At 38.3% G+C, this 181,068-nt stretch carries 183 protein-coding genes, 12 tRNA genes, 3 rRNA genes, 2 riboswitches and 3 other annotated features; of the genes, 73 read left to right on the top strand and 125 right to left on the bottom strand.

What is annotated here, in order from left to right; all coding sequences use genetic code 11:
- The 13 genes from D8M04_RS16410 to D8M04_RS16350 form a co-directional block, all read right to left on the bottom strand.
- Positions 1 to 192 (bottom strand): 16S ribosomal RNA (locus D8M04_RS16410); the annotation flags it as partial.
- Positions 193 to 416: 224 nt separating this feature from the next.
- Positions 417 to 490: transfer RNA gene (locus tag D8M04_RS16405), tRNA-Ile, on the bottom strand.
- Positions 491 to 500: 10 nt separating this feature from the next.
- Positions 501 to 574 (bottom strand) — tRNA-Gly (locus tag D8M04_RS16400).
- 16 nt (positions 575 to 590) lie between these two features.
- Positions 591 to 667 (bottom strand) — tRNA-Pro (locus tag D8M04_RS16395).
- A 5-nt stretch (positions 668 to 672) separates the two neighbouring features.
- Positions 673 to 749 (bottom strand) — tRNA-Arg (locus D8M04_RS16390).
- A gap of 28 nt (positions 750 to 777) precedes the next feature.
- A tRNA-Leu gene (locus D8M04_RS16385) sits at positions 778 to 861 on the bottom strand.
- Positions 862 to 865: 4 nt separating this feature from the next.
- Positions 866 to 941, bottom strand: a tRNA-Lys gene (locus D8M04_RS16380).
- Positions 942 to 1,045: 104 nt separating this feature from the next.
- Positions 1,046 to 1,120, bottom strand: a tRNA-Gln gene (locus tag D8M04_RS16375).
- 5 nt (positions 1,121 to 1,125) lie between these two features.
- A tRNA-Asp gene (locus D8M04_RS16370) sits at positions 1,126 to 1,202 on the bottom strand.
- A 21-nt stretch (positions 1,203 to 1,223) separates the two neighbouring features.
- Positions 1,224 to 1,295: transfer RNA gene (locus D8M04_RS16365), tRNA-Glu, on the bottom strand.
- A 9-nt stretch (positions 1,296 to 1,304) separates the two neighbouring features.
- Positions 1,305 to 1,395, bottom strand: a tRNA-Ser gene (locus D8M04_RS16360).
- A 3-nt stretch (positions 1,396 to 1,398) separates the two neighbouring features.
- Positions 1,399 to 1,473: transfer RNA gene (locus D8M04_RS16355), tRNA-Asn, on the bottom strand.
- Between the two features lie 193 nt (positions 1,474 to 1,666).
- Positions 1,667 to 2,125: a SprT family protein gene (locus D8M04_RS16350; protein WP_121524489.1), complete on the bottom strand. Its 459-nt coding sequence runs from the start codon at positions 2,123 to 2,125 to the stop codon at positions 1,667 to 1,669.
- Between the two features lie 426 nt (positions 2,126 to 2,551).
- Here D8M04_RS16350 and D8M04_RS16345 point away from each other — a divergent pair, with 426 nt between their 5' ends.
- Entirely contained in the window at positions 2,552 to 4,045 is a 1,494-nt protein-coding gene (locus D8M04_RS16345; protein WP_121524488.1) for a catalase, read from the top strand.
- A gap of 52 nt (positions 4,046 to 4,097) precedes the next feature.
- On the opposite strand, the gene D8M04_RS16340 is transcribed toward D8M04_RS16345, so the two are convergent.
- The 14 genes from D8M04_RS16340 to acpS all read right to left on the bottom strand — a co-directional run bounded on the left by D8M04_RS16340 (position 4,098) and on the right by acpS (position 15,891).
- A complete protein-coding gene (locus D8M04_RS16340) occupies positions 4,098 to 6,269 on the bottom strand; it encodes a Tex family protein (protein ID WP_246001308.1) in 2,172 nt (723 codons plus the stop codon).
- Positions 6,270 to 6,506: 237 nt separating this feature from the next.
- The gene (locus D8M04_RS16335; protein WP_121524486.1) at positions 6,507 to 7,106 is read right to left on the bottom strand and encodes a SpoIIE family protein phosphatase; all 600 of its coding nucleotides are present in this window, start codon (positions 7,104 to 7,106) and stop codon (positions 6,507 to 6,509) included.
- Positions 7,103 to 7,894, bottom strand: a complete 792-nt coding sequence (gene sigB / locus D8M04_RS16330) for an RNA polymerase sigma factor SigB (protein WP_121524485.1) — start codon at positions 7,892 to 7,894, stop codon at positions 7,103 to 7,105. Before sigB ends, D8M04_RS16335 begins: the two co-directional genes overlap by 4 nt.
- Positions 7,866 to 8,342, bottom strand: a complete 477-nt coding sequence (gene rsbW / locus D8M04_RS16325) for an anti-sigma B factor RsbW (protein ID WP_121524484.1) — start codon at positions 8,340 to 8,342, stop codon at positions 7,866 to 7,868. Before rsbW ends, sigB begins: the two co-directional genes overlap by 29 nt.
- A complete protein-coding gene (locus D8M04_RS16320) occupies positions 8,342 to 8,677 on the bottom strand; it encodes an STAS domain-containing protein (protein WP_121524483.1) in 336 nt (111 codons plus the stop codon). Before D8M04_RS16320 ends, rsbW begins: the two co-directional genes overlap by 1 nt.
- Before the next feature lie 82 nt (positions 8,678 to 8,759).
- Positions 8,760 to 9,773, bottom strand: a complete 1,014-nt coding sequence (locus D8M04_RS16315; RefSeq protein ID WP_121524482.1) for a PP2C family protein-serine/threonine phosphatase — start codon at positions 9,771 to 9,773, stop codon at positions 8,760 to 8,762.
- Positions 9,774 to 9,895: 122 nt separating this feature from the next.
- Entirely contained in the window at positions 9,896 to 10,297 is a 402-nt protein-coding gene (locus tag D8M04_RS16310) for an anti-sigma regulatory factor (RefSeq protein ID WP_121524481.1), read from the bottom strand.
- Positions 10,298 to 10,299: 2 nt separating this feature from the next.
- The gene (locus D8M04_RS16305) at positions 10,300 to 10,656 is read right to left on the bottom strand and encodes an STAS domain-containing protein (protein WP_121524480.1); all 357 of its coding nucleotides are present in this window, start codon (positions 10,654 to 10,656) and stop codon (positions 10,300 to 10,302) included.
- Between the two features lie 5 nt (positions 10,657 to 10,661).
- A complete protein-coding gene (locus tag D8M04_RS16300) occupies positions 10,662 to 11,531 on the bottom strand; it encodes an RsbT co-antagonist protein RsbRA (RefSeq protein WP_121524479.1) in 870 nt (289 codons plus the stop codon).
- Positions 11,532 to 11,700: 169 nt separating this feature from the next.
- Positions 11,701 to 12,063 (bottom strand): type II toxin-antitoxin system PemK/MazF family toxin, encoded by a 363-nt coding sequence (locus tag D8M04_RS16295; protein ID WP_121524478.1) that lies wholly within the window; start codon positions 12,061 to 12,063, stop codon positions 11,701 to 11,703.
- A 4-nt stretch (positions 12,064 to 12,067) separates the two neighbouring features.
- Entirely contained in the window at positions 12,068 to 12,352 is a 285-nt protein-coding gene (locus D8M04_RS16290; RefSeq protein ID WP_121524477.1) for a CopG family ribbon-helix-helix protein, read from the bottom strand.
- Positions 12,353 to 12,875: 523 nt separating this feature from the next.
- Positions 12,876 to 13,895, bottom strand: coding sequence for a LolA family protein (locus D8M04_RS16285; RefSeq protein ID WP_121524476.1), 1,020 nt, complete (start codon positions 13,893 to 13,895; stop codon positions 12,876 to 12,878).
- A gap of 53 nt (positions 13,896 to 13,948) precedes the next feature.
- The gene (locus tag D8M04_RS16280; RefSeq protein WP_121524475.1) at positions 13,949 to 15,466 is read right to left on the bottom strand and encodes an NAD(P)H-hydrate dehydratase; all 1,518 of its coding nucleotides are present in this window, start codon (positions 15,464 to 15,466) and stop codon (positions 13,949 to 13,951) included.
- Between the two features lie 56 nt (positions 15,467 to 15,522).
- Entirely contained in the window at positions 15,523 to 15,891 is a 369-nt protein-coding gene (acpS, locus tag D8M04_RS16275; RefSeq protein ID WP_121524474.1) for a holo-ACP synthase, read from the bottom strand.
- Between the two features lie 115 nt (positions 15,892 to 16,006).
- Between acpS and D8M04_RS16270 the strand changes: the two genes are divergently transcribed.
- On the top strand, positions 16,007 to 16,774 hold the full coding sequence (locus tag D8M04_RS16270; protein WP_121524473.1) for a rhomboid family intramembrane serine protease: 768 nt from the start codon (positions 16,007 to 16,009) through the stop codon (positions 16,772 to 16,774).
- A 52-nt stretch (positions 16,775 to 16,826) separates the two neighbouring features.
- Here the strand turns inward: D8M04_RS16270 and D8M04_RS16265 are convergent, their stop codons facing one another.
- From D8M04_RS16265 to cshA, 3 genes are all read right to left on the bottom strand, one after another.
- Complete coding sequence (locus tag D8M04_RS16265; RefSeq protein WP_121524500.1) at positions 16,827 to 18,302, bottom strand: PH domain-containing protein; 1,476 nt, start codon at positions 18,300 to 18,302, stop codon at positions 16,827 to 16,829.
- Entirely contained in the window at positions 18,295 to 18,774 is a 480-nt protein-coding gene (locus D8M04_RS16260) for a PH domain-containing protein (protein ID WP_121524472.1), read from the bottom strand. The genes D8M04_RS16265 and D8M04_RS16260 overlap by 8 nt, the downstream gene beginning before the upstream one ends.
- A gap of 421 nt (positions 18,775 to 19,195) precedes the next feature.
- A complete protein-coding gene (gene cshA / locus D8M04_RS16255; protein ID WP_121524471.1) occupies positions 19,196 to 20,656 on the bottom strand; it encodes a degradosome RNA helicase CshA in 1,461 nt (486 codons plus the stop codon).
- A gap of 437 nt (positions 20,657 to 21,093) precedes the next feature.
- Between cshA and D8M04_RS16250 the strand changes: the two genes are divergently transcribed.
- Both D8M04_RS16250 and D8M04_RS16245 read left to right on the top strand, forming a co-directional pair.
- Positions 21,094 to 21,999, top strand: coding sequence for a DMT family transporter (locus tag D8M04_RS16250; protein WP_121524470.1), 906 nt, complete (start codon positions 21,094 to 21,096; stop codon positions 21,997 to 21,999).
- Positions 22,000 to 22,024: 25 nt separating this feature from the next.
- Positions 22,025 to 22,879, top strand: a complete 855-nt coding sequence (locus D8M04_RS16245; RefSeq protein ID WP_121524469.1) for a DegV family protein — start codon at positions 22,025 to 22,027, stop codon at positions 22,877 to 22,879.
- 235 nt (positions 22,880 to 23,114) lie between these two features.
- On the opposite strand, the gene D8M04_RS16240 is transcribed toward D8M04_RS16245, so the two are convergent.
- The 6 genes from D8M04_RS16240 to D8M04_RS16215 form a co-directional block, all read right to left on the bottom strand.
- On the bottom strand, positions 23,115 to 23,873 hold the full coding sequence (locus D8M04_RS16240) for an STAS domain-containing protein (protein ID WP_121524468.1): 759 nt from the start codon (positions 23,871 to 23,873) through the stop codon (positions 23,115 to 23,117).
- Positions 23,857 to 24,522, bottom strand: coding sequence for a cobalamin B12-binding domain-containing protein (locus D8M04_RS16235; protein ID WP_121524467.1), 666 nt, complete (start codon positions 24,520 to 24,522; stop codon positions 23,857 to 23,859). Before D8M04_RS16235 ends, D8M04_RS16240 begins: the two co-directional genes overlap by 17 nt.
- Positions 24,523 to 24,545: 23 nt before the next feature.
- The gene (locus tag D8M04_RS16230) at positions 24,546 to 24,896 is read right to left on the bottom strand and encodes a hypothetical protein (protein ID WP_121524466.1); all 351 of its coding nucleotides are present in this window, start codon (positions 24,894 to 24,896) and stop codon (positions 24,546 to 24,548) included.
- Positions 24,896 to 25,201 (bottom strand): antibiotic biosynthesis monooxygenase family protein, encoded by a 306-nt coding sequence (locus D8M04_RS16225; protein WP_121524465.1) that lies wholly within the window; start codon positions 25,199 to 25,201, stop codon positions 24,896 to 24,898. Before D8M04_RS16225 ends, D8M04_RS16230 begins: the two co-directional genes overlap by 1 nt.
- Before the next feature lie 469 nt (positions 25,202 to 25,670).
- Positions 25,671 to 26,360, bottom strand: a complete 690-nt coding sequence (locus D8M04_RS16220) for an alpha/beta hydrolase (protein WP_121524464.1) — start codon at positions 26,358 to 26,360, stop codon at positions 25,671 to 25,673.
- A gap of 163 nt (positions 26,361 to 26,523) precedes the next feature.
- Complete coding sequence (locus D8M04_RS16215; protein WP_121524463.1) at positions 26,524 to 26,955, bottom strand: YppG family protein; 432 nt, start codon at positions 26,953 to 26,955, stop codon at positions 26,524 to 26,526.
- Between the two features lie 220 nt (positions 26,956 to 27,175).
- On the opposite strand from D8M04_RS16215, the gene D8M04_RS16210 reads away from it, so the two are divergent.
- Positions 27,176 to 28,744: a bifunctional metallophosphatase/5'-nucleotidase gene (locus D8M04_RS16210; protein WP_121524462.1), complete on the top strand. Its 1,569-nt coding sequence runs from the start codon at positions 27,176 to 27,178 to the stop codon at positions 28,742 to 28,744.
- A 51-nt stretch (positions 28,745 to 28,795) separates the two neighbouring features.
- On the opposite strand, the gene D8M04_RS16205 is transcribed toward D8M04_RS16210, so the two are convergent.
- From D8M04_RS16205 to D8M04_RS16185, 5 genes are all read right to left on the bottom strand, one after another.
- Positions 28,796 to 29,518: a PepSY domain-containing protein gene (locus D8M04_RS16205; protein ID WP_158595146.1), complete on the bottom strand. Its 723-nt coding sequence runs from the start codon at positions 29,516 to 29,518 to the stop codon at positions 28,796 to 28,798.
- Positions 29,519 to 29,775: 257 nt separating this feature from the next.
- Positions 29,776 to 31,131: a HAMP domain-containing sensor histidine kinase gene (locus D8M04_RS16200; protein ID WP_121524460.1), complete on the bottom strand. Its 1,356-nt coding sequence runs from the start codon at positions 31,129 to 31,131 to the stop codon at positions 29,776 to 29,778.
- Complete coding sequence (locus tag D8M04_RS16195; RefSeq protein WP_121524459.1) at positions 31,128 to 31,814, bottom strand: response regulator transcription factor; 687 nt, start codon at positions 31,812 to 31,814, stop codon at positions 31,128 to 31,130. Before D8M04_RS16195 ends, D8M04_RS16200 begins: the two co-directional genes overlap by 4 nt.
- A gap of 17 nt (positions 31,815 to 31,831) precedes the next feature.
- On the bottom strand, positions 31,832 to 32,395 hold the full coding sequence (locus D8M04_RS16190; RefSeq protein ID WP_281277138.1) for a GNAT family N-acetyltransferase: 564 nt from the start codon (positions 32,393 to 32,395) through the stop codon (positions 31,832 to 31,834).
- Positions 32,396 to 32,702: 307 nt separating this feature from the next.
- Complete coding sequence (locus D8M04_RS16185) at positions 32,703 to 33,023, bottom strand: thioredoxin family protein (RefSeq protein WP_121524458.1); 321 nt, start codon at positions 33,021 to 33,023, stop codon at positions 32,703 to 32,705.
- A gap of 302 nt (positions 33,024 to 33,325) precedes the next feature.
- On the opposite strand from D8M04_RS16185, the gene D8M04_RS16180 reads away from it, so the two are divergent.
- Positions 33,326 to 33,658, top strand: a complete 333-nt coding sequence (locus D8M04_RS16180; protein ID WP_121524457.1) for a PadR family transcriptional regulator — start codon at positions 33,326 to 33,328, stop codon at positions 33,656 to 33,658.
- Positions 33,655 to 34,347, top strand: a complete 693-nt coding sequence (locus D8M04_RS16175) for a DUF1129 family protein (protein ID WP_121524456.1) — start codon at positions 33,655 to 33,657, stop codon at positions 34,345 to 34,347. The genes D8M04_RS16180 and D8M04_RS16175 overlap by 4 nt, the downstream gene beginning before the upstream one ends.
- A 99-nt stretch (positions 34,348 to 34,446) precedes the next feature.
- Here D8M04_RS16175 and D8M04_RS16170 read toward each other — a convergent pair whose 3' ends face one another.
- Entirely contained in the window at positions 34,447 to 35,601 is a 1,155-nt protein-coding gene (locus D8M04_RS16170) for a CapA family protein (RefSeq protein ID WP_121524455.1), read from the bottom strand.
- 271 nt (positions 35,602 to 35,872) lie between these two features.
- On the opposite strand from D8M04_RS16170, the gene D8M04_RS16165 reads away from it, so the two are divergent.
- Together D8M04_RS16165 and D8M04_RS16160 are read left to right on the top strand one after the other, a co-directional pair.
- Positions 35,873 to 36,061, top strand: a complete 189-nt coding sequence (locus D8M04_RS16165; protein WP_246001306.1) for a hypothetical protein — start codon at positions 35,873 to 35,875, stop codon at positions 36,059 to 36,061.
- Positions 36,062 to 36,104: 43 nt separating this feature from the next.
- Positions 36,105 to 36,968, top strand: a complete 864-nt coding sequence (locus D8M04_RS16160) for a dimethylarginine dimethylaminohydrolase family protein (protein WP_121524453.1) — start codon at positions 36,105 to 36,107, stop codon at positions 36,966 to 36,968.
- Here D8M04_RS16160 and D8M04_RS16155 read toward each other — a convergent pair.
- From D8M04_RS16155 to D8M04_RS16125, 7 genes are all read right to left on the bottom strand, one after another.
- Entirely contained in the window at positions 36,965 to 37,237 is a 273-nt protein-coding gene (locus tag D8M04_RS16155; protein ID WP_121524452.1) for a YkvA family protein, read from the bottom strand. The two genes, D8M04_RS16160 and D8M04_RS16155, sit on opposite strands and share 4 nt — an antisense overlap.
- Before the next feature lie 67 nt (positions 37,238 to 37,304).
- A complete protein-coding gene (gene treR, locus D8M04_RS16150; protein WP_121524451.1) occupies positions 37,305 to 38,024 on the bottom strand; it encodes a trehalose operon repressor in 720 nt (239 codons plus the stop codon).
- An 18-nt stretch (positions 38,025 to 38,042) separates the two neighbouring features.
- On the bottom strand, positions 38,043 to 39,692 hold the full coding sequence (gene treC, locus D8M04_RS16145; RefSeq protein WP_121524450.1) for an alpha,alpha-phosphotrehalase: 1,650 nt from the start codon (positions 39,690 to 39,692) through the stop codon (positions 38,043 to 38,045).
- 571 nt (positions 39,693 to 40,263) lie between these two features.
- Complete coding sequence (gene treP, locus D8M04_RS16140) at positions 40,264 to 42,189, bottom strand: PTS system trehalose-specific EIIBC component (RefSeq protein ID WP_246001305.1); 1,926 nt, start codon at positions 42,187 to 42,189, stop codon at positions 40,264 to 40,266.
- 402 nt (positions 42,190 to 42,591) lie between these two features.
- Positions 42,592 to 44,418: a translational GTPase TypA gene (typA, locus tag D8M04_RS16135; protein ID WP_121524448.1), complete on the bottom strand. Its 1,827-nt coding sequence runs from the start codon at positions 44,416 to 44,418 to the stop codon at positions 42,592 to 42,594.
- Positions 44,419 to 44,525: 107 nt separating this feature from the next.
- On the bottom strand, positions 44,526 to 45,860 hold the full coding sequence (locus D8M04_RS16130; RefSeq protein ID WP_121524447.1) for a sensor histidine kinase: 1,335 nt from the start codon (positions 45,858 to 45,860) through the stop codon (positions 44,526 to 44,528).
- Positions 45,861 to 45,863: 3 nt separating this feature from the next.
- Positions 45,864 to 46,550 carry a response regulator transcription factor gene (locus D8M04_RS16125; RefSeq protein WP_121524446.1) on the bottom strand — a complete coding sequence of 229 codons (687 nt, stop codon included), beginning with the start codon at positions 46,548 to 46,550 and terminating at the stop codon, positions 45,864 to 45,866.
- Between the two features lie 153 nt (positions 46,551 to 46,703).
- Between D8M04_RS16125 and D8M04_RS16120 the strand changes: the two genes are divergently transcribed.
- A complete protein-coding gene (locus D8M04_RS16120) occupies positions 46,704 to 48,101 on the top strand; it encodes a S1C family serine protease (protein WP_246001304.1) in 1,398 nt (465 codons plus the stop codon).
- 57 nt (positions 48,102 to 48,158) lie between these two features.
- On the opposite strand, the gene D8M04_RS16115 is transcribed toward D8M04_RS16120, so the two are convergent.
- Entirely contained in the window at positions 48,159 to 48,854 is a 696-nt protein-coding gene (locus tag D8M04_RS16115) for a TraR/DksA C4-type zinc finger protein (protein ID WP_342772659.1), read from the bottom strand.
- A gap of 71 nt (positions 48,855 to 48,925) precedes the next feature.
- Entirely contained in the window at positions 48,926 to 49,375 is a 450-nt protein-coding gene (locus D8M04_RS16110) for a GNAT family N-acetyltransferase (protein ID WP_121524444.1), read from the bottom strand.
- A gap of 194 nt (positions 49,376 to 49,569) precedes the next feature.
- Here D8M04_RS16110 and D8M04_RS16105 point away from each other — a divergent pair, with 194 nt between their 5' ends.
- Entirely contained in the window at positions 49,570 to 50,442 is an 873-nt protein-coding gene (locus D8M04_RS16105; RefSeq protein ID WP_121524443.1) for an NAD(P)-dependent oxidoreductase, read from the top strand.
- Positions 50,443 to 50,599: 157 nt separating this feature from the next.
- Here D8M04_RS16105 and D8M04_RS16100 read toward each other — a convergent pair whose 3' ends face one another.
- The 3 genes from D8M04_RS16100 to D8M04_RS16090 form a co-directional block, all read right to left on the bottom strand.
- On the bottom strand, positions 50,600 to 50,902 hold the full coding sequence (locus tag D8M04_RS16100; RefSeq protein ID WP_121524442.1) for a hypothetical protein: 303 nt from the start codon (positions 50,900 to 50,902) through the stop codon (positions 50,600 to 50,602).
- Between the two features lie 416 nt (positions 50,903 to 51,318).
- Entirely contained in the window at positions 51,319 to 51,516 is a 198-nt protein-coding gene (gene cspD, locus D8M04_RS16095; protein ID WP_011064983.1) for a cold-shock protein CspD, read from the bottom strand.
- A gap of 512 nt (positions 51,517 to 52,028) precedes the next feature.
- The gene (locus D8M04_RS16090; protein ID WP_121524441.1) at positions 52,029 to 54,887 is read right to left on the bottom strand and encodes a 2-oxoglutarate dehydrogenase E1 component; all 2,859 of its coding nucleotides are present in this window, start codon (positions 54,885 to 54,887) and stop codon (positions 52,029 to 52,031) included.
- Positions 54,888 to 55,451: 564 nt separating this feature from the next.
- Here D8M04_RS16090 and trhO point away from each other — a divergent pair.
- Positions 55,452 to 56,426 carry an oxygen-dependent tRNA uridine(34) hydroxylase TrhO gene (trhO, locus tag D8M04_RS16085; RefSeq protein WP_121524440.1) on the top strand — a complete coding sequence of 325 codons (975 nt, stop codon included), beginning with the start codon at positions 55,452 to 55,454 and terminating at the stop codon, positions 56,424 to 56,426.
- A gap of 3 nt (positions 56,427 to 56,429) precedes the next feature.
- Here trhO and D8M04_RS16080 read toward each other — a convergent pair whose 3' ends face one another.
- The 10 genes from D8M04_RS16080 to D8M04_RS16035 all read right to left on the bottom strand — a co-directional run bounded on the left by D8M04_RS16080 (position 56,430) and on the right by D8M04_RS16035 (position 66,150).
- Positions 56,430 to 56,678 carry a hypothetical protein gene (locus D8M04_RS16080; protein ID WP_121524439.1) on the bottom strand — a complete coding sequence of 83 codons (249 nt, stop codon included), beginning with the start codon at positions 56,676 to 56,678 and terminating at the stop codon, positions 56,430 to 56,432.
- A 79-nt stretch (positions 56,679 to 56,757) separates the two neighbouring features.
- Positions 56,758 to 58,197 carry a proline--tRNA ligase gene (gene proS / locus D8M04_RS16075; protein WP_121524438.1) on the bottom strand — a complete coding sequence of 480 codons (1,440 nt, stop codon included), beginning with the start codon at positions 58,195 to 58,197 and terminating at the stop codon, positions 56,758 to 56,760.
- 96 nt (positions 58,198 to 58,293) lie between these two features.
- Positions 58,294 to 58,517 (bottom strand) — a binding site (T-box leader).
- Between the two features lie 186 nt (positions 58,518 to 58,703).
- Positions 58,704 to 59,255: a cysteine hydrolase family protein gene (locus tag D8M04_RS16070; RefSeq protein ID WP_121524437.1), complete on the bottom strand. Its 552-nt coding sequence runs from the start codon at positions 59,253 to 59,255 to the stop codon at positions 58,704 to 58,706.
- A 4-nt stretch (positions 59,256 to 59,259) separates the two neighbouring features.
- Positions 59,260 to 60,090, bottom strand: a complete 831-nt coding sequence (gene thiD, locus D8M04_RS16065) for a bifunctional hydroxymethylpyrimidine kinase/phosphomethylpyrimidine kinase (protein ID WP_121524436.1) — start codon at positions 60,088 to 60,090, stop codon at positions 59,260 to 59,262.
- Between the two features lie 26 nt (positions 60,091 to 60,116).
- A complete protein-coding gene (locus D8M04_RS16060; protein WP_121524435.1) occupies positions 60,117 to 60,602 on the bottom strand; it encodes a DUF456 domain-containing protein in 486 nt (161 codons plus the stop codon).
- Positions 60,603 to 60,620: 18 nt separating this feature from the next.
- Positions 60,621 to 61,244 carry a glycerol-3-phosphate acyltransferase gene (locus D8M04_RS16055; RefSeq protein WP_121524434.1) on the bottom strand — a complete coding sequence of 208 codons (624 nt, stop codon included), beginning with the start codon at positions 61,242 to 61,244 and terminating at the stop codon, positions 60,621 to 60,623.
- A gap of 36 nt (positions 61,245 to 61,280) precedes the next feature.
- Positions 61,281 to 62,702 carry an ABC transporter ATP-binding protein gene (locus D8M04_RS16050; RefSeq protein WP_121524433.1) on the bottom strand — a complete coding sequence of 474 codons (1,422 nt, stop codon included), beginning with the start codon at positions 62,700 to 62,702 and terminating at the stop codon, positions 61,281 to 61,283.
- Positions 62,703 to 62,721: 19 nt separating this feature from the next.
- Entirely contained in the window at positions 62,722 to 63,558 is an 837-nt protein-coding gene (locus D8M04_RS16045; RefSeq protein WP_121524432.1) for an ABC transporter permease, read from the bottom strand.
- Positions 63,555 to 64,547 carry an ABC transporter permease gene (locus D8M04_RS16040; RefSeq protein WP_246001303.1) on the bottom strand — a complete coding sequence of 331 codons (993 nt, stop codon included), beginning with the start codon at positions 64,545 to 64,547 and terminating at the stop codon, positions 63,555 to 63,557. The genes D8M04_RS16045 and D8M04_RS16040 overlap by 4 nt, the downstream gene beginning before the upstream one ends.
- 16 nt (positions 64,548 to 64,563) lie before the next feature.
- Positions 64,564 to 66,150 carry an ABC transporter substrate-binding protein gene (locus tag D8M04_RS16035; protein WP_121524431.1) on the bottom strand — a complete coding sequence of 529 codons (1,587 nt, stop codon included), beginning with the start codon at positions 66,148 to 66,150 and terminating at the stop codon, positions 64,564 to 64,566.
- Positions 66,151 to 66,256: 106 nt separating this feature from the next.
- Between D8M04_RS16035 and D8M04_RS16030 the strand changes: the two genes are divergently transcribed.
- From D8M04_RS16030 to ehuA, 5 genes are all read left to right on the top strand, one after another.
- Complete coding sequence (locus D8M04_RS16030) at positions 66,257 to 66,841, top strand: M15 family metallopeptidase (RefSeq protein WP_121524430.1); 585 nt, start codon at positions 66,257 to 66,259, stop codon at positions 66,839 to 66,841.
- A gap of 336 nt (positions 66,842 to 67,177) precedes the next feature.
- Entirely contained in the window at positions 67,178 to 68,062 is an 885-nt protein-coding gene (gene ehuB, locus D8M04_RS16025; RefSeq protein ID WP_121524429.1) for an ectoine/hydroxyectoine ABC transporter substrate-binding protein EhuB, read from the top strand.
- A 124-nt stretch (positions 68,063 to 68,186) separates the two neighbouring features.
- Entirely contained in the window at positions 68,187 to 68,849 is a 663-nt protein-coding gene (gene ehuC, locus D8M04_RS16020) for an ectoine/hydroxyectoine ABC transporter permease subunit EhuC (protein WP_121524428.1), read from the top strand.
- Positions 68,846 to 69,550: an ectoine/hydroxyectoine ABC transporter permease subunit EhuD gene (ehuD, locus tag D8M04_RS16015; protein ID WP_121524427.1), complete on the top strand. Its 705-nt coding sequence runs from the start codon at positions 68,846 to 68,848 to the stop codon at positions 69,548 to 69,550. The genes ehuC and ehuD overlap by 4 nt, the downstream gene beginning before the upstream one ends.
- A 32-nt stretch (positions 69,551 to 69,582) precedes the next feature.
- Complete coding sequence (ehuA, locus tag D8M04_RS16010) at positions 69,583 to 70,356, top strand: ectoine/hydroxyectoine ABC transporter ATP-binding protein EhuA (protein WP_121524426.1); 774 nt, start codon at positions 69,583 to 69,585, stop codon at positions 70,354 to 70,356.
- A 289-nt stretch (positions 70,357 to 70,645) separates the two neighbouring features.
- Here the strand turns inward: ehuA and murB are convergent, their stop codons facing one another.
- The 3 genes from murB to D8M04_RS15995 all read right to left on the bottom strand — a co-directional run bounded on the left by murB (position 70,646) and on the right by D8M04_RS15995 (position 73,343).
- Positions 70,646 to 71,572, bottom strand: coding sequence for a UDP-N-acetylmuramate dehydrogenase (murB, locus tag D8M04_RS16005; protein WP_121524425.1), 927 nt, complete (start codon positions 71,570 to 71,572; stop codon positions 70,646 to 70,648).
- A gap of 162 nt (positions 71,573 to 71,734) precedes the next feature.
- The gene (locus D8M04_RS16000; RefSeq protein WP_246001302.1) at positions 71,735 to 72,514 is read right to left on the bottom strand and encodes an alpha/beta fold hydrolase; all 780 of its coding nucleotides are present in this window, start codon (positions 72,512 to 72,514) and stop codon (positions 71,735 to 71,737) included.
- 34 nt (positions 72,515 to 72,548) lie between these two features.
- Positions 72,549 to 73,343: a histidinol-phosphatase HisJ family protein gene (locus tag D8M04_RS15995; RefSeq protein ID WP_121524424.1), complete on the bottom strand. Its 795-nt coding sequence runs from the start codon at positions 73,341 to 73,343 to the stop codon at positions 72,549 to 72,551.
- A gap of 233 nt (positions 73,344 to 73,576) precedes the next feature.
- Between D8M04_RS15995 and hisZ the strand changes: the two genes are divergently transcribed.
- From hisZ to hisIE, 8 genes are all read left to right on the top strand, one after another.
- The gene (gene hisZ, locus D8M04_RS15990) at positions 73,577 to 74,818 is read left to right on the top strand and encodes an ATP phosphoribosyltransferase regulatory subunit (RefSeq protein ID WP_121524423.1); all 1,242 of its coding nucleotides are present in this window, start codon (positions 73,577 to 73,579) and stop codon (positions 74,816 to 74,818) included.
- Positions 74,819 to 75,445, top strand: coding sequence for an ATP phosphoribosyltransferase (gene hisG, locus D8M04_RS15985; protein ID WP_121524422.1), 627 nt, complete (start codon positions 74,819 to 74,821; stop codon positions 75,443 to 75,445).
- Positions 75,446 to 75,450: 5 nt separating this feature from the next.
- Positions 75,451 to 76,737, top strand: a complete 1,287-nt coding sequence (gene hisD, locus D8M04_RS15980; RefSeq protein ID WP_121524421.1) for a histidinol dehydrogenase — start codon at positions 75,451 to 75,453, stop codon at positions 76,735 to 76,737.
- Positions 76,730 to 77,314 carry an imidazoleglycerol-phosphate dehydratase HisB gene (gene hisB / locus D8M04_RS15975; protein ID WP_121524420.1) on the top strand — a complete coding sequence of 195 codons (585 nt, stop codon included), beginning with the start codon at positions 76,730 to 76,732 and terminating at the stop codon, positions 77,312 to 77,314. The genes hisD and hisB overlap by 8 nt, the downstream gene beginning before the upstream one ends.
- 477 nt (positions 77,315 to 77,791) lie before the next feature.
- The gene (hisH, locus tag D8M04_RS15970; protein WP_121524419.1) at positions 77,792 to 78,400 is read left to right on the top strand and encodes an imidazole glycerol phosphate synthase subunit HisH; all 609 of its coding nucleotides are present in this window, start codon (positions 77,792 to 77,794) and stop codon (positions 78,398 to 78,400) included.
- Positions 78,397 to 79,119: a 1-(5-phosphoribosyl)-5-[(5-phosphoribosylamino)methylideneamino]imidazole-4-carboxamide isomerase gene (gene hisA, locus D8M04_RS15965; protein WP_121524418.1), complete on the top strand. Its 723-nt coding sequence runs from the start codon at positions 78,397 to 78,399 to the stop codon at positions 79,117 to 79,119. The genes hisH and hisA overlap by 4 nt, the downstream gene beginning before the upstream one ends.
- On the top strand, positions 79,109 to 79,867 hold the full coding sequence (gene hisF / locus D8M04_RS15960; protein WP_121524417.1) for an imidazole glycerol phosphate synthase subunit HisF: 759 nt from the start codon (positions 79,109 to 79,111) through the stop codon (positions 79,865 to 79,867). The genes hisA and hisF overlap by 11 nt, the downstream gene beginning before the upstream one ends.
- A 5-nt stretch (positions 79,868 to 79,872) precedes the next feature.
- A complete protein-coding gene (gene hisIE, locus D8M04_RS15955) occupies positions 79,873 to 80,514 on the top strand; it encodes a bifunctional phosphoribosyl-AMP cyclohydrolase/phosphoribosyl-ATP diphosphatase HisIE (protein WP_121524416.1) in 642 nt (213 codons plus the stop codon).
- Positions 80,515 to 80,557: 43 nt separating this feature from the next.
- On the opposite strand, the gene D8M04_RS15950 is transcribed toward hisIE, so the two are convergent.
- From D8M04_RS15950 to fni, 8 genes are all read right to left on the bottom strand, one after another.
- Positions 80,558 to 81,256 carry a SurA N-terminal domain-containing protein gene (locus D8M04_RS15950; RefSeq protein WP_121524415.1) on the bottom strand — a complete coding sequence of 233 codons (699 nt, stop codon included), beginning with the start codon at positions 81,254 to 81,256 and terminating at the stop codon, positions 80,558 to 80,560.
- Positions 81,257 to 81,383: 127 nt separating this feature from the next.
- A complete protein-coding gene (locus D8M04_RS15945; protein ID WP_121524495.1) occupies positions 81,384 to 81,998 on the bottom strand; it encodes a PH domain-containing protein in 615 nt (204 codons plus the stop codon).
- Positions 81,999 to 82,107: 109 nt separating this feature from the next.
- A complete protein-coding gene (locus D8M04_RS15940) occupies positions 82,108 to 83,133 on the bottom strand; it encodes a siderophore ABC transporter substrate-binding protein (RefSeq protein ID WP_121524414.1) in 1,026 nt (341 codons plus the stop codon).
- A 227-nt stretch (positions 83,134 to 83,360) separates the two neighbouring features.
- Positions 83,361 to 84,128 (bottom strand): iron ABC transporter ATP-binding protein, encoded by a 768-nt coding sequence (locus D8M04_RS15935; RefSeq protein WP_121524413.1) that lies wholly within the window; start codon positions 84,126 to 84,128, stop codon positions 83,361 to 83,363.
- A complete protein-coding gene (locus D8M04_RS15930; RefSeq protein ID WP_121524412.1) occupies positions 84,128 to 85,081 on the bottom strand; it encodes an iron chelate uptake ABC transporter family permease subunit in 954 nt (317 codons plus the stop codon). The genes D8M04_RS15935 and D8M04_RS15930 overlap by 1 nt, the downstream gene beginning before the upstream one ends.
- A complete protein-coding gene (locus D8M04_RS15925) occupies positions 85,071 to 86,024 on the bottom strand; it encodes an ABC transporter permease (RefSeq protein WP_121524411.1) in 954 nt (317 codons plus the stop codon). The genes D8M04_RS15930 and D8M04_RS15925 overlap by 11 nt, the downstream gene beginning before the upstream one ends.
- A 261-nt stretch (positions 86,025 to 86,285) precedes the next feature.
- Positions 86,286 to 87,011 carry a DsbA family oxidoreductase gene (locus D8M04_RS15920; protein WP_121524410.1) on the bottom strand — a complete coding sequence of 242 codons (726 nt, stop codon included), beginning with the start codon at positions 87,009 to 87,011 and terminating at the stop codon, positions 86,286 to 86,288.
- A 439-nt stretch (positions 87,012 to 87,450) separates the two neighbouring features.
- Complete coding sequence (gene fni, locus D8M04_RS15915; RefSeq protein ID WP_121524409.1) at positions 87,451 to 88,506, bottom strand: type 2 isopentenyl-diphosphate Delta-isomerase; 1,056 nt, start codon at positions 88,504 to 88,506, stop codon at positions 87,451 to 87,453.
- A 140-nt stretch (positions 88,507 to 88,646) separates the two neighbouring features.
- Here fni and D8M04_RS15910 point away from each other — a divergent pair, with 140 nt between their 5' ends.
- Positions 88,647 to 89,201: an HD domain-containing protein gene (locus tag D8M04_RS15910; protein WP_121524408.1), complete on the top strand. Its 555-nt coding sequence runs from the start codon at positions 88,647 to 88,649 to the stop codon at positions 89,199 to 89,201.
- A 187-nt stretch (positions 89,202 to 89,388) separates the two neighbouring features.
- Here D8M04_RS15910 and rsgA read toward each other — a convergent pair whose 3' ends face one another.
- From rsgA to D8M04_RS15890, 5 genes are all read right to left on the bottom strand, one after another.
- A complete protein-coding gene (gene rsgA / locus D8M04_RS15905; protein ID WP_425464030.1) occupies positions 89,389 to 90,396 on the bottom strand; it encodes a ribosome small subunit-dependent GTPase A in 1,008 nt (335 codons plus the stop codon).
- 805 nt (positions 90,397 to 91,201) lie between these two features.
- Complete coding sequence (locus D8M04_RS15900; RefSeq protein WP_121524406.1) at positions 91,202 to 92,026, bottom strand: aldo/keto reductase; 825 nt, start codon at positions 92,024 to 92,026, stop codon at positions 91,202 to 91,204.
- 99 nt (positions 92,027 to 92,125) lie between these two features.
- Positions 92,126 to 93,754, bottom strand: a complete 1,629-nt coding sequence (gene abc-f, locus D8M04_RS15895; protein WP_121524405.1) for a ribosomal protection-like ABC-F family protein — start codon at positions 93,752 to 93,754, stop codon at positions 92,126 to 92,128.
- A 109-nt stretch (positions 93,755 to 93,863) separates the two neighbouring features.
- Complete coding sequence (locus tag D8M04_RS20605; protein WP_281277137.1) at positions 93,864 to 93,986, bottom strand: RAxF-45 family protein; 123 nt, start codon at positions 93,984 to 93,986, stop codon at positions 93,864 to 93,866.
- 268 nt (positions 93,987 to 94,254) lie between these two features.
- Positions 94,255 to 94,662 carry a hypothetical protein gene (locus D8M04_RS15890; RefSeq protein ID WP_121524404.1) on the bottom strand — a complete coding sequence of 136 codons (408 nt, stop codon included), beginning with the start codon at positions 94,660 to 94,662 and terminating at the stop codon, positions 94,255 to 94,257.
- Positions 94,663 to 95,110: 448 nt separating this feature from the next.
- Between D8M04_RS15890 and D8M04_RS15885 the strand changes: the two genes are divergently transcribed.
- From D8M04_RS15885 to D8M04_RS15865, 5 genes are all read left to right on the top strand, one after another.
- Entirely contained in the window at positions 95,111 to 95,329 is a 219-nt protein-coding gene (locus tag D8M04_RS15885) for a hypothetical protein (RefSeq protein ID WP_121524403.1), read from the top strand.
- 20 nt (positions 95,330 to 95,349) lie between these two features.
- Positions 95,350 to 95,862 (top strand): hypothetical protein, encoded by a 513-nt coding sequence (locus tag D8M04_RS15880; RefSeq protein WP_121524402.1) that lies wholly within the window; start codon positions 95,350 to 95,352, stop codon positions 95,860 to 95,862.
- A 65-nt stretch (positions 95,863 to 95,927) separates the two neighbouring features.
- Complete coding sequence (locus tag D8M04_RS20490) at positions 95,928 to 96,374, top strand: hypothetical protein (protein WP_246001301.1); 447 nt, start codon at positions 95,928 to 95,930, stop codon at positions 96,372 to 96,374.
- A gap of 31 nt (positions 96,375 to 96,405) precedes the next feature.
- Positions 96,406 to 96,702: a hypothetical protein gene (locus tag D8M04_RS15870; protein WP_121524401.1), complete on the top strand. Its 297-nt coding sequence runs from the start codon at positions 96,406 to 96,408 to the stop codon at positions 96,700 to 96,702.
- A 23-nt stretch (positions 96,703 to 96,725) separates the two neighbouring features.
- The gene (locus D8M04_RS15865) at positions 96,726 to 100,382 is read left to right on the top strand and encodes a multicopper oxidase domain-containing protein (protein WP_121524400.1); all 3,657 of its coding nucleotides are present in this window, start codon (positions 96,726 to 96,728) and stop codon (positions 100,380 to 100,382) included.
- A 169-nt stretch (positions 100,383 to 100,551) separates the two neighbouring features.
- Here D8M04_RS15865 and D8M04_RS20065 read toward each other — a convergent pair whose 3' ends face one another.
- The gene (locus D8M04_RS20065; protein ID WP_158595145.1) at positions 100,552 to 101,052 is read right to left on the bottom strand and encodes a hypothetical protein; all 501 of its coding nucleotides are present in this window, start codon (positions 101,050 to 101,052) and stop codon (positions 100,552 to 100,554) included.
- Positions 101,053 to 101,101: 49 nt separating this feature from the next.
- Here D8M04_RS20065 and D8M04_RS20060 point away from each other — a divergent pair, with 49 nt between their 5' ends.
- From D8M04_RS20060 to D8M04_RS15850, 3 genes are all read left to right on the top strand, one after another.
- Positions 101,102 to 101,260, top strand: coding sequence for a hypothetical protein (locus D8M04_RS20060; protein ID WP_158595144.1), 159 nt, complete (start codon positions 101,102 to 101,104; stop codon positions 101,258 to 101,260).
- Between the two features lie 456 nt (positions 101,261 to 101,716).
- Positions 101,717 to 102,574, top strand: coding sequence for a hypothetical protein (locus tag D8M04_RS15855; RefSeq protein ID WP_121524398.1), 858 nt, complete (start codon positions 101,717 to 101,719; stop codon positions 102,572 to 102,574).
- A 402-nt stretch (positions 102,575 to 102,976) separates the two neighbouring features.
- Complete coding sequence (locus D8M04_RS15850; protein ID WP_121524397.1) at positions 102,977 to 104,737, top strand: methyl-accepting chemotaxis protein; 1,761 nt, start codon at positions 102,977 to 102,979, stop codon at positions 104,735 to 104,737.
- A 178-nt stretch (positions 104,738 to 104,915) separates the two neighbouring features.
- Here D8M04_RS15850 and D8M04_RS15845 read toward each other — a convergent pair whose 3' ends face one another.
- Both D8M04_RS15845 and D8M04_RS15840 read right to left on the bottom strand, forming a co-directional pair.
- Entirely contained in the window at positions 104,916 to 105,746 is an 831-nt protein-coding gene (locus D8M04_RS15845; RefSeq protein ID WP_121524396.1) for a sulfurtransferase, read from the bottom strand.
- 2 nt (positions 105,747 to 105,748) lie between these two features.
- Positions 105,749 to 106,249 carry a GNAT family N-acetyltransferase gene (locus D8M04_RS15840; protein WP_121524395.1) on the bottom strand — a complete coding sequence of 167 codons (501 nt, stop codon included), beginning with the start codon at positions 106,247 to 106,249 and terminating at the stop codon, positions 105,749 to 105,751.
- Positions 106,250 to 106,368: 119 nt separating this feature from the next.
- Between D8M04_RS15840 and pepT the strand changes: the two genes are divergently transcribed.
- Entirely contained in the window at positions 106,369 to 107,604 is a 1,236-nt protein-coding gene (pepT, locus tag D8M04_RS15835; RefSeq protein ID WP_121524493.1) for a peptidase T, read from the top strand.
- A gap of 74 nt (positions 107,605 to 107,678) precedes the next feature.
- Here the strand turns inward: pepT and D8M04_RS15830 are convergent, their stop codons facing one another.
- Positions 107,679 to 108,869 carry an MFS transporter gene (locus D8M04_RS15830; protein ID WP_121524394.1) on the bottom strand — a complete coding sequence of 397 codons (1,191 nt, stop codon included), beginning with the start codon at positions 108,867 to 108,869 and terminating at the stop codon, positions 107,679 to 107,681.
- Between the two features lie 341 nt (positions 108,870 to 109,210).
- On the opposite strand from D8M04_RS15830, the gene D8M04_RS15825 reads away from it, so the two are divergent.
- Positions 109,211 to 110,233, top strand: coding sequence for a D-alanyl-D-alanine carboxypeptidase family protein (locus D8M04_RS15825; protein ID WP_121524393.1), 1,023 nt, complete (start codon positions 109,211 to 109,213; stop codon positions 110,231 to 110,233).
- 37 nt (positions 110,234 to 110,270) lie between these two features.
- Here the strand turns inward: D8M04_RS15825 and D8M04_RS15820 are convergent, their stop codons facing one another.
- Both D8M04_RS15820 and D8M04_RS15815 read right to left on the bottom strand, forming a co-directional pair.
- On the bottom strand, positions 110,271 to 110,723 hold the full coding sequence (locus D8M04_RS15820) for an SRPBCC family protein (RefSeq protein ID WP_121524392.1): 453 nt from the start codon (positions 110,721 to 110,723) through the stop codon (positions 110,271 to 110,273).
- A gap of 40 nt (positions 110,724 to 110,763) precedes the next feature.
- Positions 110,764 to 111,222: a DUF2269 family protein gene (locus D8M04_RS15815; RefSeq protein WP_121524391.1), complete on the bottom strand. Its 459-nt coding sequence runs from the start codon at positions 111,220 to 111,222 to the stop codon at positions 110,764 to 110,766.
- A 151-nt stretch (positions 111,223 to 111,373) separates the two neighbouring features.
- Between D8M04_RS15815 and D8M04_RS15810 the strand changes: the two genes are divergently transcribed.
- On the top strand, positions 111,374 to 111,919 hold the full coding sequence (locus D8M04_RS15810; RefSeq protein ID WP_425464029.1) for a nitroreductase family protein: 546 nt from the start codon (positions 111,374 to 111,376) through the stop codon (positions 111,917 to 111,919).
- A gap of 127 nt (positions 111,920 to 112,046) precedes the next feature.
- Here the strand turns inward: D8M04_RS15810 and D8M04_RS15805 are convergent, their stop codons facing one another.
- On the bottom strand, positions 112,047 to 112,907 hold the full coding sequence (locus D8M04_RS15805; protein WP_121524389.1) for an AraC family transcriptional regulator: 861 nt from the start codon (positions 112,905 to 112,907) through the stop codon (positions 112,047 to 112,049).
- Positions 112,908 to 113,058: 151 nt separating this feature from the next.
- Positions 113,059 to 113,305: a binding site (T-box leader), on the top strand.
- Between the two features lie 138 nt (positions 113,306 to 113,443).
- Positions 113,444 to 113,697, top strand: a binding site (T-box leader).
- Between the two features lie 67 nt (positions 113,698 to 113,764).
- On the opposite strand from D8M04_RS15805, the gene trpE reads away from it, so the two are divergent.
- From trpE to lipA, 10 genes are all read left to right on the top strand, one after another.
- Entirely contained in the window at positions 113,765 to 115,159 is a 1,395-nt protein-coding gene (gene trpE / locus D8M04_RS15800; protein ID WP_121524388.1) for an anthranilate synthase component I, read from the top strand.
- Positions 115,140 to 115,727: an anthranilate synthase component II gene (locus tag D8M04_RS15795; RefSeq protein WP_121524387.1), complete on the top strand. Its 588-nt coding sequence runs from the start codon at positions 115,140 to 115,142 to the stop codon at positions 115,725 to 115,727. The genes trpE and D8M04_RS15795 overlap by 20 nt, the downstream gene beginning before the upstream one ends.
- A complete protein-coding gene (gene trpD, locus D8M04_RS15790) occupies positions 115,724 to 116,749 on the top strand; it encodes an anthranilate phosphoribosyltransferase (protein ID WP_121524386.1) in 1,026 nt (341 codons plus the stop codon). The genes D8M04_RS15795 and trpD overlap by 4 nt, the downstream gene beginning before the upstream one ends.
- 1 nt (position 116,750) lies before the next feature.
- Positions 116,751 to 117,542 (top strand): indole-3-glycerol phosphate synthase TrpC, encoded by a 792-nt coding sequence (gene trpC, locus D8M04_RS15785; protein ID WP_121524385.1) that lies wholly within the window; start codon positions 116,751 to 116,753, stop codon positions 117,540 to 117,542.
- On the top strand, positions 117,542 to 118,162 hold the full coding sequence (locus D8M04_RS15780; RefSeq protein WP_121524384.1) for a phosphoribosylanthranilate isomerase: 621 nt from the start codon (positions 117,542 to 117,544) through the stop codon (positions 118,160 to 118,162). The genes trpC and D8M04_RS15780 overlap by 1 nt, the downstream gene beginning before the upstream one ends.
- Positions 118,159 to 119,355, top strand: a complete 1,197-nt coding sequence (gene trpB, locus D8M04_RS15775) for a tryptophan synthase subunit beta (RefSeq protein WP_121524383.1) — start codon at positions 118,159 to 118,161, stop codon at positions 119,353 to 119,355. The genes D8M04_RS15780 and trpB overlap by 4 nt, the downstream gene beginning before the upstream one ends.
- Positions 119,356 to 120,150, top strand: coding sequence for a tryptophan synthase subunit alpha (gene trpA, locus D8M04_RS15770; protein ID WP_121524382.1), 795 nt, complete (start codon positions 119,356 to 119,358; stop codon positions 120,148 to 120,150).
- A gap of 816 nt (positions 120,151 to 120,966) precedes the next feature.
- A complete protein-coding gene (locus tag D8M04_RS15765; RefSeq protein WP_121524381.1) occupies positions 120,967 to 121,302 on the top strand; it encodes a thioredoxin family protein in 336 nt (111 codons plus the stop codon).
- Between the two features lie 125 nt (positions 121,303 to 121,427).
- Positions 121,428 to 122,273: a lipoate--protein ligase family protein gene (locus tag D8M04_RS15760; protein ID WP_121524380.1), complete on the top strand. Its 846-nt coding sequence runs from the start codon at positions 121,428 to 121,430 to the stop codon at positions 122,271 to 122,273.
- Complete coding sequence (gene lipA, locus D8M04_RS15755; protein ID WP_121524379.1) at positions 122,266 to 123,210, top strand: lipoyl synthase; 945 nt, start codon at positions 122,266 to 122,268, stop codon at positions 123,208 to 123,210. The genes D8M04_RS15760 and lipA overlap by 8 nt, the downstream gene beginning before the upstream one ends.
- 149 nt (positions 123,211 to 123,359) lie before the next feature.
- Here the strand turns inward: lipA and D8M04_RS15750 are convergent, their stop codons facing one another.
- The 6 genes from D8M04_RS15750 to D8M04_RS15725 are packed head-to-tail and all read right to left on the bottom strand — an operon-like array spanning position 123,360 to position 128,590.
- Positions 123,360 to 124,688 (bottom strand): ABC transporter permease, encoded by a 1,329-nt coding sequence (locus tag D8M04_RS15750; protein WP_121524378.1) that lies wholly within the window; start codon positions 124,686 to 124,688, stop codon positions 123,360 to 123,362.
- The gene (locus tag D8M04_RS15745; protein WP_121524377.1) at positions 124,685 to 125,377 is read right to left on the bottom strand and encodes an ABC transporter ATP-binding protein; all 693 of its coding nucleotides are present in this window, start codon (positions 125,375 to 125,377) and stop codon (positions 124,685 to 124,687) included. The genes D8M04_RS15750 and D8M04_RS15745 overlap by 4 nt, the downstream gene beginning before the upstream one ends.
- Before the next feature lie 15 nt (positions 125,378 to 125,392).
- Complete coding sequence (locus D8M04_RS15740; RefSeq protein ID WP_121524376.1) at positions 125,393 to 126,667, bottom strand: hypothetical protein; 1,275 nt, start codon at positions 126,665 to 126,667, stop codon at positions 125,393 to 125,395.
- Positions 126,668 to 126,680: 13 nt separating this feature from the next.
- Positions 126,681 to 127,514, bottom strand: a complete 834-nt coding sequence (locus D8M04_RS15735; RefSeq protein ID WP_121524375.1) for a hypothetical protein — start codon at positions 127,512 to 127,514, stop codon at positions 126,681 to 126,683.
- Positions 127,511 to 128,200 carry an ABC transporter ATP-binding protein gene (locus D8M04_RS15730; RefSeq protein ID WP_121524374.1) on the bottom strand — a complete coding sequence of 230 codons (690 nt, stop codon included), beginning with the start codon at positions 128,198 to 128,200 and terminating at the stop codon, positions 127,511 to 127,513. The genes D8M04_RS15735 and D8M04_RS15730 overlap by 4 nt, the downstream gene beginning before the upstream one ends.
- 21 nt (positions 128,201 to 128,221) lie before the next feature.
- Positions 128,222 to 128,590 (bottom strand): GntR family transcriptional regulator, encoded by a 369-nt coding sequence (locus D8M04_RS15725; RefSeq protein ID WP_121524373.1) that lies wholly within the window; start codon positions 128,588 to 128,590, stop codon positions 128,222 to 128,224.
- Positions 128,591 to 129,312: 722 nt separating this feature from the next.
- Between D8M04_RS15725 and D8M04_RS15720 the strand changes: the two genes are divergently transcribed.
- On the top strand, positions 129,313 to 130,065 hold the full coding sequence (locus D8M04_RS15720; RefSeq protein WP_121524372.1) for an exodeoxyribonuclease III: 753 nt from the start codon (positions 129,313 to 129,315) through the stop codon (positions 130,063 to 130,065).
- A gap of 35 nt (positions 130,066 to 130,100) precedes the next feature.
- On the top strand, positions 130,101 to 130,499 hold the full coding sequence (locus tag D8M04_RS15715) for a VOC family protein (RefSeq protein WP_121524371.1): 399 nt from the start codon (positions 130,101 to 130,103) through the stop codon (positions 130,497 to 130,499).
- 51 nt (positions 130,500 to 130,550) lie between these two features.
- Here the strand turns inward: D8M04_RS15715 and D8M04_RS15710 are convergent, their stop codons facing one another.
- Positions 130,551 to 131,498 carry an MBL fold metallo-hydrolase gene (locus D8M04_RS15710; RefSeq protein ID WP_121524370.1) on the bottom strand — a complete coding sequence of 316 codons (948 nt, stop codon included), beginning with the start codon at positions 131,496 to 131,498 and terminating at the stop codon, positions 130,551 to 130,553.
- A 286-nt stretch (positions 131,499 to 131,784) separates the two neighbouring features.
- Between D8M04_RS15710 and D8M04_RS15705 the strand changes: the two genes are divergently transcribed.
- The 7 genes from D8M04_RS15705 to D8M04_RS15675 all read left to right on the top strand — a co-directional run bounded on the left by D8M04_RS15705 (position 131,785) and on the right by D8M04_RS15675 (position 135,845).
- Positions 131,785 to 132,588: a TIGR00266 family protein gene (locus tag D8M04_RS15705; protein ID WP_121524492.1), complete on the top strand. Its 804-nt coding sequence runs from the start codon at positions 131,785 to 131,787 to the stop codon at positions 132,586 to 132,588.
- Between the two features lie 195 nt (positions 132,589 to 132,783).
- Positions 132,784 to 132,966 carry a YfhD family protein gene (locus D8M04_RS15700; RefSeq protein ID WP_121524369.1) on the top strand — a complete coding sequence of 61 codons (183 nt, stop codon included), beginning with the start codon at positions 132,784 to 132,786 and terminating at the stop codon, positions 132,964 to 132,966.
- Between the two features lie 153 nt (positions 132,967 to 133,119).
- Complete coding sequence (locus D8M04_RS15695) at positions 133,120 to 133,563, top strand: YueI family protein (RefSeq protein ID WP_121524368.1); 444 nt, start codon at positions 133,120 to 133,122, stop codon at positions 133,561 to 133,563.
- 63 nt (positions 133,564 to 133,626) lie between these two features.
- The gene (locus D8M04_RS15690) at positions 133,627 to 133,875 is read left to right on the top strand and encodes a DNA alkylation repair protein (RefSeq protein WP_121524367.1); all 249 of its coding nucleotides are present in this window, start codon (positions 133,627 to 133,629) and stop codon (positions 133,873 to 133,875) included.
- 115 nt (positions 133,876 to 133,990) lie between these two features.
- Positions 133,991 to 135,142 carry a conserved virulence factor C family protein gene (locus tag D8M04_RS15685; protein WP_121524366.1) on the top strand — a complete coding sequence of 384 codons (1,152 nt, stop codon included), beginning with the start codon at positions 133,991 to 133,993 and terminating at the stop codon, positions 135,140 to 135,142.
- 227 nt (positions 135,143 to 135,369) lie between these two features.
- A complete protein-coding gene (locus D8M04_RS15680; RefSeq protein WP_121524365.1) occupies positions 135,370 to 135,567 on the top strand; it encodes a ChaB family protein in 198 nt (65 codons plus the stop codon).
- Positions 135,568 to 135,772: 205 nt separating this feature from the next.
- A tRNA-Ala gene (locus D8M04_RS15675) sits at positions 135,773 to 135,845 on the top strand.
- Between the two features lie 98 nt (positions 135,846 to 135,943).
- Here the strand turns inward: D8M04_RS15675 and D8M04_RS15670 are convergent.
- The 3 genes from D8M04_RS15670 to D8M04_RS15660 all read right to left on the bottom strand — a co-directional run bounded on the left by D8M04_RS15670 (position 135,944) and on the right by D8M04_RS15660 (position 138,663).
- On the bottom strand, positions 135,944 to 136,651 hold the full coding sequence (locus tag D8M04_RS15670; RefSeq protein ID WP_121524364.1) for an ABC transporter permease: 708 nt from the start codon (positions 136,649 to 136,651) through the stop codon (positions 135,944 to 135,946).
- A complete protein-coding gene (locus D8M04_RS15665) occupies positions 136,648 to 137,496 on the bottom strand; it encodes an ABC transporter ATP-binding protein (protein ID WP_121524363.1) in 849 nt (282 codons plus the stop codon). The genes D8M04_RS15670 and D8M04_RS15665 overlap by 4 nt, the downstream gene beginning before the upstream one ends.
- A gap of 141 nt (positions 137,497 to 137,637) precedes the next feature.
- A complete protein-coding gene (locus D8M04_RS15660; protein ID WP_121524362.1) occupies positions 137,638 to 138,663 on the bottom strand; it encodes a LytTR family transcriptional regulator DNA-binding domain-containing protein in 1,026 nt (341 codons plus the stop codon).
- 196 nt (positions 138,664 to 138,859) lie between these two features.
- A riboswitch (TPP riboswitch) is annotated at positions 138,860 to 138,963 on the top strand.
- An 83-nt stretch (positions 138,964 to 139,046) separates the two neighbouring features.
- On the opposite strand from D8M04_RS15660, the gene thiW reads away from it, so the two are divergent.
- The 5 genes from thiW to thiE all read left to right on the top strand — a co-directional run bounded on the left by thiW (position 139,047) and on the right by thiE (position 142,613).
- The gene (gene thiW / locus D8M04_RS15655; RefSeq protein ID WP_121524361.1) at positions 139,047 to 139,541 is read left to right on the top strand and encodes an energy coupling factor transporter S component ThiW; all 495 of its coding nucleotides are present in this window, start codon (positions 139,047 to 139,049) and stop codon (positions 139,539 to 139,541) included.
- A 27-nt stretch (positions 139,542 to 139,568) separates the two neighbouring features.
- Positions 139,569 to 139,674: riboswitch (TPP riboswitch) on the top strand.
- A 53-nt stretch (positions 139,675 to 139,727) separates the two neighbouring features.
- Positions 139,728 to 140,417 (top strand): thiaminase II, encoded by a 690-nt coding sequence (gene tenA / locus D8M04_RS15650; protein WP_121524360.1) that lies wholly within the window; start codon positions 139,728 to 139,730, stop codon positions 140,415 to 140,417.
- Positions 140,414 to 141,220 (top strand): bifunctional hydroxymethylpyrimidine kinase/phosphomethylpyrimidine kinase, encoded by an 807-nt coding sequence (gene thiD, locus D8M04_RS15645; protein WP_121524359.1) that lies wholly within the window; start codon positions 140,414 to 140,416, stop codon positions 141,218 to 141,220. The genes tenA and thiD (D8M04_RS15645) overlap by 4 nt, the downstream gene beginning before the upstream one ends.
- Positions 141,217 to 141,993, top strand: a complete 777-nt coding sequence (gene thiM, locus D8M04_RS15640) for a hydroxyethylthiazole kinase (protein ID WP_121524358.1) — start codon at positions 141,217 to 141,219, stop codon at positions 141,991 to 141,993. The genes thiD (D8M04_RS15645) and thiM overlap by 4 nt, the downstream gene beginning before the upstream one ends.
- Complete coding sequence (gene thiE / locus D8M04_RS15635; protein WP_121524357.1) at positions 141,990 to 142,613, top strand: thiamine phosphate synthase; 624 nt, start codon at positions 141,990 to 141,992, stop codon at positions 142,611 to 142,613. The genes thiM and thiE overlap by 4 nt, the downstream gene beginning before the upstream one ends.
- Before the next feature lie 28 nt (positions 142,614 to 142,641).
- Here the strand turns inward: thiE and D8M04_RS15630 are convergent, their stop codons facing one another.
- The 4 genes from D8M04_RS15630 to D8M04_RS15615 all read right to left on the bottom strand — a co-directional run bounded on the left by D8M04_RS15630 (position 142,642) and on the right by D8M04_RS15615 (position 145,968).
- On the bottom strand, positions 142,642 to 143,265 hold the full coding sequence (locus D8M04_RS15630; protein ID WP_246001300.1) for a TetR/AcrR family transcriptional regulator: 624 nt from the start codon (positions 143,263 to 143,265) through the stop codon (positions 142,642 to 142,644).
- Positions 143,266 to 143,336: 71 nt separating this feature from the next.
- Positions 143,337 to 144,365, bottom strand: a complete 1,029-nt coding sequence (locus D8M04_RS15625) for an ABC transporter permease (protein WP_121524355.1) — start codon at positions 144,363 to 144,365, stop codon at positions 143,337 to 143,339.
- A gap of 1 nt (position 144,366) precedes the next feature.
- Complete coding sequence (locus D8M04_RS15620; protein WP_121524354.1) at positions 144,367 to 145,089, bottom strand: ABC transporter ATP-binding protein; 723 nt, start codon at positions 145,087 to 145,089, stop codon at positions 144,367 to 144,369.
- Positions 145,090 to 145,230: 141 nt separating this feature from the next.
- Entirely contained in the window at positions 145,231 to 145,968 is a 738-nt protein-coding gene (locus D8M04_RS15615; RefSeq protein WP_121524353.1) for a MerR family transcriptional regulator, read from the bottom strand.
- A gap of 176 nt (positions 145,969 to 146,144) precedes the next feature.
- Here D8M04_RS15615 and D8M04_RS15610 point away from each other — a divergent pair, with 176 nt between their 5' ends.
- On the top strand, positions 146,145 to 146,669 hold the full coding sequence (locus tag D8M04_RS15610) for a hypothetical protein (RefSeq protein WP_121524352.1): 525 nt from the start codon (positions 146,145 to 146,147) through the stop codon (positions 146,667 to 146,669).
- Positions 146,670 to 146,795: 126 nt separating this feature from the next.
- On the opposite strand, the gene D8M04_RS15605 is transcribed toward D8M04_RS15610, so the two are convergent.
- Positions 146,796 to 148,343, bottom strand: a complete 1,548-nt coding sequence (locus D8M04_RS15605; RefSeq protein ID WP_121524351.1) for a BCCT family transporter — start codon at positions 148,341 to 148,343, stop codon at positions 146,796 to 146,798.
- A gap of 371 nt (positions 148,344 to 148,714) precedes the next feature.
- Positions 148,715 to 149,536, bottom strand: a complete 822-nt coding sequence (locus tag D8M04_RS15600) for a squalene/phytoene synthase family protein (protein ID WP_121524350.1) — start codon at positions 149,534 to 149,536, stop codon at positions 148,715 to 148,717.
- Positions 149,537 to 149,783: 247 nt separating this feature from the next.
- On the opposite strand from D8M04_RS15600, the gene D8M04_RS15595 reads away from it, so the two are divergent.
- Positions 149,784 to 150,944, top strand: a complete 1,161-nt coding sequence (locus D8M04_RS15595; protein WP_121524349.1) for an MFS transporter — start codon at positions 149,784 to 149,786, stop codon at positions 150,942 to 150,944.
- 135 nt (positions 150,945 to 151,079) lie between these two features.
- The gene (locus D8M04_RS15590; RefSeq protein ID WP_121524348.1) at positions 151,080 to 152,240 is read left to right on the top strand and encodes an AI-2E family transporter; all 1,161 of its coding nucleotides are present in this window, start codon (positions 151,080 to 151,082) and stop codon (positions 152,238 to 152,240) included.
- Positions 152,241 to 152,272: 32 nt separating this feature from the next.
- Here the strand turns inward: D8M04_RS15590 and D8M04_RS20285 are convergent, their stop codons facing one another.
- Positions 152,273 to 153,241 carry an SEC-C metal-binding domain-containing protein gene (locus D8M04_RS20285; RefSeq protein ID WP_222928597.1) on the bottom strand — a complete coding sequence of 323 codons (969 nt, stop codon included), beginning with the start codon at positions 153,239 to 153,241 and terminating at the stop codon, positions 152,273 to 152,275.
- Positions 153,242 to 153,489: 248 nt separating this feature from the next.
- Positions 153,490 to 153,651 (bottom strand): hypothetical protein, encoded by a 162-nt coding sequence (locus D8M04_RS20055; protein WP_158595143.1) that lies wholly within the window; start codon positions 153,649 to 153,651, stop codon positions 153,490 to 153,492.
- 163 nt (positions 153,652 to 153,814) lie between these two features.
- Here D8M04_RS20055 and D8M04_RS15580 point away from each other — a divergent pair, with 163 nt between their 5' ends.
- The 3 genes from D8M04_RS15580 to thrB are packed head-to-tail and all read left to right on the top strand — an operon-like array spanning position 153,815 to position 157,061.
- Positions 153,815 to 155,116 carry a homoserine dehydrogenase gene (locus tag D8M04_RS15580; RefSeq protein ID WP_121524347.1) on the top strand — a complete coding sequence of 434 codons (1,302 nt, stop codon included), beginning with the start codon at positions 153,815 to 153,817 and terminating at the stop codon, positions 155,114 to 155,116.
- Complete coding sequence (gene thrC / locus D8M04_RS15575) at positions 155,113 to 156,174, top strand: threonine synthase (protein WP_121524346.1); 1,062 nt, start codon at positions 155,113 to 155,115, stop codon at positions 156,172 to 156,174. The genes D8M04_RS15580 and thrC overlap by 4 nt, the downstream gene beginning before the upstream one ends.
- Complete coding sequence (gene thrB, locus D8M04_RS15570) at positions 156,171 to 157,061, top strand: homoserine kinase (protein ID WP_121524345.1); 891 nt, start codon at positions 156,171 to 156,173, stop codon at positions 157,059 to 157,061. Before thrC ends, thrB begins: the two co-directional genes overlap by 4 nt.
- Before the next feature lie 90 nt (positions 157,062 to 157,151).
- Here the strand turns inward: thrB and D8M04_RS15565 are convergent, their stop codons facing one another.
- Complete coding sequence (locus D8M04_RS15565) at positions 157,152 to 158,231, bottom strand: M20 family metallopeptidase (protein ID WP_121524491.1); 1,080 nt, start codon at positions 158,229 to 158,231, stop codon at positions 157,152 to 157,154.
- A 104-nt stretch (positions 158,232 to 158,335) separates the two neighbouring features.
- Entirely contained in the window at positions 158,336 to 158,752 is a 417-nt protein-coding gene (locus tag D8M04_RS15560) for a CBS domain-containing protein (RefSeq protein ID WP_121524344.1), read from the bottom strand.
- A gap of 247 nt (positions 158,753 to 158,999) precedes the next feature.
- On the opposite strand from D8M04_RS15560, the gene D8M04_RS15555 reads away from it, so the two are divergent.
- From D8M04_RS15555 to D8M04_RS15545, 3 genes are all read left to right on the top strand, one after another.
- Positions 159,000 to 159,575 carry a TetR/AcrR family transcriptional regulator gene (locus tag D8M04_RS15555; protein ID WP_121524343.1) on the top strand — a complete coding sequence of 192 codons (576 nt, stop codon included), beginning with the start codon at positions 159,000 to 159,002 and terminating at the stop codon, positions 159,573 to 159,575.
- 111 nt (positions 159,576 to 159,686) lie between these two features.
- Positions 159,687 to 161,798, top strand: coding sequence for an MMPL family transporter (locus D8M04_RS15550; RefSeq protein WP_121524342.1), 2,112 nt, complete (start codon positions 159,687 to 159,689; stop codon positions 161,796 to 161,798).
- 433 nt (positions 161,799 to 162,231) lie between these two features.
- Positions 162,232 to 163,146: an SDR family oxidoreductase gene (locus tag D8M04_RS15545; protein ID WP_121524341.1), complete on the top strand. Its 915-nt coding sequence runs from the start codon at positions 162,232 to 162,234 to the stop codon at positions 163,144 to 163,146.
- Between the two features lie 43 nt (positions 163,147 to 163,189).
- Here the strand turns inward: D8M04_RS15545 and argF are convergent, their stop codons facing one another.
- The gene (gene argF / locus D8M04_RS15540) at positions 163,190 to 164,155 is read right to left on the bottom strand and encodes an ornithine carbamoyltransferase (RefSeq protein ID WP_121524340.1); all 966 of its coding nucleotides are present in this window, start codon (positions 164,153 to 164,155) and stop codon (positions 163,190 to 163,192) included.
- Between the two features lie 159 nt (positions 164,156 to 164,314).
- On the opposite strand from argF, the gene D8M04_RS15535 reads away from it, so the two are divergent.
- Positions 164,315 to 164,662 (top strand): winged helix-turn-helix transcriptional regulator, encoded by a 348-nt coding sequence (locus D8M04_RS15535; protein ID WP_121524339.1) that lies wholly within the window; start codon positions 164,315 to 164,317, stop codon positions 164,660 to 164,662.
- A complete protein-coding gene (locus tag D8M04_RS15530) occupies positions 164,655 to 165,581 on the top strand; it encodes a DsbA family protein (protein WP_121524338.1) in 927 nt (308 codons plus the stop codon). Before D8M04_RS15535 ends, D8M04_RS15530 begins: the two co-directional genes overlap by 8 nt.
- A gap of 42 nt (positions 165,582 to 165,623) precedes the next feature.
- Here the strand turns inward: D8M04_RS15530 and D8M04_RS15525 are convergent, their stop codons facing one another.
- The 13 genes from D8M04_RS15525 to D8M04_RS15465 form a co-directional block, all read right to left on the bottom strand.
- Entirely contained in the window at positions 165,624 to 166,820 is a 1,197-nt protein-coding gene (locus D8M04_RS15525) for a class I SAM-dependent rRNA methyltransferase (protein ID WP_121524337.1), read from the bottom strand.
- Between the two features lie 556 nt (positions 166,821 to 167,376).
- A complete protein-coding gene (gene copZ / locus D8M04_RS15520) occupies positions 167,377 to 167,583 on the bottom strand; it encodes a copper chaperone CopZ (protein WP_121524336.1) in 207 nt (68 codons plus the stop codon).
- 64 nt (positions 167,584 to 167,647) lie between these two features.
- Complete coding sequence (locus D8M04_RS15515) at positions 167,648 to 170,032, bottom strand: heavy metal translocating P-type ATPase (protein WP_121524335.1); 2,385 nt, start codon at positions 170,030 to 170,032, stop codon at positions 167,648 to 167,650.
- A gap of 15 nt (positions 170,033 to 170,047) precedes the next feature.
- Positions 170,048 to 170,356, bottom strand: coding sequence for a metal-sensing transcriptional repressor (locus tag D8M04_RS15510; protein ID WP_121524334.1), 309 nt, complete (start codon positions 170,354 to 170,356; stop codon positions 170,048 to 170,050).
- Between the two features lie 251 nt (positions 170,357 to 170,607).
- A complete protein-coding gene (gene hisC, locus D8M04_RS15505; RefSeq protein ID WP_121524333.1) occupies positions 170,608 to 171,705 on the bottom strand; it encodes a histidinol-phosphate transaminase in 1,098 nt (365 codons plus the stop codon).
- A gap of 116 nt (positions 171,706 to 171,821) precedes the next feature.
- Positions 171,822 to 172,106 (bottom strand): DUF3219 family protein, encoded by a 285-nt coding sequence (locus tag D8M04_RS15500; RefSeq protein WP_246001297.1) that lies wholly within the window; start codon positions 172,104 to 172,106, stop codon positions 171,822 to 171,824.
- 201 nt (positions 172,107 to 172,307) lie between these two features.
- The gene (locus tag D8M04_RS15495) at positions 172,308 to 172,991 is read right to left on the bottom strand and encodes a hypothetical protein (protein ID WP_121524332.1); all 684 of its coding nucleotides are present in this window, start codon (positions 172,989 to 172,991) and stop codon (positions 172,308 to 172,310) included.
- Entirely contained in the window at positions 172,988 to 173,725 is a 738-nt protein-coding gene (locus D8M04_RS15490; protein WP_121524331.1) for a hypothetical protein, read from the bottom strand. Before D8M04_RS15490 ends, D8M04_RS15495 begins: the two co-directional genes overlap by 4 nt.
- Entirely contained in the window at positions 173,712 to 174,602 is an 891-nt protein-coding gene (locus D8M04_RS15485) for an ATP-binding cassette domain-containing protein (RefSeq protein WP_121524330.1), read from the bottom strand. The genes D8M04_RS15490 and D8M04_RS15485 overlap by 14 nt, the downstream gene beginning before the upstream one ends.
- Entirely contained in the window at positions 174,599 to 174,982 is a 384-nt protein-coding gene (locus D8M04_RS15480; protein ID WP_121524329.1) for a GntR family transcriptional regulator, read from the bottom strand. Before D8M04_RS15480 ends, D8M04_RS15485 begins: the two co-directional genes overlap by 4 nt.
- A 144-nt stretch (positions 174,983 to 175,126) precedes the next feature.
- Positions 175,127 to 175,630, bottom strand: a complete 504-nt coding sequence (locus D8M04_RS15475; RefSeq protein WP_121524328.1) for a GNAT family N-acetyltransferase — start codon at positions 175,628 to 175,630, stop codon at positions 175,127 to 175,129.
- Between the two features lie 39 nt (positions 175,631 to 175,669).
- Positions 175,670 to 176,677, bottom strand: coding sequence for an HAAS signaling domain-containing protein (locus D8M04_RS15470; protein WP_121524327.1), 1,008 nt, complete (start codon positions 176,675 to 176,677; stop codon positions 175,670 to 175,672).
- Positions 176,664 to 177,026 carry a PadR family transcriptional regulator gene (locus D8M04_RS15465; protein WP_246001296.1) on the bottom strand — a complete coding sequence of 121 codons (363 nt, stop codon included), beginning with the start codon at positions 177,024 to 177,026 and terminating at the stop codon, positions 176,664 to 176,666. The genes D8M04_RS15470 and D8M04_RS15465 overlap by 14 nt, the downstream gene beginning before the upstream one ends.
- Positions 177,027 to 177,182: 156 nt before the next feature.
- On the opposite strand from D8M04_RS15465, the gene D8M04_RS15460 reads away from it, so the two are divergent.
- The gene (locus tag D8M04_RS15460; protein WP_121524325.1) at positions 177,183 to 177,632 is read left to right on the top strand and encodes a YaiI/YqxD family protein; all 450 of its coding nucleotides are present in this window, start codon (positions 177,183 to 177,185) and stop codon (positions 177,630 to 177,632) included.
- A gap of 35 nt (positions 177,633 to 177,667) precedes the next feature.
- Here the strand turns inward: D8M04_RS15460 and D8M04_RS15455 are convergent, their stop codons facing one another.
- The 4 genes from D8M04_RS15455 to D8M04_RS15440 form a co-directional block, all read right to left on the bottom strand.
- Positions 177,668 to 179,074 (bottom strand): glycoside hydrolase family 18 protein, encoded by a 1,407-nt coding sequence (locus D8M04_RS15455; protein ID WP_121524324.1) that lies wholly within the window; start codon positions 179,072 to 179,074, stop codon positions 177,668 to 177,670.
- An 88-nt stretch (positions 179,075 to 179,162) separates the two neighbouring features.
- Positions 179,163 to 180,422, bottom strand: a complete 1,260-nt coding sequence (gene cypC / locus D8M04_RS15450) for a CYP152 family fatty-acid peroxygenase CypC (protein ID WP_121524323.1) — start codon at positions 180,420 to 180,422, stop codon at positions 179,163 to 179,165.
- A gap of 383 nt (positions 180,423 to 180,805) precedes the next feature.
- Positions 180,806 to 180,918: ribosomal RNA gene (rrf, locus tag D8M04_RS15445) — 5S ribosomal RNA — on the bottom strand.
- A gap of 63 nt (positions 180,919 to 180,981) precedes the next feature.
- Positions 180,982 to 181,068 (bottom strand): 23S ribosomal RNA (locus D8M04_RS15440); the annotation flags it as partial.

Here is a 181,068-nt window from a genome sequence, read left to right as displayed (position 1 = left end):
TCCGGTATTAGCTCGCGTTTCCGCGAGTTATCCCAGTCTTACAGGCAGGTTGCCCACGTGTTACTCACCCGTCCGCCGCTCATTCCACTCTTCGTCACCCCGGAGGGGTCAGAAAAGTTTCATGCGCTCGACTTGCATGTATTAGGCACGCCGCCAGCGTTCGTCCTGAGCCAAGATCAAACTCTCCAAAAAAGTTTGTTAGAATTGACACCAATCAATTCCATGTCTTAGCTTTTAGAAGTGTTACCTTCTATTTAAAAGAAAAAACGAGTTTTTCTTCATGTCCTAACATACTGGTTGTTTTGTTCAGTTTTCAAAGAGCAAATAGTTTCGCTTTAAAAGCGACTAGATAAATATATCATTTTCCCAATCGGATGTCAACAACTTTTTAAAAGAAGTTAACAAAATTGATTGAGTGGGCCTGAGTGGACTCGAACCACCGACCTCACGCTTATCAGGCGTGCGCTCTAACCAGCTGAGCTACAGGCCCATTTTAATAATGGAGCGGGTGATGGGAATCGAACCCACGACATCAGCTTGGAAGGCTGAGGTTATACCATTTAACTACACCCGCATATGAATTTTTACGCTGGTCGGGAAGACAGGATTTGAACCTGCGACCCCTTGGTCCCAAACCAAGTGCTCTACCAAGCTGAGCTACTTCCCGTAATATGGCGCGCCCGAGAGGAGTCGAACCCCTAACCTCTTGATCCGTAGTCAAACGCTCTATCCAATTGAGCTACGGGCGCATATAAACAATTAATATGGAAACCCTAGTGCGGCCGAGAGGACTTGAACCTCCACGGGTTATTCACCCACTAGGCCCTCAACCTAGCGCGTCTGCCATTCCGCCACGACCGCATAATGGTGAGCCATGAAGGATTCGAACCTTCGACCCTTTGATTAAAAGTCAAATGCTCTACCAACTGAGCTAATGGCTCTTTATAATGATACTTTTTCATAAAAAAATACTATTATTGTAATAGTATAATTCAATCCCTATATTAAGATTCTCACTTAAGAAGATTGGATACTAAAATAAAAATGGCTGGGCCACTAGGATTCGAACCTAGGATACACGGGATCAAAACCCGATGCCTTACCGCTTGGCTATGGCCCAACAAATGGCGGTCCGGACGGGACTCGAACCCGCGACCTCCTGCGTGACAGGCAGGCATTCTAACCAACTGAACTACCGGACCTAAACATTTTATTTTAAAAGATGACCCGTACGGGATTCGAACCCGTGTTACCGCCGTGAAAGGGCGGTGTCTTAACCGCTTGACCAACGGGCCATTTTATAATGGCGGAGAAGGAGGGATTTGAACCCTCGCGCCGCTTACACGACCTACACCCTTAGCAGGGGCGCCTCTTCAGCCACTTGAGTACTTCTCCATATGGCTCCACAGGTAGGATTCGAACCTACGACCGATCGGTTAACAGCCGATTGCTCTACCACTGAGCTACTGTGGAATAATAAGTTGCAATTAAAATAACGGCAACGAATATTACTATACAGCATTCGATTTAAGTTGTCAACATTTTTTTAAGAAGTTTTTCTTATCAATGGACAACCAATTTCATTGCTTAATTAATTTACCACGAGCGATATTATTTCGTCAATATCTTTTTTATATATGTTTTATAAATTATGAGAGCCAAAAAGCTATTTTGTAAGTAAAACCAATTTCCCTCTACATTTACCGCATCTATATTTATTTGTATCGACTCTTCTTTTCCTTTTATATTTCGTTGCACAACGGCGGCAAGAATATACATATTTATATTCGTTTCTCTGAGATGGCAATGGCTTGCAAAAACGAGGAGAACCTGTTTCTCTTAGCAACCTTCTAAAGTCCTCATCCCGATGCTGATAACCCCTTCCTTCTATATGAAGGTGGTAATGACAAAGTTCGTGCTTTATAATTCCGACGAACTCTTCTCCATCCATCTCAACAGCATATTTAGGGTTTAATTCTATTGTTCTCTTACCAGGTATATATCTCCCGCCAGTTGTCCTAAGTCTACTATTAAACTTCACCACATCCATAAATGGTTTATGGAAATATTGTAATGATAATTTATTAACCAGCTCATAAAGCATTTTCTCATTTATTGGATCCATTTGCGAAAACATCCTTATTAATATTTCTCAGCTTATCTATAAGTATATATTCTATTATACAACCGCAGACACATCCTATCTAGTCTCAATTATCGTTATTTAAAATTATTGTAATTAAACATTGATTTTTATTTACGGTTCGATATAATAATTATAGGAATAAATTCCTTTTTTTATATCTTGAATAAATTTAAAAAAGACCTACCTACTCATTTCTCAATTCTAAAAAGTAAATGAGAAAGAGTTCATTACTCTGCCTAAAATACATAAGCAGAAAAACAGCAATGAAACCAGGACTGAAAGGGTTTGGAGTAAAGTCTATCTATCTCTCAAGACTGGCAATTCACGTATATATATCAATAGTAATTAAAAAATTACTATGGTATTATAATAATTACATTTAAGAAACAGGAGGTTATTTGTAAAATGAGCGAAAATAAAAAGAAAATGACTACCGCATTCGGTGCTCCAGTAGCAAATGATGATGATGTAAAAACTGCTGGAAAACGCGGTCCATTATTAATGGAGGACTACTGGTTCTTAGAAAAATTGGCACACTTCGACCGCGAAGTAATTCCTGAGCGTCGTATGCACGCTAAGGGTTCTGGTGCATACGGAACATTTACTGTAACAAACGACATTACTAAATATACAAAAGCAAAAATCTTCTCAGAAGTTGGAAAGAAAACAGATATGTTTGTCCGCTTCTCAACTGTAGCAGGTGAACGTGGTGCTGCTGATGCAGAACGTGATATCCGTGGTACAGCGATGAAGTTCTATACAGAAGAAGGGAACTGGGATTTAGTTGGGAACAATACACCTGTATTCTTCTTTAGAGATCCTAAGCGTTTCCCTGACTTAAACCACGTTGTTAAACGTGATCCTAAAACAAACTTGCATAACCCACAAGCAAACTGGGATTTCTGGACTAGCCTACCTGAAGCACTTCACCAAGTTACAGTTGTTATGAGTGATCGTGGTATTCCAGCAAGCTATCGTCACATGCATATGTTTGGAAGTCATACTTATAGCTTGATTAATGCTGACAATGAACGTGTATGGGTAAAATTCCACTTCCGTACACAACAAGGAATCAAGAATTTAACAGACCAAGAAGCAGAAGCAATTGTAGGTAAAGACCGTGAAAGTCACCAACTTGATCTTTACACTGCTATCGAGGAAGGAAACTTCCCTAAATGGAAACTGTACATCCAAGTAATGACAGATGAACAAGCTAGAAACAGCAAAGACGATCCATTCGATCTAACAAAAGTATGGTATAAAGGAGACTATCCACTTATCGAAGTTGGAGAAGTTGAACTTAACCGTAACCCAGAAAACTATTTTGAAGAAGTAGAGCAAGCAGCATTCGCTCCAACTAATATCGTTCCTGGTATTGGATTCTCACCAGATAGAATGTTACAAGGACGTCTATTCTCTTATGGAGATGCTCAACGCTACCGTTTAGGTGTTAACCATTGGCAAATTCCTGTTAACTTCCCTAAAAACGTGAAAAACTTCCATCCATATCATAGAGATGGTGCAATGAGAATTCATCCTTTCCAAGGTGGTCAAGTTTCTTATAGCCCAAATAGCTATGGCGAATGGGAAGATAGCAAGGAACACCAAGAACCATCACTTGCATTAGATGGCGGTGCAGATTACTATGATTACCGCGGTTATGATGATAACTACTATGAACAGCCTGGTAAGTTATTCAACCTCCTAACGGAAGAAGAAAAACAACGCCTATTCGAAAACACTGCTCGCGCTATGGAAGGGACGAATAAAGAAGTTCGTTTACGTCATACTAACAATTGCTATAAAGCAGATCCTGCTTATGGTGAAGGCATTGCGAAAGCATTAGGTGTTTCACTAAGTGAAGTAGAAGCAGCAGCTAGTGATGTAGAATTAGTATAAGAATAGAATACTCTAAAATAGCTCAGGAGATTATAGCTCCTGAGCTGTTTTTTTACTTCTTATCTTCAATCATCGATAACGCAATTCTACCCTTATCTACATCCACTTGTTCTACCCACACGGTGACGACATCTCCGACAGAAGCAACGTCCATTGGATGTTTGACAAATTTGTTTGCCATTTTAGAGATATGGACTAGTCCGTCCTGTTTTACGCCAATGTCTACAAATACTCCGAAATCTACTACATTTCGCACTGTCCCTTGCATTTCCATCCCAGGCTTTAAGTCTTCTAAGGTCATCACATTTTGTTTTAATAGCGGCTGCGGAAAGTCATCACGCGGATCTCTTTCTGGCCGACTTAATGCATTTAGAATATCAATTAAGGTTGGTTCTCCTATTTCCAATTGCTGCGCCATTTCTTTTTTATCTAACTTATTAATTTTGTCCCGCAGTTTATCAGTGCCAATATCATTTAAACCACAATCCATGATATCAAGCAGTTTTTGCGTTTGCGAATAAGTTTCCGGGTGAATAGGAGTACGATCTAATGGATTCTTTCCATCGATGATTCTTAAAAACCCAATAGCTTGTTCATAAGTTTTGGCACCAAGCCTTGGAATTTTTTTCAACTCTGCTCTACTCGCGAACTTCCCCTCATCATTTCTCTTTTTCACAATGTTCCGTGCTACTGTCTTACTTAAACCTGAAACATATTGCAATAGGGAAGCTGAGGCCGTATTTACATTAACTCCCACCTGGTTCACCGCTGTTTCTACAACGAAAGTTAACGATTCATTCAACGCCTTTTGACTAACATCATGCTGGTATTGGCCAACACCAATAGACTTAGGATCAATTTTCACTAACTCTGCAAGTGGATCCTGTACACGACGGGCAATAGACGCAGCACTGCGTTGTTCTACTTGTAAATCTGGAAATTCTTCTCTCGCTAGTTCAGAAGCAGAATACACACTAGCACCAGCCTCATTCACAATAATATACGGGATATTTAAATCATTGTTCCCAATCACATCTGAGATAAATTGTTCCGTTTCACGTGAGGCAGTTCCATTTCCTATTGCTACAAGCTCAATATTATACTTTTGAACAAGCTTCAAAACAATTTTTTCTGAACCTGCAATATCATTTTTCGGTGCTGTTGGATACATAACCCCAACCTCTAGTACTTTCCCTGTTTCGTCCACTACTACAAGCTTACATCCTGTTCGATAAGCAGGATCGACTCCCAAAATTGTTCTTCCCTTTAATGGCGGCTGTAATAATAAATTCTTCAAATTAACAGAGAAAACTTCAATAGCATGTTCTTCTGCTTTTTCCGTTAATGAAGTTCTAATCTCGCGTTCGATAGACGGTTGAATTAAACGTTTATATCCATCCTCTATTGCAGAAAACAGTATTTCTTTTACTTCTTCAATCGCAGAGCGGTTCACTATCTGCTTATGCAGGTAATCGATAATAGGTTGTATTGGAGGTTGGATGCCAACCTTTAACACACTCTCTTTCTCTCCCCGATTTAGAGCCAATACGCGGTGTGGAACTAATGAACGAACTGGTTCATGATATTCATAATACATTTCATATATAGATTTTTCGTCTTTTTCTTTGTCCTTTACTTCCGCTTCTAAGATCCCCTGTTTAAAAGTAACATCACGAATATGCTCGCGGAAAGCTGCCTCATCCGATATCCATTCTGCAATAATATCATTTACTCCAGAAAGCACTTCTTCTACTGTATGTAATTCGTGTTCTTCAGAATAATATTTTTCCGCTTCTCCTGTTACATTGATTAACTCTTGTTTCCAAATTAATTCCGCTAAAGGTTCAAGCCCTTTTTCTTTCGCAATAGTGGCCTTGGTCCTGCGCTTTTGTTTATATGGACGATATAAATCTTCTACTCTTTGTAATTGAGTTGCCCCTTTAATTTCTTTTTCAAGTTCTTCTGTCAGTTTGCCTTGTTCATCAATAATCCGGAGTACTTCCTGTTTTCTATCTGACAAATTTACTGCATATTGATATTTATCTTGAACAGTTTTAATTTGCACCTCATCTAAACCACCTGTTACCTCTTTCCGGTAACGAGCAATAAACGGAACAGTATTTCCTTCCTCTAGTAGAGCAATGACCTTTTGTACAATTGATTCTTTAACTCCCGATTCCTTAGCTACCACTTTAGCCAGATCTTGTTCAATTATAATTCCCACATCTGTTCCTCCTTTAATTCCTCTTTTCATTTTACCAAATCCAAATATGTATTACCTAATTAGACTTACTATTCCCTTAGAAAAATAATGACGCTTCCATAAGCAAGACAAAGGAGGAAGTGCTTATTTGGAAACGTACAAACAGAGACGTGGCCTTTCTTTTATTAAGAAATACCCAAAATTCGCAATTTTTATAATTTCCTGTGCTAACAAAAAGGCTGACAGAGTTGTCAGCCTTCATCCCTCATATCTCATCGCAATTAGGGTAGTATCGTCTTTTCTATCTTTTTCTATAGTATAAGCAAATGTATCAATAACTTTTTTTATTTCTTCCTCCGCAATCTGGATATTGGATAACTCTCTATCCGATACTCCATCAGAAAACATATAAAAATTTGTTTTGGGTCCCAATTTATCTGTCTTCACAGGAAACGGCCGTTTAAACCCGCCTAAATAGCCAGCATTCGGAATATTCCGTTTCTTTTTCCCGTCTTTTACTATCATCAATCCAATATTACCAATGGATGCAAAGGAATAGGTAAGATTTTTAAAATCAATCTTGAAAATCCCAATGACTACTCCACGTTTTCCAAGAAGCTGATCATTTGCTTTTTTCACTAATTGCTCTACCGTAGCATCCTCATTATTCTTTATAATATCAATGACAATATTGGATGACTCTCTTGCAACTTCTCCACTGCCTAAACCATCTGCTAATGCACAAACAAATTCTTCTTCCGTTTCCGAGTAGAAATAACTATCCCCAGAACATTGATTTCCATGTTTGGCCTTATGAAATACGGATACTTCTACCTTATCAGTAATATTCTCACTCAATCAAAGACCTCCGTACTTTCAGACTGTATAGCTTCTCTAAGTTTCCGTAGAGATCGACGTAACAGTCGCGAAACATGCATTTGGGATATACCTAATCGTTCCCCTGTTTCCTTCTGACTTAAATTATCAAAATACGTATATTTAATAATTAATTGTTCTCTTTCAGATAAAATTGGTAGAATATTCTCTAAGATAATCTTATAGTCTGTATTGTCATATCCATTTTCACTGTTTCCAATTAAATCTAATATACTTATCTTACTGCCATCCGAATCAGATTCAACTTGTCTATCTACAGAAAGCGCATGGTAACTCTTGCTCATTTCCATCGTTTCCAAAATTTCTTCCTCAGATACTTCCAGATATTCTGCAAGCTCTTGGACTGTTGGTGATTTCTGGTTTTGATTTGTGAGCTCGTCTACTGCTTTCTTTAGTTTCGGACCTAATTCTTTAATTCTCCGCGGGACATGAATACTCCATGTCTTATCACGAATATACCGTTTGATCTCACCTATTATAGTAGGAATAGCAAACGACTCGAATGATTTACCAAATGTTGCATCATATCTCCTTACTGCAGCTAACAATCCGATCATTCCTACCTGCACTAAGTCTTCAAGAATCATCCCATCCTTGGAATATTTTAATGCAATGGATTTAACCAGCCCTTGATAGTGGAGAACCAGTTTTTCTTGAACTTCTTTATCTTTAGGATACTCATGTAAATATTCAATCCATTGGTAAACCTCGTCTCTTCCTTTATTTTGTGGTTGAGATTTCATCTGCATCAAGGTCCACCTCAGTTTCATTTAGATACTTAGTCATAAGTACAATAACACCATCATTGTTGTTAATTTGTACTTCATCCATCAGTGCGTTTATTAGAAATAACCCAAAGCCTCCTTCTCGAACAGTTTCAATACTGTCGTTCTCTTTATATGGTCCTGTGTTATTCTTAATCTCATCTAAATCAAAACTGCCACCGTGGTCTGCAACCATAATTTCTAAGCGATCTTCGTATATACCAAACGCAATTGCTATTCCTGAATTCTCTTCCTCTTCATACGCATGTGTTACCGCATTTGTAATTGCTTCAGATAAAGCAATCTTTAAATCCTCAATGTCTTCATAGGAGAAGCCCATTCTATTTGCTATACCTGAGAGACTTAAACGAACAACACCAACATATTCTGCCTTTGCGGGTACCTTCATCTCAATAAGCTCAAAATTACCCATTATACTTCTCCACCTTTAGTTACTCGCTGAATGTCCATAATATCAATGAGTCCTGTAATCTTAAAAATTCGATAAATCCGATCATTTAAATTCACTAACTTAAATTCATTTCCATGTTCATTTGATGATTTTAACGCACTTACGAAAACCCCTAAACCAGTACTGTCCATGTAGTTGACATTTGTGAAATCCACTTCAATAGTATTAACTTTCTCCAATTTGGTTAAAGGCAGAAGTGTTTCTTTCAGTTTCGGAGCTGTATAAGCATCTATTTCACCGGAAAGCTTTATAGAATTTTTTTCATCATTTTCCACTACTTCAATCGAAAGATCCATCATTAACCTCCTAAGCGATTGCATCTTGCCGTATCATTTTATCTTAATTACTACACTTTTATTTACCCAAAACGACACATACTCAAACCTCTTTTTTCAAAATAATTAATGTGAAATCATCTCTCAAATGAAAATCCTGCATTTTCGCGAAATGGCGATAAACAATATCCACCAATTCCTGTGCGGGCAATTCTTTATGTTCCCGAATTATATCCAATACTTCCTGCGTCTCTATAAATCGTTCACCGTCTCTGCACTCCGTAACACCGTCTGTTAAAAATATCGCCATATCTTCTTCTTGAAGATACATTTCATGTTGATTGTAAGTTGAATTTGGCATAACACCTAGTACCAATCCTTTTGCATCCATCTCTTCAAATCTATCTTCTTCTGCATGATAGTAGAAGCCTGGCTCGTGTCCAGCTGAAGCGTATTTCAGCTTACTTTCACTAGGATAATACTGCGCATAGCTCATGGTAATAAACATATTCGATTCTACATTTCTTTCAACTACACGATTCAAGTTTTCTAAAATTACATTGGGCTGCATGGTGTCTTCTGGATAACTATCAATCGAATACTTAATCATGGACATACATAATGCTGCTGGGATTCCTTTTCCTATCACATCAGCAATAGCTAATCCAAGCATTCCGCCTTTTCCTTTAACAAAATGATAGTAGTCACCATTCATTTGATGGGCCGGCACACTTACGACCCCTATATCTAAGCCATCAATCGATGGCTTTTCTGTTTTAAGTAAGGTTTCCTGCATTTCCGCCGCCACTGAAATCTCTGACTTAATAGTGAGTTGTTGTTCCCTTAGTTGTTGATATTCCTGATGGGCTAAACCATAATAAATCAGCGCCTCTAATAAAAAATTCATGGAATGGTGGAAGGACACTGTAAGATCAGGGAACAATTCCTCCATTGCTTGTATATGCAAACTAACTATTTCTTCTGGAAGGATATTATTTTTAATGAAATCTTTACTCATTAGTTCCGCACCATAAAGGGATCGCTCGTCTTGTGTCATAATATATTGTTCCAGTAATTTCTTATATTCTTTTACGTCTTGATTAATGAGCTTTTCCATGGAACCCTCCTCTGAGATTACTTATAAATGGGACTTAAACTACTACGGGTATTTCTTGCAAAAAAATTCTAAACTTATCTAAAAATAAAGATGTGTGCTTTGATAAGCACACACCTTACCGATTAACGAACCCATTTCGTTGCCGTAATGGTTGTCCCTATCCCAATCTCTGTTTTTATGTCGAATTCATCCATTAATCGCTTCACGCCGGGTAATCCAGCGCCTAGTCCACCAGAAGTAGAATAGCCATCTTGCATTACTTCACTAATATCATTGATTCCAGGACCAGTATCTACTGCTTTTACACAAAGGCCTGTCTTATTCACTGACTGAATGGCATTAAATAAGATCTGACCTTCGTTAGCATATAAATAAATATTTCTCGCTAATTCCGAAACTGCCGTCGCTATTCTAGCCTGGTCCACCACGCCAAATTTCAGCTCTCTTGCCATCTCTCTAGCAACCTGGCGAGCGCCTACAATATCCCATTCTTTACGAATTATTACACCAGACTGAGGTTTCATTTTTATACCCCCAATTCCTGATGCAACTTAATTAAACCTTGTTCTAAATCGAGAGCAGTTGGGATATTCTGTAAATGAATACCAAGTTCAATTAAAGTCATCGCTACAGCAGGCTGAATACCTGTAAGAACTACTTTAGCCCCCATTAAATCAGACATAGACACAACATCACCTAAGACTTTTGCAATAAACGAATCAATAATATCTACTGAAGTTAAGTCAATAACCACACCAGTTGCACCAGTCTTATGAATTTTATCCAGCAAATCCTCTTGAAATTGTATTGCTGTTTGGTCATCGATTTCTGTTTGTATGGATATAAGTAGATAATTATGCAACTTTAAAATAGGTATTGGCAATTTGCTCACTCCCCTCTTATTGATTTGATGAGACTCTCTATATTTTCTTCTTTGGGTTCTCTATCAATAATCTCTCGATTTGTAATTTCCAATGCAGCCGTAAATCCTTTTTTCAATGAACTCTTTGTAGGGAAATTACTTAAATCAATACCAAGGTTTACAATGGTTTGTGCAATCTCAGGACGTATTCCTACAAGAATACACTTCGCACCTATCAATCTAACTGCTTCTGCTGCTTGAATTAAATGATGAGCAACCATGGTATCAACAACTGGAACTCCGGTAATATCTATTAAAACAACCTCAGAATTATATCGGATAACTCCTTGCAGTAGATTTTCCATAATTAATTTGGCTCTTTCCGTATCGATTGTGCCGATTAATGGCATAATTGTAATACCTTCCATGACAGGTATTAGGGGAGCAGATAATTCTTGCAATGCCACACGCTGGAGGGAAACAATATTTTCCCAGTTTCCAGTATAATCGTTTACCAGTTGTCTGATAATGGGCTCTACCCAGTGGTCCACACTCTCTAAAACTTCCGAGAATGCCTCTGTGTCCAGTTGATCATGCTTGCTTAAAATAAACTTCGTCGTTACCCTTCTAAATACCTGCAAACCATCAGTAATATAACTTAATGGCCATCCCAAATTGATAATCTTTTCAGAGAATGCTTCTAAAGCATCTGTAGACCCTTGTCCTCTTATACTAGTAAAAATGACATCAGCAAATTCCCGACTAGCATTTTGATATAAATCATTCGAGATAGTAGATGTGTAATTTACATCTTTAAGTGAAGAGATTTCTTTCAGCCACATTTGTACGATTGTATCACTATTCTCTATCGCAATCTTTTTAAAACTCGAATCCATTCCACTCACCCTCACTGTCCAAATTATCTATTTTTATGAAAACATTTAAAAAAATGTCATTTTAAACACTTAAATCATATTATAACATACACTCTTATCTACAATGAAGTTTCAAAGTTCAAGCAAAAACAAAAAACCCTTTCTCCTGTTGTTGAGAAGGGTGTCTGAGTCATTGACCGTTATATAATTCCTTTAATCCAAGACTAATTTCAACAGCTTGATTGATCTTTTTCATCATTTCATTGTCTAATTTCGTTATTTTATCTGTTAATCGCTGCTTGTCTAAGGTTCTAATCTGTTCCAATAATATAACAGAATTCCGATCAAACCCATATTTTTTAGCATCTATTTCGACATGGGTAGGTAATTTAGCCTTTTGGATTTGTGCAGTGATTGCTGCAACTATTACAGTAGGGCTAAATCGATTGCCAATATCATTTTGAAGAATCAATACCGGGCGAACGCCCCCCTGTTCTGACCCAACAACAGGAGATAGGTCAGCGAAATATACCTCGCCTCTTTGAACGATCAAAATTTTACACCCCGATCACAGTGCGTTTAAAGGTGATTTCAGCCTCCTCTTCAGCTTGAAAAGCTTCCGAAGCAATTGTTAGATTAATGCGGCCCATTTCCTGATACCCGCGTTGCATCGTTTCATGAAATTGCCTAACGTGCTCATCCTTCTTATGTTGCAAATAATTTTTCGTTGCCTGACATATGAAGTCACTTAAGTCACTATTTTCGTATTTCATTAATCCATCCACCTCATTTAGTAGGTTTGTTGGTAATTTTACCATCACTTCTTGCAAACTCTCTGACAAACCAATGCACCTCCGCCAACTGTTGAACGAACTTATAATGTCCCTTATATAATAGCATTGAAACAATCAGTTTGCAAAGGGGTCTAGCAACTTTTTGTAAAAAAAATCATTTATTTTGTCGTTTTACATCAATCCAGCTAGGGAATAGACGTAGTTTAAACAATAATAAGAGAAAAATGCTGACATGTCTATCCACTTTTCAGAGGATTAGAAGAAGGAATAGTAGAAATCGGTGAAAAGTAAGACTTTATGCTTTCCTGCATTCCTTTTTAAAGATAACGAATGAATTATTGCATCCTGTAAAATATATGCAGTTTCATTAAAAACATGCATCTAAAAATAAAAAGCAGACCCCCTCTCTTTCCCGAGCCTGCTCACCCCATTTACTCCTACCCACTCTTCCATAAAAAACAAATATTTATTCAAGATATTGCTTTCTGAACTCCCGAATCTCCAAAGCCGGGGTCAAATGATTATTCATCGGTACTATATCCCCTACTCCATTTTCTGTAAAAGTTGCTTTTTACTTTACAGCCTTTCCTTGAACAGTTTGAGCAACTTGAATCATTTCTTCTTTTGTTAATTCATCGCTAGCTAAGGTATAATCAACCCCATTATATGTCCATTCCAATCTATTATCCGATAAAGCCGCAACTGCATGACCTAAGTTAACAATATCCCCTTCTACTTCTTGTGGATGGGTCATGGCAGGAGATGACTCCTTGCGTTCTTGCACTAAAGTAAAGTTCTTTTCACCATCAAACGTTAAGATGACCCGCTTTCCATTCTCTAATTCTATTTCCTTTTGCTCCGTTAATTCTCCACCTGCAGTAAACTCAGGCATTACAATCTCGAGAACACCTGGAGAAGCTTCACCTGCAACTGTTGCGCTTGCATCATTGGATGCCATATTCTTCTCCATTGAAAAATCGTCTTCAGCGAAGGTTGGATCTAATTCAAAGCTAGAGAATTTCACTTCTACAAGTGCATTATTGTCTTTATCCATTACTTTAACTAAAGTTGGTGTATATGTCTTTTTTGAGAAATAAATTTCCTGGAATGGCAGGTTGTTGTTGCTTTGGTAATTTGTTTTTGTTCTAAAGATATAATCGGTTTCTGTACTTTCAAATGTTGCTTCCGAATCATTTAAAACATCTTCTACTAAGGATTGATACAAATAAGGCTGGCTTCCATTATTCGGCCATTCTGATTGAAACCTGAAACTTTTCTCCAAGGCTGGTGTAAGAACAAAGACCCCATCTTCATTCTTTAAGATAATCTGACTTCCTTGTTCATCCGTGTTACCGGAAAGGGCAACGCGATATAAGTCACCTTCTTGATGCCAAATATCAATATTAAATTTTTGTTCCTCCTGCCCTGTGTTCATGGACATTTCTGCCTTTGCCTTATAACCAGTCATTTCATCTACCTTTTTCTGCAGAGTTCCCGCCACATCTTCCTGTGACTTTTCTCCACATGCGGCTAGCAATAGTACGATGAAAACAAACAGTATTAATTTTCCTCTTGATAATATTTTTGTCATGTACATATCTCCCTTGTCTCTATACATCAGGGAACATACATTGACACCGATTCTTAAGAAAATGTACGATACACTTTTGGTATACCATCTATCACATCTGTAGCCAATAGATCATAATAAGAGTGTGTATCCCTTATCATTAAATCGGCTGCTTTTCCATGTAGATAGCATGCATTACACAATGCTTGAAATAACTCCTGTTTTTGCATGACCATTGACAGCACTATCCCAGTAAGAACGTCCCCACTGCCCCCTTTTGCCAGCCCTTGATTCCCAGTATTATTGATATACTGCCTCCCATCTGGTGCAGTAATAATCGTATGCTTGCCTTTGAGAATGACAAATACGTTATGGGCTTTGGCAAACACTGAGCTATAGTGGAATGGGAACTGCAAAATCTCTGGTATAGTTACATCCAATAACATAGCCATCTCACCTGGATGTGGTGTGATAATGGTAGGATAGGTTCTTTCTTTAAGATTAGACAGATTGTTTTTCAGATGATATAAACCATCTGCATCAATGATTATTGGACATGGTGCGCTTTTTATAAGGGACTTAACAAGCTCTGTTGTATCATTATGCCTTCCGAGCCCAATACCTACAGCAACACAATTGTACTTGTCCAGTTTTAGAGTATGGGAGTGCGTAAGGTAACCATCCTTCTCTGGAAGCGGAACACACATCGCTTCTGGACAGTAAGAAACAATCGTATGAAAGATTTCTTTGGAAGTACCAGCAGTAACCAGACCTGCTCCAGCTTTTAAAGCAGCCTTTACCGACATCGAAATAGATCCTGGCATTCGCGTGCTGCCACCAACGATAAGACCCCTGCCATGATTTCCCTTGTGAGAATAAGGTTCCCGCCTTGGCATGGTCGACTGAAAATCATGGTCCAGCCATACTTTCCGTTTAGAATACGCTTCTATAACCCACCTTGGAAATCCAATCGATACGACTTTCCACGTTCCATAATATGGAGCTGTTTTTTCTAGAAAAGCGCTCAATTTAGCTGTACCAACCAAATAAGTATAGTCCGCTTTAATTGCCGTGAACGATTCATCCGATTCTTCTGCAGGTAATCCACTAGGAATATCCACACTGATTACTTTTGCACCAGAGCGATTAATCCACTTCGCACAACAAGCAATTGGTTCACGCAACTCCCCTCTTACCCCTATCCCTAACATCGCATCAATGATAACGTCCGTATTTCGCAAAGAATGCATCATGTTTAAATCATCTTCCAGAACTGCTGCTTCTCCACCACATTTTAGATAGATTTCCTTATGATAGAGGGCATCTCCTGCTATTTTTCCATTTGGTACTACTTGCATTACTTTTACCTGATAGTTTGCCTCAAGTAATGTTCTGGCAATAACAAATCCATCTCCTCCATTATTTCCAGAACCAACAAACACAATAATACGGTCGTTTTCTTTAATTATCTTTACTATTTCTTCACTAATTGCCCTACCAGCGTTTTCCATCAATAACTTACCATCCAGCCCAATTTCCTGCATTGTGTAACGGTCAATATCGTACATTTCCTTTGCAGTGGCAATATACATCCTTGTTCCCTCCTGCTGCATTAAAATATATGAGACAACCTATAGAAATATGCAACTTATCGATGGTCTCTCGCTTCCATGATTGCTTGTGCTACCGCATAATCCTTGCTGTGGGTGATTGATAAATGCAGCTTATTAATAAGATCCCCTTTTATGCTTGCTTCTGGAGCACCTTCGGGATTGGATAACACTTCAATATCCTGGAAGCTAAGTGCTCCTATCCCTGTTCCATAAGCTTTTGCTACAGCTTCCTTCGCTGCAAATCTTCCAGCAAGATATTCTATTTTTCTCCGGCTTGTCTTTAACTGAAGAAAGCGACTACGTTCCTTTTCTGTTAATATTCTTTCTACAAACTTTGGATTTCGCTCCATCGTTTGCTGAATTCGCTGCAGTTCTATAATATCAATTCCAATTCCTTTTATCACAATATCAAACCTCTCTTACATCAGACATTACATTGGTCATATTGATTTGCTTTAAGTATTATAATAATAGTACCCTTTTAATAAATTTATAGTTAGGGAGGTATCCCACAGGAGTATGTTTATTCGTAACGAACGAAGTATAAAAGAATTCATGCAAAACTATCCTGTTGTCTCTACACTCGTTATTATTCACTTCATTCTGTGGCTAATAATCGATTTTCTTCGCTTGCCTATAGGATTTTATATTTGGAATATGGGTACTGCCTATAACTTCTTCATCGCACAAGGAGAGTATTGGAGACTCCTTACTTCCACTATCCTGCATGCTGACTTGATGCATGCCTTATTTAACTCTTTCTCACTCGTGCTTTTTGGCCCTGCCCTTGAACAAATGCTTGGTAAATTAAAGTTCCTTTTTCTCTACTTTGGTGCAGGCATTATAGGAAGCCTTGCCTCGTTTATTTTTGAGCCGTTAAATTATGCGTCGGTTGGTGCTTCTGGGGCTATCTTTGGTCTATTTGGTGTCTATATCTTTATGGTAATGAACCGAAAACATTTGATCGATCAAGGAAGCGCAAAAATGATAAGCGTCATTCTTGCTATCAGTTTAATCATGACATTTATCCAACCTAACATTAATATTCTAGCTCACCTATTTGGCTTTATAGGCGGATTTATCCTAGCACCTCTCGTTTTACGAAATGTCAGACCCTATTCTCCTTGGAATGTGAGGCAACACCGTTATCATTCCGATGAGGATATCCAATTTGATCCCAATCGCTGGAAGAAAAAACGGAGGATCTCACCAAAGTTAAGAAAGAATATCTTTTGGATTATTCTTGGGTTTCTTGCCTTACTTGGACTTTTTAGCAGATTCTTCTAGTTGTTATTTCAAAAGCCTGGCGCGATAGCAACTCCAAAGTTAGATTTTAAGTTTACTTCTTGGGTCCAGCTCCCGCACTGCCAGGCTTTTTATTATTTTTATGATTCGAGAACCATTTCCGCAGCACTTCTGCATCAGTGGTTTCTATCTCCTTTAATTTATAATGCTTCCCCATTCCTTGCCCTCCTATAATAGAAAACATGATTGTCTCTAAAAGCTCCTTTTTATGAAAGAAATGTTGTTTGTTTTCCATTGCCTGGATTCTTCTGGCCGGAAGTAAGATGGTTGTTTTGCTTAGTCTCCGAAAACGAATGAGCAAATGTTGACCCTCTATATAAAAACCAGCATCTTTATAACGGAAATACCCTAATAAGAGCAATAACAGGAAGAATGGAATAAGATACCAGCTTAATGCAGGAACAAAGTAGAGTACAGCTAATCCAATCAATAGGAAGAGAATTGTAGACCTGATTAAATAATATTTTAGTGACCGCTTTGGTAAAGATTTCATTTCTTCATTGGATAACAAACTGTATTCTGGTAATAAATCCATTAAAAACGCCTGCACTTCCCCCTTTTTTAAAATAGGGAATAATACTGTAGAATAATCCTCCCCTTTCTCGATCGCACTTCCAGCTACTTCGACATAAAGCGTAACAAAACCAAAAGGTTGTCTGAGTAAACCTTCTTTTAGTCCAACTGCCTGAATTCGATGAATCGGGATAGTCGTCTGCTTTTTATCAAGCAGGCCTCTTTTGATATAGAGTTCGTCCCCTGTCTTGGTTATAGTAAATTTCCAGTATTTCAGTATTGTTCCAACAACGCCTAACACCCAGAAAAAAATAAGAATGATTATTACAAATCCAATCATTAACATGATGCTCAATCCGACTATCCACGTAACGACGGAATCATATAAACCATCTGGAATAAACTGTGCAAATTCAGAAACAAGAAATCCTATGATTGCCAGCAGAACTCCTAAGCTACCAGAGGTCGTTCCCGCAATAAATAACCGATTAGCTGAAATCGTATATACGGAACCCTTTTCTCCTTCTTCATAGTCTGTAAGCAGTTCAACGTCAGTTATTTCATTTCCCTTGCTCTTAAATGCTTCCCGAATGCGATGACCTTCTTCTCGGTTTACCGCTTTTAAATTGGCCTCCGCATCGTTCCCTCCACTCGCTGTTTCGATTTGAACATTTACCAATCTAAAAAGTTGATGTACTACATTTTCTGTTAGGTTAATGGATTGGATTCTATTCTTTGAGATATAGCGTTTTTTCCGAATAAAAATACCTTCATTAATCTGCAGTTCATCTTCCTTTATTCGATAGGTAAAGCGATACCAGGAAAGGATGCTATGAATCAGCAAAATACTTAAGAAAATAGAGAGTCCTAAAAGAAAGAATCCGTTATCTCTCAATGTTAAAAAGGAGATAATGATGTAGAATATAATCTCCTTTAAAGATTTTGCTAGTTTGAACAAGATAGCTACCGGATGCAAACGACGCACTTTATTAGACATCATCTTCATCCACCCTTGCTAATGCAGAGATTCGATCTCTTAAATCTGATGCGTCCTCTTCAAGCAATGCAGGAATTTCATGCGTAGATGCTGCAGTAGATATCGTTACACTGGCTAACCTATACTTCTTTAATATGGGGCCCTGCTTTGTATCCACATGTTGAACTCGTATCATTGGTACCAGTGTTCTAGTTGTAATTAAAATCCCATGCTGAATATATATTTCTTGCTCCAAAATCTCATAACGCCATTTTTTCCAGCGCAATTTAGGTACTAGAAAAATAAAAAGATATGTACATATCGCACTAATTGCCCCTATACTAGCGACTATCCATATTGGAAAACCCCAAAAATAATACAGTATCATTCCAATTATTGAAACAAGCCAAAGTGCAGCCGCTATAAGGATTCCTATTAATTTCCAAGCTTTTATTGCGTCTAAGGCAATTCGACTTTTTGGTGTCTCTCGCATCGGAAACCCTCTCTTTCTCCTTATGTATTATTTGCATATACGGAATTCCACCTAGGAAGGTTCCACCACTTTCGGGATATTTGGAATGAACAAAGGCGCAAGCGCCCGTTTAGCAACGTACAAACTGTACCCCACAGGTCGTTCATTTTATCATTTGCTAAACTAGAACAAAGGCGCAAGCGCCCGTTTAGCAACGTACAAACTGGAGCGCTCCGCAATGAGATAAAGGAAACACGACGACCGTAGGGAGTCGATGTTGACTTATCGTAGTGGAGGAGTGTGAAGTTTGCTAGTTGCTGGGCGTTGGAGCCGGACGTGGCTTTTCTTAATGATAAGAAATATCCACGGGTCGTTCATTTTATCATTTGCTAAACTATAAAAAAAGGATGCTAATCCATTTGATTAACACCCTTATACCTTATTAGCCTTTGCGATTTCGACTGTTTTGGAATTTACCTTTACGGTTTCTTCCACCTTGGCTGCGTCCACCTTGTTGGTTACGTCCACCGTAATAACGCTTGTTATTTGATCTGCGCTTATCTCCACCCTGTGCTTTCTTCACGCTGATTGGTGCTACAGAAGAAATGCTAACCGGTGTATCTCTGCGCTCTTTTGTTAACATTTTTAGAGCAGCTGAAATTACTGTAATAGAATCGTGATCCTGAAGTAATTGATTTGCAGCTTCATGATAATCTTTTAAATCTTGTTTCTCAATTGTTTTAACAAGCTTATCAATAGTTACTTGTTGTTTTCCACGTTGTGCATCTTTATATGTCGGAGGCATCAAGCGTTTCATTTTACTCTTTGTTATCTTTTCAATCAAATGAAGTTGCGCCATTTCCCTTGGGGTAATGAAGGAGATTGCTTCTCCTGTTCTACCTGCACGGCCTGTACGCCCAATACGGTGTACATAGCTCTCAGGATCTTGCGGAATATCAAAATTGTATACGTGCGTTACACCAGAGATATCTAATCCACGAGCTGCTACGTCTGTGGCAACCAATACGTCAACACGTCCAGATTTGAACTTGTTTAATACAGACATACGCTTCCCTTGCGTTAAGTCACCGTGAATTCCTTCAGCACGATACCCTCTTGCTTGTAATCCTTCTGTAATTTCATCTACTCGCTTTTTCGTTCTTCCAAAGACAATAGCTAAATCTGGTGAGTTGATATCTAAATGATTATTCAACGTTTCAAATTTATGCTTTTCAGGAATTTCAATAAAGTATTGGTCAATGTTCTCTACTGTCATCTCTTTTGCTTTGACTTTTACTTCCTTTGGTTCCCTCATCAAATGGGTAGCGATGTCACGAATTTCCTTAGGCATGGTTGCAGAGAATAGAAGCGTCTGTCTTTCTTCAGGAATTCCCTTTAATATCTCACGAATATCATCGATAAATCCCATATTAAGCATTTCGTCAGCTTCATCTAAAATCGCTATTTGCACATTGCTTATATTAATCGTTCTTCTTCTCATATGGTCCATTAATCGACCTGGCGTTGCCACAACGATTTGGGGACCGTCTTTAAGCGCACGAATTTGGCGATCCATATGTTGACCACCAAAAATAGCCAACGCTCTGATATTCTTGAATTTACCTAAGCGATTTAATTCCTCTGCCACTTGAATAGCAAGCTCTCTTGTAGGGGCAATTGCCAAAGCTTGAACTTTACGCAGCTTGGCATCTACTTTCTCAATGGTAGGAATCCCAAATGCTGCTGTTTTACCTGTTCCTGTCTGCGCTTGTCCAATCACATCATGCCCTTCAAGAGCTAATGGAATGGTTTGTGCTTGAATCGGTGTTGCTTCCTCAAACCCCATTTTATTTAATGCTTTTAATATCTGGTTTGATACACCTAGTTCGTTAAAATTTGTCACCTAATTGTCTACTCCTTTTTTTGTGAAAATTTTCGCAAAAGAGGCCTTGAATTTTTCTCATACTTTATTTTTAAATAGTTTTCCCAGCCCTTATCAAGGGTAAACATATATCAATAATGAATAGAAGATTTAAAAATTCGAATCGTTCTTCACACGATTGTAAAGTATAAAAAAGGCATCACCATATTTTTGGTAAGAGGCCTCATAAACTATGCATGTTATATCATAACATACATAAGTTCATGATATCTACTAGTCAGCAAGTGATTTTTGTGTTTGATCATGGTAAACTATACCTGTGTTATTAGTATGAGTACATAAAAGCAGCCTGTATCATTTTTTTAGCAGAGTAATCGCAGGCACAGTTTTTCTATACCGACATAGGGATATAAATGAAATATAGACATTTTATTATCCAGCAGAAAGGGAGGTTCTTCATGCGAATCCCTCCATTTAACCCATATATAGCGCTAATTATCGGCGTTATCTCTGTATCCACCTCTGCTGTTCTGGTGAAACTGGCAGCGGAAGCCCCAACTGCGATTATTGGTTTTTATCGTTTGTTTCTAGCCACGTTAATTATGGCACCAATTATTTTAACCAATTACCGGCACGAATTTCGTCTTATTCAGAAAAAAAATTGGATATTTATCATTTTGGCGGGGGTATTTTTGGCCCTGCATTTTATACTGTGGTTTGAATCATTAAATTATACAAGTGTAACCAGTTCTGTTCTATTTATCTCTATCCTGCCATTATTCGCTTTCCTCGGCACCTATCTATTCCTTGGTGAACGATTTTCACCGGGTGTCGTTATTAGTATGATTATTATCATATTTGGAAGCGTCATTATTGGATGGGGTGATTTACAGATAAGTGGACTTGCTTTCTTTGGTGATACGCTTGCTATCTTCGGAGCAATTGCCATGACAGCTTATTTACTTTTTGGTCAACAAACAAGAAAGCATGTTTCACTCATCACATATACATTTATTATCTACGGTATTAGTTCTCTTACACTATTCCTTTATAATGTCATTCTACAGAATTCATTTAGTGGTTATTCTGCTGATTATTGGGCCATTTTCGCGGCACTAGCAATAATCCCTACTTTTCTTGGCCATTCCTTATTTAATTGGGCCTCAAGGTGGTTAAGTAACTCCACTATTTCCATGGCCATTGTTCTAGAGCCAATTGGCGCAAGTATATTAGCTTATGTAATATTAGAAGAAACGATTGCATCGCATCAAGTATTAGGAGGAACCATTATTATATTTGGTTTACTGCTATTTATAATAAGTACTTCCAGGAAGACAAAGGTTACCATTTCGAGAAAAAAATAATTTATCATAATAGGGGAGAAACAGAATGCAAATTCAATTAATGACAGACAGTGGTGCGGATATTTCAAAACGTTTAGAGCTGCCACTTGATATTAAAGTAGTGCCACTTTATTTGCACTTTAGTGATGGTGAATATAAAAGCAATGTCGACTTAGATCTTAACCAATATTATCAAAAGGTAAAAGAGTTAAAAGAACTTCCAAGCTCTGCAGCACCAAGTCCAAATGATTTTTATGAAAGTTATAAAGAAGTGGATCCAGAAACACCAATTCTTATGCTAAGTCTCTCTGCAGGCCTAAGCAGCACATACGAAAATGCAGTAGCGGGTAAAAACATGCTTCTGGAAGAAGAACCTAACCGCAAAATTGAGGTAATCAATACCAAAACAGCTGCTTGCGGGATTTCTCTTTTATTGCACGAAGCAAGTGTAAAAATAAAGGAAGGGATTGGTTTCGAGAAGCTTGTAGCTCATTTAAAGGAAAGAGTAGAACAAACAGCAACCTTATTTGTACTAAAAACTTTAGATAATCTCGTTTTAGGTGGCCGTCTAGATAAAATGAAGGGGCGAATCGCTAAAACCCTGAACATAAAATTACTAATGCGCGGAAGTGAAGATGGCACCATTGAAGTGACTGAAAAAGTACGAGGAGACAAGAAATCAATAAGGAAATTTATTGATCAAATTGGAGAATATACAAAGGATGTAGAGAAAAAAATCATCTCCATGTCACATTGTAATGATGAAAACCGGGCAAAATTAATTCTATCAGAAATTAAGAAGCAGTATCCTTTTAAGGATGCAATCTTAACCGAAATGTCCCCACTATTGTCGACTCACGGTGGTGAAGGCGCTATCGTCATATCATTCTTCAAAGGATAATGACGAGGTGGAGACAGTAAATCAAAAAATCTTGGGAAGAATGACTAAATAAGATCTTGCATAATAATAAGGGAAACTAAACAACACCTCTATGCCTAGGTATCAAGTTTCCCTTTAAATAGTTATTTTCTTTCTGCCTGTTGAATGAATCAGTCACTTGAAATAATTGTTTGGATTTCCTCCGCCAAAAGTGTTCACATTTTATTTCAAGGTTATTTTCAAAGAGCTTTTTACTCTACTTAACGAACTTAGAGATTATATCTTGAAGCGAGGGCTTAAAAATGATATCTGTTTGAATATTAAACTCATGTATCTGGTGTGCATGCTTTGGCTGCACCCCTGTCATATAGATGTGTTTGCCTAGCAATTTCAGTGACTGGAACATTTCCGTAAACCCCCTCCAACCTTCTCTATCCATATGGTTAACCGCAGTGAAGTCAATGATCAATTCCCTTGTAGGCGCTTCATAAGCACTTTTGAGTACATTATCCATAATGGCAGTTATTTTTTGCTGATCAATAATACCAAACACAGGAATGAGGCCAATGTCGTCGTTAATTTTAATAAATGGGGCAGAGAGCATATTATTCTCCATAAGCACCTGTTGCAGCCGTTCTTTTTCCTTTAACAGTTCCATGTCTGTTTCCTGAAGTCTTGTGCGCAGTTTCTGAAATTGGCTTAAAATGTTTGACATTTCTTTGTTCTTTTCCAGAATCATAATTTCTCCATGCAGCTCACTAGTCCAGCCTGCATAGCAATCCACAAGCAGTATCTGGCCTTTTTTATCAATCATATTTATTTCAAAGGAAACTTTCCCATTGGAAGGCTGAAGCATTTGCTTTGCTTTCAAACAGCTTTTCGAGTCTATCATTCTCATTAAGGAATCAGTCCGCTCAAACATGTCCCATGCTTCCTGTGACGCGGAGCGAATGTTAAGATTCCTGTCTATTTGAAATGAAGGGACGGGATATATATGGTTAATTTGTGATATCAATCGAGTATCCCCCTTTATAACTATGCTTCATCCAGTGATCTAAATTAGACAAATCCTTTGCGATAAAAATCTGATTACTGGCTCCTATTGGAATCTTAAATTTATCAGCAACCCGACCCCCGATAATAATAGAGGGCTTATGCTGCATTTTTGAGAGGGATAGAATTGTTTCCGTCAATTTAGATAAACGATAAGCAAGTCCCACTGACAGACCAATTACATCTGGTTGCCAAGCATTTACTGCTGTTTCGGCATGTTGAAGCGGAAGGTCCGGACCCATATAGCGAACATTCCAGCCATTCTGCCTAAATATTGTGGCAGCCATTTTCAATCCAATATAGTGTTGTTCTTCTTCCACCCCGAATAACATCACTTTGTTAATCCCTGGTGTGTCGCCTTCCGGTCCTCTATTTTGTTCAAGATAAGTCATAACGAAATCACATGTAGCTGTTGCTAAATGCTCATCGGCTACTGTAATTCGATTGGTCTCCCATAATTTCCCTATATAGTACATAGCTGGGGTAATAAGACTATCGTATAGTTCCACCATGCCAGCATCACGATCTAAAAAGGTAGAAATGTATTCGATAGCTCCACGGTCATCTCCTGCAAGAAATTGTTCCGCAAGCTTTTCAACATGTTTTGTCATCCTGTCACCTCCACAATCCAAATCTATCTCTTAAGCAACAAAACTGCCTGATTTAAACAATGGAGATAGGCATCTGCTTCTTTTTGTTCTGTTTTTTCAGGGATTACTTCAATCAATCGATTAAAATTGTCTACGATTAAATCTGTTCCAACATTCCGGCTTGTCAAGATTCCCTGAAGCCACTTTGTATAATCAAGAAATAGATTTATATCGCCCATTTCATAAGCAAGTTCCAAATGATTTAAGTGGTGCATATTATCCTCAGCAGTTCGCTCATAACCGTTCCTCCCGAACTTTCCCCATAAAAAAGGATAAGCCTGATAGATTTGTGCTGCCATCTCTTTAGTAATTTCTTCCTTTAGAATTACATCCATTACTTTGCGACAACCTTATATTGAGTCACCCGTGGAATAATAGAAGCCAGCTCCTGGTCAGGATATTTTTTTTCTAGTTCATGAATTTTTTTATACTCATCACTTCTTGCCCATTTTAAATAATTCTCCCTGCTGTCCCATTCCAAATGAACTGTCAGCTCAGATGGCTTTTTTTGATTTTGAAGTAGCTGAAATGATAGGAAGCCCACCGCATTGTCCACAAGGCGTGAACGATTGCGATATATATTTATAACTTCCTCTGCCTTCTCTTCTGGTACTGTTACAACGGAATTCACGATATACATAAGCAACACCTTCCCTAGTATCATATAAATATTTTATGATTTTCATAGATTGCTTACATACTCACACTTCTTCAACGATGAGTTCAAGAGTAATACCCATCTGCACCGATCTTTTTACTAACACAAATAGTTTAACATACTGTGTTCCGTTTTAACTATGTATAGGTGTTAAGCAAGGCACTCATTTTATTCAATTCACTTGTTAAAACGGCTAGATATCTAAGTATTCCGTCTCTTCATCGACTACAAAGAGGCTGGGAAACCATAAACCTTTTAACTCAAAAGACGAACAATGTACTAAATGGTTAACCAAAGTTCGTGATCTCTTCTTGTTAAAATAGTCTGTTCCAGCCTCTTCTTATTCTATTGGATATATAGAAATGTAATTCAATTTCGTACAGGAAAATGGTCCAACCCTAACGTGGCATGTACAACAAAATCATTTGGCAGAATACAGTTTATGGGCTTATTAATCTTCTAATAGAAAATCATGTACCATTAGGTTCAGTGTATCTTTATCCTCTCCAAGACAAATCAAATGTCTAGACCGTTCAAATAGGACGACTTCCTTTTGCTCTGAATGTATCTCTTTATCTAAATAGTATACCGTTTTATATGGAACCATTCCGTCTTGCTGACCTTGTGCTATCAAAACTGGGGACTCTACTTTCTTTAAATAGGGCCTGGTAAATCTCACTAACTTAATAAACTCGACGTTTGCCTTTAATGGTACCATACCAAGTTTATTTCGATAATGATTATATAATCGATTTTCAGATAGCATACCTTTAATGCCATCACTTACAACATATCTTACATCTGCCGCTATTTGTTTAAAAGATAAGTATTTTCCTGATGCAGCTAGGAGTACTAGTTTATCTACACTGTACTTTGCTGCTAAGTATGCTGCAATCATACCTCCCATAGAAAAGCCGATTAAGTAAATGGTCTCATAGTTCTCATGCATTTCTTTTAATGCATCTTCTGCTGTTGTAATCCATTGTTTATATGAAGCGTCCTTTAGATCCAACTTCTCGCCATGCCCAGGTAAGGTTGGTACCTCTACATGCCAGTCTGTATGTTCTTTTAAATACGTTGCCAACGGTGTTACCTCATAAGGCCCACCTGTGAATCCATGAATAATTAAACAACCAATCAAGACAATCACCTTCAATTAAATTTTTAGCCAACACCTTCTTATATTCTTCTATCCACTCATTATTTATAACAAAACTTTACACATGAAATAGTAACAGTTCGTCCATAACACTCGCTGAGCTCTTCCATTTTCTAAACAATAGAAGCTGATATGATCATCAGCTTCATGATCTAAATGCTTTAAGAAAACCGTTTAATTGCTGAATAATGGGAGCTACTTGATGATACGTATTAGCAAACTGTCCAACAGTAGACAGCATTTTATCTAAATCGAATTGACCATCCTTTTGGAAACTCCCCATCATGTTATTAGGTGGTTGTTGCTGCATATTCCCTTGTTGAAAAGGCTGCTGTCCTCCTTGAGGATTTGGAACGTTGCTTTGTTCTGAAGCTTGCGGTACATTAGGCCAATTCATCGGTAAATCGGGTTTTTGAAAGTAATCAAAGGGGCTCTGATTATTTAAATTAGGATTTCCCATAGGATAGGGATTTCCATTCGGCCCAAATGGAGGAAAAGATTGTTGCCCATTAGGAATATCGTGAAAAGGAAAATTTGGCTGAAAATAAGATTGCCGATAAAAATATCTTGGGTCCATTCCATAACACCTCTTTCATAATACCTACCTATAATAATTTATGCTTATCACTCCAAAGTGTGTTTACCCTAAAGGCATGTCATAAAACTTGAACTTAGTTAGCGATATTTTGTAAATATTTGACAAAAAAGTCCCAGTGGATGTAGCGATAAATTCTATAATGGTATTTAATAACAATAGTAAGTATGTATTCTTCATACATAAGAAAGGATGTTACCTGATGAACTCTGAGATCACCATTTTATTTACAAGTGACGTTCATGGGCATGCCTTGCCCATCTTATATGGAACAAATGAAAAGGCTGAATTAGGGCTTGTGAAATATGCAACTGCAGTAAAAGAGGCTCGCAGGAAATTTGAAAATGTACTCGTCATCGATAATGGCGATTTAATTCAAGGTACCCCATTAATGACACACTATGTGAAAGAGCATCAAGATCAAAAAAATCCAATGATTGAGCTAATGAATCAAATTAAGATCGATGCAGGAGTTATTGGAAATCATGAATTTAACTTCGGAAAAGAAACACTAAATAATGCGATAGATCAATCAAATTACCCATGGCTGGCTGCAAATATTATGAATGGCGATACTGGTAAGCCTGCTTATGGACCTCCCTATCTCTCTAAAACACTAAATAATGGAATAAAAGTTGCTATCGTTGGAGTGACTACCCATTATATTCCTAATTGGGAATCTCCAAATCATATTAAGGGGCTGGATTTTAGGGATGCTTTTCAAACTTTAAAAACATGGGTCCAATATATAAGAGAAAAAGAGAAACCAGACGTTCTTATCGCTGCTTATCATGGGGGTTTTGAGAGGGATATCGAAACCGGAGAGCCTACTGAAGCTCTAACAGGTGAAAATCAAGGTTATCAAATGTGTAATGAAATTGAAGGGATTGATGTTCTGCTAACCGGTCATCAGCATCGAAGCCTAGTGGGTGAAGTGAATGACGTATTGATTCTTCAACCAGGAAATAATGCACAAGGCTATGGCATGATTCAAATCGAATTAGAAAAAAGGGATACTTGGCAAATTATCAATAAAAAAGGAAAACTTCAGTCTTTAGTGAATGTGGAAGCGGATCCTGAATTACTTAGTTACATGGAAGAAATAGAATTATCCACACAGCGTTGGCTGGACGAACCAATCGGTCATATCAAGGGTGTTATGCAAATCCATGATGCTTTTCAAGCAAGAGTTAAAAAACATCCCTTTATCCAATTCATACACGATGTACAAAAGGAAGCTAGCGGGGTAAATATATCTGTTACCGCCTTATTTAATAATAGTACAAATGGGTTTCCTTCCGTGGTAACCATGCGTGATATTGTGTCTAATTATATGTATCCAAACACTTTAACGGTATTAGAATTAACAGGGCTAGATATTAAAGCTGCATTAGAAAAAAGTGCTGAATATTTTATGATAGATGATCAAAAACAAGTGATTGTTAATCCCACCTACGTTCATCCAAAACCGCAGCATTATAATTATGATATCTGGGATGGTATTGAATATAAGCTGAATATAGCAAATCCTGTTGGATCAAGGGTGGAGTATGCAACCTATCAAGGGGAATATTTAAATAATACCAGCATCTATCCCGTTGTTTTAAATAATTATCGGGCCTCAGGTGGAGGAAATTACTCTATGTTCCGAAATAAACCCGTTATAAAAGAAATTCAGAAAGATACTGTAGAAATAATAAGAGAGTACTTTGAGAAACATCCTACAGTCGAAGCTTATACGATCGATAATTTCACCGTCTATGCCAATTAAAATGGAGTTACCTGCAATTTGTAGTGCAGGTAACTCCATTTTAGATTATTTTCATTCGTTGTCATCATCATCTTCATCATAGGTTTCAACGTCTATGATAATAACAGCACCTGTATAAGCATCAATTTCTATTTCCGCTTCTCCATTCTTTCCTTGCATTTCAATCTCATAGATAAGACGGCCATCATCCTCATCTAAATCAATCTCTTTCACCGTTCCATCATATTGTTCTAGTGCGATTGATTTGGCTTTACTTTCACCGATTGCAGCATTATTCGTTCCCCTTTTCTCTTCCTTCTTTGGTTCCGTTGTCTTTGCTGCATTATCTGACTCATTTTCAGCAGGTTGATTGCTTGTATCACCTTGATGAGTTTCGTTGCTATCGTCCTTATTATCTGTGTCATCATCTTTACTCTTCATAGATACTTCATTTGATTTTTGATCCTCTTTTTCTTTGTTATTTACTTTTTCATCTGCATTGTCAGATGCTACAGCTCTTTCGTTCAGTTTTAAAACTTCACCACTGTTTCCATCGATAGCTAATTCATATTCTCTTCCATCTATTTCGATTTCCACTTCATAAACAGGATCTTTACCATTTTCGTCCAATTCCAGTTCTTTAATTGCTCCAGGGTATTGGTCATTGACCTGATTACGAACATCGTTTTCCGAAAGATTTGGTCCCGCATTAACTATTCCGCTTTGCGCAAACCCCAATCCAATCACACCTGCAATCGCCATAGCACCTAATGCCGCCACTACTTTTTTCTTCATTTTAGAACCTCCGCTAATTTTTGATTTGTTTTCTCTCGATACTTTTATAGTAGTCATTAAAAATAACAGTATCCTGTGAAAGAGATTAGAATTTGATGAGAAAAGATTAAAAACGTAATCGAGTGTTGTTGTAGTGTGCAATCATGCAGCGTAAGGCGGTTTTTTCAGTCCAAAAAACTCTTCTTGTATATGAGGTAGCTTTTGAGTCTCTTATGGCATTAACTTGGAATGCAGTGGCAAAAAGGATCTCTGCATCGTTAGCTCATCCTATTTTTTTCAATAGGCAGTGACAGAATGAAAGTCGAACCTTCACCAATCTTACTTTCTAATGTTAGTTCCCCTTTATGCGCTGCTGCAATATCTTTGGCAATGGAAAGCCCTAACCCGGTTCCACCAGTATCTCTGCTTCTTGCCTTATCCACACGGTAAAATCGATCAAAAATTCTTTCCTGATCCTCTTGCGAAATACCTGATCCATAGTCTCTTACTTTAAGCATTGCTTTTGTATTCATATTGGAAATCTCAATATCAACTTTATCTTTGCTATATTTTAATGCATTATCAATAAGAATATAAATGATCTGTTCCAATTGATCCCGATTACCATGGACGAATAATTGCTCTTTGTTGGAAGTTACATTTATCTCACGGTCATATGCTCCGTTAAAAGTTGTCACTGTGTCCTTTGCTAATAAAGAAAGGTTCACTTTCTCCATTTCTGCTTCCTTTTTGTTTTTAGCTAAAGCAAGCATTTGCTCTACTAGTTTCTTCATGCGGTCCGCTTCTGAATCAATTGCCTCAATGGATTCAGCTAGAAGTTCTGGATTATCTTTACCTCTGCGATCCATAAGCTGCGCATAGCTCTTCACGATTTGGATTGGTGTTTTTAGCTCATGTGAAGCATTCGACACAAACATTTCCTGTTTCTCATAATTTTCTTTTAAGTAGCCAATCATCTCGTTAAAAGTCATTTCCATTTCGTAAAGCTCATCCTTGGAACGGTTCGTAACATTTATTGTTTTCCATTTTCCTAGCTTCGTGTTTTCCTTCATCGCCTCAATTAAGTTTTTGATTGGAATAAGTAAAAACCGGCTTAAAATTGAGCCAGCGAATATAGTTGGAATCAATACAATAAATGATAAAACAATTAAGACATAGGAGAGTGTTTTCATGGTCTCATGCAGTGGAACTAGGTGATTTGAGACTTGTAGGGTAACAATTTCCCCCGTATTCCAAATAATTGGCTTGGTGACAACTGCAATATCTGGTCCATTATTCACTGCAATGACTCGTTTCGATTCTTTTGTTGAAAAACCCCACGGTAATGTCAAATAGCTCAAATCTCTCGTCTGCTCAACAATAGGCTTACCACTCTCCACAATAACGCGAATCGCCCCATTCGATGGCAAGTATGCCTTAGTCAAATCTTTTGCATTTATTCCAGGGTTATCAGCAAATCTCTCTATTAAGTCATTCGTTACTATTTCTAATTGCTCTAGCTCCGTTTGCGCCGTCATTTTATTAAATAAAAAATAGACAGAAACATTAACAAGCAAAATAAGGATAAGCATAAAAATACTTGAAAAAAGCTGAATTTTTGTTTTTAATTTCATCTATCCAGATCCTTAATCGTATAACCAACACCACGCACCGTTTGGATGTAGGCCCTCTCGTAGCCTTTATCGATCTTTTGACGTAAATACCGAATATACACATCAACTACATTGGTCTCCCCAAAGTAATCATAGCCCCATACTTGTTCAATGAGCTGCTCTCTGGTTAAAACGATATTTTTATTTTTTAATAAACAGATTAAGAGGTCAAATTCGCGGGGAGTTAACTCGATATAATTCTCAGCCCGTTTTACTTCGCGGCTGTCTGCATCAACAACTAGATCACCAATCGATAGTTCTTTATTCTTCTTGGCTTCCTGCTTTGGTTTTCTTAAGTGTACACGTATCCGTGCAAGGAGTTCTTCAATTTGAAAGGGCTTGGTAATATAGTCGTCTGCACCTAAGTCCAATCCGCTTACTTTGTCGTGTACCTCATCCCTTGCAGTCAGCAATATAATTGGTGTCTGATTATCTGTTCTTCTAATTCTTCTTAGTACCTCTAAACCACTTAATTTCGGTAACATAATGTCCAATAAGACAAGGTCCCATTCATTTTCCATCATGAGTCTTAATGCATCTTTTCCATTATCAGTTGTTTTTGTCTCATAACTTTCATATTGAAGTTCTAATTCTAGTACTCTGCTTATTTTTTTCTCATCTTCTACAATTAGTATTTTTGTCATTCTAGACCAACCTTCATTCAATTTCTGATTTTCGCATAGATACAAGTATCTCTTAGATTTCCATGGTTATCTAAAGAGTCTTGCCTTAAGACTCCTTCTAACGTATAACCTAATCTTTCTGGGATTTTTCTGCTTTTTGTGTTTTTTGTATCACATCTAATTTCAATTCGATTGGCTCCCAATGCATAAAAAGCAAATACCGTTAAGCCTTCGATGGCCTCGACCATGTAACCTTGCCCTGAGTACCTGGTGTCAATCCAGTAGCCTATCTCAAACTTAGGTACCATCCAGTCAATATGGTGTAGTCCTGTAGAACCAATAAATACTCCTGTTTCTCGATGAAAGATATGTAATCTTAAATCCTTCCGTGCTAAGAACTGAACATGGGCTTCACGAACGTTTTGTTCCACTTGCTCTAATTCTTGATTATTCCTCGCAAATTCCAGCCATTCTAATAGCTCATTCTTACTTGCAAGCATCGCATCATAAACAACCCTGCCATCGCCAGGTAAAGGCATGCGTATAAATAAACGCTCTGTATGAAATTCATAAGGAAAATCAATCAATAATGGATCTTTCAAATGGAACCCCTCCAAATTACTCTCATTTCTTTTATTATACTAATCAGGGGATAAATTTACGATAAGAATAAAGTGAAATTTCACTCATTTGGGAGCTTACATTCAGTTAACCTATGATAAAGCTACATTTTAAATATTTTCATATCACGTTAATATTTGACTATAAAACAACAATGCAGGATAGAGTAGCAATCGCAAAGAGACATTTAGGATAGAGAAGAATTCAATTGATTTGGAGAAAGTGCAATCTGGAACATAGTAATTTGAAATCAAAAAAAGCTCGAAGTTTGTGCTTCGAGCTTCTTCGTTAACCCAATTGCTGATGTAGAAACTCCGTAACGGAATCAGGTGTTTTTGTATATGCACTATGCTGATGTGCAAGTTTCTCCCCGTTCTGGAAGATAAGAATACTTGGAATACCCATCACTTCATATTCCTGTGCAATTCCATCTAGTTCATCACTATTCACTTCATACCATTTATAATTCTTAAACTCTTCAAGAATCCCATCAATGAACATGTCCATTCGTTTACAGTCTGGACACCAATCAGCAAAGAATTTCACAATCACAGGTTCTTCACTCTGAATAACTTCATTAAACTTCTCTCTTGATTTAATATATTCCATTTTTCATTCCTCCTGCTATTTCTTTATTCCACTTTACCCAAAATACATAAAACAAACAAGACAAGTGCACAGGGAGATCAAAGCTGTTCAGCAATCCGGGAATTATTCTTTTCTATCTGTAAGATAGTATTGTTTTTCAAATCTGACACCTTATAAAAAAAGATATATCTTCGTATCCCAAAAAAAGTACAAAAAGGACTTGATAATTCAATAGTAACCGTTATAATAAAAGTAAGCTATTTTGTATTACAAGATAGCTCTTTCTTAAATCAACTATATTGCATTACAAGGTAGATGGTGATATGTCACAACGAAGTCAATTATTAAAAGGCATTCTTGAAGGCTGCATTCTTTCCATCATTCATCAAGGACCTGCATATGGATATGAGCTATCAATGAAATTACAGGAATTCGGTTTATCAGATGTAAGTGAAGGTTCTATCTATCCTATTCTCCTCCGTTTACAGAAGGAAAAATTAATTGTTGGAGAAATGCGGAAATCTGAAGCCGGACCAAAAAGGAAATATTATTCTTTAACCATAGGTGGAGAAGAAGCGTTAAAAACATTTATACAAAACTGGAATTCCATCAAAAATCCAGTTGATCGAATCATTAGCAGGGGGAATCATAATTGAATGCCATTGACATTATGAAGCTAAATAATGAAAAACGGAAGCAGTTAAATTCTGAAAATGAACAGTACTACGAGGATATGATTGTTTACATTCGAACAAATGCAATGAAATCTGAACAACAAACAGAAGAAGTGTTATTAGAGTTACTGGAACATTTGCTTGCAGCACAGGAACAAGGAAGAACTGCTAAAGATATTTTTGGTGAGGATTTAAAAGCATATTGTGAAGAAGTCATCCAAGAGATCCCTGGAGAGAAGGCATCGAAAAACGTATTGTTTTTATTCTATCTTCTTATTGATCTAGCGGCTGTTCTTATGATTTTCTTGGGAATTCTCTCTTATGCTTTATATCATTTCTTTGGGATTGGCACGAGAAGCTTAACATTCCCAATTGGTACTGGTATTTCAGTTGTATTAATAGATGGAGTATTGCTTGCAATCTGGATTTACCTCATATTCAGATGGATGAAAGGAAGCACATTCAAAACAAAAAAGCCAAATAAGTTTATCGAATTTTTACAGATTTGGCTAATGAGTATGATTTTTATTGGTCTCACTATGCTTGTATTCCTCTTTATGCCTGAATTCGGGACGGTACTAAGCATCCCATTATCTATCATAATTGGATTGGGAATCATTCTATTTATAGTTAAAACAATTTTAAACAAAAGGTACAGAATTACAAAATGAAATCTCTCCAATATACTGGCTGCTTGAAGTTGCTTCTTCTCACTCAACTAAAAAGAAGAATAGAAAAGCAAGGCTCTACTTTTTTCGAGCCTTGCTTTTCTATTCCTCAACAAATTCTAATTCCTCTTCCCACTGGGACATATGTTCTTTTATTTCTTGATATATGTTTTTTGCATCCTTTAACTGTTCATCTGTTAATTGATGCATTGGTACGATTTCATAATCAGTGTGCTGAGATGTAAAGTTGACATATGTTGGCAAAAAGGATGGTGAATGTACTTCTATCGTATCCCCTTCAGCATCGATTGTTTTCGTAATCTTGAGGTTTATGATGCCACCGATTCTTGTATATAAATCCTGTTGATTGGATAAAAAGTTGCCTAATGAATACACGACAAACGTCTTGTTACCATCTTCACCTGTTACCCATTCTACCGGTTGCAGGACATGCGGATGGTGTCCAATAACAATATCTGCACCATGATCTGCAGCAAATTGCACAAGCTCCTTTTGACTCTCATTTGGCAGACGTTCATATTCATTGCCAAAGTGCAGACTTAATACGATAAGATCTGCCTGCTCCTTCGCTTCTTCCATCTCATTAGCCATTCGTTCTTTATCAATAAGATTTACTAGATATTCCTTATCTTCTGGCACAGGAATCCCATTGGTTCCATATGTATAGGATAGAAACGCAAGTGAGATTCCTTCCTCTGTATCATAGATTCTAAGATTATCACGATCAAGATTATCCCTATATGCACCTGTGTACATCATGTCTATCGTCTCCCAATAACCGATAGCATTTTGGATCGCCTTCTCACCTCGATCTAAGGTATGATTATTAGCAATCGTTACAACATCTACCCCAGCTTTTTTTAATGCATCTCCAACTTCATATGGGCTATTAAAAGATGGATAAGATGACAAACCTATCTCCTCTCCCCCTATCATTGTTTCCTGATTTGCAACCGTTATGGTAGGTTCCATTAAATAATCCTCAACAAGCTCAAACATTGGTGAGAAATTATAGCCCTTTTCTCCTCTTGCATCTTGATAAACAGGCTGATGGATAAGAATATCCCCAACCGCCGATAGAGAAATCTCTTGTTTAATCTCCGGTATTTCCTTTTCCTCTAATTGGACGTTCTTTGTGTCATTGGTCTGCCCTGTGGACTGTACGTTTACTGCTTCACTACAGGCTGTCAGAATAATAAGTAGTAAAGCTGCAAATATAAACTTAAGATTGCTCACCTGTAATTCCCCCTTTGCTTTTGCTTATATCTATAAGTCATATATAAAAAAAATGAAATGTATCTACAGATTCTTCAAAATCTACTCACTTTATGTCAATTATATACTGAATAAGGGGGTATATCTATAAAATATTTACACGCAAAAGGACTAGTTTTATAACGAAAGGTACATTTTAATAACGTAGTCTTTTTTAATTTTGCTATACTATAAGTACACTTGAACATTTTTATATTATTCGAATATAAATAGAATAGAACCTTTCTTAGGAGTGTTTTGCTTGAAACGCTATTTATCGTCCGTATTTATAATACTTAGTGCTGTATTTATCATTATTGGAATTGGGCTTGATCTATATTGGAGCGGAATTGCCGGCTGGGGCCTAGCGTTCGTTTCCCTTATCTTCGCAGCTTATTTTACAAAATACATTCCAAACGAAAAGCAGGATAAAAAATCTTAATCTACAATGTCCAATAGTTTAGATAGAGAGAGGGGAATACATGATGAAACAAATTACAAACAAATCTAAGTCTTTTGTCCAATGTTTTAACGAATATGATGAATTAAAACAGGTTATTGTTGTACCCCCGACTCACATGCGAATAACCGAAGTGATTAATACGACTCAAAGGCATTATTTAAGCGAAAATATTAATATTGATAAAGCACTCCAGCAACATCAATTTTTTGTACAAACCCTAATAAAGGAAGGTGCTGAAGTCATTCCTTTAGAGACAGAAAAGGAATTGAATGAGCAAGTGTTTACAAGAGATATTGGATTTACAATAGGAGATACATTATTTCTGGCTTCATTAAAAAGCGAAATTCGTAAGCCAGAATTGAAGATTTTACAGAGCTGGTTAGATAATAGAGGGGTATCTTATACACCGTTACAAACTAGTTCTATTGAAGGCGGGGACGTTATCCTGGATAATGATAGAATCTGGTTAGGAGTAAGTGACAGAACTTCTTCTGCTGCTATTCATCAGTTAAAAGGGCTATTAACAGGAGTGGAAGTTCATATGATTCCGATTGATAAGTCCTTGCTGCACCTTGACTGTGTCTTTAATCCAATCAGTAAGAACACTGCACTTATATATTCAAAAGGAATAGACCCATCTGCAAAAGAGGAAATACAAAAGCACTTCGAATTAATAGATTTAGAGGAAGAAGAGCAATTCAGATTGGCCACTAACGTTCTTTCTATTGGTAACAATAAGATTATTTCTCTGCCAGAGAATAAGCGAGTGAACGAGGAATTAACGAAAAGAGGCTATAAAGTTATCGAAGTTCCTTTCTCCGAAATCATTAAATCCGGGGGCTCATTTCGTTGCTGTACATTACCTACTATACGCCAATCATCTTAAAGACCATGCTTTTCTTTAAGTGATGTAGGCGCCACTTTCACCATCTGCTGTAATAAAAACAGCAGAACTGCAGTATCATCAACTAAACCAAAGAATAATAGAAAATCAGGAATAATATCAAATGGAAGTAAAAAATAACCTATAATCACAATTACAAAAATTAACTTTTTATTAAGATTAACATCTTTTGAGAAGAAAAAGTCAAATAAGAATGGAATGGACTTATGGATTTTACCTAAGAATTTTATTCGATTTATAAAACGTTTCATTCTGCTCACCTTCTTGCGATAATTAGGTCGAGGCTACCCTATAGGTAGCCTCGATTTCTTATATTGCTTATCCCTTTACCCTTCTAGCAAAGTCCACAAAGCGGAACTTATCAGGTCTGTGTCTGGATTCTGTGTATTGAAAAAGACTTGTATCATCAAGATAAACATGACTTCGAATAACCACTACATCAGTAAAATCTTCTAAATCTAACCATTGCTGGTCTTCTTCTGTCGCTTTTTCAATAACAATTTCCTTCTGCGCAAAACCAATAATTAAACCTAATTCTTCCTCGATATGTTCATAAATTGACTGACTGCATATTCTTTCTGACAGCAGCGGAACATACCTTTCATTAAAATAATCCTTGTCTAAGATAATCTTCTCACCGGAGATTTCTCTAATTCGATTCACACTCCAGACCTTAGTTCCATCTGGAACATTCAATGTGTCACGAATCATTCTGGATTCGGTATAACCAAGTTTGATTACGATTGTTCTGCTTTTTAGATCAAGCTTTTCAACAAGCTCTTTATAACTAACTATTCCAGAAACAGGAAAAGAGAACTTATGGATATCTATGACTACAGAACCCTTTCCTCTCACCTTCTGAATATAACCATTTTGAGCCAGCAGATTTAATGCCTTCCTAATTGTTTCCCTTGATGTATGATACATGGCTGCTAATTCATTCTCAGAAGGCAATAAAGTCGACTTCGGCCACTTATTTGCTTGTATGTTCTCAACTAAATCATGATAAATCTTTAAATATTTCTTAATGGCAGCCATAATTAATTCCTTTTCACTTTACTTTATAAAATATACGATTGATTCATATGGTCTCAGTGTTAACTTTCCTTGTTCAGTAACTTGGTCAGTGTAGTTAGATATTAGCACATCCGCATTTTTTTCAAGGAATGGAATGGTTACTTCCTCACTATAGAAGTTATTGAAAACAAGTAATTTTTCTCCATTGTATTCTCTAGAGAATGCAAAAATATTTGGGTGTTCATCAAATAGTATTTGGTAATTGCCATAAGTTATAATATCATATTTCTTACGTAATTCAATCAGTTTTTTATAGTGATAGAAAATAGAATTCTTATCCTCTAATGCTGCCTCCGCATTGATTGTATCATAGTTGTCGGTAACTTGAATCCACGGGGTTCCATTTGTGAAGCCAGCATTTTCTTTGTTCGACCATTGCATTGGCGTTCTAGAATTATCTCGGGATTTCTGCTGCAAAATTTCTAAAACTTCCTCTTCAGTTTTCCCTTTTTCCTTTAATATTTGGTATGCATTCAGGGATTCAACATCGCGATATTGATCAATGGAAGTGAAATAAGGATTCGTCATTCCAATTTCTTCACCTTGGTAAACATATGGTGTTCCTTGCATCATATGAATCGTTGTAGCAAGCATCTTTGCTGATTCATTATGATATTCCTTATCATTACCAAAACGGGATACAGCTCTTGGTTGATCATGATTATTAAAGAATAATGCATTCCAGCCATTACCTTCGTGCATACCAACTTGCCACTCACTAAGAATTCTTTTCAGTTCCATCAAATCAAATGGTGCCTTCGTCCATTTTTCACCATTTGGGTAGTCAACCTTTAAATGATGGAATTGGAATGTCATACTTAGTTCCTTACGTTCTGGTTTGGTGTATAGCACACAGTGTTCTATAGTAGTAGAAGACATTTCACCAACCGTCATCATATTGTAAGGGGAAAAGGCTTTTTGATTCACTTCCTGAAGAAATTCGTGCACTCTAGGACCGTCTGTATAAAATTTACGACCATCGCCTGTTGTATCATTAGGGAAATCCTGATTTTTTGAAATCAAGTTGATGACATCTAAACGGAAGCCATCAATTCCTTTTTCAGCCCAGAACTGAATCATTTCAATCAATTCTTCACGAACCTTTTCATTTTCCCAATTTAAATCAGCTTGTGTTACATCAAACAAATGCAAGTAATACTGTCCTGTATTTTCGTCATACTTCCATGCATTACCACCAAATTTAGACTGCCAATTATTTGGGGCTTTCCCATCAACAGGGTCCTTCCAAATATAGAAATCCCTGTATTCACTATCCTTGGATTCTTTGGACTTCTTAAACCACTCATGCTCTGTAGAGGTATGATTGATTACTAGATCCATTATTAATTTCATACCACGTTGGTGTGTTTCTTCTAGTAAAAGTTCGAAATCCTCCATTGTTCCGTACATCGGTTCGATGGACTTGTAGTCACTAATATCGTAACCATTATCATTTTGTGGCGAACGATAGATTGGTGTTAGCCAAATAACGTCAACACCCAGTTCTTTTAGATAATCAAGCTTCTCGATAATCCCTTGGATATCTCCCATTCCATTTCCTGTTGTATCATTGAAACTCTTTGGGTAAATTTGATAAACAACAGCCTTTTTCCACCAAGCTTCATTCATTTATTTTCCACTCCTTGTTTGTAATATAGTATTTAGTCTTTTAACAAGACTCTTTTGGTATATGATGTTTCGTTTAATATTTCACAGTCGATAGAAAAATCTGATCAACTGAAAGCAAGATAGTTTATCGTGTCACACCGAAAACACAATGGAAATATATGCTGGTGATTTCCGCTGCGGGCAGTACGCTTTCCGCGGGCAACGTCTCAGCCTCCTCGGAAGAAGACCACTTCCTGCGGGGTCTTCGCTTGTTGCTTTTCCCGCAGGAGTCGACTGCCCTCCGCTACAATCACTTCTTATGAGGATTTGTGTTTTCTTTATAGCGCTATACTAGCGGAGGAAATACACGGAGACTCCTGCGGGATGAAAAGCCTAGGTGAGACCCCGCAGTGCGTTAGCACGAGGAGGCTCAGCAGCGCCCGCGGAAAGCGTAGTGTATTTCCGGAGCGGTTTTTATGCACTATCTTTGATTGACCAATAAGAAGTCTATCTATTTTGTTAACAACAACCCAAACTTTAACAAAAACTCAGTGAAGGATGATCGTCCCCCACTGAGTATGCTGTTTTATATTTAGTCATTACGGAATTTACGTTTTGCTATAATAAACGTAATAATAAATGGTACTACAATAACAATTAACATACCGATAAGAAATGCCATCATGCTATTAGAAATGGAAAGCGGTGCTGGAATACCACCTATTCCAATAGATGATGCTTGTACGTTTTGCAATGTGATAAATGCTCCAGCAATTCCAGTACCAACAATTGCCGCATAGAATGGGAATCTGTAACGAAGGTTAACCCCAAACATCGCAGGTTCTGTCACCCCTAAGTAAGCAGATATACCTGAAGTCCCAGCTAAACCTTTCAATTTCTCATCTCTCGCTGCTAGCATAATAGCAAATACAGCAGAACCTTGTGCAATATTAGATAATGCCACAATCGGCCATAAGAAAGTAGATCCAGTGCTACCAATTAACTGTAAATCTACGGCTAAGAAGGTATGATGCATTCCTGTAATAACAAGTGGAGCATAAAGTGCACCATATATAAGTCCACCAAGTAGCGGAACAGCATCAAAAATCCAGACAATGCCATCTGTGATCCATGTTCCAACAGTAAACGTTACCGGTCCAATAATAATAAATGCGAGTAAACCAGTTGCAAGTAATGCCACAGGTGCAACTACTAATAAATGTAAGGAATCATGTACTCTCTTCCTCAACCAAACTTCTATTTTAGCTAGTACCCATGCTGCTACAAGTACTGGTAATACTTGACCCTGATAGCCTAATTGGTCAATTTGCAATCCAAAGAAGTTCCATGTTGGTGCTTCCCCTTGCGCCTGTAATTGTGCGAATTCCCCTGCTGGCGTAAGAGCTGGATGTACTAATATTAGACCTAATACGATACCAAGCAACGGACTTCCACCAAAACGCTTAGCTGCCGACCAACCAATTAATGCTGGTAAGAAAGTGAACGCTGTGCTGGCAATAATGTTAATCATATCCGCTATACCAGCAACAGATGGATACATTTCAATTATAGATTCATCAGAAAATACTGGGTTAACTAAGATATTATTAATACCCAATAGTAAACCGGCTGTAACGATAGCTGGGAGGATAGGAATAAAGATATCTGCTAATGTTTTAATTCCTCGTTGCAGTGCGTTTTGGTTATGTTTCGCACCAGCAGCCTTTACTTCATCCTTCGTAGCTTCTGAAATACCTGTTTCATTTACCATTGCTTGATATACTTTATCAACTGTACCTTGTCCAATGATAACTTGGAATTGTCCATTGGATGAGAAGGATCCTTTAACAAGACCTAGATTATCCAGTTTTTCATGGTCTACTTTATCTTCATCCATTAAGGCAAAACGTAGTCTTGTTACACAATGTGTTGCCACATCGATATTCTCTTCCCCACCAACTGCCGCTACAATTTCTTTAGCTTCATCACTGTATTGAGGTTTATTTTTTTGATTTGCCTCTTGTCTTGGCGATGCACTTGGCTGGTCTTTCTTCTTCTCAGCAACTTTATAGACAATAGTCTCCCCTGCAACTGCCTTCTTATCATCTGTGATACTAGTTACTTCAAAATCACTACCATTCGTTACAATGATAGGTGTGATAGAACTAGCTGCATTCTTTTTGATAAACTCTAAGTCAAACGTAATTAATGTTTGTCCTGCTTTTACTTTGTCTCCTTGATTAACGTGTACTTCAAATCCTTCACCATTTAACGCAACCGTTTCAAGGCCGATATGAATAAGTATTTCCGCTCCGGATTCAGACTTTAACCCAACTGCATGCTTTGTATCTGGAATGAGAACGATCTCTCCATTAATTGGTGAAACTACTTTTCCATCTACGGGGTCTATTGCAATACCTTCCCCCATAAGTTTTTGTGAAAATGTAGGATCAGGCACGTTTTCAAGTTTTGTCAATTTACCATTAAGTGGTGCATAGATGTTATGTGCTCCTGACACCATAAGCCCTCCCTATATTAAAAAATGTTTAATAACCTGTATATACATGTTTATTAACAATTTTATTATAACCTGTATATACAGGTTATGCAAGTGCTTTCACTTATTCTTATTCTTATATAACCTAGTACATTTATCCCCGCATTCTTCTAAGTTGAAACAACTGCAGGACCTATATTACAGAAAATAACAAGTAGCCTTGAGAGTTCACATAGAAAAAACCAGAAGGTGATTCTATCACCTTCTGGTTCAATAAATTGATGCTAATGCTCTCCCCTACTAACATGCGAGGATAACGAGCATGGCAAGAGACGGGAAAAAGTAATAAGTCATAAATAACTGATTCATTACTGTACTCATAATTACTGGGAAAGAAATGTGTGTTCCCCAAATAATTTCAACTTACTTATTCTTATGTTTTGCTGCTTTTTCACGTTCATTTTTGTTTAGAATTTGTTTACGCAAACGAATCGATTCTGGTGTTACTTCACAGTACTCATCTTCATTTAAATACTGTAATGCTTCTTCCAGTGACATTTGACGGGTTTTACGAATCGTTGCTGTTTGGTCTTTAGTTGCTGAACGAACGTTAGTCAAATGTTTCTCTTTTGTAATATTAACCGTTAGATCATTTTCACGGTTATGTTCCCCAACAATCATCCCAGCGTAAACTTCTGTACCAGGATTAACAAAAATAGTTCCACGATCTTCAAGTCCCATAATTCCATAGGTTGAAGCTTTTCCATTTTCAAGGGCAACCAGTACGCCTTCACGACGACCACCAACTTGTCCCTTAATTACAGGCTCATATGCTTCAAACGTATGGTTCAGGATTCCATAACCACGAGTTTGTGACATGAATTCTGTAGAATATCCCAGCAATCCACGAGAAGGTACTTTGAATTCCAAGCGAACTTGGCCATTTCCGTGGTTCACCATGTCGAGCATTTCCCCTTTACGAGCACCAAGAGACTCCATAACCCCTCCAGTATACTCTTCAGGGACATCCACTTGAACACGTTCGACAGGTTCACATTTTACTCCATCTATTTCTTTGATGATAACTTGAGGTTTAGATAACTGTAATTCATAGCCTTCACGACGCATATTCTCAATTAGAATGGATAGGTGCAACTCTCCGCGACCAGATACAATCCATGCATCAGGGGATTCAGTTGGATCAACCCGTAAGCTAACATCTGTTTCCAGCTGTTTCATCAGACGTTCTTCAATTTTACGGGAAGTAATGAACTTCCCTTCTTTTCCTGCAAATGGGCTGTTATTCACTAGGAACGTCATTTGCAATGTTGGCTCATCAATCCGCAGCCATGGCAATGCTTCAGGATGGTCTTGTGGACATACTGTTTCACCAACGTTAATATCTTCCATACCAGAAATTGCTACGATATCCCCAGAGTAAGCTTCTTCAATTTCTATACGCTTTAATCCAATAAACCCAAACAATTTAGATACACGGAAGGATTTACTTGATCCGTCTTCCTTCAGTACTACTACCTGTTGTCCGACATGAATTTTCCCGCGCACAACACGACCTATACCAACACGTCCAACGTAATCATTATAATCAAGCAGTGTTACCTGGAATTGCAAAGGTTCTTCGCGTGTATCAGCTGGTGCTGGAATATGCTCTAAAATAGTAGTAAAAATGGGATCCATTGTTTCTTGCTGATCTTCTGGTTCTAATCCAGAAGTTCCGTTTAAGGCTGAAGCATAGACTACAGGGAATTCCAATTGTTCATCGTCTGCCCCAAGCTCGATAAATAAATCAAGTACCTCATCGACTACTTCTGATGGTCTTGCATTCGGACGATCAATTTTATTTAAAACAACAATCGGTGTTATTTTTTGTTCTAATGCCTTCTTTAATACAAAGCGCGTTTGTGGCATCGTGCCTTCGTAGCTATCTACAACCAAAGCTACCCCGTCAACCATCTTCATAATCCGTTCTACTTCCCCACCAAAGTCGGCGTGTCCTGGTGTGTCTAAAATGTTAATGGTTGTATCGTTATACTTTACTGCTGTATTTTTAGCCAAAATTGTAATTCCACGTTCACGTTCTATATCTCCAGAGTCCATTGCCCTCTCATCCACATGCTCATTTTCACGAAATGTTCCTGAGTATTTTAACAGTTGATCCACTAGAGTTGTTTTTCCGTGGTCAACGTGGGCAATAATTGCGATATTACGAACATCTTCTCTTAATTGCATAAAAGTACGCTCCTCTTTTATTCGGATGAATCAAACTAGAACATTATACCATAAAATATAGTTAGAACTAAAATCTTTATTAAAAAAATACATAGGTTTAAACTTTTTTACTTTCTTTTAGGAAATTGAATGATGAACCTTGCTCCTCCAGTTTCAGACTTCCCTGCAGAAATAGTCCCTGAAGACTGTTCAATAATCGCTCGGGCTATTGCAAGTCCTAATCCTGTTTCCCCGTTTTTTCCTTTTACAAAACGATGAAAGATGTGTGGTCTTAATTCTTCTGGTATTCCTTCTCCATCATCTTCAATGATTATGATATGTTTATTTCCCTCTGAGAACATCTGAATCGTTACTATACTTTTTGCATGTCGTATCCCATTAATAACAACATTTAATAATGCACGTAAAATTTTCTCCTCATCAGCATAGATTGTAATATTATCTTCTGCCTTCGTGTCTAATGCTATTCCTTTTTCATTTACCAAGGGGAGTGTTCGATCTATGATAAGGTTTAATAGATCTCTCCCTTTAATTATTTTCGGTTCATAAACAGTTGGTTCCGTATCTAATTTCGCTAGTAATATCATTTCATTTATAATAGCTTTCAACCGATTTACCTCGGTCACCATTACTTCTAGGCCTTTTTCCGTCTCTTCTTCATCAAAAATGCCATCCTTAATTCCCTCTGCATATCCCTGTATGGTCATTAATGGGGTTTTTAATTCATGACTCGCATTCTGGAAAAAAACCTGCTGTGAATTCATATACCGTCTTAGCTCGTCCGCCATCTCATAAACACTATCTGCAACTTCTTTAATTTCTCCAGATGCTTCGATATACTCCAAGTCATCAAATTTTCGCTTTTCTATTTTCTTTAATTGAATCTTCAAGCGTGTTAACGGAGTTACTAAACGCTTAGTAAGCAGATAAGTAATAATTACCGCCACCATAGATCCAAAGATAAAAATTAAGAACAAACGAAGAAAGAAGTTCTGCTGTACTTCTTTTATATCATCTAAAGGTGTAAGCAAAATTAATTCTAACCCTGCTGTTTCAGGAAGAAATAAAATCCGGGAAGTTACATATTTCTCGTTTTCATAGTCCCATATGGTTTGGACCTGATCAGAGAAGTCATTTTTTTCATATAAGCCTCTTACAAATTCACTTGGCATGGTAGAGAAAAGCACTGCATTCTGGCGACTATCATACATAAACATCTGTAAGTCTTGCTCATCAATGACATTATAAAACTGGTGCATATCGCTTATACTATATTGCTCATTCAATATCTCGACCAACAATTCACCTGTTTGCTCGAGTTGCCGTTGTTCGTCTTTGATTAACAGGTCAAGAATTAAAGAATAGATAACATACCAAACAACTGCCATGATGACGATTAATAGTGCAGTAAAAGCTGCAATCAGTTGTGATTGAAGTTTCATTCCTTATTCCTCTTCTTTTCGTAAACGATATCCGTAACCCCATACAGTCTCAATTGGAACATCTTCTATCTTTTTACGGATTCGTTTAACTAAGTCATCAACAGCTCTGTCACTGCCAAAGTAGTCATTTCCCCATATTTTAACAAGAAGCTCCTCGCGAGAAAAAGCGCGATTTGCATTCTCAGCCAGAAGCTTGAGCATATCAAATTCTTTTGTGGTTACCTCGTATTCCTTTCCGTCTAGAAAGATTCTGCGTTCATTCTTGTAAATCAATAAATGATCCACCTTCAGTCGGTCTTCATTCTCTTTCAAAGGTTTGGCATTGATGTCTGAGCGTTTAAATAATCGCTTCACACGGGCAACTAATTCTCTTGGACTAAAAGGCTTCGTTAAATAATCATCTCCTCCAAGTTCAAGACCTAGGATTTTATCTATTTCATCATCCTTAGCAGAAATAATAATAATTGGCACCTCACTTTCTTTTCTAATTCGTTTACAAAAATCATACCCATCCATTCCTGGTAACATAATATCTAAAATCCACATATCAGGCGGATTATTTCCCCATAATTCTAATGCTTCTTCAGCTGTTCCTAATACAGCTACCTCATAGTCTTCCTTCTTCAAATAGGCTGAGACAATGTTTTGGATATTCGGATCGTCCTCGACCAATCCTATATAGTAACTCATATCCTTTCCTTTCCCCTTCCAAACTTTTTTATCATTACAATTCGATTGCTATTTACACATTTATTCCACAATTATACCAAATCCATTCCACTAGTGTCGTTTATAGTTAACTTGTATAATAAGAATAAACTAACGAGGAGAAGGGTGATATTTTTGGAGAATAACGAAAATCAAAGAGATTCATTCCGCAAAAACAACGGTGACATCTCTGAAAATTCCTATGAGCAAGAAAGAGAAACAGATTCCAACTCTAGGAACGAATATAATACCCCACTTGATGAAAGGGAAACAACCGTTACCTCACAAGACTATACTTCAGAGGAACAGATCGCTTCTACAAATGAAGCTCCAACTAACATAGAAGAGCAATCAACCTATCGAGCAAATCCTAAAAAGCAAAGAAACTGGGGCAGCATTTTCCTTGGAGGTATCGTTGGTGGTGTCATTTCCGCTGTAGTCGTTGTGTTATTATTAACGAGCGGCATAATTGATATCGATTCTGCAGCGGATGGATCTAACAACGAAGAAGCTACAGAAACAAGCGGTGAGCCACAAATGATTGATAATCTTTCCGCAGAAGATGCTACAGTCTCAACCGATATACAGGAGGTTTCAGAGGCGGTTGTAGGTGTGGTGAACTTGCAGCAGCAAAGCATATGGGAAGGTAATCAGGAAGCAGGTACCGGATCTGGTATTGTCTACAAAAAGGAAAACGGTAAGGCCTATGTCGTAACCAATCAACACGTTGTAGACGGTGCAGAACAGGTAGAAGTTGTGTTAAATGATGAAGTAAGACTTCCTGCTAAAGTATTAGGCGGCGATGCTTTAACTGACTTGGCAGTATTAGAAATCGACGGATCTCAAATTAATACAGTCGCTAATCTTGGTTCATCTTCCGACTTAAAGGTCGGAGAAACAGTACTAGCAATTGGGAATCCTCTAGGACTTGAATTTGCTAACTCTGTTACAAAAGGCATTATTAGTGGATTAAACCGCTCTGTTTCGGTGGATACCAATGGAGACGGACAGGCTGACTGGGTAACTGAAGTACTGCAAACCGATGCAGCAATTAACCCTGGTAACAGTGGTGGTGCCTTAGTTGATGCGGAAGGAAATGTTATAGGGATTAACTCGATGAAAATTGCTCAAGGTGCAGTAGAAGGTATTGGTTTTGCGATTCCGATTGATTCCGCCCTTCCAATCATGGAGCAATTAGAACAGGATGGGGAGGTAACAAGACCAGAGATAGGTATCGCAACCGTTTCTCTATACCAAGTGCCTTTTGAGTACCGTTCTGAAATTGTACTTCCAGATGGAATTGAAGGTGGAATGGTCGTTGCTAACGTTCAACCAAACTCTGCAGCTGAACGAGCAGGCTTACAACAGTTTGACGTTATTACTAAAATCAATGGCCATGTGGTTACTTCCATCCTTGAGCTAAGACAGTTCTTATATTCAGAGACCGAGGTTGGAGAGTCTATTGAAGTAGAATTTGTTAGAAATGGAGAAACTCAAACAACTGATTTACAGCTAGCTGAACAATCAAACTAAAATCCAGAAGTGAAATATACAGAAAGAAGGCCCCTTCCTTACAAGGAGCCTTCTTTTTTAATCCTCATCTTCTTCATCGTCCAATTCATTTTCATACTTCTTATGATTTGGAGTAACTCCAATAGCGTTGCCCTCTATATCAGCAGCTGCGAAATTCTCATAATCCTCCACCGCACCAACTGTCTCATCACTATTTGGATACATATTATCATAATTTTCGATGTCAGTGTAAAAGTCTGCAGTCGTTTCCGAAGTGCCGTGACGGCTCATATCCTGCCAGGTATCTTCCGCATCGTATCCGACCTGTTCTTCAGGAGTAATTTCATTCGGATTAATATTCGGTGAAAAAACTTCTTCTTCCATCGTCCTTGGGTGTTCAAACGCTTCTTGCTTCGCATGTTTCACGCAACGATCCGCTGTTGGTACCGCCATAAGACGTTCCTTAGGAATATCTGCCCCACAAACAGCACAAACTCCGTAACTTCCCTCTTCTATTGCATGAAGAGCTTTATTAATATCTTCCAGCTCTTTCTCTGTATGTTCATTTAGCGCTAAATCTTTGCCTCTCTCAAAGAGTTCAGTCCCAGTATCAGCAGGATGATTATCGTAATTCGATAACTCTCCTATTGTCTCCTTAGGCATTTCCAATGTCATCCCATAATGATCCTGTTGATGATGAATTAACTCGTTTTGTCGCTGCAACAAAATAGTTTTAAATTCTGCTAGTTCTTCATTTGTGATCACTTCTATCATGCCTCCATTTTATGATGTATGGGCTAAATGATTACTAACTATACTATGTGTAACTGCGCCAGAATGATTCTTTACCTGCAAATCCAATTCATGTCAATATGGGGAATTCCATCCTCTATATACCCTACTGAAACTGCATGAAAACCAAAAGAGGCATAAAAGGACTTTAAATACTGTTGGGCTTGAATTTTTATTCTCTGTTCTTTCCACTCCTCTCTAACAAAGGTAATAATTTGATTTAGCAGTTCCCTTGCATATCCTTTATGCCGATATTTTTCCACTACTAATACTCGACCAATGGATGCTTCTTCTTTATATTTTGTACCCTTTGGTAAAATTCTTGCATAAGCAGCGATTTCATTATCTATTTTTAAAAAATAGTGTAGACTAAATTGGTCATAATTATCTATTTCAGGATAAGCACATTTCTGTTCAACGACAAACACATCGACCCTTACTTTTAAAATTCCATATAATTCTTCATTCGTTAATTCTTGAAAGGTTTTCATTATCCATTGCATTCTACTTGTTCCTCCCTTTATTTTTACTATATCATGGAGATAAAGTGAATCTTCAATCAATGGGAGATTTTTATTTCAAATTGATCATTAGTTGACCGAATCGGGGCGTCACTGGCTTCTCATATATTTTACTCATCGTTAATTACAGCCAGTTAGCTTGCAATGAAAATATTATAAGGGGTGGAGGAATTAATATGGTTACAAAAGAGGCAAAGATAGGTTTTGTTGGGACTGGCGTGATGGGCAAAAGCATGGCCAGAAATTTAATGAACGCAGGTTATGCTGTTAACGTCTATAATCGAACCAAAGCAAAGGCTGAGGAGCTTATTGAAAAGGGAGCAGTTTGGAAAGAAACGGTTAAACAATTAGCACAGGATTCCGATGTGATTTTCACCATGGTAGGTTACCCATCAGATGTAGAGGAAGTGTACTTCGGGGGTCATGGCATTTTAGAGAATGCAAAGCCGAACTCCTACGTTGTGGACTTTACAACTTCAAAACCTTCTTTAGCAGTTGAGATTTATGAAAAAGCATCGGAAAAAGAGATTTATTCATTGGATGCACCTGTTTCAGGTGGAGATATTGGCGCTCAGAATGGAAAGCTCGCTATCATGGTAGGTGGGGATCAAATAGCGTTCAATGCTCTTTTACCAATTTTTGAAGTAATGGGCGAGAATATCATCCTTCAGGGCAAGGCTGGTTCCGGTCAATATACCAAGCTTGCAAATCAAATTACTATTGCATCGAATATGATAGGCGTTTGTGAAGCGATTGCTTTTGCTAAAAAGGCTGGATTAGATCCAGATAAGGTCTTACAAAGTATTTCAACCGGTGCTGCAGCGAGTTTTTCTTTATCCAAACTAGCTCCACGGATGCTGCAGAACGATTTTGCACCAGGGTTTTATGTAAAGCATTTTATAAAAGACATGACGATTGCGCTGGAATCTGCAAAAGAGATGGATATGCTTTCACCCGGTTTGGAGTTATCCTTAAATCTATACAAAGAGCTTGCTGAAAAAGGCGAGGAAGATAGTGGGACACAGGCATTAATTAAACTGTTTCTATAGGAGTTAAAGGACAGAGTGATCTGTTCGAAATCCAGATAAAAATGGGAGACGCTTAATTATGGCGTTTCCCTTATTCAATATTGTATTAAATACCATTTTAATTTTAGGTCTTAGTAGATTAATAGATTAATACTTTCTTTCTATACTTAAATATCTGTTATTTCTTTTTTCGCTGTTGTATTTCCTCTTGTACAACAAATGCCAAATCATCATTCCCAAACAAATGCAAGATATTTAATACAGTCTGGTCAGCAATTTCCTCTGATTCCTGTTTTGAAACAGTTAGTTCCAACGTCTCGAGTAATACGGGATTTTTCAGTTGGTTTGGATATGCCTTTTCGTAGAGAGCTATTGGATCTAGATCATGATTCACACACCACTGTGCATAGACAAGAATCATCATCTTTTCATCTGCTTGATATTTATTTATGATGTGCGCTTCTATTTCCTTCTTATTCATTCTTTTCAACCCTTTCACTACTTGTCCATTCCAGACATTTAATTTTACTTGCTATAATCGATAGCTATCACTTTCCATTTGCTCTCGTTTAACATGTTGTACCATTTTTTATAGAACAAAGGCGCAAGCGCCCGTATAGCAACGTACAAACTGGAGCGCTCCGCAATGAGATAAAGGAAACACGACGACCGTAGGGAGTCGATGTTGACTTATCGTAGTGAAGGAGTGTGAAGTTTGCTAGTTGCTGGGCGCTGGAGCCGGACGTGGCCTTTCTTATGATAAAAATTATCAGCAGGTCGTTCATTTTATAATTTCCTAGACTATTAAAAAACGGTACAGCTCTATTCAGCATGCACCGTTTTGCTGTAAAAATAAAAGGGTTTATCCCATAGAGAGATAAACCCTTGAAACGTCTATTATAAGCGAACTACGTTAGCTGCTTGTGGTCCACGGTTACCTTCAACGATTTCAAATTCAACATCTTGACCTTCTTCAAGAGTTTTGAAACCATCAGCTTGGATTGCTGAGAAGTGTACGAATACATCGTCTCCGTCTTCGCGCTCGATGAAACCGAAACCTTTTTCTGCGTTAAACCATTTTACTTTACCAGTCATTGAAATGACCTCCTTATATCAATAGTACTGCAAAGTAATTGAAACATAAATACCTTTACAGCTCTTGAAAAAGAGGTCGTAAAGTATTACATCAATCCTTTTGCTAACTTTACTTTAACCTTTTCTTATGAAAAATGCAAGCATTTGAGGACATTTTTTTACCAATCGCTACCAATTTTTTTATTTATTTAATTGGACAGGCAAATCCAATTATATCAACGATGTAAACGTTATCCCATCCTTCCAGAAGCACCTCAAGGAAAACGCTTCAGTTTGCTCACTTGTGATGCTGCTAGCCTGCTAAAGCCTTGTATTTCAATAGGAATTAAGGATTTATTTTTCTTAAAAAACTAATTTTATATTTTTTTACTCCTGATAAAATTCCAAACCACTACATCGATACTCTTTTCTCGATAACACCTTCTATAACAGACCCTATAATTCTGGAATCATTAACGTGTTATTACTTCCCTTTCTCAATCCCCTAATCATTTACTGGAGCTTTAGAGGGTTTATCCAATTTTCTTAACTGGTTTAGCTATATTTGTGTCCGGTTTTGCTTCTGCTTTTGTTTTGGTTAACGTCATACTAATAATTCTTTCTTGCTCATGTTTATGCACAAACGGATCTCCCTCAGATGGACTGGCCATATCTGGACGGCCATTATAAGTGACCATAATCTTCTTAGGTGCGATTTTTTGGATACGTGGTGCAATATAATTCCATGCCCCCATGTTTTGCGGTTCTTCCTGAGTCCATATAATTTCTTTAAGATTCCTATATTTATTGAATACGCGTTCTATTTCTTCTTCCGGGAATGGATAAAGTTGTTCAACTCGGATAATATCTAACCAACGAAAGCTTTCTAGATCCTTTCCTACCATATCGGATAATTCAACAGCTATTCGACCAGTTGTAAGCACTACTCTCTCTACTTCATCTGCGATTTTCCCCAGTCCTGGCTGTTCCATAATCGGGTTATATTGCCCTTGTGTTAATTCCTCAAGGTAAACTCCTGCTGATGGATGACGTAAAAGGCTCTTCGGTGTCATGATTACTAACGGACGTACTTCCTCCGTTTTTAAAACTGCAGCCTGTCTCCTTAAAGCGTGAAAATAGTTGCCAGCAGTTGAGAAATTAGCAACTGTCCAATTATTTTCCGCAGCCAGCTGTAAGTAACGTTCCGGTCTCGCGTTAGAGTGTTCAGGCCCTTGCCCTTCATATCCATGTGGCAATAGCAATACCAAACCAGATTTTTGTCCCCATTTTTCTCTTCCAGATGCGATAAATTGATCAATAATCATTTGGGCACCATTCGCAAAGTCACCGAATTGAGCTTCCCACATTACTAATGTTTCAGGAGCTGCTATATCATATCCATATTCGAAGCCCAAGACCCCATTTTCAGAAAGAGTGCTGTTCCGAATATCAAAGGATGCATTAGAAGTACTAATCGTGTGCATTGGGCTATATTTTTCACCTGTTATCTCATCTGATAACACCACATTACGATGAGAGAATGTACCTCGTTCTGAATCCTGACCAGTTAATCGAATGGACGTGCCATCTTTCAGTATTGAGGCAAACGCTAATGCTTCTGCATGACCCCAGTCTATTTTTTTGTGGTTCTCTACGGCATCACGGCGCCGGTTTAATATCTTTCTCAACTTATTAAATACGTTAAAACCTTCTGGCCATTTCAGTAATTCATCATTTATTTCGATTAAAGCTGATTTATCTATCTTTGTTTCTACGCTTGGTATTTCACTTCCAAAAGCCTCATGTCTGTTCTGGATGGGTTTTAACTCTTCTATATTTTGTTCTATACTTTCATATGCTTTCTGGAGTTTACCTAGCGTGTCTGAAGCAATTTCTTTAATACGCTCCTCGGAAATGGATTCTTCTTTTAATAATTGCTTTGTATAAACAGCTGTTATCGTTGGATGCTTGTCAACCACTTTATATGTGACTGGGCTCGTCATCCTAGGTTCGTCCATCTCATTATGGCCTAATCGACGATAACCACTAATATCGACAAGCACATCCTTATGAAAGGTTTGTCTATATTCAAATGCTAACTTAGCTACAGCCAAACATGCTTCAGGATCATCTGCATTCACATGCAAAACAGGAATATTATACCCTTTCACTACATCGCTGGAATAAACGGTAGAACGATCATCTTCGCTTTCCGTTGTAAACCCGATATGATTATTCGCAACGATATGAATGGTTCCACCTGTACCGTAGGCCTTCGTGCGAGCATAATTCAGGAGTTCTTGGACTATTCCTTGTCCAGAGATAGCAGCATCACCATGCACAAGTACAGGTATTGCTTTATCTACATCCTGCTTTGGATAACCTTTTCCTGAACGGTCATCCTGTAATGCTCTTGTATAGCCTTCCACTACAGACCCAGCAATCTCTAAGTGGCTAGGATTGTAGGCTAGCGAAACTTTTATTCTTCTGCCATCTATGTTTTTCTCTTTTACTGCACCAAGATGATACTTCACATCTCCTGTAAACCCTTCTGCTATTTGCAGGGTTGGGTCTGTATTAACCCATTTAGAATGTTGAAATTGTGAGAGGATGGCTTCGTATGGCTTCTCTAATACATGAGTAAGAACATTTAATCTGCCACGATGGGCCATAGAGATAGCAACATGGTTCACATTGCTTTTTGCCGATAGCGTTACAAGTTCATTGATAAAAGGTACTAAGGATTCTAAGCCTTCTACAGAAAAACGCTTTTGGCCAACATAGGTCTTACCTATGAATTGCTCAAATTTTTCTGCTTCATATAAGCTTTTTAATAAAGCTTCCTTTTCTGCAGCAGAACACGTTCTATTTATGTATCCACCTTCTATCTTTTGTCTCATCCAATCTATTTCGCTCGGTTCTATATGTTCAACCTCAAACCCTACGGTAGAGGTATATATTTTTTTAAGGTACTGAATTGCTTCGAAACCGTCGCTAAATCCGTTACCATTCCCCTCACAGATAAATGCTGCTGGAATATCTCTTAAATCTGCTTCCGTTAGACGATAGGCAGCTAAATCCAACATAGGATTTTCTATTGATTTTACGAGTGGATTTAGATTCGCTTGCAAGTGTCCATATTTGCGTATATTGCTTGCTAGCTCCACCGCTGCAATCAATTTTCTCATTTTATTTATCATTTCATTAGGTTTCATTCCAGGGCTCTCCTTTTGAAGTAAACCTTCTTGAGGGGCTCCCCACTTGCTAAACAGCTCATTAAAACTCTCATCTACATTATCGGGATTTTCCAAATATATTTCATATTGCTGGAAGACATAGCCCATATTGGAACCACTAATATCGTTCCATGGATTTCTATGATTGTTATTCATATTCCTGCACTCCTATTTATACTTTGTGTATTTCTTGCATCCGATTAGTGCCGCTATCTATTAACCTAAAATGTTAACCTATTGTCAATATAAAAATATCCAGTAAATGATTTAATATAATGTTATAAATATGCGGCATGAAAGAAGTACTCTATTCAATTAACATCATATCCCATTTACGATTCCATAAACCCATGCTAACCACGTTTTTAGTAGTACTTATGGATTTAATTGTCCAAAAAATGCTATCGACACTACGATAACTAAAACTGGCAGTACTAAATGGAATAAATATCAGGCTTTCCTTTTTATAGGATTCCCTCCTTATGCCTCCATTATAATATAAATTTCGTTAAATGTAATCGTTTACATTCATTGTAACACATAACTATCTTTCTGTTATTTCATTAATCATTTATTAAACTGTGGTTTGTCATTTTTGATTGCACCTATTGAGAAATGATTTCTATCGTGGTAGAATATTATCTTGCAAGATAATAATTGAATACCGACTACCGTACATTTGTATCTTGCAAATATAAATGGAATAGGTGGTAAATAAAAATGGCAAAAGATTATCGAGTTTTGTTGTACTATCATTATGTAGATATTGAAAACCCAGAAGAATTCGCGGCAGATCATCTTAAGTTCTGCAAAGAGCTTGGATTAAAAGGACGCATCCTAGTCGCTAAAGAGGGAATTAACGGTACTGTTTCTGGAACAGTAGAACAAACCAATGCTTATATGGAAGAAATGCATAAGGACTCTCGCTTCGCTGAATTAGTGTTTAAAGTGGATGAACATGATGGTCATGCATTCAAGAAAATGCATGTACGCCCTCGTAAAGAACTAGTTACGCTTCGTTTGTCTGAAGAGGAAGATGTGGATCCAAAAGAAATCACTGGTGAAAAATTATCTCCACAAGAATGGTATGAAGCGATGCAACGTGAGGATACCGTCATTATTGATACAAGAAATGATTATGAATATGAAGTAGGCCATTTCCGTGGTGCTATAAATCCAGATATAGAGACTTTCCGCGATCTACCTGAGTGGGTTCGCGAAAATAAACATTTAATTGAAGGTAAAAAAGTATTAATGTATTGTACTGGTGGAATTCGTTGTGAGAAATTCACTGGTTGGATGATAAAAGAAGGATTTGAAGATGTTGCCCAGCTGCATGGTGGAATCGTTACGTATGGTAAAGATCCAGAAGTGCAAGGTGAACTATGGGATGGAAAATGCTACGTCTTTGACGAGCGCCTCACTGTAGATATTAATCAAAAAGAACATGTTGTAGTCGGCGTGGACTATTTTGACGGAAAACCTTGTGAACGCTTTGTAAATTGTGCAAATCCTGAATGTAATAGACAAATGCTTTGCTCCGAAGAAAACGAGCATAAATATATGCGCGGCTGTACACATGAATGCCGAGTACACCCACGTAACTTATATGTAAAAGAGCAAGAATTATCAAGAGATGAAGTCGAAGCTCGACTTGCAGCACTTGGTGAAACATTTGATATGCAAGAAGCATAAACTTTAAAGGCGACCGATAGGGTCGCCTTTTTTATGTTCCAGTTGTTTGTTTTTCTTCTCGATGGCGATGTTCTTCTTCTCAAAGGCGATATTTACTCCCTCGAGGGGGATGTTTTTCTTCTCGAAGGTGATATTTTCTCGCTCGAGGGCGATGTTCTTCTTCTCGAAGGTGATGTTTTCTCGCTCGAAGGCGATGTTTCCTCGCTCGAGGGGGATGTTCTGCTTCTCAAGGGTGATGTTTTCCTTCTCCAAAGCGATGTTTACTCATGGTCAGCACCTAAACCTAAGCCAAAAAAAGAACGCCCAAATGGACGCCCTTCTAGACCTAAAATTAATATGCTTTTGCCCAATACACCAATTCTTTTGCTTCTTTTCCACAGCATACACAAGTATCAGAAACTTGTTCTTGTTCAAATGGAATACAACGGGAGGTAGCAGATGTGTCTTCTTTAATTTTTTCTTCACATGCTAAGTCTCCACACCACATTGCTTTAATGAATCCGCCTTTTTCCTCGAGCGTTTGTTTAAATTCATCCATGTTTGTAGCAACTGTTGTCATTTCCTCACGGTGTGCCAATGCTTTGTCATATAGATTTTGCTGAATTTCTTCTAATAATTTTGGCAAACGTTCTTCTAAATCGCTTAAGTGTACAAATTCTTTCTCTCCTGTATCACGGCGTACAAGAACGACTTGTTCCTTTTCAATATCCTTAGGTCCCATTTCAATACGAACTGGGATACCTTTCATTTCGTACTCGTTAAACTTCCAGCCTGGCATCTTGTCACTTGCATCGATATCAACACGAACGATGTTCTTCAACTGATCGCGAAGTACATAAGCTTTATCCAAAACACCTTCTTTATGTTGTGCAATTGGAACGATCATTGCTTGTGTAGGTGCAATACGTGGTGGGATGACCAAACCGCGATTATCTCCATGAACCATAATCAGTGCACCCATAATACGAGTTGAAAGTCCCCATGATGTTTGATGCACAAATTGACTTTCTCCATTTTCATCTAAATAAGTAATATCGAATGCTTCAGCAAAACCTGAACCAAAATGATGAGAAGTACCGGATTGCAATGCTTTTCCATCATGCATTAAGCTTTCAATCGTTAATGTATATTTTGCACCAGCAAATTTTTCTTTATCTGTTTTGCGTCCTTTATAAACAGGGATTGCTAAATAATCTTCAACAAGATCTGCATAAACCCCAAGCATTCTATCTGTTTCTTGAGAAGCATCTTCATCTGTTGCATGTGCTGTGTGACCTTCCTGCCAATGGAATTCAGATGACCGTAAGAATGGGCGTGTTGTTTTTTCCCAGCGTACGACATTCGCCCACTGATTATATAGTTTTGGCAAGTCACGATAAGAATGAATGTTTTTTGAATAATAATCACAGAAAAGCACTTCTGATGTCGGTCTCACTGCGATACGCTCAGCTAATTCCTCATCTCCACCATGTGTGACCCATGCCACTTCTGGGGCAAATCCTTCCACATGGTCTGCTTCTTTTTGCAGGAGACTTTCTGGAATAAATAGTGGGAAGGCAACATTAGAATGTCCTGTTTCTTTAATTTTTTTGTCTAATTCATCTTTAATATTTTCCCAAATCGCATAGCCGTATGGTTTGATAATCATCGTTCCACGAACCTGACCATAGTCAACCAATTCCGCCTGCTTTACAACATCCGTGTACCACTGTGCGAAATCATCTTCCATTGCAGTAATCTTCTCCACAAACTGCTTATTCTTTTTACCCATGTTGAACACCTCTTTATATGTTTTGTTTTTAATTAATTGTATATACCAAAGGCCGAGTGCTCCGCTCTTCTTGCACACAAAAAATCCTCCATCCAAAAAAGGGACCGAGGTTTGGCGTTACCACCCTTGTTTGCAAGATAAGAAGACACTTGCACACTCTGCTTGTTAACGGTTATCCACCGCGCACATCTTACAGCAAACACGCTTTTCTGATGGCGAACTCTGAGGCAGGTTCTAATTCATGTCTATGGAAATTCACACCAGCCATTTCCTCTCTTCAAAAGACTTTAAATTATACTATTCCTCTTCAACGTTTCTATTATTATTAATATAACCTAATATATATGTAGGAAAGCGTAAAGTCAAGAAAGGGGAAGTGATTTTTTGGATGGGAAAAGCAGTACCCATGTCTAACTTCCTTTTAAAAAGGAGACACTTCCCATGGAAAACAATTTACTCTTAATCACTCTGCAAATGTACCTTCTCTGTCGTTATAAGATAAAAGCTTACTCCACTTTTGCACCTAAAGTATCTGTAAAATGCCCTAATGCCCATTCATGCCCCGCTCCATTAAAGCTTGCTACAGCGTCCTTATGAATTACAATGTTAAAACCTTTATTGTACGCATCGACGGCAGTATGCAGCACGCAAATATCCGTACAAACGCCTACAATATGAACCTCTTCTATTCCCCGTTCACGTAGCCGAATCTCAAGATCTGTTCCTGCAAATGCACTATAACGCGTTTTATCAATATAATAAACATTCTCCTTGTCCCGGTTGTCCTGATAAACACGTGCTAAGTCTCCAAAGAGATCTCTCCCAGAGGTGCCGATAATATTGTGCGGAGGGAAAAGCTTCGTTTCTGGATGATGAGGGTCCTCCTCGTGATGTACATCGATGGCAAATACTACATAGTCATCATTTTCGATAAACGCTTCCGTTAGTTTCACAATCTCCGCTTCAATAGCTTGTCCAGGTTCACCACAGGTAAGTGCTCCATCTGTTGCTACAAAATCATATGTATAGTCTACATTAATTAAGGCTCGCTTTGTCATTTCATCATCCCTCATTCACTATTATTTTATGTGCTTCTCCATATTTCCTTTCTGCTGCATGATAGGTAGGTCCAACCACTTCCGTGTAAGAAAAACCATGTTCGATTGCTGTAGTAACAAAACTTTTAGAAAATCTGACTGCCTCTTTCACTTCCAATCCCTTTGTAAGGAAGGCAGTAATAGCTGCCGAATAGGTGCACCCTGCTCCACTTGTGTGAATCGTATTAATACGTGGTGCTTTGAAGGTTGTTACATGCTGCCCATCATACAAAACGTCAATCGCCGGGCCCTCTAATCTCCCGCCCTTAACGAGAATATTTTTTGCCCCAAGTTGGTACAAGTCCACAGCAGCTTGCTTTAAGTCCTCTACCGTAGTAAGGGTTCTTCCTCCAAGTAATTGGGACGCTTCCGGCACATTAGGTGTAATGATGGTTGCAAGTGGAATTAACTTTAGTTTTAAAGCTTCCATTGCATCTTCTTTTAGCAGCTTGGAATTCATTTTACCAATCATAACAGGATCGACTACAACGGTCTCTACTTCAGAAGAAGCAATTAAGCCAGCAACCAGTTCAATCGTTTCCTTAGTAAACAACATTCCGGTTTTTAATCCGTCCACTCCGACCTGATGTACTGCTGTTGCGAATTGTGCTTCAATTGCCTCTTCACCGACTAGATGCACATTCTTTTGTGTCTTTGGATGACGGCCTACCATCGCAGTTATAATACTCATTCCATAAGCATCTAATTCCTGAAAAGTCTTTAAGTCAGCCTGAATTCCAGCACTGCCCCCAGCAGCAGAACCTGCTATAGTTAGGACTCTCTTTGGATATTCCATAACAAACTCCCTTCCTTTTCATAAATCTAAAACCAAATGACAATGAAAAACCAAACAATCATAATAAGCTGTATGAGGACTTTTGCTGCCGATCCTCCAAGAAAACCAAACAGAGAACCAATGGAAGCACGAATAGCATCCTTTGGTGTACGTCGCTGTATTAATTCTATGACAAAAACAGCGAGAAAAGGAACGACAATTACTCCCAAAGGTGGAATGATAAACGAGCCAACAATGACGGCAATTGCAGCACCGCGCTCACCCCACTTACTGCCCCCATATTTCTTTACAAAATAGCTATTTGCTATAATATCTGCAACAAAGAGAAAAACAGTAAACAAAATCATAGCAATCCAGAATACAATCGTTAATTCATCGGGATTAATTATAAATTGATAGAGAAGGAATCCAACCCATAGTACTAAAACAGATGGAACAATCGGATATAAAATACCAACAAAGCTTAGAACAAACATAGCAATGATAACGATCCAAACAATGAAATCTACCATATTGTCCTCCCTTCCTACTTATGACACTTTCTTCTTATACATACTAGATAACTTCGTCTCTTGTTTCGTAATAATACGTTTATAATTCTCCATATGTTTCATAAAACTTAGGATAGAAAGCATGAACACGACGAAAGCAGGTTCCATTCCAAAAAACATGTACGTTGTCACCAAAAAGGAGATGTACATAAATAGAACGCCAATCACTAAATAATCGGTTGCAAAGGTAAAAATAAGCAGAACTCCTATCCCAATCAGAGCTACCTTCCAATCTATCGCAAGTAAAGCTCCCACAAGTGACGCTGTTCCTTTCCCACCACTGAACTTCATCGTAATTGGATAATTATGGCCGATAATAACAAAGAATAATGTCACATAGACCAGCAGCATTTGGGAATCTCCTGTCAATCCATTATCTTTTAGAATATACAATACTAAGAGAATCGCTAATGTTGCTTTGAATATATCAATAAAAGCAACCAAAATGCCATATTTCCAGCCTAACAGAATGGTCGTGTTCGATGCTCCTGCATTTTTAACCCCTGAATTTTTGATATCTATGTTTTTCAGTTTTCCTACTAGTTGTGATCCATGAAGACAACCAAACAAGTAGCCGATGAAGCTTACCATGATAAAGAACATCTTTCTCCCCCTAATTTGTTCTCTTTATCTTTCTCTTTAAACATTGCTAATGTCTTTAAAATCAACTATTACATCACTGATTCGGTCTAACAAAGCATGATCATGACTTATTGCAAGAACCCCTAAGTTTCTCTCTCTTGCTAATTTTATCACGACTTGCCATATTTTTGCCTGTGTGACTGTATCAAGCATGGTTGTCATTTCATCTGCAATCAAATATTTCGTATGTTTATTTAATGCTCTTGCAACACATATTCTCTGTAATTCTCCTCCAGATAACTCGCTCGGCCAGCGTTCTAGCCATTCTTTCTTTATCCCTAATTCATCAAGTAATGGACTGTTTTCCATCCCGCTTTCTTGCAGAACCTTTTTTAGCTTCCACCTTGGATTGATCGCTTTCTCGGGATGCTGCCAGACTAGCTGTACTGGCGAATGCCCCCGTGTTTGTGAGGGGTGGCCATCAATAATTACCCTTCCCTCTTCCGGTTTTAGATAGCCTGCAATGATTTTAGCCATCGTTGTTTTACCAGAACCACTATAGCCATGTAATCCTACTATCTCACCTGGCTTGATAGTCAGAGAAAGCTCATGAAATAACGTACTCCCTTGAGGATAGCTGTAGCAAAGCTCTTGAGCCTTTAACTCCCCTTGTATATCCCTGTTAGTTATCTTTTTGATTGGAAGGAACTTATTTTGTGGCATTGAATTCCACAAATTCTTCGTAAAAGGGTGTTTGAGCTTCTCCCCAGTTCCTGAAAAAGCATCGACTGATGCTTCCTCTATCGTTTCTCCTTTATTAAAGACAACGACTTTATCTGCTAGCTTTAATGCTGTATCGATATCATGCGTAATAAACAGGATTCCCTTTCCAGCACCAGCTAGTTGCTTAAGAATGCTGATTGTTTCCTGAAGTGCTGCAGGGTCCATCCCAGGAGTAGGCTCATCTGCAATAATTAACTCCGGATTATCCACGAAGGCCGAAATTGCCAGTACTCTCCTCGCCATACCACCAGACAATTCAAACGGATATTTTTCTCCGGCTTCTATAGGCAGGCCAACTTTGCGAAAAATACTACGCTGTATCTCATGTCTGTTGCCTTTCTTTATACTATGCCTAACCTGCTTTCCTGTTTTCATTAATGGATCCAATGCATTAACTGATTGCGGGATAAGACAAATCTCCTTGCCTCGGAGTTTTTCTTGCTCACGTCTTTCTAACACTCTTCCTTTGTATTTTATTTCTCCATTTGTATGAACATGTTCAGGTAGAATTCCTAGAATCGCATTGGCAAGCAGGCTCTTCCCAGAACCGCTTGCCCCAACCACAGCTACTATTTCTGACCGCTTAATGTTCATATTTAGCTTTCTTATAACCGTTAATTCCTTTTCTCTTAATCCTCTTTCATAGGTTCGGAATGTTAGGGAAAAGTCATTTACTTCTAATAAGGGCATCTCCATTTCAATATATCGCCCCTTTCTAGCGCTTCTGTCCTTGGAATGGATCAAGCAGTTTCTGCAAGCTATGTCCCAGTCGATCGAAAATACCAACCATCAGCAGCAGAGAAAGCCCTGGGAAAAATGCTAACCACCACATTCCAACAGATAGGTAACGCATGGATTCAGACAAAATGACTCCTATTGCTGGTTGCTCTGCTGGTAATCCAAACCCCAAAAATGTTATCGATGCTTCATGAAGAATAGCATGAGGGAACATTAACAGGAAACCAACAAACAGTTGAGGAATAAGGTGAGGCAGGAAGTGATACCTTGCTACCCACCATTTAGATTTACCCAGTTGCTTAGATATTCCTACATATTCCGCTGTTTTCATTTGTAATATCTCCCCTCTCAGTATGCGAGTGAGGCTTGGCCAATGTGTGAATGCTAACCCCAGCACAACTCCCTTAAAGCCTCCTCCAAGTGAGAAAGAAATTAAAATTAATAGAACAAGGTGTGGAACACTAAGAAAAAGATCAATAAACCAGGTTACGATTCGATCCGCCCACTCGCTCCACATGGTGAGTAAACTTAGAATTAAAGCAATGACAACACTGATGGAAGAAGCAAGTAATCCTACACCAAGGCTAAGAGCTAATCCATCGACTGTCCGTGCAAACATATCTCTTCCTAACCAATCTGTACCAAACCAATGAGAGAGAGATGGTGAACTATTCTTATTCTGCATTTGAATAGCAAGCTCGTCTTCTCCAAATAAAAAGCTGCCAATAGCAATAGAAAGTAAAAATAGAACAGATAAAGTAATGGTAAGCAATGCACGCTGCCTAAGACTTAAAGACCTTATATTTGATATCATGATAGAGTCCCCCTCCTAATTCGAGGGTCTATTACTCGGTAAAGGAGATCTGCCAATAGATTTCCGATATAAACAAAAATAGTAGTAAACAACACGATCCCTAATAGTAATGGAACATCTCCCCCAAGACCCGCTTGCACGACTGCCTGACCGAGTCCTGGATATGAAAAGACCTGCTCAGCAAGTACCGCCCCTCCGAAAAGCTCTCCAAAGGAAGCAAAGTGAATGGAAATGGCAGGCACCATGGTATTGCGGAAGCCGTGCCGCCAAAATAATCTAAATCCAGCCTCTCCTTTCGCCCTTGCATAACGAATAAATTCCTTATCTAATATATCGATAAGCTTCTGTCTTGTATGTAGCGCAATATTACTTACCCCTACAACACTTAAGGTGACAGCTGGTAAGATAAGATGTTGTATTCTTTGCATGAAGGTGACCTCTCCCGTTAAGATACCAGCAGGAGAACCCAACCCAATTGGAAGCCAGCCAAGCCATACCGAAAATACCATTAAAAGTAATAATCCTAACCAAAAAGCAGGAGTAGATGCGATAACATAGCAATACATTTTAATGACTTTATCCAGCCAGGTTCCTTGCCTCATTCCTGCAATGATTCCAAGAATGAAGCCAAAAACACCTGAAAAGACCCATGCTAAACTCATTAAAGCCAGTGAAGCTAAAAATCTCTCCTGAATTACTTCGGCAACTGGGGTGCGATACAGTAAGGACGTCCCTAAGTCACCCGACAATATGTTTTTCCCCCAGTTTAGAAATTGCTGAACAACTGAATCATGTAATCCCCAATATGCTGCAATATTTCCCCGTTGCTCTGGACTAACCAAATTCATATCTGCTCCAATATAGGACTGCACTGGATCAATTGGAGAATTACTTACCAGCACAAACGACAGAATACTGACCGCAACGAGTAAAGATATTAACTTAATCAGCTTACCTAGTATATACTTGGTCCATTGTTTAACTTTCAACCTATTATCCTCTTCTCTATTCTTTCCAATGCCAATTTTGTATGAAATCTGTAATAGGCCAGCCATGCCCATGCGGCTGTACCTTCTGGGCACCTATTTCTAAATTTTCATTTACAAAATACAAGTGCTTGAGGTTAACAAGCCATGCCCATGGTGCATCTCCTCGAGCGGAGAATCCTGTTGATTCATCCCATTGTGCTTTCTTCCAATAGGAATTCGCCTCTTCCTGGGACTTTGCAGCCAGGGCCTGACTCATATACTCATCAACTATTTCATTGGAATAATAGTTGGAATTATAATATCCGATTCCCCTTGTTTCACTGCTATACACATTGTAAAGTTCTATTGGATTATGGCTTCCCCATCCCATCATAACAGGTGTAGAATACATCAGCTGTTCAATTTCATTCCAGCTCTTCCCTTCTGGTGTTACTTCGATCCCTAAGGGTTGAACCATTTCTGCAAAAGCCATGGATAAAGATTGACGAATCTGATCTCCAGAAGGGTAAATTAAAGGAAACGCAGCTTCTATACCATTCTTTTCTCTAATCCCTTTTTCATTTAATTGCCACCCAGCTTGTTCTAACAGTTCGTTTGCCTGTTCCACTTTCCCATCTTCAAATGCTGTGTTTTCATTCCACCAAGGTAAACTATCAGCAATCGAAAAAGCTGGTCTTCCAAAGCCATCTAAAATTCCTTCTACTAATTGTTCACGGTCAATCCCGATATTAATTCCTTTACGAATGGCGATATCGGAGGTAACATCATTTCCAATCGGCAAGCCATCTCCTGTTTCTTCTCCGCTTGGAACGAAAGGAAACATAACCCCTCGATTATCGACACTATCTAATTCGACCAGACGCATCCCTTCTACTTCTTCTGTTGCAAATGCAGGGGGAACAGACACAATGTCCACTTGACCGGCCTTAGCAGCTGCAAATGCTGCATCCTCAGAAAGAAACAGAAAAGTTAACTGTTGAAAAGACGGTTCTTGTCCATAAAAATGAGGGTTCTTTTCTACAATGATTTGCTGACCTTTGTCCCATTGTACGAGTTGATATGGACCAGAACCAATTGGGTTTTGATTATAATTCTCATCGTAGGTATGTTTAGGGACAATCCCCGTTGTAGCTAGAATATGAACAAAAGTAGAGTCAGGCTCAGATAATTCAAATTGCACGGTGTGTGCATCAATAGCTTTAATTTCTTTTACTTTACTTAAATCAACAACAGAACCACTGTTTTTCGTTGTTTCAAATGTGAAGACAATATCCTCAGCGTCAAGCGGCTCTTCATCAGAGAACAAAACATCTTCCCTTACGGATACTGTCCAGATTAGACCATCCTCACTCACCTGATAGTCTGTTGCTAAATCTAATGTTATATTAAGTTCATCATCATAGCTTAGTAATGTACTTTGAAATAATGGTGACCCATATCTGCCCCACCCTGTTGTCGGATCGAACCCCTCTTCCGGTTCTCCTCCGATTGCAAGAACTAAATTATCACGGTTATGTTCTGCGGGCTGTGTTTCTTCCTTTGTACTTGTACACCCTGCTAGTATAGATGTTAAAATAAGTATTAGAATCAGTAATTTTCTCATAAACTTCTTGTCTCCTTTTAGTTGCCCACTATTCATTTTAAGTTTTAAGGCCCGAACACGCAACATTACAAGCCATTATCCATTGTCCAAAAGCGAGGTTCCCAACATGAAAAGATTCTTTAATATATTACTCTCCTGGTTCATCATCGCCTTTCTCCTCATTGGTTTATTCTATTTATACAATGTATTAAACCCAAAGCATTATTTATACCTAGGTGAAGATGCTCCGATCTCAACAGAACTCCATCCAATTGTAGAAGAGAGGAAAAATATATTAATCTCTGAGGCTCGCCATATTGGTATTGAGGTTATTATTACGGAAGAAGTGAGAACAATGGAAAGACAGCAGGCCCTTTACGATCAAGGAAGAACAAGTGATGGAAGCATTGTTACTTACGCAGAAGCTGGTGAATCCTACCATAACTATGGTCTTGCTATCGATTATGCCTTAGAAAATAATCACGGAGAATTAATATGGAATATAGAGTACGATGGAAATAATAATGGAAAAGCAGATTGGTTCGAAGTTGCTGATATTGCAAAGCAATTAGGCTTTACTTGGGGAGGAGATTGGACACATTTTAAGGATTATTCCCATCTGGAGATGACATTCGGTTTAAGCATTGAACAATTAAAACAGGGATATCGTCCTAAAGAAGAAATAAAAGATGTTATAGGGGAACCAAAATAAAGGTTTCCCCTTTTTATATTTAGGATCTAAGCTATCACGTTATTCTTAAGGATTTGCGAGGATATGGGAGTTTATTTTAGCATATTTTAGTATGAACGAACTCTTCTCCTCTTAATCGCTTTTATCCAAATAAATTATGAATTATCAGAAAATATGGAGTTTGAATCAAATTCTTCTTGCCTCTATCATTAAACTAGTGGAAATTAGCTACATAATCCCCCCTATTCTTCACTTCTATTTTTTTCACAGAAAGAAAGAATTAAGACCCATTTGAGGGGTACGAAATGTCTAACCATTACTACTAATCATTCAAAATCTAAGGGAGGTCATTTTAGTTTGAAGAAAAAAATATTTACTCTTGTTATCGGAACAGCACTTATCCTGTTAGCTGCATGCGGATCAAATAATTCTGCAAGCGGTGATGGGAACGGGGATAAATTAGCCCAGCTTCAGGAATCTGGAACCGTTACGATCGGTTTCGCAAATGAAGCGCCATATGCATACGAAGAAAATGGGGAATTAAAAGGAGCGGCTGTTGATATTGCAACAGCAGTATTTAAGGAGTTGGGGGTTGAAAATGTAGAATCCACTCTGTCTGACTGGAGTCAATTAATTCCTGGGGTACAAGCTGGACAGTTTGATGTCATTACAGCAGGTATGGCAATTAACCCAGACAGGTGTGAGAACGCATTATTCAGTGAACCTGAAATGCAATATGGAGAAGGATTAATTGTTCCAGCGGGGAACCCGTTAGGACTTGAAAGTTACGAGGATATTGCTGCCAACCCAGACGTCACGGTCGTTGTTATGGAAGGTGCAACAGAAATTGAATTCTTAAAACAAGAAGGAGTTAGTGAAGATCAAATCACTACCGCTGCTGATATCCCAGCAACGTTCTCTGCAGTACAATCTGGTCGTGCTGATGCAACTACAGGAACAGAAATGACGGTTAAAATGGCATTGGAGTCCCTTGGTTCAGATGAACTGGAATTCGTGGAATCATTTGAACAACCAGATGTAGAAGGTGTACCTAGTTATGGCGCTGCTGCATTTAGTTTGAATGATACAGAACTCCGTGATGCTTACAATGAAAAATTAGCAGAATTAAAAGAAGATGGTACAGTTGCAGAATTACTTGAAGCAAATGGCTTCAGTGGAGAAAGCAACTTTGTACCAGTAGGTGAGGTAACAACTGAGGAACTCTGCAACGGAGAGGTTTAATTCATATAATAGACAACTATTTTTATGAATAAAAATTTATGCTTGACTCCATAGGGTCTGGTTCCCTCAACCTAGGGGCACCAGACCCTTTCCCTTTTCATTTATATTGAAGGAGTGATTAACAATTAACGCGATTATTAATATTTTTCCACAGCTGCTAAAAGGGCTGGAAGTAACAGTTACTATTTTATTAGCCTCTGCAGTATTTGCCTATTTGATGGCTTTTATTGCCGGTCTATCCCGTCTTTCTCCAAACGTAATTGTACGAAAAATAACAGGTGCGTATGTGGAGGTATTCCGCGGAACTTCTTTAATAGTTCAGTTGTTCTGGCTGTATTATGCCATTCCAATGTTATTTGGAATCAATCTAGGTTCAAATTGGTGGATTGGTGTGATTGCCATCGGGCTTAACTATGGAGCTTACTTATCAGAGGTTGTTCGTGGTTCGATTCAATCTGTTGCAAAAGGGCAAACAGAAGCAGCAACCGCTTTAAATATGTCTCGTTTCCAAAGAATGCGGCTAGTTATTTTTCCTCAAGCAGTTCGAATGATGCTGCCTGAATTCGGAAATTACACGATCCAGATGCTGAAGGGGACGTCACTTGTATCCTTAATTGGTCTGACAGATGTCCTCTATTACGGAGATATTATGAGAAGTACAAATTTAGCGCAAGCACCACTTATATATTTATTGGTACTCATTCTCTATTTTATACTAGCACTTCCTCTCATTTGGCTAACACGAAAAGGGGAAAGCATTTCCAAGAAAGGAGTGGCTAGCGAATGAACTATTGGAGCTGGGAAACATTTGCTGATGCCCTGCCATTTGTATTACAAGGGCTTGGTATAACAGTAGGTTTAACGATTACAACATATCTATTTGCACTTATCTTTGGTTTTGTTTGGACCTTCTTACGCAGAGTACCGAACAAGCCATTTAACTGGATTGTGACCTGGGCGATGGAATTTATCCGTTCTACTCCACCCCTAGTCCAACTATTCTTTATCTATTTTGCATGGCCAATGATTCCAGTTGTCGGTGTATCACTTAGTCCTTTTCAAAGTGCGGTATTAGGACTGGGGGTTCACTTTAGTACGTATATAGGAGAGATTTACCGCTCAGGCATTGAAAGTGTAGAGAAAGGGCAATGGGAAGCTTCTAAAGCATTAAATTTTTCTCCAGTAGATAAGTGGAGAAAGATTATTTTGCCACAGGCATTGCCACCAACCATTCCTATGCTAGGAAACTATTTCATTATTATGTTTAAAGAAGTACCACTCGCTTCCACCATTGGAGTGCAGGGGATATTGCTTATGGCAAACACATATGGAGCGAGGCATTGGGCTTACTTAGAGCCATTAACTATCGTGGGTATTGTCTTCTTATTACTAAGCTATCCATCTGCGATTCTTATTAAAAAATTAGAAATAAAAATGAATACTCGGTTTGATAAAAAGACGGTCATGGATACTAGAGTAAATGCTTAGAAAACTCAGATGTCAGGAAAGGGGAAGACGGAATGAAGGAACCAATTGTTCAATTCAACGATGTTCATAAATCCTTTGGGGATGTAAAAGTCTTAAAAGGAATTGATTTAGATATTAATCCAGCAGAGAAAGTAGCCGTAATAGGTCCAAGCGGATCTGGAAAAACAACCATCATTCGGATGCTAATGACATTAGAGGAGCCTACTTCAGGCGATATTATCGTTGACGGAAAAAATCTATGGAAAATGGAAAAGAACGGCAAACCATTAAGGGCGAATGAAAAGCATTTAAGGTCGATTAGAGGGGATATTGGAATGGTGTTTCAGCATTTTAATTTATTTCCTCATATGACCATTCTGGATAATTGCATGGTAGCACCTATCCATGTTAAAAAGGAAGATAAATTAGAAGTAAAAGAACGTGCAGTACAAATGTTAGATCGCGTTGGACTTGGAGATAAGCTGGAAAACTATCCCAGCCAGCTTTCAGGTGGGCAGAAACAGCGTGTGGCAATGGCTCGAGCTCTCGTGATGCGACCGAAGATTATGCTATTCGATGAAGTCACTTCCGCCCTGGACCCAGAATTAGTTGGTGAGGTACTTGAGGTTATTCGGGACATTGCTAAAAACGATGATATGGCAATGGTCCTTGTGACACATGAAATGGATTTTGCACTAGATATTGCAGATAAAGTATTATTCCTGGACGAAGGGGTTATCGCCGAGCAAGGCACTGCTAGCCAGGTTATTGAGCACTCAGCGAATGAAAGGCTGCAAACCTTTTTACATCGTTTTAGAAAAGTGTAAAGAGCGGGAGTACCAACAAGGCCGTGATTATCTTTGAAAAATAGTATAACAGAAAAGCAGGTTAAGATTCTTTCTCAATCTGCTTTGATTTTTATTTAATTGGCAACACATCCATTATGAGTGACCGATTGATAGGAGCTTTTCCCTCTTCGGGCTCTCATCCACCTTATGAGTGACCGATTGATATAAGTTTTTCTCTTTTCCGTCACTCATCCACCATATGAATTTACTATAAAAAAAAGCAGGAGCAAATTCACCTATGAATTGCCCTGCTTTTAATATCTTTTATTTATTTCTTCACTAAATCCTCTCCAATAATTCGTACTTCCCGTTCTAATGCAACGCCAAATTTTTCTTTAACGGTTTCCTGTACAAAGTGGATGAGGTCAATGTATTCTTCTGCAGTAGCCTCGTCAATATTTACGATAAAACCTGCATGCTTTAATGATACTTGTGCACCACCAATTTGCTTACCTTGCAGTTCACTGTCCTGAATTAGCTTACCAGCAAAATAGCCTGGAGGACGTTTAAACACACTGCCACAAGAAGGATATTCGAGCGGCTGTTTGGATTCACGCTTATAGGTTAAATCATCCATCACAGCTTTTATTTCATCGTATTCTCCTGCCTCAAGCTTAAAGGTTCCTTCTAAAACAATATAACCGTGATCAGGAATATTGCTTGTTCGATAAGATAAATCCAGTTCCTCCGCAGCTAAATGGAGTAATTCTCCTTCACGGGTAACAACAAGAGCAGACTCTAAGGCATCCTTGACCTCTCCGCCATATGCACCGGCATTCATATACAACGCTCCACCTACAGAACCCGGGATTCCACATGCGAATTCAAGGCCGGTTAGTTTCTTATCTAGAGCAGCTCTTGAAGCATCGATAATTCTTGCTCCGCTTTGAGCGATAAGCCGATTTCCATCAATCTCGATTTTATTCAGTTTTTGGAGATTCATTACAATGCCACGGATTCCTCCATCTTTTACAATTAAGTTCGAGCCATTCCCAAGTAAGGTAAAAGGAACATTTTCTTTATTAGCAAGCTTTACAATTTGCTGTACTTCTTCATAAGTTTCTGGTGTCACATAAAAATCCGCGTCTCCGCCAAGTTTGGTATACGTATGATCGCGTAATGCCTCATTAAGTAACACATTCTTCTTAGCAGTGATTGAGATTAAAATATCGTATAATTGAGCATTAGCTGTCAATTAAAATCATTCCTTTTCATTTATTAAAGAGTGTTTATCTTTCTGCTGATCTTACCATTTTTTCCCTATCAGCTTTTTACATTAAAAAATCACCACTTCAGAAAATAGGTGATTTTTACGCAATTAATCTATCTTATTTATTGTAATGGATTGATTTCTATCTTACCACAAAAATGTACGAATGAGTTTATCTACACGAGTATTCTCATGGAGGGCACTATGACCTAAATCCTCATCTTCTATAATGACTTCCTTCAACTGACTTTTTGGTACGATTTTACTTATTGCCTTCACACTATCAGGAAAAGAGATAGCATCCCCGCTACTGCCGATGTTTAAAACAGCAATCCGATCTGGGAAGTCACTTCTATATAACATTTCCAACGCTAATGAATTTGGCTTCAAATCCTCTGCAGCTGCATCATGGTGAATTCGAAAATATTCTTCACTGTATATTCCATCAAATGGACTTCCTATGGTTATAAGCTTATTAACATTCGGATAGGCTTCTTCCTTATATTCTATGGTATATTTGGTTGAAATGATACCACCCATCGAATGGCCAACAAGATTTACTGTTTCTACCCCATACTTTTTCTTCAAATGCCGCAATGCCTTTGATAGCCATTCTGTGCTATTTGCGAAGCTCGCTCGGTTATTTTGTAATATGATCTGAATATACGCTGGGTTTGACCCTTCTGTATAATAATCGTGTATCCGACCGTCGGACGAAACATAGTATACTATCCTTTTCTCCCCCCAGCCGTTTGCTTCAAATCGGTCAAGTAAGTTTGTGAAAGAATTATACGTTCCTTTATAACCATGAACAAAAACAGTTGGCACCCCTAAGTTATATTCTGATTTCACTTTATTTGGGACATATAATATAAAAATAGATCCTAGTAACATTAACAGCAATAATATGATATATCGTTTCTTCAAAAACTTCCCCTCTCTACGTTTATAAATACAAGCCTTATAGCTGCTCAATATGATGGAAAATCGGCCTTCCATCATCAAACGTTGTTATATATTTAAAGCCAATATCCTTTAACAAGCGAAGTGAATCGTTGAAGCGATACGCTAAAGTTTTTTCAACATGGGAATCTGAACCTAACGTTAGTATTTCCCCACCAGCTTCTTTATATAAACGAAGAATATCCTCGCTCGGCATTCCTTTTTCTAATCCATAACGGTATCCAGAAGTATTTAGTTCAATCCCTTTACCTTGAGGAATAATTTCTCTGAAAATCTCCTTAATAATCTCATGATGATTATAAATACTTTCCTTGTCCGTATATCGTTTCACTAAATCAATATGTCCTAATACACTATATTGCTTGTAATGCATCACACAATGCAGCAATTCCTCATAGTACATCTGATAAGCTTCTTCCACGCTTTTCCCGATAAAAAACTCTCGCGAATGCAAATCCTTTCTTTCTGTCGCATGCATCGAGCAAATTACAAAGTCAAAACTCTCCTCTTTCATTAGCTTTTCATACTGATTCAGAATGTGAGGCTGAACTCCGATTTCTATTCCCTTCTTAATCTTAATCTTCCCTTGATATTTATTTTGCATTTCTTTGATTTTCGTATCATATTCGGAGAGATCAAATTCAAAGATCCAGTCCCTGTCTGGATAATCATAATCGATATGCTCTGTAAAGCAAATCTCTTTCAGTCCAATTTCGATTGCCTTGTTAATCGTCTTCTCCATCTCTGTATTACAATCAGCGGAAAAGTCACTATGTATATGGTAGTCAAACATTATTTTCCTCTCCTTTTGCCCATTGACTTTTTCTCTTTTATTCCATATAATACTAAATAACTTTACTTAGATAAAGCGATAAAGTAATAAAGTTTACTGTTTTTTCAAATTCATATAAATCATAACATATTTCGCTAATGTTCTAATACCCTCATTAGATGGAGAAAAACGAACAAGAGGGTAATACTTTATTAATGCAAAACGAAACTTCCCTTAGAAAAGGAGATTCTCTCATGCAAAGGTATATTTTAGATAATAATAAAAACACAAATGTAGATGATTTCCAAGTGAGAGACGGACTTATACAAAAGATAAAAAGCCGCTTTCATACATACGGATATAAACAAGTTCGTACCTCTACATTTGAATCGTATGATATGTATTCGGATGTTGCCGGAACAGTAAATCGGGAGGAAATGATTAAGGTAATCGATTCCTCTGGGCATGTTCTCGTATTACGGCCGGATGTAACCATTCCACTGACACGAACTACTGCATTAAATTTAAGTGTTCCAAATTCTTACCAACGTTTATTCTATGTACTCGATGTGTTTCGTCAATCAGAGGAACAAGTTAACCAAAAGGAAAGCACACAAGCAGGGGTAGAATGTTTTGGCGAGAACTCACCTGAGGTGGACGCTGAATTGATTATGTTGTCCATACACACATTAAAGGACTTAGGATTTAATAACTTTAAAATCGAAATAGGTCATGCAGGATTCTTTAAGGAACTAATCAAACAAACGAAGTTATCCCACCAAGAACTTGATGTATTACTGTCATATGTACAATCAAAGAACATCGCTGAAATGACGCCATATTTGCAAAAGTTATCTATAGACGAAAAGGTTCAATCCGCTATAGTGTCCATTCCGTTGTTATATGGAAAACCTGATGAAGTTATTAAGCAGGCCAAATCTATTATTCTAAATAAAAAGATGGAGGAAATTCTACAAAACTTAACAGATGTTTTCTCTATTCTTCAAGATTTTGGTGTAGAGGACGCTGTTAACTTTAACTTTGGATTAATTAATAATATGGATTACTATTCAGGTGTAATTTTCCAAGGGTTTGTTGATAGCATTGGAAAGCCCGTTCTGATGGGCGGCAGATATGATCATTTGAGTGAACAATTTGGTCATTCACTTCCTGCTATTGGGTTTGCCTTTGAAGTTGATTTACTTATCCATGCGCTTATCCAACAAGGATTAACTACAAACCAAAGTAAACCAATAGACTTCACTATCCAATATACAAAGCAAAAGCAAAAAGAAGCACTGCATTTAGCCTATCAGCTCCGTGACAAAGGATATACAGTACTTATCGATACAAAGGCTGCTGCTCTTAATAATAGTGGAGCAAGCTGTGTTATTCGTTACGAAGAGACTCAAAACACAGTAAAAATCGACAATAAGGAACAAGTCTTTTCCAATTCGATAGAACTGCTTTCACTTATTGAAAAGGGGGATACTTAATTGGAACAGATTACATTGGCTTTAGCAAAGGGTAGACCAGCAAGCAGTACGATTAAATTGTTAGAGGAAACAGGAGAACATTTTTCCGAACTTCATGAGGATAGCAGGAAACTCGTCTTTTATAATGAGGATAAGACCATTAAAGTAATTTTTGTGAAAGCATTAGATGTACCAACTTATGTAGAAAAAGGAGCAGCAGATATTGGCATTGTTGGAAAAGATAATATTTTAGAATCTCAGGCTGATGTTTATGAGCTGCTCGATTTAAAAATAGGAAAGTGCATGTTTGCAGTAGCTGGAAAGCCTGGTCAGAAAGTAGACTCTAACCAAAAGCTAACCATTGCAACAAAATATCCAAATGTAGCAAAGAAGCATTTCAAGAAAAAAGGCCAGGATATAGAAACAGTGAAGCTCAACGGGTCAGTAGAGCTCGCCCCTTTAATTGGTCTTTCTGACTTTATTGTGGATATCGTAGAAACAGGAAGTACATTAAAAGAAAATGGACTCGTTGTTTTAGAAGAGATGGATTATATCAGTACGAGATTAATTGTGAACAAGGCAAGCTTTGCAACGAAATCGGCAGAAGTACAAAATTTTATCAATCAATTAAAATCCGCTATGGAGTGATAGAGATGAGAATACTGACAGCGGAGGAATTCTTTGCAGAAAGGAAACAAACCTCCCCCACAATTACAAATGAAGAAAAATTAGATCGAGCTGTACTTGATATTATTCATAACGTTAGAAAGCAGAAAGACAGTGCACTAATAAATTATACAGAACAGTTTGATGGGGTAACATTAGATTCACTCTTTGTAACGGAAGAGGAATTTGAAGAAGCCAAAACACAAGTTGGAGATGAATTTATTTCTGCCCTTAACGAAGCAAAAAATAATATTCAAGCTTTTCATGAAGCCCAAAAAGAACAAACATGGTTCATGGAAAAAGATAATGATATCCTGCTTGGACAAAAGGTCACTCCACTGGATAGGGTTGGTGTATATATTCCGGGCGGGAAGGCAGCATACCCTTCCTCTGTGTTAATGGATGTAATTCCTGCCAAAATTGCTGGCGTAAAGAATATCGTTATCACAACTCCTCCTCAACAAGACGGGAAGGTTAGCCCTTATGTTCTTGCAGCAGCAGAGCTTGCTGGTGTGAATACCGTATTTAAGGTTGGTGGTGCACAAGCGATTGCAGCACTGGCATACGGAACAGAAACTATTAGCAAAGTCGACAAAATTGTAGGACCTGGAAATGCGTATGTTGCTCGTGCCAAAAAGTGGGTCTATGGAGATGTAGCGATTGACATGATTGCTGGCCCTAGTGAAATTCTTGTTGTTGCAGATGAGACAGCCCCTGTTCCGTATGTTGCAGCAGATCTTCTTTCTCAAGCAGAACACGACGAGTCAGCTAGTGCCATCTGTGTCACAACGAGTGCAGAGCAAGCTCTGCTAATTAAAACAGAAGTAAATAAACAAGCAGAACAATTAGAGAGAAAAGACATTATTAAACCATCTATACAAGACAACGGGAAAATTATTATCGCAGAAAATCTCCATGCAGCTTTCGATGTCGTCAATGAAATTGCCCCTGAGCATCTTGAATTGATGATAGAGAATCCTCGTGATTATGTGGAACTCGTAAAACATGCAGGCGCTATCTTTATGGGCCATTATTCACCAGAACCCTTAGGAGACTATTTCGCTGGGCCAAATCATACACTGCCAACGAACGGAACAGCTCGGTTTGCTTCTCCGCTTGGGGTATATGACTTTATTAAAAAGTCCAGTATCATTCAGTATTCAAAGGATGCATTGCTGCAAAGTGCAGATTCCATTATTACTTTAGCGAACGTAGAAGGATTAACCGCACATGCTAACTCAATTAAAATAAGAAAGGAAGAAAAGAATGCGTAAAGCTCAGATTACACGTAAAACAGGGGAAACGGATATTAAGCTGGACTTTGCAGTTGATGGTAAAGGAGAATCTTCCATTAAGACAGGGGTTGGTTTTTTTGACCATATGCTTACCCTGTTTACAAAGCATGGATTGTTCGATCTATCCGTTACATGTAACGGAGACCTAGAAGTAGATCAGCATCATTCCGTTGAAGATATTGGCATCGCCTTAGGTAAAGCATTTAAGGATGCTTTAGGGAACAAAGAAGGAATCACACGCTATGCAACTGTCACAACACCAATGGATGAAGCATTATCCACGATTTCTGTTGATATTAGTGGCCGTCCATATTTTGTTTATCATGTGGAAGGGTTAAAGGACAAGGTTGGAAATTTTGATACCGAGCTAGTAGAAGAATTCTTCCAAGCTTTTGTGAGCAACGCCAAAATAACACTCCATATTAATCTAGCATACGGTTCAAATACACATCACATAATTGAGTCCATCTTTAAAGGATTCGGGCGAGCACTTGACCAAGCAAGCATGAAAAACCCACGTATTACTGGTGTTCCTTCAACAAAAGGGACCTTATAAAGCAACATTCCTTACAAGGGGATAAATTGAGAATTTAAAATTCATTAGGCTCTTTCTTGAATTTTGTAGAATCTATTTCCAAATTGACATAATTTGATTAATTTAATTCAGTATAGTGTTTAGAAACTGTGTAAAAATCACTGGAAGAATGCGCTCGTGATTTCCACTCCGGGCAGTACGCTTTCCGCGGGAGTCGACTGCCCTCCGCTCCAATCACTTCATGTTTATTAGTGCTTCTTTAACTGTTAAAAGAACAATACAGCGGAGGAAATACACGGAGACTCCTACGGGAGGATAGGCCTAGGTGAGACCCCGCAGTGCGTAAGCACGAGGAGGCTCAGCAGCCGCCCGTGGAAAGCGAAGTGTATTTCCGGAGCGGTTTTTAAGCACTATCTGAATTAAACAAGTAAGGAATCTATTTTGCTGAACAAACTACAATCTTTCTGGAAATCAGCTTATAAAAAAGGAGAACAGCATATGATTGCGATCATTGACTATGATGCTGGTAATATTAAGAGTCTGCAATTTGCATTAGATAAGCTTGGCGTTGAATCTGTTCTGACAAAAGATCCTAAGCAGATTCAAGTAGCCAACTCCATTATTGTTCCCGGCGTGGGGGCATTCAGGGATGCAATTGCTTCATTAAATAATTTAGGAATGGCCGAAGTGATCAAACAAGAAGCAGCTAAAGGAAAGCCTGTTTTAGGTATCTGTTTAGGGATGCAGTTATTTTATGAAACAAGCTTTGAAGACGGAGAGTGGGAAGGATTAGGGTTATTAAAAGGTACAGTAAATCGTATCACCGATGCAGTGAAGGTTCCACATATGGGGTGGAACACATTAACAAAGCATATCGATAATAACCTATTTAAAGACATTCCCGAAGATTCCTTTGTATATTTTGTTCACTCTTATGCCGTTGGCGGAAATTATGAGAAAGAAACACTCGTTGCTAGTTCCCAATACGGCGGAATTATTCCTGCCATTGTACAAAAGGACAATGTTGTCGGGATACAATTCCACCCAGAGAAAAGCGGAGCTGTTGGATTACAATTACTAACGAATTATTTGGAGATGATATCATGATTCTTTTCCCAGCAATTGATATTCGTGGCGGCAAATGTGTTCGCCTTACTCAAGGAGATTATAATAAAGAAAAAGTGTACAGCGAAGCACCTGTTGAAATTGCTAAGCAGTGGCAGGATAAAGGGGCAGCATTTATTCATATCGTTGACTTGGACGGAGCAAAGACGGGAAATTCTATTAATCAGCGTCAAATCGAGGCGATAGCTGAAAACACCAGTGTACCTGTCCAAGTCGGCGGTGGGATCCGGTCAATTGAGATTATTGAAAGCTACTTGTCTAGAGGTGTTCAGCGAGTCATTATTGGGACAGCAGCCATTAACAATAAATCCTTCTTAAAAGAAGCAGTTTCCCGATTTGGAGATAAAATTGCGGTATCTATTGATGCAAGACATGGCTTTGTTGCTACAGACGGTTGGACAAAGGACAGCTCTGTCAAAGCAATTGATTTAGTTAAAGAGCTAGAAGATATCGGCGTGAAGACGATTGTTTACACGGATATTTTAAAAGATGGGATGCTGAAAGGCCCAAACCTCGAGGAGTTGCAAATCATTAATGAGGCCACTTCGATAGATGTTATCGCTTCAGGAGGTGTCTCTACAAAAGAAGACATTGTAAAATTAGCTCAATTAAAACTCTATGGAGCCATTATCGGAAAAGCGCTTTATGATGGAACAGTCCAATTTGAAGAGCTATTGGAGGCGAATAACAATGTTGGCTAAGCGGATCATTCCCTGTCTGGACGTTGACAAGGGTCGTGTTGTAAAAGGGAAAAAATTTTTAAACATTGAAGATGTTGCGGATCCTGTAGAACTGGCAAAGCGATATAACCGTGAAGGTGCAGATGAGCTTGTATTCTATGATATTACTGCATCGAATGAGGAACGAGACATATTTCTCGATGTGGTTGAAAGCGTAGCAAGAGAAATCTCTATTCCTTTCTCTGTTGGCGGAGGCATCCGTACGATAGATGATATTAATCGTGTCCTTCGCTCTGGAGCTGAAAAGGTATCCATCAATAGTGCCGCCGTAAACAACCCAGATTTAATCCGACAGGCAGCTGCTAAATTTGGCAGTCAATGTATTGTTTTATCCATCGATGCGAAAGAAACTGCTGAGGGGAAATATGAAGTGTTTATCAATGGTGGAAGAAAGAATACAGGTCTTGATGCAATCCAGTGGGCTAAGCATGGTGAACAGCTTGGCGCTGGCGAGCTTGTCATAAATGCAATTGATACAGACGGAGAAAAAAGCGGCTATAACCTAGCATTAACAAAGGCGATTGCAGATGCAGTCAATATCCCTGTTGTTGCCAGTGGTGGTGCAGGTAAATTAGAACATTTCAGCACTGTATTGAAGGAAGCAAATGCAGACGCAGCACTTGCTGCATCCGTGTTTCATTACCAAGAGATTCCTATTCCTGAGTTAAAAGAATACCTACAGAAAGAAAACATTATAGTAAGGAGGTAAATCGGATGGATATAAAACTAGATAAACTAAAATTCGATGAAAATGGGCTTATTCCAGCCATAGTACAGGATGCAAATACTGGGAAGGTATTAACTCTAGCTTATATGAATGAAACATCCTTACAAAAAACGATCGAAACAAAAGAAACTTGGTTTTTCTCTAGAAGCAGGCAAGAACTATGGAACAAAGGGGAAACTTCAGGTAATAAGCAAGAAGTAGAGCGTATCACATACGATTGTGATGGTGATGCATTACTCGTCCAAGTGAATCCATTAGGACCAGCTTGCCACACTGGAGAAGAAACATGCTTTTATAATGAATTATATACAAAAGAGGTCCCAGCACATGATATTATCCCTCAGGTGGTAGCTAAGATAAAGGAACGTCGTGAGAATCCAGTTGACGGTTCTTATACTGCCTACTTATTTGAAAAAGGAGTAGATAAGGTTCTGAAGAAAGTTGGCGAAGAAACGAGTGAGGTTATCATTGGAGCGAAGAACAATGATAAACATGAGCTAACAAGTGAAATCGCTGATTTGACTTATCATACGTTAGTTTTAATGGAGCTAATGGGAGTTACCGTTGGTGATATTAAGGATGAACTAAAGAAAAGGCATATTCAAAAAGAAGGTCAGGTAAAGGAATAATACATGAAAGCCGAGATTCACAAAGAATCCCGGCTTTCCACAATTAAATTAAATGTTTTATCTCTGCTGCTTCTTTCAATTCTGCTACTTTAGCTGCCAATTGCTCACTTTGTTTTTGACTTTCTAACATGGAGCGAATCTGCTCTTTAGCTTCCTCTAATTCTCCAACTTCCGCATTTTGTTCTTTTAATTGATTATAATACTCTTCTATCTCTTCATCTGTTACTTCAATATCGAATTGTTCCTGCATATATTTAACTGTAACTAAATCATCTTGTAATTGTTGTTTAAATTGCTCTTCGTTAATCTGGTAAGTTTCTAATACCTGTTGAAGCTGTTCTTCTCCTGACTCTTCCTTCATCTTATCAAGCTCTTGTTGTGCTTCTTCCTCCGTAACCTCAATTCCGGCTTTCTCTGCGTCTTGGTTAATGAGCTCTTGCTCAACTAAAATTTTCATTGCCTGATCTTTTACTGACTCTGTATCAGTAACATCTTGTCCATAAGAGTGGAGCATTGTTTTTACCTGCGTATAGATTTGGTTATATTTCTCGCCCTTTACTTCTTCTCCATTTACACTTACGACTGCAGTGTCATCAGCCACTCGCTCTTCATCAGAAAACTCCAATGGCGCCGGCTCCTCTGCACTTTCTTGTTGTGTATCTTCAGTCGCTTCATCATTATTACAAGCAGCTAGTACAAATACCATGCTGATCACTACTAAAAAGAATAGAAGTTTTTTCATATTCAATCCCTCATTTCATATGTCTTTCTCCATTCAAACATATATTGATAACCTTTTTCAAGTTAGAAGAAGTAGGAGAAAAAAGGAAGCACATACCAGTGCATGCTGGTATATGCTATTCATCTTCTTAATTATTAATGTATTTCTCAAATACAGCGCCGAAATCTTTCTCATGGTATTTCTCACGCGTATTATTTAACCAAGAAAAACTAAACTCTGTTAACTCTCTATATTGCTCTGCAATATTCGCTTGATCTATTCTTGAATTCTGTAACACCGATACAGCCTTATCCAGACTTTGACTTGCCATATCTAAAATAATGCCATTCTCGTGTGTTCGTTCTGCAATATACAATAATGCTTTATATAAGTCCTTTAGCTTTTCAATTTCATCTTTACGAACATCGATTGTATATGCAGTACTTCCAAGACTAAACTTAATTTCAATATCTATATCGACTCTTCCTGCTGTTTCTAAAAAAACATTAGAAAATTTGTACTGAGAATACGGATAACGCTTTAATGTTCGTTTGGATGAGGTTGCGTTTTCCCCGTCAACATGGATAAATGCTAAATTTGTAAAGCAATATTCGTCTGCCTTTGTCTTAATCAGAAAATAGATTTTTTCATTATCCTCATGTCTAACATAATCATCCGCATCTGTCTTATCATAATCCTCTGGGCCAATTATCTTCCCAATATCAGATAATCCTAATGCATCTGCAGCAAATTTCTTTAACATCTCATTCATCCTTTCTCCCTTAACTTTGTACTTAATTATCCATTATTTTTCCCAAATATGTAAATAGGCAACTTGGACTACCCCAAGTTGCCTGTGCTGGTACTAATACTTATTTCAATTCTGCTAACACTTCTTCTATTTTTGCAAGCTCAGATTGTAGACCTCCACCACTTAAGTACCAAAGTGGGCCATCTAAGTAAACGATGCGGCCATCTTTATATGCTGTTGTTTGTTTTATAATATCGTTTTCCATATCAGATTCGATATTAGATGCTCCACCTGTTGCCGCTGTACGGTCAATCACAAATAAAACTTGGGGATCGAATTCTAAAATTGCCTCAAAGCCAAAGTTAGAACCGTGAGAAGAAGCTTCGATATCCTCTGTTACTGGTTTAAAACCATATTGGTCATACATGTAACCAAAACGAGAATTTGTGGAGAAACCAGATAATTTACCTTCGTTGTACATTGTAACTAATGTTGTATCAAAGTTTTCTGCTAAAGTATTGATTTCTTCTAAAGCTGAATCTATTTTAGCTACGTGTTCTTCAGCTTCTGCTTCTTTACCAAACATTCTAGCTGCAATATCTACAGAATCTAAAAATGTATTCCAATAGTCATCATCTTGTGTACCAACAAACACTACATTTGGTGTTATTTCCTTTAATTGATCATAAAATGCTGATTGGCGACCAGAGATAAAGATGACGTCCGGCTCTAAAGCAGCTATATCTTCAAGTAATGGTTCTTTTAAAGTACCGATATTCGTATATTCATCAGAGGAATACTTTTCTAAGTGAGATGGTAATGTAGAGTCCTTCGCAACCCCAACAATTCCTTCTACTCCTAATGTATCTAAGGTGTCTAAGAATCCATAGTCAAATACAACAATTCTTTCAGGCTTGGACTCAAATGTTACATCTTCAAAAGAAACAGTTGTGCCTGCATCACTGCTTTCCGTTGAGCCAACGGTTGGTGAGATTGTTAGTGGGTATGTACCATTATCTTCTGTAGTTTCTTCTTTGGTCGGTTGATCTGCTGAATCTTCTTCCTGAGCAGAATCATTGGAACCACATGCTGTCAGAACAAATAAGACCATTACTGCAATAATACTAAGCATCTTCCAATTTTTCATTACTTATCTCCCCTTATTATCTATCTAATCAAAAATGATAATCATTATCATTGATAACTATTCTCATTATAATGTGATTTATTTTTAACGTCAATATTAAAAATAAAAGTTTTTTAAAAATTACTTTTATTTCCCTTTTTACTCCAAACAAAAAACGAGGTTATCCCATATTAAAGGTGTAGACCTTGTATGAGAATCCTCGTTTATTATCTACAATCATATCATTATCATGCATGAGAATTAAAGTATACACAAATACGGCAACCATCCTGTACCTGCACAGGAATATGCATATCATAAATCTCTCGTAGTGATTCAGAGTTAATGATATCCTTAGTAGGACCATCTTTCACTAATTTTCCGTCCTTTAAAGCGACAATACGATCCGAGTATACAGATGCAAAGTTAATATCATGCAATACAATAACAACTGTTTTACCAAGATCATCTACAAGCTTACGCAGGATCTTCATAATTTGTACGGAGTGCTTCATATCCAGATTATTCAACGGTTCATCTAATAATACATAATCTGTATCTTGTGCAATAATCATCGCAATAAATGCTCTTTGCCTTTGCCCGCCAGATAACTCATCAATAAACTGATCTTGTATATCTTGCAGGTTCATATATTCCAGTGCTTGATCTACTAACCTCTCATCTTCAGCTGTTAAACGGCCTCTTGAATAGGGATATCGACCAAAAGAGATTAATTCTCTCACAGTTAAACGAACGTTTGTATAATTCGATTGTTTTAATATCGATACACGTTTAGCAAACTCATCAGATTTCCACTTTTTTACGTTGTTTTTATCTAGCAATACTTCACCCGTATCAGCATCCAGCAAACGACTTACCATAGAAAGTAGCGTTGATTTACCAGCTCCGTTCGGTCCGATAAAAGAAGTGATCGTTCCCTGCTTAATCTTTACGGAAACATCCTCTACTACACTCTTTTTACCGAACCGTTTCGTCAATCCTTTGATTTCAATCATTATGCAGACCTGCTTTCCTTTAATAATAAGTAAATGAAGTAAATACCACCGACGAAGTTAATAATTACACTTAGCGTCGTACGTAATTCCAAAATATGCTCTACTAGAAATTGCCCACCAACTAATGCAATAATGCTTATTAAACTAGCCCCTAGAATCAACATAGAATGTTTATATGTTACTAAAAACTGGTACGATAAGTTTGCTACAATTAAGCCCAGAAATGTAATTGGACCGACTAAAGCCGTTGATGTCGCAATTAGTACGGATGATAGTATTAAAATGTTCATTACCATTCGATCGTAATTAATACCAAGGTTCATCGCATGCTCACGGCCAAGTGACATAACATCTAATTTACTCATTATGGTATAGCCATAGATAAACGCGATGAGTAAAATGCCAGCAGCAATATAGAGAAGTTCTGCTTTTACATTTGTAAAACTTGCAAACAGCTGGGATTGTAAGCTTAGATATTCAACTGGATCGATTAATACTTGTAGAAATGTGACAAAACTTCCAAGCAGTGTTCCTAGAATCATCCCGATTAATAGGAGTAAGTAAATTGGATATTTATTTGTTCGGAACAAGAACCGGTATAGTATGATTGCAAAAATCACCATAGCGGAGATTGCTGCACCAAAGTTTAAATATTGATTTAACACCCAAATGGACATGGATCCCGCAAAGAAATAAATTAATGTTTGTACCACTTCATACATGGAGTCAAGCCCCATCACGGAAGGAGTCAATATTCGGTTATGTGTAATAGTCTGGAATACAACCGTGGAATACGAAATAGCAATTCCTGTTATTACCATTGCCACTATTTTGATCATCCGCCTAGGAAAGGCGTAATCAAACCCACCTTTAATATCATAAAAACCGTAAAACAATATACAAATAATTGCTAATACCAGTAGAAAGATAATTTTAGTAGTATTATTTCGCATATGCTCTCCCCCTAAATAACATAATTAAGAAGATCGCACTGCCTATTACTGCCACTGTTACGTTTACTGGTATTTCATATGGGTGGACAATAATTCGTCCAATAATATCACACATTAATAAAAATGCTATTCCCAGGAACATAGTATGTGGGATTGTTTTGCGCAAATTATCTCCCATATATAAGGAAACAATATTTGGTACAATTAAACCTAAAAACGGGATAACCCCGACAGTAAGTACAACGGATGTTGAAATAATTGCGACAAGAACAAGTCCAATATTAAGTACAACCTTATAACTTAATCCCAAATTCTTAGCAAATTCCTCTCCCATGCCAGCAACCGTAAATTTATTCGCATAAATATAGGCTAGTACCAAAGCAGGAATGCTTACATACAACAGTTCATATCGACCTGCAATGATTAGAGTAAAACTTCCCATTAACCAAGATGAGATATTTTGAAGTATATCCGCCTCATATCCAAAGAATGTGGTAATGGATGATAGAATGTTCCCATACATAATCCCGATTAAAGGGACGAAGATGGCATCTTTAAATTTAATACGATCTAGAATTTGCATAAATATTAATGTTCCTATTAAAGCAAAAGAAAAGCTAAAGAGAATCTGCTGTGTATACGTTACGTTTGTAAAGAACAGCATGGAAATCATAATCCCTAATTTGGCAGCATCTAATGTCCCGGCTGTTGTTGGGGATACAAATTTATTTTGACTCAAGCTTTGCATAATTAATCCAGCAATGCTCATACCAGCGCCTGCCAATATAATCGCCATCAATCGAGGTACTCTACTAATTAAAAATATCTGCGTTTCTTCTGAACCCAAATCTAGCAAATCACTTGGCTTAATATCAATTGCACCAATAAACAGCGATATAAATGACAGGACTATCGTTGCAATTATTAACATCCACAGTCTCATAAGAAATCCTCATCACTTCTATATTCTCAGTACGACAATTGAAAATGATTATCATTCTAAGTACACCTTAATTATAAGTATAGAAAAATATAAAATCAACCCCAAATGCAATCGTTGTCAGCAAATTTCAATATTTTTCGATAGAATGAAACTTCAATCAGTTGCATTCGAAAGCACGAATAACTAGATTCATAGTTTTTGTCAGAAGAGCCTAAAAAAGACTAACGCCGTAAAATCTTTTTAGCGTTAGTCTTTCCCTTTTTATTTTTCTTTTATTTCACAGCCATCATCCGTACAATAAGATGTCTCTGAATTCTTTGCTATATCTATCTCTTGTATAATTGGTTTATCTTTTTCTTCTTCCCATACTTTATTCAACACCTCATGAAATACTTCTTCAGGCTGGGCACCAGAAACAGCATACTTCTCATTAAATACAAAGAAAGGTACACCTCTTACACCAATTTGATGTGCTACATTTATATCCTCACGAACTTCCTTTGCGTAGCGATTAGACTCCATTACTTCTTTAACCTCTTCTTTGTCTAATCCAACTTCTTCAGCAAGTTCCGCTAATGTATCATGGTCACTCATTAATTTGGATTCAGTAAAATAGGCATACAAGAATCTCTCCGTAATTTCTTTCCCTTTGCCTTTTGTTTCGGCAAATTTAGCTGCACGGTGCGCATCAAAGGTATTCGCATATTTCATCGTATCAAAATTATATGTCAATCCTATCGCTGCAGCTTGCTCCCCAACTTGTCCATTCATTGCTTTCACTTGATTAAGTGGCAATCCTTTTAATTCAGAAAAGGTTTGATAAAAGTCCTTCCCTGGAATGTGTTTAGCTGTTGGATCAAGTTGATAACTTTTATATTCCAATACAATGTTATCGCGGTGCGAAAACTTTTCCATTGCATGTTCTAATCTTCTTTTTCCAATATAACAGAAAGGACATACAAAATCTGACCATACTTCTATTTTCACTTTAAGCACCACCTTTACATTAAAATTGTAGCACAACCTTTTCGTTTCGAAAACTGTTGTGCTTGGATTTATCCTTGCTAAACAGCATTATATAGAGCTTTTCATATATTTTTCATTTGTACATTCAGATACTGTGCAAACGAATTACTAAACGGCGAAATGGGTTGCTAGAATCATTTTTATGTTAATGTAATACTTCAAACGGTGCCACTTACTGGCCCACACATCCAAGGCAGAGACGAGAAACATTTAATCCTGTATTTCCAAGCTTCACATCTTCTATCTGATTTTCCCCTTCTGTTTTTTTCTTATTCAAAAACAGTTTTACATGAAAAAACAGTGAAATTTTAGATATAAATTCACTGTTTTTAAATATTCTTTTCCATTGCTATTGTAAAATCATGGAATACGATTCTTTTTTTCTTTCTCCGTCATACCTTTAACTGTTCTTCTCTAAAAGTGATGTCCCCATAATATTTACGCGTTTAGTATTTTTCAATTCTTCAATGGTTTTAACGCCGATCCCAAACATCGTCATCTTCAATTCGAGTTCAATCTGTTCCATCGTTTCGATCACTGCTTCTGGAGACTCTGTAGCAGCCTTCAATAAATGGCGTGCAAACCCAACCATATCCGCACCTATTGTAATGGCCTTTGCTGCGTCAACTCCAGTATTCATCCCACCACTTGCTACAAGTGGTACCTCTGGAAGATGACTTCGTACAGAAACAATACAATCCTTCGTTGGAATACCCCAATTATTAAATGCTTCTGCCGCCGCCTTTCTCAGTTTATCCCTGGAGCGTAATTTTTCAACTTGGCTCCACGAAGTTCCTCCTGCACCAGCTACATCTATATAGGAAATTCCCGCATTGTAGAGCTTCTCAGCGACTGTGCCATCGATTCCAAAACCAACTTCTTTTGCACCGACGGGAACGTCCAGCGTTTTACAAACCTGTTCAATCTTAGGCAGTAGATTATCAAAGTTCAAATCCCCACCGTCCTGGACAGCTTCTTGCAAGCTATTCAAATGAAGGACAATGGAATCTGCGTTTGTTTTATCAATAATACGCTGACATTCCTCTGGACCATAGCCATAGTTTAATTGCACAGCACCAAGGTTTACCGTTATCGGCGTGTTGGGAGCTTGTTTACGTAATAAAAAGGATTCTTCGTATTTATCACTTTCAAGAAAAGCTCTTGTGGAACCTATTGCAAGTGCCCAGCCCTTTTCTTCCGCTGCTTTTGCTAAATTCTGATTAATTGCAATGGCTAGATCTGAACCGCCAGTCATCGAGCTAACAAGAAAAGGAGCTTTCAACTCTGTTCCTAAAAAGCTTGTATTTATTTGAATATCGTCAAAATTAATTTCAGGTAGTGCGTTATGTATAAATTGAATGCCCTCAAGTCCTGTAGATTTGTTTACTCCTTCTACATTACCAGTAAGACAAAGGCGAATATGCTCCGTTTTTCGCTGATTGATGCCCTTCTCCATAGTGGGTACCTCCAGTTACAATATTATAATGTCTAGTTTACCTTTTTCATGTAGGAAAAGAAAGTGAAGCGCCTTTCTTTTAGGGTTCTTTCTATCATATGATATATTAATTCTATATTGAAAAAAGGTGGTGCGCAGTAATGAAAGAGAAGGCAAAAGCATTTGCTATAAAGGCACATTTTGGACAAACAAGAAAAAATTCTAATGCTCCTTATATTACCCATCCAATCCGTGTGGCGGAACGGCTTCAACAAGCAGGTTTCCGTGACGAATTAGTGAGTGCAGGCTACCTTCATGATGTAGCAGAAGATACTCCCTACACCTTAGAGGATATTAAGAAAGAGTTTGGACCAGAGGTAGCTCGTATCGTTGCTGCCCACACAGAAGATAAATCAAAGTCATGGCAGGAAAGAAAGCAGCATACGATTAATACAATCAAGGAAGCAGATAAAGAAATTAAATATCTTATCATTGCAGATAAATTAGATAATCTCCTTGGCCTGGAAAAAGATCTCGCTGAACAAGGGGACCGTGTTTGGGAAAAGTTCAATGCCGGTCCAGAAAAACAGAAATGGTACAATCAATCTATTGCAGAGAATATGTACTCCGGAATTCAAACTAGTGATATTCCTGATTATTTTTCTGAATATGAAGAGGCGGTATTGCGTGTATTTAGTCATTCATCAGACTTATGAGCGCATGAACGATCGGGATTTTTGATTATTAAGTAACTATCCACTTTTATGCAACCGATACTTGGATATTAGCTTCATCTTTACTAAATTAACTTAGATAAAAAAATAGCAGGACCAGATTCAATTCTGATTTGCCCTGCTATCTTTTTTGGTTTGATTCGCATTTATTGAACCAAACACATTTTGCTTACATACGTTGTTTATATTTTTGCTTTTGATTCTTGCTAATTTGTTTCCAGCGATTTTTTTCTTCTAATTGAGCTTTCTGATCCTGCTTTCTTTTTTCATAGGCCAATTCCCTCTGAAGCTTCAGGTAACTTTGAAATCTCTCTTCGGTTAATTTACCGTTTTTCAATGCTTCCTTCACCCGACATCCTGGTTCGGTTTCGTGCTTACAGTCGGTAAATCGACACTCTGATGCATACTGTTCTACATCCTGGAAGGTTGTATCCATTGCGGATTCACCTTCCCACAGCTGTAATTCCCTCATTCCAGGCGTATCAATGATCAAGCTGCCGTTTGGCAGCATAAACATTTCCCGGTGGGTAGTCGTATGGCGACCTTTACTGTCAGCCTCTCGAATTCCCTTTGTCTCCTGCACTTCTTCTCCAAGCAGGGTGTTTACAAGCGTTGACTTCCCTACCCCAGAGGAACCTAACAAGGCTACTGTATGGCCAGCAGGTAAATATTCCATTAGCTCTTCCAAACCTTCCCCTGTCACACTGCTAACCGCAACAACAGGTACACCAATTGAAATCTCGTCTACTTGAGCTATTGCTGATTGAACTTCTGCTTGGGAACATGCATCCTTTTTCGTAAGGACTACAACAGGCGTTGCGCCGCTGTCGTATGTTGATAGAATATAACGCTCGAGCCTTCTTAGATTCAAATCATGATTTAGTGAATTTACAATAAGGACAGTGTCCATATTAGCAGCTACAATTTGCGCGACAGTTACCTCGCCAGCAGCCTGACGAACAAATTGGCTTTTACGCGGGAGTACCCGTTTAATAACCGCCTTTTTCTCGTCGGTTAATTTCTGTACTTCGACCCAATCCCCAACTGCAGGGAAATCGAGTGAAGAAACAGCCTCATTTAAGAATCTACCACTAACATGTGCCTGGTATTCCATGCTGCCATCGGTTACACGATAGCTATTTTTCTGTACTGTTACGACTCTGGCGATTATTTCCATATTTACTTCCTGGTTTTCCGTTTCTTTCCAACCAAGTTTAATAAGTTTGTTCAACTCTTTTTCCTCCTATAAAAATGGAGGAAGATCCGCTCACGCCAACAGCTCCTCCATTTCGATGTTTGTAATGTTCATTTGGTTTTTCTTTACGATTTTCATATTTACAGTCATAAAACATCACTCCTTCCAAAATGGCTGAACCTGAATAATATTATTTTACTACAAAAACGTGAAAAATGTACTCTTTATTAAAAGCTTCTTTTGACATATATCGTTATTATTTCTCCGCAGTTGATATATATTGTGAATTAACTTAATTCACTATCTAGCGTAAAAACACTAAACTATAAATATGCGCTTGTGATTTCCGCTGCGGGCAGTACGCTTTCCGCGGGCTCGCGCTGAGCCTCCTCATTCGCAAAGACCGCTCACTGCGGGGTCTCAGCGTCTTCGCTTTCCCGCAGGAGTCGACTGCCCTCCGCTACAATCACTTATGTTTAAATGTGCTTTTACCATCTATAGTTTAAGAGTTTAAAGCACTAATTAGCGGAGGAAATACACGGAGACTCCTGCGGGAGGGAAAGCCTAGGTGAGACCCCGCAGAGACGTAAGTCTCGAGGAGGCTCAGCAGCGCCCGCGGAAAGCGTAGTGTATTTCCGCAGCGGATTCTTACACTATTTTGAGTTTAGTAGGTTCGCACTTTATCTTTTTTTGCACTATACCGAATTAAACTAACCAGAAGTCTATCCATTTTGATAAAAGAATCCTTTTAAAAAAAGAAACCAGACTATTCGCCTGGTTTCCTTCCTTATCTTCTGCTCATTTCACTTGGGACCGAATTGCTTCGTACGTTCTTATCCAAGGCTGAGATTTGATTCATGTCCTCTTCACTTAATTCAAAATCAAACACTGCAAGGTTCTCAGCAATTCTTGATGGTGTTACTGATTTTGGAATGACTATAACACCTGTCTGTAAATGCCAACGGAGAATGACTTGAGCAGCTGTTTTTTCATGTTTTTCAGCAATGCCTTTAATTACATCATCTTCAAGTACTTCTCTACCATTCATTAATGGGCTATATGCCTCTACATATATATGATGTTTTTCACAAAATGCCTTTAGTTCTTTTTGCTGCAAGTAAGGATGGCATTCTACCTGATTCAATACAGGTACCACCTCACACTCATTTAATATACGCTCTAAATGCTCTATATCAAAATTACAAACACCAATCGCTTTCACTCTTCCATCTTTATAAAGCTTTTCAAGTGCCTTATACGTTTCTACATATTCATCATACATCGGAGTTGGCCAATGAATCAGATAAAGATCCACATAGTCCAGCCCTAAACGTTCTAGGCTTGCATCAAATGCCTTTAATGTATTTTCAAAGCCATGGTCTGCATTCCAAACTTTTGTTGTAATGAATAACTCTTCACGTGGAATACCGCTTTCTGCGATTGCCTTTCCAACACCTTCTTCATTACCGTAAATCATTGCTGTATCAATCGAACGGTAGCCTGCCTTTAATGCTTCTTTTACTGCAGTAGTTGCTTCTTCATTTGGTACTTTCCATACCCCAAAGCCCAACTGTGGCATTTGTAATCCATTGTTTAGTGTAATGTTTTGCATGTTACTCGCTCCCTACTTTTACATGATAGATTTATTTTAACATAGACTGATTCCGTCTTAGAAATCATACCATCTACACTAATGTGCAGCCATTGTCATTTACTCCTTCTTCCATTTCCTTCTTGCATCCGTATAGCTTAATTCAAATTTTGTTAATCTGTTTTCCTGCAATAAATAAGTAACAGGAAAAAGACGATCGAGGAAATACCTGTCATGCGACACCGCTATAATCGTACCTTCAAATTGTTCTAGTGCTTCCTCAAGAACTTCCTTCGATTCAATATCTAAATGATTGGTCGGTTCATCTAGAATAAGCAAGTTATGGTCTTGGTAAACAAGCTCCGCTAAGCGCAGTCGCATCTTCTCTCCACCACTCAAGCTTTTTACCTTTTGAAAGACAGTATCCCCATAAAGCAGAAATTTTGCAAGCATTGCCCTTGCTTCTCCCTCTGTTACGTGTACATGTTCGCGAAATTCATTGACAATCGTATTTTCACTTTCGAGTTCTAACATATGCTGTGAAAGGAACCCTATCGATAAATTACTCCCAAGCTTCACTTCCCCAATATCAGCCTCTTCTCTACCAAGTATCAGTTTAAGAATCGTTGATTTCCCAGTTCCATTTTCACCTACTATAGCCACTCTCTCTTGAAAACGTACATGGAATTGAAGATCGGCAAATAACACGTTTTCATCATACTGCTTCCATACCCCATCCATAACAACGACATCTTTACCACTTCGTTTCTTCATATGAAAATCAAGATTCATTTTTTTCTGTTCTAAAATAGGACGCTTCATAACCTCTATTCTAGCCAATGCTTTTTCCATACTTTTCGCTTGTCTATGCATTCCTGCATTCGGTGGATTTGCTTGATTTGCCCATTCTTTTAACCTTTTAATCGTTTCTTTCATTTTTTTAATCTTCTTCTGTTGGTCCTGATATTGCTGGAATTCACGTAATAGACGCTCTTCTCTTTCCTGTACATAATTGGTATAGTTCGTGTGGTAGGTAATCAGTTCCCCTTGGTCCATTTCTAAAATAGAAGTAACCGTTTCGTCTAAAAAATATCTGTCATGCGAGACGATAATAACGGTTCCCTTATACTGTTGGACAAACCCTGTTAACCATTCAATCGCCAGGAAATCTAAGTGATTCGTAGGTTCATCAAGCAGTAGTAAATCTGGTGCCTGTAATAACAGCCTTGCTAAACCAACCTTTGTTCGCTCACCACCACTTAATTGTCCCCAGGTTTTATCTAGTAACTGTGTCATTTGCAGTCCACTCGTCACCCTTCGCACCTGTGCATCCATTTCATACCCACCCTGCTCTTGAAAAGCTTCCTGGACTTCTCCGTATCTTCCTATCAGTCGAGTTAATTTATCAGGGTCTGATTCGCTCGCCATCTTCTCTTCCAAGTCTTCCATTTTACTTCTCAATGCTTTTAGTGAGGTAAATACATTGTAAAGCAACACTTCAACCTTCTCGTTAATCGCTATATCGGGGTTTTGTTGCAATAACCCAACTGTTAGCCCTTTTTTCCATGTTATGATTCCTGATGCTGGTTCTGTTCGCTTTGCAATTAAATGCAGAAGACTCGTTTTACCTTCTCCATTTCTTCCAATTAATCCAATCCGTTCGCCTTGTTGAAATTCACAAGTAATATCACTAAAAATCGTATTCCCACCATAAGTTTGGGTAACGTTCTGTAAGCTGCAAATAATCATTTTTCTCTTCCTCCATTACAGAAGAGACAACAAAAAAGACGCCAAAGAGAGAGAACTCTCGGGCGTCTAAAATAATCCCGTTGTAGGCAGATGTCTCTTACTGGTATTTTTACGCTATTTGGTTCCTAAAAAAGGGCAGACTACCCCCTTGAACGAAAACAGTCGCAAAAATTGCATAACGAATTGCAATATATGCTTTTAACTTCGCTATGCCACTACCAGTAAAATTCATCAAACCCACCTCCTTTACACTTGATTTCATTCTATTTAATTATCAATTTAAAGTCAAGACCTATTCTCTAGTCGATGATAGAAACAGAGACGTAAATTAAAGTGGATATGATGCTTTTCACAGAACACTTTTAATTCTATTTGCTGCAGATATGGATGGCATTCCAAAACAGTGGATCTAGGAATACGGTAATACTAGATTTCACTTTAATGATGATTATTATTATTCTCGTGTCCATTTGAACGTTTCTAAATCTACTGTATTATTTTTAGGAGCGTAGGGAAAAACAAAGAATTCCAAACGTGAAATACACTAAAATAGTAGTAAAAGTGACAAGTCCAAGGTCTGCAACTACTCCGATCATTGGCCCCATTACTCCTGCCATCAAACCACTAGAAATACCGGAAAGCAAAGTTTGGTAATCCACCAATGCACCAAAAATAGCACCAATAATAACAGCTATAACAGTGGCGGCAATTGTAATCAACGTATAATGGGCTGGAAAAGCATAGCCAAGGACGGTTCCTACTGCGATCCCCATTACCCCACTACTCGACATTGCAAGATTCATTCCAAGATGATATCCAATTAGATTCTTAACCTTATACAAGTAGGAATAGGAAACAAAACAAACAATGAAATAACTTACAGAAATCAAGATAATCAGTAAGCTCAAATCATTACCTCCTTTGTATAGTGTATGTTTGGGGCTGTTCAGGAAATTCCATTCCAATGCTTTTAAATAAATGGTAGTACAACACTTAATATAAATGCTGGTAAGTTGACGAAAACGACTGGTTCATTTATCCATTTAGAATGTTCTTTCAAATCGTGCACAAAGTATTTCGAATTTGGAAGAATACTTTCAATACTATTCTTCAATCGAACTAGTCATCGTGTTTCGAAAAAACCCCGCTGATGGCAGTTCTACTTTACAGAGGTAAACCTAATATAAGTCCCGATTCAAGGTAGGGACTTTATTATAGAAAAGATATTATGTTCTTTTATTTGATCAACAAAGGGGTGAAAGTATTCATGTTTTTACTAAAAATTGTAAATTTATGAATAACTAAATCTTCTAGCCCATACATTAATTTTGACATCTATCGAGAGGAGAGGGTTTTATGAAAACCGGGGTGAGACTTAATGATTACATTCCTGTTTTATTAGAAAAAAGAAAGAATGAAAACATAAAAAAAGATGAGATCCATGAAACAAATGAAGGCATAACTTCGCCTCCTGGTGCCTCATCGACCGAAGAAATCAGGATATTTCATGATTATGCAGAACAAGCAAACCTTTTGAAGATTGCTGAAGCTTCTCCAGAAAAAAAAAAGTATTGATGTTAAGAAGATTTTTCCACATGAAACGAAACCAGAAAGTTGTGATCTATTCTGAAAGTGGAGAGGAGACCATTCGTACAATTGGCAAAGTAAACACTATTGGACGTGATTTTGTGATGTTAACGAAATTAAATGAGCGAATTTGGTTCCCTTACTATACCATCAAGTCAGCTAATATCCTTACTGGAACACCGAATTTTACTGACAGTCACCAGTACATTATTTATGACAATGACTTAAAACGAAAGTTGCTTTACAACTTTGGTGAAACCGTATTGAAGAGAGAAGAATTAATTCGACAATTTTATGAAGAGTCTTTAGCCACTCACTTAAAATCTTGGAGGTCTATGTGGGTAAAAATTCGAACCGGTAAAGAAACCATATATGGCAAAATTCAGAATGTTGATCGAGATCAGCTCCAAATTTCTTTCTTGAATAAAATGGTTGACGTGAAGCTGAAACATATTTCTAGTGTTCATAGTATACGTTTAGTTAGTTTACTATCATTATTCGAAAAAAAACAATTACGATGATTTTTATAATATGACCATTTGATAAATTGTTAAAAATACTAATCAGCCTAAAAAAGGAGAGTAAAATGCTAAAACCAAATGAGAGTAAAGAAGAAACTAAACTAAAGAGAGATGAGGAAGGTAAGGACGATAATAAAGAAGAAAGGAAAAAAGAAAAAAAAGATGAACGGATAGATCATGATATCGATAAAGTTATACAAGAAAGTATCGAAACGAATCAAGATAAAGATATTAAGGATGACTTTTTTAGAGGGTTAGTTGGACTTATAGGAGAAGAAATCCTTATCGTCACGGAATCAGCACAGTTAAATCTATTGGGGCAGACATTTAGACCGATTTTTATCGGACCTGTCGTGGAAGTGGAAAGAGGTCATCTTACTATATTTCCAGTTACCATTAAAATACTAAATGCACCCTTTTATCAATTTCCAACGCCATTATCTATCCCCCTCGAAAAAATCGCTCATTTCACACCAAATTTCGACAGTGACACCAGGTTCCCGCTTGTTTAATTATTGATCAATAAGGAGGAGAATGTATTTAATGTCAAGTTATTATGGGAATTACGATGCCGTTAATACGATGCATGATGAAGAACTACTCAAACATTTTCAAAATGGAATTGGTTGTAGGGTTTTTATTTTATCTCCATCCTTTCCATTTATGTTTATAGGAGAAATACTCTCTATAGTCGAGGATGCTTTAGAGATATTTGTTGAAACTACGCATTTTGCACAGTTAGAAAATCGAACATGGGTCATGCATATTGATAACATCGAAGTATTTTATATCGAGCGACCAGGAGAACCTAGAATTCCTGAACTAAATGATCTACAGTAAGGCAGCGAGAGGTGGGAAAATCAATGATTAGGCGTTACCATGTGGTAGCTATTCCGATTCGCATTGTCGTCAATAATTTTGGTGATCATAATCCGGACGGAAGAATGTATGTATTAAAAGAAAATGAATCGAAGGTCAAAGAGCTTGTCCGCAAAAATCCAGTTACACCGGTTGAACTCGTGCAACCCCTTACGATCAGAGCCAATGCAGGAGATATTGTAGAAATTCTCTTTGAAAATCAGCTTCCCTTTGCAGCGGGCATGCATTTTCAGGAAGCAGATTATAATGTTTTAACATCAGACGGAGCCAATGTCGGACTCAACCCGAGCTCCTTAGCTGATTGTGGAGAAACCATCCTTTATCAAATTAATACAACAAACGAGGGTATTTATTTTTTCACCGACCTAGGCAATGTGTCCAGCACGGAAGAAGGATCCAATATTCAAGGCCTTTTTGGTGCATTACTCGTTGAAAGAAGAGGCTCGTGGTGGACAGATCCTGAGACAGGGGAGGCACTTAACAGTGGCGTTTTTGCTGATATTCACCATCCTTTTTTGCCTTCTTTTAGGGAGTATGCATGGTTTTTCAATGATGAAATGGAAGTGGATGATTTAACCGGCAATAGACCAATTAATTCTCATACGAATCAGGAGGCAGAATCATTTCATGGAGTTAATTATCGTTATGAGCCGCTTCATAATCGTTTAAGATTAGTTCGAGAAGGTGTTGTGTCCCCTGAGGTGGAAGGGGAAGAAGTTCACCATGATTCATGGGTTTTCGGAGATCCCGCTACCCCCATATTACGTGGGTATAAAGGAGACCCAGCAGTCATCAGACTAATTCATGGAGCGTCGAAAGAAACCCATGTCTTTCACTACCACGTTCATCAATGGCCCAGAGATCCAAATACTCTCAATTCAGAGATATTGGATGCACAGGCCATCAGTCCGCAATCACATTATAATATCATACCACTATACGGGCTTGGAAGCCTCCAGGGTGCTATTGGGGACGCAATTATTCACTGTCATCTATACCCCCATTTTGAAGTGGGGATGTGGGGAATTAACCGCATCTTTGATACCCTTCAGGACGGCAGTCAATGCTACCCGAACGGGATTCCAATTGCGCCGCTTCAGCCTTTGCCTGATCGGCCAGTTCCGCCAAGCCCAACGATCGAAAGGCCAGGATTTCCAAATTTTATACCTGGAAAAGTCGGCTGTAAAGCACCTAGACCGCCGCTTGGGATTGTCGGAGGCCGGGAAATGACGGAGCTTGAAAGAAATGCCGCTGTACCGAACGCAAGACCAGGTGCTGTTTTTGTCGATTCCTGTCTCGGTAATCCTGTCGTCGTTGAATTTGATGTGTCTATGATCGAATTGCCGATTGTATATAATAAACAAGGCTGGAATGATCCAAAAGGAAGAATATATGTGCTGGATAAAGATCTTGATGATGTACTTTCAGGAAAAAAAGAGCCTGAACCGCTCGTCCTTCACATACCCGCTGGATCATGTATTCGAATGAATTTTACGAATCGGTTGCCGCATGTCCTTGATGGGGATGCCTTTCAGCTTGTCACGAGAACGTATGAGACAGGATTTCATATCCATTTCGTTAAATTCGACGTTCTAGTAGCAGATGGAGCAAGTGTCGGCTGGAACTATGACAGTTCTGTTCTGCCAGGTGAGACGATTCGCTATGAGTGGTTTGCAGATACAGAATTAAAAGCCTTTTTCTTCCATGATCACCTATTTCCCGTTTCTCATCAACAGCATGGGGTATTTGGTGCTGGAATCATTCAGCCTCGTTTCTCCCAGTTTTTTGAATCAAGAACTGGCGAGGAAACGGATCATGGAACACAAGTAACCGTCAGAAATCCTATTATTCCGAATTATCGTGATTTGTCTTTATTTATCCAGGATTTTGCGCTTTTATTCGATAAAGATGGAAAACCGCTTCAGCCGCCGGATTTTCCTGGTTCACTGGCTGATCCGGGTGTTTTTGCTGTTAATTATAAAAATGAACCGCTTCAATTCCGTCTTGGGGAAGATTGTGATCCCGCCTATTCCTTCAGCTCGTTTGTTAATGGTGACCCTGTCACACCGATATTAAGAGCTTATGAAGGGGATCCGATCCGCATCCGATTACTGCAGGGGGCACAGGAGGAGTCCCATAGCTTTAATATTCACGGTTTAAAGTGGCCAAGGGAACGTCCGAGTAATGATACAGTTTTACAATCTCAACAGCATATTGGGATTTCCGAATCCTTTACATTTGAAATGGAAATTCCGCGGGCAGGAGATTATTTGTGGGCTTTTGAAACGGAGGAAGACATTTGGAATGGTACATGGGGATTGATTCGCACATTTGATCTAGAGGTGGAAGATCTAATTCCATTGCTGGATCGTCCTCTGCCTCCGCCGAGGACAGAACCGCTGCCGATTGTGACGGGAAAACCGCCTGCTCTTGCCGACCCACAGAGTACATTACCGCCTGAAGTAGCACACAATGCACCGATTCGAAGGTATCGTGTTGTCGCTTTTCAAACGCCGATTATTTATAATTCCTATGGGGATCATGACCCGTTCGGTATCGTTTTTGCTCTTGAAGAAGATGTGGAAGATATTCTTAGCGGGAAAAAGAATCCAGAACCTCTTGTACTGAGAGGAAATGTCGGGGATCTCGTTGAGGTTACATTGACAAGCCGGCTTAAGTTTGAATTATTTCCGTTTCAGGATGGGATTCACCCATACCCGCCTGTTAAAGAGCAAGCCTTTTATCCACCTTCACTAAGAATCTCGTTACATGTAAATTTACTTGATTATGATGTTACTACTTCAAGCGGGGATACGGTAGGATTTAATCCAGATCAAACAGTCGGGCTTGGTGAGGAAATTACGTATCGTTGGCATGTGAGTGCCAATGTTGGAACTTGTGCCATGTGGGATGTGGCAGATTTACGAAATCATCGTTCATTTGGTACATTTGGAGCCTTTATCGCGGAGCCGCGCTTTTCAACTTATCATGATCCGTATACTCTTGAATCTGTCAAAGCCGGTGCAAATGTAATCATTAGAAACCAGTTCTTTCAGGCCGCATTCAGAGAATTCGTTTTAATTATGCACGATGGTGTCCGTCTCGTTGATAAGCAGGGTCAGCTGATTGTCGATCCACTGGCAGGTACGATTCCTGAAGCTGATCCAGAAGATCTTGAAGTGGACACATATGATTTTGGATCACGCGGGTTTAATTATCGGAGTGAAAGACTTATTAACCGTTTTAGAGAACATCCTGTGTTAAGAGACCTGTTCAGTTCGAAAGTATTTGGTGATCCTGCCACACCTGTTTTTGAAGCTTACCCTGGCGATCCTATCTTTATTCGCTTGACAAATCCGTCTGAGCGAAGAAGATCGCACACATTCCACCTTCATGGTCATAAATGGAAATTTGATCCAAGGGAATTGGATTCAAATTCTCAATCATTTATTGGTCATATCGTTGCTGGAGATGCACAAGATTTGCTTATAATCGGCGGTGCTGGAGGGAGATTTAACTTCCCGGGAGATTATATGTATAGATCAGGCAATATTCGTTGGGATATTGAGCAGGGAATGTGGGGAATCCTCCGTGTTCATGATCAAATACAGCAGCATTTGCCGCCATTAAGCAACGAATAATGTGGGTTTGGCCCTTTATTTGAATAGAGTGGTGAAAACATTTAAGTGCTTTCAAATTGAATAAACGAATGACATATACCCATAGATATATGTCATTCACAATTAAAATAAATGATGTTCAGATTAAATGAACATCATTTATTTTTTTAAGAAAAAATTAGATGGATTATTAGTCGAGCTTCTTAATGAACTTAATGGAATCAAAAGGAAATAAAAAGACTTTTTTGCAGTCACAGTCTTTTTTATGATCTCTATGTCGATCATGATCGCACTCATGATCACGATCAACTAACAGCTCTATAAAATCAGTTCCGACAAAAACAATTTTCCCCTCGATTTCCTTTTTATCATCATCAACCACAATTTTTACGTCACAATCAAGCAGCTGACGTAAGCGAAAGGCCATTCCAAATTTTAATCCTCCTAATCGAAAGCGGAAACGGTCATCGCAAAAAAATCGATCATCTAAAAAGCTATCGTGGTGATGGTGGGAACTTCTACAACTATCACAGAAACATTTGTCATGGTGGTGGTGGAAACTTCTACTAAAACCACTGTGAGATTTATCATGATGATGGTGAAACCCTCTGCCATGATCAAAGTGAAACTTATCATGGTGAAGATGAAACTTCTTACAATCATCACAGTGACAAATATGGTGTGTACTCATTTATTTTCCTCCCTTAATTTACCGTTACAGTTTAAAATTGGGTCTTAAAGTGTTCTTCGCAAAAGAATTTATGACATTGCTATTTAAAGACAGTGTTCTTTATTATGCCATCGTCATTTTGACGGTTAATGGTGAAATGATTGGCAGCAGCATCCATCATGATCAAATCGTCTCCTTAAGGGCGTCAGCAAACGAACATGTTTTGTAGTAAGGCAACTATTAGAATCTATTTCGAAGAATGGATCACGAATGCAAGAGACGGGTTCTCTACGACAAGAGCAGTTTGAATGACTAGAGCAATTGTTGTGAAATCTGAATTGATCATGACATCGGTGACGAAGAAAAGCAAAACGAAGAAATTCTGAATTGCAGCAGGAACAATGATAAAAATGCGCCGATTTTCTTACCCCCTTTCATTAATTAATAATAGTTTATGCTTGTCTTTACCAAGTGAAAGGTTCTTTAGCCCTTTGGGGAAAAAATCAACGCATGAAGAAGGAAGTTTACCATGCATTTTAGTAACCCTTGCGAGCTTGTATCATAAAATATCTTGGAAGTAACTTAGAGATTCAGACTAATTACAAAAGAATTGACAGAAAGAAGGATTGTTTTTAGCCATATTGTGGAGTAAAACAAGTTCTTCTTAAAGAAAGGAGATGATATCATGACCAGAAATCACATTGATAAAGGTATTTGCTGTCCAGAATTTGTCCCCGCAGGAGCCCCTGATGATTTTTTCATACCAGAAGACTGCTGCCCACAAAGGCTAGAAACTCCTAGATTCCCTTCACCAACATCATGTCTTCCGGAAGAGCAAACGCGAAAACTTGAAGAAAACATTGATGCGATAAATGAATTATTACTGGATTTGGCCTTATCAAATGAACGCCCGGAAGAAGGAAGAAGGAAGTTATTTGAAGGCTTATTTGGTCAGTTAGTTGATGTAAAGGTAGATTGTTTAGAATCAGGGGTAGAAGAGGATTCAGATTCACTTCTAGATGAGAAAGAAAGAAAGGGAATATTTTACTGGGTGAGAAGAATACTGGCAATAGTGAGAAGAAAAAAGGCCGATGAACACCATCAAGATGTTCAAACCATAAAAGATAAGAAATTAAATGGTCGTGTTGATGTTGTCGGTCGTGATTTTGTTCTTTTAAAAAATAACGAAAAAGAGATCTTAGTACCACTTTTGAAAATCTCGGATATTACCTCTCAAGGACGCTTTGTTCAACCTTCCCATGAACCAAATTTAAGAGACATTGATCCTTTTCTGCGAAGAGAGCTGGCATTTAATTTCGGAAAAACAGTAGCTTCTTCACCTGAATTGATTGATATCTTTTTCAAATTGACATTGCCTATTTTTTTACTCATTCATTTGGACAAAGGAATAAAGATTAAGTTGGATAATGAAGAAATAGAAGGTATTTTAGTTGATGTAAACAAAGAATCCTTGACTATTATAAATGAGGGTAGTAGAGAAATCCCAATTCAGTCTATTTGTTTTCTAATTATCTTTAAATGAGCATTTTTAAATGAAGATATTTCCATATGGCACGCAAAAATGCATAACGAACTGCTATATATGATCAATTGAATTCAAAATAGTGGTTAAAACCACTTCGGAAATACACTACGCTTTCTGCAGGGTCTCAGCGTTTTCGCTTTCCCCGCGGGAGTCTTCGTGTATTTCCTACGCTGGATAGTGTTATTTTTGCTTTATTCTTTTTGTACAAGCCGTGTACATAATATCAAACACCTTTTCTAGTTTTAAAGACAAAAATAATTTGCAATTCAAATAGATATATAGGGAGTACGCACAGTTTTAATATAAACTTTTTATTAAATTTTCAGCATAATGCTTTACATTTCGTTATTTTGCTCGATATAAAGTTATAGGTATTATTATCTATTCGGGGAGGTCAACATGAAACAAAAGAAAAAGAAAATTACACATACAAATAAGCAAAATGTGAAAGGAAAGCTTTTATCAAAATGGAAAGATGTTAAATTAAGCAACAAATATCTTGCTGTTTTTTCTTTCACCATTGCTTTATTTCTTATTGGAAGTATTATTGTATTTCTGCAATTGAATAAAACACAAACAGATATGGAGGCAATTACAGAGCAAAATGACTGGGTAAACGACATGACGCAAGTAGTCTCCTTCATTCAATTAAAAGATGTGCAAATTGCAGATTATTTATTAACACAAAGAACGGCATATATTGATGCATATAGCGACTATAGCAATCAAATTAATGAGCTGTTCGAAGTCATGGAGCCTACACTGCAGACAGAAGAACAAAAAGAGATTTTTACCCAAATCATGAATAATGATCAGAGTATGAACCAAATTTTATTAGAAGAAATGGTACCTGCGATTGATGAGGGCAGAACGGCATTTGCTACTTCTCAACGAAACTATTCAACCAATTTACGCTTAGAAACAACCGAATTAGCTAACCAATTAATTGAAAATGTAAAATCTACACAGGAACAAACCGTTGCGTCGGCAAATAGAAATATAAATACTAGTATTATTATTCTGGTTGTCTCCAACCTTCTAGTAATCGTTCTAGGGACAATCTTGATGGTTTATATCAGCAGAAAGATCAGCACATATTTAAGTCAGCTTGTAGGTGCTACGACTCAAGCTGCGAACGGTGATCTTACAATCGATACCAATCCGTATGTCGGCAAAGACGAGATTGGACAGCTATTTAGTGCAGTTAATATTATGAAAGATAATATGAGGGGTATCTTATCCAATGTGTCCCAAGCTGCCAAAGCGGTTCAAGATAGTGGGGAAGCATTAACGATTTCTTCTAGAGAAGTAAAAGAAGGAAATATACAAATCGCCCAAACCATGGAGGAACTGTCCTCTGGTGCGGAAACACAAGCAAATGGAGCTTCTGATTTAGCAGAGCAAATGAAGGATTTTGTCGATAAAGTAAATGATTCTGAACAATATGGAGTGGAGATTACTTCCCAATCAGATAATGTTCTTTCTTTAACAAAGGACGGAACAACACTAATGGAAAAATCGGTTGATCAGATGAAACATATCGATACAATTGTATCCGATTCGGTTAGTATGGTGCAGAGCTTAGACAAGCAATCCGCGGAGATTTCCCATCTCGTTAGTGTTATTAAAGACATAGCGGATCAGACTAATTTATTGTCATTGAATGCTGCGATTGAAGCTGCGCGTGCTGGTGAACACGGAAAGGGTTTTGCAGTTGTAGCTGATGAAGTGAGGAAGCTCTCTGAACAAGTTGCATCTTCAGTAGGGGAAATCACTTCCATTGTAACTAGCATTCAGCAAGAAACAAAGAGAGTAGTGAATTCTCTTCATACAGGATATGACGCTGTACATGAAGGCACGAATAGGATTGAAGCTACTGGCCAAAACTTTGAAACCATTCATCAAGCTGTACTGGATATGGCAGAAAAAATTTCTAGTATATCAACCAATCTAAAAAGCATTTCATTAAATAGCCAGAGTATGAACGGAACCATTGAAGAGATTGCTTCGGTATCAGAGGAGTCTGCTGCAGGAGTAGAAGAAGCAGCCGCTTCATCACAACAAACTGCTAGTTCGATGGAAGAAGTCACTAATCGTGCAGAGCAGCTTGAAGAGCTCTCAGAACAATTAATGAACGAATTGAAGATATTTAAGTTATAGCACAAGAGACATCCAGGTTTTAGAACTGGATGTCTTTATTCATACAATGAAATCAATTGAAACTCAAGACCAGCCTGTGAATGAAGCTTCACTTTATCGGCGGTTTTTTCAATATAACGGCGGTCTGCGATGGTTTATCGGCGATACAATATTTCATCATATTTTTATTTATAGACTTCTATAATTCAATCTCATTCTCATCGTAGCTAATCCAATCACTAAAACTGCCTGGATATAATTTCACATTTTTATATCCAGCCATTTTCAATGCCAGTATATTTGGGCATGCAGAAACGCCAGAACCGCAAGAGACAATTATATCCTGGGATTTGTCCAGGTTTTGAAAATGTTTCTCTATTTCTCCGACCATTTTCCACTTTCCATCTTCGGTAAATACATCCTTCCAGAAATAATGAATTGCCCCTGGAATATGACCAGCTTTTCTATATAATGGTTCTTTTATTCCTAAGTAACGATCCTTTTCTCGAGAATCAATTAATACTGCTTTCTGACTGCTAACATTCTCTTTGACCTCTTCCATCGTTACTGTTCCCTCATCTTGAATTCTAGGAACAAATCGTTTCGCCTGGAGTTTTGGTATCTCATCAGTAACTTCATAACCAGCTTGAACCCATCGCTGGTAGCCACCCTCTAAGACGTAGACCTTATCATGACCCAAGTGATGAAGAAACCACCAGAGCCGAGGTGCAAACATATCATTTTCTTGATCATACACCACCACTTCGGTATCCTGATCTATTCCGATATTGCCTAACTTCCCAATAAACGTATTCAACTCTGGTAACGGATGGTTGCCTCCATGCTTTCCAGGCTTGGCGGATAGGTCTCTGTTTAAATCTAAATATACAGCACCTGGCAAGTGGTTTCTCAGATACATTTTTCTCCCTGCTTCTTCGTCTGTTAGTTGAAAACGCACATCAACAATGACTAATTTGTCCTGATTTTGAAGCTTTTCTTTTAACTGATTTACCGATAATATGTAAGCCATCCTTATCCCTCCAATAATTTACTCATATAATACTCATCCACGTATTTCCCATTCATATATAAAGAATCTCGCTTGATTCCTTCCCTCTCGAAACCGGCTTTCTCATACAATTTTATAGCTGCAATATTGTCCTTTATGACTGTTAATTCTAACCGATGTATCTTTCCTTTTGCCCATTGTTCAAGAGAGTCAAACAATCTCGCCCCAATGCCTTTCCCCTGATGTTCTTCCACAATTCCAATCACGAGATAAGCGGTATGCCTATTTTTCTTTGTATTCCCACCTAAAGCGAAAAGATAACCAACCAACTCCTCGTTAACCGTTGCAACCAGCATGATGGAGTTTTCTTGCTTCTTTATTTGTGAAATCATATCTATTTGCTTCTCTGCTGATATGTTTCTCTCTCCTGCCCCGTACAGCATATATGGGCTTTCACTTTCCACTCGGCTAATAAGCTGTGCTAAATGCTCTGCATCTTTTTCCATAACTTCTCGAATCACCATGAACACCTCTTTCTATACTAATTCGATGTTTCCACTGTAATTCCCTTCCCTCTTATTTCGAGTCTCGGAATAGATATGGTAAAATACGGATATGGAAATGAAAGAGGAGTGACATGAAAATGAAAGATGAAATTATTAAACGATTTACCACGTATGTCAAAATCGACACCCAGTCAAATGAAGACTCTGATACAACACCATCTACTCCAGGTCAATTTGATTTATTAAATCTATTAGTGGACGAAATGAAGGAAATCGGTCTTGAAGAGGTAGAAGTAGACAAAAACGGCTACCTGATGGCTACCCTTCCTGCTTATACAGACAAGGATGTACCAACCATCGGTTTCTTAGCACATGTTGACACTGCGACTGATTTTACAGGAAAAAATGTAAACCCACAGCTTGTTGAGAACTTTGATGGTAATGATATTACCTTGAACAAAGAATTAAATGTTGTACTATCAGCAAAAGAATTCCCTGAGTTACCTAGCTATAAAGGCCATACATTGATTACAACGGATGGAACAACCCTTCTTGGTGCAGACAATAAAGCAGGAATCGCCGAGATTATGACCGCGATGAACTATCTTATCCAGCATACAGAAATCAAGCATGGTCGCATTCGCATCGCGTTCACTCCGGACGAAGAAATTGGTCGTGGGCCACATAAATTTGATGTAAAACGTTTTGACGCATCTTATGCCTACACTATTGATGGTGGACCACTTGGAGAGCTGCAGTACGAAAGCTTCAATGCAGCTGCTGCTAAAGTGACATTTAAAGGGAATAACGTTCACCCTGGAACAGCCAAGAATAAAATGATTAATGCTGGAAAACTAGCAACAGAATTTGTAGGTATGTTCCCTGAGCAAGAAGCTCCAGAGTATACAGAAGGCCACGAAGGCTTCTATCATTTGCTCTCCATTAATGGCGATGTCGAAAAAACGCAAGTGTATTACATCATTCGGGATCATGATAGAGCAAAGTTTGAAGATCGCAAAGCGACTGTCGAGAAATTTGTACAAGCAATGAAAAACAAATATGGTGACAGTAGCGTAGAATTAGAGTTGAATGATCAGTACTATAACATGCGCGAGAAGATTGAACCTGTAATGGAAATCGTGGATATCGCAAGCCAAGCGATGAAGAACTTAGATATTGAGCCAATTATTGAGCCAATTCGCGGTGGAACAGATGGCTCCCAACTTTCTTATATGGGACTTCCAACACCGAACGTCTTTACAGGCGGTGAGAATTTCCACGGCAAATTTGAGTACATTTCGGTAGATAATATGGAAAAAGCAACAAATGTAATTGTGGAGATTTGCAGATTATTCGAAGAGCAGGCAAAATAGTAGCTAGCTAAGGTATTCGCCTTAATTCTTTGCCAACTGTTCCTCTTATTAAGTTTTGCTCAAAAAATCGAAAGCTAGCCACCATGCTGCTGGCTTTCGACTTTTTTCGTTAATAAAAAGGAAATGGCCAATCCTGCTCCAATCACGGCTGAAAGTACGAGCATGGTTATGGTGAAATTAGTTTCTTTCATAAGTGGAATAGAGATCATTGGCCCAAAAGTTGCACCAACAAATAAAATGAACGTATAAAGCGAAGAGGCTATAGCACGATTTTGCCCTCCAAGCCCGCCAACTACCATCATAATCGATGGAAAGGTGAGTGAAATTCCTGCCACAAAAATGATGCTCATGCCAATGATAAGGGAGAGATGAGATACAATTCCAAGTCCAACCAATCCGATAACTGCTAGTGTGAGACCTGCTTTCAATACACTTACTGAACCAAACCTTCTAGCAAAAATTCCAGCAAATGGCGAAAGAAACATCCCCACAATTCCAACTACCCTTATATAAAGAATTTGTTGATCAGTTAGATGATATGGGGCGCCTCTTAGCACATTACCAAGCACCGTATACATCCCAAGAAACGTTAACAACAGTGTAAAAGTAATGAGATAACTATAAACAAGATTTCTGCTCTTCATGATTACTCTTAAAATTTGGATGTATTGCCGAATCTCTATTCCCCGCTTCTCCCCTTTATTAGGCAAACATATAATGACCAACATGGCACACAAAACATACAAAAGGCCAAAGAAAAAGAAGGCTGCTTTCCAATGCCATACTTGGTTTAAGAAATCAGCTGCAACCTGCCCCAAGATTCCTGATAATACAAATCCAAAGCTAATAAAGCTAATAGCCGTTGGGATTTTTTGTTTCGGATACACCTCAAATACATAGGCAATTGCAGAAGGTGCAAAGGTGGCTGCAACAAAGCCCTGTAACCCTCGGAAGAGTACCAGCTGAGAGAATGAAGTTGTAAAACCAATTGCAGTCGTTAAAATAGCTAGACAAATCAAACCGAAACCAATAAGCCTTTTCCTCCCATATCTATCCGATAAAGGACCAAAAAGCAAAAAACCAGCACCATAACAAAATGAAAATATACTTGTAGACCACGCTGCCTTACTTATGGGTATCCCGAAAGAAATAGAGAATTCTTCAAGCAAAGGTGTAGCAACATATACTCCCGATACTACAAACAGTGCACAGCTGAACAATAAAGATGTAATTAATACATACGATACATTCATTGACTTTGTCATGCCACTCCCCCTAAATTCTTTAGTAATCTATGAATGACTGCATGGTAGTATACCTTTTTGCTTAAGGAGAAGAAGTGCAGTATTTATAAGCGGTTTTATCATTTTATAGGTGATTATTGAAATCTATAAGCGGATACCATAAAGATATGAGTACTTTTTCCAGTTTATGGGCGGTTTTAATAATATATAAGGGGTTTCATTTTCCACTCATAAATCGACATTATTAACCTATTGAACTTCTTCTCAATTATTGAGAAAATATAAAGGCGCCTTCCCTCAGGGTGGGTGTATAAAAGTCAGTTGTTATATGAATATAGCAAGCTATTAAGGAGATTTTAATAATGATAAAGAAAATAATTGGAATTGGATTGCTTTCCTCTTCTCTCGTTCTGTCTGCTTGTGCAATGATGGATAATTCCAATCCTGGGGAAGAAAAGGAACCTAACAATGATACAGCAGCTCAAGAACGAGAAGATAATAAAGAAGCGGATTCAGTCAACACTCCAGAAGTCTCTCTACAGAAAAAAGATGAGGGAAAAGAAGTAGAACAATTACAAACAGCATTAAATACCATTGGTTATGAGTTAACCATTAATGGGCAATACGATGAAATGACAACTTGGGCAATTACAGATCTGCAACTACAGCAAGGGTTAACTGCAATTGGCATTTACAATGAAGAAACAATGAAGACAATCAATGAATTATTAGAGAATAGTAGTGTTATAGAAGCAGGGATAGGACTTCCTATACAGGCAGAACCAGTTTCAACGAGCTCCGGGACACCGGTTATTGGTAATCCGTATGACCAATTAGCATTAGTGAATAAAGAATATGCTTTACCACAGGAATACGAACCAGGTGATTTAGTCACCCCAGATGTTCCGTTCCCTTTTGAAGAGGACTTACCAAAGAAACAAATTCGGGAAGTCGCTGCAACTAAATTAGAGGAACTTTTCCAAGCAGCAGAGGAAGCTGGCCTAGATTTATATGCACAATCTGGTTATCGTTCCTACGATAGACAGGAAGAGTTGTTTGCAAATTATGTTTCCAATCATGGCGAGGAGGAAGCGAATCTATTTAGCGCTCGCCCTGGTGAAAGTGAGCATCAATCTGGATTGACGATGGACGTGACAAGCCCAGATGTAGAATTCCAGCTTAATACAGATTTCGGTGAAACAGATGAAGGGAAATGGCTAGCAGAGAACGCTGCAGAATTTGGTTTTATTATTCGTTACCCTGAGGGCAAAGAAGAGATTACCAAGTACCAGTATGAACCGTGGCACATCCGCTATGTCGGAGAAAAAGCTGCCAAAGAGATTACAGAGAATAATCTCACCTTAGAGGAATACCTCACTAATTAAAGAGAATCCTGCTTCCCTAGCGGGGCAGGATTCTTCATTATTGTTCTTCTGCTTCTGCAACTTCCTTCACACGATCAACGAATTGAACAACAACTTTATTGGATGCAAGCTTTACAAGCGGCTTTATATACCATTTCAATGGATTATTTGTTGTTGTATATTTAAATAATGTTTGATGTTCTTCAAGCTTTTCTAATTCATACTTGGCAGTTATATCAAACATATTCGCTAAGTTAAATCCTACTTTTAACCTTTTTCGCTCCGCTTCATTTTCATATTCCAATGTCTTTACTTCATACTCTTGAACCCGTTTTCCTTCTTGGTATTTCTGCCGATAAACGGTTCCAACATTGTTTTTTCCCTCTTTTACCAGCTCATTCTCTATTACGTTTGGCATTACTTTTTGCATATCCTCTAATGAACCATTAAAAAGCTGCCATACCTTCTCAATGTTTGCATCAATGACTGCTTCATGGGACCATGTTTTCATGTTCTATATCACCCAGTCTATTTTTCTTCATTTTACCATATTATAAAGGCTTTATTATCATTAATGCGATTATAATGAGGAAGATCATATTTTCTATATGCTCAGCATAAAATAGTTTTTGGGAAAGGCTATCGTATTCCTTTGGTATCTCTTCCCCTGTGTAATCTCTAAATAACTGCTTTATTGGCTGCGATCTGGGTTTTAACAAAAGTGGCCCAAAGGCTAGCGCAATGAGGAACAGAACTAAACTCGTTATATACCACCCCTGTGTAAACCAATAAGGATTTAACAATCCCATCCATATGCCGGTTATCAGTAACAGTGTGCCCCCTATCATCGTTAAGATATGTAAAGTATTTCGAATTCGAAATGCATGTTTTAACTCTGTCATATTCGATGGTTTTGCAGCTGTCACTACCAATGTCATGACTAGTCCTGGACCCATTCCAATAATAGCAGCAAATATATGAATAAATACTAGCAGATTATAAAATGTCAAAATAATGCCTCCTGTCTCTTTCCATTTTACAACAAGGAGGGTAAAGATGTTGTGATGTTCTGTACATAAAGGCTTTATTGCCTTTTCCTTTTTTATCGATTAGTATTAGAGGTAATTGATAATAGTTATCATTTAAGGGTGAGGGGGAGACATAGTGGAGCAAAGTTATCTAACAAAGGTGATAAAAGAAAGACGGGCGATAAAGAAAGGATACACCGACAAAGAAGTCAAGGAAGAAACGGTGCGTGAGCTTTTAGAACCAGCCATATGGGCACCAACCCACGGAATACGTCAGCCTTGGCGATTTATTTTCGTCGGACAAGATCGATTGCCGGATTTTGCTAAAAAGGTGGCAAGCACTTATCCCGAGGGAAGAAGGGAAAATCGAGAAAATTATCTGAACGAACCAAATGCTATACTCGTTGTGCTTATGGAAGAATCCGAAATACCGAAGCAATGGGAAGAAAATTATGGTGCTACTGCTGCGATGATTCAGAACTTCTGGCTGCTGGCCTGGGAAAAAGACCTTGGTGTCGTGTGGAAGACGAATCCGCATATTTACGATCAGAAGGTCAAAGAAATTATTCAAGCTGGGGAAAATGAAAAAATTGTAGGTTTTATCCATTTAGGCTATTTCGACGAAGTGCCAGCTAAAAAAGATAGAATCTCAGTTCAGGATAAATTTACTGTTTATTAAGAGGAAATAAGCAAGGTGCTAAAGAAGCAGCCCTTGCTTTTATTGATTTGCGCCTTTCGGAATCTGCGTATATTTCATCTGCTGATTTTGAGCATTTTCGCCTTTTAGCTAATCAGCCTAAGTTATTTTATTTCTTAATTGGTACCCAAACCTCACTATAGTAATCATCCCCATTTGGATCCTCATCACTTACATAGACCTCAAGCTCCGGTCCTTCTGCTAATTCATACCCTGTAGATGGAAGCCATTCGGAGAAAATCCGGTCCCACCCTTTTTGAATAGCGGTTGGCATTGGACCATGGATTGGAAATACAGCCCATGAGGCTTGAGGGACGCTTTTTTCCTCCCAGTCACTTGGAAAAGATTCATTTGATTTTTCAACACCAATAAAGTAGGTCATGGATTCCTGTTCCATATCAAATTCCAAACAAGCTCCAATTACACCTAGCCTTCCCGCTCTCTTATCAAACTCATGTACTAATCCACTTTCTCCAGCTTCTTGCCAAAAAGCTGGAATCTCTCTTCTGTTAGCCCCATTACGAGTAGACGTCTTTATTCCTTTTCCAACTAGTTGGAATGCCTCTTTTTCAACAATTTTGTAATCCATTTCTACATCACCCTTTATCTGAATTTGAAAGGAGAGCTTAGGATACGCTTTTAAGGATTGTGCCTCTTTCTTAGCTGCCGAAGGACTAATGCCATGAATTCGACGAAATGCTTTTGAAAAAGCCTCTGGCGTTTCATATCCGTACTTAAATGCTACATCAATAACTTTAGATTTTTCATTCGTTAGTTCCTGAGCAGCTATAGTAATTCGGCGATTTCGAATATATTCATTCACTGTATAACCCGTAATCATATGAAACATACGCTGATAATGAAACTTTGACATTTGTGCAATACGTGCAAGTTCATCTACCTTTATCACCGAATCAAGATTTCCTTCGATATAATCAATCGAATCTACTAAATGGTTTAATATTTCCATAAGCTCCCCTCCTGCTCTTACTGTAACAACCTTTGATTTTCTCTTCCTGTTCCTTTCTGCTTTTTGATAACAGGTTTTAAATAAATTAATTTAAATTTCCTCTTGACTTTTATTATTAAATATTTTAACATTAATTCCAATAGTAAGAATACTATTAGCGATGATGAAGAAGAGTAATCTATTCTCGACACTTAAGAGAGCTGATGGATGGTGCGAATCAGTGTGATCAGGTAGATGAATGGGCTTCTGAGCTTCCAAACCGAAACATAACTTTTATGCAGTAGGCTTTGGCGACCCGTCTTTTCGTTACAAAAGACAGATATGAAGCATAGTGCTTTATATTGCCAAAGTGAGCTGTTTAGCTAATAAAGGTGGTACCACGGTCCCTCGTCCTTTTCTTGGATGGGGGACTTTTTGTATTTCTAATGCAAGTTCAAAAAGGAGGATAAAAAGGACCGAGGTCGGCTAAGTTCGCAACGTCCTGTTGTCGATGTGGCATTTTTACCGGACTGTTGAACCTCCTTTTAATTGTATATCCAAAATCAATGAGTAAGAGTAGTAAGTAAGACGAGCGCGTAACAGAGAGCTGGAGATTGGTGTGAACCCAGTACGCGTCGCTTATCTGAATGGACTTACGAGAGTTTTCCTGAAATAAAGGAAGTAGGGAAAAACGGAATTCCGACGTTATACGGATAGAATATCGAGTGAAGGAGAGACTCATTCTGTATTCGAAAGAGATGAAAAGTTTGTCTTTTCAAAAGAGGTGGCACCGCGGTCAATCGTCCTCTATACGCACAATATTTGTGTGTATAGAGGACTTTTTTTTATAAATTTTTTTCAGAAGGGAAGGAACGCTAATGGCTTTACAGTATAAATCCATCGAAGTTATCGCTGGGTCTCTCACCCCTATCGATATTTACACAAATCTAGCTGGAAATAAAAAATGCATTTTAGAAAGTACATTTCAACATGAACAAAAGGGAAAATATTCCTTTATCGCTCAAAATCCTTATCAGGAAATCATAGGACATGGCAATGAAACAGTCTTAATCAACCATGTTACAGATGATAAACAGACACACGCAACTGGCACTCTACAGTTTATCAAGGAGCATCTGCCAAAAATAGAAACAGGACTCCCCCTCCCCTTCTATGGTGGAGCAATAGGATATGTTGGCTATGATGTTATTCGTCAATTTGAGGATATAGGAGATAACTTACCCGATGAAATTAACATGCCAGACATTCATTTCTTGCTTTACCAAGACGTCATTGTATTTGACCATGTAAACCAAAAGCTACACCTTATCGCGGTTAATGCAACAAACGATACAGAAAACCAGCTTGACCAGCGCTTAATTCACTTAAAAGATGCGCTCGACCAAACACCATTAGATAAACCCACAGAAAATACATCCTTACAATTCGAGCCACAAATGACAGAGGAAGCGTTTAAAGAAAAAGTAGAGAAAGCAAAAGAATACATCCGCCAGGGAGACATTTTCCAAGTCGTTTTATCTCAGCGAATGGTCGCAAAGGTCCAAGGCAGTCCCTTTATTTTTTACCAAAAGTTAAGAAAAGCGAACCCTTCTCCATATATGTTTTACCTTGATTTTGAAGACTATGTCATTCTAGGGGCTTCTCCAGAAAGTCTCGTGCAGGTGGAAGGGCAGGAAATTATTACGAATCCAATTGCTGGTACAAGACCACGCGGACAAACGCCAGAAGAGGATGAACGATTGATGCAAGATTTACTAGCAGATAAAAAGGAAATCGCAGAACATCGCATGCTGGTGGACCTCAGTCGGAATGACCTTGGTAAAGTCTGCGAGATTGGTAGTATTACGATTCCAACCTACATGACCATTGAAAAATATCAACACGTGATGCACATCGTTTCAGAAGTAAAGGGACTTCTCAACCCGAACTATTCTAGCATCGATGCATTAATCTCATGTCTCCCGGCAGGTACGGTATCAGGTGCTCCAAAGATACGGGCGATGCAAATCATTAATGAGCTGGAAGAGAAAAAACGTGGTGCCTATGCAGGTGGAATAGGTTTTATTAATTTTAACCACAACCTAAACATTGCCCTTGCAATTCGTTCGCTTATGGTGAAAGGCAACAAGGCTTATCTGCAAGCTGGGGCGGGTATCGTCTATGATTCTAATCCAGAAATGGAATACCAAGAAACATTAAATAAAGCTAGGTCTTTAATGGAGGTGAATAAATTTGATTTTGTTAGTGGATAATTACGACTCGTTTACGTATAACCTGTACCAATATTTTTCCGAAGAAGGCGCAGAAGTTCAAGTGGTTCGTAATGATCGAATTACCTTAGAAGAAATCGACGTATTAAAACCCGAGGCAATCGTAATCTCACCTGGACCAAAATTACCCCAGCAAGCTGGTATATGTATCGAACTGGTCCAGCGATTCCATCAGCAGATTCCAATCTTTGGCATCTGCTTAGGCCATCAAGTAATTGCTGAAGCATTGGGTGGAAAGCTGAGGCAAGCAACAAACATTATGCATGGAAAAACCTCAATCATTGAGCACAAAGGGGAGACATTATTTGAACTGTTGCCAACGAACCTTGAGGTCATGCGGTATCACTCCTATGTCATCGACCCAGTTTATTTACCAGATGAACTCGAGGTCACAGCAACCGCAAAGGATGATAGGGAAATTATGGCAATTAAACATAAGAAGCATCCCATTTACGGTGTACAATTCCATCCAGAATCGATAGGAACAGAGACAGGGAAAAACATGATTCGAAACTTTATAAAGGAAATTAGAAAGGAGAAAGTATCATGAAACATTATTTAGAAAAGTTAATTGCAGGAGTTCATTTAACACAGGAAGAAATGCAGGATGCAACCAGATATTGCCTAACTGATGTGGCAACAAATTCCGAAATAGCTTCGCTTCTTACAGCATTGCAAGCGAAAGGAGAAACAGCTGAGGAAGTAGCCGGAATTGTCGATGTGATTCGAGCCGAATCCACCTTCCGTACCTCACCCATTCTGAATGCGATGGATAATTGCGGAACGGGGGGCGATAAATCGTATAGCTTTAATGTGAGCACGACTTCAGCCTTTGTCATTGCCGGGGCGGGAATTACCGTTGCGAAGCATGGAAATCGCAGTATCACGAGTAAATCTGGAAGTGCAGATGTGCTAGAAGCATTAGGAATTTCTTTAAACTTTACAAAGGATCAGGTGGATGAATTGCTGCATGAGAATAAAATCGCCTTTCTGTTCGCCCCAAATGTTCACAATGCCCTGAAGCCTTTTACGAGAGTTCGTAAAGAGTTGGGAATTGCTACGGTTTTTAATGTAATCGGGCCTTTGACCAATCCGGTTGAACTAGATTCACAGCTACTCGGTGTATACCGAAAAGACTTGCTGCCAATGCTAGCTGAATCGTTGAAGAGATTAGGACGACGCCGTGCACTTGTATTAACCGGTGCCGGAAGTGTCGATGAAGCTACGCTTGCTGGTGAAAACCATCTTATCTTATTAGAAGACGGGGAGTTAACCTCCTTTACGTTAAGACCAGAAGATGTTGGATTACCTTACTTTTCAAAAGATGAAATTCGTGGTGGAGATGCAAAAAGGAATGCTGAAATTTTATTAAGTGTTTTGAATGGCAAGAAAGGTGCTTATTATGACACCGTGCTCTTAAACGCCGGACTTGGTATTTTTACCAACGGCAAAGCAGAAACAATTATCGAAGGAATTGACATGGCAAGAGAAAGCATTGAATCCGGTGCGGCGCTTTCCAAATTGGAAAACCTAATCACGTACAGCAAGAAAATTCCAAGTGGGGTGATATAATATGACCATTTTAGATAAGATACTCGTTGAAAAGAGAAAAGAAGTAACAGAATTAGTAAAACAAACATTTGATCAAATTCCAGAAAAGCTAACTGTACCTTCGTTTAAAGAGCAAGTGGACGCTTCTTCTACCGTACAAATTATCTCAGAAATAAAACGCGCTTCTCCTTCAAAAGGGGATATCAATCAGGGGGTTGATCCGATTACACAAGCAAAGCAGTATGAGGCGAATGGTGCTTCAGCCATCTCCGTGTTAACAGACAAGGCCTTCTTTAATGGGACTATTGATGATTTGAAAGCAGTACGTGAAGTGGTCGATATTCCCATTCTTTGTAAGGATTTTGTCATCCATCCTGTGCAAATTGACCAGGCACAGGCAGCCGGGGCAAACATAATTCTATTAATTGTTGCTGCACTAAATGATGAGGATTTGAGATCCCTTTATAACTATGCGATAGAGCGCCAGCTCGAAGTGCTTGTCGAAGTTCACAATGAGGAGGAAATGGAGCGCGCCCTTAAGCTTCAACCCGATATCATTGGAATAAACAATCGAAATCTAAAAACCTTTGAAGTGGATATCGCTACGACCGAAAGATTAGCTTCTATGGTCACAAATCCAGAAATCCTGCTTATTAGTGAAAGTGGGATGAGGACACAAGAAGATGTCATTCGCGTTCGCGACGTAGGAGCAGAGGCTGTTTTGGTCGGGGAAACCTTGATGCTATCGCCAAACCTTGAGGATACCTTTAAAGAGTTAAAAGTAGCTTTACCGGTGAGAGGTGGAAACAGCTAATGCTTGTTAAAATCTGCGGGATAAAAAATAAGGAAGCGGCTCTTGTTGCGGAACAAGCCGGAGTTGATTTTATAGGATTTGTTTTTGCAGAGAGTAAGCGGAAAATTAATCCTTCAACTGCAGCAGAGATTGCCACAAGCCTTCCTTCCCATGTAAAAAAGGTCGGCGTTTTTGTAAATGAAACGGTTGATAGAATGATAGAAATTGCTGAGGTAGTTGGCTTAGATTACATCCAATTACATGGAGATGAGGATGCACATGTTGCAGCCTCCCTCCCCTACCCAGTAATAAAGGCATTCTCAGTAGGAGAAATCGAAGTAAAAGAAATGCGAGATTATCCCTGTGAGTATCTATTACTCGATAGCCCGAAAGGAGCCTATCGAGGCGGCAATGGGATTACCTTTGACTGGAGTGCTGTAACTGAACTAGCAATTCCACACGAGAAAATCATTTTAGCTGGGGGACTCACAGCCGATAATGTAAGGCAGGCCATTCAAATTGCAGGTCCTATCGGTGTCGACGTTTCAAGTGGAGTCGAAACCAATAATGAAAAAGATATTGAAAAGATAATGCAGTTTATCACGGAAGCTAAAAAGACGAGAAAGGATGAAGTTTTATGACAACCTACACCATGCCGGATAGCAGAGGACGCTACGGGAAATTTGGCGGACAATTTGTTCCAGAATTATTAATGCCAGCTTTAATTGAGTTAGAAAAGGATTACGAGGAAGCAATCCAGGATCCTAGTTTTATAGAACAATTAAACTATTACTTAAAACAATATGTCGGGAGAGAAACGCCACTTTACTTTGCAGAACAATTAACAAAACAGCTAGGTGGGCCTCAGATTTACTTGAAACGTGAAGACCTAAACCATACAGGGGCACATAAGATAAACAACACGATTGGGCAGGGTCTCTTGACCGTTCGAATGGGTAAGAAGAAGGTCGTTGCCGAAACCGGAGCAGGACAACATGGCGTGGCAACCGCTACGGTCTGTGCCCTATTAGGGCTTGATTGTATTGTCTTTATGGGGGAAGAGGATATTCGCAGACAAAAGCTTAATGTCTTTCGAATGGAATTACTAGGCGCAGAGGTTCGCAGTGTTTCAAGCGGAAGTGGCACCTTAAAAGATGCAACAAATGAAGCACTACGCTATTGGGTAAGCCATGTAAACGATACACATTATATCTTAGGTTCTGCCGTTGGTCCCCACCCTTTCCCTAAGATTGTCCGTGACTTACAATCAGTTATTGGAAAGGAAACAAAGCAGCAAAGCCTAGAGCAAATTGGTAAACTGCCAGATGCTGTTGTCGCCTGTGTCGGTGGTGGAAGTAATGCAATGGGAATGTTCTATCCGTTTATCGAGGACGAGGACGTAAAGCTTTACGGTGTAGAAGCTGCGGGGGCAGGTGTCGATACCACTCAGCACGCAGCAACACTGTCAAAAGGCCGACTTGGTATTTTACATGGTACTCTTTCTCATCTCCTACAGGATGAAGATGGGCAAATTGAAGAAGCCTTCTCCATCTCAGCAGGACTTGATTACCCTGGGGTAGGCCCAGAACATAGCCACCTGCATGATATTAAGCGTGTCACGTACAAAGCTATAACAGATGAGGAAGCATTAGAGGCTTTCCAATTTTTATCAAGAACAGAAGGAATCATTCCGGCCTTAGAGAGTGCCCATGCAGTTGCCTATGCTCTGAAACTAGCAAAAGAAATGGATCCTAAGGAAAGCCTTGTAATCTGCCTATCAGGACGCGGTGACAAGGACGTCGACCAAGTGAAACATCGATTGGAGGGAAAATAAATGGGGAAAAATCGAATCGACTCAATCTTTAAATCAAAATTAGCAGCCGACGAGAATCTATTCGTTCCATATATTATGGCTGGCGATGGTGGATTAGATAAATTGAAAGATAGAATTCACTTTTTAACGGATAGTGGTGTCTCGGCAATTGAATTAGGGATTCCCTTTTCCGACCCTGTTGCAGATGGCCCTACAATTCAAGCAGCAGGGCAGCGCGCATTAAAGGCAGGTACTACGCTTAAAGGTGTGCTTGAAGTATTAGCGACGTTTAAAGAAGAACGCTCTGTTCCGATCATTCTGATGACGTATGTGAACCCTATCTTTATTTATGGCATTGAGGAATTTACTGATGCCTGTGTTACTTCCGGGGTCGATGGCGTAATTATCCCTGATTTACCAATGGAAGAGGAAGATTTGGTAAGAGATGCATTACAGAAGCGAGAGATTGCCTTTATTCGTCTTGCGGCTATGACAAGTCCAGAGGAACGAATGAAAGAAATTGCTAGCCGTTCAGAAGGATTCTTATACGCTGTATCGGTTATGGGTACAACTGGTGCAAGAAAGGCACATAGTGAAGAAGTTAAATCATATTTAGAAACATTGAAGAAACACAGTCCTGTACCTGTTTTAGCTGGCTTTGGCGTTTCAAGCGTGGAGCAAGCGCATGAGCTAAGCGCTTCTTGTGATGGTGTAATTGTAGGAAGTAAAATTGTGGATCTTCTTCATGAAAGCAAGGACGATGAAGTTCGCACGCTGATTGAAGGTAGTGTGAAGAAAGAGAATGTGAGGCTGTAGGGTAGTGCATTCTAGAGGGTGATGATAGAACTTGGCAAGCCCCAAGCAGCTTGCCAAGTTCTATTTAAATTAACAAATGTTTATTTACCCAAGTGTTCATCATTCCCTTTTGGCTAAGTTCCTTTTGTATCATGTTTAAGTTATTTTTCAAAAGATGAACTTGAACACGATAAAGTGTCATAAAAATATATGTAAAAAGATACAAATCCATAATTAGCTATTGCGCTTTTTATCTTAGCACTCCGGTGAAAGTTAGCGGATTAATGAGGAAAATGTCATCTCCGAACACTTCTCCCGTAACCATATATGTTACATTTCGATCATCTTTATTTACTCTGTTTACATGTGCAATTGGTACGCTTATTATATCAACATCCCCTCCCCGTCAATATCGATAAACTTTCGTAAATAACTACATCTGGACGGAAGACATTAGCTGGTCCATTATAGATTCTAATAGTACTGATCTATCATTATTGTCATCATTATCAAATGAAACAATATCGTTTATCCAACAAGTTTCCCATTTCTATCAACTATATTACTAGTAAATGATGATAATTGGGAACTGATAATGGAAAAATGTTGAATTTATATTAAAAAGGGAAGACCTAATATAAAGGCCTTCTAAATGAGCAATCATGGGTCGAAGGAAAAAACAAATCTAAACTTTCAGGTCTAGATTTATATTATATATATTCCTCCTCGTAGTATTTGTATAGGTTGTATTCCTATGATAATAAAACATTTCCTATTACTTAATAGAAAATGGGTATATTACTATGCTATAACTAAATCAGATATGAGGTGATTTTTTTGAAAGATTTTATCCATTTGTCAACGATAAATTCAGTAGACCAGTTTATAAATAACCATTCTTTATCCTTTATCTATATATCCCGGCCAAATTGCAGTATCTGTCATAGTTTATTGCCTCAAGTACAAGAATTAATGAGAAAATACCCCGAGATACACACTGCCCAAGTTGACGCAGCGCAACTGGAGGAAATTGCCGGTAAGTTCTCTATTTTTACTGTACCTGTTCTTCTGCTATTTATTGAAGGAAAAGAATATATTAGGGAAGCGAGAATTGTTCATATGGATTTACTTGAAGAGAAATTAGATAAGATTTACGAAAAAGTGGTTGGATAACATCCTGCCTCTTTTTAACTTTATTCCTACCTTTCCACTCCCTTTACATTAATAATCGGAATTGATACCATTATGTTAATAATTGGTAATTTCGATAAATTTCCAATTATAAAGGGGGAGAATAATTGAAAGAGGATTGGTACTTCTTAGACAGTGGCCATCTCGATGGTGCTATCAACATGGCATTAGACGAGTGCCTTTTGAATTGGCATAGTAAAAGAATCATCCCGCCAACATTACGTTTTTACGGCTGGAATAATCCTACATTATCTGCTGGACAATTTCAAAAAGTCCATCGTTCCATCAATTTTGCTGCCATTCAGAACTATCAATGTCAATTTGTAAGAAGACTTACCGGCGGCAGTGCCGTTCTGCATGATGATGAATTAACTTATAGTATTGTTGTATCGGAGGATCATCCGGCAATACCAACTTCTATTCGTGAAGCTTATCACATACTATCTAAAGGACTTTATGAAGGTTATAAGAATCTAGGAATCCAGGTCGACTATGCTTATCCTGATAGAGAATCTTCCAGAGAAAACACAGCAGTCTGCTTTGAAAAAGCTGCTTTTTACGAAATGGTTGTAGATGGAAAGAAACTATCAGGTAATGCACAAACAAGGAAAAATGGAGTTCTTCTTCAGCATGGTTCGATTCCGATGAGCATGAATATCGATATGCTCTATAACCTATTCCAATTCCCATCAGAGAAAATCAAGCAACGAAAAAGAGAAGCATTTAAAACAAAGGCAATCACCATTAATGAATTAACCAACAAGAATCATACATATGACATGATGAAAGCTGCCTTCCTTGAAGGGTTTAAAATTGGGTTAAATATCAGCCTCCATCCTTTTGAGCTCAATGAAAACCAGTGGGACGAGGTGCATCATTTAGCAGAAACAAAGTATCGTAGTGATGATTGGAATTTCAAACGAATGGTAAAGGAGCCTATTAAAGATGCCTAAACAATATGAACATATTCGCAAACCCGAATGGCTGAAGATTAAGTTAAACACAAACCAATCCTATACAGGATTAAAGAAATTGATGCGCGACAATCGATTGAATACCGTTTGTGAGGAAGCCCGCTGTCCAAATATTCATGAATGTTGGAGTGAAAGAAAAACAGCGACCTTTATGATTTTAGGGGATACATGCACACGTGGCTGTCGCTTTTGCGCTGTAAAGACTGGGTTACCGAATGAATTAGATTGGGGAGAACCAGAACGCGTAGCTGATTCTGTACAAATCATGGGACTTAAACACGTTGTTGTAACCGCTGTTGCTAGAGACGATTTAAATGATGGCGGGGCAGCCGTTTTTGCTGAAACTGTCCGTGCTATTCGTAGGAAAAACCCTGGTTGTACAATTGAAATTCTCCCATCCGATATGAAGGGCGATTACGAAAGTTTGCACACTCTAATGGACAGCAAACCAGACATTTTTAATCACAACATTGAAACGGTTCGGCGATTAACGAAAAAGGTCCGAGCTATCGCAACCTACGACCGTTCCTTGCAATTACTTCAAAGAGTGAAGGAAATTGCACCTGATATACCTACAAAATCCAGTATTATGGTCGGTTTAGGCGAGGAAAAGGAAGAAATTCTTCAAGCAATGGACGACTTGCTTGCGCATGATGTAAATATATTAACAATCGGGCAATATCTGCAACCTACAAAAGCGCATTTAAATGTCGTTCGTTATTATCACCCTGATGAGTTCCAAGAGCTGAAGGAAATTGCCCTTCAAAAAGGGTTCACTCATTGTGAGGCTGGCCCATTAGTTCGTTCCTCTTATCATGCAGATGAGCAAGTTACTCAAGCAGCTGCCCAGAAGCGTATTAAATATATGAAGGGGATCGAGGAACAAGAAGAAAAGGAAATCGATTTTCAGTTTTAGTACGAAAAGGTGATTTCGTTAGACAGAAGTAAAGTTAATAAAAATGAGGATGTATACAAAAAGTAAAGCACTTACCTTTTGGGACATCCTCTCTCTACTTTTTTTGTATAAGAAATCCTTAGCTCTCTCACATTTCTAACATCATTATGTTAGAATTCCCTTCGCATTGCTCTCAGTACATCCAATTCCGTTGCTCTTTTTGCTGGTCTCAGTCCTGATACAATGGTTACAATTAAACATATGGCTACAGAAATAAGCACAAGACTGAATGGAATCGATGAAAACTGTAACCCTTCTGGAAGCTCTTCTCCAAATGTCGCCTCCAAAATCAGTGGGAGTCCGGTATTTACAAGAACACTTGTCAGATAAGCTACTGCAACACCAATGACTGCACCAATCACTCCAATATAGCTGCTCTCCATAAGAAATATCTGTTTAATCGTTTTTGGATTGGCACCAATCGCCTTCATAATGCCAATATCCGGTGCCCTTTCCGTTACTGCCATTGTCATCGTATTGTAGATGCCAATGGATGCAATGATGATGGCAATGGTACCAACCAAAATTAAACCAGCTTTTGCCACAGTGAAGAGCATATTTATTTGCTTCAATTCGCTAACAACCGAATAAGTAGCATAATTCGCTTCTTCCAGTCGGTCGCTAATTTCTTGTACATCTTCTAAGTTATTAGCGTACACACTAACAGAATCGAATACCTCTGATCTTTCCGTAGAATCATATACTTCTGGATCTACCCCTAATTCACCGCGAGGAGTACCTGTTACTTCTTCTACTTTCGCTAACACTTCTGAAGAAATATAAACACTTTGATCCTGCATCCACTCTCTTGTTGGTTCTTCCATCACACCTACAATGGTTAACGGGATCGTATGAACTTGCTCATCATTATCTGCAAATTGCATCTCGATCGTTTTCCCTTTAATCGATTCTTTGTAAAGGAATTCTTCCTTTATCTCTCCCGTTTCATCATCATAGACATCTTCACCGTTTTTTGCTAAATAATTTGCAAAGTGACTACCAACTATCACTTCATTTTCTTCGCTTGGAAACACACCATCTGCTAATTCTAATCCGGATTCCACTTCTGACGGATAATGAATCGACACTGCAACTGTATCTATTTGATATTCTCCTATTTTAAAGGTTGGAATTTGGCGTATTTCATTTCTTCTCGTCACTGCTTTTACATTATCAATATTTTCCAGGTACGTAATATCTTCTAAAGTTAAGGAGCGATAATTCCCCTGCCCCTCCTCATAGCCGTAAACATCAATTTCGGTAACGACCTGTTGTTCCAATGTATCTTCTACAACAGATTTTTGAATCCCATATCCAATGGAGGCTAATACAATTAAGAACGCACAGCCCATCGCGGTCGCTAATATTGTCATAAAGGTGCGGACTTTATTTTTTTTAATATTTTGTCTTATAAAACGAAATTTATCCTTCAGCTTCACACCACATTCCCCGCTTCCAATAGACGCCCGTCTCTTATTGTAATGGTTCGATTACCAATCCGTGCAACTTCCTCATCATGTGTAATAATGAGAAAAGTTACACCTAATTCTTTATTTAATTGCTGGATAAATGTCAGTAATTCCTCCTCTGTTTCACCGTCTAAACTGCCAGTTGGTTCATCAGCAAGGATTAGAGGAGGATTTAAGACTAATGCTCTAGCAATACTGACCCGTTGCTGCTGACCACCTGATAATTCACTCGGATAATGGTTTCCAAATTTACTTAAACCCACTTTCTCCAGTATCGCCTTCGTTCTTTCTTCTCTATCCTTTTCGTTTACCCCATTTAAAATTAATGGAAGTTCGATATTTTGATAAGCAGTCATACTCGGTATCAGCTGAAAGTTTTGGAAGATAAAACCCATATGATGAAGACGGAAATCCGCAAACTGCTTTTCGGTATAGTCGGTTACCTCTATGTTATTAATCCATATTGCTCCCTGGGTTGGACGAATGAAACCACTAATCAGATTAAGCAAGGTTGATTTTCCTGACCCACTCTTTCCCACCACGGTAACTATTTCGCCTTTTTTAACATCTAGGTTTATATCCTCCAACACGGATAACTTCGTCTTTTCTGATTTTTTCCCTATCTCAAAATGATGGCTTAATTGTTTTACTTGTATCAAACTATCCACCCCAAATCATTCTACTTCTAAACCATAAATATATAGTTCATGGCCCAGTTGCATGATATTAGCACCCTCTATTTCAATACTTCCTTCATATAATGTTTCTCCTGTTTTTAAATCAGCAACATAGACACTTACATCTTTTTCCTTGTCCTTATGAGGATCTGCAAAATATAATTTACTATCTTCCATTACAAATTGTGGTGGATAATAGTGATAATAATCATCTTCCATTTCTAGAGTAGTGATATAATTAAATGTTTGTTTTTCTCCAAATGCTTCCTCTTCTAACTGATATGGAGTAACTTCTATGCCATTTTCCGTCATCGCGCCAAAATATACACTGGATTCATGAACAGAAATCATATCATACATTCCATCTCCATTATTCATTTGTTCAATCAACGTTTCTGGTAATTCTATTTCCTTTTTTTCGCCTGTTTCCACACTATAAGCAAGCAATACTCCTTCTACTATTCTTTCCTCATACCCTGAAGAAGGGTCATGCGTTAATGGGATGGTCTCAATTACTTCTTTACTAAAAACTAAATATGAAACGGGTCCAATATCCTCATAGTCATTTTCTAAATTAACTTCAACCCAGGTGTTTCCGTCTTGTTCTGGCCTCTCAGAGGCAAAAATCGTTTCTTGATTTATAAGAGATAAATCATCTATATCAAAGGTATACATTAGATATTCAATGGTTCTATCCTGAGTCTCACTATAAGTAATCACCTGCAAATAGGAACCCGTTACTTGAACCCCTGCCACACGCATATACTGGTAATTTTCCTGCTCGGGAACAACCATTTCTATTGATTTTGTCTGATCCGACTCCTTATCAAGAACCTCAATCTCAAAATTGAGGTCTCCTACGCCAATAGAATTACTTCGTTCAGAAGAAATATCTGCATAAGCAATCAACTGTTCATTTTCAAAAAAGTACTCTCCTCCATGCCATTTCCCGCGCATAAACCCTCGATATTCCTCTATAAGCCGTTTCAACGGTTGGTGAACATAATTTTCAGTTGCCTGTTCAAAAAAAGAAATCTCTGTTACATATGTGGATCCCCCATGTGTAATTTCAACCCAGTCTCCTAAACCTGTTTGACTATTGCGATATTCCCCATCTAAAGATAGGTTTGCTATTTCCATTTTGTCACCACTTACCGTCTGAATGGAGAATTCCGGATACGCATTATCTGCAACACCCTCACGCACATAAAATGTACCGATAACTAGCACAAAGAATAAGATTATGGATATTAATTTCCAATAATGTTTCATATTCATCCTCCCATCATACCCTTATTTTCCTGTTTAACAAATAATGTCCCGTCCAAATGGCACATGCTATAACAATGAATCCCGCAACACATTCTAGTATAAAAAGTTCACCAGGATACAAGAACATCGGAAATACAAACTCATTGATGAGCAATGGTGAAATAAAGGCAAAAAAGGAAATGACAGCATAAACCACTCCTAATATAATCCCCTTCATCCTAAAGCAGCGTTCAAATAGAACCGCAGTAAACATTACCAGCACTGCCATTAAACCAATCCCGTAATGTACAAGAAATTGGGAAAATGTTGTTGGAATCATTATCCCCAGATATTCGAATGAATGAATAACTTCCAGAGTCGTTAAATCTATCCGTAAGTCAAGTGGAACCATCCATTGCATTACCTTTCCTTCTATCGGAATCAATGCTAATTGGCAAGCGATTAAACCTAATACCATGAAGAAAATAGCTGTTGCCTTTGCTAAGTAAATATTGATCCGCTCTGTCGGGAGCATCAATAACCGATAAATAAACGTATTTTTTCCAAACCAATCACGATACCAGATAAACAATACATAAATTAATAGTGTCACAGCACAAAGTGCAATTGGTCCGAAAAACCATAAGGTCCTTGTCACGTTATTCATAGAAAACACGCCATACATTTGAAGAAATGCATCCATTGATAGCGAATTTACATTCATTTCTTCACTAGCAATATTGAGATAGCTGTTAGCGCTGACCATGACACCAGCGATTTGAGATACAACCGTAATTCCAATTAATACTAAATAAATTTTCATAAATCGGCCTAATTCAAAATTAACGAGCTTCACATAATTCATCATCGTTTATACACCTCTCGCATCACATCTACAACGGACCTTCCTTCCGTCTCTCGAACTTCTTCCGCATTAAATTCTTTTATTACAATTCCTTCATCCAGCAGTACGACTTTATCGATTAAATGTTCAATATCATTAATTTCGTGTGTTGTTATAATCACACCTCGGTCCTCTACTAAATGACTCGTAAATACATCCGCAATTTGCTCCCTACTAAAAATATCAATACCAGAGAATGGTTCATCCATTAATAGATAATCGACGTCTAGCGCTAGGCCAAGTAATAAATTTACTTTTGCAGTATTTCCCTTTGATAGGCTTGATATCTTTTCTTCTTCCTTTAGTTTAAAGAAATCAAGTAATTCCTTGGCACGAGCTTGATTCCAGCTTTTATAGAAGTCCTTCATGAACTGCATCGATTCACCTATTGTCATTTGTGGCAGCATCGTAATCGCATCTGGAATAAACGTTATTTTTTCATAGCTATTTTTCGATATCTTTTCTCCATCTATTAGAATCTCCCCACTCTGTATTGGAGTTAAATTCATTATGGCGTTTAGGACTGTTGTTTTACCAACACCATTGATACCGATCAGGCATGTAATTTCTCCCTTATTTGCAGTAAATGAAACGCCCTTTAATACCTTCTTTAAACCAAATCGCTTTGTTATTTCCTTTACTTCTATCACCGTTTTCCCTCCCCCGTCTTTCTAGCGTTCTTTTTCATATTTTTCCTTTAGCAGCCCTATCACTTCTTCTAATGGCACACGAATCGGACGGATGGACTCAACAAATGAATCAATTGCTTCTGAAATTAATTCTCCTCTAACCGCCTGAATCTTTTGTTCATCCCTTGTCACTTTACTCGGATTGTTTCCTTCTGTAAAAATCAAGCCTTCCTCCTCCATTTCCTTATAAGCTCGTTGGGCCGTATTCGGATTAATCTTCAACCTGCTAGCCAGTTCTCTTCTTGAGGGGATTTCCTGTCCTGGTTCAAAGCCACCTGTTGCAATCTGCTCTTTAAAATGCCGAACAACTTGCACGTAAACAGGATCTCGCTTATTAAATATCACATTCATTACAACCCAGCTCCTGCCTTCTTAATTTCATACCTGTGTGTATTATGCCATTAATACAATATAATCAAAAAAATTTCGGTGTATTAATCACATCATACACTTTTTATAAAAAAATGCGTATTAACCATTTAATACATGTCTACTGTATTATATGGTTAATACGCATTTTCTGTCAATACTATTTTTAGCTTATTCTTAAAAATATTCATAGTTGATAGATATTGTGAATTAACTTAATCCAATATTTAGCGTAAAAACACAAAGCTATAAATATGCGCTTGTGATTTCCGCTGCGGGCAGTACGCTTTCCGCGGGCTCGCGCTAAGCCTCCTCATTCGCAAAGACCGCTCATTGCGGGGTCTCAGCGTCTTCGCTTTCCCGCAGGAGTCGACTGCCCTCCGCTACAATCACTTATGTTTAACTGTGCTTTTACCATCTTTAGTTTAAGAGTTTAAAGCACTAATTAGCGGAGGAAATACACGAAGACTCCTGCGGGAGAAGAAGCCTAGTTGAGACCCCGCAGTGCGTTAGCACGAGGAGGCTCAACAGCGCCCGCGGAAAGCGTAGTGTATTTCCGGAGCGGTATTTATGCACTATGCTGAATAAAGCTAATCAGCAGTCTATCTATCCACAGCATTAAGTTTTCACAATTCACTAAGGTAGGTTTGTTTATCTATGCTACAATATTGAATATTACGTTGAAAGAGGAGTTTATTTCATTTATGAAACTAGTATCTTGGAATGTGAACGGGATTAGAGCCTGTGTCCGAAAAGGTTTTTTAGATTATTTTAAAGAGATTGATGCAGATATTTTCTGTATACAAGAAACAAAATTACAAGAAGGACAAATTACTCTCGATCTGGAGGGATATTATCAATATTGGAATTACGCAGAAAGAAAAGGTTATTCTGGAACAGCTGTTTTTACAAAGAGAGAGCCTTTAAATGTAAAATATGGTGTTGGAAAACAGGCAACACAAGATGAGGGACGTATTCTAACTTTAGAGTTTGAAGACTTCTACTTAGTCAATGTGTACACTCCAAATGCCAAACGCGATTTATCTCGGCTGGATTACCGTTTAGAATGGGAAGATGAACTATACGATTATTTAGTTCAATTGGATCAAGTAAAGCCACTTATCTATTGTGGAGACTTGAATGTGGCACATCAGGAGATTGACTTAAAAAATCATAAAACAAACCACGGGAACTCTGGCTTTACAACTGAAGAAAGAGGGAAGATGACTCGTCTATTAAATTCTGGATTTATTGATACATTGCGTTACTTTTACCCAGAAAAGGATGACCTATACACATGGTGGTCTTACATGAAGACGATCCGCGAGCGAAATATCGGTTGGCGTATCGATTATTTTATTGTTTCTGAGCGATTAAAGGATAGGTTAGTCGATTCCCATGTACACTCTCTAGTTCTTGGAAGTGATCATTGCCCGATTATGTTAGAATTAAAATAATAAATTTAGTAGTTAAAACAATTGGAGGTAATGGAATGAAGCAAATCCTTCCCTATATTCGAATTAAAAATTGTAAAGAAGAAGTAGCTTATTATCAAAACGTATTTGGTGGCGAAATTAAAAATACACAACTGGCTGATGGTATCGAAATGTTCAAAGGGCATGAAGGCAAGTACATCCATGCAGAACTGCATATTAATAGTAATTGCATCTTACACTTCTCAGACATTTTTGGAGAATCTCCTACAGTCGGAAGTAATATTTTGTTACTTCAAGAGCTTGAAAGCGAAAATGAAATTACGCAAGTATACCATGCATTAGCAGAAGATGGAGAAATCCAAATGGAATTACAGGATACGTTCTGGGGTGCTAAGCATGCTATTGTTAAAGATAAAAACGGAATCTCATGGGAGCTTAACTATACTAAAGAATAGCATAGCATAATTAATAAAAGCACCCGCAACGGTATCTTCGGGTGCTCTTCCCTACTGCTTTAATTTCTGAAAGTAATCAATGATCCCTAAAGCACTCACTTGCATATCCAAATTGATAATAATATATACTTCATTGTCATCTGGAATACCTTGCTCCCGCAGATGCTCTCTTACCTTTCCAAGCATCCTTTGGGAAAGCGCGTCATAACCCAGCTTTTCTAATTGAACCTGTTCACCTTCTTCTATAAAAACACCTAACCATTCAGAAACCTGCTGGAGTGCACGATTCGTATTCTTTGTCATCCCAAAATGGCCAAAGTAAATGCGGTCCAGGTTCATTTTCCGAAAACGTTCGATCGATTGCTCCATGTCATTGGGGTTAAAGTGGTTTGGAGAGGTACTTGGTAAATATAACTCCACCCCGTACGCTAAAAGCTGTTGATAAAAGATTCCAGCCGTGTCACCGGTGAACATTCCATTACTTACCGGATCATAGATACTGAAGTGATGTTTTGCATGGCCAGGAGTATCAAGAAATTCCAACGTACATTCTGGCCCAATCTCCAAGGTATCCCCTTCTGTTTTTTCAATAATTTTTTCTTCTGGTACAGGAATAATCGGATCAAATAAGTCAGAAAAGCTTTCCCCATAGATGGATCTCGCACCTGCAGCTAGCTTTCTTGGTTCTACTAAATGCCTTTTTCCTCTAGGATGTACCACAACTCTTGCATTCGGACATTCCCTAATTAGTAATCCCGCTCCGCCTGAATGGTCCAAATGGATATGTGTTAAAATAATATATTGAACCTGATCAAGCGTATGTCCAAGTGCTTCTAATCCAGCCTTCACATATTTTATAGAGGGACTTGGCCCAGTTTCCACTAATGTTAGCGCTTTCTCTTTAATGACATATGTTCCTGTCCGATTAGGAATGTCCATATCAAACCCATCAATTAGATATAGTCTTTCATCCAGCTTTATCGGATCTCTTCCCTTCACTATTCTTCCCTCCTACAAATAAATTAGCTCCATATCTTTCATATATTCGGCATAATCGCCTAAAATCCTTCTAATTACTCAAAGTAATGATTAATAATCTCTTGTAAGTTCTAAACCATCCATCTGGTGGGTAAATTTACCTCTGATGGTTTTCTTCACACATAAAAGACAATTCCCAGTAATAAGCTATTTTAAAACAACTTAACAAAATTAAAGTGAAAAATATGAATCCTTTCCATGACCCCTCCGTATTACCTATTATTAAGAGCAGGAAGGAATGATATTATTGAATAACCACGAAATTGATTACAAGCTTTATGGAGATGACATGCAATTTGTAGAGGTAGAGCTTGACCCTCAAGAGACAGTCATTGCAGAAGCTGGAAGTTTGATGATGATGGATGATCAAATCAGGATGGAAACCATTTTTGGTGATGGCTCATCAAGTCACGGTTCCGGCATTATGGGGAAATTAATCGGTGCTGGAAAACGTGTCCTCACTGGAGAAAGCTTATTTATGACCACCTTTACAAATGAAGGCTCTGGTAAAAAGCACGTTTCATTTGCTTCCCCTTACCCTGGTAAGGTAATCCCATTAGATTTAAGTGAAATCGATGGAAAATTAATCTGTCAAAAGGATTCCTTCCTTGCTGCAGCAAAAGGTGTTTCAGTTGGAATTGAATTTCAGCGTAGAATTGGAATTGGTTTTTTCGGTGGAGAAGGATTTATTATGCAAAAACTAGAAGGCGACGGCATGACTTTTGTCCATGCAGGTGGAACCATCCATAAAAGAGAATTAGCCCCAGGGGAGGTATTAAGAGTAGATACTGGATGTCTTGTTGCAATGACAGGCTCAGTAGATTACAACATTGAGTTTGTTAAAGGAATAAAAACAGCTTTATTTGGTGGGGAAGGATTATTTTTTGCAACGTTAAGAGGTCCAGGCACTGTTTGGATTCAATCCTTACCATTCAGTCGTCTTGCAAGCAGAGTATTTGCATCCGCACCAGGCAGACCTGGTTCAGAATCCAAAGGAGAAGGAAGCATTGCAGGAGGGTTATTCGACCTGTTGGGCGGAGATAGAAGATAAAGTGATTCCTTACTGAAGAATTAAAGGCTTAGGAACAATTCCTATTCTCAGACTTACTTTTCTTTAGTTAATTTACACACTTAGTGAAGATGTATTATAGTAATAAGTCTGGATGAAATACCATTAAATGTATGCGTTAATATAAACTATTTGAACATAAACTATCCATGTAAATCCTATAAAGGGGTGTATAACATGGGTGGAAGAGATGATCATAATCATAACAGAAACAACGTGTTAGCACAAACTCCAAAGCAACAGCTTTCAGATGGGATTGACATTGAGTTTTCTCAAGAATTGGCAGATGCTGACGACCTAGAGGCTGTAAAGAGAAGCCGTGAAGCAGATAAGCGAGTGAAGGGCAGAAATACGCTATAGAGATGCTTTAATATGATGAGCATATGAAGCCTTTACCTAGCTTAGCTTGCACATAGGATTCTTATCTGCCCAGAAGCGATTCACTTAATGTGAATCGCTTCTATACATATGCTAAACTTAGAATAAGAACATAAGATTGAGGGACGGTTGAAGATGAGCAGCAAAGAGGTAAATGATTATCTAACAGAAGGAATTTATGGAACACGGCTTCCTAAGGAGGAAGAAAGACAAAAATATCTGGGTACTTACAGAGAGCGTATTGTACTTGCATTAACAGTTGGACAGGTTATGACAGATAAGGGAATAAAAGCTTTAGAAGCAGCCATGAAGGATAATAGAGAGGCGAAACTTATAATGAATGGCCATGTCGCATCCCGTTTTATGAAAGAAGAAAAAGCACTAGCCCAAAAATACAATATTCCATACACCATCATTACAAACGAAGATATTGAAACAGAAATTGGCGCTGTGTTGGCTTATGATTATGCAATTGATAAGGAAGAGATTTTTTTAAAGGAAGAGAAACAAACTAACGAAGAAGAGAAAGTTAGAAATTCAACATTACTTTCTAAGCTTAAAAAATGGTTTTCTAATTAAATAGCCCTTTCCATGTATTTAATCTTCCTAAGTACAGATACTACACTTAGGAGGTGTTTTGTAATGAGTCATCCATATTGTTGCCCAAATTGCAAAACCAATCGTTCTCGTTTTAACATAATTGAACAACTAGCCACACCAGTAAAACTAGATTCGAATACCGGAGAACTTATAAATGATTATACAAATGAAAAAGTAGAGGTTTTTCATCATCTTTATAAAGGCCCAAAATATCGCGTACAGTGTGCTTTATGCGGTTTAATAGAGGATGAAAGTAATTTTATCCAATTCGCTAACTATTCTAATAAATAATGGTAATCAAGCATTACTCTCCACTTAGAGTAATGCTTTTCTCTTCTTACAAAATTCTGGTACACTAATTTCTATAGATAACAGCATACACATACATCTCAAAGGGGGAGAAATCATGAGAATTACGTCGATTGAGCCGACACCCAGTCCACACTCAATGAAGATTAATGTGGATGAGGAGCTTGCCGCTGGGGAGAATTATAATTACAAACAGGGTGAGAATTTGAATAAAGCGCCCTCCTATGTAAAAGAATTATTTCAAATACATGGCGTTATCAATATTTACCGTGTTGTTGACTTTATTGCCTTAGCAAGAAATCCAAAGGTTCCCTGGGAATCCATTCTTCCTAAGGTGAGAGAAGTGCTTGGTACAGAAGAAACCGAAGATCATCTTTCTCATACTCAACCTATCGTAACCAGTCATGATGCATTCGGAGAGGTGAAAGTTTATATTCAGATGTATCGGGATATTCCTATTCAGGTGAAATTAGACGATGGAAATGAAGAAAAACGGTTTGGGTTGCCCAACTATTTTATGAATGCGGCAATGGAAGCTTCCTCTCATTCGCCTGACTTCATTATGGAACGTAAATGGGTGGAACAACGCCCGCGATATGGCTCCATGGAAGATATCGGTAAAGAGATAGTAGAAGAGATTATGGCAAGCTATGACGAAAAGCGAATCGATAGATTGGTAATCAACGCAAATCAAACAGAAGATACCAAACAAAATGTTATTCCACCAACAGAGCAAAGCCCTTCACCTGGAGTTATGAATGACCCTAATTGGAAGGTTCGCTACGCAGCATTAGATCGACTTGATCCAACACTTGAACACTTACCGCTACTTGAAAGAGCAATTAACGATGAAAAAGCTTCTATCCGAAGACTTGCCACTGCTTACTTAGGAATGATTGAAGAACCAGATGTCCTGCCACTTCTATATAAAGCATTAAAAGATAAAGCTGTGAATGTCAGAAGAACAGCAGGTGATTGTATTTCTGACTTAGGCTACAAAGAAGCTATGCCAGAAATGATTCTTTCATTAAAAGACTCAAGCAGACTTGTTCGCTGGCGCGCCGCAATGTTTCTATATGAAGTAGGAGATGAATCCTGTATTCCAGCACTAGAAGAAGCTGCAGATGACCCTGAATTTGAAGTACGGATGCAAATCAAATTGGCATTAGAGCGTATTAAAGGCGGAGAAGATGCAAAAGGTTCTGTGTGGCATCAAATGACGTTGGCTACACAGGATAACAAGAAATGATTGTTTAAGAAGCAAGCAAAAGCTGGGGTTCTATCAGCTTTTGCTTATTTAACTTTCACTTTACACAGATAAACTTGTTCCAATATTATTTATACCTTCTAACGCCCCATAATAGGATGTTACAGACAAAACAAGGTATCCCTGCAAAGAACACAAGAACAAACTTTTCGTTTAACCCGGCTGTCTAAAGGGAAAACGTAAAGAAATATAAGAAAGGAGATCTTAATATGCCATATAATTCTTTAAGCGACCTTCCAGATTCAGTAAAGGATAACCTGCCTCATCACGCACAGGAAATTTTCAAAGAAGCGTTCAACTCTGCAAGTGAGGAATATGACGAAGAAGAGACCCCTTTCAAAGTTGCTTGGAGTGCAGTAAAACAAAAATACAAGAAAAATGACGATGGCAATTGGGTTAAAAAGTAATCGTTGTTATATACAAGCTAGTGGGGGCCTTCTTTTTCACCCTCACTTTTTCCTCTCCTCGAAAAGCTTCCTTGTCTATTGCAGACAAACATATTCGACAGACTTTGACTACACCTAGTAATTTTGTATACCCCAAGTATAAAATAGTAGCAGTTTTTCACTTAGTCTGATAGAATCATTTATATAAAAGACTGTTATTAAACATGGGGCATTAGCTCAGCTGGGAGAGCGCTTGCGTGGCACGCAAGAGGTCAGCGGTTCGATCCCGCTATGCTCCATCACAAAAAAATGGTTAAGCATTTTGTCGCTTAACCATTTTATTTTTTTATTTTTTAACATTTCCCGGGCAATATCGACGGCATTTCCTTTTATCGTCTCAATCCATTTCCCGTTTCTTATACATGATTATCGTTAAAATAGCCGAACCAATTACCCATAATGCAATAATGAACAAATGGAACCACAGATCTCCGAATCCTAATCCTTCTTCCACCTCATATGCTAATTCAATAAGCTGCACACTTGGTAAATATTCAACAAACGCTAAGAATGAATATTCTTCAACGTAACTCATTAGAAAAGATCCGAACCCAAAGATAAATACGACTGGAAGAATAATGACTGATGCTTCCATTACAGACTTTGATAATAAACCTAATATAGTTCCTAAAGCAATATAGAACAGAGTGGATAGAATAAGAGCAAATGCTATAGGAAGGATATCGGCAGGCTGATAACCCGTTAGCCAAGCACAAAGAACTACTGTGAGAATGGTGACAACAAAAGTTACCAAGCTTTTCCCAAAAATAATATCATTCATGGAAGCTGGGGAAAGCATTAAACTTCTAAGGGTATTTTTTTCCTTCTCTTCTGCAATGATTGCACACTGAATAAAGGCAGTAACCATAGCAAACACAAAATTAATTACTAAATAATGCATTTCAAGGGGAACTTCTCCCATTCTCCCATATAAAGCAGCTAGTAAGATCACGATTAATACCGTCGAACCAATGTACATATTTTTAGATAAATCCTTTAAATCTTTTTGAAAAATAGCAAGTGCACGTTTCATCGAAAATGTCATATTAGTTCCCTCCCTGTAATTTCCACAAAAATGTCCCCTAGCGTTGGTTCATTCGAATGCACAGAAATGACTTGGTCTGCAGACATATACTTATACAGCTCTTGTGCACCTTCACTGTTATTTGCTAGCACAACTTCTTTTCCATTCTTTAATTCCACACGTAATGTATGATCAGAATACTTTCTTCTTAGTTGCTTTGGTTCATCCATGATTTGAATATTTCCCTTATGTAAAAATGCAACACGATCACACAAGCTTTCCGCTTCACTCATATCATGTGTAGTCAGGAAAATGGTAGTGCCCTTCTCATTCAGTTTTTTCAATCCTCTATGAATATGCATTGAATTTACTGGATCCAAGGCAGAGGTTGGTTCATCTAAGAATAATAAATCAGGCTCATGCAGAAACGCTCTTGCCAAAGTAACACGTTGAAGCATTCCTTTAGAAAGCTTAGATACAATTTTTTTCGCTTCGTTAGCTAAGTTTACTGTCTTTAATACTTCTTCGATTCTTGTTAAAGGAACATCATAGAGCTGGCAATACAATTTTAAATTCTCATATACCGATAATCGTTGATAGAGACCGCTGTTATCTGTAATTACTCCAATTCTCTTCCTATATTCTGATGTTCTTAAAGAAGAGAAAGGCAGTCCAAGCACTTTTACTTCACCGGAAGTTGGAGTCAATTGTCCAGTCAATATTTTTATGGTTGTCGTTTTTCCTGAGCCACTCGGCCCAAGAAAGCCGAATGTTTCACCTTTTTTTACGCTAAAATCAAGATCTGCCAATGCTGTTTGATTCCCGTAGACTTTTGCTAATCCATTAACTTCGATTACATTATCCACTACTCATTCCCCTTTGCTCATTCATTTACCTTACATCACTAGATTAATAGGTTCAGGAATATAAAACACTATATTTTTAATGAAAGGAGTATAATTTAGGTTGATTGGAGCTTTTGAAAGGTGAACAGATTCATAAAATCTTTATTTCATTCCTAATAGCTCCTTTAACACAGCCATTTTCGATTTCGATAATGGGATAGATGATTTGTTTTTATCATCTAAAATTAAGCTAAAGCTATTTCTTGTCCAAGTAATGACCTCACGAACCTTTTGCAGGTTCACAATATAGGATCGATGACATCGGAAGAATCCAAACGGATGTAAACGGTCCTCTAACTGATTTAAGGTGAGCGTGCTCGGAAACATTTCTCCTTTAGTATAAATAAACGATTGACCATCATTGCTTTCAATGTAATCAATCTCTGTAGGCTCAAATAATACGATCTTCTCATTTACCTTTGTCGGAATCTTATGGAATTGGGCTGTTTTAACTTCTCGTTTCGGCTCTGCTTCCTCCATTACCTTCTCTTCTGGTTCCGTTTCAACTTTTCGCAAACCATTCTCGTCAAGACGGAAGACATGATTGGTAAATGTCAGTGCACTTTCCATGTTCCCTGTTAAAATGAGCGCACCCCTTCCTTGTTTTTGTATGTGTTCCAGAATAGATATAAAGATACGTCTCGTTTCCAAATCGACATTTAAATCGGGCTCTTCGAAAACATAAAAGCTAGGTTCGATTGCAAGAACTCGGGCGAATTGAACTCTTCTCTTCTCAGATGAAGAGAAATGCTTTATACGCATATTTTTCTTTTGTTCAAGCTGTGTAAGCTGCAAAATGTAATCAAACGTTTGTTTGAACCCATATAAGCTCCTATAGAAGGAAATATACTCTTTTGCTGTTAATCTTTCATATAGACCTTCTTCAAAGAGACATAATCCTAACTGTTTAAAATAATCCTTTTTATCTTTTAGCGTTTTTCCATTGATAATCAATTCTCCAGATGTCAAAGCATGGTCACCACTAATCATATCGATTAGTGTTTTCCTTATGTTTAATGTGGAATGAATAGCAGCAACTTCACCCTTTTCTACCTTTAAAGAAAAACACGGAAATAAGACGTTGTCCTTATCATGCTTCTCCACATTGTTAATTGCTAATAGTACCACTATTTAACCTTCTCCCCCATTTATGATTTTAAAATTTTCCAACTAATATTGTTATATCATTATTTTGGAATTAAATGGCATTAAAATTAGATAATAGTATAAGTAGCAAGATTAATTTAGATCAATTAGCAAAATCATAATTGTTATTTTCTTAAAAAACTGTTATCCTTATGTTAGAAAATTTAAATAGCAAAGCAACAACTACTAGGGGTGCCCAATAAAGGGCTGAGAGGATAGGTTTCCGACCCTTATGGACCTGATCTGGTTAATACCAGCGGAGGGAAGTAGTGTGACGAAATGTCAACCTATTATTCTCAGGATATAAAGCCTGGTCCACTTTTGGATCAGGCTTTTTGTGTACCCCCATTAGAAAGGAGGTAAAAATGAATAAGACGAGACTTTTAACGACGATGGCGGTATTTGTAGCAATTGGAACGATTACCGCTCAATTAATATGGTTTCCAGCAGGTATTGCTAGGGCTTACCCGATGCAGCATGCCATTAACGTAATAGCAGGAGTACTGTTAGGACCTGGACCAGCAGTAATCATCGCCTTTATGATTGGCGTCTTGCGAAATCTGCTAGGACTGGGAACATTACTCGCCTTTCCAGGGGGAATGGTTGGTGCATTTTTAGCAGGATATTTTTATAAAAAATCAGGGAAGAAAGGATTTGCCGCATTCGGTGAAGGTCTAGGAAGTGGAATCATTGGAGCTTTTGCTGCAGTTCCTTTTGCGTATGTCTTTATGGGCAGTGCAGTAGGTGCATTTGCATTCCTTCCACCGTTTCTTGTCAGCAGCCTTACAGGTTCGATCATTGGCTGGTTAATTATATCTCGAGTAAAAGCAAATACATTTTTATCAATACACCCAAAATAAAACTGCAAAGATAATATTATTAATCTACGAAACTACTAGGGGTGCTCTGTATGAAGAGCTGAGAGGATTAGAATCCGACCCTTATCGACCTGATCTGGTTAATACCAGCGGAGGGAAGTAGCGGAGATGCATCTACTCCTCTTTCGAATTCCCCTAGTAGCTTCCAATTTTAAAGGAGGCACTCACATGTCATTCACCAATCAATTAAGAAAAGAAAATGATCATATCTTTCAGCTCATTTTCGATCATCCCTTTGTCGATGGAATTGGAAAGGGAGACGTATCGAAGGAAGCAATCGCTCATTACATCAAAGCAGATTTTGAATATTTAAATGCGTTCATGCAAATTTATGGGATTGGGCTGTCCAAATCCTCTAAAAGAGAGGATATTGCCTATTTCTTCCAGCGAATTCAATTTATCTTAAATGATGAGGTTCACCCACATCATACGTTCTGTCATTATATTGGAGTAAACTATGAAGATTTACAGGGTTATCCCCTTCCACCAACAGCAGACCATTATATAAAGCATATGATGTACCATGCACAAACCGGAACAATGGGAGAAACACTTGGCGCCCTTCTGCCCTGTCCATGGACATATTTAGAGATTGGACAAGTGTTAATGGAAAGATACCAGCCAACAGAGGAAAATCCATTCTATGAATGGATTCGTTTTTATGGTGATCCATCTGTTGAAGCATCTACTATGGAAATGCGCAACCGACTGGATGCCCTTGCGGCGTCTGCTTCTACAGAAGAAAAAGACAAAATTAGAGAAGCATTTCAGAAGAGTTGTGAACTTGAATTAGCTTTTTGGGAAATGTCCTACACTTGTGAGGAATGGCCTTCGAAAGGATTGGTGAAAAAACTATGAGTCAAGTAGCTTGTGCACTAACCATTGCTGGTACAGATCCTAGTGGCGGAGCAGGCATTCAGGCAGATTTAAAAACATTTCAAGAACTAAAAAGCTATGGGATGTCTGTCATTACCTCTGTTGTCGCCCAAAACACAACAGGTGTTGGGGCAATCCATCACGTTCCACTGGATATCATTAAAGAGCAATTGGATTCTGTATTATCTGATATGCCTATTGATGCTTTTAAGACAGGCATGATCGCAAACATCGACATGATGAAATTAATTGCAGAAAAAATAACATCTATCCAAAAACCCTATATCATGGATCCCGTTATGGTTGCGACAAGTGGAGATGCATTAATTGAAGAAAAGGCACGGGACTATTTAAGAGAAAACCTTTTACCGCTTACAACATTAGTAACACCAAATCTATCAGAAGCTGCCTTTTTAATTGAAGAGAAAATCACTAACATTGACGAAATGAAACAAGCAGCAGTAAAAATAGTTGATGATCTTGGTGCAGGTGCCGTGCTAATTAAAGGTGGACATCTTGAAGGTGAAGCAACTGACGTGTTGTACGACGGGGATAGCTTCCATAGCTTTACCGTTAAAAGAATACCTACCAAAAACACACACGGGACAGGATGCACCTATTCCGCTGCCATTACAGCCTACCTTAGTCAGGGGATGACACTATATCAAGCCGTTGAAAAAGCGAAGCATTTTGTTACTGCGGCAATTAAATACTCCTTCCCACTAGGTTCTGGGAATGGCCCAACGAATCACTTTGCATTACGTGAGGAGGAAACGGTGAAATGAATCTTGAGGTTATCAAGCAAGTCAGAAAGAATGTACCCCTTATTCACCATCTAACCAATCAGGTTGTCATGAACTTTACAGCAAATGGGTTATTGTCCTTTGGTGGAGCACCCGTTATGGCAAAGGCAGAAGAGGAAGCACATAACATGGCATCACTTGCAGATGGCGTCCTGCTAAATATCGGTACAATTACCAGAGCTGATATAAAAGCGATGATACTTGCTGGTCAAGCTGCAAATCAAAAAGGCATACCTGTTGTATTAGATCCTGTCGGAGTGGCTGCTACATCATTTCGAACAGATGCAGTGAATGAAATACTTAAAGAAGTAAAACCGACTGTTATTAAAGGAAATGCCGGTGAACTCGCAAATTTAGTTGATACTCCTTGGGAAACAAAAGGCGTGGAGTCAATTGGAGAAGGAAACATAGCAGAAATTGCCGAAAAAGTATCTATCAAATATCAAACGACAGCGGTATTAACAGGTAAAACAGATATCATTCATACAACCAAAGAACGGATAACAAATGAAACGGGGCATCCGCTGTTAGCAAAAGTGACTGGTGCAGGTTGCTTATTAGGATCGATTTTAGCAGCTTGTTTAACAACGGATGCACCTATTGAGGACCAAGCTTATACAGCCGTTCATTTTTACGGATTAGCTGCATCCTACGCAGCAGCTAATCCAAGTGTACAAGGAAATGGCACGTTTATCGCCTCCTTCCTTGATGCACTATCTCGGGACCCTGGAACACTAGAAAGCGTGATAACATGACTAAATTTGATAGAACAATATTAAATAAATACTTTATTATGGGTAGCCAGAATTGCAAACGAAATCCAGCTGATATTCTCCTAGAGGCAATTGAAGGAGGGATCTCTAGCTTTCAATTTAGGGAAAAGGGTAAGGGATCTCTTAGTGGTGAAGACAAAGTCAATTTAGGCAAACAACTTCGTCGGATTTGCAAAAAGCATCAAATTTCTTTTATTATCAATGATGATATCGAATTAGCGGAAGTCTTAGATGTAGATGGGATTCATGTTGGACAAGATGACCTTCCTATAGAAGAAGTTAGGAGGAGATTTCCTGATAAATTTATCGGTCTTTCTATTTCTAATCAACAGGAGCTTGAAAACAGTTCGATTGCACTTGTTGATTATGTAGGAGCTGGGCCTATCTTTTCTACAAAAACAAAAAAAAATGCTAAAGAAGCTGTGGGTATCAAATGGATTCAATCGATTCGAGAGCAATACCCTCTACTTCCCATCGTTGGTATTGGAGGAATAGATCAGGTAAATGCAAAGTTTGTTCGTGAAGCCGGTGCAGATGGGGTTGCTGTTATCTCCGCTATCACTGAAGCAGCAAACATCCATGAAGCGGTGAAAGCTTTATGAAAGAAGTGGGCACATAGCAGCCCACTTTTTACTCTCTTGGCGTAATACCATTAGAAATTAATTCGATAATCCTTTCAATTTCCACTTCTTCCCTATCCCAATTACCTTCTGGTACGACAACATGTCTTGCTATAATGTACGCGAAAATCGAACCAGCTACCATACGAATAATAGTATAAGGATCTGCATCAATAATTTGTCCCTTTGCTTGGAAGTGTTCCACAACAATTATTAATTTAGCGAAAATATCTTTTCCTATATGTTCAATAAATTGTTCCTTTAACTCAGGATGAAAAGGGATTTCTTGAATAAGGATTCGTAATAAGGGCAGATTTTTCTTCAGAAATTCCGTTCTATTTTCTATCATTTCACGAATAAACTCTTGAAATGTATCGTATTCCTTATCTATTACCTTGTTAATATCATTTTTGATAAAGGGAGCCATTAATTTCACCATCATGGGAGAGACGACAGACATTAACAATCCCTTTTTGGACTTAAAATGCTTGAAAATAGTTCCTTCCGCTACTTCTGCCTTTTTCGCAATTTCATTCGTAGAAGTTGCGGCAAATCCCTTTTCAGCAAATAATTCAATTGCTGCATCTATAATTGCTCTTTGTTTTTCGGTAAGTTTTTCATTATCTTTAGACACATTAACGCCTCTTATCCTTATTGATTTCTTTGATATTAGTATAGTAGATAAGAATGTTCTTGCAAAGAAAGTTAGATTTCCCTATATTTTCTAAGAACTAATAAATTCAATAGTAAAAAGAGAGCTGAAAATCCTAGTAATAGAAGAAGATCAAGATAGATGGCTGGAAACCCTTCTCCTCTAACCATCACGTCTCTCAGTGCATCTGCTGCGTAGTATAATGGAGTATATGGCCCTATCCAGCTTAACCAATCAGATATTGTTTCTAGATTAAATAAGCCAGAGAAGAAAATCTGCGGCACCACGATGACGGGAATAAACTGAATCATTTGTAATTCATTATTCGCAAAGGAAGAAATTAGAATTCCTAATGTTAAGGCAGTCAAAGCTAGAAATAACGTAATCAACAATACATGCCAAAACGAACCTTCCATTAACATTCCTAATACATAGATAGAATACCAAGCGATTATGGTAGATTGAATCATTGTTATTAGTCCAAATCCTAGTACATAACCCATAATAATCTCCCATTTACGAATTGGAGTTGATAACAATTTCTCCAAAGTTCCTGTAGTTCGTTCTCGTATAAAAGAGACACCAGCAATAAGGAATACAAAGAAAAAGATAAAAAACCCTAACAGTACTGGTCCAAAATAGTCAAACGATCCCATATCACTGGAGCCATGCACATAAGAAATCTCTATCTCTTGTTTTGGATTACTCTCCTGTAACGGCTCAAATGCAGAACGAATCCACTTTATTGCTGCACTATTAACTGATGGATCACTACCCTCAAGTGTAATCCCAGGAGAATGATGAACAAACGTAATATAACCATCCAATTCACCGGAAGATATCTCCTTCATAGCATCTTCTTCATGAGAATATACATGGATCTCTGCACCGGTATCATCTATTTGACTTTCTATAGAACGAGGTAAATCAACCAACCCAATTTTCGGGACATAGTCTTCTCCATTAAAGACTAAATGCAACATGGTTAGGACCAGAATAGGTGCTGCAATTAACAATGCCATCGTACGTCGATCTCGAGCTATTTGCTGTAAAATTCTTTTGGTTAGTGCCATTACTTTCAACCTATTCACCCCCGAACGCCAAAAAGGCTTCTTCTAAACTATTTGTGTTCGACTTTTCCTTTAATTCCTCTGGTGTTCCTACAGCTATAATTGCACCTTCACGCATTAGTGCTAAACGGTCACATTTATCCGCTTCATCCATAACATGTGTTGTTACAATAATTGTCGTTCCTCTTTTGTTTAAGTCGTAAAACGCATCCCAAATGTTCCTTCTCAAGACAGGATCAATGCCAACAGTCGGTTCATCCAGAATTAATAATTCAGGCTCATGTAACAAGGATAAAGCCAATGATAGCCTTCTCTTCATCCCTCCAGAAAAATTCGCAACTCTTTTGTTTAAATGTGCGGATAGATCGACTAGCTCCATTACCTCCCTAATTCTTTCTCTCTGTTTTTTTCCTCGAATACCGTATATGGTAGAGAAAAATTGCAGATTCTCTTTTGCAGATAAATCCTCATATAACGCGTCTGCTTGTGCCATATATCCAATTCGCTTCATTAATGATAGCGATGGCATCCTTTGTTGAAACAAAAAGTTTTCGCCTTCTGTTGGTGTATCTAGACCAGCCAACTGTTTAACAAGAGTAGATTTTCCTGCCCCTGATGGACCTAGTAATCCAAATATTTCCCCGTCTTTAATTTCCAGTTCTATTCCTGACAGCACTTGATGTTTTCCAAATGTCTTGGAAACATGACGAATCGAAATACAAACATTATCATCCATTATACTCTCCCCCTAAAATGAGTGATTACTCACTATAAATAATATTCCACTTACCGCATTTTTGTCAAGTGAGTAATCACTCAATATCTATGTAAAAAAACAATCAGAAGGGGATAAACCTAACTGATTGTTTTCATTTATTTATTTATTTCTCTCCGCATAAATACGCATTGCGTCTCGCATAAACACCGAAAGACCTTCACCGAATTTATCAATATTTCTCGTGAAACGTTCATCCTCTACGTACATTTGACCAAGCCCTTGGAATGCTTCCAGTGAATAATCCCCTATTTTATTTAAAGCGTTATACCAGAGTTCTATTCGCTCTTGAGCAATGTTAGAATGTGCTGATTCATGGCGTACCTCTGCCAATTTACGATAGATATCATTAAACTCCTCCTGAAAATCTGTTAGCTGTTGTTTCGACATTCTCCCCATCTTATCCTTCGACTTGTCAACAGCTTCATTTCCCCACCGTTCACGTGCTTCTTGCTCATATGGATTTTGGCTGAAATCAAATCCTTCAAACTGCTCTTTCTTTGACATAACAATCTCTCCTTTATGGTGCTGAATGGTTTTCTCAACAGTCCGTATCATTCTAGTTAATCGATCTCTTTTCTCGATTAACATCTTTCTGTGCAGTTCCAATGCTTCGTTTTGATTAAACGACGGACTGTCAATGATTTCTTTTATTTTCTTTAAAGGGAAGCCAAGCTCTCTAAAAAAGAGAATTTGCTGGAGGCGGTCTAATTCTTTATCACTGTAGATTCGATAACCCGCTTCTGTTGTATCACTCGGATGCAGAAGACCAATCTCATCATAATGATGCAGCGTGCGCACGCTTATCCCAACTAAATCAGCAACTTCCTTTATTCTCATGATTTTTCCCTCCCTTTATACAACACTATAAAGTATCACGTAACGTAAGAGTCAATAAAAACTTCCACTGATTGAAGTTAAACTTATGTGTGAATGCCTATTCTTTCCAGAATTGCTCCCAAACTAGACCATTTCCCCATATAGTAAAGGGAAGATCATTTAAGGAGGAAGTATAGATGGAAAATTACTATTCACAAAATAATCCTTATGAGCAAGGGTATTATACAGATGAAGATGAAAGACAATTTAGCGTCCCAGGATTCCCTAGCACTGGATTTCCTGGAAGTACACCCGGTGGATTCCCTGGTGGTACTCCCGGTGGATTCCCTGGTGGTACTCCCGGCGGATTCCCTGGTGGTACTCCCGGCGGATTTCCTGGAGGTGCTCCCGGCGGATTCCCTGGTGGTGCTCCTGGTGGATTCCCTGGTGGCGGACCTGGTGCAGGGCAAAGTGGACCACCAAGCTCTCCACCACCGAGCTTCACGCCTCAACTATCCCAGTTCCAAACATTTGCAGTAGATCCAGGTGCTATTCGCGGTTGCCTATTTCGTTACACATATATTTGGTTACGAAATGATGCATTCTGGTTTTTTCCAACATTTATCGGAAGAAACTCCGTTGCAGGTTGGAGATGGATTGGCTGGAGATGGGTATACTTTGGTATTGACTTAAATCGGATTCTATCTTTTCAATGCTTCTAAAAGAAAAAACAGAGATTGCGGATGCAATTTCTGTTTTTTTCTTTTACAGGTTTTTATAAAGGTATCGGCATATTGGAGCCAAAAGGATTACACCAAAATAACGAAGCTCATAGTAAAGGCTCTTAATTATTTATCTACTTTCTTACGCATTTCCCTTTGCCAGATAAGACCTTGTTCTAACGCCATTTTCTTCGCTATTCTCGGTGCGTTCCATAATGGCGGTAATAAGAGAAGTGAAACAGGAACTGCCGTAATAACAATTGAATTCTGTATCGATGTAATGCTGTCCTCGCCTACATTCAATATCATTACCGTTGTTAAGCCAAAAATAATAGCCCAGAAAACTCGCAGCCATCTGTCGGGATGATCGTTCCCCGTTAATGTCGCAGCGACAGTATACGCCATCGTGTCTGCGGTGGTTGCAACAAAAACAATGGCTACAAATAAGAATCCTAACCCGATTAGCGTTCCAGCAGGCAGCTGATCTGTAATGGCCATAAGTGCCGCTGGCATACCACCTTCATTTAGCGCACCAGATACCGAACCAGGATTTTCTGTTTCAAAGAAAACACCCGTTCCACCTACAATAGAAAACCAGAAATTAGTTACGATGGGTGCTATAAGGGAGACTGCAATAACTAATTCGCGTATTGTCCTCCCACGTGAAATACGACTAATAAACACGATTAGCATTGGAGCATAACCAATGAACCATCCCCAGAAAAAGATTGTCCACCAAGCTAGCCAATCATGATCCCCACGGTATAGACTCATTTCAAAGAAGTTTTGAATATGAAATCCTGTCCCTCCAACAAACGCATCAAAAATAAACATCGTTGGGCCGATAATTAAAACCACAATTGCTAAGAATATCGTGAAGATAACATTAAAATTACTTAAATGATAAATACCACGATCTACTCCCGTTCCAGCTGAAATAGCAGCAATCCCAGATAATAACAGGACTACAATAACGCTCACCGTCAAAGTATTTGGTATGCCAAACAGATGATTCAAACCATAGGAAATCTGAAGCCCTAAAAATCCTAGAGGACCAAGTGTTCCTGCAACTGTAGCAATAATGGAAAATACATCGGCAGCTGTTCCAATGATACTCTTATGATAAATCTTCTCTCCAAATATTGGATAAAGCAAACCCCTAGGGCGCAATGGTAATTTCTTATTATAATGCACATACATCATCACAATGGTCGATAGTGTCCCAAGAATCGCCCAAGCTGAGAAGCCCCAATGCATAAAGGATTGAGCAAAAGCAGCAGGAATATTATTAAATTCCCCACCCCCAAAAAGTGGTGGGGTTGCCATGTAGTGCTGTATTGGTTCTGTAGCAGCCCAAAACACACCGCCACTTGCCAGTAGCGTTATCAAAATCATCGAAACCCAGCCAAAAAAGCTATATTTTGGTTTATACATATTCCCTAAACGAACTTTTCCATACTTTGAAATGGCTAGCCCTAAACCAATGAAGAAGTTTAATAATAATAATACTTGCCAGTAAGCGCCAAATACATCCGCTGACAAATCAAATAGTGTAGAAATGGCCGTTCCCACCATCCCACTATTCACAAACGATAGGATAATAAAGCCTATCAAAAAACCTCCACTTATAATAAATACTGGCCAATCTAACTTCTGTCTTTTCTTTGATTTCACGTTTTTCCTCCTAGTTGTCCGTAGCAAGCAACAATTAAGTTGCGATTATAAGATGTATGATTTCCATTTGATACAATGAAGAAATGTCATCTCTTTTACTTGCATTATTTAAATTAGTTTATACTACAAATGTTGTTAAAGGAGAAATTCTACGGTATCTGTCCGACTAACATAAAGAGCACAACACCTCCTTAAAATGTTTTGTTATTTGCTTAATAAATATACTAGGGTAATAATAATTAAATCCAAACTAATATAACAGAATATTCAAAATAATGCGGTTGACAAAAATATAAGAGGCTGTCAAATACCAGATTGGTAATTGCTATAAATAAACAAAGCAATTACGCTGGGACAGCCTCTTATTTGGTTTATCCTTCTTTAATAATATCTTCTACTGTTGTCTCTACTTCTTTTCGAGACATCTTTTCCCTTCCACTTTCTAAAGATAGTAACGTTTGTTTTGCTAATGCTAATGGTATTTTACAAAAGTGTATAATGTTCTTTGTTTCAATTGATTCTAAGTATTGGTCAGCCTTTTGCAGGTTTCCTTTTGCATAGGCAAATAAATCATCTCTTGTCCAATCTTTAGGTAAAAAGCTCACACCACGTTCAGCATCTTCATGCTGGTTGCGCAGCATATTTACTGCTTGAAGCCCTCTGCCATATCCAATTGCCAAGTCACGATCTGTTTTGGTATCATCATACCATTCCCATATATCCGATAACATAACACCAACTAAACCAGCTACATAATATGTATATTCGTCTAAATCCTCTTTACTCTCCACTAAAAAGTCGCGCTCAACCCACTTCGCCATACCACCGGCCATTATACTTGTCGATTCCTTGACCTTTTCCAAAATACCTGGTGGACATACCTGAAGCCAGTCTCCAAGCCTCAATGTAACCTCAGGTAAATCAGATGCAAATGGCTTCACCAATTGATGATACGCTTCTTCATTAAAAGGAGCTTTTAACAGATCACGAATAGCACGCAGCAAATGTTGCTTTGTTTCGCTTTCAAGTGTTTCGTGGTCTTCTATTTCATCTATCGCACGCATACATAGATATGCGGAACCCACTGTCATCTTTAAAGTTGGATTTAATAAACTTATGGGGATAAAAAATGTTCTACTAGTATTTTTTAATACACGCATTGCGTCCTTTTTTAACTTCTTTTCTGTACTCATTGGTCTTTCTCCTTCCATGAGGTACTACCAGTATAACAAATATCCCAAATTATTTCTTTTAATTCGAATACCTTTTTCTTTATACCCAATCTTATTAATACTTAAACCTTGTTCTTATTATTTTTTTTAATGTGGTTCGGCTTGAATTATGAGGAAATTAGCCATACTATATTAAATGTATCTTCAAGGTTGTTGAAAAACCCAAACAAGATGGAAACAAACACTTCAACTATAGAAAGGCGATTATATGGACAAAAGAGTTTACTTACTAACCATTGTTTCATTTGTGGTTGGTATGGTTGAGTTAATTATTGGCGGAATTATTGATCTCGTGGCAGAAGATTTGAATGTAAGCTTGGGACAAGCAGGTTTACTCATTACTATCTTCTCGTTAACATTTGCAGTCTCTGCACCGATTTTATCTGCTGCTACTGCTAGATTCGAACGTAAACAATTAACGCTTATCACACTGCTTGTTTTCTTAGTAGGAAATGTCATCGCAGTATTCAGCCCAAGCTATTGGGTTTTATTTATCGGCAGAATTATCTCTGCCGCCAGCAGTTCTTTGCTTATCGTGTTATGTGTTGTGATGGCTGCTAATATTGTAGAACATAAATATCGCGGGCGCGCGATTGGAATTGTAAATATGGGTGTTAGTGGTTCACTAGTGCTCGGGGTCCCTATTGGTTTAACGTTAGGCGATGCATTTGGCTGGAGAGCTCCATTTCTATTTATTTCGATTTTAACCTTGTTTTCTATTGCAGGCATTTATTTCTTTATGGAAAAAGTCGCTCCTACTAAACAGCTCTCCCTCCGGAAGCAATTTGCTACATTGAAGGACAAGCAAATTCTATTCGCGCACTCGACAACCTTTATTCTACTTGCTGGACATGCAACCCTTTATGCATATCTCACTCCTTTTGCACAAATAACAATGGACTTAGATGCAAGCTGGATTAGTATCATTTACTTCATTTTTGGTATCGCAGCAGTTAGTGGTGGTGCGGTTGGCGGTACCTTTTCGGATCGATTTGGTTCCAAGATTACGATTTATTCTGTAATTGTTATCTTTGCGTTTGCTATTTTTATTATTCCTTATACGACATTCTCCCTTCCTATCTTCCTCGTAGTCATGATTATTTGGGGAATGATGAGTTGGACCGTTACTCCACCAATGCAAAGCTATTTAATGAATGTGTCACCAGAAACAGCCAGCATTCAGGTAAGCCTTAATAATTCTGCATTACACTTAGGCATAGCAGTCGGATCCATGATTGGGGGCTTTGTGATTGAGTATGCTTCTGTAGAACAGAATGCAACCGTCGGCGGCATTCTTGCGGTCCTTTCGTTTGGAACCATTTATCTCTCAATGAGAGAAAATAAACGAAAAGCACGGAGTGAATCTTAGGTGTTCAGACGCCATTGAAGCTGGAGAAAGCGTGCTCCTATGGAGTACGCTTTTTCTGAATCATTCAGAAATTAAAATGGAATATCTATCTTCTTTCAACTATAATGAGAGCAAAGATGGAAAAGGAGTAAGGAAATGAAGGAACCCAGCAGATTTATGAAGTTTATTGGCGGCAGAAACATGTTTTACTTGTTAACCCTATTAATCTTATTAGGATTAACTATATTCATCTACACAAAAGTCTCTTTTATTTTTCATCCAATTATAGTTATTTTCTCTACCATAACACCACCTATTATATTAGCATTTATTGCTTATTACCTGTTAAATCCTATTGTCGACTACTTAGAAAAAAAGCGAGTAAAACGGATCTGGGGGATTATTCTTCTCATCCTATTTATTGCAGGGCTATTAACTGGAATTATTCTATTAATTGCTCCAGCCATTGAATCACAAATTGAAGGTTTAGTTGAAAATTTCCCTACCTACATAAGTCAGTTAGGTGCCAGTATTACAACCTGGCTGCAAAATTCGTTCCTTGGCCCATACTATGAAGAAGGTTACAACTGGCTAGTAACGAATTTCAGTGATATTCCTTCCATGATTGGTTCCTATATTACAAATGCCTTTCAAGGAGTAAGAAATATTGCTAGTACAGTTACTAATGTGGCAGTAGCGATTGTAACATTTCCATTTATTTTATTCTTTTTACTTAAAGACGGAAAAAGATTTAAAGAATTTTGCTTAAAGTTATTACCACCAGGGTTCAGAGATGATGCAAATCAAATCTTAAGGAACATGGACACACAAGTAGGTTCATATATTCAAGGGCAGATTATTGTTGCATCCTGTATAGGGATTCTACTATTTATCGGTTATAAGATTATCGGTTTAGAATATGCAATAACTCTAGCTATCATTGCAGCTGTAACGAGCGTAATTCCATATCTAGGGCCAACCATTGCTATTATTCCAGCTGTGATTATAGCCATTGTACACTCTCCATTTATGGTATTAAAGCTAGCAATTGTTTGGATTGCTGTTCAATTCTTAGAAGGAAACATCATTTCGCCAAATATCATGGGGAAAACGATGCAAATCCATCCGCTAACTATTATTATTGTATTACTAGTTGCCGGAAATCTGTTTGGAATTATTGGGGTCATTTTAGGGATTCCTGGTTATGCAATAATTAAGGTGCTTGTCATGTATTTATTTAATAAATTTAAACATAGATACAATAAATATTTTGGCGAAGTATATGGTGCCTACCAAGATAGTGATGAAAACAAGTAAAAGGAAAACGCACAGCATCGTGCGTTTTCCTTTTATACGTTAATTAGCAACGAATGTAATCTTGTTTGCGCTGCCTCTTTATCTTCCCTTACTTCCGCTGCTTTCATTGCCTTCCTATATAGAATAGATGCCTTTTCTATATCCGCCATGTCTTGACCCATTTCTGGATTATATAAATCACCCCAGTGAATATAAACCCAAGGAGCATGCTCATTATCAGCTAGGTAAGTTTGAAAAATTTCATCAGCCTTTTCCGTATCCCCCAGAAAGAAATGAGATTCTCCTAAAGCAACTACCATTGTTTCTATAATTGTTTTATTAGAGTTTGAGAATTTCTCTAATACATCTTCCGCCAATATTTTGCGCATATGATGATAGTAGCTATCAGTAAAACCGTTATACAACAAAGCCTGTTCAAAATCTAACAGCCATTCTGAAAAAGTCTTTGCAAGCACACTATTAGTTATTTTATCCACCTCTTCCACAGAGGTGATTTTTTTTCCACCTAACCACTGTTGAAACTCTCTCCATAACTTCCACCATAGAGTCACCTTATATAAATCATCCTTTGCATTTCCATCTGATCCATATCCCTCCTGCATCAGATGTTGAAGCGTTTCTAATAAAAGATGATCTGGTGCTAATCTTTCCGCTAAAGCTACAATCGCAGCAGTTATTCTTCTTTCTCCTTCATTATTCAAATGGGCAATGATATTCCATTTGTGAAGTAGTTCGTTAACTGAATCAACTAGTCTCAATTCACTCACTAATTGTTGTTTATTTATATGAATTCCAGAATCATGCAGCATCTGAAAAATTTGCTCTGTTTCCATTTGTTTTGGGTGTAATTTTTTTGGCTTTAAATCTATTGTTTTCTCCAGATTCGTATCATCTTCCCTTACTTTCGAGTTCCCTTTAACTGGTTTCGGTAGATAAAGACAGCATTTTTTATACTTTTTCCCGCTCCCGCATGGACAAGGGGCATTCCTTCCAATTTTCATAAACATCCTCCTCCCCTCTCATCGCCTATTATCTTATTAGTTTATGAATCCCTCACAATATCCTCATAATATTCTACATGAACCAGCTAGAATCCTTTCTTTATCAATTGCAATTTCTTTACAATTTATTAACGCAAACCCTCTTGTTAAAGAGGTATGTAAATAAAGTGTCTGGTCCAATCACACCGAGAAAACATATAAAAAAACCCGCAGTATGAATTACTACGAGTTTAGATTAAAAATTTACATCAATTCCTGTGCTTGCCATTTCTCCGGAAGAAAATAAGGATAAGTAAGCCCATTCCTAATCCGATTGCACCGCCAATTTCAAACGACTGAATTAATACACCAAGTCCTGCACCTAATGCCAAACAAAGGATAAATAATAGCCCTAGTATTGCTTCATCCATTTCTTCACCCCCAAAACACCTCCTTATAGTTTATTATGGTCGGCTCATTTTTGTTCCTATTAAAATTAAAGGGAATAATTCAATAATTGACTATTGCTATAATTCACCTTTCATGGTTACAATGAATTAATATCAAATTCTTGAATAAACACGAGGTGATCTAGTGGGGAACAATGTATCTATCGGCCTATTAGGCTTAGGTGTAGTCGGGTCAGGAGTAATTAAGCTAATTGAAAGCCATCAGGAAAAATTGTCACACCAACTTGGCTGTAATGTCGATGTAAAAGGTGTTTTAGTACGTGATCTGGATAAGTATCGCGAAGTAGGAGTAGATCAAAGAATTCTTACCACAAATCCAGACGATGTCATTCAAAATCCTGAAATTGATATTATTGTAGAAGTAATGGGTGGTATTGAACTTGCCCGTGAGTATATATTAAAGGCTTTTGCAGCAAAGAAACATGTTGTTACAGCAAATAAGGACCTTGTTGCACTATATGGTCCTGAATTACAGGAAGCAGCTAGCAATAATAAATGTGACTTTTATTATGAGGCTAGTGTAGCTGGCGGTATCCCTATTTTACGCAGTATTAATGATGGGTTATCCTCTGACCTCATTCGAAAAGTAATGGGAATTGTCAATGGAACGACCAACTATATTTTAACCAAAATGGATAAAGAAGGACTCAGCTACGAAACAGCATTGAAACAAGCACAGGAGCTTGGATTCGCTGAAGCTGACCCAACCTCCGATGTAGAAGGTTTGGATGCAGCACGTAAAATGGCTATTCTTTGCCGCCTTGCATTCTCAATGGATGTTGATTTAAATGACGTAGAGGTAAAAGGAATTTCTTCTATAGATCTAGAGGATTTAAACTATGCAAAACAGTTAGACCTAACAATGAAGTTAATTGGCTATGCTAATTTTGAAGATCAGAAGCTGGATGTGAGTGTGCAGCCTACTCTTTTATCTCATAACCATCCGCTTTCAAGTGTAAACAATGAATATAATGCAGTTTATGTATATGGCGAAGCTGTTGGCGAAACGATGTTCTATGGTCCCGGTGCTGGAAGCTTACCAACAGCAACAGCAATTATGTCTGATGTGGTTACGGTTATCAAAAATATGCTATTAAATGTAACAGGTACCCAATTTGTTGAGCCACATTTCAAGAAAGATTTGAAAGCACCCTCTGAGCGATTTGCACAATATTATGTAAGAATGCACGTAAAAGATGAAGTAGGCGTACTATCCATCATATCTAAACTATTTAATGAAAGAAAGATTAGCTTCAAGCAGATTTTGCAAAATCCTGTGAAAGAAAAAGGTACAGCAGAAATCGTTGTCGTTACACACCAAACTTCATTAGAAAACTTCCGGACTGCCATGAAGCAATTACATGAACTGGATGAGGTTATCGAAATTAAAAGCAACTACAAAGTCGAAGGAGATGCAGAAGAATGAGTTGGAACGGATTATTGCATGAATATAAGGAACTTTTGCCAGTTACCGAAAATACACCAAGTTTAACATTACATGAAGGTAACACCCCACTCTTCCATTTTCCAAACCTATCTAAAAAGCTTGGGATTGAGCTATATGGTAAATTTGAGGGTCTTAATCCAACAGGTTCCTTCAAAGACAGAGGAATGGTCGTTGCTGTAGCAAAGGCAATAGAAGATGGTAGTAAATCCATTATTTGCGCATCTACTGGAAATACATCCGCATCAGCTGCTGCCTATGCGGCACGTGCTGGAATTCGAGCAATTATTGTGATTCCCAAAGGAAAAGTCGCTTTAGGTAAGCTTGCTCAAGCGGTAATGTACGGCGCAGAAATCGTGGAGATTGATGGTAACTTCGACGAAGCGCTTAAAATGGTACGAAAAATCAGCGAAACATCACCTGTAACGCTTGTAAACTCCGTTAACCCATACAGAATAGAAGGGCAAAAAACAGCTGCATTTGAAATCTGTGATACACTTGGTTCGGCTCCTGACATTCTCGCTATCCCTGTAGGTAATGCTGGCAATATCAGTGCTTACTGGAAAGGCTTCAAGGAGTACCATGAGACAAAACAAACAGGGCTACCTAGAATGTTTGGGTTTGAAGCAGAAGGAGCAGCTGCTATTGTAAATAATCAAGTTATAGAGAATCCTGAAACAGTAGCCACGGCGATTCGTATTGGAAACCCGGCAAGCTGGGATCTAGCTGTAAATGCTCGTGACGAATCGAAGGGGAAAATCGAGTCCGTAACAGATGAAGAAATTGTACATGCCTTTAAGTTAATCGCACGTGAAGAAGGCGTATTTGCTGAACCGGGTTCCTGTGCCTCCATTGCAGGAGTACTCCAGCAAGTAAAAAATGGCCAAATTGAAAAAGGTAGTAAAGTCGTTGCAGTACTAACTGGCAATGGACTCAAAGACCCTCAAACAGCTATTGACCAGATGGAAATCAATCCTGTGTCGCTTCCTAACGATGAATCAGCTGTTCAAGAATATATCGAAACTATGGTGAGTGTATGAGGCCTTTTCGTATAATTGTACCAGCTAGTTCTGGAAACGTAGGCCCTGGATTTGATTCCATGGGGCTTGCAGTAAATCTTTTCCTGGAATTAGAAGTGAGCGAATCTGCAGAGTGGGAATTTATTCAACCCTCTCTTGATTTGAATCTCGAAAGTTACGAAGAACATTTCATTTACAGCATTGCTAAAAAAATTGCAGATAAACATCAGAAAACATTGCCTGCCTGTAAGGTGGTAGAAAAAAGTGCGATTCCTTTAGCACGTGGTCTTGGCAGTAGTGCGTCCGCCATTTTGGCTGGTATTGAAATTGCCAACCAAGCTTGTGAGTTAAAGCTTTCCAAGGAAGAAAAGCTTCAATATGGTACAGAAATTGAGGGGCATCCAGATAATATTGCTCCTGCACTTTTTGGCGGTTTAGTCATCTCTACACTTCTTGAAGATGAGATTGAGCATATTCAACTTCAAGATTTAGATTTTGATATTGTGGTTTACATACCAGATGTCGAACTTAAAACAGAAGCGGCAAGAGCGGCACTTCCAGAGAGCTATCCGAGAAATCTTGCTGCAGCTGCAAGTGGCGTTAGCAATATTACGGTCGCAGCACTTGTAAAAGGGGATTACCAGCTTGCAGGCAAAATGATGGAAAAAGATCTATTCCATGAGCCATACCGGGCCTCACTGATTCCTAATTATGATATGATCCGTAGTGAAGCCAAAAAACTAGGTGCCTATGGGACCATTATTAGTGGTGCTGGCCCTACCATGATGTCCTTTGTTCCAAACGGAGAAGGACAGGCTGTGGCATTAAAAATGAAAGATGTGCTTCCTGATTATCAGATGAAAGCTTTACAGGTCGATACGACTGGGTTAAAGGTAGAAAGCTTATAATGATTAAAAACCGAGGCAGATAGGGAAATTTCCTCTCTGCCTGTTTTTCTTATTATACAAGGACGAGAACGGCCGTTTATACAAACTGCTTTATTTAACATTTTTATCGACAGCCAAGACAAAGTCTCTAAGTACGTTTTGGTACTCTCTCACCGAATCTACATAAACCATTTCCTTCTCACCATGCCAATCATAGCCAACTGGTCCAAACTCGACCGCTGCTCCACCATACTCAGTAAAAAACTGACCGTCATTGGAACCATGCTGCCCAAAGATCCTTACATTTTCAAGTTGAGTTTGATTTCTTATCGAATCAGCCAGCAACTCTACATAAGGATTATCTTCCTTTGTCTTAACTGGCCGGTTGTGACTGTGAATACTTACAGTTCCATCCGTAATTTGCTCAATTTGCTTAATAATTTCTTCAGGTGATTGTTCCGGTAAATAGCGAATGTCAAGAGACATTTCACTTTTCTCAGGTACCTTATTGTATACAGTTCCACCATTCATCTTGGCTAAATTAATGGAGGGTTGTTCAAACATAGGAGAGCTTTCCTGTGCAAAAGGAAGCTCCAGAATTTCTTCATAGAGTTTGATGGCCTTGGTAATCGAATTATCGCCTTCCCACGGTCGGCTGCCATGGGCTGGTTTTCCATTAATAACAAAATCGAGCTGAAGCACACCCTTTGACTGAATGGCAATCCCCATATTCGTTGGTTCTCCACAAATAATAAAATCACCCAAATATCCTTTCTGTGTTAAATATTTGGTACCATGGTGTCCTCCAGTTTCCTCATCTGGTACAATTTGAAGCATCACTTTTGCCTTCAGATTGCTGTCTTTTAACTGAGCAACAGTCTCCATAGAAGCAGCTACACCTGCCTTCATATCAACTGTTCCACGCCCATACATTTTACCGTCATTTATAAAAGGCTGAAATTGTTCGTCCTCACCTTCTATGACATCAATATGACCATTGAATACAATCGTGCGGTCACCCTTGCCTACTTCACTCACCAGCATATGATAGCCATTATTCTCCAACCTTTCTACAGTAAGTCCTTTGTCTTCCAGCCAACCTGCACAATAATCAATTGCTTGGTTTGCGCCTTCTTTTGTTGAACTGTCTATTTTAACTAGTTCTTTCAGTAATTGTATTACATCATTCATCCTATCACTCCAATTCTTTCCTATTACATTCCTTTCATTTATAAAGCCTTTCATCACTCCTTTGAATAATGAAAGGCCTTTTTTTATAATATACTTTGTAAAAATCACATTCCGGATTGCTTTATTTCACTTAAGGTGTCTCCTGCAGTTTCTTCATGATTGTTTACAGAAATATCTCTTAGTGAGACAACTCCTTTTAATTGATCATCCTCTACAACCAATAGTCGTGAAATCTGGTGATCCTTCATTAGGCGAGAAGCTTCCATAACATCCATATCCGGGAGACCAGTTATTACCTTTTCCGTCATTATTTGCTGTGCCTCTACACTTTTATAATCCGTCTCCTTCGCCAATCCTTTAGTAACAATATCCCTGTCCGTAACCACACCAAGGAACTTATCATCCATAATCGGCACAAAACCTACATCGTTCGCATCCATCATACTGGCTAATGTTAACAAGTCATCCTTTGGCCTTGCTGTTACAACATCTTCCGTCATTATTTCTCGAAGTGCTGTCATGAGTAATGCCTCCTTAAAGTTTGTATGACATGCTATATAACCCAATGTTTGCGGTTAGTATTCATTACCCAAAATGAGGTTATGTAAAACAGGAATTTAAATAGTCCTGTATCGCTTTTTATAGCTTTCATAAAATAGCCACTTTATGTAAGGACTTAACCATTGCAATATCAGAACAAAAATAATGCTAATACATTTCAATCTGCACTAGCTTTCTTTATAATATAAATCAGAGGTGAGCAAGCAAATGGCACGGGAACGGAAATTTACAACAGAGGAAGTATTTGAAACAACAAAGCAGCTTCTTTTAGATTATGGATATGAAGGGTTTACGTTTAGTTTATTAGCAAATCATTTAAAAGTCTCAAGAGGAGCTATTTATAAATACTTTGAAAATAAAGAGGAACTCATCAGCGAATATATCATTTATCAAATGAAAGTATTTCTTTCTCAATTAGAACGAATCAACACGTATACCACGTTTGATGAACAGTTTGAGTATTTGATGGACATTATTTTAAATGATTATGAACTCCATCGAATAAGAAGAATCGCGATTGACATTCCAGCATCTGATAATGCAAAAGAGAAGGAAAACAAGAAACAACTAGATAATCTTCATTTAGATATGTATACAACACTTCAGCAGTTCATAAAATTGGGTAGGGAAGAAAAACGGTTAAATCCAAGAATTCCCGACAGCCTCATTCTGGGTTTTATTTTTCAAACTGTAGATATTCCCAATCACTACAATGTACCAAGAGAAGATTGGATTAAATCGATGAAAGAAATAATCATGAACGGGATTTCTAATTCGAATTAATTGACACCTGTGTCACTATTAAGCATAATAACACTTGTAACGCAGGTGAATTTTTTTTACCCAAAGTGACACAGGTGTAACTTTAAATAAAATAAGGAAGGAACACGACAAATGTATAAAATCTTACATGCTATTACAGATTATGTTTCTACTCGGAAAGGTTCATGGCTCGTTTTAGGTATATGGGTTATAGCAGTAGTTGTTTTGACTATGGCAGCTCCCAGTGCTAGGGATTATCAACTATCAGGTATAGATACGCTTCCAGAAGAGGCTTCCTCCGTTATTGCAAGCGAAAAAGTTACTTCCCACTTCGAATCATCGGATAGCCTTCCCGCTATTCTTGTATTTGAAGGGGATAGTGAAGTTTCCTTAGATTCATTAATTAAAATTGTCGAAGGACTAACCGCTGAAGAAATTGCTGGATTGGAGGAAATAGTTCCTCTCGGCAAGCTCCCACCACAAGCAACGGAGGGTTTCTTTTCAGAGGATCAAACTACAGCTATCATACCAGTTAATTTAGAATCGGGATTAGAAACAGAGGAAATCAAATCCATACTTGAGGAAATTTACAATGTGGTCGAAGAAAATACAGACTTTATATTGCATATTACCGGTCCAGCTGGTATTGCTGTTGATACAACGGATCTATTCTTAAGAGCAGATCTTGTCTTAATTTTCGCAACCGTGGGTATTATCCTAGTTTTATTGGTAGTGATTTATCGTTCGCCATTGATTGCACTTATTCCATTATTGGCTGCTGTATTTGTTTACCAGGTAGTCATGCAGATATTAGGAATATTAGGGTCCTCAGGACTTGATTTCAGTACACAAACTGTATCGATTATGACCATTCTATTATTTGCTGCAGTAATCGATTATTCCCTATTTGTATTCTCTAGATATAAAGAGGAATTAAAGGTTTACCAAGATAAACATGAAGCAATGAAGGTTGCAATGAGAGGAACTGGACTACCAGTCTTTTACTCTGGTGGTACAGTATTAGTAGCGATGCTCATTCTTATCTTTGCACAATTAGGGGACTACAAAAACTTCGCACCCATATTTGGTACAGCCTTAGCGGTTATTATGCTGTCCTCTGTTACTTTAGTTCCAGCTTTGTTTACGCTATTTGGAAGAAAATCCTTTTGGCCAATTATCCCGAAAGTTGGAGAGAATAGAGTCAAATCAAATTCCTTCTGGAGCAGAGTTGGCAGATTTGTTACAACAAAGCCAATCATCGCTGTTGTTTCAATTGGAGTATTTCTAATCATATCATCCATTAATGTCCAAAATATCCAATATGAATTTAACTTGCTAAAATCATTCCCAGAAGATATGCCTTCTCGAGTGGGGTATGAAGTATTAGAAGATAAATTTAATGCAGGTGATTTAGCTCCAACCACTGTTTTATTCGAATCAGATTCTGAAATAACAGAAGACAATCAAGCTGAATTAATGGATGTGTTGATGGATCAGCCACTTGTTAATAACGTCCGAATAGATGGAATGACAGAAGACAGAAAAGCAATTTCTTATAGCATGACATTTGAGATCAATCCCTATGATACAGAAACACTGGATGCATTAGAGTCCATTCAGGATAATAAGGGTGACATTATAGAAGATAGCAATGTAGACGGTGAGCTTTATTTCGCAGGAGAAACGGCCTCATCTGTTGATGACCGTTCCTATAATAATCGTGACCTCATTGTTATTGTTATACTTGAAACCATTCTCATTTTCATAATGTTAATCTTCCTTACTAAGTCAGTTAAGATGCCAATTTATATGATGGGGACGATTCTAGTCTCCTTTATAGCAGCTTTAGGGCTCGGTACATTTTTAATGATTCTATTCTTTGATATTGAAACGGTTAGCAATAGAGTACCAGTGTATGCCTTTATCTTTCTGGTGGCTCTGGGGATAGATTACAATATTATCCTAGTATCGCGCTTCCAAGAAGAAAGAAAACATCATTCCGTGAAAAAAGCTGTAGAAATCGCAGTAGCACATACAGGCGGAGTCATTTCCTCAGCTGGAATTATCCTTGCGTCAACATTCGCTGTCTTAATGACACAACCTGTACAATTACTGTTTGTATTTGGTTTTATTGTTGCTGTAGGTATACTTATTGATACATTCCTAGTTAGAGGGGTACTATTGCCAGGCTTGCTCGTCTTATTTGAAAAAGATAAACAAGGTGATAGATTAAAAGATGAATAGAAATTGATTGCTAATATGGCCACAATAGCTTCCAGAAGTAGTCGAATATTTCACTCGACATTCTAAGCACCTCATTGTGGCCAAGTTTTTTTACCTTAAATTAAAGGATAATACTGTTCATACCTCGGATTAGTATAATATGGAGGTCTAGGTCCTATTTTTGGCATGACAAAGGGAAACCAATTACCTGTGTATAAAACCTCTACCTTCTCATTAGAATGAGGCATTAACAACAACCTAACTTCAGGGCTGAAATAATAATCCAATATGTAACCTCCCTCTTTTACATACTTTCCTACAACCTATTCATTTTTATTAAGTTACGAGCAAGTCCTCTACCCCCTTCTTCTTATGCCCAAGCACGGCAATAGCCCAGTGAACATAAACTGAAAGGAATACTTGAGTGTTTGATTTTTTAATGAGGAGGGCTAACATGTCTGGAAATAATGACAGCCAGCACTACCCAATGTATCCGAATTATGGGAAGATCACACAATTTAAGGACGTTGCCATCACCGTTCCAGAGCAACGGCAATACCAACAGCCTGGTATAGAAGGTTTGATGGTACCGAAACCAATTATAGAAAACCCTAGTTATAAGGGATGCGATAAATTAAAAGGAAAAGTTGCCCTCATAACTGGTGGAGATAGTGGGATGGGCGCTGCTGCTGCAATTGCATTTGCTAAGGAAGGTGCAGATATTGCGATTTCCTATTTGAATGAACATGAAGATGCAAACCGAACGAAAAATAGAATTGAGGATCTAGAAAGACGTTGTTTGTTATTGCCTGGCGATCTAAGAGAAAAGCAGCAGTGCATTGATATTGTGGAAAAAACAATAAGAACATTTGGGAGTCTTGACGTTCTATGTAACCATGTGGGTATTCAATTTCAACAGCTAAGCTTATTAGATATTACAGATGAACAATTTGATGATACATTTAAAGTTAATATTTATTCCCATTTCTATACTACTCGGGCAGCATTAAAATACTTAAAAGCAGGGAGCTCCATCATTAACACCTCATCTGTTGTTGCTTTTCAAGGAAATGAGCAATTAATCGATTACACCGCCACAAAAGCTGCAAATGTAGGCTTTACACGCGCGCTAGCAAACAGTCTTGTAAAGAAAGGAATCCGTGTCAATGCCATCGCACCTGGGCGGATTTGGACTCCATTAATTCCAGCAAGCTTCTCCGCAGACCAGGTTCCACTTGCAGGTAACCCTATGGATCGCCAAGGACAACCATTTGAAGTTGCCCCAGCATTCGTTTTCCTTGCTTCCGATGATTCCAGATTTGTTACCGGCCAAATTATCCATGTCAACGGTGGGCAGGTATTGGCATAACAATGCCTGCTACTGAGTAGAACAGTAACAGGCAACTCTTTTTCTATCCCATTAATGCTGTCATCAACGCTTTCTGTGCATGCAGACGATTCTCCGCTTGCTGAAAAACAACCGAATGCTTTCCATCAATCACCTCTGCTGTTACCTCTTCCCCACGATGTGCAGGCAGGCAGTGCATAAAGGTGACATCCGGTTTTGCTAAGGAAAGCAATGCTTCATTCACTTGATACCCTTTAAATGCTATTTCCCTTTTTGCCTGTTCTTCCTCTTGCCCCATGCTCGCCCATACATCCGTATAAATAACATCCGCATCTTGAACAGCTAATTGTGGATCTTCCATAACTTGAATCGCTGCTCCATGTTTCTCTGCAATCTCTTTTGCTTTTTCCACAATGGTGTCCAGTGGCTGATAGTCAACTGGACAAACGACCGTTAAATCCATCCCCAAGAGGGCAGCACCAAGCATTAAGGAGTGTGCCATATTATTTCCATCCCCAATATAAACCACCTTCACGCCTTCCAAGGTACCCTTTATTTCTTTAATGGTCTGCAGATCTGCCAGCACTTGGCAAGGATGATATAAATCCGTCAATCCATTGATAACTGGTATACTCGCATAGTTGGCCAATTCCTCCACGGTTTCTTGCGCAAAGGTACGAATCATTATCCCATCCAAATACCCTGATAGCACTTGAGCGGTATCGGCAATTGTTTCTCCTCTGCCAATCTGAATATCTTTTGAACTTAAGAATATCCCTGAGCCACCTAGCTGGTATATCCCAGCTTCAAAGGAAACTCTCGTTCTAGTAGAAGATTTTTCAAAAATCATTCCTAACGTCTTGCCTTTAAGCGGTTCAAAAATCTCACCTTTTTTCTTCTTTTCCTTTACATAGTCTGCTAGATCTAATAAATATACCAATTCATTCTTTGTATAATCTGCTAAAGTTAAAAAATCTCTTCCTTTTAATTCCTCTTTTACTATAGGTTTATGTTTCTCCCCTGTTAGCATGGCGTTCTCTCCCTCAAAGTTATATGTATGAATTATTATGCATGAAAAAGAATAAATATTCAACACCTTTATTCATTCGGAGCCAAATTTATATAATATACTTTTTATACTTGATATATTTTTTATACTTGATATAATCAATTCTAAGAGGTGATAGACATGATGGTTTGTCCTTATATTGAAGCGGCCTTTAATGTCATAGGGAAAAAGTGGAATGGACAACTCATTCATTATTTATCTTTGTGTGAGGATTATACGGCACATTTTTCAGACATCAAAAGAGATTTGAAAAAAATCACACCAAGAGCTTTATCTCTCAAGCTTTCCGAGCTTGCCGAGGAAGGTCTTGCAGAAAAAATAATTGATAGTTCCACCTCTCCTGTTGGTATTTCGTACCAGCTGACAGAAAAAGGGATAGCTTTAGCAAGCAGCCTTAAACCCATTCAGGAATGGGCACAGCATTATATCAATATACAAGAAGAGAAGGAAGGGAAATCACATGAATAATAATAACAATATGGTTTGTGACTTAGAAACAGGTGTATGTGGTGTCGCTGGAGATGAGCAAATGGAGGTAATCGATTTGACTAAGCCAAATAAGAAAATTGATTTGTATTATGTAACCGATCCAATCTGTTCCCATTGCTGGGCATTAGAACCAGTGCTTCGCCGCTTTGTTAGTCAGTACGGAGAATATTTTAATTTCCAAACTGTAATGGGTGGTATGTTAGAAAAATGGGGAGATGGATTTGCAGATGCTGCAAATGGAATTGCTGGACCCTCTGACGTTGCTGGTCACTGGAGAGAAGTTGGAGAATATACTCGTATGCCAATCGACGGGAGCCTTTGGTACGACAACCCTGTGCACTCTTCTTATCCGCCATCTCGCGTATATAAAGTTATTCAACAACAGAATGAAGCATTGGCAAATGTATTTTTACGTCGTGCTAGAGAAGCGGTATTTGCCTTTAACGAAAATATTGCCGACAAAGACGTCTTAATCAAACTGGTGAACGAGCTTGGTCTAGATGGAAAGAAGGTCGTAGAACAAGCAGATGAACCAAGTGGGCAAAAGGTTTTGAATGAAGATTTTGGACTTGCAGCAAGCCTTGGTGTTCGTGGTTTTCCAACTATCATCATGGTAAATGAAGAGAAAAAGGGTGTTAAAATCGTAGGTGGTCGCCCTTTTGATTACTATGTTGCTGGCCTGAAGCAAGTATTAAATGATGAGGACTTAAATGCAAAAGATCAACCAGCCCTCTCTGCTTTACTTAAAGAAGAAGAATTATTGTTCTCTAAAGAAATTGAAGTTATGTATGACATAGAAAAAAATGATGTAGCTGCGTTTGTTGAGAAAGAATTGGCTGCTACACCTTATGAAACGAAAGAGATTCTTGGTGAAAACTATTTTGTTTTAAGTAAATAAAGAGCAGGACATCCATCTGTAAATGATGGATGTCCTTTCTCTTTAGCTTGTCTTTTTGATAATTAATACCTTGAGATAGTTTCCTTGCTGAAAATGTTTGTTGGTTTGAAAGTCTGCAGGTAGGGAGAATTCCTCCATAATCTTGTAAGAAGTATTCATCTCTTTAAACCCTTTTTCAATAAACCCTTTGAACTTCTTCATTCCAAAGGAGGCATTGTTGGTAGAAGCGACAATAATACCATCCTTTTCAGTAATCGAAATGGTATCTTTGATTAGTCCAGGATAATCCTTGGCCGTGCTAAAGGTGTGTTTCTTAGAACGAGCAAAGCTTGGCGGATCGAGGATAACCATATCAAATTTTAAATTCTTACGGTTAGCATATTTAAAGTAATCAAACACATCCATTACGATAATATCCTGCTGTTCAAAATCAATGCCATTTACACTAAATTGTTCAATGGTTTTTGATTTACTGCGTTTTGCAAGGTCCACACTTGTAGTCTTTAAAGCTCCACCAAGGGCTGCTGCCACAGAGAATGCTCCTGTATAAGAGAAGGTATTCAGCACATGCTTTCCTTTTGCATATTTATCGCGGATCGCTTTTCTTACATTTCGCTGGTCGAGGAAAATTCCAACCATTGCTCCGTCATTCAGATAAACCGCATAATTCATCCCATTTTCTTTCACAATAATTGGGAACTCACCACGTTCCCCTTTAACAAAATCGTCTGCCTCTACATATTGCCCTTTCGTGTCAAACCGCTTCTTTTCATAAATGGCTTTATATTCTCCCATTTCATCAAGCACACGAATAACACTATCCTTAAACGTATAAATGCCCTCACTATACCAGTTAATCGAATAGTAACCATCGAAATAATCAATCGTCAGCCCGCCAATCCCATCTCCTTCTCCATTAAAGATACGAAAGGCAGTCGTTTCCTTATCTTCATAAAAGGACTTTCGTTTGTTTATGGCGTTAAGGATTCTATTTTTAAAGAATAGAAAGTCGATTTTTTCATTTTCGTTATAGGATAATACCCAGCCTATACCCTTATTTTGATTACCATAGTAACCTTTTGCCAAAAATGCGCCCCTTGTATCGACTAAGTGAACAATACTCCCCTCTTTTTTTAATTCGTGGGGATTCGTTACACTTTCTTTCGTTATTAATGGAGCTTTATTCTGATACAGTTTTATATAATCTGATCTTATTTTTAATTTAACTACAGTACTCATCATTTCATCCTCATTGTTTTTTCCTATTATCGCATGTTTTGTTGTAAAAAGAAAAGAAAGCGGGAGAACACTTTAATTAGGCTGAGTGGTAGTTGATATAAAATGTGATTAACTGAATATAAGATAGTTTATCGTGTCACACCAAAAACACACTGGAAATACATGCTGGTGATTTCCGCTACGGGCAGTACGCTTTCCGCGGGCAACGTCTCAGCCTCCTCGGAAGAAGACCGCTTCCTGCGGGGTCTTCGCTTGTTGCTTTTCCCGCAGGAGTCGACTGCCCTCCGCTACAATCACTTCATATGAGGAGTTGTGTTTTCTTTATAGCACTATACTAGCGGAGGAAATACACGGAGACTCCTGCGGGATGAAAAGCCTAGCTGAGACCCCGCAGAGACGAAAGTCTCGAGGAGGCTCAGCAGCGCCCGCGGAAAGCGTAGTGTATTTCCGGAGCGGATTTTTACGCATTTCTTGAATTAAACTAATCAGAAGTCTATCTAAAATGCTCTAAGTAAAAGGGTGCCTCCAAAAGTTAAACTTCTGGGACACCCTTCTATTATGCAACATCATAGCCCTGTTCTTCTACCGCTTCTTTCATTGCTTCTACCGTAACTTTTGATTCATCATAAGAAACTGTCACATTTCCATTCTCTAAGTTAACCTCTGCGTTCGATACACCATCCAGTTGTTTAAGTGCACCTTCTACTGACATTTTGCAGTGTCCACATGACATTCCTTTTACATCTAACGTTTTTGTTTGCAAGCTTTTCACCTCCTTTAAGGTTCTTTACCACAGTTCAAGAGCCTTTATGTGGAGCAATTTCACTTTATATCTTTACTCGCTTCAATCTCAATGCATTCGTCACAACACTTACCGAGCTCAATGCCATGGCAGCTCCAGCTACCCAAGGTGCTAGAAGTCCTGCAGCGGCGATTGGTATTCCAGCGGTATTATAGCCAAAAGCCCAGAAAAGGTTTTGTCGAATATTCCTGATTGTTGCATGACTGATTTTAATTGCTTTAGGAATCAGCAATAGTTCGCCTCCAAGAATCGTAACATCCGCTGCCTCAATTGCTACCTCTGTTCCTGTGCCAATCGCAATTCCGATATCTGCAATAGCAAGTGCTGGGGCATCGTTTACACCATCTCCAACCATACCAACTTTCTTCCCTCGCAGCTGAATTTCTTTTACTTTATCTGCTTTCTCTTCTGGAAGCACACTAGCAATAACCGTATCAATGCCGACCTGTTTAGCAATTGCCTGAGCTGTACGTTCATTGTCACCGGTAAGCATGATGACCTCAAGACCCTGTTCTTTCAGCTGTTTAATTGCCTCTGGTGCTGTTTCCTTAATCGTATCTGCAACCGCGACGACACCTCTATACTCGCCATTAATAGCAATAAGCATCGCTGTTTTGCCCTCAATCTCAAATTGTGCCATTGCTTCTTCTGCATCGACGGCATTTACTTGATGATCCCGCATTAACTTCCGATTACCAACAAGGATCTGTTTCTCACCAACGGTAGCCTCTATTCCACGACCTGGTATCGCGTTAAATGCATCTACTTCTAAAAATGGCAGACTATTTTCAGTAGCATAAGCAACGATGGCTTCTGCAAGTGGATGCTCAGATCCTTTCTCTGCACTTGCAAGAAGTTTTAGAGTTTCTTCATTCCCTATAAATTCGGTTACTTCTGGTTTTCCTTTTGTTATTGTTCCTGTTTTATCTAAAACGATCGCTTCTAATTCGTGTGTACGTTCTAAGTGCTCTCCACCTTTAAATAGAATCCCGTCTTCTGCAGCTCTTCCAGTTCCAACCATTATCGAAGTTGGAGTTGCTAATCCAAGAGCACATGGACAAGCAATTACAAGTACCGCAATCGAGGCTACGAGTGCAGGTTCGAACTGGCCTGGTTGTACAAAGATTATCCAAATCATAAACGTAATAACAGCAATCCCTATGACAATTGGGACAAAATAACCTGATATCACATCTGCTAATCGCTGGAGTGGTGCTTTCGATCCTTGCGCTTCCTCAACGACTTTTACAATAGATGCAAGGGCTGTATCTTTTCCTACCTTTGTTGCCTCCATTTCAATCGATCCATTTTTATTAATCGTAGATCCGATAAGATTCGAGCCAGCTTCTTTTTCTATAGGAATGGATTCTCCTGTAATCATCGCTTCATCTACAGAAGTTCTTCCTTTGACAACCATACCATCTACCGGTATTTTCTCACCAGGCTTAACAATGAGATGGTCCCCAACAATCACCTCTTCTACCGGTACCATAATTTCTTCTCCGTTACGAGTGACACGTGCTTCTTTTGCTTGAAGATTAATGAGTTTTGAGATGGCAAGTGTCGTTTGGCTCTTTGCTCTTGTTTCCAGATATTTTCCAAACAGAATTAATGTAATAAGGATCGCACTTGTTTCAAAGTAAAGATGTGGCATATAGCCAGGATTTCCTATTGTCTTAAATGCTTCGTATAGACTGTAAAAATATGCTGCGCTTGTCCCCAAAGCGACAAGTACGTCCATGTTCGCTCCACCATTTCGCAGGTTTTTATACGCACCTACATAGAATTGCCAGCCGATGATAAATTGGACTGGCGTTGCTAAGGAAAATTGAAACCATGGATTCATAAAGATAGGTGGTATATCCATTCCAAACAAATGAACAAGCATGGTTAATAGTAGTGGTAACGAAAGCAGAGCCGAGACAATAAGCTTTGTTTTCATTTGCTTTAACTGCTTTTCCTTATGTGTTTGTTTCTCTTGTTTTTCAGCTTTTGGCTTTGCATCATAACCTATTTTTTGAATTTTACCGATTAAACTTGATTCATCAATCATGCCAGGATTGTATTCGATAGCTGCACTTTCCGTCGCAAGATTCACATTAGCCATCTTCACGCCTGGTTGTTTGCTAAGTACCTTTTCAATACGTGTAGAGCAAGCAGCACAGGTCATGCCTAAAACATCAAATTCCACTTTTTCAGTTAATACTCCATAGCCGATGTTTTCTATTTTCTCCGAGATATCCTCAACGGATGTCTTACCCGGGTTATAATCAATAGATGCCTTCTCTGTTGTTAAGTTTACTTGTGCTTCTACCCCATCCATTTTATTTAACACCTTTTCAATCCGATTAGAACAGGCAGCACAAGTCATGCCAGTAACACCTATAGTTGCATGCTTCACTTCACTCATTGCAAATCCTCCTCTCTACTTGGAAAACTGCTTCATAACCTCCATCAGTTCATCGATCGTCTCATGTCCTTCCCCTGACTTAATTGCATCACTTACACAATGCTTAATATGACGTTCTGTGACAGAGAAGCCAACATTCTTTAGTGCGGATTGAATGGCACTTATCTGAACGAGAATATCCATACAATAGCGGTCTTCATCCACCATTTTCTGTATTCCACGAACTTGACCTTCAATTCTCTTCAATCTATTAACGATTGCTTTCTTTTCATCCTTAGTTCTTGGCGTACTCGGGTGATCATGTAAAAATTCATTATTATCCATGAATTCACTTCCCTTCCTTCTAGTTATACTATACCCCCCTACCGTATAATAAGTCAAGTGGATGAACTCGTTTATATTTCTTCCTTAGTGAATGAGCGGTTCCGAGAAGATTTTATGCAGGATTTTTAACAGGGATGTTGTGAACTTTAGCGAATTACCCTTGAACTTTTAGTTTTTCCAACAAGCTCCTATATTTTCTTTCCACGATTCCTCCTATATAGAAAAAGACGAGGCATCCGCCCCGTCTCAAATCATTTATTTAATACTTCCTTCAGCTTTTCAATAAAGAATGTATTTTCTTCCTCTGTTCCAATCGTTACCCGAACGTATTCTGGCAGTCCCCAGATTTTTCCGTATCGAACAATAACCCCTTTTTCAAGTAAGGATTGATAAATATTCTCTGCATCTGGTCCTAATTGTACCAATACAAAGTTACTCATTGTTTCTACATAGGAAAGTCCCAATTCTGAAAATTCCTTGTAAAGTGTCTGTGCTCCAGTGGCATTGCTTTCTTTAGATACCTCGACATGCTTATCATCATTAATTGCTGCAATAGCTGCAGCTTGTGCTAAGCTGTTAACATTAAATGGTTCCTTAACCTTCAAAATGGTTTGAGTTACTTCCCTTGGTGCTACCCCGAAACCAACGCGCAAACCTGCTAATCCGTATACTTTGGAAAAGGTCTGCAATACCAGTATGGGGTATCCGGCTTTAACGAACTCAATTCCATCTGTATAGTCCTCAGCCGTTGCATAATGGCTGTACGCTCCATCAAATACGACTAACACGTGATCTGGCACAGCTTTTAAAAGTTTCTCGAATTCTGCCTTCGCTAAATATGTACCAGTTGGATTATTTGGCGAGCAAATGTACAGTAATTTGGTTTTGTCTGTAATAGCATCTATCATTCTTTCCACATTAAACTGGAATCCCTCATCAAATGGGACTGGAACAACGGTTGCCCCCATTAAATCAGCACCAAAGTCGTACTCACTGAAGGAAGGCGATGGAACAATAATCTCATCTCCTTGGTCTAGAAAAGCTTCTGAAATAAGAGTGATTAGCTCATCCGCTCCATTCGTCACAATAACCTGGTCTTTTTCTACGGTTAATTTCTTAGAGATGGCTTCCTTAAGGCTAACTGTGTCTGCATCTGGATAACGATGCAGGTCAGCTAAACCAGCTGAAATAGCAGCCACTCCTTTTGGTGAAGGCCCCTGAGGATTCTCATTAGACGCAAGCTTGACTACCTTATCTAACTTTAGCTCCTCCTGCAATTCCCAAATTGGTTTTCCTGGAGAATATGGTTTTATTTTTTCTAATACTTTACGCGGTTTAATCTGGGTCATTACTTGACATCCCTTCTATTTTGTATGAATTTATGTAGTTAAACAAATATATAGATAATTTTCATTATATTATATCCTATACCAAATAGATATGGTAACTATTTTTGAAAGTCCCACTATTTTTTCTCGATTAATTCCAGCGAAAACTTCCCAACGTTATTTTCCTTATATAAATTAGTAATTGATGTTGTATAGTTGCCAATTACAGCTGAAAACACAACTTTATCTTCAGGAATCTCAACAACAAAGTCATTCTTATAAAGCAAGGTAGTTACGTCATGATAGTTTTCACTATTCACATTGAACTTAAATCCAATTTTCATTCGGCGATCTGCTTGTTTTTCTTTATAAAAATCATAGGTATGGAGTGCCCGATCATTTATCTTCACAATTTTTTCCACGTTTACTCACTCCTCCAATTAAATTAGGTTATGATTTAATTTTATCAATTCAAATTGGCAATTACTAGTGACTGGTTTTATAGCAGAAGGACAAAGCACCGGGCAGGTACTTTGTCCTTCATTAGATATATCTTTTTATTTTCTTTCCCTCTTTTGCAGATTCCGAATTACACTTGCAAGCTTGGCCAAAAATCTAATCAACTATTCGCGGACATAGATTTGTTCATCCGCTTCAATAGAAACTCCCTCAGGAACTTGTATAATAATAATTTCACTGCTATACCCGATATCATCCGGCATTAGCTTCTCTCCAGAATACTGCCTGAATGGAAAGGTTGACTTAAAGGAAGAAAAATATAGCTCATTGGGTGCTGGCTCTATTATTTCCAGTGTTGTATGCTTTAAATCTATGGACGGCAAAGACAAATATTCTGCTATACTTATTCCCAATAAATGCGAAGAATTTTGATAATATGTAGCAATCACTTCTTGCTGCAATTCTTCCACTGCAACAACCTCTATTGGTACAGCATTTAAATCTTCTTGATTGCCTAACTCAATCGAAAGCGCGTCACCATCAAAAGCAAATTCCCATCTTTCCAGAACATAAGAAGGGTCAATTTCATCTAATTCTCCAGTATTTAATTTTTGATAGAATTCATCCATTTCCTCAAGGAATTCTTCATGTGTTGACATTTGGCCAACTTGGGTTTCTTCCATTGGAAGTAAAAAATATACAATTGCTGATAAAACTAGTAAACTCAGATACCCGAAGAAAAACCAGCGGACTTTTTTGCCACTGTTATTTAAACGACCGACAATAGAAGATATTATTAGCAGGACAGCAATTAAGATAATGATCGGCACTAAATTAAAGCTACTCATTTTCTAACCTCCTGTCCGTTAGATAACACCATAGAAATAAGGAATAGTATAAAGGACGTTCCAACTGTTTTTATGAAAACACTAAAGAAGGAGGAGTCATTAAAGTAAAATTGACTGATATCCATTAGGATGGTACTCCCAACAAATATAACCAAAGATCCAATGATGAATGCTGGAATGATAACAATAAAAAGCTTGTTTCGCTGCGTTAATTGACCGATTAAATAGCCTATTGCACTAAACATGAACAAATAAAAAATGGTTGTTAAAAACCCACTAACCCATTGGCCAACACTAATTTCTTGACTAGCTGCCATCCATCCGTGGTCGAAAAAGAGAAGCATCACAACTTTCAATAAATAAACAGCAAGTAAGGAAGTAATCGCACCAATGACACTTGCAACAAATAAGAAGGCAATATTAGAAAGGTTACTCGTTAAGTGGTTTGCTACAAACACATAATCTGTTTCGGTGTAGGTCTTCGTTGTAAGCATAATAGCAGTAATAAATGCCCAAATCATCGTAAAGACAAGCACAATATCTCCGGAGTAGAATTGAATGCTAACTCCGTTATAACCAATGGATGTCCCGATCATGCCTGTACCACTTAAGGAAAACAGTACGGCAATCAATTGAATAACGATCATCGAGGTAAAAAGACTTGTGTTTGCTTTACACTTATAACTAAATTGCTGACGTATAACTCTCTTTATATCAACGTTATTTAAAGACATCGTCAATCCCCCCTTTGGTTTGATTTGTTAGGTAAATACAGATATCACTGGCAGACACGGGGGTGAGCTCCATACCAAGCTGTTTTGCCTTCTCTAATGGAAGTCCCTCTCTTTTGAGCACTGCATAGGTAGCATTCTTCCCGACTTCTTTAACATAAATGACTTTTTTATTATGAATCCACTGCCTTACCATTTCGGTTCTTCCGGTTACTCCAATACCATACTCTTTTAATTCATCCATTGGCAGATGTAAGTATTTCCTTCCATTTTGAATGAGTAAGACATTTTCCAGTAAATCCTCCATCTCTTCCAAATGGTGACTAGAGAGAATCATTGTTCTTGGATGGTCCAGATAGTCTCTTAACAATGCACGATAAAAATCCTTTCGAACCGCTGCATCCATCCCGGTCGTTGGTTCATCAAGCAACGTTAATGCGCAGCGAGAGGCTATACCGATAATCATATGAAAAGTTGATTTCCTCCCTTTTGACAATTGGTCATGCTTCTGATTTTCGTGAAAAGAAAAATAGTTAAATAATCGTTCTGACAGCTGTTTATCCCAATTTGGATAGAATCGACTGGCTTCGTTTAAGATTTCTGAAAGGGTCATCGTAGTTGAAAAGGCAAGTTGGTCATCGATGTAGATACTGTTTACAGATACAAAGAGGTTGTGAAACGGCCGCTTGGAAAAGACCGTAACTTCCCCTGAAGTTTCCTTCCAATGTCCAGCTAAGATTTTTAATAAGGTTGTTTTTCCTGCTCCATTCCTTCCGATTAATCCAGTAATGGTGTGCTCCTTGATGGAAAAAGAAAGCTGATCAAGTGCTGTATGATTACCTTGCATTTTCGTTAATCCATTACACTCTATAACATTCATCTCGTATCCCCCTTGCTATCTTTCATAATTGTTTTTAACATCAATAATAATTCTTCATCTTGAACATGGAGAATCTTCGCCTCCATTGCTGCCTCTTCAAGTAGTCCCTTTAACTTGTGATTTTTCCTTTTGTCGATAATAATTTGCTTCGCCTCAGCTGTCACGAATTTTCCTAACCCCCGCTTCGTATAAAGAATATTTTCATCCGATAATAGATTTAATCCCTTTGCTGCTGTTGCTGGGTTAATGGTAAACATCTCCGCAAGCTTGTATTGTGAATACACTTTTTCATCATGTTTTAGATTTCCTATTAATATTTCCGTCTCAATCCATTCTGCAATTTGCACATAGATTGGTGTTGAACCATCTGAACTGATCAAATTTGCACCTCCGCTGAATTAGTGCATTACTCATGTAATGTAGTATATAATTTATTATATGTAAAAGCAATAGAAAAAGATGCCTATTTTCAGACATCTTTTGATACACGTTCGTATTGTTATTTTGCCACATTCCCATTTTGGTTAAAAAAGCTGTATCCAGAACCTTCGTATTACCTTACCGTCCTTGTCGATAAATGATTCGTCCTCCACACCGCCATTTTTTATAATCACCTTTGCAGAACCAATATTCTCCTTGTCACAAGTAACTAAAACACGTGGGATATTTAATTCCTTGCATTTCTTCAATGCTTCAGCAAGGATCCTAGTTGCATAGCCTTTTCCTCTTTCTGTGGGCCTAATGCCATAACCAACATGCCCACCAATCTGAAGTAAATCCTCATTTAACTCGTGGCGAATGTCTACCATTCCGACCAATGCTTTGTTATCATCGATTAACATGTATCCTGAGCTTGGAACCCAATTCCCGTCCCCCTTTTGTCGAGCAAAAAAGTTATCCAGGAAATCTGCATACGTTTCAAACTTGCTTATATTAAAGCTGCTCGGTACAAGCCTTGATGGCCCCCATTCTTCCACATAGCTTTTATGTTCATTCTGCCATTCCATAGATGGTTCTACTAATCTCATATCGTCCATCCCCCATTCTTAGAACACCTTACTCAGATATTATTTTTTCTGTCTAAATACTTTTACAAGTCCATCGACTATCTCCCAGATTAACCCTATTGCCATAAATACCAGTATCCATCTTGTAGATTGGTTCCATATTGTATGAACGGTCTGATATGCCTCAGTACCTTCTGATAGAACACCATATTGAACCAATTCATTCATAAAAGTTGGATTCCAAAATTCTGGTTCAGAAATCATAAGCATGACCACTAAGAACGAAACTACGTTTAGAATCGCCGTAAATACAACCAGTTGAACATTCCATTTTCTATATACGAGTTTAAGGCTTTCTTTTATAATACCAAATCCTAAAATAAGAATGATGAATAGTAGAAATATATTATTGGCTTCTGGATTTAAAAATGGAATGGCTCCTCTATATCCATCTCGAAAAATCCATACGCCAAAGTAATTCGTCGAAAACGAAAATAATGCAATGAGGAAGACATAAAATATAATTCCCGCGATTGGGTCCGTGCGCTTTATTTGTCCCTTCGTATCTGGAATAGGAGGTAAGTCTGATGGTTTCCATTCCTTTTCCATTTTTAAATCTTTTGGATTAATCTCACTAAAGTGCTCGGCAAGTGCAAACCAAATTGCAGTCCAGCCAAATGCTGTAGGAATTACTGTAACAACCGTAACAATAAGGTCAATAAAATGTTCAAGAATAGACATCGGCTCTATAATAATTTGTACGACAAATTCTATTGCCAATACAATAGACAAGGTTATCATGACAACTTTTAATACTAATATAAAAGAATCGTATAATTCTGGCCCAATAAGATAATTCTTTGACTCACGGTATTGCCCAGCTAAATTCTTTGGGTTTCCTAACTCTTGCAATACTTCTTCTACATCACGATCTGTAGGTTTCCTCCCCTCTACCCGTTCCTCTAACATATCCTGTATGAGGCCACGTAATTCTATTGAAATTTCCTCTCTTTGGGATTGTGGTAACTTTTGTATAACTGCATAAATATACCTTTCAATCAGCTCCATTTTCTTCTTCTCCTTTTTGTTGAATGACATGATTCAAACTATCTACAATGCCCATCCATTCACCAACCAGTAAACAATATACTTCTTTCCCAGTCTTACTTAATAAATAATACTTCCGAGGTCTGGACTCATTTGTATCCCACTTACTATCCAGTAACCCCTGCTTCTCCAGCCTCCTTAGCAATGGATAAAGTGTTCCCGGCTCTACATGAATGCCTTTATCCCCTAACATAGTAACAAGCGAATATCCATATTGAGGTTCAGAGAGCTGGCTAAGAACTCCAATTGTTAGAGTTCCGCGTCTTAATTCTTGCATCAGTTTATCTAAATGGTCATTTACATTACTCACGTTATCAACTCCTAAACTCATTATAGTGTATGTCGCACACTATTGTAAAGTTCATATTATTTAACTATATATATTGTTATGTTGATGAGGATATAATACGATAGGAAATAGGAAACCATATGTAATAGAATGACAACAATTAGGGAGTAAAGAAGTATGAAAATATACGTAGATGCAGATGCTTGTCCTGTTAAAGACATCATTATTAAAGAAGGTACAAATTTGGGAATACCAGTGGTCCTTGTAACAAGCTTTTCCCATTTCTCAACGGAGATACAACCCTCAGGGGTGGAAATAATCTATGTAGATACTGGTACGGACGCAGCCGATTATCGTATTATGAAACTAGCGAAAAAGGGGGATATCATTGTTACACAAGATTACGGTTTAGCCTCGCTTGGCTTACCAAAGGGGTGTATCGTTCTCCACCATAAAGGTTTCGCCTATACCAATGAAAATATAGATCAACTATTGCAAACCCGCTATTTAAGCGCAAAGGCTAGAAAAAGCGGGAAACGGACAAAAGGGCCAAAACCTTTTACAGAAGAAGACCGGGGAAAGTTTAAAAAGCTTTTTATCCAAACGCTTAAAGAAGCTACCTCTTAAGTTCATTAATAACTTAAAGGTAGCCATTGGCTTTCTTATTTCTGGATTATAAAATTACTTTGAAGTACTGGCCAATTCTGTGGAAAGGGGCTGCCTAATACCCAATATCCTACTCCTCTTAGACCATACTCTTTCACTGTTTCATACTTGGCTTGTATACTTCGTGCGTCCTCAAACCAAACTTCATGTTCCTGATCGCTTTCATCAACATAACGGAAAAAAGGAGATTGATATGTTTGGTTATACTGTATGCTGGCCCCGTATCTTGCCGCAAGTTGAACTGCTTCCTTTGGACTTACCGTTCTAGCAAATGTACCCTGCTGCCAAGGTATCTTCCAATCACGCCCATAGAGAGGGATTCCCATCATGATCTTATCCCTGTGAATCTCTGTCACCGCATAATCCAGTACCTTGCGAACTTCATTAATCGGTGCAATTGCCCATGGTCTACCCCCAGCCCAGCCCCACTCATATGTCATAACTACAACAAAATCCACTATTTCCCCATGGGCTTTATAATCATGTGCTTCATAAAGTATTCCCTTTTGGTCTGCACTAGTTTTTGGAGCTACTGCTGTTGAGACAAGATAGCCTAGTGGATGTAAACTTTCAACCATTCGACGTAAAAAAGCATTGTAGTTCTCCCTGTCTTCAGGGTAAACATATTCAAAATCGATATTAATTCCTCCGGCTTTCTTATCCCGTATCTCTTGAATGACATTTGCGATCAGAGTTTCTTGTATACTAGCACTTCTCAAAATCGTTGCTGCTAGATCCGAATTAAATTCGGAATTTCTGAAATTCGTTAAAGTAAGTAATGGGGCAACCCCATTGAGTCTCGCTGCATCAAGTACCGGTTTATCTTGCAGCTCCGTTAGTGAACCATCTTCTCTAATGCTATACATAAAAGATGACAAATACGTAAAATTTCTCCCTAACCGAAGAACTTCTTGTCTGCCTGCTTCATCAAATTCAGTAGCATACGCATTTACCTCTATTGAAGGTCTAATATTAGGAATACGAATCGTTTGACCAGCGTAAATGAGCGACGGATTCAGAATGGATGTCGCCTGTAAGAGCTGAGTCAATGGAATTCCATAACTTGAAGCAATAGACCAGAGTGATTCCCCTTGTCTTACAACATGCGGGAAATACGGCAACACAAGCATTTGCCCAGCATAGATTAGAGAAGGATTCATGATTTGGTTAGCAGCAGCAAGCTCTCGGACTGTTACCCCATATCGTGATGCAATAGATTCTAACTTATCCCCAGGTTGTATAACATATTCTCTCATTAAATCCGGTATTACAAGTGCTTGGCCAATGACTAAAATATCTGGGTTATCTATCTCGTTAATTAGAATGATTTGGTTAATTGGTATGTTATATTGCTGTGAAATCCCCCATAATGACTCACCTCTCTGCACAACATGAATTCGCATATTATCCTCCTAATAGATTAAAATCTAATCCAATATATTCAAACAAACGTTTGTCCTAGAATTAAAAAAGTGCTGAAGGATAGTCACTTCAGCACTTTTTAACATGAGATATAATAAACCTGCTATTAGGTATACTTGGAACTCTTCTCATACTATAATTTAAATTCTGATTTGGTACATCATACTGTATTTGATTAATTATTACATTTATACTTACCTTCATCACCCTCAGTGTTATCCATTCACCTGGACATCGATGCCCCATATGATGGCTGCCCCCACCTTGTGGTATCAGGTCAAAGGCATTTTCTGGTCTCTCTTTAAACCTTTCTGGATTAAATACAAATGGCTCATTCCATAAATCAGAATGATGGTTGGTTCCATATATATCTAATAAGACCAGATTCCCTTTCTTAAAATCATGCCCTTTCCAGAGAAAGTCATCCCGAACACGCGCCGCTGCAAACGGAAAAAACGGATAGTAACGGCGGATTTCTTGGACAAACATCTCTAAGTAGGATTCGTCATTGCTTTTTAGCTTTTCACGTTCCTCCGGATATTGGTGAATAGCTAAAGCACTAAATACAATATAAACTGCGATTGCCACGATAGGCCTTAGTATATTTAATACTTCAGCAGCTATTATATTAGAATCTAATAATTCCCCATCTTCATCACGATACATCGCCATCTTATATAATGCTGTTTGCTTTGAGGTATCCTTTTCATCATTGCGAATTTCTTCCACTAGATTAGCTATCCATTTCTCAGCTTGATTCCTTGCATGCCGTCCCCTCCAGTGTCTCAGACCGATTGCTGCAGCCGAATCGAATAATGCAGAAAGCTGATCCGCCCGGAGCTTGGCTTCTTGCTCTTTTAAGGGAACACCTGCCCATTTACATGCAACTTTCGTTAATAATAACTTTGCTTCTTCAAAGAGGATAACTTTATCCTTCCTTTCCCAAGAGTTAATAGTATCTTGCCACAGTGCGTATGTAATATTTTCAATTTCCTGAAGTCCCTCGTCAGTCATTAAAGACATAAATAGTGCCTTCCTTTGTTTATGTCTTTTATTATCTAGAGTCTGTACAACGTTTTCCCCAAATAATGTTTGACGTACGCGTTTTGGAGCAGCGCCTTTTCTTATAAATTTATTTTCATCATAAAAAACCTCGGCTGCTTCTTTACCAGCAATACATATGGTTTTTTGGCCACCTAATAAACGTGTCTCGAAAATATCTCGATTATATTGGTTACGCCGATTTGTTATATATTGGTATCCCTCAAGCAATAGAGCTAAACTATTATCTAATCCTCGATCAATCGGTATTTGTTCACGATATGGCATATGTCTTTGCTCCTTTAACTATTTGTATATTGATATGCTTGGGTAATTCTCGCTCCTTTATACATTTTGCTCAAAAAAAGGGGAGCAAATGACTCAGGAGTATACTTGCTTAATAGAGGAATATGTTAGATCATGACTTTAACTTCGATTTAGATATGTATACCCTTTTTTAACTGTTAGTACACTTTGTAAGAAAAAAAACTTGGGTTTTGCCAGTCCTTTAGTTGCCTGTTTAGAAGATCCCAGATAGTAAATTATGTCTAGAAGATTTATTTACTGTCCTAATTTAATAAATACTGTCAATATAGATCGATAATGTCCGTAGCATTGTATTTCCAATAAAAAAAGTCAGGATACAAAAAATTGTATCCTGACTTTTCGTTGCCTGGCGGTGTCCTACTCTCGCAGGGGAAACCCAACTACCATCGGCGCTGGAGAGCTTAACTTCTGTGTTCGGTATGGGAACAGGTGTGGCCTCTCCGCCATCACTACCAGACAAATATGAAATTCAAGGCTTGCGCCTTCAAAACTAAATAAGAGTAAACAACGATTAAAGAAGTTAGTTAAGTCCTCGATCGATTAGTATCCGTCAACTCCACGTGTCACCACGCTTCCATCTCGAACCTATCAACCTCATCGTCTCTGA

This window comes from Oceanobacillus piezotolerans, from assembly GCF_003665065.1.
Lineage (GTDB): Bacteria > Bacillota > Bacilli > Bacillales > Amphibacillaceae > Oceanobacillus > Oceanobacillus piezotolerans.
Note: the sequence above shows the minus strand (reverse complement) of the source record. Positions and strands in the feature narration are given on the sequence as shown.

What these genes read in the sequence shown, in the direction of transcription:
- D8M04_RS16350 (WP_121524489.1), bottom strand. Translation starts at nt 2,125, where the DNA reads ATGGATCCAATAAATGAGAAAATGCTTTATGAGCTGGTTAATAAATTA.
- D8M04_RS16345 (WP_121524488.1), top strand. Translation starts at nt 2,552, where the DNA reads ATGAGCGAAAATAAAAAGAAAATGACTACCGCATTCGGTGCTCCAGTA.
- sigB (WP_121524485.1), bottom strand. Translation starts at nt 7,894, where the DNA reads ATGCAGATGAAATCTCAACCACAAAATAAAGGAAGAGACGAGGTTTAC.
- rsbW (WP_121524484.1), bottom strand. Translation starts at nt 8,342, where the DNA reads ATGGGTAATTTTGAGCTTATTGAGATGAAGGTACCCGCAAAGGCAGAA.
- D8M04_RS16320 (WP_121524483.1), bottom strand. Translation starts at nt 8,677, where the DNA reads ATGGATCTTTCGATTGAAGTAGTGGAAAATGATGAAAAAAATTCTATA.
- D8M04_RS16315 (WP_121524482.1), bottom strand. Translation starts at nt 9,773, where the DNA reads ATGGAAAAGCTCATTAATCAAGACGTAAAAGAATATAAGAAATTACTG.
- D8M04_RS16310 (WP_121524481.1), bottom strand. Translation starts at nt 10,297, where the DNA reads ATGAAACCTCAGTCTGGTGTAATAATTCGTAAAGAATGGGATATTGTA.
- D8M04_RS16300 (WP_121524479.1), bottom strand. Translation starts at nt 11,531, where the DNA reads ATGGATTCGAGTTTTAAAAAGATTGCGATAGAGAATAGTGATACAATC.
- D8M04_RS16285 (WP_121524476.1), bottom strand. Translation starts at nt 13,895, where the DNA reads ATGACAAAAATATTATCAAGAGGAAAATTAATACTGTTTGTTTTCATC.
- D8M04_RS16280 (WP_121524475.1), bottom strand. Translation starts at nt 15,466, where the DNA reads ATGTATATTGCCACTGCAAAGGAAATGTACGATATTGACCGTTACACA.
- D8M04_RS16270 (WP_121524473.1), top strand. Translation starts at nt 16,007, where the DNA reads ATGTTTATTCGTAACGAACGAAGTATAAAAGAATTCATGCAAAACTAT.
- D8M04_RS16265 (WP_121524500.1), bottom strand. Translation starts at nt 18,302, where the DNA reads ATGTCTAATAAAGTGCGTCGTTTGCATCCGGTAGCTATCTTGTTCAAA.
- D8M04_RS16260 (WP_121524472.1), bottom strand. Translation starts at nt 18,774, where the DNA reads ATGCGAGAGACACCAAAAAGTCGAATTGCCTTAGACGCAATAAAAGCT.
- D8M04_RS16250 (WP_121524470.1), top strand. Translation starts at nt 21,094, where the DNA reads ATGCGAATCCCTCCATTTAACCCATATATAGCGCTAATTATCGGCGTT.
- D8M04_RS16245 (WP_121524469.1), top strand. Translation starts at nt 22,025, where the DNA reads ATGCAAATTCAATTAATGACAGACAGTGGTGCGGATATTTCAAAACGT.
- D8M04_RS16235 (WP_121524467.1), bottom strand. Translation starts at nt 24,522, where the DNA reads ATGACAAAACATGTTGAAAAGCTTGCGGAACAATTTCTTGCAGGAGAT.
- D8M04_RS16230 (WP_121524466.1), bottom strand. Translation starts at nt 24,896, where the DNA reads ATGGATGTAATTCTAAAGGAAGAAATTACTAAAGAGATGGCAGCACAA.
- D8M04_RS16225 (WP_121524465.1), bottom strand. Translation starts at nt 25,201, where the DNA reads ATGTATATCGTGAATTCCGTTGTAACAGTACCAGAAGAGAAGGCAGAG.
- D8M04_RS16215 (WP_121524463.1), bottom strand. Translation starts at nt 26,955, where the DNA reads ATGGACCCAAGATATTTTTATCGGCAATCTTATTTTCAGCCAAATTTT.
- D8M04_RS16210 (WP_121524462.1), top strand. Translation starts at nt 27,176, where the DNA reads ATGAACTCTGAGATCACCATTTTATTTACAAGTGACGTTCATGGGCAT.
- D8M04_RS16205 (WP_158595146.1), bottom strand. Translation starts at nt 29,518, where the DNA reads ATGAAGAAAAAAGTAGTGGCGGCATTAGGTGCTATGGCGATTGCAGGT.
- D8M04_RS16200 (WP_121524460.1), bottom strand. Translation starts at nt 31,131, where the DNA reads ATGAAATTAAAAACAAAAATTCAGCTTTTTTCAAGTATTTTTATGCTT.
- D8M04_RS16195 (WP_121524459.1), bottom strand. Translation starts at nt 31,814, where the DNA reads ATGACAAAAATACTAATTGTAGAAGATGAGAAAAAAATAAGCAGAGTA.
- D8M04_RS16185 (WP_121524458.1), bottom strand. Translation starts at nt 33,023, where the DNA reads ATGGAATATATTAAATCAAGAGAGAAGTTTAATGAAGTTATTCAGAGT.
- D8M04_RS16180 (WP_121524457.1), top strand. Translation starts at nt 33,326, where the DNA reads ATGTCACAACGAAGTCAATTATTAAAAGGCATTCTTGAAGGCTGCATT.
- D8M04_RS16160 (WP_121524453.1), top strand. Translation starts at nt 36,105, where the DNA reads ATGAAACAAATTACAAACAAATCTAAGTCTTTTGTCCAATGTTTTAAC.
- D8M04_RS16155 (WP_121524452.1), bottom strand. Translation starts at nt 37,237, where the DNA reads ATGAAACGTTTTATAAATCGAATAAAATTCTTAGGTAAAATCCATAAG.
- treR (WP_121524451.1), bottom strand. Translation starts at nt 38,024, where the DNA reads ATGGCTGCCATTAAGAAATATTTAAAGATTTATCATGATTTAGTTGAG.
- treC (WP_121524450.1), bottom strand. Translation starts at nt 39,692, where the DNA reads ATGAATGAAGCTTGGTGGAAAAAGGCTGTTGTTTATCAAATTTACCCA.
- typA (WP_121524448.1), bottom strand. Translation starts at nt 44,418, where the DNA reads ATGCAATTAAGAGAAGATGTTCGTAATATCGCAATTATTGCCCACGTT.
- D8M04_RS16130 (WP_121524447.1), bottom strand. Translation starts at nt 45,860, where the DNA reads ATGAAACTTCAATCACAACTGATTGCAGCTTTTACTGCACTATTAATC.
- D8M04_RS16125 (WP_121524446.1), bottom strand. Translation starts at nt 46,550, where the DNA reads ATGAGTTACTATATAGGATTGGTCGAGGACGATCCGAATATCCAAAAC.
- D8M04_RS16115 (WP_342772659.1), bottom strand. Translation starts at nt 48,854, where the DNA reads ATGATAGAAGTGATCACAAATGAAGAACTAGCAGAATTTAAAACTATT.
- D8M04_RS16110 (WP_121524444.1), bottom strand. Translation starts at nt 49,375, where the DNA reads ATGCAATGGATAATGAAAACCTTTCAAGAATTAACGAATGAAGAATTA.
- D8M04_RS16105 (WP_121524443.1), top strand. Translation starts at nt 49,570, where the DNA reads ATGGTTACAAAAGAGGCAAAGATAGGTTTTGTTGGGACTGGCGTGATG.
- D8M04_RS16100 (WP_121524442.1), bottom strand. Translation starts at nt 50,902, where the DNA reads ATGAATAAGAAGGAAATAGAAGCGCACATCATAAATAAATATCAAGCA.
- cspD (WP_011064983.1), bottom strand. Translation starts at nt 51,516, where the DNA reads ATGACTGGTAAAGTAAAATGGTTTAACGCAGAAAAAGGTTTCGGTTTC.
- D8M04_RS16090 (WP_121524441.1), bottom strand. Translation starts at nt 54,887, where the DNA reads ATGAATAACAATCATAGAAATCCATGGAACGATATTAGTGGTTCCAAT.
- trhO (WP_121524440.1), top strand. Translation starts at nt 55,452, where the DNA reads ATGGCAAAAGATTATCGAGTTTTGTTGTACTATCATTATGTAGATATT.
- proS (WP_121524438.1), bottom strand. Translation starts at nt 58,197, where the DNA reads ATGGGTAAAAAGAATAAGCAGTTTGTGGAGAAGATTACTGCAATGGAA.
- D8M04_RS16070 (WP_121524437.1), bottom strand. Translation starts at nt 59,255, where the DNA reads ATGACAAAGCGAGCCTTAATTAATGTAGACTATACATATGATTTTGTA.
- thiD (WP_121524436.1), bottom strand. Translation starts at nt 60,090, where the DNA reads ATGGAATATCCAAAGAGAGTCCTAACTATAGCAGGTTCTGCTGCTGGG.
- D8M04_RS16060 (WP_121524435.1), bottom strand. Translation starts at nt 60,602, where the DNA reads ATGGTAGATTTCATTGTTTGGATCGTTATCATTGCTATGTTTGTTCTA.
- D8M04_RS16055 (WP_121524434.1), bottom strand. Translation starts at nt 61,244, where the DNA reads ATGTTCTTTATCATGGTAAGCTTCATCGGCTACTTGTTTGGTTGTCTT.
- D8M04_RS16050 (WP_121524433.1), bottom strand. Translation starts at nt 62,702, where the DNA reads ATGGAGATGCCCTTATTAGAAGTAAATGACTTTTCCCTAACATTCCGA.
- D8M04_RS16045 (WP_121524432.1), bottom strand. Translation starts at nt 63,558, where the DNA reads ATGATATCAAATATAAGGTCTTTAAGTCTTAGGCAGCGTGCATTGCTT.
- D8M04_RS16035 (WP_121524431.1), bottom strand. Translation starts at nt 66,150, where the DNA reads ATGAGAAAATTACTGATTCTAATACTTATTTTAACATCTATACTAGCA.
- D8M04_RS16030 (WP_121524430.1), top strand. Translation starts at nt 66,257, where the DNA reads ATGAAAAGATTCTTTAATATATTACTCTCCTGGTTCATCATCGCCTTT.
- ehuD (WP_121524427.1), top strand. Translation starts at nt 68,846, where the DNA reads ATGAACTATTGGAGCTGGGAAACATTTGCTGATGCCCTGCCATTTGTA.
- ehuA (WP_121524426.1), top strand. Translation starts at nt 69,583, where the DNA reads ATGAAGGAACCAATTGTTCAATTCAACGATGTTCATAAATCCTTTGGG.
- D8M04_RS15995 (WP_121524424.1), bottom strand. Translation starts at nt 73,343, where the DNA reads ATGTTTGACTACCATATACATAGTGACTTTTCCGCTGATTGTAATACA.
- hisZ (WP_121524423.1), top strand. Translation starts at nt 73,577, where the DNA reads ATGCAAAGGTATATTTTAGATAATAATAAAAACACAAATGTAGATGAT.
- hisD (WP_121524421.1), top strand. Translation starts at nt 75,451, where the DNA reads ATGAGAATACTGACAGCGGAGGAATTCTTTGCAGAAAGGAAACAAACC.
- hisB (WP_121524420.1), top strand. Translation starts at nt 76,730, where the DNA reads ATGCGTAAAGCTCAGATTACACGTAAAACAGGGGAAACGGATATTAAG.
- hisH (WP_121524419.1), top strand. Translation starts at nt 77,792, where the DNA reads ATGATTGCGATCATTGACTATGATGCTGGTAATATTAAGAGTCTGCAA.
- hisA (WP_121524418.1), top strand. Translation starts at nt 78,397, where the DNA reads ATGATTCTTTTCCCAGCAATTGATATTCGTGGCGGCAAATGTGTTCGC.
- hisF (WP_121524417.1), top strand. Translation starts at nt 79,109, where the DNA reads ATGTTGGCTAAGCGGATCATTCCCTGTCTGGACGTTGACAAGGGTCGT.
- hisIE (WP_121524416.1), top strand. Translation starts at nt 79,873, where the DNA reads ATGGATATAAAACTAGATAAACTAAAATTCGATGAAAATGGGCTTATT.
- D8M04_RS15950 (WP_121524415.1), bottom strand. Translation starts at nt 81,256, where the DNA reads ATGAAAAAACTTCTATTCTTTTTAGTAGTGATCAGCATGGTATTTGTA.
- D8M04_RS15945 (WP_121524495.1), bottom strand. Translation starts at nt 81,998, where the DNA reads ATGTTAAAGAAATTTGCTGCAGATGCATTAGGATTATCTGATATTGGG.
- D8M04_RS15940 (WP_121524414.1), bottom strand. Translation starts at nt 83,133, where the DNA reads ATGAAAAATTGGAAGATGCTTAGTATTATTGCAGTAATGGTCTTATTT.
- D8M04_RS15935 (WP_121524413.1), bottom strand. Translation starts at nt 84,128, where the DNA reads ATGATTGAAATCAAAGGATTGACGAAACGGTTCGGTAAAAAGAGTGTA.
- D8M04_RS15930 (WP_121524412.1), bottom strand. Translation starts at nt 85,081, where the DNA reads ATGCGAAATAATACTACTAAAATTATCTTTCTACTGGTATTAGCAATT.
- D8M04_RS15925 (WP_121524411.1), bottom strand. Translation starts at nt 86,024, where the DNA reads ATGAGACTGTGGATGTTAATAATTGCAACGATAGTCCTGTCATTTATA.
- fni (WP_121524409.1), bottom strand. Translation starts at nt 88,506, where the DNA reads ATGGAGAAGGGCATCAATCAGCGAAAAACGGAGCATATTCGCCTTTGT.
- D8M04_RS15910 (WP_121524408.1), top strand. Translation starts at nt 88,647, where the DNA reads ATGAAAGAGAAGGCAAAAGCATTTGCTATAAAGGCACATTTTGGACAA.
- rsgA (WP_425464030.1), bottom strand. Translation starts at nt 90,396, where the DNA reads ATGGAAATAATCGCCAGAGTCGTAACAGTACAGAAAAATAGCTATCGT.
- D8M04_RS15900 (WP_121524406.1), bottom strand. Translation starts at nt 92,026, where the DNA reads ATGCAAAACATTACACTAAACAATGGATTACAAATGCCACAGTTGGGC.
- abc-f (WP_121524405.1), bottom strand. Translation starts at nt 93,754, where the DNA reads ATGATTATTTGCAGCTTACAGAACGTTACCCAAACTTATGGTGGGAAT.
- D8M04_RS20605 (WP_281277137.1), bottom strand. Translation starts at nt 93,986, where the DNA reads ATGAATTTTACTGGTAGTGGCATAGCGAAGTTAAAAGCATATATTGCA.
- D8M04_RS15885 (WP_121524403.1), top strand. Translation starts at nt 95,111, where the DNA reads ATGAAAACCGGGGTGAGACTTAATGATTACATTCCTGTTTTATTAGAA.
- D8M04_RS15880 (WP_121524402.1), top strand. Translation starts at nt 95,350, where the DNA reads ATGAAACGAAACCAGAAAGTTGTGATCTATTCTGAAAGTGGAGAGGAG.
- D8M04_RS20490 (WP_246001301.1), top strand. Translation starts at nt 95,928, where the DNA reads ATGCTAAAACCAAATGAGAGTAAAGAAGAAACTAAACTAAAGAGAGAT.
- D8M04_RS15870 (WP_121524401.1), top strand. Translation starts at nt 96,406, where the DNA reads ATGTCAAGTTATTATGGGAATTACGATGCCGTTAATACGATGCATGAT.
- D8M04_RS15865 (WP_121524400.1), top strand. Translation starts at nt 96,726, where the DNA reads ATGATTAGGCGTTACCATGTGGTAGCTATTCCGATTCGCATTGTCGTC.
- D8M04_RS20065 (WP_158595145.1), bottom strand. Translation starts at nt 101,052, where the DNA reads ATGAGTACACACCATATTTGTCACTGTGATGATTGTAAGAAGTTTCAT.
- D8M04_RS15855 (WP_121524398.1), top strand. Translation starts at nt 101,717, where the DNA reads ATGACCAGAAATCACATTGATAAAGGTATTTGCTGTCCAGAATTTGTC.
- D8M04_RS15850 (WP_121524397.1), top strand. Translation starts at nt 102,977, where the DNA reads ATGAAACAAAAGAAAAAGAAAATTACACATACAAATAAGCAAAATGTG.
- D8M04_RS15845 (WP_121524396.1), bottom strand. Translation starts at nt 105,746, where the DNA reads ATGGCTTACATATTATCGGTAAATCAGTTAAAAGAAAAGCTTCAAAAT.
- D8M04_RS15840 (WP_121524395.1), bottom strand. Translation starts at nt 106,249, where the DNA reads ATGGTGATTCGAGAAGTTATGGAAAAAGATGCAGAGCATTTAGCACAG.
- pepT (WP_121524493.1), top strand. Translation starts at nt 106,369, where the DNA reads ATGAAAGATGAAATTATTAAACGATTTACCACGTATGTCAAAATCGAC.
- D8M04_RS15830 (WP_121524394.1), bottom strand. Translation starts at nt 108,869, where the DNA reads ATGACAAAGTCAATGAATGTATCGTATGTATTAATTACATCTTTATTG.
- D8M04_RS15825 (WP_121524393.1), top strand. Translation starts at nt 109,211, where the DNA reads ATGATAAAGAAAATAATTGGAATTGGATTGCTTTCCTCTTCTCTCGTT.
- D8M04_RS15820 (WP_121524392.1), bottom strand. Translation starts at nt 110,723, where the DNA reads ATGAAAACATGGTCCCATGAAGCAGTCATTGATGCAAACATTGAGAAG.
- D8M04_RS15805 (WP_121524389.1), bottom strand. Translation starts at nt 112,907, where the DNA reads ATGGAAATATTAAACCATTTAGTAGATTCGATTGATTATATCGAAGGA.
- trpE (WP_121524388.1), top strand. Translation starts at nt 113,765, where the DNA reads ATGGCTTTACAGTATAAATCCATCGAAGTTATCGCTGGGTCTCTCACC.
- trpD (WP_121524386.1), top strand. Translation starts at nt 115,724, where the DNA reads ATGAAACATTATTTAGAAAAGTTAATTGCAGGAGTTCATTTAACACAG.
- trpC (WP_121524385.1), top strand. Translation starts at nt 116,751, where the DNA reads ATGACCATTTTAGATAAGATACTCGTTGAAAAGAGAAAAGAAGTAACA.
- D8M04_RS15780 (WP_121524384.1), top strand. Translation starts at nt 117,542, where the DNA reads ATGCTTGTTAAAATCTGCGGGATAAAAAATAAGGAAGCGGCTCTTGTT.
- trpB (WP_121524383.1), top strand. Translation starts at nt 118,159, where the DNA reads ATGACAACCTACACCATGCCGGATAGCAGAGGACGCTACGGGAAATTT.
- trpA (WP_121524382.1), top strand. Translation starts at nt 119,356, where the DNA reads ATGGGGAAAAATCGAATCGACTCAATCTTTAAATCAAAATTAGCAGCC.
- lipA (WP_121524379.1), top strand. Translation starts at nt 122,266, where the DNA reads ATGCCTAAACAATATGAACATATTCGCAAACCCGAATGGCTGAAGATT.
- D8M04_RS15740 (WP_121524376.1), bottom strand. Translation starts at nt 126,667, where the DNA reads ATGAAACATTATTGGAAATTAATATCCATAATCTTATTCTTTGTGCTA.
- D8M04_RS15735 (WP_121524375.1), bottom strand. Translation starts at nt 127,514, where the DNA reads ATGATGAATTATGTGAAGCTCGTTAATTTTGAATTAGGCCGATTTATG.
- D8M04_RS15725 (WP_121524373.1), bottom strand. Translation starts at nt 128,590, where the DNA reads ATGAATGTGATATTTAATAAGCGAGATCCTGTTTACGTGCAAGTTGTT.
- D8M04_RS15720 (WP_121524372.1), top strand. Translation starts at nt 129,313, where the DNA reads ATGAAACTAGTATCTTGGAATGTGAACGGGATTAGAGCCTGTGTCCGA.
- D8M04_RS15715 (WP_121524371.1), top strand. Translation starts at nt 130,101, where the DNA reads ATGAAGCAAATCCTTCCCTATATTCGAATTAAAAATTGTAAAGAAGAA.
- D8M04_RS15700 (WP_121524369.1), top strand. Translation starts at nt 132,784, where the DNA reads ATGGGTGGAAGAGATGATCATAATCATAACAGAAACAACGTGTTAGCA.
- D8M04_RS15695 (WP_121524368.1), top strand. Translation starts at nt 133,120, where the DNA reads ATGAGCAGCAAAGAGGTAAATGATTATCTAACAGAAGGAATTTATGGA.
- D8M04_RS15690 (WP_121524367.1), top strand. Translation starts at nt 133,627, where the DNA reads ATGAGTCATCCATATTGTTGCCCAAATTGCAAAACCAATCGTTCTCGT.
- D8M04_RS15685 (WP_121524366.1), top strand. Translation starts at nt 133,991, where the DNA reads ATGAGAATTACGTCGATTGAGCCGACACCCAGTCCACACTCAATGAAG.
- D8M04_RS15680 (WP_121524365.1), top strand. Translation starts at nt 135,370, where the DNA reads ATGCCATATAATTCTTTAAGCGACCTTCCAGATTCAGTAAAGGATAAC.
- D8M04_RS15670 (WP_121524364.1), bottom strand. Translation starts at nt 136,651, where the DNA reads ATGACATTTTCGATGAAACGTGCACTTGCTATTTTTCAAAAAGATTTA.
- thiW (WP_121524361.1), top strand. Translation starts at nt 139,047, where the DNA reads ATGAATAAGACGAGACTTTTAACGACGATGGCGGTATTTGTAGCAATT.
- tenA (WP_121524360.1), top strand. Translation starts at nt 139,728, where the DNA reads ATGTCATTCACCAATCAATTAAGAAAAGAAAATGATCATATCTTTCAG.
- thiD (WP_121524359.1), top strand. Translation starts at nt 140,414, where the DNA reads ATGAGTCAAGTAGCTTGTGCACTAACCATTGCTGGTACAGATCCTAGT.
- thiM (WP_121524358.1), top strand. Translation starts at nt 141,217, where the DNA reads ATGAATCTTGAGGTTATCAAGCAAGTCAGAAAGAATGTACCCCTTATT.
- thiE (WP_121524357.1), top strand. Translation starts at nt 141,990, where the DNA reads ATGACTAAATTTGATAGAACAATATTAAATAAATACTTTATTATGGGT.
- D8M04_RS15620 (WP_121524354.1), bottom strand. Translation starts at nt 145,089, where the DNA reads ATGGATGATAATGTTTGTATTTCGATTCGTCATGTTTCCAAGACATTT.
- D8M04_RS15615 (WP_121524353.1), bottom strand. Translation starts at nt 145,968, where the DNA reads ATGAGAATAAAGGAAGTTGCTGATTTAGTTGGGATAAGCGTGCGCACG.
- D8M04_RS15610 (WP_121524352.1), top strand. Translation starts at nt 146,145, where the DNA reads ATGGAAAATTACTATTCACAAAATAATCCTTATGAGCAAGGGTATTAT.
- D8M04_RS15600 (WP_121524350.1), bottom strand. Translation starts at nt 149,536, where the DNA reads ATGAGTACAGAAAAGAAGTTAAAAAAGGACGCAATGCGTGTATTAAAA.
- D8M04_RS15595 (WP_121524349.1), top strand. Translation starts at nt 149,784, where the DNA reads ATGGACAAAAGAGTTTACTTACTAACCATTGTTTCATTTGTGGTTGGT.
- D8M04_RS15590 (WP_121524348.1), top strand. Translation starts at nt 151,080, where the DNA reads ATGAAGGAACCCAGCAGATTTATGAAGTTTATTGGCGGCAGAAACATG.
- D8M04_RS20285 (WP_222928597.1), bottom strand. Translation starts at nt 153,241, where the DNA reads ATGAAAATTGGAAGGAATGCCCCTTGTCCATGCGGGAGCGGGAAAAAG.
- D8M04_RS20055 (WP_158595143.1), bottom strand. Translation starts at nt 153,651, where the DNA reads ATGGATGAAGCAATACTAGGGCTATTATTTATCCTTTGTTTGGCATTA.
- thrC (WP_121524346.1), top strand. Translation starts at nt 155,113, where the DNA reads ATGAGTTGGAACGGATTATTGCATGAATATAAGGAACTTTTGCCAGTT.
- thrB (WP_121524345.1), top strand. Translation starts at nt 156,171, where the DNA reads ATGAGGCCTTTTCGTATAATTGTACCAGCTAGTTCTGGAAACGTAGGC.
- D8M04_RS15565 (WP_121524491.1), bottom strand. Translation starts at nt 158,231, where the DNA reads ATGAATGATGTAATACAATTACTGAAAGAACTAGTTAAAATAGACAGT.
- D8M04_RS15560 (WP_121524344.1), bottom strand. Translation starts at nt 158,752, where the DNA reads ATGACAGCACTTCGAGAAATAATGACGGAAGATGTTGTAACAGCAAGG.
- D8M04_RS15555 (WP_121524343.1), top strand. Translation starts at nt 159,000, where the DNA reads ATGGCACGGGAACGGAAATTTACAACAGAGGAAGTATTTGAAACAACA.
- D8M04_RS15550 (WP_121524342.1), top strand. Translation starts at nt 159,687, where the DNA reads ATGTATAAAATCTTACATGCTATTACAGATTATGTTTCTACTCGGAAA.
- D8M04_RS15545 (WP_121524341.1), top strand. Translation starts at nt 162,232, where the DNA reads ATGTCTGGAAATAATGACAGCCAGCACTACCCAATGTATCCGAATTAT.
- argF (WP_121524340.1), bottom strand. Translation starts at nt 164,155, where the DNA reads ATGCTAACAGGGGAGAAACATAAACCTATAGTAAAAGAGGAATTAAAA.
- D8M04_RS15535 (WP_121524339.1), top strand. Translation starts at nt 164,315, where the DNA reads ATGATGGTTTGTCCTTATATTGAAGCGGCCTTTAATGTCATAGGGAAA.
- D8M04_RS15530 (WP_121524338.1), top strand. Translation starts at nt 164,655, where the DNA reads ATGAATAATAATAACAATATGGTTTGTGACTTAGAAACAGGTGTATGT.
- D8M04_RS15525 (WP_121524337.1), bottom strand. Translation starts at nt 166,820, where the DNA reads ATGAGTACTGTAGTTAAATTAAAAATAAGATCAGATTATATAAAACTG.
- D8M04_RS15515 (WP_121524335.1), bottom strand. Translation starts at nt 170,032, where the DNA reads ATGAGTGAAGTGAAGCATGCAACTATAGGTGTTACTGGCATGACTTGT.
- D8M04_RS15510 (WP_121524334.1), bottom strand. Translation starts at nt 170,356, where the DNA reads ATGGATAATAATGAATTTTTACATGATCACCCGAGTACGCCAAGAACT.
- hisC (WP_121524333.1), bottom strand. Translation starts at nt 171,705, where the DNA reads ATGACCCAGATTAAACCGCGTAAAGTATTAGAAAAAATAAAACCATAT.
- D8M04_RS15495 (WP_121524332.1), bottom strand. Translation starts at nt 172,991, where the DNA reads ATGAGTAGCTTTAATTTAGTGCCGATCATTATCTTAATTGCTGTCCTG.
- D8M04_RS15490 (WP_121524331.1), bottom strand. Translation starts at nt 173,725, where the DNA reads ATGTCTTTAAATAACGTTGATATAAAGAGAGTTATACGTCAGCAATTT.
- D8M04_RS15485 (WP_121524330.1), bottom strand. Translation starts at nt 174,602, where the DNA reads ATGAATGTTATAGAGTGTAATGGATTAACGAAAATGCAAGGTAATCAT.
- D8M04_RS15475 (WP_121524328.1), bottom strand. Translation starts at nt 175,630, where the DNA reads ATGAGATTAGTAGAACCATCTATGGAATGGCAGAATGAACATAAAAGC.
- D8M04_RS15470 (WP_121524327.1), bottom strand. Translation starts at nt 176,677, where the DNA reads ATGGAGCTGATTGAAAGGTATATTTATGCAGTTATACAAAAGTTACCA.
- D8M04_RS15460 (WP_121524325.1), top strand. Translation starts at nt 177,183, where the DNA reads ATGAAAATATACGTAGATGCAGATGCTTGTCCTGTTAAAGACATCATT.
- D8M04_RS15455 (WP_121524324.1), bottom strand. Translation starts at nt 179,074, where the DNA reads ATGCGAATTCATGTTGTGCAGAGAGGTGAGTCATTATGGGGGATTTCA.
- cypC (WP_121524323.1), bottom strand. Translation starts at nt 180,422, where the DNA reads ATGCCATATCGTGAACAAATACCGATTGATCGAGGATTAGATAATAGT.